The organism is Flavobacterium gelatinilyticum (genome assembly GCF_027111295.1).
Taxonomy (GTDB): Bacteria; Bacteroidota; Bacteroidia; order Flavobacteriales; family Flavobacteriaceae; genus Flavobacterium; species Flavobacterium gelatinilyticum.
The window spans coordinates 1903159-2133844 of sequence record NZ_CP114287.1; the positions used below are offsets into that span (position 1 = coordinate 1903159).

The 230686-nt window shown below is 34.2% G+C and carries 178 protein-coding genes, 3 tRNA genes and 1 pseudogene (2 of these 182 running past the window's edge); 96 read left to right on the top strand and 86 right to left on the bottom strand.

What is annotated here, in order from left to right; genetic code table 11:
- From OZP11_RS08230 to OZP11_RS08240, 3 genes are all read left to right on the top strand, one after another.
- On the top strand, positions 1–459 hold the final stretch of the coding sequence (locus OZP11_RS08230; RefSeq protein WP_281234740.1) for a hypothetical protein. Its footprint begins 771 nt before the window's first position; the window shows 459 of its 1230 coding nt (coding positions 772–1230); its start codon lies off the left edge, out of view; it ends in the stop codon at positions 457–459.
- A gap of 41 nt (positions 460–500) precedes the next feature.
- The gene (locus OZP11_RS08235) at positions 501–1511 is read left to right on the top strand and encodes a dipeptide epimerase (RefSeq protein WP_281234741.1); all 1011 of its coding nucleotides are present in this window, start codon (positions 501–503) and stop codon (positions 1509–1511) included.
- Positions 1512–1608: 97 nt separating this feature from the next.
- Positions 1609–2076, top strand: coding sequence for a DUF1456 family protein (locus OZP11_RS08240; protein WP_281234742.1), 468 nt, complete (start codon positions 1609–1611; stop codon positions 2074–2076).
- Between the two features lie 274 nt (positions 2077–2350).
- Here OZP11_RS08240 and sucC read toward each other — a convergent pair whose 3' ends face one another.
- Complete coding sequence (gene sucC, locus OZP11_RS08245) at positions 2351–3544, bottom strand: ADP-forming succinate--CoA ligase subunit beta (RefSeq protein WP_073416988.1); 1194 nt, start codon at positions 3542–3544, stop codon at positions 2351–2353.
- A gap of 415 nt (positions 3545–3959) precedes the next feature.
- On the opposite strand from sucC, the gene gltB reads away from it, so the two are divergent.
- The 18 genes from gltB (at position 3960) to abc-f (ending at position 23354) form a co-directional block, all read left to right on the top strand.
- Positions 3960–8477: a glutamate synthase large subunit gene (gene gltB, locus OZP11_RS08250; RefSeq protein WP_281234743.1), complete on the top strand. Its 4518-nt coding sequence runs from the start codon at positions 3960–3962 to the stop codon at positions 8475–8477.
- 105 nt (positions 8478–8582) lie between these two features.
- A complete protein-coding gene (locus tag OZP11_RS08255; RefSeq protein WP_281234744.1) occupies positions 8583–10037 on the top strand; it encodes a glutamate synthase subunit beta in 1455 nt (484 codons plus the stop codon).
- A gap of 355 nt (positions 10038–10392) precedes the next feature.
- A complete protein-coding gene (lysA, locus tag OZP11_RS08260; RefSeq protein WP_281234745.1) occupies positions 10393–11616 on the top strand; it encodes a diaminopimelate decarboxylase in 1224 nt (407 codons plus the stop codon).
- 343 nt (positions 11617–11959) lie between these two features.
- A complete protein-coding gene (locus OZP11_RS08265) occupies positions 11960–12664 on the top strand; it encodes a hypothetical protein (RefSeq protein ID WP_281234746.1) in 705 nt (234 codons plus the stop codon).
- A 207-nt stretch (positions 12665–12871) separates the two neighbouring features.
- On the top strand, positions 12872–13264 hold the full coding sequence (locus OZP11_RS08270; RefSeq protein WP_281234747.1) for a helix-turn-helix domain-containing protein: 393 nt from the start codon (positions 12872–12874) through the stop codon (positions 13262–13264).
- Between the two features lie 97 nt (positions 13265–13361).
- A complete protein-coding gene (locus tag OZP11_RS08275) occupies positions 13362–13814 on the top strand; it encodes a hypothetical protein (RefSeq protein ID WP_281234748.1) in 453 nt (150 codons plus the stop codon).
- 10 nt (positions 13815–13824) lie between these two features.
- Positions 13825–14238, top strand: coding sequence for a hypothetical protein (locus OZP11_RS08280; protein WP_281234749.1), 414 nt, complete (start codon positions 13825–13827; stop codon positions 14236–14238).
- Between the two features lie 94 nt (positions 14239–14332).
- On the top strand, positions 14333–14695 hold the full coding sequence (locus tag OZP11_RS08285; RefSeq protein WP_281234750.1) for a hypothetical protein: 363 nt from the start codon (positions 14333–14335) through the stop codon (positions 14693–14695).
- A gap of 238 nt (positions 14696–14933) precedes the next feature.
- Entirely contained in the window at positions 14934–16094 is a 1161-nt protein-coding gene (locus tag OZP11_RS08290; RefSeq protein WP_281234751.1) for an acetyltransferase domain-containing protein, read from the top strand.
- 64 nt (positions 16095–16158) lie between these two features.
- On the top strand, positions 16159–16647 hold the full coding sequence (locus OZP11_RS08295; RefSeq protein ID WP_281234752.1) for a hypothetical protein: 489 nt from the start codon (positions 16159–16161) through the stop codon (positions 16645–16647).
- Between the two features lie 70 nt (positions 16648–16717).
- A complete protein-coding gene (locus OZP11_RS08300) occupies positions 16718–17275 on the top strand; it encodes a hypothetical protein (RefSeq protein ID WP_281234753.1) in 558 nt (185 codons plus the stop codon).
- A 34-nt stretch (positions 17276–17309) separates the two neighbouring features.
- Complete coding sequence (locus OZP11_RS08305; protein ID WP_281234754.1) at positions 17310–17777, top strand: DinB family protein; 468 nt, start codon at positions 17310–17312, stop codon at positions 17775–17777.
- A gap of 17 nt (positions 17778–17794) precedes the next feature.
- Entirely contained in the window at positions 17795–18505 is a 711-nt protein-coding gene (locus OZP11_RS08310; RefSeq protein WP_281234755.1) for a M949_RS01915 family surface polysaccharide biosynthesis protein, read from the top strand.
- A 234-nt stretch (positions 18506–18739) separates the two neighbouring features.
- Entirely contained in the window at positions 18740–19924 is a 1185-nt protein-coding gene (locus tag OZP11_RS08315) for a hypothetical protein (protein WP_281234756.1), read from the top strand.
- Positions 19925–20099: 175 nt separating this feature from the next.
- On the top strand, positions 20100–20426 hold the full coding sequence (locus OZP11_RS08320; protein ID WP_281234757.1) for an ArsR/SmtB family transcription factor: 327 nt from the start codon (positions 20100–20102) through the stop codon (positions 20424–20426).
- Entirely contained in the window at positions 20416–20916 is a 501-nt protein-coding gene (locus tag OZP11_RS08325) for an SRPBCC family protein (RefSeq protein ID WP_281234758.1), read from the top strand. The genes OZP11_RS08320 and OZP11_RS08325 overlap by 11 nt, the downstream gene beginning before the upstream one ends.
- A 56-nt stretch (positions 20917–20972) precedes the next feature.
- Positions 20973–21476 carry an SRPBCC family protein gene (locus OZP11_RS08330; RefSeq protein WP_281234759.1) on the top strand — a complete coding sequence of 168 codons (504 nt, stop codon included), beginning with the start codon at positions 20973–20975 and terminating at the stop codon, positions 21474–21476.
- A gap of 291 nt (positions 21477–21767) precedes the next feature.
- Entirely contained in the window at positions 21768–23354 is a 1587-nt protein-coding gene (abc-f, locus tag OZP11_RS08335; RefSeq protein WP_281234760.1) for a ribosomal protection-like ABC-F family protein, read from the top strand.
- An 82-nt stretch (positions 23355–23436) separates the two neighbouring features.
- Here abc-f and OZP11_RS08340 read toward each other — a convergent pair whose 3' ends face one another.
- Both OZP11_RS08340 and OZP11_RS08345 read right to left on the bottom strand, forming a co-directional pair.
- Entirely contained in the window at positions 23437–24972 is a 1536-nt protein-coding gene (locus OZP11_RS08340; protein ID WP_281234761.1) for a YifB family Mg chelatase-like AAA ATPase, read from the bottom strand.
- Between the two features lie 79 nt (positions 24973–25051).
- On the bottom strand, positions 25052–26026 hold the full coding sequence (locus OZP11_RS08345) for a Gfo/Idh/MocA family protein (RefSeq protein WP_281234762.1): 975 nt from the start codon (positions 26024–26026) through the stop codon (positions 25052–25054).
- A 318-nt stretch (positions 26027–26344) separates the two neighbouring features.
- Here OZP11_RS08345 and OZP11_RS08350 point away from each other — a divergent pair, with 318 nt between their 5' ends.
- The gene (locus tag OZP11_RS08350) at positions 26345–27661 is read left to right on the top strand and encodes an ammonium transporter (RefSeq protein WP_281234763.1); all 1317 of its coding nucleotides are present in this window, start codon (positions 26345–26347) and stop codon (positions 27659–27661) included.
- Positions 27662–27865: 204 nt separating this feature from the next.
- Here the strand turns inward: OZP11_RS08350 and OZP11_RS08355 are convergent, their stop codons facing one another.
- From OZP11_RS08355 to OZP11_RS08365, 3 genes are all read right to left on the bottom strand, one after another.
- Positions 27866–29947, bottom strand: coding sequence for a protein-disulfide reductase DsbD family protein (locus tag OZP11_RS08355; RefSeq protein WP_281234764.1), 2082 nt, complete (start codon positions 29945–29947; stop codon positions 27866–27868).
- The gene (tilS, locus tag OZP11_RS08360) at positions 29947–31257 is read right to left on the bottom strand and encodes a tRNA lysidine(34) synthetase TilS (protein WP_281234765.1); all 1311 of its coding nucleotides are present in this window, start codon (positions 31255–31257) and stop codon (positions 29947–29949) included. The genes OZP11_RS08355 and tilS overlap by 1 nt, the downstream gene beginning before the upstream one ends.
- Positions 31258–31369: 112 nt before the next feature.
- On the bottom strand, positions 31370–32656 hold the full coding sequence (locus OZP11_RS08365) for an anthranilate synthase component I family protein (RefSeq protein WP_281234766.1): 1287 nt from the start codon (positions 32654–32656) through the stop codon (positions 31370–31372).
- A 319-nt stretch (positions 32657–32975) separates the two neighbouring features.
- Here OZP11_RS08365 and OZP11_RS08370 point away from each other — a divergent pair, with 319 nt between their 5' ends.
- The gene (locus OZP11_RS08370) at positions 32976–33350 is read left to right on the top strand and encodes a DoxX family membrane protein (RefSeq protein ID WP_281234767.1); all 375 of its coding nucleotides are present in this window, start codon (positions 32976–32978) and stop codon (positions 33348–33350) included.
- 51 nt (positions 33351–33401) lie between these two features.
- Here OZP11_RS08370 and OZP11_RS08375 read toward each other — a convergent pair whose 3' ends face one another.
- Together OZP11_RS08375 and lpdA are read right to left on the bottom strand one after the other, a co-directional pair.
- Positions 33402–33944: a lipocalin family protein gene (locus OZP11_RS08375; protein WP_281234768.1), complete on the bottom strand. Its 543-nt coding sequence runs from the start codon at positions 33942–33944 to the stop codon at positions 33402–33404.
- A gap of 157 nt (positions 33945–34101) precedes the next feature.
- Positions 34102–35505 carry a dihydrolipoyl dehydrogenase gene (gene lpdA / locus OZP11_RS08380; protein ID WP_281234769.1) on the bottom strand — a complete coding sequence of 468 codons (1404 nt, stop codon included), beginning with the start codon at positions 35503–35505 and terminating at the stop codon, positions 34102–34104.
- Positions 35506–35772: 267 nt separating this feature from the next.
- Between lpdA and OZP11_RS08385 the strand changes: the two genes are divergently transcribed.
- Complete coding sequence (locus OZP11_RS08385) at positions 35773–36204, top strand: DUF3805 domain-containing protein (protein WP_281234770.1); 432 nt, start codon at positions 35773–35775, stop codon at positions 36202–36204.
- A gap of 107 nt (positions 36205–36311) precedes the next feature.
- Positions 36312–37175 carry a hypothetical protein gene (locus tag OZP11_RS08390; protein WP_281234771.1) on the top strand — a complete coding sequence of 288 codons (864 nt, stop codon included), beginning with the start codon at positions 36312–36314 and terminating at the stop codon, positions 37173–37175.
- Between the two features lie 680 nt (positions 37176–37855).
- Here OZP11_RS08390 and OZP11_RS08395 read toward each other — a convergent pair.
- Positions 37856–38314 carry an Lrp/AsnC family transcriptional regulator gene (locus OZP11_RS08395; protein ID WP_281234772.1) on the bottom strand — a complete coding sequence of 153 codons (459 nt, stop codon included), beginning with the start codon at positions 38312–38314 and terminating at the stop codon, positions 37856–37858.
- A gap of 417 nt (positions 38315–38731) precedes the next feature.
- Here OZP11_RS08395 and OZP11_RS08400 point away from each other — a divergent pair, with 417 nt between their 5' ends.
- Positions 38732–39934 carry an aminotransferase class I/II-fold pyridoxal phosphate-dependent enzyme gene (locus OZP11_RS08400; RefSeq protein ID WP_281234773.1) on the top strand — a complete coding sequence of 401 codons (1203 nt, stop codon included), beginning with the start codon at positions 38732–38734 and terminating at the stop codon, positions 39932–39934.
- 121 nt (positions 39935–40055) lie between these two features.
- Here the strand turns inward: OZP11_RS08400 and OZP11_RS08405 are convergent, their stop codons facing one another.
- Positions 40056–41150 carry a DUF695 domain-containing protein gene (locus tag OZP11_RS08405; protein WP_281234774.1) on the bottom strand — a complete coding sequence of 365 codons (1095 nt, stop codon included), beginning with the start codon at positions 41148–41150 and terminating at the stop codon, positions 40056–40058.
- A gap of 303 nt (positions 41151–41453) precedes the next feature.
- Complete coding sequence (locus OZP11_RS08410) at positions 41454–43388, bottom strand: amino acid permease (protein ID WP_281234775.1); 1935 nt, start codon at positions 43386–43388, stop codon at positions 41454–41456.
- A gap of 409 nt (positions 43389–43797) precedes the next feature.
- On the opposite strand from OZP11_RS08410, the gene OZP11_RS08415 reads away from it, so the two are divergent.
- Together OZP11_RS08415 and OZP11_RS08420 are read left to right on the top strand one after the other, a co-directional pair.
- On the top strand, positions 43798–45957 hold the full coding sequence (locus OZP11_RS08415; RefSeq protein WP_281234776.1) for a S9 family peptidase: 2160 nt from the start codon (positions 43798–43800) through the stop codon (positions 45955–45957).
- Between the two features lie 193 nt (positions 45958–46150).
- Positions 46151–47311 (top strand): Gfo/Idh/MocA family protein, encoded by a 1161-nt coding sequence (locus tag OZP11_RS08420; RefSeq protein ID WP_281234777.1) that lies wholly within the window; start codon positions 46151–46153, stop codon positions 47309–47311.
- A 259-nt stretch (positions 47312–47570) separates the two neighbouring features.
- On the opposite strand, the gene OZP11_RS08425 is transcribed toward OZP11_RS08420, so the two are convergent.
- A complete protein-coding gene (locus OZP11_RS08425; RefSeq protein WP_281234778.1) occupies positions 47571–50477 on the bottom strand; it encodes an FAD-binding and (Fe-S)-binding domain-containing protein in 2907 nt (968 codons plus the stop codon).
- Between the two features lie 397 nt (positions 50478–50874).
- Here OZP11_RS08425 and OZP11_RS08430 point away from each other — a divergent pair, with 397 nt between their 5' ends.
- A complete protein-coding gene (locus OZP11_RS08430) occupies positions 50875–51687 on the top strand; it encodes a mechanosensitive ion channel family protein (protein ID WP_281234779.1) in 813 nt (270 codons plus the stop codon).
- Positions 51688–51998: 311 nt separating this feature from the next.
- Here OZP11_RS08430 and OZP11_RS08435 read toward each other — a convergent pair whose 3' ends face one another.
- Positions 51999–52421, bottom strand: coding sequence for a DUF6896 domain-containing protein (locus tag OZP11_RS08435; protein WP_281234780.1), 423 nt, complete (start codon positions 52419–52421; stop codon positions 51999–52001).
- A gap of 70 nt (positions 52422–52491) precedes the next feature.
- Between OZP11_RS08435 and OZP11_RS08440 the strand changes: the two genes are divergently transcribed.
- Entirely contained in the window at positions 52492–53388 is an 897-nt protein-coding gene (locus tag OZP11_RS08440) for a hypothetical protein (RefSeq protein WP_281234781.1), read from the top strand.
- A gap of 145 nt (positions 53389–53533) precedes the next feature.
- On the top strand, positions 53534–53767 hold the full coding sequence (locus tag OZP11_RS08445; protein WP_281234782.1) for a hypothetical protein: 234 nt from the start codon (positions 53534–53536) through the stop codon (positions 53765–53767).
- A 64-nt stretch (positions 53768–53831) separates the two neighbouring features.
- On the opposite strand, the gene OZP11_RS08450 is transcribed toward OZP11_RS08445, so the two are convergent.
- Genes OZP11_RS08450 through OZP11_RS08460 form a run of 3 tightly spaced genes read right to left on the bottom strand, consistent with a single transcriptional unit; the run spans position 53832 to position 56794 of the window.
- The gene (locus OZP11_RS08450; protein WP_281234783.1) at positions 53832–55250 is read right to left on the bottom strand and encodes a hypothetical protein; all 1419 of its coding nucleotides are present in this window, start codon (positions 55248–55250) and stop codon (positions 53832–53834) included.
- A gap of 30 nt (positions 55251–55280) precedes the next feature.
- Positions 55281–56237, bottom strand: coding sequence for a DUF3137 domain-containing protein (locus OZP11_RS08455; protein WP_281234784.1), 957 nt, complete (start codon positions 56235–56237; stop codon positions 55281–55283).
- A complete protein-coding gene (locus OZP11_RS08460; RefSeq protein ID WP_281234785.1) occupies positions 56237–56794 on the bottom strand; it encodes a LemA family protein in 558 nt (185 codons plus the stop codon). The genes OZP11_RS08455 and OZP11_RS08460 overlap by 1 nt, the downstream gene beginning before the upstream one ends.
- A gap of 205 nt (positions 56795–56999) precedes the next feature.
- On the opposite strand from OZP11_RS08460, the gene OZP11_RS08465 reads away from it, so the two are divergent.
- The 20 genes from OZP11_RS08465 to OZP11_RS08560 all read left to right on the top strand — a co-directional run bounded on the left by OZP11_RS08465 (position 57000) and on the right by OZP11_RS08560 (position 77243).
- Positions 57000–58205, top strand: a complete 1206-nt coding sequence (locus OZP11_RS08465) for an anhydro-N-acetylmuramic acid kinase (protein WP_281234786.1) — start codon at positions 57000–57002, stop codon at positions 58203–58205.
- A gap of 162 nt (positions 58206–58367) precedes the next feature.
- A complete protein-coding gene (locus tag OZP11_RS08470) occupies positions 58368–59939 on the top strand; it encodes a glycoside hydrolase family 10-like protein (RefSeq protein WP_281234787.1) in 1572 nt (523 codons plus the stop codon).
- Positions 59926–61467, top strand: coding sequence for an MFS transporter (locus OZP11_RS08475; RefSeq protein WP_281234788.1), 1542 nt, complete (start codon positions 59926–59928; stop codon positions 61465–61467). The genes OZP11_RS08470 and OZP11_RS08475 overlap by 14 nt, the downstream gene beginning before the upstream one ends.
- 24 nt (positions 61468–61491) lie before the next feature.
- Positions 61492–61833: a tetratricopeptide repeat protein gene (locus OZP11_RS08480; RefSeq protein ID WP_281234789.1), complete on the top strand. Its 342-nt coding sequence runs from the start codon at positions 61492–61494 to the stop codon at positions 61831–61833.
- A 37-nt stretch (positions 61834–61870) separates the two neighbouring features.
- Positions 61871–62746 carry an XAC2610-related protein gene (locus tag OZP11_RS08485; RefSeq protein ID WP_281234790.1) on the top strand — a complete coding sequence of 292 codons (876 nt, stop codon included), beginning with the start codon at positions 61871–61873 and terminating at the stop codon, positions 62744–62746.
- 20 nt (positions 62747–62766) lie between these two features.
- A complete protein-coding gene (locus OZP11_RS08490; protein WP_281234791.1) occupies positions 62767–63216 on the top strand; it encodes a GNAT family N-acetyltransferase in 450 nt (149 codons plus the stop codon).
- Positions 63217–63218: 2 nt separating this feature from the next.
- Positions 63219–64832, top strand: coding sequence for a glycoside hydrolase family 3 protein (locus OZP11_RS08495; RefSeq protein WP_281234792.1), 1614 nt, complete (start codon positions 63219–63221; stop codon positions 64830–64832).
- 125 nt (positions 64833–64957) lie between these two features.
- Positions 64958–65596: a peroxiredoxin gene (locus OZP11_RS08500; protein WP_281234793.1), complete on the top strand. Its 639-nt coding sequence runs from the start codon at positions 64958–64960 to the stop codon at positions 65594–65596.
- Positions 65597–65830: 234 nt separating this feature from the next.
- Complete coding sequence (locus OZP11_RS08505; protein WP_281234794.1) at positions 65831–66139, top strand: thioredoxin family protein; 309 nt, start codon at positions 65831–65833, stop codon at positions 66137–66139.
- A 105-nt stretch (positions 66140–66244) separates the two neighbouring features.
- On the top strand, positions 66245–66502 hold the full coding sequence (locus OZP11_RS08510) for a DUF6952 family protein (protein WP_008462029.1): 258 nt from the start codon (positions 66245–66247) through the stop codon (positions 66500–66502).
- A 349-nt stretch (positions 66503–66851) separates the two neighbouring features.
- Positions 66852–67349: a thiol peroxidase gene (tpx, locus tag OZP11_RS08515; RefSeq protein WP_281234795.1), complete on the top strand. Its 498-nt coding sequence runs from the start codon at positions 66852–66854 to the stop codon at positions 67347–67349.
- Between the two features lie 10 nt (positions 67350–67359).
- Complete coding sequence (locus OZP11_RS08520; protein ID WP_281234796.1) at positions 67360–67734, top strand: diacylglycerol kinase; 375 nt, start codon at positions 67360–67362, stop codon at positions 67732–67734.
- Between the two features lie 14 nt (positions 67735–67748).
- Complete coding sequence (locus OZP11_RS08525; protein WP_281234797.1) at positions 67749–70202, top strand: DNA translocase FtsK; 2454 nt, start codon at positions 67749–67751, stop codon at positions 70200–70202.
- Between the two features lie 53 nt (positions 70203–70255).
- Positions 70256–70903, top strand: coding sequence for an outer membrane lipoprotein periplasmic chaperone LolA1 (gene lolA1 / locus OZP11_RS08530; RefSeq protein ID WP_281235513.1), 648 nt, complete (start codon positions 70256–70258; stop codon positions 70901–70903).
- A 9-nt stretch (positions 70904–70912) separates the two neighbouring features.
- Positions 70913–72373, top strand: coding sequence for an LptF/LptG family permease (locus OZP11_RS08535; RefSeq protein ID WP_281234798.1), 1461 nt, complete (start codon positions 70913–70915; stop codon positions 72371–72373).
- A 2-nt stretch (positions 72374–72375) separates the two neighbouring features.
- Positions 72376–73506, top strand: a complete 1131-nt coding sequence (gene ribB, locus OZP11_RS08540) for a 3,4-dihydroxy-2-butanone-4-phosphate synthase (protein ID WP_281234799.1) — start codon at positions 72376–72378, stop codon at positions 73504–73506.
- Position 73507: 1 nt separating this feature from the next.
- Positions 73508–73906 carry an acyl-CoA thioesterase gene (locus OZP11_RS08545; protein ID WP_281234800.1) on the top strand — a complete coding sequence of 133 codons (399 nt, stop codon included), beginning with the start codon at positions 73508–73510 and terminating at the stop codon, positions 73904–73906.
- A gap of 150 nt (positions 73907–74056) precedes the next feature.
- A tRNA-Ser gene (locus tag OZP11_RS08550) sits at positions 74057–74141 on the top strand.
- Between the two features lie 1056 nt (positions 74142–75197).
- Positions 75198–76178, top strand: coding sequence for a helix-turn-helix domain-containing protein (locus OZP11_RS08555; protein ID WP_281234801.1), 981 nt, complete (start codon positions 75198–75200; stop codon positions 76176–76178).
- A 42-nt stretch (positions 76179–76220) separates the two neighbouring features.
- The gene (locus tag OZP11_RS08560; protein ID WP_281234802.1) at positions 76221–77243 is read left to right on the top strand and encodes a helix-turn-helix domain-containing protein; all 1023 of its coding nucleotides are present in this window, start codon (positions 76221–76223) and stop codon (positions 77241–77243) included.
- Between the two features lie 75 nt (positions 77244–77318).
- On the opposite strand, the gene OZP11_RS08565 is transcribed toward OZP11_RS08560, so the two are convergent.
- The 5 genes from OZP11_RS08565 to OZP11_RS08585 all read right to left on the bottom strand — a co-directional run bounded on the left by OZP11_RS08565 (position 77319) and on the right by OZP11_RS08585 (position 92161).
- A complete protein-coding gene (locus OZP11_RS08565; protein WP_281234803.1) occupies positions 77319–79304 on the bottom strand; it encodes an OmpA family protein in 1986 nt (661 codons plus the stop codon).
- 21 nt (positions 79305–79325) lie between these two features.
- The gene (locus tag OZP11_RS08570) at positions 79326–80240 is read right to left on the bottom strand and encodes a PorP/SprF family type IX secretion system membrane protein (protein ID WP_281234804.1); all 915 of its coding nucleotides are present in this window, start codon (positions 80238–80240) and stop codon (positions 79326–79328) included.
- A 33-nt stretch (positions 80241–80273) separates the two neighbouring features.
- A complete protein-coding gene (locus tag OZP11_RS08575; protein ID WP_281234805.1) occupies positions 80274–81581 on the bottom strand; it encodes a T9SS type B sorting domain-containing protein in 1308 nt (435 codons plus the stop codon).
- A 785-nt stretch (positions 81582–82366) separates the two neighbouring features.
- Positions 82367–90832, bottom strand: a complete 8466-nt coding sequence (locus OZP11_RS08580; protein ID WP_281234806.1) for a beta strand repeat-containing protein — start codon at positions 90830–90832, stop codon at positions 82367–82369.
- 414 nt (positions 90833–91246) lie between these two features.
- Positions 91247–92161, bottom strand: a complete 915-nt coding sequence (locus OZP11_RS08585) for a PorP/SprF family type IX secretion system membrane protein (protein WP_281234807.1) — start codon at positions 92159–92161, stop codon at positions 91247–91249.
- Between the two features lie 1278 nt (positions 92162–93439).
- Here OZP11_RS08585 and OZP11_RS08590 point away from each other — a divergent pair.
- The 3 genes from OZP11_RS08590 to OZP11_RS08600 all read left to right on the top strand — a co-directional run bounded on the left by OZP11_RS08590 (position 93440) and on the right by OZP11_RS08600 (position 96839).
- A tRNA-Ser gene (locus OZP11_RS08590) sits at positions 93440–93524 on the top strand.
- Positions 93525–93805: 281 nt separating this feature from the next.
- Entirely contained in the window at positions 93806–95116 is a 1311-nt protein-coding gene (locus tag OZP11_RS08595; protein WP_281234808.1) for a site-specific integrase, read from the top strand.
- 415 nt (positions 95117–95531) lie between these two features.
- Complete coding sequence (locus OZP11_RS08600; protein ID WP_281234809.1) at positions 95532–96839, top strand: site-specific integrase; 1308 nt, start codon at positions 95532–95534, stop codon at positions 96837–96839.
- Positions 96840–97187: 348 nt separating this feature from the next.
- Here OZP11_RS08600 and OZP11_RS08605 read toward each other — a convergent pair whose 3' ends face one another.
- From OZP11_RS08605 to OZP11_RS08705, 21 genes are all read right to left on the bottom strand, one after another.
- Positions 97188–97463, bottom strand: a complete 276-nt coding sequence (locus OZP11_RS08605) for a DNA-binding protein (RefSeq protein WP_281234810.1) — start codon at positions 97461–97463, stop codon at positions 97188–97190.
- Positions 97464–97546: 83 nt separating this feature from the next.
- Complete coding sequence (locus tag OZP11_RS08610) at positions 97547–97834, bottom strand: hypothetical protein (RefSeq protein ID WP_281234811.1); 288 nt, start codon at positions 97832–97834, stop codon at positions 97547–97549.
- Positions 97835–97856: 22 nt separating this feature from the next.
- Positions 97857–98888: a hypothetical protein gene (locus OZP11_RS08615; RefSeq protein WP_281234812.1), complete on the bottom strand. Its 1032-nt coding sequence runs from the start codon at positions 98886–98888 to the stop codon at positions 97857–97859.
- A 27-nt stretch (positions 98889–98915) separates the two neighbouring features.
- Positions 98916–99719, bottom strand: coding sequence for a hypothetical protein (locus OZP11_RS08620; RefSeq protein ID WP_281235514.1), 804 nt, complete (start codon positions 99717–99719; stop codon positions 98916–98918).
- Between the two features lie 27 nt (positions 99720–99746).
- A complete protein-coding gene (gene traN / locus OZP11_RS08625; RefSeq protein WP_281234813.1) occupies positions 99747–100577 on the bottom strand; it encodes a conjugative transposon protein TraN in 831 nt (276 codons plus the stop codon).
- Between the two features lie 17 nt (positions 100578–100594).
- Positions 100595–101881: a conjugative transposon protein TraM gene (gene traM, locus OZP11_RS08630; protein ID WP_281234814.1), complete on the bottom strand. Its 1287-nt coding sequence runs from the start codon at positions 101879–101881 to the stop codon at positions 100595–100597.
- A gap of 4 nt (positions 101882–101885) precedes the next feature.
- A complete protein-coding gene (locus OZP11_RS08635) occupies positions 101886–102125 on the bottom strand; it encodes a hypothetical protein (protein ID WP_281234815.1) in 240 nt (79 codons plus the stop codon).
- 209 nt (positions 102126–102334) lie between these two features.
- On the bottom strand, positions 102335–102958 hold the full coding sequence (gene traK / locus OZP11_RS08640) for a conjugative transposon protein TraK (RefSeq protein ID WP_281234816.1): 624 nt from the start codon (positions 102956–102958) through the stop codon (positions 102335–102337).
- 12 nt (positions 102959–102970) lie between these two features.
- Complete coding sequence (gene traJ, locus OZP11_RS08645) at positions 102971–104137, bottom strand: conjugative transposon protein TraJ (protein ID WP_432419662.1); 1167 nt, start codon at positions 104135–104137, stop codon at positions 102971–102973.
- 46 nt (positions 104138–104183) lie between these two features.
- On the bottom strand, positions 104184–104819 hold the full coding sequence (locus tag OZP11_RS08650; protein WP_281234818.1) for a TerB family tellurite resistance protein: 636 nt from the start codon (positions 104817–104819) through the stop codon (positions 104184–104186).
- A gap of 11 nt (positions 104820–104830) precedes the next feature.
- Positions 104831–105451, bottom strand: a complete 621-nt coding sequence (locus OZP11_RS08655; protein ID WP_281234819.1) for a hypothetical protein — start codon at positions 105449–105451, stop codon at positions 104831–104833.
- A 12-nt stretch (positions 105452–105463) separates the two neighbouring features.
- Entirely contained in the window at positions 105464–106153 is a 690-nt protein-coding gene (locus OZP11_RS08660; protein ID WP_281234820.1) for a conjugal transfer protein TraI, read from the bottom strand.
- A 12-nt stretch (positions 106154–106165) separates the two neighbouring features.
- Positions 106166–108634 carry a TraG family conjugative transposon ATPase gene (locus tag OZP11_RS08665; RefSeq protein WP_281234821.1) on the bottom strand — a complete coding sequence of 823 codons (2469 nt, stop codon included), beginning with the start codon at positions 108632–108634 and terminating at the stop codon, positions 106166–106168.
- The gene (locus tag OZP11_RS08670; protein ID WP_281234822.1) at positions 108615–109262 is read right to left on the bottom strand and encodes a DNA cytosine methyltransferase; all 648 of its coding nucleotides are present in this window, start codon (positions 109260–109262) and stop codon (positions 108615–108617) included. Before OZP11_RS08670 ends, OZP11_RS08665 begins: the two co-directional genes overlap by 20 nt.
- A gap of 34 nt (positions 109263–109296) precedes the next feature.
- Positions 109297–109605 (bottom strand): DUF4133 domain-containing protein, encoded by a 309-nt coding sequence (locus OZP11_RS08675; protein ID WP_281234823.1) that lies wholly within the window; start codon positions 109603–109605, stop codon positions 109297–109299.
- 11 nt (positions 109606–109616) lie between these two features.
- A complete protein-coding gene (locus OZP11_RS08680; protein WP_281234824.1) occupies positions 109617–109955 on the bottom strand; it encodes a DUF4134 domain-containing protein in 339 nt (112 codons plus the stop codon).
- 128 nt (positions 109956–110083) lie between these two features.
- Complete coding sequence (locus OZP11_RS08685; protein WP_281234825.1) at positions 110084–110581, bottom strand: hypothetical protein; 498 nt, start codon at positions 110579–110581, stop codon at positions 110084–110086.
- Positions 110582–110811: 230 nt separating this feature from the next.
- Positions 110812–111378, bottom strand: a complete 567-nt coding sequence (locus OZP11_RS08690) for a hypothetical protein (protein WP_281234826.1) — start codon at positions 111376–111378, stop codon at positions 110812–110814.
- Between the two features lie 16 nt (positions 111379–111394).
- Positions 111395–112597 carry a hypothetical protein gene (locus OZP11_RS08695; RefSeq protein WP_281234827.1) on the bottom strand — a complete coding sequence of 401 codons (1203 nt, stop codon included), beginning with the start codon at positions 112595–112597 and terminating at the stop codon, positions 111395–111397.
- A 33-nt stretch (positions 112598–112630) separates the two neighbouring features.
- Complete coding sequence (locus tag OZP11_RS08700) at positions 112631–113518, bottom strand: helix-turn-helix domain-containing protein (protein ID WP_281234828.1); 888 nt, start codon at positions 113516–113518, stop codon at positions 112631–112633.
- A gap of 293 nt (positions 113519–113811) precedes the next feature.
- Positions 113812–114501: a hypothetical protein gene (locus OZP11_RS08705; protein WP_281234829.1), complete on the bottom strand. Its 690-nt coding sequence runs from the start codon at positions 114499–114501 to the stop codon at positions 113812–113814.
- Between the two features lie 335 nt (positions 114502–114836).
- Between OZP11_RS08705 and OZP11_RS08710 the strand changes: the two genes are divergently transcribed.
- Positions 114837–116534, top strand: coding sequence for an AraC family transcriptional regulator (locus OZP11_RS08710; protein WP_281234830.1), 1698 nt, complete (start codon positions 114837–114839; stop codon positions 116532–116534).
- A gap of 69 nt (positions 116535–116603) precedes the next feature.
- Positions 116604–116780 (top strand): histone H1, encoded by a 177-nt coding sequence (locus OZP11_RS08715; protein WP_056253890.1) that lies wholly within the window; start codon positions 116604–116606, stop codon positions 116778–116780.
- A 45-nt stretch (positions 116781–116825) separates the two neighbouring features.
- On the opposite strand, the gene OZP11_RS08720 is transcribed toward OZP11_RS08715, so the two are convergent.
- Positions 116826–117209: a helix-turn-helix domain-containing protein gene (locus tag OZP11_RS08720; RefSeq protein WP_281234831.1), complete on the bottom strand. Its 384-nt coding sequence runs from the start codon at positions 117207–117209 to the stop codon at positions 116826–116828.
- Positions 117210–117702: 493 nt separating this feature from the next.
- Here OZP11_RS08720 and OZP11_RS08725 point away from each other — a divergent pair, with 493 nt between their 5' ends.
- From OZP11_RS08725 to OZP11_RS08735, 3 genes are read left to right on the top strand one after another with little or no spacing between them, the layout of a single operon-like run.
- A complete protein-coding gene (locus OZP11_RS08725) occupies positions 117703–120732 on the top strand; it encodes a SusC/RagA family TonB-linked outer membrane protein (protein WP_281234832.1) in 3030 nt (1009 codons plus the stop codon).
- 16 nt (positions 120733–120748) lie between these two features.
- The gene (locus OZP11_RS08730) at positions 120749–122140 is read left to right on the top strand and encodes a RagB/SusD family nutrient uptake outer membrane protein (RefSeq protein ID WP_281234833.1); all 1392 of its coding nucleotides are present in this window, start codon (positions 120749–120751) and stop codon (positions 122138–122140) included.
- The gene (locus OZP11_RS08735) at positions 122127–124739 is read left to right on the top strand and encodes a S9 family peptidase (protein WP_281234834.1); all 2613 of its coding nucleotides are present in this window, start codon (positions 122127–122129) and stop codon (positions 124737–124739) included. The genes OZP11_RS08730 and OZP11_RS08735 overlap by 14 nt, the downstream gene beginning before the upstream one ends.
- A gap of 71 nt (positions 124740–124810) precedes the next feature.
- Here OZP11_RS08735 and OZP11_RS08740 read toward each other — a convergent pair whose 3' ends face one another.
- The 3 genes from OZP11_RS08740 to OZP11_RS08750 form a co-directional block, all read right to left on the bottom strand.
- Positions 124811–125080, bottom strand: coding sequence for a DUF6520 family protein (locus OZP11_RS08740; RefSeq protein WP_056253877.1), 270 nt, complete (start codon positions 125078–125080; stop codon positions 124811–124813).
- Positions 125081–125143: 63 nt separating this feature from the next.
- Entirely contained in the window at positions 125144–126685 is a 1542-nt protein-coding gene (locus tag OZP11_RS08745; protein WP_281234835.1) for a MauE/DoxX family redox-associated membrane protein, read from the bottom strand.
- A gap of 217 nt (positions 126686–126902) precedes the next feature.
- Positions 126903–127184: a hypothetical protein gene (locus tag OZP11_RS08750; RefSeq protein ID WP_056253869.1), complete on the bottom strand. Its 282-nt coding sequence runs from the start codon at positions 127182–127184 to the stop codon at positions 126903–126905.
- A 269-nt stretch (positions 127185–127453) separates the two neighbouring features.
- Between OZP11_RS08750 and OZP11_RS08755 the strand changes: the two genes are divergently transcribed.
- The 9 genes from OZP11_RS08755 to OZP11_RS08795 all read left to right on the top strand — a co-directional run bounded on the left by OZP11_RS08755 (position 127454) and on the right by OZP11_RS08795 (position 140756).
- Entirely contained in the window at positions 127454–127870 is a 417-nt protein-coding gene (locus OZP11_RS08755) for a plasmid mobilization protein (RefSeq protein WP_281234836.1), read from the top strand.
- The gene (locus tag OZP11_RS08760) at positions 127855–129120 is read left to right on the top strand and encodes a relaxase/mobilization nuclease domain-containing protein (protein WP_281234837.1); all 1266 of its coding nucleotides are present in this window, start codon (positions 127855–127857) and stop codon (positions 129118–129120) included. Before OZP11_RS08755 ends, OZP11_RS08760 begins: the two co-directional genes overlap by 16 nt.
- Before the next feature lie 16 nt (positions 129121–129136).
- Positions 129137–131122: a conjugal transfer protein MobC gene (mobC, locus tag OZP11_RS08765; RefSeq protein ID WP_281234838.1), complete on the top strand. Its 1986-nt coding sequence runs from the start codon at positions 129137–129139 to the stop codon at positions 131120–131122.
- A gap of 410 nt (positions 131123–131532) precedes the next feature.
- Positions 131533–132939 carry an AAA family ATPase gene (locus OZP11_RS08770; RefSeq protein WP_281234839.1) on the top strand — a complete coding sequence of 469 codons (1407 nt, stop codon included), beginning with the start codon at positions 131533–131535 and terminating at the stop codon, positions 132937–132939.
- Positions 132932–133552 (top strand): HNH endonuclease family protein, encoded by a 621-nt coding sequence (locus OZP11_RS08775; protein ID WP_281234840.1) that lies wholly within the window; start codon positions 132932–132934, stop codon positions 133550–133552. Before OZP11_RS08770 ends, OZP11_RS08775 begins: the two co-directional genes overlap by 8 nt.
- A 693-nt stretch (positions 133553–134245) precedes the next feature.
- Positions 134246–136108, top strand: coding sequence for a hypothetical protein (locus tag OZP11_RS08780; protein ID WP_281234841.1), 1863 nt, complete (start codon positions 134246–134248; stop codon positions 136106–136108).
- A 3-nt stretch (positions 136109–136111) separates the two neighbouring features.
- A complete protein-coding gene (locus tag OZP11_RS08785) occupies positions 136112–138010 on the top strand; it encodes an SNF2-related protein (protein ID WP_281234842.1) in 1899 nt (632 codons plus the stop codon).
- Between the two features lies 1 nt (position 138011).
- Positions 138012–138941 carry a DNA adenine methylase gene (locus OZP11_RS08790; protein WP_281234843.1) on the top strand — a complete coding sequence of 310 codons (930 nt, stop codon included), beginning with the start codon at positions 138012–138014 and terminating at the stop codon, positions 138939–138941.
- Between the two features lie 99 nt (positions 138942–139040).
- Complete coding sequence (locus OZP11_RS08795; RefSeq protein WP_281234844.1) at positions 139041–140756, top strand: hypothetical protein; 1716 nt, start codon at positions 139041–139043, stop codon at positions 140754–140756.
- Between the two features lie 57 nt (positions 140757–140813).
- Here OZP11_RS08795 and OZP11_RS08800 read toward each other — a convergent pair whose 3' ends face one another.
- The 8 genes from OZP11_RS08800 to OZP11_RS08835 all read right to left on the bottom strand — a co-directional run bounded on the left by OZP11_RS08800 (position 140814) and on the right by OZP11_RS08835 (position 150865).
- Positions 140814–141674, bottom strand: coding sequence for a hypothetical protein (locus tag OZP11_RS08800; protein ID WP_281234845.1), 861 nt, complete (start codon positions 141672–141674; stop codon positions 140814–140816).
- On the bottom strand, positions 141674–143362 hold the full coding sequence (locus OZP11_RS08805; RefSeq protein WP_281234846.1) for a zinc ribbon domain-containing protein: 1689 nt from the start codon (positions 143360–143362) through the stop codon (positions 141674–141676). Before OZP11_RS08805 ends, OZP11_RS08800 begins: the two co-directional genes overlap by 1 nt.
- A 134-nt stretch (positions 143363–143496) precedes the next feature.
- A complete protein-coding gene (locus OZP11_RS08810) occupies positions 143497–144483 on the bottom strand; it encodes a hypothetical protein (RefSeq protein WP_281234847.1) in 987 nt (328 codons plus the stop codon).
- Positions 144484–144536: 53 nt separating this feature from the next.
- Positions 144537–145940: a hypothetical protein gene (locus tag OZP11_RS08815; RefSeq protein WP_281234848.1), complete on the bottom strand. Its 1404-nt coding sequence runs from the start codon at positions 145938–145940 to the stop codon at positions 144537–144539.
- 731 nt (positions 145941–146671) lie between these two features.
- Positions 146672–147349, bottom strand: coding sequence for an SLATT domain-containing protein (locus OZP11_RS08820; protein ID WP_281234849.1), 678 nt, complete (start codon positions 147347–147349; stop codon positions 146672–146674).
- Between the two features lie 768 nt (positions 147350–148117).
- Entirely contained in the window at positions 148118–148954 is an 837-nt protein-coding gene (locus OZP11_RS08825) for an HNH endonuclease (RefSeq protein ID WP_281234850.1), read from the bottom strand.
- Positions 148941–149726 carry an AAA family ATPase gene (locus OZP11_RS08830; protein WP_281234851.1) on the bottom strand — a complete coding sequence of 262 codons (786 nt, stop codon included), beginning with the start codon at positions 149724–149726 and terminating at the stop codon, positions 148941–148943. The genes OZP11_RS08825 and OZP11_RS08830 overlap by 14 nt, the downstream gene beginning before the upstream one ends.
- 26 nt (positions 149727–149752) lie before the next feature.
- Positions 149753–150865 carry an AbiJ-related protein gene (locus OZP11_RS08835; RefSeq protein WP_281234852.1) on the bottom strand — a complete coding sequence of 371 codons (1113 nt, stop codon included), beginning with the start codon at positions 150863–150865 and terminating at the stop codon, positions 149753–149755.
- 438 nt (positions 150866–151303) lie between these two features.
- Between OZP11_RS08835 and OZP11_RS08840 the strand changes: the two genes are divergently transcribed.
- Genes OZP11_RS08840 through OZP11_RS08860 form a run of 5 tightly spaced genes read left to right on the top strand, consistent with a single transcriptional unit; the run spans position 151304 to position 153811 of the window.
- Positions 151304–151690, top strand: a complete 387-nt coding sequence (locus tag OZP11_RS08840) for a single-stranded DNA-binding protein (protein ID WP_281234853.1) — start codon at positions 151304–151306, stop codon at positions 151688–151690.
- Between the two features lie 44 nt (positions 151691–151734).
- Entirely contained in the window at positions 151735–152094 is a 360-nt protein-coding gene (locus tag OZP11_RS08845; RefSeq protein ID WP_281234854.1) for a DUF7222 domain-containing protein, read from the top strand.
- A 26-nt stretch (positions 152095–152120) separates the two neighbouring features.
- Positions 152121–152528: a PcfK-like family protein gene (locus tag OZP11_RS08850; protein WP_281234855.1), complete on the top strand. Its 408-nt coding sequence runs from the start codon at positions 152121–152123 to the stop codon at positions 152526–152528.
- An 8-nt stretch (positions 152529–152536) separates the two neighbouring features.
- Positions 152537–153385, top strand: a complete 849-nt coding sequence (locus OZP11_RS08855) for a hypothetical protein (RefSeq protein WP_281234856.1) — start codon at positions 152537–152539, stop codon at positions 153383–153385.
- Between the two features lie 39 nt (positions 153386–153424).
- Positions 153425–153811: a PcfJ domain-containing protein gene (locus tag OZP11_RS08860; RefSeq protein ID WP_486320590.1), complete on the top strand. Its 387-nt coding sequence runs from the start codon at positions 153425–153427 to the stop codon at positions 153809–153811.
- Positions 153812–153913: 102 nt separating this feature from the next.
- Here the strand turns inward: OZP11_RS08860 and OZP11_RS08865 are convergent, their stop codons facing one another.
- Both OZP11_RS08865 and OZP11_RS08870 read right to left on the bottom strand, forming a co-directional pair.
- Positions 153914–155299 carry a hypothetical protein gene (locus tag OZP11_RS08865; RefSeq protein WP_281234857.1) on the bottom strand — a complete coding sequence of 462 codons (1386 nt, stop codon included), beginning with the start codon at positions 155297–155299 and terminating at the stop codon, positions 153914–153916.
- Positions 155300–155301: 2 nt separating this feature from the next.
- Positions 155302–156201, bottom strand: a complete 900-nt coding sequence (locus OZP11_RS08870) for a caspase family protein (RefSeq protein WP_281234858.1) — start codon at positions 156199–156201, stop codon at positions 155302–155304.
- A gap of 370 nt (positions 156202–156571) precedes the next feature.
- Between OZP11_RS08870 and OZP11_RS24935 the strand changes: the two are divergent.
- The 5 genes and pseudogenes from OZP11_RS24935 to OZP11_RS08890 form a co-directional block, all read left to right on the top strand.
- A pseudogene (locus OZP11_RS24935) lies at positions 156572–156751 on the top strand (hypothetical protein); the annotation flags it as partial.
- Positions 156752–157183: 432 nt separating this feature from the next.
- Positions 157184–159526, top strand: a complete 2343-nt coding sequence (locus OZP11_RS08875) for a hypothetical protein (protein WP_281234859.1) — start codon at positions 157184–157186, stop codon at positions 159524–159526.
- A 118-nt stretch (positions 159527–159644) separates the two neighbouring features.
- Complete coding sequence (locus OZP11_RS08880; protein WP_281234860.1) at positions 159645–160550, top strand: hypothetical protein; 906 nt, start codon at positions 159645–159647, stop codon at positions 160548–160550.
- A 33-nt stretch (positions 160551–160583) separates the two neighbouring features.
- Complete coding sequence (locus OZP11_RS08885) at positions 160584–160760, top strand: hypothetical protein (RefSeq protein WP_281234861.1); 177 nt, start codon at positions 160584–160586, stop codon at positions 160758–160760.
- A 227-nt stretch (positions 160761–160987) separates the two neighbouring features.
- Positions 160988–161443 (top strand): hypothetical protein, encoded by a 456-nt coding sequence (locus tag OZP11_RS08890; RefSeq protein WP_281234862.1) that lies wholly within the window; start codon positions 160988–160990, stop codon positions 161441–161443.
- Positions 161444–161500: 57 nt separating this feature from the next.
- On the opposite strand, the gene OZP11_RS08895 is transcribed toward OZP11_RS08890, so the two are convergent.
- From OZP11_RS08895 to OZP11_RS08910, 4 genes are all read right to left on the bottom strand, one after another.
- Positions 161501–161671 carry a hypothetical protein gene (locus OZP11_RS08895; RefSeq protein ID WP_281234863.1) on the bottom strand — a complete coding sequence of 57 codons (171 nt, stop codon included), beginning with the start codon at positions 161669–161671 and terminating at the stop codon, positions 161501–161503.
- An 800-nt stretch (positions 161672–162471) separates the two neighbouring features.
- Positions 162472–162705: a hypothetical protein gene (locus OZP11_RS08900; RefSeq protein WP_281234864.1), complete on the bottom strand. Its 234-nt coding sequence runs from the start codon at positions 162703–162705 to the stop codon at positions 162472–162474.
- Between the two features lie 80 nt (positions 162706–162785).
- A complete protein-coding gene (locus tag OZP11_RS08905; RefSeq protein ID WP_281234865.1) occupies positions 162786–163901 on the bottom strand; it encodes an IS3 family transposase in 1116 nt (371 codons plus the stop codon).
- Between the two features lie 18 nt (positions 163902–163919).
- Complete coding sequence (locus OZP11_RS08910; protein WP_281234866.1) at positions 163920–165032, bottom strand: IS3 family transposase; 1113 nt, start codon at positions 165030–165032, stop codon at positions 163920–163922.
- A gap of 1014 nt (positions 165033–166046) precedes the next feature.
- Between OZP11_RS08910 and OZP11_RS08915 the strand changes: the two genes are divergently transcribed.
- The 5 genes from OZP11_RS08915 to OZP11_RS08935 all read left to right on the top strand — a co-directional run bounded on the left by OZP11_RS08915 (position 166047) and on the right by OZP11_RS08935 (position 172518).
- Positions 166047–166131, top strand: a tRNA-Ser gene (locus OZP11_RS08915).
- Between the two features lie 94 nt (positions 166132–166225).
- A complete protein-coding gene (locus tag OZP11_RS08920) occupies positions 166226–167521 on the top strand; it encodes a DUF262 domain-containing protein (RefSeq protein WP_281234867.1) in 1296 nt (431 codons plus the stop codon).
- On the top strand, positions 167521–169368 hold the full coding sequence (locus tag OZP11_RS08925) for a DUF262 domain-containing protein (protein ID WP_281234868.1): 1848 nt from the start codon (positions 167521–167523) through the stop codon (positions 169366–169368). The genes OZP11_RS08920 and OZP11_RS08925 overlap by 1 nt, the downstream gene beginning before the upstream one ends.
- Positions 169369–170875: 1507 nt before the next feature.
- Positions 170876–171493: a DUF6088 family protein gene (locus OZP11_RS08930; RefSeq protein WP_281234869.1), complete on the top strand. Its 618-nt coding sequence runs from the start codon at positions 170876–170878 to the stop codon at positions 171491–171493.
- Positions 171442–172518 carry a nucleotidyl transferase AbiEii/AbiGii toxin family protein gene (locus tag OZP11_RS08935; RefSeq protein WP_281234870.1) on the top strand — a complete coding sequence of 359 codons (1077 nt, stop codon included), beginning with the start codon at positions 171442–171444 and terminating at the stop codon, positions 172516–172518. The genes OZP11_RS08930 and OZP11_RS08935 overlap by 52 nt, the downstream gene beginning before the upstream one ends.
- A 62-nt stretch (positions 172519–172580) precedes the next feature.
- Here the strand turns inward: OZP11_RS08935 and OZP11_RS08940 are convergent, their stop codons facing one another.
- From OZP11_RS08940 to OZP11_RS08985, 10 genes are all read right to left on the bottom strand, one after another.
- Entirely contained in the window at positions 172581–173348 is a 768-nt protein-coding gene (locus tag OZP11_RS08940; RefSeq protein WP_281234871.1) for a metallophosphoesterase, read from the bottom strand.
- A 78-nt stretch (positions 173349–173426) separates the two neighbouring features.
- Entirely contained in the window at positions 173427–173708 is a 282-nt protein-coding gene (locus tag OZP11_RS08945) for a helix-turn-helix domain-containing protein (protein ID WP_281234872.1), read from the bottom strand.
- Between the two features lie 42 nt (positions 173709–173750).
- Positions 173751–174167 (bottom strand): hypothetical protein, encoded by a 417-nt coding sequence (locus OZP11_RS08950; protein WP_281234873.1) that lies wholly within the window; start codon positions 174165–174167, stop codon positions 173751–173753.
- 1108 nt (positions 174168–175275) lie between these two features.
- On the bottom strand, positions 175276–177468 hold the full coding sequence (locus OZP11_RS08955) for a peptidase domain-containing ABC transporter (RefSeq protein WP_281234874.1): 2193 nt from the start codon (positions 177466–177468) through the stop codon (positions 175276–175278).
- 2 nt (positions 177469–177470) lie between these two features.
- Positions 177471–178757: a radical SAM/SPASM domain-containing protein gene (locus tag OZP11_RS08960; protein ID WP_281234875.1), complete on the bottom strand. Its 1287-nt coding sequence runs from the start codon at positions 178755–178757 to the stop codon at positions 177471–177473.
- A gap of 60 nt (positions 178758–178817) precedes the next feature.
- Positions 178818–178985 carry a hypothetical protein gene (locus tag OZP11_RS08965; protein ID WP_281234876.1) on the bottom strand — a complete coding sequence of 56 codons (168 nt, stop codon included), beginning with the start codon at positions 178983–178985 and terminating at the stop codon, positions 178818–178820.
- A gap of 72 nt (positions 178986–179057) precedes the next feature.
- A complete protein-coding gene (locus OZP11_RS08970) occupies positions 179058–179225 on the bottom strand; it encodes a hypothetical protein (RefSeq protein WP_281234877.1) in 168 nt (55 codons plus the stop codon).
- Positions 179226–179254: 29 nt separating this feature from the next.
- Complete coding sequence (locus OZP11_RS08975) at positions 179255–179422, bottom strand: hypothetical protein (protein WP_281234878.1); 168 nt, start codon at positions 179420–179422, stop codon at positions 179255–179257.
- 30 nt (positions 179423–179452) lie between these two features.
- Positions 179453–179620: a hypothetical protein gene (locus OZP11_RS08980; protein WP_281234879.1), complete on the bottom strand. Its 168-nt coding sequence runs from the start codon at positions 179618–179620 to the stop codon at positions 179453–179455.
- Between the two features lie 144 nt (positions 179621–179764).
- Positions 179765–182152: an outer membrane beta-barrel family protein gene (locus tag OZP11_RS08985; RefSeq protein WP_281234880.1), complete on the bottom strand. Its 2388-nt coding sequence runs from the start codon at positions 182150–182152 to the stop codon at positions 179765–179767.
- A gap of 277 nt (positions 182153–182429) precedes the next feature.
- Between OZP11_RS08985 and OZP11_RS08990 the strand changes: the two genes are divergently transcribed.
- The 5 genes from OZP11_RS08990 (at position 182430) to OZP11_RS09010 (ending at position 189758) form a co-directional block, all read left to right on the top strand.
- Complete coding sequence (locus OZP11_RS08990; protein ID WP_281234881.1) at positions 182430–184667, top strand: lantibiotic dehydratase family protein; 2238 nt, start codon at positions 182430–182432, stop codon at positions 184665–184667.
- Between the two features lies 1 nt (position 184668).
- Positions 184669–185535 (top strand): thiopeptide-type bacteriocin biosynthesis protein, encoded by an 867-nt coding sequence (locus OZP11_RS08995; RefSeq protein WP_281234882.1) that lies wholly within the window; start codon positions 184669–184671, stop codon positions 185533–185535.
- Positions 185525–187237, top strand: a complete 1713-nt coding sequence (locus tag OZP11_RS09000) for a helix-turn-helix domain-containing protein (RefSeq protein WP_281234883.1) — start codon at positions 185525–185527, stop codon at positions 187235–187237. Before OZP11_RS08995 ends, OZP11_RS09000 begins: the two co-directional genes overlap by 11 nt.
- A 146-nt stretch (positions 187238–187383) precedes the next feature.
- A complete protein-coding gene (locus OZP11_RS09005) occupies positions 187384–187533 on the top strand; it encodes a hypothetical protein (RefSeq protein ID WP_281234884.1) in 150 nt (49 codons plus the stop codon).
- Positions 187534–187592: 59 nt separating this feature from the next.
- Complete coding sequence (locus OZP11_RS09010) at positions 187593–189758, top strand: prolyl oligopeptidase family serine peptidase (RefSeq protein WP_281234885.1); 2166 nt, start codon at positions 187593–187595, stop codon at positions 189756–189758.
- Between the two features lie 724 nt (positions 189759–190482).
- On the opposite strand, the gene OZP11_RS09015 is transcribed toward OZP11_RS09010, so the two are convergent.
- From OZP11_RS09015 to OZP11_RS09050, 8 genes are all read right to left on the bottom strand, one after another.
- Entirely contained in the window at positions 190483–191775 is a 1293-nt protein-coding gene (locus OZP11_RS09015; protein WP_281234886.1) for an HlyD family secretion protein, read from the bottom strand.
- 3 nt (positions 191776–191778) lie between these two features.
- Complete coding sequence (locus OZP11_RS09020; RefSeq protein WP_281235516.1) at positions 191779–193971, bottom strand: peptidase domain-containing ABC transporter; 2193 nt, start codon at positions 193969–193971, stop codon at positions 191779–191781.
- 102 nt (positions 193972–194073) lie between these two features.
- Complete coding sequence (locus OZP11_RS09025) at positions 194074–195312, bottom strand: lanthionine synthetase LanC family protein (protein ID WP_281234887.1); 1239 nt, start codon at positions 195310–195312, stop codon at positions 194074–194076.
- A gap of 51 nt (positions 195313–195363) precedes the next feature.
- Positions 195364–195513: a class I lanthipeptide gene (locus tag OZP11_RS09030; RefSeq protein WP_281234888.1), complete on the bottom strand. Its 150-nt coding sequence runs from the start codon at positions 195511–195513 to the stop codon at positions 195364–195366.
- 99 nt (positions 195514–195612) lie between these two features.
- Complete coding sequence (locus OZP11_RS09035) at positions 195613–195771, bottom strand: class I lanthipeptide (RefSeq protein WP_281234889.1); 159 nt, start codon at positions 195769–195771, stop codon at positions 195613–195615.
- 64 nt (positions 195772–195835) lie between these two features.
- Entirely contained in the window at positions 195836–198016 is a 2181-nt protein-coding gene (locus OZP11_RS09040) for an erythromycin esterase family protein (protein ID WP_281234890.1), read from the bottom strand.
- Position 198017: 1 nt separating this feature from the next.
- Positions 198018–198938 (bottom strand): thiopeptide-type bacteriocin biosynthesis protein, encoded by a 921-nt coding sequence (locus OZP11_RS09045; protein WP_281234891.1) that lies wholly within the window; start codon positions 198936–198938, stop codon positions 198018–198020.
- The gene (locus tag OZP11_RS09050; protein ID WP_281234892.1) at positions 198935–201121 is read right to left on the bottom strand and encodes a lantibiotic dehydratase family protein; all 2187 of its coding nucleotides are present in this window, start codon (positions 201119–201121) and stop codon (positions 198935–198937) included. The genes OZP11_RS09045 and OZP11_RS09050 overlap by 4 nt, the downstream gene beginning before the upstream one ends.
- A gap of 426 nt (positions 201122–201547) precedes the next feature.
- On the opposite strand from OZP11_RS09050, the gene OZP11_RS09055 reads away from it, so the two are divergent.
- The 6 genes from OZP11_RS09055 to OZP11_RS09080 all read left to right on the top strand — a co-directional run bounded on the left by OZP11_RS09055 (position 201548) and on the right by OZP11_RS09080 (position 209918).
- Positions 201548–203203 carry a helix-turn-helix domain-containing protein gene (locus tag OZP11_RS09055; protein WP_281234893.1) on the top strand — a complete coding sequence of 552 codons (1656 nt, stop codon included), beginning with the start codon at positions 201548–201550 and terminating at the stop codon, positions 203201–203203.
- A gap of 119 nt (positions 203204–203322) precedes the next feature.
- Positions 203323–203484, top strand: coding sequence for a hypothetical protein (locus tag OZP11_RS09060; RefSeq protein ID WP_281234894.1), 162 nt, complete (start codon positions 203323–203325; stop codon positions 203482–203484).
- Between the two features lie 314 nt (positions 203485–203798).
- Entirely contained in the window at positions 203799–206003 is a 2205-nt protein-coding gene (locus OZP11_RS09065) for a lantibiotic dehydratase family protein (RefSeq protein WP_281234895.1), read from the top strand.
- Between the two features lie 2 nt (positions 206004–206005).
- On the top strand, positions 206006–206869 hold the full coding sequence (locus tag OZP11_RS09070; protein WP_281234896.1) for a thiopeptide-type bacteriocin biosynthesis protein: 864 nt from the start codon (positions 206006–206008) through the stop codon (positions 206867–206869).
- 340 nt (positions 206870–207209) lie between these two features.
- Positions 207210–207794, top strand: a complete 585-nt coding sequence (locus OZP11_RS09075; protein WP_281234897.1) for a hypothetical protein — start codon at positions 207210–207212, stop codon at positions 207792–207794.
- Positions 207795–207797: 3 nt separating this feature from the next.
- On the top strand, positions 207798–209918 hold the full coding sequence (locus OZP11_RS09080) for a cation:proton antiporter (protein ID WP_281234898.1): 2121 nt from the start codon (positions 207798–207800) through the stop codon (positions 209916–209918).
- Between the two features lie 60 nt (positions 209919–209978).
- Here OZP11_RS09080 and OZP11_RS09085 read toward each other — a convergent pair whose 3' ends face one another.
- The 5 genes from OZP11_RS09085 to OZP11_RS09105 all read right to left on the bottom strand — a co-directional run bounded on the left by OZP11_RS09085 (position 209979) and on the right by OZP11_RS09105 (position 225520).
- Positions 209979–211940: an OmpA family protein gene (locus OZP11_RS09085; protein ID WP_281234899.1), complete on the bottom strand. Its 1962-nt coding sequence runs from the start codon at positions 211938–211940 to the stop codon at positions 209979–209981.
- A gap of 2 nt (positions 211941–211942) precedes the next feature.
- The gene (locus OZP11_RS09090; protein WP_281234900.1) at positions 211943–212854 is read right to left on the bottom strand and encodes a PorP/SprF family type IX secretion system membrane protein; all 912 of its coding nucleotides are present in this window, start codon (positions 212852–212854) and stop codon (positions 211943–211945) included.
- Between the two features lie 61 nt (positions 212855–212915).
- The gene (locus OZP11_RS09095) at positions 212916–223157 is read right to left on the bottom strand and encodes a cadherin-like domain-containing protein (protein ID WP_281234901.1); all 10242 of its coding nucleotides are present in this window, start codon (positions 223155–223157) and stop codon (positions 212916–212918) included.
- A 434-nt stretch (positions 223158–223591) separates the two neighbouring features.
- Positions 223592–224647 (bottom strand): helix-turn-helix domain-containing protein, encoded by a 1056-nt coding sequence (locus OZP11_RS09100; protein WP_281235517.1) that lies wholly within the window; start codon positions 224645–224647, stop codon positions 223592–223594.
- A gap of 189 nt (positions 224648–224836) precedes the next feature.
- Entirely contained in the window at positions 224837–225520 is a 684-nt protein-coding gene (locus tag OZP11_RS09105) for a S24 family peptidase (RefSeq protein WP_281234902.1), read from the bottom strand.
- A gap of 313 nt (positions 225521–225833) precedes the next feature.
- Between OZP11_RS09105 and OZP11_RS09110 the strand changes: the two genes are divergently transcribed.
- Entirely contained in the window at positions 225834–226121 is a 288-nt protein-coding gene (locus OZP11_RS09110) for a hypothetical protein (RefSeq protein ID WP_281234903.1), read from the top strand.
- Between the two features lie 330 nt (positions 226122–226451).
- Complete coding sequence (locus OZP11_RS09115; RefSeq protein WP_281234904.1) at positions 226452–228794, top strand: mechanosensitive ion channel domain-containing protein; 2343 nt, start codon at positions 226452–226454, stop codon at positions 228792–228794.
- Between the two features lie 250 nt (positions 228795–229044).
- Here OZP11_RS09115 and OZP11_RS09120 read toward each other — a convergent pair whose 3' ends face one another.
- The 3 genes from OZP11_RS09120 to OZP11_RS09130 form a co-directional block, all read right to left on the bottom strand.
- Complete coding sequence (locus OZP11_RS09120; protein ID WP_281234905.1) at positions 229045–229524, bottom strand: hypothetical protein; 480 nt, start codon at positions 229522–229524, stop codon at positions 229045–229047.
- Positions 229525–229539: 15 nt separating this feature from the next.
- The gene (locus OZP11_RS09125; protein ID WP_281234906.1) at positions 229540–229719 is read right to left on the bottom strand and encodes a hypothetical protein; all 180 of its coding nucleotides are present in this window, start codon (positions 229717–229719) and stop codon (positions 229540–229542) included.
- 718 nt (positions 229720–230437) lie between these two features.
- Positions 230438–230686: the 3' portion of a hypothetical protein gene (locus tag OZP11_RS09130; protein WP_281234907.1), read on the bottom strand. 150 nt of this gene lie beyond the right edge of the window; the window shows 249 of its 399 coding nt (coding positions 151–399); its start codon lies off the right edge, out of view; its stop codon occupies positions 230438–230440.

Sequence of the window (230686 nt, forward strand, 5' to 3'; positions counted from 1 at the left end):
TTTTCATCCTCCATCCTCAAAAAAATGATTGTCAAAAATAAAAATATTCTAACTTTTGGAGCCAGCGCCGGAGCACTTCGGCAGCATTTTATAGAATATGGAGAAGGGGTAAATATCAGCAATCGCAATTTTTTGTACAGCTTTGAAGGGCAGATCGATTACAAAGTCCGATTAAGAAACAATAACCGAATCTCTTATGGCGTTAATTATAATTTTCAAAGCTCTTACAACAAGAAAAAAGATTTAAATTATATTATTTTAACCGGAGAAAGGATCAACACACACTGGCAGAAAACAATCTCGCATTTATACGAAGATTTAGAGGGATGGAGTTTTATATGCACCTACTCTACTAAACGATTCTCTTATTTTGTATATTTAAGAGAAGATTTAAATCTCGACAACGCACCTGATCTTCAAACCGGTATTGGGGTAAAAATGTCGATTAAAAAAAGTTAGTTTATGCTTTTAGTCAAAAATACAATCACACAGGCGTCCTCATGAAACTCATTTTAAGAGAATACAATCTTAAGCTAAAACATACTTTTAGAATTTCCAGAAAAACAATCGATTTTCAGCCGTCACTTATTGTCCAGTTATATGAAAACGGATTTTCAGGCTATGGCGAAGCAACTTCAAATCCGTATTACAACATTACGATCGAAATAATTCAGAATGATATTGAGAAAATCAGAGATATTATTGAACAAATTTCAAACGAAACTCCCGAAGAATTTTGGTCAAAAATAAGTCCGTTTTTAAAAGACAATCCTTTTGCATTGTGCGCACTTGACAATGCATACAACGATTTATATGCCCGCAAAAAAGGCAAAAAACTGTATGAATTATGGAATTACAACACCAGCCATAATCCGTTGACGAATTATACAATAGGAATTGACACTATCGAAAATATGGTGCTGAAAATGGAAGAACTTCCGTGGCCTATTTACAAAATCAAGCTTGGAACTCCTGATGATATTGCTATTATAAAAGAACTTAGAAAACATAGTAATGCAATTTTCAGAGTCGATGCCAATTGTGCCTGGACAGTTGAAGAAACTATAATGAACGCCAGAGAATTTAAAAACCTCAACGTCGAATTTATCGAACAGCCTTTAAAAGCAGCTGATTGGGAAGGCCAGCGAGAAGTTTATAAAAATTCTGTTCTGCCTATAATCGGCGACGAAAGCTGTATCAGCGAAGAAGATGTTGTAAAATGCCATCATTATTTTCACGGTGTAAACATTAAATTAATGAAATGCGGCGGTCTGACTCCCGGCCGAAGAATGATTGCCGAAGCAAAAAAACTCGGCTTAAAAACGATGGTAGGCTGTATGACCGAATCTTCTGTCGGTATTTCTGCAATTGCGCATTTACTTCCGGAACTGGATTATGTGGATATGGATGGCGCTTTGCTATTGGCCGAAGATATTGCAAGCGGAGTTAAAATTGTAAACGGAAAAACTTTTTATCCGGACAGAAACGGAAACGGTGTTATTTTATTCTGATATTTACTTTGAAAATAGTGTACCTTTGCAAAATAGAATAAGGAGTTGGAACCCGAAGGCTGAAAGCCGAACCGACGAAGTAAACAAAACATAAAAAATGACAAATAACGATATATTAAAAAAACTTCGCGTGGCATTAATGCTCCGTGACGACCAAATAGTCGAAATTTTAGAATTAGTAGATTTTAGAATTTCAAAATCAGAACTGAGCGCTTTTTTCAGAGCCGAAGATCATCCTAATTATGTACAATGCGGTGATCAGGTTTTAAGAAATTTTCTAAACGGATTGGTGATTCATTTAAGAGGAACCAAAGAAAATCCGAAAAACCCAAATGAGGTTTTAGCAAAACATAAAGCTGAAATTCCGAAAAAAGAAACTTCTAAAGAAAGAACTGAATTTAAAGCCGTACCTAAAGATTCTGAAAAGTACAGAGGCGACCAAAGCCCATCAAAATCAGGTTCATCAGCCGGAAAACCTAAAAAGAAAGCATTCCCAAAAGGAAATGGAAAACCATCTGTTGTAGAAAAAGTGGTTTTCAAAAACGGCAATAAGAAAAAATCTTAACTGGGCGGTTTACCCGCAAAGTTTTTTTTGCCACGAATTCACGAATTTTTATTTTTAAAAAATTGAAAATAATTCGTGAATTCGTGGCTATATTTTTTACACAGAATTTATTGTAGAGACGCACTGTTGTGCGCCTTACGTACCGTAACCACATCGCTAAACTTTGCGTAGACGCACTGCAGTGGGTCTCTACAATATACATTATTGGCTATAAAAACAAAAAACCATTCCTTTCGGAATGGTTTTTTCTATATAAATTGATTTCTTATTTTAATTAAGAAAGAGCAGCTTTAACTTGGTCAGCAGCTTCCTGGAATTGAACTGCAGATAAGATAGGCATACCAGAGTTGTCAATTAATTCTTTTGCAATTTCAGCATTTGTTCCTTGCAGACGAACGATAATTGGCACTTTAATAGCGTCTCCCATGTTTTTGTAAGCATCAACAACACCCTGAGCAACACGGTCACAACGAACGATTCCTCCAAAGATGTTAATTAAGATAGCTTTTACGTTTGGATCTTTTAAGATAATTCTAAAAGCTGTTTCAACACGCTTAGCATCAGCAGTTCCTCCTACGTCAAGGAAGTTAGCAGGCTCAAAACCAGCATATTTAATTAAATCCATAGTTGCCATTGCAAGACCTGCTCCGTTTACCATACATCCTACAGTACCATCAAGGTCAACATAGTTAAGACCAACTTCTTTAGCTTCAACTTCGATTGGATTCTCCTCACGGATATCTCTCATTTCAGCATATTTTGGTTGTCTGTATAAAGCGTTATCGTCGATATTTACTTTAGCATCTACAGCTAAGATTTTGTTATCAGAAGTTTTTAATACAGGGTTGATTTCAAACATAGAAGCATCAGAACCAATGTAAGCATTGTAAAGTGCATCGATGAATTTCACCATTTCTTTGAAAGCATTTCCGGAAAGTCCTAAGTTAAAAGCAATTCTTCTAGCCTGGAAACCTTGTAATCCTACAGAAGGATCAATTTCTTCAGTAAAAATTAAGTGCGGCGTGTGCTCAGCAACTTCTTCGATATCCATTCCACCTTCAGTAGAATACATAATCATGTTGCGTCCTGTACCTCTATTCAATAAAACAGAAACATAAAATTCAGAAGTTTCGCTTTCACCAGGATAGTAAACATCTTCAGCAACTAATACTTTGTTAACTTTTTTACCTTCAGCAGGAGTCTGAGGTGTAATTAACTGCATTCCGATGATTTGTTCTGCTAACTCTTCAACTTGTTGTAAGTTTTTTGCCAGCTTAACTCCACCACCTTTTCCACGACCACCTGCGTGAATTTGTGCTTTAATTACATGCCATCCTGTTCCGGTTTCGGCAGTTAATTGTTTTGCAGCGGCCACAGCTTCAACTGCATTATTAGCCACGATTCCGCGTTGTACGCGTACTCCGTAACTCGCTAAAATTTCTTTTCCTTGATATTCGTGTATGTTCATAATATAGAATTTGTCTGGTTCTGAATTTATTTCAGAATAAAAGTGCGACAAAAGTAGCAAAATTCAACTTAAAAGTAAAATCTTTTTTAATTTAATAATATATAAGGAGGGTGTTCGAAGACTATTTAAAGACAACGCAAAAAAAACATTAAACAATTGTATCGAAAATGTTAACACAAAATCCCTAAAACGTTTGATATTTAACAAAAACTTCACTGATACCAATACCTGCGAGACGATTTTTCCTAATATATTTTAGGAGGATTTGTATTTTTAGCAATTCGCAGCGGTTTATATGACAATATTATTAATTAAGAACCCTTTTTCTAATATTACAACAAAAATGAAAGCAAAAGCATAATTTCAATACATTATGTTTAACGAAATCTTTATTTTTGTAGAAAAAATATCAAGAATGAGAGTTAAAGAACAAGGGCTTTATCTGCCTGAATTTGAACACGACAATTGTGGTGCAGGATTTATTTGTAATTTGAATGGTATTAAGTCAAATGATATTATTCACAAAGCATTAGACATCTTAATTAAATTGGAACATCGTGGTGCCGTAAGTTCTGATGGAAGAACTGGTGACGGAGCCGGAATTTTATTCGACATTCCTCATGATTTTTTTAAGAAAGTTTGCGACTTTGAAATCCCTGAAGCGCGTGAGTATGCAGTAGGAATGGTTTTTTTACCAAAAAGCAAAAACCAGGTTTCTTTTTGTATTAATGCATTTGAAGCAACTATTAAAGATCAAAACTTAAAGATCTTAGGTTGGAGAGATGTGCCGGTTGAAGTTGAGAATCTGGGAGAGATAGCCGCAGAAAAAGAACCAACAGTTAAACAAGTTTTCGTTTCGAAAAACGGTCAGGATTTAACTGAAAATGAATTTAATGCAAAACTTTTTGCAGCTAGAAAAATTGCAGAACATGCCGTAAGAGGATCTAAAACTTCTGAAAGCCATATGTTTTATTTTACTAGTTTATCGACAACTACTATAATATATAAAGGTCTATTGATGCCGGAAGACATCAGCCGTTATTATGTTGATTTGAAAGATCCGGACCTGGTAACTCGTCTAGCACTTGTACACCAGCGTTTCTCTACCAATACATTCCCTTCCTGGGACTTAGCTCAGCCATTTAGATACATGTGTCATAATGGTGAGATTAACACACTTCGTGGAAACGTAAGCCGTATGCGTGCTCGTGAAGAGCTTATGCAGAGCAAAGTTTTTGGCGATGATATCAAAAAATTATTCCCAATTATCTTAGAAGGAAAATCAGATTCTGCTTCTATGGATATGGTGGTTGAACTTTTATTAATGACAGGCCGTTCTCTTCCAGAGGCAATGATGATGGTGGTTCCTGAAGCTTGGGAAAAACACCAAACAATGTCTCCGGAAAAAAGAGCATTCTATGAATACAATGCTTGTATCATGGAGCCTTGGGATGGTCCTGCTTCTATTCCGTTTACAGATGGTAACGTAATTGGTGCTTTACTTGATAGAAATGGTTTACGTCCTTCTCGTTATACTTTAACGCATAGCGGATTCGTAATTATGTCATCCGAAATTGGTGTATTAGATATCGATCCTGAAGATGTTATTCAACACGGTCGTTTAGAGCCAGGAAAAATGTTCCTGGTTGATATGAACGAAGGCCGTATCATCGAAGATGAGGAAGTTAAGAAAGCGATAGTTACAAAACGTCCGTACCAGCAATGGGTTGACGAAAACTTATTGCCGCTTGCAAAAGTTCCTTACACAAACAACCCTACTCCTGTTGAAAAATTAGATTTCTTAACAAGACAGCGTTTGTTTGGTTACACAATTGAAGATTTAAAAACAATCATCAACCCGATGGGAAGCGACGGAGCTGAAGCAATCAGTTCTATGGGTAACGATACGCCTTTGGCAGTATTATCAGATCAGCCGCAATTGTTGTACAACTACTTCAAACAATTGTTTGCTCAGGTTACTAACCCGCCGTTGGATGGTATTCGTGAAGAAATTATTACCGATATCAGTTTAGCAATTGGAGGAGATTTCAATATTTTCGAAATCGAATCGAAACAATGTAAAAAATTAAAAATCCAAAATCCGGTTATTTCTAATGAGGATTTGGATAAAATCAGAAATATCGATCACGCAGATTTCAAATCAGCTACAATTTCTACTTTATATAAAATAGAAAAAGGAGTTAACGGTTTAGAGCGTGCTCTTGAAAAATGTGTTCAGGCAACTTATAAAGCAGTTGAAGAAGGATGCAATATCATTATCTTATCAGATAGAGGCGTTAGCGAAGAATTAGCTCCAATCCCAATGTTATTGGCTTGTTCTTACATCCACCACTCTTTGAACATTTTACAGGTTCGTTCTAAATTCGGAATCATTATCGAATCTGCTGAACCACGCGAACCGCATCATTTTGCTTTATTGTTCGGATATGGTGCAAGTGCGATCAATCCTTACATGGTAAACGAAATCATTCACGATCAGGTCGAAAAAGGTTTCATTACAAAAGTAAAAGCAGATTACGCTGTTGTAAACTACAACAAAGCAATCGCAAAAGGGATCGTAAAAATCATGAACAAAATTGGTATCTCTACTTTACATTCGTACAGAGCGGCTCAAATTTTCGAGATTTTAGGATTAAACAAAACATTTACGTCTAAATATTTCCCTTACACACCTTCTAGAATCGAAGGAATTGGTTTAATGGAAGTGGAAAAAGAAGTGAAAAAACGTTTCCAAAAAGCTTTCCCAAATTCAAAAATTGCAAACTTGCTTTCTCTTGAAATTGGAGGTATTTACAGATGGAGACGTGGTGGTGAAAAACACATGTTTAACCCAACTACGATTTCTAAATTACAGCAGGCAGTTCGTTTAAACAGCCCGGAAAGCTATAAAGAATATGCTAATGCTGTAAACGAGCAAAGCTCAAACTTAATGACTATTAGAGGTTTATTTGAATTCAACAATTTAGATCCTATTTCTATTGATGAAGTAGAGCCTTGGACAGAAATCGTTAAGAAATTCAAAACTGGAGCAATGTCTTACGGATCTATCTCTAGAGAAGCGCATGAGAACTTAGCGATTGCAATGAACAGAATTGGCGGAAAAAGTAACTCTGGAGAAGGTGGAGAAGATCCAAAACGTTTCCAGAAAGAAATTAACGGAGATTCCAGAAACTCTGCAATCAAACAAGTTGCTTCAGGACGTTTTGGTGTTTCGATCAACTATTTGACAAACGCTAAAGAAATCCAAATCAAAATGGCTCAGGGAGCAAAACCTGGAGAAGGCGGGCAGTTACCTGGAGAAAAAGTAGTGCCTTGGATTGCTGAAACCAGAAACTCTACTCCTTATGTAGGTTTGATTTCGCCTCCGCCTCACCACGATATCTACTCTATTGAGGATTTATCTCAGTTGATTTATGATTTGAAAAATGCAAACCGTGAAGCTCGTATCAACGTAAAACTAGTTTCTGAAGTTGGTGTTGGAACAATTGCTGCCGGTGTTGCAAAAGCAAAAGCTGACGTGATCTTGATCTCTGGTTATGATGGAGGAACAGGTGCTGCACCATTAACTTCATTACAACACACAGGTATTCCATGGGAACTTGGTTTAGCTGAAGCACAACAAACACTTATCTTGAATGACTTAAGAAGCCGTGTAGTTTTAGAATGTGACGGACAGTTGAAAACAGGACGTGATGTGGCTATCGCCGCTTTATTAGGTGCTGAAGAATTCGGATTTGCTACTGCTCCGCTTGTAGCTTCTGGATGCATCATGATGAGAGCTTGTCACTTAAATACTTGTCCGGTTGGTATTGCAACTCAGGATCCAGAATTGAGAAAAAATTTCAAAGGAACTCCAGAGCACGTAATCAACTTCATGTATTTTATTGCTGAAGAGTTAAGAGAAATCATGGCTCAGTTAGGTTTCAGAACTTTAAAAGAAATGGTAGGTCAGTCTCAAAAATTAAACGTAGACAAAGCTATCAAACATTATAAAGCTAATGGTTTAGACTTATCGACTATTCTATACAAACCGGAAAAAGCGAAAACGGTTCCAAATCATAATACAACAACTCAAGATCACGCTCTTGAAAATGTATTGGATTTCGACATCATCAAAGAAGCTATTCCATCTATTTATAGAAAAGAGAAAACGAGAGTTACTTTCAAAATCAAAAATACAGACCGTTCTGTAGGTGCGATTTTGAGTAACGAAATCTCAAAAATTTATGGCGCACAAGGATTACCTGCTGACACTATTTTAGTTGATTTTGAAGGTTCTGCCGGACAAAGTTTTGGTGCATTTGCAACAAACGGATTGTCATTTAAAATTCACGGAAACTGTAATGATTACTTAGGAAAAGGTCTTTCTGGAGGAAAACTAATTGTAAAAGTACCTCCTACTGCGACTTTTAAACCTGAAGACAACATCATTATCGGGAACGTTGCCCTTTACGGAGCTATTACCGGAGAGGCTTATATTAATGGTATCGCAGGAGAGCGTTTCTGTGTGAGAAACTCTGGAGCAACAGCAGTTGTAGAAGGAATTGGAGATCACGGATGCGAGTACATGACAGGTGGTACAGTTGTAGTTTTAGGAAAAACTGGAAGAAACTTCGCTGCCGGTATGAGCGGTGGTGTAGCTTACATTTACGATCCGAAAAAGAAATTCGATTCGACAGTTTGTAACATGGAAATGGTTGCATTCGATCCGTTGGAAGAAGAGGACGTTACTAAACTAAGAAAACTGATCAAAAACCATTCATTGTACACAAGCAGTCCATTAGCTAAGAGAATTTTAGCAGACTGGGAAAATGAACAACAGCACTTCGTAAAAGTAATGCCGACTGATTACAAAAAAGCATTAAAACGAATTGCAGAAGAAAAACAAATAGAAGAATTAATAGCTAATTAAAAAAGGTTCTGAGGTGCTAAGGTTCAAAGGTACTAAGGTTTGAGTTTCAACTCACTTCTTACATCTTTCCTCTCACATCTCACAACTAAATCTAATTAAAATGTCATGGGTAAAATAGGCGGATTTAAAGAATATAATAGAGCCGACGAAAGTAATTTAGCAGTTGCAGAACGTGTTTCAAACTACAACGAATTTACTATTCCGGTACCAAAAGATAAATTAAAAGAACAAGGATCAAGATGTATGGACTGTGGTATTCCTTTTTGCCACAGCGGATGTCCGTTAGGAAATTTAATTCCTGACTTCAACGACATGGTACATCAGGAAGAATGGCAGAGTGCATTAGAAATTTTGCAATCTACTAACAACTTCCCAGAATTTACAGGTCGTTTATGTCCTGCTCCATGTGAGAAATCATGTGTATTAGGAATCATCAAAGATCCAGTTTCTATCGAAAACATCGAGAAAAGCATCGTAGAAAGAGGTTTTGCTGAAGGATGGATTAAACCACAAGCGCCAAAAACTAGAACAGGAAAAACTGTAGCTGTAATTGGTTCAGGTCCTGCTGGTCTTGCTGCTGCTCAACAATTAAACAGAGCTGGTCACACGGTTACTGTTTTTGAAAGAGACAACGCAATTGGAGGTTTATTACGTTACGGAATTCCAAATTTCAAATTAGAAAAAGGAATTATCGACCGTCGTGTAGCGATTCTTGAAGCAGAAGGAATCACTTTCAAAACAAATGTAAATGTTGGTGTAAACTTCAGCGTTGAAGAATTAAACCAATTCGATTCTATCGTTTTATGCGGAGGAGCAACTGAAAGAAGAAGCTTGCCAACTAAAGGAATCGAAAGCAAAGGCGTTGTTCAAGCAATGGATTTCTTGACTCAACAAACTAAAGTTTTATACGGAGAATCTATTCCAGACCAAGTTAAAGCAACTGGTAAAGATGTAATCGTTATTGGTGGTGGAGATACAGGTTCTGACTGTATTGGAACTTCTAACAGACACGGAGCTAAATCGGTAACTAACTTTGAGATTTTACCAAAACCTCCAGTTGGAAGAAGCGAAACAACTCCTTGGCCTTTCTGGCCATTACAGTTAAAAACATCTTCTTCTCACGAAGAAGGTTGTGACAGAAACTGGTTAATCAATACTAAAGAATTCATCTCTAACGAAAAAGGGGAATTAACAGGATTGAAAACGGTTGAAGTACAATGGAAAATGACTCCGGGACAAAGACCAGAACTAATCGAAAAAGAAGGTTCTGAAAAAATCTGGCCTTGCGACTTAGCATTATTAGCTCTTGGATTTACAGGTCCGGAGAAAACATTAAGCGAGCAATTAGGCATCGAAACTGATATGAGAAGCAACTATAAAGCGCACAACTATCAGACAAACGTTCCTCACATTTTCACTGCCGGTGATATGAGAAGAGGACAATCATTAATTGTATGGGCTATTTCAGAAGGTCGCGAAGCAGCAAGAGAAGTAGATTTATTCCTAATGGGATCTACCAACTTGCCTACTAAAGGAAAAGGAGATCTTCCTAGCCTATAAGAACTATAAAAAACACAACACATACTATTCGACAAACCCTTGAATTTGCATTCAGGGGTTTTGTTTTTTATGTTTACCACAACCCGAGCGTAGCGAACAGGCGAAGCAATTGCGCAAATTTTTACTAATTTTATTTTTCAGTAGCATTCATAATTAGTGCAATTCGTGAAATTCGTGGCGAAAAAAACTTTGTACCTTTGAGCCTCTGCCCCTTTGTACCTAATAATAGTTATAAAACTCCAAAAACAACAACTTTTTGTTTAAAATAAAACAATTTGTTATAATTTGTTATTTTTCTGTATTTTATTTGTTGATACACAAAAGAGTAATAACTTTGCTTAAAATAATTTTAAAAATGCAAGCAAAAGATTTACTGCAGTTAGCAGACCAATTTGGAAGTCCATTGTATGTTTACGATGCTGAAAAAATCCAATCTCAGTACAACAGATTAACTAAAGCTTTCTCTAAGGTAGAAAACTTAAGAGTTAATTACGCCATGAAGGCATTGTCAAACGTTGCGATTCTACAGTTATTAAAGAACATGGGGTCTGGCTTAGATACTGTATCAATTCAGGAAGTTCAGTTAGGACTTCACGCTGGCTATGAACCCGAAAGAATTTTCTTTACACCAAACGGAGTTTCTCTTGAAGAAATCGAAGAAGTTGCCGCAATGGGTGTACAAATCAATATCGACAATTTATCAATTCTGGAGCAATTCGGAACAAAACATCCTCATATTCCAGTATGTATTCGTATCAATCCGCACGTAATGGCGGGTGGAAATGCAAATATTTCTGTTGGACATATCGATAGTAAATTCGGAATCTCTGTTCACCAAATTCCGCATATCTTACGAATTGTAGAGAACACAAAAATGAGCATTGTGGGTATTCACATGCACACAGGGTCTGATATTTTAGATATCGAAGTATTCTTGTATGCTGCTGAAATCCTTTTTGATACAGCGAAACACTTTAAAGATTTACAATTCTTAGATTTCGGAAGCGGATTCAAAGTGCCTTACAAAAAAGACGATATCGAAACAGACATCGAAGAATTAGGTAAAAAATTATCTAAAAGATTCAACGCTTTCTGTTCAGAATACGGAAGAGATTTAACATTGATTTTCGAACCAGGAAAATTCCTGGTGAGCGAAGCAGGTCATTTCTTAGTAAAAGTAAACGTAGTAAAACAAACAACATCTACAGTATTTGCTGGAGTTGATAGTGGTTTCAACCACTTAATTCGTCCAATGTTATACGGATCTTCACACCACATTGAAAATATCTCAAACCCAAAAGGAAAAGAGCGTTTTTACTCTGTTGTAGGATACATTTGCGAAACAGATACTTTTGCAAACAACCGCAGAATTCAGGAAATTACCGAAGGTGACATTTTAGCTTTCAAAAATGCCGGAGCATACTGTTTCTCAATGTCTTCGAACTACAACTCAAGATACAAACCAGCCGAAGTTCTTTGGATGAACGGACAAGGAATCTTGATACGTCAAGCCGAAACATTCGAAGATTTACTTAAAAATCAAATTCCGTTGCCAGAAGAAATTGCTGCAACAGTTTAAAAATAAAAAAAAAGAGAATATCTACGAAGTCCCGTTTCTTAGTTGAGGCGGGATTTTTTTATTGTAGATTTCTGATTTTAGATTTTAGATTGTTTACTACGCTTTACCAGGCCGAGCGATCACAAAACTTCGGGAGAAGCCCACAAAAAGTAACCACAAAGTTTGTCATTTCGACGTAAGGAGAAATCTCAGCGAGTAGTTCCTCAACGAGAATCCAATCTTTGTAGAGTTTCTTACAAACCTTTCTCCTTCTTAGAAATGATACGTTTTTATATTATTACTTAACTATGAAGAATAAAAAAAACTATTTTTATCCTTCATAGTTATCTAACTTTAACCATATATGATTAAAAATTTAAAAAACTTTCGTAAAGACCTCTATTTGCTATTTTCTATAAGTATAAGTATTATTATATTTATGGAATCTTACTTAATTGATATTCCAGAAATAATCAATGGAGGTTACGTTATAGGTCTGATAATTTTAAAAATATGTTACTCTATAATGGCATCTATTATTTTTTACTTTTTCGCAGTTCATTTAAAAGAGAATAAAAAAAGAAGTCATATTTCACCTCTATTAATCTCTCATTTAGAAAAACTTAAATCATTAAAGGAGGTATGGCTTTCTGAATTATACTTCATCGCATCTGTATCAAATAGAGAACAAATTAACTGGCCTAGTGAAACCGGAATAATTAAAGATTATTATCCATCAATTTCAGAAATTGAACTTTTAGCAAAATGTACTCCTTTAAATAGTACTAGAGCCAATGAAAAAAACTGGATCGAACGCACAAATAGACTTAAAAATGAAATCCAACCAATATGTGAAGAAATTCTCAAACTTGATAGTAATTTGAAAGCAAATGAAATATTATTAATCGGTCAATTAAAAGTATGTGATTTATTTTCTAAAATTTCTCTGCACAAATTAAATTTAGATTCGGGAACTATTATAGCGAATGATAATCTTCTTTTTATTGAACCTGAAATACAAAACTTTCTAAATTTATTCGAAAAAATCGAGAAAGAATTAACAGCTTAAAATTATAAATATAATTCATTGCTTGCAAGAGCGATACCCGATAGCACAGATTCGTAATCCACGCTATCAATTCTAAGAAAGTTAAGCTTCGTACTTATTTACATAAGAAAAAACGTATTTTTGTTTTATTCAAAATAGTAACTTACTAAAAACCCATGTTTTTCACCAACCTCTATTTTTTCAGAAAAAAATAAATACCTTTGAAATATGAGCACAACAACAAAACCAAGACATATCGGTAGAAATATCAGCCGAATTAGAGAACTTAAAGGTATGAAGCAGGATGCATTGGCGTATGAAATTGGCTTAAGCCAACAGACTATTTCCAGCATTGAAGGAAGCGAAACTGTTGATAAAGAAAAACTTGAAAAAATTGCACAAGTACTTGGAGTAACTGTAGAAGCGATTGAAAATTTTTCAGAGGAAAATATTTTTAATTATTTTAATACATTTCATGAAAGTCATGGGAACTTCTTTGGAGGAAATAATAATTCTTGCACTTTCAACCCACTTGATAAAGTTGTTGAACTTTACGAACGTTTGGTTCAGGCTGAAAAAGACAAAAATGAATATTTAGAGAAATTATTAAACGGAAAATAATTTCCTCAATAATAAAATTCTGCAAAAGCACAAATATCTTATGATTTTGTGCTTTTTTTGTAAAACCAAATCTAATATGTAATAATTCCCAAAACAAATGAAATTTACAATTACCCTATCAACTCTGCTCCTACTATTTACAACCAATTTGTTCAGTCAAACCATTGCTGATTTAAAACTAAAGCCAAAAGAAATCCCTAAAGGCGGTTATATGGTAAGCGACGGTAATGTTTGTATTACGCCTCAAGCCTGCACTTTTTATAATGATATCGAAACCTACAGTAATATTGTGGGAACGGTAAAAAGTAAAGCCATTCAGAGTTTTAAAAGTAAAGCAGACCGCGGCTCTATTATGTATTTTGAATTTGATCATGTTTTTAAAGGCGACCGCTTCCTTCAGGGATTACTTTGGGGAAAAGAAGGCCAGCCAACAGATGAACATCCGGAAGAATATATTGCAAAAGGAAGATTCCTGGTTATTTGGAGTCTGCATGCAGACAGTCCTCTAAAAGAAAAATCTGAAACTAAAGTCGAAGCAATTTTACAATAAAGAATTAAACATGAAAAAACACAAATTCTCTAAAATTGTTCTTTTATTTTTTACCCTGCTCTTGTTGACAAACTGCGAAAAAACAGCAGATTGTATTCTTGGAAGAAGCCCAAATCTAATTGCCAAAGAATTAAGAAATGGTGCTGTGTCTACAGATTATAATGAGAATATCGCTTTTGAAATAAAAAATGAAAACGTCAGCAATTATATGATCTCCTCGCTTTCAATCGATGGACTTCCTAAGGGTATAAATTACGGCGTTATCGATAATAGAATAATAAACTTAAAAGGAGTTCCTGTTGCTTCGGGCACCTACGAATTTAAGGTTACAATAACAGTCGAGCCAATTGATTATGATGAGGAAATAGGTGATAATTTATGTGGAGACACCACAACCCGATCATACAAAATAAAAATAAACTAAAAACCAATGCTCTGCAAAGTCTTCCCGGCGCTGCAGAGCATTCAACTTTTAATGGTATATTCGTTATTAAAAACTCCATCTTAAATAGTACAAAATGAAACCTCAAATACGCTTCCTGTTCTATTCAATTCTTTTCTTTTTATATCTCACTTCAACACATTTTTTACTTTCGCTGGGCGAAATCTTAAAAACAGATCCTTACATAACTCTGGGCTGTGGTTTTGGGGTTCTAAATCTTATTTACGCCTTTTTAGGTTTAAAATGGAAGCCTCTTTTAAATATAATCTTTTCAGCCGGAATTGCTGCTTTAGCCCTGTTTCTGGCTTTACAATTTACAAATCTGCATTTATTTATAGATTATGATCCGTATCAGGTTAAAACTGCCATTTTTGCTAATGCGGTTTTCTCGATTATTTTCTGGGAAATTGTGTATCAGGTAAAAATTAGAAAGCAATAATATCAATTACCTTCAGTTTTAGCTAAAGGTTAAAAAATTAGTCCGGAATGGGCTTTAGCCAAATCAATAAATTTTGGCTAAAGCCTTTTTCTTTTTTACTTCATGCTGACCTCCAGTTAAAGCTTGAGACAATTCATTTTGACTTTATAGAATTTTAAAATCTCAAATATGAAAATTGATTACAAATACTTACAAAATAATTCATTAGTTTTACTCTAAGCATTTAAGAATCAAAACCATGAAACGACAACCATCCATCGACATAGTCCGGGGCATCGTAATGATTATTATGGCATTGGATCATGTTCGGGATTTGATGCATGTCGATTCTATCACTCAAAGTCCAACCGATTTAACAACTACTGCTCCTTTGTTGTTTTTTACGCGCTGGATTACACATTTATGTGCGCCTATTTTTGTTTTTCTGGCCGGAACTTCGGTATATCTTTCACTGCAAAGCAAGAATAATGTATCCGAAAAAAGATCGCATTTAATAAAAAGAGGTCTGTTTCTAATCGTGCTCGAATTTACAATTATCAATTTGGGGCTCTTTTTTGATATTGGTTTTCACACCCTTTTATTTGAGGTCATAGCCGCAATAGGTTTCGGGTTTGTTGTTTTGGGATTACTTCTTAACATACGTTCTCAAACTCTTGGAATTATCGGCTTGGTAATCATCTTCTGCCACAATCTTTTACCTCTCATTCCTTTTGCCGAAAATTCGGTTTTAAAAGTGATTTTATCGCCATTTTTTAGTCCGGCAGCAATTCCGTTTTCCGGAAGAGTATTTGTAATGGGATATCCGCCAATTCCGTGGCTTGGCATCATGCTTACCGGTTTTGCCGCGGGAAGGTTCTTTGAATTCGATTCAGAAAAAAGAAAAAGAATATTTATCAAAATGGGGCTAAGTTCCTTAGTTCTTTTTGTCATCATCCGATTTATTAATATTTACGGTGATCCTGCTTTGTGGACTTCGCAGAAAGATTCGGTTTTTACATTTTTATCATTTATAAATGTTACCAAATATCCGCCTTCGCTCCTCTTTTGTCTCGTAACTTTAGGAATAATGTTTTTACTGCTTTCCATTGCAGAACAATTCCAAAGCCAAATCAAAAAAGTAACTTTAGTTTACGGCAGAGTTCCTTTGTTTTATTTCGTTGTACACTTTTATGTCATTCATATTTTAACACTTATTCTGCTTTTTGCACAAGGTTTCAGCTGGTCACAATTCGAATTTGCATCTGGAACTTTTGGAAGACCAAAAGGCTTAGAAAGCGGCCTGCCTCTTTGGTCAATTTATTTAATATGGATTTTTGTTGTGGCTTTACTTTACAAACCTTCGGCATGGTTTGGAAAATATAAAGCCCAAAAACAGCATTGGTGGCTGCGATACATTTAATTTACAAAAAAGACAATTAATAAAATATACTGTTACATTAATAATCCCCAAAAATATTTAAAAAATGACCTCCACAGAAGCCCCAATGAATGATGCAGAAGTTAAAATCGTAAAACATAAAAATATCAAATCAGTACTTTTTTTGTTTGGGTTTGCTGCTATTACCTCCTTTTTACTATGGCTTTCAATTACTGATGAATTCTCGCTGTTCCTTATTGTATTTACAATCGCTTTTGTAATTATTACCATAGCACTTTTTATAGATGTGGTCACAAAATTCAACATAGCACAAAAAGATATTCAGCAGCAGATTAAAGTGATTGATCAATTTACAGTAATCAAAAAACACCAAAGTAAAAACAGCGGCAACAGTTACTCCTATTATATTGATTTTAATTCGGAAGATATTAAAAGTTATGAGATCAAAAAAAAAGCCTTTGATGCTATAAATACCCACGATACAGTCGAAATCGAATATACCAAATATGCTTTCTGGATACTTAAAATCGAACATAATGGCATTAATATCGAAAATAAGTTCACAAATCAATAAATTGATGTGATTTGGTAAGTAATTATCTATATTTACGTTCTTAAAATTTTTATCAGCCAAAATCATTATTATGAAAACTAAAATTCTACTTGCGTTATCTGTAATTGCTATTTCGTGTAAAAAAGAAACAAAAACAGAAATCGAAACTTTGCAGGTCACAACAAAAGATACTGTTAAGGTTTCAGTAAAAGAAGAACCAAAAACCCAGGAAACAGATACTATTACCATTTCAACAAAACACAAAACCAACAAAATTTTATGTGATCTTGACGGAGATCAGTTAGACGAAACTGTAGAAATTGCAAGAAGCACAAAAAACCAGAAAAGCGGTTTAAAAATTACATACGGAAACGGAAAAAGAACTGATTATCTCGGTTTTGGAAATGATATCCTGCAGCAGGGATTTGATGAAATTGACTGGGCAGGCATTTTTGAAAAAGCACCAAAAAACGAAATTTACTTTAATAATGTAAACGAAGACGGCGAAATTATTGGTGAAGAAGATATAAAAGAAGAAGACAAAATAAAACTTCCAAATGATGGAATCTTTATTCACGCCGAAGAAAGCTGCGGGGGCGGTATTATTTACCTGAAAGACGGAAAATACAACTGGATTCAGCAGGAATAAAATTGAAATAATGAACTTCTAAATTATTCTGAATATGAAAAGTACAGTAGAAATTGCAAGTCGTTTTAGAGAAATTATCCTTAACGGAACCTGGGTCGCCAACACCAATTACAAACTCCAGCTCGAAAATCTGGATTGGAAAACGGCCGTTACTCCTATTCAAAACTTAAACACAATTGCAGTTCTCGCGCAGCATATTCATTATTACATTAACGGACTTAATCTGGTTTTTAAAGGCGGTCCGCTTGATATAAAAGACAAATTCAGTTTCGACTTCCTTCCTATTCAATCCCAGGATGAATGGGAAAATTTCCTGACTAAATTCTGGAATGATTCTGAAGAATTTGCTTCACTCATTGAACAAATGCCCGATGAAAAACTAAATGAATCTTTCGTTGACGAAAAATACGGTACTTACAGAAGAAATATCGACTGTATGATCGAACACAGTTATTATCATTTAGGACAAATTGTGCTGCTTAAAAAATTACTTTCCCATTAAATTTATATACGCCTTTCATGAAAAAAATTTCAATACTATTATTGGTTATTACTCTTTTTGCAAGCTGTAAAGACGACAAAAAAGAAGAAATAAAAACCACTGCCCAAACCGAACAAACTTCAAATGATGAACCATTTGTTTTAAAGGTTGAAAAAATCGATTCGACACAATTTCCTAAATCTATAAAATACGAAGGTTTTGTAAAAAATGCCCTTAAGTGGAAAGACAAAGCCGGTGATCATATTGTAATTATTACTGAAACGGGTTATCATATTAACAAGAAATTCGCTCATGAGTCTGATGGTTCAGATGCTGAATTGTTTGCTTATCACTACATTATTTCCGGAAATGAAGCAAAACAAAGCTGGAAGGTTTACGATTATGTTTCGGACTGTCCGGTAGATATTATTGCTTCGTTTGTTAAAAACACCCTTCAGGTCACTGATAATAACAACAACGGAATCGCCGAAATCTGGCTGATGTACAAAACCGCCTGTCATGGCGATGTGAGCCCATCTGAGATGAAAATTATTATGTACGAAGGGAGCACCAAATATGCTATGCGCGGGGAAAATAAGGTCGCTGTGGGGATTGGCGATAATGGCACAGAACAATACATAGGCGGTGAATTTAAGTTTGATGAAAACTTTAAAAAAGGACCAAAAGTATTTAAAGAGTTTGCCCAAAAATTATGGGATGATAATGTAATTGAAAAATGGGAAGATTAAAAGATTTTCTTCTCTAGTCTGTTTTTCATTTCTTATAAAAAACAAACTTCTAATCCAGCCCCGATAGAGCCGGTATCCTTTTGTGGTCCCAATATCGGGGACCATAAAAGATAAAGGCAAAAGCGGGACTAAAGGTGTTTTGAAAACGTCTCGCCTGCTGCATAATAATTTTAAAAAAGGCATAGTTGTTGAAAGTTAAAAAGGATATATTTACACCTTCAAAAAGTGACTACTATGCAAAAAACTACTTTACTATTTTCTATACTTTTTTTGGTCCTTTCGTCATGCGGCGTAAAGACCACACAGTCACTTTTAAATGATGGTGATTACGACGGTGCTATTAACCGCGCGGTCGAAGCTTTGCGAACAAAAAAAGATTCTAAAGGAAAACAAGATTATGTATATCTGCTTGAAGAAGCATTTGCAAAAGCAAAGGACAGGGATTTACGCAGTCTTGAACTGATGATTAAAGAAGCCAATCCGGCTAATGCTGAACGTGTTTATAATACGTATTTACAACTGAATAACCGTCAGGAAAAAATTAGTCCTTTACTGCCTCTGCCTTTATTAAAACTGGGAAAAAATGCCTCGTTTCCGTTTGATAATTATTCGGACAGAATTGTGAGCAGTAAAATAGCACTTACCAAATATTTATATGAGAATGCTTCTGCCTTAATGAAATCAAAAAACAAAATGGATTTCAGAAAAGCCTATGATGATTTTGCTTATTTGGCAAGTCTTAGTCCGAATTATAAAAACACCCAAAAACTGATGGATGAAGCACAGTTTAAAGGAACTGACTTTGTTGATGTATACGCCAAAAACGAAACCGAAACGGTGATTCCTAAAGTTTTGCAGGACGATTTACTGGACTTTAAAACCTACGGATTAGATGATAAATGGACCGTATATCATAACGTAAAACAAAAAAATGTTTCCTACGATTACAGCCTGATTATCAGTTTCAGACAAATTCTGATTTCGCCTGAGCAGATAAAGGAGAAAGAATTTATAAAAGAAAAACAGGTGAAAGACGGTGTAAAAACACTTCTTGACAGTCGCGGAAGACCTGTAAAAGACAGTCTGGGTAAAGAAATTAAGGTTGATAATTATAAATTGCTTCGCGCTAATGTATACGAATACAGACAGTTTAAATCATGTCAGGTAACGGCTAAAGTAGATTATGTAGATTTGAAAACGAATCAGTTAGTGCAGACTTTCCCGGTTAGCAGCGAGTTTGTTTTTGAGAATATTTATTCGACTTACAAAGGAAACAGAGGTGCCTGCGATGATAATTATCTGGGGTATTTTGACAAACGTGCCGTTCCTTTCCCGAACAATGAACAAATGGTTTTTGATACGGGAGAAGATTTAAAAGCGAAGCTGAAAGATATTATTGTCCGAAATAAATTCAGATAAAACACAAACAATCAAACACTTAAAAACATAATTTAATATTTGAAAGACGCATTCAAAAAATGCGTCTTTTTTTATTTATTTAACTCACTATCAAAAAAATATAGAATTATTTATTGCGCAACCAAAAAGTTGCGTATATTTGCAACTGATTAGTTGCTTATTATTTTTACTTAAAATGAAACGAGATATTTTTCAGGCCATTGCCGATCCGACCCGAAGAGCCATTCTGGTATTGGTTTCTTCAACTGCATTGACACCAAATGCTATTGCAGAAGAATTTGACACCACCAGACAGGCGGTTTCTAAACACATCAAAATATTAAATGAATGTGATTTACTGGAAGAAAAAAAAGTGGGCAGAGAAATTTATTATCAGCTAAAAATCGATAAAATGAAAGAAATAGATCACTGGCTCGAACAATTTAAGAAAATATGGGAAAGCCGATTTAGTCAATTAGATAAAGTATTATTGAATTTAAAATCTAAAGAAAATGAAATCTAATCTATTAATGAATTTTTCCATAGATAAGGAAAATAAAACCGTGAATGTAAAACGCGAATTTAACGCCTCATTGTCGAATGTCTGGTCTGCCTGGACCGAAGCCGAAATTCTGGATCTGTGGTGGGCGCCGGCTCCTATGAAATCCAAAACCAAAAGTATGGAATTTAAAGAAGGAGGCAGAAGATTATACGCCATGATTGCTCCTGACGGTGTTGAGCGTTGGAGTACTTTTGATTATTCTTCGATTTCTCCTAAAACAAATTTCAAATACGCTGCTACTTTTTGTGATGCCGATGGAAATCCAAATTCTGAATTTGGAAGTTCTTACTGGGACATTTCTTTCTCTGAGCAGGGAGACTCAACTTTTGTCGACATCGTTATTAGAAGAGACAGTCTGGAAGAATTGGAAAAGATCGTCGAAATGGGTTTCAAACAAGGATTTACCGCTGCTATGGAAAGTTTGGATAAAATTTTTGAAACAAGAAAGTAAAACACACGTTATTAAACAATTAAAAAAAATATTAACGACTAAAAAATCTAAAGAAAATGAAATCAAATTTGTTAATGAATTTTACTGTAGACAAAGAAAATAATACTGTAAATGTAAAACGTGAATTCAGCGCGCCATTATCGAACGTTTGGTCTGCATGGACAGAAACTGAAATTCTCGACCAATGGTGGGCGCCGGCTCCGTGGAAATCAAGAACTAAAAGCATGGAATTTAAAGAGGGCGGCAGAAGACTTTATGCTATGGTTGGACCAGAAGGCGAAGAACACTGGGCACTTGCCGATTATACTTCGATAAGTCCGAAAACAAATTTTAAATGGCTCGATGCTTTCTGCGACAGCGAAGGAAATTTAAACGAGGATTTTCCTCGTTCTGACTGGGATGTAACTTTTTCAGAAAAAGACAATTCTACTTTTGTTGATGTAATCATCAAACATGAAAAACTTTCTGATCTCGAAATGATTATCGAAATGGGCTTTAAAGAAGGCTTTACAATCGCAATGGAAGGTCTGGATGAGATTTTTGCCGGGAATACAAAATAATTATTTGATAACATAAAAAGGTCCGGGTAAAAAAAGCAAGCTGTAATTAAATTTGCATTTACGTTTAATAATCACTTTTATTGATCATTAAAACGAATGTTTTTTGCCCTGACCTTTTTATTTTTTACTTCACTTATCTGCATTCGTAAAATCGTAAAAAAATAATTTTATATCTTTGCATCATTAAACAAACCACACAATCTCTATGTGAATAAAAATTTCTTTCGGACAATTTTAAGGTAAGCCAAAAAATCGGCTTGCATATTTGTTTATTACTTTAAGAAAGAAATTATGGTTATTTTACAGAATATCTCATACGCGCATGCGAACAAAGAAGTTTTGTTTGACGCAGTCACTTTTACAGTTAACAATCACGAAAAAACTGCTTTAATTGGCAATAACGGAGTTGGAAAATCAACTTTATTAAAAATTATTGCCGGAGAATTGCAACCAGCAGAAGGTGTAATTAAGGCAAATTCCGTTCCTTATTGTGTACCTCAAATCATTGGACAGTTTAATCATCTCACTATTGCTGAGGCTTTACAGGTTGAGGATAAACTGAATGCTTTTCGCCAAATTCTAAACGGAAATGTATCCGAAGAATACCTTAATACGCTAAACGACGACTGGACGATCGAAGATCGCTGCAACGAAGCTTTACACTACTGGCAGCTCAATGATTTAAAACTGGATCAAAAACTGGAAACACTTAGCGGCGGACAAAAAACAAAAGTTTTTCTGGCAGGAATTTCTATTCACCAGCCCGAATTGGTTTTATTAGACGAACCAAGTAATCACTTAGATACTGCCGGCCGAAAATTGTTATATGATTTTATTAAAAGCACAACAGCAGCTTTAATTATAGTGAGTCATGACCGAAAATTACTGAATTTATTAAACTCCGTTTTAGAACTTACAAAACACGGAATCAGTGTTTACGGCGGCAATTACGATTTTTATGCAGAGCAGAAACAAATCGAAAACAATGCTTTGAGTCAGGATATTCAGAACAAAGAAAAAGCACTTCGGAAAGCGAAAGAAAAAGAACGCGAAACCCTGGAACGCCAAAACAAACTGGATTCCCGCGGTGAGAAAAAACAAAAGAAAGCAGGAGTTTCCCGCATCATGATGAATACGCTGCGAAATAATGCAGAAAACAGCACCGCCAAAGTAAAAGGTGTTCATGCTGAAAAAATTGGCGGCATTTCAAAGGACCTGCAAGATTTACGTTCGGCATTACCAGAGATTGATAAAATGAAATTTGGTTTTGAAAAAACTAATTTACATAAGGGCAAAATTCTTTTTACAGCGAAAGGTATTAATCATTCGTTTGAAGATAAATTAATATGGAAAGAACCTCTTAATCTTCAAATTACAAGCGGTCAAAGAATTGCCATAAAAGGCTTAAACGGCTCTGGAAAAACAACTTTAATCAAAATGATCACTGGAGAAATTGAACCTAAAATAGGAACAATTTCTAAAGCAGAAGCTAAAATAATTTATATCGATCAGGATTATTCTTTAATCGAAAATCAGTTAACCGTCTATGATCAGGTTCAGAAATTTAATGATTCGGGTTTAGAGGAGCATACCATAAAGATGAAACTGAATAAGTTTTTGTTCTCTCAAAATGATTGGGATAAACCGTGTATTGCTTTAAGCGGAGGCGAAAAAATGCGTTTATTACTTTGCTGTTTAACGATTAATACAAAAGCGCCGGATATCATTATTTTGGATGAACCAACGAACAATCTTGATATTCAGAATATCGAAATCCTGACAGCTGCAATCAATGAATATCAGGGAACTTTGATTGTAGTTTCGCATGATGATTTGTTTCTGGAAGAAATAGGAATCGAAGAATTTATACAGATTTAGTTTCAGGTTTCAAGTTTTAGGTTTCACGTTAATTAAGCATAGAGCTAAACAAGTTTTAAACGTGAAACCTGAAACTAAAACATTACCCCAGCCATCCTTCTCTATCCAAACTTCTATATTGAATAGCCTCAGAAATATGATACGAAACTATATTTTCAGAATGATCTAAATCGGCAATCGTGCGTGCTACTTTCAGGATTCTGTCATAAGCTCTTGCCGAAAGATTCAAACGTTCCATCGCATTTTTCAGAAGTTCTTTCGATTGTTCATCCAAAGCACAAAATTCACGAATCAACTTACTGCTCATTTGTGCATTGTAATGTATGTTTTCAATTTCCCCAAAACGCTTGGTCTGAATCTCTCTTGCTGCCGTGACACGTTTACGGATTTCTACACTGCTTTCCGCTTTTCGGTCATCTGCCAGTTTTTCGAAGGGAACAGGCGTTACTTCAATATGAATATCGATTCGGTCTAAAAGCGGACCGGAAATTTTGCTCATATAACGCTGCATTTCATGCGGCGAAGAAGTATTAGGCATACTCGGATCGTTGAAAAACCCGCTTGGACTTGGGTTCATACTTGCCACCAGCATAAATGACGAAGGATATGTAACCGTAAATTTAGCACGCGAAATAGTTACTTCCCGATCTTCTAACGGCTGACGCATTACTTCGAGAACATCTCTTTTAAATTCCGGCAGTTCATCCAAAAATAAAACACCATTGTGTGCCATCGAAATTTCTCCCGGCTGCGGATAACTTCCTCCGCCTACAAGTGCCACATTCGAAATAGTATGATGCGGACTCCTAAACGGACGCTGGTTCATCAGCCCGACTTCTTTCAATTTTCCCGCAACGCTATGAATTTTAGTTGTTTCCAAAGCTTCACGTAAAGTCATCGGAGGCAAAATACTCGGAACACGTTTGGCCAGCATGGTTTTTCCTGCTCCGGGCGGACCAATTAAAATAATATTATGTCCCCCGGCGGCAGCGATTTCCATACAGCGTTTAATGCTTTCCTGTCCGCGGACATCTGAAAAATCATGTTCTGGAAAATCAAGTGTTTTGTAAAATTCGGCTCGTGTATCGATCGCCGTTGGCTGTAAGGTGCCTTTCCCTTTAAAGAAATCAATTATTTCCTGAAGGTTCGAAACACCGTAAACATCCAGTCCGGCAACTATTGCAGCTTCTTTTACATTTTGAATTGGCAGAAAAAATCCTTTATAGCCTTCTTCCTTAGCCTTTATAGCAATAGGCAGCGCTCCGCGAATGGGTTGTAAACTTCCATCAAGCGAAAGTTCACCCATAATAATATATTGTTCGATTTCAGGAGCTTTTATCTGGTCAGAACCAACCAAAATACCCATTGCAAGAGGTAAATCATAAGCTGAACCTTCTTTTCTGAGGTCGGCAGGCGCCATATTGATCGTTATTTTTTTACCTGGAAAACTGAGTCCGTTATTCTTTAAAGCGGCAGCGATTCTAAAACTGCTTTCTTTTATGGCATTATCCGGAAGTCCAACTAAATGATATCCAATCCCTTTATCCATGTGCACTTCGATTGTAATGGTTGTTGCTTCCACTCCAAAAACAGCACTTCCGTAAACTTTTACTAACATAATATTCCTTTCATTAATTGTTTTTAAAACTAATGAAAAAATATTTAAATGTAAATATTTTACTACTTTTTGTAAAGTTTTAAAATTTCAGTCCAATCTGAGTTTTAATTTCTTCAACTATTCTGCTCAAATCCAAACAATTCTGGTGCGACCAAAGTCTGCTCTCAATTTCATTATTCAAAATACATTTATGACATTCGATAATTTCATGAGAATACCCTTTTCCTAAAGCTGGTAAACTGAAAGCAGCTTCTTTTTCTTCATTTTTAAATAACGAGTAACCATCTGCTGCATACCAGGGTGCATTTAATTCTATTCTTCCTTCTGTTCCTCCAATAGTTGCTTTCATATCAGATTCTGAAACAATAGAAGCATGCAAAACTGCCTGAGCAGATTCGTATTGCAATATCATAGAGGTCTGCAAATCAATATCATTTTTATGTTTAATAGCTTTTGCAGCAATTTCTTTTGGATATCCCAATAGTAAATAAGACAGAAATAAAGGATAAACACCAATATCAAATAAAGCCCCTCCTCCTAATTCTTTATCGAAAAGACGTTTGTTTTCGGTTTCACTTCCGTGAAAGGCAAAATCAGCTTTAATATAATTTACATTTCCAATTGCGCCATGATTTACTTTTTGTAAAATATCCTGAACAGATGGAATAAAACGTGTCCAGAATGCCTCCATAAAAAAGATATTGTGTTTTTTAGAAGCTTCAATTATACGAACTGCATCTTTATACGATAACGACATTGGTTTTTCGCATAAAACATGTTTTCCGTTTTCTAGTGCCTTTATAGATAATTCGGCATGTGAATTATGTGGTGTGGCAATGTACACTATATCAATTTCCGGGTCCTTAAAAAGTAAATCGTAAGAATCATAGGCTTTTACAGCTTTGATTTTTTCTGCAAACTCATTAGCCTTATAAAGATCTCTCGAAGCTGCAGCTGTTAATTCTGCATCTTCTATCAATAATAAATCTGCTGCAAATTGGTGTGCAATATTTCCCAGACCTATAATTCCCCATTTAACTTTATGATTTTTCATTCTTAAATTTTAATTACAAAAATTGTTAAAAAGATCAAATATACTTCATCATAAGCAACAATTAAATCTTTTTATGAACTAAACAGCAGTTTTTAACTCAAAAAAGACTGCTAAAAATTCCGGAAAACTATCCTTTTTTGAAAATTACTGAAATAAAATGCTGCCAAAATGTAAATTTTAAGTTTGTTTTAAGAAACACATTTAAATTTAAAGGGGTTAAATTCTAAATTTTAACAAAAATTAAACATACACCCCTATTTTTTTAGGGGGTATTAAATCATTTTATACTTTTATCAAAAATTTTAAAACTAAATAACTATGCGAAAAATTATTTTAACTGTGATTCTTATCACAATTTTAGTCCTAACCTTTATATCCAATTTTATCATTGCTGATAATCCAATTCCGGCAGAAGCTGTAAAGTTTGACACAGGAGATACGGCCTGGATGATCGTTGCCACTGCATTTGTATTGTTAATGACACCAGGTTTAGGATTTTTTTACGGAGGTATGGTAGGAAAGAAAAACGTAATTAGTACTATGCTTCAGAGTTTTATGGCAATGGTAATTGTTACTATTCTATGGACTGTAGTTGCTTTTGGACTGGCTTTTGGACCAACTATTGGAGGAATTATTGGAAATCCGTCTTATAATTTATTCTTTGAAGGAGTTGGAACCAATACAGCATGGAGCCTTGCACCAACAATTCCGTTTATTTTATTCGCATTGTTTCAGGCAAAATTCGCCATCATTACGCCTGCATTAATTACAGGTGCTTTTGCAGAACGTGTACGTTTCTGGGCATATTTGTTATTCATGGTTTTATTTATATTATTGATATATACTCCTCTTGCTCATATGACATGGCATCCTGACGGGGTTTTCTTTAAAATGGGGGTTCTTGACTTTGCCGGAGGAACTGTAGTTCACATGAGTGCAGGATGGGCTGCATTAGCAGGAGCAATCTTTTTAGGAAAAAGAAAAGTTCAAAAAGTAAATCCGGCAAGAATTACGTATGTATTACTTGGAACAGGTTTACTTTGGTTTGGATGGTTTGGTTTCAACGCCGGTTCTGCTTTAGGAGCAAACGGACTTGCTGCTCAGGCTTTAGGAACAACTACTGTTGCTGCTGCCGCTGCTGCAATGGCCTGGGTTTTCCTTGATAAAATTTTAGGTCACAAATTATCTGCTCTTGGTGCTTGTATTGGCGCAGTTGTAGGTCTTGTAGCTATTACACCTGCTGCTGGTTTCGTAAGCATTTCTCACGCCATCTTTATTGGTTTATTCTCTGCAATTGTGAGTAACCTTGTAGTGAGTAAATTTCCTAAAGGAAAAATCGACGATGCTCTTGATGTATTTGCGTGCCACGGTGTAGGTGGAATGGTAGGTATGCTTTTAACAGGTGTTTTTGCATCAAAAGCAATCAATCCTGCTGTTGGAGATAATCAAGGTTTAATTTTTGGAACTCCCACTTTGTTCATCAACCAGTTAACTGCTTTGGTAATTGTTTCAATCTTCGCTTTTGTGGCTTCTTATGTATTGTTTTTCATTGTAAACAAAATTACACCGCTAAGAGTTTCTGAAGAGAAAGAAGAACTAGGTTTAGATATTTCTCAGCACGGAGAATTTTTATAAGATATTAATTTTCACTTTTCGTTACTTGATAATAAAAAAAGCACTCTAATTAATTTTAGAGTGCTTTTTGTTTGAATTAACTTCAACCTTTTATATTGTAGATTTAAGATTGCAGATTTTAGAATTTCAATTAGACTTTGATTCTTTCTTTCATCTCCAATCTATTCCTATTATCTTTCATCTTGCTTCTTTATTCTTTACAACTTATTTAAAATTGCCAATTCCTTCTTTCAGCCAATGTAAATATTCATCTGCGCTTACGTAACTTATGGTTGGTTTAGAAGTGTTCATGTTTTTACCTTCTAAATCTGTAATTACATATAAAGGCTGCGTATTTGTTTTATATTTTGAGATCATAAAATCGGTCCATTTATCTCCAACAGTAATGATTTTATCTCCTGCTTCGGTTACAAATTGTTCTTCTTTTGGCAGTTCACGTTTGTCGTCAACATAAAGCGAAATCAAAACCACATCGTTTTTTAAGATGGGAAGAATCGCTGGTTCAGACCATACATTATTTTCCATTTTTCTGCAATTCACACAAGCATATCCTGTAAAATCGAGCATGATTGGTTTGTTGATTTGTTTTGCATATGCTAAACCATCTTCGTAATCGTGAAAAACCATAATACCGTGCGGTCCTAATTCTGCTCCTTCCGGAAGGCCTTTTCCAGCTTCTGTCGAAACAGCTCCATGTCCTGATCCTCCCACTCCAAACGGACTTTCGCTATATTGCGGCGGCGGCGGGAATGCACTGATTAATTTTAAAGGTGCTCCCCAAAGTCCAGGAATTAAATACATGGTAAATACGAAAGTCAGCAATCCTAAGTACAATCTTCCAACCGAAATATGATGCGTTGGACTGTCGTGAGGTAATGTAATTTTTCCGAATAAATATAAGGTCAAGGCTCCAAAAATTGCAATCCAGATAGCGATGAAAACTTCTCTTTCTAAGAAATGCAATTGCAGCACCAAGTCGGCGTTTGATAAGAATTTGAATGCCAAAGCCAATTCTAAAAATCCTAAAACAACTTTTACCGTGTTTAACCAGCCTCCTGATTTTGGCAGTGAATTTAACCAGCCCGGGAACATCGCAAATAACATAAACGGAAGTGCCAATGCAGATGAAAATCCTAACATTCCCACAACAGGAGCGATTCCGCCGTTTGAAGCTGCTTCGACCAACAAAGTTCCAACAATTGGCCCTGTACAAGAGAATGACACAATTGCCAAAGCCAAAGCCATAAACAATATACCAATTATACCGCCTCTGTCTGCCTGCTGATCTGCTTTGTTTGCCCATGAATTTGGCAGCATGATTTCGAAAGCACCCAAAAATGAAGTAGCAAAAATGATCAAAATCACAAAGAAAATCAGGTTAAACCAAACATCTGTTGACAATGCATTTAAGGCATCTGCACCAAATATTTTAGTAACAATAAGACCTAAAATTACATAGATAGCAATAATCGAAAGTCCGTAAATAATTGCATTTCTAATTCCTTTTGCACGGCTTTTACTTTGCTTCGTAAAGAAACTTACCGTCATTGGGATCATTGGAAATACGCAAGGTGTTAATAATGCTGCAAATCCTGATAAGAAGGCAATAAAAAAGATTGACCATAAGCTTCTTGCCGGAGCCGGTGCCGGAATTTCTTCCTTAGCCGTATCAACAGTTTTTTCAGCTTTTGGCTGTTCTGCTTCTTCTTTTTTAATTGTATCTACAGCTATTCCGGTTACTTTTGTTTCATCAGCTTTAGCCTCTGTTACAACCGGAACTTCATCTATTTTAAAAGTCGAAGGTACAGTAATCGAGAATTTCTTGCTCGAATTGATACATACTTCTTTACAAACCTGAAAATCAAAATCTACATCAACCGTTTTCACGTTTGGGTTAATGATTTTTATTTCCTGTTCGATATGCGCTTTTCCTTCAAAAAAGGTTTCATCTACTCCAAAAACATCATTAAAAGCTGTTCTTGTTTTTCCTTCTTTGGCTTTTCCTATTAATTCGTAATTGCCTTTTTGATTTTTAAAAGTAATTTCCAGAGCCAAAGGACCGCCGTCAGGAGTAAACTGAGAGTACATATGCCAGTCTTTCTCGATTGTTCCATCAAAAATTAAGACTGCATTATTTCCTTTTTTCTCGATTTTAGAAGTCCATTTTACAGGTTCAAGCATTTGTGCATTAGCATTTAACGCAAAAAAGAAAAACAGTAAAAAGGCTGCTATTGTATTCCAGACACTCCTTGAAGTTATCGTTTGAAGGTTTTGATTAAGATTCATTATTGCAATTCTATTTTAAGTATTTTATTTGTGGTATTTTCTATTTTAAAGCGTTCGTCCTGCCTGATCCCAACAACCCAGACTATTTGATTATCCGACCATAAAATCCATATTTTCTCTTTTTCGATCAGGGATAATTTTTCGTCTTTAAAAAGTTTGCTGACTTTTTTAGACTTACCTTCCATTCCAAAAGGCTGAAAAACATCACCTTCTTTCCATTTACGCAATACAAGTGGAAAGTGGATTTTTTCGGCGTCGACAAATATAGTCCTATTTGATCCGAATGTTGTGTGACCTACGTTACAAAGTGTCATTTTTAAGGGAAAATTAACTTCTGAATCCGTTTCATTTATTTCGAATTCTTCGTTTTCCAACAATCCTGAAAAAGGACTTAAAATCAGCGTTTCCCGGTTTTTTAATAACCTGAATTCTTCTGCAAAAACTTGCTTTCCGGATTGTCCTTCGACTAAATCGTAAACATCATTCCATGCCGAAAATCCAAATTCATTCAGCCATTGGTACAAATAGGATTTATAATTCGGTAGCTTTTTAAGCTGATTCAAATCAAAATGAATATCATCGCCGGCTTCTTTTGCTACACGCTGATATACCATAATAGAGGCATCTTCGACCATTTCCTGAGATTCCTGCAAAAACGATTGTGTTTTTTGAAAAGCATCCAGAAAGTTTGGATTGATTTCTTTTAAAACAGGAACTAAATTGTGGCGGATTTTATTCCGAAGGTATTTATTTGATGCATTACTGCTGTCTTCCCGCCATTCTATGTTGTTTTCATGAGCATAATTCAGAATTTCTTCTCTTGAAAAAGAAAGTAACGGTCGAATGATTTTATCATTCTGCTCCGGAATTCCTGTCAAACCTTCTAATCCGGTTCCTCGGGTCAGATTGATAATAAAAGTTTCCAGATTATCATCGGCATGATGCGCAGTTAAGATATAATCGAAATTTTCTTCTTCTAAAAGTTCATAAAACCAGCTGTATCTTAATTCTCTTGCTGCAACCTGAGTCGAAAGTTTATAGTCTTTTGCAAAAGCCTCGGTATCAAACTGGGTTGTAAAAATGGGAATATTATTTTGTTCACAGAATTTCTGGATAAATTCCTCATCACCGAAACTTTCTAATCCGCGAAGCTGAAAATTACAGTGCAGAACCGCAATTTCATAGCCCAATTTTTTAAACAAATGCAATAAAACCATACTGTCTAATCCACCGCTGACTGCCAGAAAAAGCTTTTTTTCTGCCAAAGAAGGAAATCGGGAAATGATATGATTTTTGAATTTTGAAAACATTTTATAAATGTAAAAAATTAAACTCTATCTATTTTTAAATGAAATGTTAAGCACGATTTTATTTTTCCTGGCACAGATTAAACGATTAAATCCTTTTATCTACTGCTAATTATTACTCTAAAACCTGATGCATTGCTTTGGCTTTCAGCAGGCATTCTTCATATTCTTTTTCAGGAACTGACAGCGATGTTATGGCACTTCCTACGGAAAATGATACATACTGTTTTTCCTGATTATATAAAATACTTCTGATGACAACATTAAAATCAAAATCGCCCTGGGGAGTAAAATAGCCAACGGCACCGCTGTATAATCCGCGTTTGGTTTCTTCCAGATTTTCAATAATTTTCATAACCGAAATTTTTGGTGCTCCGGTCATACTTCCCATTGGAAAGGTGGTTTTTAAAACATCAACAGCTGAATATTGCGGGTCTAATTTTGATACAACCGTCGAAATCATTTGATGTACCTGCAAAAATGAATAAATACCGCAGAGCTCTTTAACCTCAACCGAACCTTTTTGCGCTGTATGAGAAAGATCGTTTCTAACTAAATCGGTTATCATGATATTTTCGGCACGTTCTTTTTCATCAGAAGACAAAACAGCTTTTGATTTTTCATCTTCAACCGGATCCGAAAATCTTTTTGATGTTCCTTTAATTGGCTGTGAAATAATCGTTTCTCCTACTTTCTTTACATAACGTTCCGGAGATGCCGAAAGCAGAAAATGTTTGTAATTCTTGAAGAAAACCGAAAAAGGAGCCTGTGATATTTCGTTCAGTTTCCTGAATTTTTCAAGCGGGTTTATAACAGCTTTTTCAGCATAAAATTCCATGCAGAAATTAGCTTCGTACATATCGCCAATATGAATATGATGAAGCATTTGGTTTACTTTTTCTACATATAAATCTTTTGAAATACGCGGCTTGATTTCGATTTTATCTAATAAAACAAAAGCTTCTGAATGGCTTTGGATAATTTCAGCAAAATCATCTTCAAGTTCATCATCACAAAAAAGAAGATATTGTATTTCCAGTTCGTTTCCTTTAAGCAGAAATATTTTTTTTGGCTGAAAGAAGAATAAATCCGGAAATTCTAATCCGTCAAAATTATTGGATTTTAAAGCTTCGATATCATTTTTTAAATCATACGATAAATAACCAAAAAGCCAGTCTTTAGTGGTTTGCTGGTATTGTTTTAAATCATCGAATGCATTATGGAAATCAGTCTTAATGGATGTAAAAGCATCAACTGCCAGGATGCAGTCAAAACTCGAATATTCTTCGGGATAGCCGTTGCCTTCCAGAAAAACAACCTCTCGAAACTGCTGCGACCACGTTAAAAGCTGCTGCTTAAAATCAGAAGGATTTGAAATATGTTTATGAATAGAAACTCTCAAAAATGATATTTTTTTTAAACTTCAAAATTACAATAAAAAAATGCTTGCTGTTAGAAAGAAGAAAAATTATCAGGGTCGCTCTCAGCTATTCAAACTAAAAAATATTTATTAAAACTGTTAAAATTCAACAATATCATAAAATAAAAATCACTATATTTGATATAGCATTTAAACTAATCTCAAAATAAAATATTATTGATTATTAAATTCTCAATTTAATGATTTTTAAACTCCATTTTCATTTGAATTGAGGAATATAGATTTTGCATTTTCAGCACGTTAATTATATCATTTTAACCTATTCAAATTCTTAAGTATTATGAAAATTGCTACTATTATTGTCCGTGTTTTGATTGGTCTTTTATTGCTCTTTGCTTCCATTTCGTTTTTCTTTAAACTGGCACCGGAACCGGAAACTACAGGAAATTTCAAGGCCTTCAATATGGGTTTGGTTGCTTCGACTTATTTACTGCCGCTGGCAAAAACGGTTGAATTACTTTGTGGTCTTTCATTTGTAACAGGTCGTTTTGTTACATTGGCAAACATTTTAATTTTACCCATTACAATCAACATTTTATTTATCAATTACTTTTTAGCTCCGGAGGGACTGCCAATTGCCGGACTGTTATTTCTTGGTAATTTATTTTTGATTTACAGGTATTGGGATAATTACAAAACTGTTTTCACTCCTTGATTTATTTCAAAATGTAAAATACAAAACCCGACACTTAGTGCCGGGTTTCTTTTAATTTGTTTTATCATGTTTCACCCAGATTAAATCGGTTACTTTATAACCTATATCCTGAGCTTTGATAAGAAATTCTGCTTTTACACTTTCCGGAATTGTTTTTTCTCTCGAAAGTATCCACATGTACTTTAAACTTTCGCCTGCTACAAGAGCATATTTATACTCTGTATCTACAGCAATAACATTATATCCTGAATAAAAAGGACCAAAAAATGAGACCTTAAGCATACCAATGTTGTCTTTTTTGACAAATCTGGCTTTCCCGATGCTTTGTTCCCACTTGTCTTTTTTGACATCATAGCCCTTATTATCGACTTTTATCGTGCCGTTATCATTTAAAGAATATTCGGCCGTAACATTATTTAAATCTCTTTCCCATTTGTAATCTAATCTGGCAATTTCGTACCATTTACCCAAATATTTTGCTTTGTCAAAATTAGTTACTGCTTTTGCTTTATCAGGAATTCCTCCTCCGCACGAAGTCAGTGCGATTCCTATTCCCGCTCCAATCAAAACTGGAACTATATATTTACTTTTCATGATGCTATTCTTTTAATTATCATAAAGATAGCATCTGAAATACCTATCTAATTTACAAAATTATTTTTGATTATTACATTATATAAATCTAAAAATCATGGATATAAAAAAACCGTCAGATAAATTCTGACGGTTTTACAATATTCTTGTACGTAAATTATACGTGTAAAGCTCTATTTTCTGTAGCTGCCAATGCTGCTTCTTTTACTGCTTCGGCAAAAGTTGGGTGCGCGTGGCTCATTCTAGAAATATCTTCGGCAGAAGCTTTGAATTCCATTGCAGTAACCGCTTCAGCAATTAAATCTGCTGTACGCGCTCCAATCATGTGAACTCCTAAAACTTCGTCTGTTTTTTCATCAGCAAGGATTTTAACGAATCCGTCTAAGTCAGCACTTGCTCTTGCACGTCCTAATGCTTTGAACGGGAAACTTCCTGATTTGTATTTCACTCCTGCAGCTTTCAACTGCTCTTCAGTTTGTCCAACTGCAGCAACTTCCGGCCAAGTATACACTACACCAGGAATTAAGTTATAATCGATATGAGGTTTTTGACCAGCTAAGATTTCAGCAACCATTACTCCTTCTTCTTCCGCTTTGTGTGCTAACATTGCGCCACGAACAACGTCACCAATTGCGTAAATATTTGGAACACTTGTTTGTAAATGATCGTTTACTTCTACTTGTCCTCTGTCTGAAATTTTAACTCCGGCTTTGTCAGCGTTTAATCCGTCTGTGTAAGGACGACGGCCAACAGAAACTAATGAGTAATCTCCTTCAAGAGTGATAGTTTCTCCTTTTGCGTTTTCAGCCTGAACAGTAACTGCATCACCGTTTCTTTCAACTGATTTTACTTTGTGAGAAACGTAGAATTTCATTCCTTGTTTTTTCAACACTTTAGTTAATTCTTTAGAAAGCGCTCCGTCCATTCCTGGAATGATTCTGTCCATGAATTCTACAACAGAAACCTGAGCTCCTAAACGAAGGTAAACTTGTCCAAGCTCGATTCCGATAACTCCTCCACCAATAATAACTAAGTGTTTTGGAACTTCTTTTAAAGCCAATGCTTCAGTAGAAGTGATGATTCTTTCTTTATCAATTTTGATAAATGGTAAAGAAGATGGCTTTGATCCTGTAGCAATTACAGTATATTTTGCTTCGATAGTTTCAGATGTTCCGTCTGCTTTTGCAACAGCAATGTGAGTTGCATCTACAAAAGAACCTAAACCATTGAAAACTGTGATTTTATTTTTATCCATTAAGTAGTTGATTCCACCTACGGTTTGATCTACAACGGCTTGTTTACGCGCGATCATTTTCTCTAAATTCACTTTTACATCCCCAGAAACTTCGATTCCATGATCTGCAAAATGAGCAATTTCTGAATAGTGGTGAGAAGATGATAATAATGCTTTTGAAGGAATACAACCTACGTTAAGGCAAGTTCCTCCTAATGAATTATATTTTTCTACAATAGCAGTTTTGAAACCTAATTGTGCGCAACGAATTGCTGATACATATCCGCCAGGACCTGAACCTATAATGACTACGTCAAATGAACTCATAGTTTATCTATTTTATTTTAAGCGTCACAAATTTAAGGAATAAAGTTTTGTTTAAAGTTTAAATTTCAATGTTTTTTGTGTGAAATTTTGGGTGCTGTTTATGCCAAAAAGGTTCACAAAGAATTACGCAAATCACCAATGGTATAGGTACACAAAAAATTATTTTCATTCTTGCAGAAAATTTTATCTTTAACAAAAAAAAGCGGTTATAAACAAGTTTAATAACAATCAATGAAATACTCCTGTTTTTTAATATTAATAATCTTTATGAGCTGTATTTCACAATCTAAAAGTCAAAAATTTACATCAGAATTTGATTATTCTATAATTTTGCCTGAAAATTGGACAGAATATGAAGATGAAGAGAATGTTGATGCCTTTTTTGACACTACAAAATGGACTGGAAATTTTAGAATATCAGTTGTTAAAATAAATAAAAAAGTAGATCGTAAATTTATCGAAGATGATTTTCAAAGCCATGATTATGCTAAAAAAATCTCGACTAAAAATGGTCTAGAAGGATTTAAATATTCCGAAAACTCAAGAGGTGGTAAAATATATTACTGGCATTTATTTAAAAACGCAAAAGTATATATTTGCTCATTTTTAATTAATCCTGAAAATAATGCAACGATTAATGAAATTGAAATTGAAAAAGTTGGTAAAATAATAAACTCTATAAAAACAGATTTGGAATGATTTGACAAATCCAAAAAAATAGGAATTATTAGTCTCAAACTCACTATAACGTCAGAACATTTACTATACTTATATATTAAAAGCAAAAAAAAATAAATAGAGCCAAAATGACTAAACAAATCTTAATAACGTTATTCATAATTACTTTTAATTTTTCATATTCTCAAAAGTTATTAGTCTCTTGGAGCCAACAAAATATTGAAAATTATACCAGAGAAATGTATGATGAAGTACAAAAACTTACATCAGCCGAACTTTTAGCTAAAAACTTGGATGATAAAAGTTGGAGTGCAGTTTTTTTGACTTTAAATGCTTCACTAAATAATTATGTAAAAGATAAAGATTATTTAAAATCTTTGGCCAATCAGTTAACGAACAAAACCGAAACAAAACTTGAAGGTACAAGCCGTTTAATTATTTGGGATAGAATCATAAGTAAAGATATAGTTTTTGAAGGTAAAGGGCTAGTTATGGATAACGATTTATTCACTGTTTCGGGAAGAGCCAATCAAATTCTGCAAAGTTTAACGAAAAAGAATTTTGGATATGTAACTGTAAATTCAACTGAAAAAGAACTAAAAAATCTTAAAAAAAATTGGTTAAACTATTTATCAAATAAGAATGTTGAAGAATTCAAACCTTTAGAATATAAAAATTCTAAAATTCCAGAAATTAGTAGTTTAAATGCAGTTAATGCTCTAATAATATCATTACAAGCTAATCCTGCAAAGGAAGCAATAACTAAAAAGTGCCTAAAAAATGTTTACAAATTAGATGAAATGCCAAAGGAAAAAGGCTCTTCTGCAAGTCATTGCAATCCTGACACTTATACATACACATATTTAGCAATGTTGTTCGGTGACGAAAAAACAGATGAATCTAAAAATGGTAGCTGGTGGTCGAATTTTTGGAATGAAAATCACAAAAAATTAGTTTGGAATTCAGAAAAAGGGATATATCAAATTAAATAATAATAGCTAGTATCAACAACTACAACAGATTTACTCAATTGCTTCAATGAAAAGCTATTTTTATATTTATAATAATTTGCTTTACCTGTTTTCAATAGCATTCAAGTGGCAAACCTAAATTAATTTTAAGCCTACTATAACATAAATTTTTCAATAATATAAATTCAGGCATAATGTTTAAGTCAAATTTTGTCACATTCACCACCATAATTTTACTTCTTTCCTGTTCTAAAAAAACGGAAACAGAATCCAATTATAATTCAATTGAAAAAGCCATAATTGTAAACAGTGTTAGAGAGGAATATGATTTCATTAAAAAACAATGTTCTGATTGTACGTTTAATTCTCAAAGTTTAATTTTTAAGAATGGGAAAAAGTATGATAAAATACAATATATCAAATCAAATGGCGAAAAAATCAGCTACTACTTTGATATTAGCAGTTTTTATGAAAAAAAATAAAACTGTTTACAAAAGAAGTTTTTTGGTGAACCAGAAATATTGAATAGAATTCATTTAATAAATATTTCAGATAAGACATTCACAATTGAATATATATTTAATGATTCCAGAAATAGAAAACAGCAAAAGTATTTACGCTAAACGTTACTAAAATTGATACAGGCAATTGATTTAATGGAAAATTACTGTGCATCTTTACAGAAAAACCTTTGAACCTCCTTAAAAAGAAATCACCGTAGAATTCTTCACTTCACTAATCATAAACATACTTTGAGTACTTCCGATATGCTGTAAAGAAGTAAGTTTGGTAACCAAAAATTCGCGATATGCTTCCATGTCTTTTATCAAAACTTTTAGAATATAATCGTAATCACCGCTTACATGGTGGCATTCTAAAACTTCGTTTAGTTTGATGACTTCATTTTCGAATTTGGTAAGAAACTCTTTGGTATGCTGAATAAGTTTTATATGACAAAAGACCACAAATCCTTTTTCTATCTTGGATTTATCAACCAAAGCTGCATAGTTTTTTATAATACCTTCCCGCTCCAGTTTTTTGATTCGTTCGTAAACTGCTGTCACAGATAAATTGAGTTTTAAAGACAATTCTTTATTGGTCTTTTTACTGTCAGTTTGAAGCAAAACAAGAAGTTTTTTATCTATTGCGTCAAGAATCATTTTAGTTGATGGTTTGTGGTTGATCGTTGATGGTTTTATTAAAACGAAAGAAAATCTATTTAAGTATGGTTTCTCAAACAAATTTAGATTAAAAATCACTCAAAAATACTATTTATAGTTTTAAAATCTATAAATACAACATATAATTGACATTTTTTCTAATTAAACTTTTCTTTGACAAGGATTTCTTTTGAAAACGAGTGTCCTAGTCCTGATAGAAGTGGAAATCCTTTTGTGCCGGTCCAGATAGCTATCGGGAGGCACAAAAGATTGAAACGGATAGCAGGATAGCAGGACACAAGCGATAGCGACTGACGAAGTAAATCGCTTCTAATAATTTTGTTTCAGGTTTAAAGTTTAAGGCTGTTGGAACTTGAAACCTGAAACTTGAAACAAAACAAACAAAAAACTAACTATATGAAAGACTTTAAACCAGCAGATAAAATTCAGGATTTGCAGTATTTTGGGGAATTTGGCGGCGTGAATCCATCTATTTCTGATTCTTCGACTTATACTTTTTTGTCGGCAAAAACCATGTTCGATACTTTTGAGGGGAATATGGAAGGCTGTTATTTGTATTCGCGCCACTCTTCGCCAAGTAATTTGTATCTGGACCAAGCTTTGGCGGCAATGGAAGGAACAGAAACGGCTAACGTTTCGGCTTCGGGAATGGGCGCTATTACGCCTACTCTATTGCAGTTGTGCGGTGCGGGAGATCATATTGTTTCAAGCCGAACGATTTATGGCGGTACTTATGCTTTTCTAAAAAATTTTACACCTCGTTTTGGTATTGAAACCACTTTTGTAGACATCACTAAACTGGACGTTGTGGAGGCCTCGATTACTTCTAAAACCAAAGTTTTGTACTGCGAAACGGTAAGTAATCCATTATTGGAAGTAGCTGATATTCGTGGTTTGGCAGCGATTGCTAAAAAACACAATTTGAAACTGGTTGTTGACAATACGTTTTCACCTCTATCGGTTTCTCCTGCAAAACTGGGTGCTGATATTGTAATTCATAGTTTGACAAAATACATCAACGGAAGCAGTGATACAGTGGGCGGTGTGACTTGTGCTTCGAAAGAATTTATTAATTCACTAAAAAATGTCAATACAGGAGCCAGCATGCTTTTAGGCCCAACAATGGACAGCCTGCGTTCTGCCAGTGTGATGAAAAATTTGAGAACGCTTCACATCCGAATTAAACAACACAGCCACAATGCGCATTATCTGGCTGATCAATTTGAAAAAGACGGTTTAAAAACGGTTTATCCGGGATTAAAAAGTCACCTGAGTCATGAATTGTATAAAACGATGATTAATCCTGAATATGGTTTTGGCGGCATGCTGACCATTGATGTTGGTTCTCTGACAAAAGCCAATGAATTAATGGAGTTAATGCAGGATCGAAATCTGGGCTATCTGGCTGTAAGTTTAGGGTTTTACAAAACGCTGTTTAGTGCGCCTGGAACGTCGACTTCGAGTGAAATTCCGCTGGAAGAACAAAAAGAAATGGGATTAACAGATGGTTTGATTCGCTTTTCAATTGGTTTGGATAATGATATTCAGCGAACTTATGAAATGATGAGGGCTTGTATGGCGGAGATCGGGGTTTTGTAGTTTTGCCATGAAGGCGCAAAGGCGCTAAGTTTTGTTTCACGCAGATTTTGCAGATAAAGCAGATTTAATTTTTAATTTTTAATTTTTAATTAAATCTAAAATCTGCGTGAAATAAAATCATTTATCTTGGTTCGTAAGCTCTAAACGTTCTCCAATATTTATCTTTATAAATTTCGAAGCTTATATCTAAAGTACCACTGTATTTTTTAATTAATTGATCTGCTGCTTTTGCAGGTTTTCTAAAGTCTTTACAGGTAAAAAAGATTTCTCTTCTATTTGTTGATGTTTCTCTTCCGATGTTCAAATAACCATCAATATCTTTGAGATTTGGCACTACCTCATCTTCAATTTCATTCAATAATTGATATGTTTCTTTATCCGGCATTCCGTTATTATTACTTCCATCAAATGGGATAGTAATAATAAATACCCACGGATGCGATGCTTTTTTATCCCATCGTAAAATATCACTATTTATGATTGCAATAATAAGTCCGCCGTCTTTTGTAGTTCCCTCAAAACTCGAATAATTGTCATTTTCGGTATTATGTCGGGTTCCTTCGTATTTTTCAACAAATTCTTTCTCTCTCCAAATTAAATAATCTTTTAATTTTTCGATTGGAATTAATTCTTCTGAAACAAAATCCGGTCCAACGACTTTCATGTTATCAATCAGGGTAACGGAATGCAGTTCGCCTAAATAATTATCTAAGAAAATATAAACGCCATTGGCCAGAATTGATTTTTTTTCTTCCGTAAAATCATCATAAACAATGGTTAAGTCTATTTCATCCGGATATTCTTCATGAATATTTGGATAAAATTTCAAATTATCTTTATTAAATTTAAATCCTTCGTAATCAACACCAATATTCTGAATATCTGACGATGGTTTTAAGGCTGTAATTTTCCAGCCTTCCATTTGAGGTGCTGCATTTACGAGTTCTTCTATAGCATAAATATTTCGAATTGCTCCGTCGGGCGTTAAAATTAATTCAACTGTATTGTCATCAAACATTCCGGTAACGAAATAAATACCGTCGTGAATTTCGTTCAGTTTTGGTGCCAGTTTATCAAAAAAACCATGATGTATATTTTGTCTGCTTTTAACGATTGTAAAAAACTCTTTTTCGTGTTTTAAAAACCAATTCCAGAAATCATTGTTTGATTGTATTGACGCCTCTTTTCTGCCCAATATTTTATCAAGAAAACCCATGTATTACTTATTAAATTTAAAAATTTACTGAAAACAAACTTAAGGAAAAGTACTTTTAAAACTTAAGAATATTTGTATAAAAACTTAAACATTTTAAAACTCTCTCAGAGCGAATAAGTTAGGTTTTTCGAAAAATATTTAACGCAGATTTAAAAGATTAGAACAGATTAATTAGATTTTCAATTATAAGCTATTATCTGCCTAAATCATTTTAAAGCTTCGTGAAAACCTAATTTCTATCCATAAAAAAAGCCGTTCTGAGAATCTTCTCAAAACGGCTTTCGTTTAGCTTATAACTTTAATTTATATCTTCTCTACAAAGTTCAGTTTACTGTTTTTTCGGCTGTAGCCAAAATAAATCAACAATCCGATTATTAACCAAATGGTAAAGTAAATCCAGTTCCAAACACTTAACTCGGCCATCATGTACAAACAGCAGATTAATCCTAAAAGCGGGATCAACGAAAGGTTTTTTCTGAAAGCCCAAACGGTTAATCCAATCAAAACAAACAAGAAGATCCACATTGGAATTTTGTGTTTAAATAAATGAAAACCTGTTTCGTATTTTAATGAATCGCTGATTGGCAGCCCTTTTACAACTTCGGCATATTTTACCTCATCATCCTGATACTGGCTTAATAAATGTTCTAAATCTGAAGTTTCAGAGGTTTTATTATCAGTATCTATGCTTTTCAAATAACTGAAAACTTTTTCAGAATCTTCTTTATCCAAAGAAGTTACGATTGAGGTTGCATCAAAAGTTTGTGCATCGTTATTAATAAATGCCATTGTTGCTTTATTGTTGAAAGCAAAAGCATAATACAATCCGGCGATAAGTAAAACGGGTAAAATATATTTTGAATTGATATAAGGCGTTTTGAATTTTCCTCTTGGAATTTCGGGTTTGTTTTGTAAAACTAAAACTCCTGCACAAACCAATACAAAGGCAAATAAGGTCCCGATACTGCATAAATCAGTAACCATGGTTAAGTTTAAGAACAATGCCGGAACAGCTACTACAAATCCTGTTACAATGGTGGCGAAAGATGGTGTTTTGAATTTTGGGTGAACGGTTGAAAATTTCTTCGGAAGAAGTCCATCACGGCTCATACTCATCCAAATACGAGGCTGTCCCATCTGGAAAACCAAAAGAACGCTTGCCATTGCCACAACGGCACTGACAGCAATAATTCCAGACATCCATTTTAAGTCTAATTTTTCGAATACAAACGCAAGAGGATCTCCAACATTTAACTCGTAATATTTTACCATTCCCGTCAAAACCAAGGCTATGGCAATGTATAAAAGTGTACAAATGATAATGGCCCACATCATTCCGCGTGGTAAATCGCGCTGCGGATTTTTACATTCTTCTGCCGTTGTCGAAATCGCATCAAAACCAATATAAGCAAAGAAAACTGCCGATACTCCTTTTAGAACACCGCTCACTCCATTTGGTGCAAACGGATCCCAGTTTGTGGTATCTACATAAAATATCCCGACAGCAATTACCAAAAGAACTACACAAAGTTTAACGACCACCATTAAGTTACTGGCATTACGGGATTCTTTCATTCCTCTGTAAACCAAAGCGGTAATCAGGATAATAATGAATAAAGCAGGTAAATCAGTCACAAAATGAAATGATCCTATAGTTGGCGATGTCATCCAGGCTGTGTGTGCATCTTGTAAAGCGGTACTTAAATTTTCGAATGATTTTCCACCTCTCATTAAGGCTTCGGCATCGTTGAAGCCGTTTGAAGCGGTTAAATAGTCCATCTGAATCCACTGGGGCAGGTGGATACCGCCGCTTTTGAGAAGTCCGGTAAAATAATCACTCCACGATATGGCGACCGTTATGTTTCCAACGGCATACTCCATGATTAAAGCCCATCCGATAATCCAGGCGATAATTTCTCCAAAAGCTACATACGAATATGTGTAGGCACTTCCTGAAACGGGAACCATCGAAGCAAATTCGGCGTAAGCAAAGGCAGCAAAACTACAGGCAAGAGCTGTAAAAAGGAATAAAAATATTACGGCAGGTCCTCCGTCTGCGCTCGCTTTTCCAATAGTACTAAAAATTCCCGCACCAACAATCGCAGCAATTCCAAAAGCAGTTAAATCTTTGGTTGTAAGGTGTTTTCCTAACGCCTCATGCCCATCTGCCTCGTTCTTTGCAACCTGTTTCAGAATATCCTGCACTGTTTTTTTTCGGAATAAACTTGAAAATGCCATATATGTTTTGCTATTATAAATTGATTTAATTCAGTCCTTCTTGTTTTATTTTGCAAATAATGCAAAAAATATCCTGATTTCAAATATATAAAACGATTTTGTTTTTCTGGTGTTTTTTTTCGCCGCGAATTACACTAATTTCTCACATTTTCTTTTTTGGCACTGATAACTCTAATCATTACAGTTTTTTTACTTCACACAGATTAAAAAAGATTTAGGCAGATAATGCAGAATTTTGGTTGCTGCAAGAAGATCTACATATCTTTAAAATAAATCTGCTTAAATCTGCGTGAAACCAAAACAGACATGCTAAATCTGCATGAAACAAAAACCTTTTTAATACTGTTATTAATTACTAGATTTACTTTTCTAAAATAACTGCAATCACTAATTCAAAACCAAGATCAAAATGAGGAAATTTTTTCTATTCTTATTATTTATCTCTTTCAGCATTTTTGCGCAAGAAAACGTTGATATTGACCATTTAAACTGGCTCCCCGACTCGCATTCCTTTTGGGTAAACAGTCAGAATAACATTGAGGTATATGATGTTGACAACCTCAGCAAAAAAAAGATAATCCTGACAGATGATCAATTAAAAAAATCGGGCTTTACAGGTGAAATCGAAAAATTGGTCTGGAATAACAACAAAACAAAAGTATTGATATATACCAATTCGAAAAAAGTATGGAGAGCAAATACAAAAGGAGATTATTGGTTTTTTGATTTAGTTACCGGTAAAGGAAGACAATTGGGTAAAAGTCTGGAAAAATCTTCATTGATGTTTGCCAAATTTTCAAGCGATAATGAAAATGCAGCTTACGTTTCGCAGCACAATATTTATCTTGAAAATCTGAATTCGGGAAAGATTACGCCTTTAACAACAGACGGAACAGACAAAATCATTAACGGAACCTTTGACTGGGTTTATGAAGAAGAACTTGCCGCCCGCGATGGTTTCAGATGGAGTCCTGACGGAAAAAGTATTTCATTCTGGCGGGTAGATGCCACAAAAACAAAATTTCATTTAATGATCAATAATACCGATGCGTTGTATCCGTTTACTGTTCCGGTAGAATATCCTAAAGCAGGCGAAAAACCTTCGTCGGTAAAAATTGGTGTAATTGATATCTCATCTTTACAGACTAATTGGCTGCAAATTCCGGGAGAACCTGATAATAATTATTTAGTCCGAATGGAATGGACAAACAATCAGAACATGATGGTTGTTCAGTTAAACCGAAACCAAAATCAGGCTTCTATCTATAATTGTAATGCAAAATCCGGACAGGCGGATTTAATCTATCAGGAAAAATCAGAATCATGGATTGATGTATTTGATATTTCTGCAGGAGAGTACGATGTTTTTCCATGTCAATTTGTAGATAACGGTAAAGCTTTTTTATGGAGTTCAGATGCTGATGGATGGATGCATATTTACAAAATAAGCAGTGACGGAAAATCAAAAGAATTAATTACAACAGAAAACTTTGACGCTTATTATAAAGCTTACAATAAGGAAACAAAATCGATCTATTTTATTGCAAGTCCAACAGATGCCACACAGCGTTATTTGTATGAAACCAATTTAAATACTAAGAAAACAAAGCGTGTTACTTCTAAAGAATTTGAGGGCACAAACGAATACAGATTTTCTACAGATGCAAAATATGCCAAGCATACCAACTCAAATATCAATCGAAATTATAACACTCGTCTGGTTGCTTTATCGAACCATAAAAAAATACTGCCTACTGAAGCAGATAATTTTACAGCACCAAACCGCAATTATTCTTTAGAAAAATTTAAAGTAAAAACAGGAGACGGAATAGATATTGACGGAATTATGGCTAAACCTCTAAATTTTGATCCGGCCAAAAAATATCCTGTCTTTTTTTATGTTTATGGCGAGCCAATGGCCTCTGTAGCAAATGATGAACCTTATTTTAATTATTTTATTGCTGCTTTAATCCCGGAAGGATATATTGGAATTGCAATGGATAACAGAGGAACTCCTGTAATGAAAGGTACAAAATGGAGAAAATCGATTTATAAAAACATCGGAATTATCAATACCCACGATCAGGCTATGGCAGCGAAGGAGGTTTTGAAGTGGAATTTTATTGACACAGACCGAGTGGCTGTTCATGGATGGAGTGGCGGCGGTGCCGTGACTTTAAATTTAATGTTTCAGTTTCCTGAGATTTACAAAACCGGAATTGCTATTGCGGCTGTTGCAGACCAGCATTTTTACGATAACATTTACACAGAAAGATACATGGGATTACCAAATGAAAATGAAGCCGCTTACATTCAAGCTTCGCCGGTAACTCATGCTAAAAAACTCAAAGGAAATTTATTATACATTCACGGAACGGGCGATGATAATGTACATTATAAAAATGCCGAAGTTTTAATTAATGAATTAGTTAAGTATGATAAAATGTTTGATCTGATGATTTACCCAAATCGTTCTCATAACATTTCTGAAGGAGAAGGAACAGACAAACATCTGGCTGATACTTTCCTAAGATACATCAGAAAGAATTCTCCTCCCGGAGCTAAATAATTTTATAGATTCCAAAAAAAATCCAAACTCAGTCTTATTATTTTTTTGAAATAGTAAGACTGTTTTTTTTTAGAATCCTTCTTTTGTGGAGCGGGAAACAAAATCTTTACGGTTAAATCACAATCACAAAATGTAACATTTCTCAAAATGAGTTTACTAATACAAGTAGTATTTAATTTTAAAGAATCATTTTATGGAAAAAATCACAAGACGTTCTTTTGTAAATAAATTTGGGATTGGTGTTGGCGCTTCGGTTGTCATGACCACGCTTCCTTCTTTTTTAACCGAAACAGAAATGGTTCGAAAACCCTATACAGGAAAAAAATTAAATATCGCCCTCTGCGGTTTAGGAAATTACGCTTCATTGCTTGCCGAAGGTCTTCAGGTATCTGAATATTGCCAGCTTGCCGGAATCGTCACTGGAACGCCTGCTAAAGCCGAGAAATGGAAAAAGAAATACAATATTCCCGAAAAGAATATTTACAACTACGAAAACTTCGATTCGATTGCAAAAAACAAAGATATTGACATGGTTTATGTGGTAACGCCTAACGCACTTCACAAAGAGTTTACTGTTCGTGCTGCAAAGGCAGGAAAACACGTTATTGTCGAAAAACCAATGGCGATTACTGTTGAAGACTGCGAAGAAATGATAAAAGTCTGCAATGATAATAACGTACAACTGGCAATGGGCTATCGCCTGCATTACGAACCGAATCATCTGGAAGTAAAACGACTGGGACAGGAAAAAGTTCTCGGACAGGTTCGTTATATCGAAACCGGCCTTGGTTACAGCACTTACGATATTCGTGATACTAATAAACCTGTAGATTTAAACGCCCGAAACGAATGGAGACTTACTAAAAAATGGGCCGGCGGCGGTGCTTTGATTAATTTAGGGGTTTATTGTATTCAGATTTCCCGCTATGTCTTGGGTGAAGAACCAATTGCCGTTACGGCTCAATTTGGAACCATAAACAACAAAAATAGATTTGCTCAGGTTGAAGAAAATATCACCTGGCAAATGGAATTTCCAAGCGGTGCTGTTGCGAATTGCAGCAGTTCGTATGGTTTTGGGATCGATAGATTTCATGCTGCCGCAGATGAAGGTTTCTTCGAAATGAGTCCTGCTGTGAGTTACGGTCCTTTTGTAGGTAAAAGATCGGATGGAAAACCATTTAATTTTCCGGTAATAAATCAACAACAAACTCAAATGGATGAGATTTGTAAAGTGATTTTAGCAGACAAAAAACTCCCAAATCATATTACAGGCGAAGAAGGAATTAAAGATGTCAGAATCATCAATGCTATTTATAAAGCTGCCGAAACAGGAAAAAAAGTTAGTTTGAAATAGTTCTTTGCCACTAATTGCACTAATTTTCTCGAATTTTCTTTTTCACGCAGATTTAGCAGATAATATGGATTTTGATTGCTATCAAAAGATTTATAGGCAGATTTTTTAAAAATTGAATCTGTAAAATCTGCTCAAATCAGCAAAATCTGCGTGAAATAAAAAATAATCTGCATTATCTGCTAAATCTGCGAGAGACAAAAAATCTTTGTGAACATTGCGTAATTCTTTGCTCCCGATAGCTATCGGGATTGCGGTTAAATTACTTTAAACAGCTACGCAGAATACTAACCGGATGCTGTGCTTCACGACTCGTTCCATCATAAATTTGATGGCGGCAGCTTGTTCCTGCAGCAGCGATTTTTACGCTTTCAGCAGTAGCACGCACTTTTGGAAATAAAGTGTCCTCGCCCATTTGCATACTCACTTGGTAATGTTCTTTTTCATAACCAAAAGAACCTGCCATGCCGCAACAGCCTGAATTGTAAATCGTAACCGTATTATTTTTAGGAAGATTCAGCATAGCGAAAGTTGCTTCAACAGAACTCAACGATTTTTGGTGGCAATGTCCGTGAATTTTAATTTCTTTGGTTTCTTCTGAAAAAGAATCAGCTGTGATTTTTCCGTCTATGATTTCCTTTTTGAAGAATTCTTCAATTGTAAAAGCATTTCTGGATAGTTTTTCAGCAGCTTCTTTATCATCGGCTAAACGAAGATATTCATCTCTAAAAGTCAAAATCGCCGAAGGTTCAATTCCGATTAAAGGCGCATTTCCTAAAACCAAATCTTTAAACACATTTACATTATGATTGGCGATTTTTTTGGCTTCTTCTAGAAATCCTTTTGAAAGATAGGTTCGTCCGCTTTCTTCATGATCAATAACCAAAACCTGATACCCTAATTTCGTCAATAATTCGAAAGCATCGATTCCGATATTGACATCATAATAATTCGTGAATTCGTCTACAAACAAATACAATCTTCCGTTTGGAAAATCAGTCGTTATAGGTTTATTATTCGCATACCATTTTCTAAACGTCTTTTTCGCCAATAACGGAACTTGTCTTTCCGCAGCAATTCCCATAGTTTTTTTCACCAAAGACTGATTCGAAATAAAATTCGTAATCGTTGGGAATTTGCTTCCCATTTTATTCAATTTCGCGTTGTTGGCAAAAATCTTATTTCGGGTTGTAAATCCGTTTGCTTTTTGATATTGGTATAAAAACTCCGCTTTTAAAGTCGCTACGTCTACATTACTCGGACATTCGCTTGCGCAGGCTTTACAGCTTACGCACAACTCAAAAACTTCGTATAATTCTTTTTGGTCGAATTTATTTTCTTTTTCAGAATATGTTAAATATTCTCGCAACGCATTCGCTCTTGCACGCGTCGTTTCTTTTTCATTTCTAGTCGCACGATAACTCGGACACATCGCTCCTCCGCCAGACGGCAATTTTCTACAATCTCCAGAACCGTTGCATTTTTCTGCAGCACGTAAAATCCCTAAACTGTCTGAGAAATCCTGAAAAGTTTTAATATCCGGTTCTACCCTTCCCGAAACTACACGATGATTTTCATCCATTTTCAAGGCGTTTACAATCTTCCCGATATTCAAAACTGAATTCGGATCGAATGCCAATTTGATTCTTTTCAGCAATTCGTAATTTTTGTCGCCAATCATAAACGGAATAAATTCTCCGCGTACAATTCCGTCTCCGTGTTCACCGCTTAGCGAACCTCTATATTTTTTCACCAAATGCGCTACTTCTGTCGCAATGGTTCTGAATAATTTTAAATCAGATGTTTTTTTCAAATTCAAAACCGGACGAAGGTGCAATTCTCCCGCGCCGGCATGCGCGTAATAAATCGCTTCCTGTCCGTAACGTAACATCATTGCCGAAAATTCTGCAATATAATTTGGTAAATCACTCAATTCAACCGCTGTATCTTCAATAGAATCGGCTGCTTTATCGTCGCCTACAATACTTCCTAAAAGTCCAAGACCAGCTTTTCTCAGTTCGTTGGCTTTGTCAATATCGTTTCCGTAAATTTTTACTCGGGCATAACCAAAATTATTTTTTTCTAAATCAGCAATCAAAGCGTCGGCTTGTCTTTCGGCATCTTCTAAAGTATGCGAAGCCACTTCGAACAACATAATCGCTTTTGGTTCTCCAACCAAAAAGAAACGGTTTTTAATGTGTTCGCGATTCGTTTTCGTACAATCCAAAATCGTGTCGTCGATCATTTCGCAAGTGTACAAATGATGTTTCATTGCCACCACAACCGATTCTAAAGATTCCTGAATCGTATGATAATGTCCGACAACCATAATGCTGTGAGGCGGAGGTAAATCGTCAACTTTCAGCGTCACTTCGGTTGTAAAAGCCAAAGTTCCTTCGCTTCCGCAAAGCAGTTTTCCAAGATTTATAGTTGGTTCATTTCCGCCAAATAATTCTGATTTCAGCAGAATATCAACCGCATAACCTGTATTTCTTCTGTGAATTTCTGGTTTCGGAAACTCTTTTACAATTTCTTCCTGAGCTTCTTTTATCGAAAGCTCGTCGTAAATCGTTTTGTATATTTTATTTTCTAAAGAATCGCCTTTTGTTTTTTCTATAAATTCAGCCGAAGTCAGGTCTTTAAAAACCACCTCAGAACCGTCGCTCAAAAGTGCTTTTACGGCAGCAATTTTATCACGCGTAACACCGTATCGAATCGAAGTTGTTCCCGAAGAGTTATTTCCTACCATGCCGCCAATCATGGCACGGTTTGATGTTGATGTAATTGGAGCGAAAAATACGCCGTGAGGTTTTAAAAATAAATTAAGCTCATCGCGAATTACGCCTGGCTGAACCGTTACGGTTTTCTTTTCGGCATTGTATGAAATGATTTTTGTAAAATGCTTCGACACATCAATCACCAATCCGTCTCCTACCGCTTGTCCTGCCAGCGAAGTTCCTGCAGTTCTTGGCGTAATCGACAGCTTATGTTCTGCCGCAAACTTAATTAGTTTGGCAATATCTTCAGTCGTTTTAGGAATTGCCACCGCATTGGGCTTAATTCGGTACACCGAAGCATCTGTAGAATAAAGCGTTTTATGAAGCTCATCGAATAAAAGTGTGCCTTCGAGACTAGCGGCTAATTGCTCTAAATGAGATTGGGTCAACATGTAAATGTGCTTTTTATAAAAATATTTCCTGAAAAAACTCAGACCACAAAGATAAAAATATCACAGGGCAAAATGATTCTATTTTGGGAATTTATCTAACAACTCCACCATATTTTATAAAATTCTGAGAGAATCCTGTAAAGCATAAAACTTATTAAAAAGTAATTTTAAGGTTTTGCCAAGTTAGGTGATATTTTCAAACACATAGAAACATAGATTTATCTCTTTAAATTCTGAGAATAGTTGAAAAAATCTAGATTTTAACACATAGTACTTTACGTTCAGCTATGTGAATTTAAGTAAATGAAATGCCTTTAAACGCAAACAAATGCTATGTTTCTATGTGTTAGAAAACTTTACACAACGAGTTATAATTTTATTTTACGCCTTAATTATTATGGAAAATTTCTTTCAGGACGTCATCAACCATCTCGAAGGTTACTACAATAGCATAGTCGATCTTACGCCTAAATTTATTCTGGCTGTTTTGGTAGTTCTCGTTTCATGGTTTATCGCAAGCCGTATTGGTATTTTTGCCGGAAACCGACTCAAAGCCAGAATGCACGATCGTCTTCTGGCAACTTTTATTGCCCGTTTAATTAAATCCGTTTTGATTATTATCGGAATCTTGTTTATGTTCCGAATTATTGGTCTCGAAGGCGTTGCGCAAAGTATGTTGGCGGGTGCGGGAATCTCGGCTTTTGTAATTGGTTTTGCGCTTAAAGATATTGGCGAAAATTTTCTTGCCGGAATTCTGCTGGCTTTTAAAAGACCGTTTTCTATTGGAGATATTATCGAAAGTAACGGCGTAAAAGGCGAAGTCATTAACCTCAACCTTCGCGATACCGAAGTAAAAAGCGACTCTAAAATCATTTATATTCCCAACGCGCTTCTTATAAAAAACACGCTTATCAATTACAACAGCGAAGGTTTTCTGCTCCAGACTTTCACCGTAGGCCTTGAATATGGTTCTGATTATACCCGTGCTATCGAACTCGTAAAAGAAATTCTTGGAAACAGCGAAGAGGTAACCGAAAAAGACCACGGAAATGCCGCCGTAATTACCGATGTTATTGCCGGAGGAATTATTCAGCTTAATATCCGGTATTGGGTTAAAACGGCATCAACAACCGAAAATTCAGAATGCCGTTCTAAAATTATCGCTGCTGTTTTGAAGAAGTTGAAAGAAAATGAATTTGTACTTAAATAAAGGATCTGAGGTACTGAGATGCTAAGGTTCTGAGGTTTTATTTCAGGAGCTATTTCCAGCTGTCCGCTATATCTTTTGTGGTTTCGTTAAAGAAACGAGACCACAAAAGGATGCCGCTTCCATCTGGGCTAGGGCACTTGGTTTCATAAGAACATTATGAAACCTAAAATTCCCACAACGAATCTCCTCAATCTTGTCATTTCGAGGAACGAGAAATCTCACGCGGGATTACGCAAGAGAATGACTAATCTTTGTAGAATTTCTAGTGTGATTTCTCGTACCTCGAAATGACAAAAAAACTAAATTACTTTTCAAGCAAAAAACGATTCCTGAACAACTCTATAACATTTAAAAACGCAGCCAAAAGGAGTTCCTTCAATTATCTCCCATTCTAAAACGCCTTTATTTATAAGCTGAAACAATTCATATTCAATGTAATCAGCACTATAATTTAACTTTTGATATTCGGGATGCGTTCTAATAAACTCAGAAAACTTCCATTGTGAAAACTTAATCACATTTACTGAAATATCGTATTCATAAATAACATCATCTTTTTTAGCAGTGCAGCCACTTCCGTGAAAATGATATTCAATTCCGTCAATTGAGCCAATTCTTTCAAAAAAAGTAATTGAAAATGAACATGGGTTTATGTCTTTCTGGTACTTATCTTTTAATAAAGCTTCGAAGCTTCTGATAAATGTAATGTAGTCGGTTAAGATTTTTTCGATCATAATTAAGAACAAATATCCAAAACTTTTTATATTTAGCCTGAGATTCTTTTAAAACAATTCCAAAAACACAATGGCAACAGACGGCGTAAAAATAATCGACGGCGATTTGGCTCGAGACACTTACGAATCAATAATGGACTTATATGACAGCGACGCAACTATAGAAACCATTAAAAACGAAATTCCTTTTATCATAGAAAATTACGGCGACGAAACCGATTTTTATCACGAAATATTTGTAACTTCTTATGCACTTGCTTTTTGGGAAATTGGTGAATTAACCGAAGAAATTCTCGAAGAAGTAAAACGTGTAATAGAACTAAAAGTTGGAGTAAAAATCTGGACTGAGGAATGCGATTCCAATGAAGGTAAAAAAAGACAAAAAGAGCTTGATAAACTTTTAAAGAAAATAAGTCAGCCAAATCTGAAAGTAAGAAAAAGAAAAAAATACAGAATTATTAAAAATCTATATTTTCAGCCAAATGATTTACTAACTTTCCAACTTTCAGACAATCATTATTATGCGGTAATTTGCGCAAAAGTTACGCAACAAAGAGGTCAATGTACATACGATTTGGCTACTACCACATATAAAGGCAAAAATAAACCAACTGTTGAAGATTTAAAATCTTGTTTCATTTCTGGCAGAAAAATTCCTTCAACTTATGATTGGAAAACCATTTTAGAGCAACAACCGAATGTAGATGAAATTTGGGAATATGCTAATCAAGATAATTTCTTATTTGGACTTTCCTATCGTTTGGTAACACATAGAGATATTATTTCTTTCAAGGATAAATTCGAAGTTATTGGCAAGCTCAAAATTAAAGAAAGTTTCAAAAAAGATGGAAGCTATGGTTATGAATCGTCTTTTGACAGATTTGAAAGTATATTTTCTGATCTTGATAATCATATGAAAGTATTTCGCGAAGAAAAATATCCTGTAACTTTACTTTGCGATTTTTGAAAACATATTATTTTTCTTACTTTATTTTTTTACTATATTTGCCGTTCTTAAACTACGACATTAAGATCATATAAACTTTACCGCTACTGAACAAAGATGATTTTATATTTCCTTTCAGTACTGGTTATTAAAAAAATGTCAGGTTATGAGTAACAGCACTCTTTCAAAAGAAACCCAAATCAGGCTGATCAATTTTTTCAACGACAGAATTGATCCGCAAGAAATGGCAAAAACACTAAGACAGGTAAATTTTGCACTTGCATTAGGAATTATGAGCGAACACGAAACGCTTCAAAACGAAATTACCAAACTAAGAGAAAGCTTTTACTGGCTTAACGAATTGGCAGAAACTTTAAATCCTTATTTGGAAGTGGAGTAAAAGTTTAAAAAGAAAAACCTCGATTTTTTAAGTCGAGGTTTTTTTATCTTTTCAATTTATCAAATCATTTTTTATTAATACTCTTTCCATCTGTATCAAATAACACACAAGGATATTGTATTCCTGTATATTCCCCAAATTCCGAATAGCTATGATAAAGTACTTTTTGTCCTGACATTATATACAACAAAACAGTATCATCTGGCAATAAAAACCAGATCGAATTTTCATTTTTAGATTCATCAGTTAATTCAAAGAAAATTGCTTTTTCTATAAAGCCCTGACTAAACCTATAGTTACAGCCACAATTATTTCTTTCCGCTGTTTTTACCGCTTTATTAACATCAAAAGTCGAGTTGATACCATGTTCTTTCTCCCATTCTAAGCTTTTAATATAATCATCTTGCTTTTTCCATTGCATGGGGTTTTTATTCACGCCATCAATATTATAAGCATTAATGCCGCTATTGTTGAAATAATAAATATCAAGAATTGTTGTTGGATTTGAGCTTAAATAATCTTTAATAAATTTTACAGACTGAACTCTTTTTACAATTTCTTTATAATCTGATTTTATAGAGTCTCTAGAATAAATAGATTTGCCTGTTTTTGAAGCCAGAAAATTAAGATACACATTAGGAAACATTTCTTTACTTTTTAATCTTATTTTAAATGTTTTTGGCTCATTCCATATATATCTTCCTCTCCCATACATTTCTTCGAAAGATAAAACTTCAAAATCTGTTTTTAATTCATTAATTTCTGTCAAATAATTATATGCAGACAATTTATAAAGCTCCTGCATATTATTATCAATTATTTTATTAACCAAATATCGCAACAACTCCGTCCCTTCAAGTGGCGCTTTAGTTTTTGATTTGATTTTAAATATTTTATCAATTTCTTTATCAATCTCAAAATTATAGTTTAAGCTACCTGAAACATCTTGATAAGGCATAATAAAACCCCAAACCGCTTTTCTTGATCTAAAAGTTCTCATCAATATATCGTCTTTAAAAACTTCAATCAAAAATTGTGCTCTATAAGAATTATGCATTGTGTAACAGCATCCGTTAGCTAAATAAGATTTCAATAAAGAACTATATAGACTCAAATCTTTTAAGAGTTTATAAGCGTATTCCATTTGTTGTGAATTCCAAGTAATTTTATTTTCGTTTTTATACAAACTCAATAATTCATCAGGACTATTCTTTATGTAATCAATATCTATTTTAAATTTTTGCAATAGTTGAGTACTATCATCAGATTTCTTCAATTCTGATAACAACTTTGAAATAGATTTTTGCGATTTTATTTCCTTCTTCTCCGTTTTATACACTTTCTCCGTTTCATAATCATCGAACTGATTTACATAAGTAATCCTTGATATAACAATTTTATCTGCTAAATCTTGCGATTTTACTTTTGAGAAAGCGAAGAATAATAGAAGAGTAAGTACCCTCTGCATTATAAAATGAAACATATCTTAAAGATTAGAAAACTTGCAACTTCCTTACTCCTTCCCCCAAATCCTAGTATTCAAATCCAGTTCATGAACAATATCATGCATGAATTTCACAATCGAAAGATCATCGGTAAGTAAATCTGGAGCTAAAAGCGAAGAATGAATTGGCGGTTCAAAATAATTGTTAGACAACGGAAAAGCGATATACATTTTAGAATGTATAAACGAGATCGAAATCGTTTCGTCGGATTTGCTGTTTAAATCCATAATTCTTTCCATCATAGCCGGCGTTAAAATATATCGTGCCTCAATTTGATTTTTAGAATAGGTTACAAACTTATTGTCAAAGTCAGTGTTTTCAAGCTGTACGATTTCGGTATTTCCAAAACTGAAAACATTTTTAGAAAACCACGCTCCAAGACTAGCACCAAAACTTTTTGGGCGCACAACAGTCGAAACATTGAAATTTTTATTGAAATCGGCTACGAAAATAATTCCTTTAAAAATGGTATGCCAAGTTGTTTTCGTTCCGTTTTTGTCACGAGTTTCCGTTTTATATTCGGCATGGACTTCGGCAAACCAAAAAGAAGTTTTATCGGCTGTACCAGTTATTAAATCTTGTGTTTTATAACGATCCGGTTCGGTTGTAAAAAGCTCAGAACTTACAAACTCATATTCAGGAAGTCCGCTTAAAGGCGTAATCGCCAGCGTTTCGTTAATGTCTTTTAACGCCGCTCCAACCACATTGATTTTATAGGCTGATTTGTATTTTTTGGCATCATCATATATTCGAAAATACATGACAACAGCAATAATTACTGGAACTAAACAACCAATAATTCCCAATGGAACAAATTGAATGAAAAATCCAACAGCTAAAATCAACACCGCAAGTCCAATTAAAATATAACAGGTTTGATACGTTTCGGCTATTTTTTTTCGGTCAACTTCTAAGGCATTCAGTATTTCCTGCAGATTGGCTTTCGAATTTATCTCTGAATCCATTAATTATTGAATAGTTCTTTTGCACTAATATTTTTACGTTCTTCTTCTGGAGTTACCAGCACCTCAATTTTAGTGTAGCCCAGCATTCCGGCAAACATATTTCCAGGAAACATCATAATTGCATTATTGTAATCCGTTACAACTGCATTATATGTTCTTCTTGCAGCAGCAATTTGTTCTTCACTTTCTGTCCAAGTAGTCTGTAAGTTTAAGAAATTGGTATTGGCTTTTAGATCAGGATAATTTTCAACTGTTACCATCAAACCTTTTACGGCAGAACTCAATTCAGTATCTAAACTTGCTTTTTCTTCGTCGCTTAAATTTCCTGAAGTTGCTTTGGCACGAAGTTCAACGATTTTAGTTAAAGTACTTTGTTCGTAATTTGTGGATTGTTTTACAACTTCAACAAGATTCGGAATCAAATCGAAACGTTTTTTCAGCATCACATCAATCGCAGAGAAAGCATTGGTAACCTGATTTCTTTTTCCGATAAGTGAATTGTAGATTACGATTCCGATAATAAAAAGGAAAACAAAAAGTCCTATAATAACAAACATGATTTTATTTTTTTGAATTGGTTATGAGCAAATATATAGAAAAGGCAGTAAGTTTGGATTTTAATTTTTAAGATTTATATCACAAATTTTTATTTACTTAAATGATGACCAAAAATAAAAATTTTCTAAAATCTATAACTTTGTACCCTAAATAATCCCATTTTAGCGTTATCAATAAACCGACTTCTAAAAATCCTCATTTTAAATGAATAAAAACATATCCAAACTCTACAATATAGCGCAGAAAGAAACTCGAAAAATATTGGGTTTAATGTCTGGAACTTCACTAGACGGACTTGATATTGCTTTATGCGATGTTTCTGGTTCTGGTGAAAATACAGATGTAAAAATCCTGGAGTTTGAAACGATTTCTTATTCTGAAGAAATTAAAAACGAAATCAGAAAAGTATTTGCTCAGAGAACAATCGATTTTCAGCATTTGGCTTTATTAAATGAGTGGATTGGAATATTGCACAGCGGTATGATTAACGATTGTTTAAAAAAATGGAATATTTCGTCAAGCGAAGTAGATTTGATTGCTTCGCACGGGCAAACGGTTTTGCATGCTCCGAAGTTTTTGCATCAGCAGGAAAAATTTCCAAACGCGACTTTACAAATTGGCGACGGCGATCATATTGCGGTAAAAACAGGAATCATCACTCTTTCGGATTTCAGACAAAAACACGTTGCAGCGGGCGGTGAAGGCGCTCCATTAGCAGTTTACGGCGATTATTTATTATTTGGAAAAAAAGGCGAAAACAGAATCATGCTCAACATGGGCGGAATAGGGAATTACACTTATCTCCCAGCCTCTCTAAACGCCGAGGAAGTTTTTGTAACCGATACCGGAACGGCAAATACGTTAATCGACATTTATACAAAACATTATTTCCCTGAAAAAAGTTACGATAAAGATGCTGAAATTGCCAAAAGCGGAACTGTAAATCAGGAACTTTTAGCCGAACTTAAAAAAGATAGCTTCTTCCAAAAAAGCTTTCCAAAATCGATTGGTCAGGAGCTGTTTAATTTCGATTTTGTGCAGTCGGCTTTGGTAAAATTAGGTTTAGAAAATATTTCGGCATCAGATTTGCTTGCGGCTTTAACGCGTCTGAGTGCCGAAACGATTGCAGAAGCAATTTATTTCACCATAAAAAATACTAAAACTCCTGCAGAAGATTTTCATATTTATATGTCTGGAGGCGGAACAAATAATCCGTTATTGGTAAAATGGTTAAAGGAATTACTTCCGTGTCAGTTTCATACCAGTGAAGATCTGGGTATTTTAAGCGATGCCAAAGAAGCCGTTTTATTTGCGCTTTTGGCAAACGAAACAGTGGCGGGCGGCAATTATAATTTCGGAAACAGTAAAATTCCATCTGTAACAATGGGTAAAATTTCGTTTCCAGATTAATAAAAACAGCCACGACTCGGCCGAAGAGACAAACGAAGTAATTCACGAATTCATTTTTGTTCAAAATATTAAAAAAATAATTCGTGAATTCGTGACGGAAAAAAGACAATTATAATTCAGTTAAAAAAACTATTTTTGATTCCTGTTAAAAAAACATTGAAAATGCATAAAAATCAGCACGTACTATACTCCATCATACTTTTATTTTTCTTTGGATTACAATCTTATTCACAGGAAAAAATAATGCATCCTAAAAACGAATTTAGAGGTGTGTGGATTGCTACAGTGGTTAATATCGACTGGCCAAAAACGGCAGGAGACAACGTAGAAAAAGAAAGAGCTGATTATTTAGAGATTTTAAACACCTATCAAAAACTGAACTACAATGCTGTGATTGTTCAGATTAGAAGTGTTGGCGATGCATTTTATCCGTCAGAACTTGCGCCGTGGTCCCGATTTTTAACCGGTAAAGAAGGTCAGGCTCCAAATCCGTATTATGATACTCTGGAATGGATGATCGAAGAAGCACACAACAGAGGTTTTGAGTTTCACGCCTGGCTGAATCCATACCGCGCGACTTTTGATTTAAACAAAAATCTTTTAAGTCCAAATCACGATTTATTCAAACATCCGGAATGGATGATCGAATATGGCGGTAAATATTATTACGATCCTGCCCTGCCGGAAGTTCAGACACATTTAACAAAAGTAATCAAAGAAGTCGTTGATAAATACGATATCGATGCCATTCATTTTGATGATTATTTTTACCCGTACGCCGTTCCCGGAAAAGTTTTTAACGATACAGCTTCATACAAAAAATACGGTTCAGGTTTAAGCCTTGCCGACTGGCGCCGTGCCAACGTGAGCAATTTTGTACACACGATTTCGACAACTATAAAGGCAAGCAAACCATGGGTTCAGTTTGGAATTAGTCCGTTTGGGGTTTGGCGAAATAAATCGATGGACCCAAGAGGTTCAGAAACACAGTCTACTTCAAATTACGACGATTTGTATGCAGATCCTGTTTTATGGATGGATCAAAAATGGATCGATTATATTATGCCCCAATTATATTGGAGTATGAATAATCCAAGAGCTTCTTATTCTAAACTGGTAAAATGGTGGGCCGAAAACTCCAATAATACAGCCGTTTATATTGGTCATGCTTCGTATAAAATTCGAGGTGACGGCGATAAAAGCTGGAATTATATAAATGAAATCCCAACACAGATTAATTTTGCCAGAAGCTTCAAGAATGTTTCCGGAAGTGCGTATTTCAGCGCTAAATGGTTCATGGGCAAAAACTTTGATATTGTGCGACTTTTAGAGGAAAACCAATATAAATATCCGGCACTCCCAAATGCGGTTCCCAATTTAAAACGTATTATAATTGATAATCCCATTTTTACTGAATTTACAAAAGACAGTTTAAAATATTCTTTTAAGATCAAGAGTCCGCTTAATACAAAAGTGCGTTATATTGTACTTTACGGCGGCGAACACATCTCAAAAGTAAATACAAATGATGCCGAAAAAATTATAGCCAAGATACGAGCAGTTGAAAAAGACGGTGTGATTTCATTTACAATTCCGGTTGAAAAAATCAGTCAGTATAAAGCTTGCGCTGTAACATTTATTGATTATTTTGCGAACGAAAGTTCACCCGCTTTTGCCGATATAAAAAAGAGTTTTAAAATCTATTCACCTGCTCAGCCAAATGAAAACAGATAATACCAAACCGTGGTTTTGGATTCCGCTTCTCAACTTTGCTTCGGGATTACCGTATGCCGTAATTATCTCGGTTTCAGTATTAATGTACAAAAACCTCGGAATAACCAATGAAGACATTGGACTCTATACCAGTTTATTATATCTGCCTTGGGTTATTAAACCACTTTGGAGTCCGTTTATCGAACTTACGGGAACCAAAAGAAAATGGTTCTTATCGATGCAATTACTAATTTCAATTGCATTTTTACTCGTAGGATTTACCATTCCTGCGAATGGTTTTTTCATGATGACTCTGGCTATATTCTGGGTTGCCGCTTTTGCTTCGGCTTCAAATGATATTGCGAGTGACGGTTTTTATTTATTGGTTTTACCAAAAGAGCAGCAGTCGTTTTTCCTCGGAATCAGAAGTACTTTTTACAGATTATCAATGCTGGCCGGAAACGGATTAATTGTTCTTTTTGCCGGTTATTTGGAACATAAATATGGCGACAATACAAAAGCATGGTCATACACGATGATTTGTGTTGGTTTATTAATGACTTTTATTACGGTTTATAATTTTATTTTTACGCCCAAAAACGAAATAAATCCTGTTGAAAATAAAGAACATCACCATCAAAGTTTCGGAACTATTTTCATCAGCTTTTTTAAGAAAAAACAAATTGCTGTTATTTTAATTTTTATCCTTGTTTTCAGATTAGGAGAATCGCAGTTATTAAAAATGCTGACTCCATTCTTAATTGACCCTATCAAATATGAGTTAGTAGAGACAAGTTCAGATTTAAATGAAAATAAAGCTTTAGAAATATTTAATACAAAGGTAAAAGCAGGCATAAAACCTGAACAATCAGAATTACAGCTCTTATATTCAAAATTACCTGTTGTGGTTGAAAACAGAAATGGTAAAAAAGCCGTAGCAGAAATTCAGCCTAAAAAAAATGAAGAATATAAAAAAGTAAACGAAGCAAGAATTCGTTTTATTGATGAATTGATTTCAAAAAAAGGAAATCAAAAAACAGTTCAGGTAGGCGGTATGGGGCTCGACACTGAAGATGTTGGTTTAATATACGGTACTTTCGGTTTAATTGCTTTAACTATTGGCGGGATTTTAGGCGGTATTGCAATCTCTAAACAAGGACTCACGAAATGGATGTTCCCAATGTTTCTGGCTATGCATCTTCCAATTCTAGGATTTATTTTATTGGCTTTCTTTCATCCTTCATCAATTTATTACATTTATGCCGTTGTAATTTTAGAACAATTTGGTTACGGTTTTGGCTTTACGGGCTTTATGATGTATTTAATTCATGTTGCAGAAGGAGAATCAAAAACAGCGCATTATGCACTGGCAACCGGATTTATGGCATTAGGAATGATGCTTCCGGGAATGCTAAGCGGTTTTATACAAAAATATTTAGGCTATCAAAACTTTTTTATCTGGGTTTTAATTGCCACAATTCCAGGTCTTATTTTATCACGTTTTTTAATTTTCCCAAAAGATTTTGGGAAGAAATCTGAAGAAGTTTAACCCCAAATCAAACTCTTACAATTTATGGAAATTAATGAAAATTTGCAGAACGAACGCAACTTAAAAGGAGCCGAATTCGAAAAAACCGGAGATCTTGAAAAAGCAATTGAGCTCTATGAAGAAAATGTATCAGAAGGTTTTAAAGGAAATCATCCTTACGACCGACTGGCTACTATTTACAAAAATCAAAACGATCTCGAAAATGAAATCCGCGTTCTTGAAAAAGCCATTGTAGTTTACGAAGAAATCACTGTAGAAGATCGTCTGGAAGGTCTGCCAAAACTTTTCCGTTTCAAAAACCGATTAGAAAAAGCAATCGAAACTAAAAAACAGCAGGCTAAACAAAAGAAAGCAAAGTTGAAATAAAAATACTTTTATCAATTTCTAATTTGTCTGTAACCGCATGACATTAAAACTGAAGCTCGTATCAATATCGGCACTTTTAGTGCTGTTGTTTTCATGCGGAAAATCAAATGAAAAGAAAAAAGATATTCTAGTTCAAAAAGACTCTATTCCGAAAACTTTTGTCGAAACAGAAAAAGAACGTCTGAAAAGAGAGAAAAAAATTAAAGAAGAATTAAGAATTGACAGTTTAGCATTTGAAAAAGTTTTAGCTGATGCTCTGAAAATTGCGGATCAAAACGATAAAAATAAATTTCAAAAAACATACAAAACATCATCTGACATTGAAGTAAAATTAAATCTGGATTATCATTTCACGAAAGATTTTCCGCATTTAATCATTCACAGATATGGAGAAAACGATGTTCATATCGATATTTATTCAAAAGCCAATAGTAAATTTGAAAAGATGCTCTCTTACAAAATATGGAGTCTGACTTATCAAAATGATACAATTCAGGATATTAACGGAGACGGATTAAAAGATTTTGTTGTAAACTGGTATGGTAATAATGGCTGCTGTCTGAAAGCATTTAGCGATGTTTACCTTCTTAAAAAAGGTGAAAAAACATTTTCAAAAGAATTTGAGTTTATCAACCCAACGTTTTCATCCCGCGAAAAAGTAATACGAGGAATTACATATGGTCATGCCGGATATACAGGGATGTATAAATACAAATGGAATGGTGAGGCGGTTGATACTTTAGAATATATCAATTACGAAATGGACAAAGAAGAGAAAAAAACAGGAAAAATAATTATTTCTAAATACGGAGCCTACAACAAAAATAAAAAGGAAATCAAAGTAGATTCAATACCGGATGAATATAAAAATATCGAAGGTTTTGATTGGTTTACAGGAAAAGGTTTTGAATAAAAAAATTATAAAACACCAACATGATTACTTTAAAACGAACCAATTCAGACGATGCCGATTTCATAAAACTGGTTGCTTTATTAGATCAGGATTTAGCAATTAGAGACGGTGAAGATCATGCATTTTATAATCAGTTTAATAAAACCGATAAAATAAAACATACCATCGTGTATTACGAAAATAATATTCCGGTTGGATGCGGCGCTTTTCGTGAAAAAGAACCCGGAACAACCGAAATTAAACGTATGTACGTGCATCCGGATCATCGCAAAAAAGGCATTGCATCGGCCGTTTTAAAAGAACTCGAAATCTGGGCAAAAGAAGCGGGTTATACGTATACGATTCTTGAAACCGGAAAAAATCAGCCGGAAGCCATCAATTTATACCAAAAATTAAATTATACCATAATACCTAATTATCCGCCTTACGAGGAAATGGATAATAGTGTCTGCATGAAAAAGACTTTATAATAATGAAAATGACAGCCGAAGCATTACGACATAGAATAGGACAATTTTTCTTTCCTGCCGTTTTTATCAACGATACCGAAGAAAATATCCAGGAAACAGAACGCCTTATTAAAGAATACAATATTGGCGGACTAACCTTTTTTCATAGTCGGGCAAGTGCTGCAACCAATTACGAAAGCAAGAAAAAAGTTGTTTTTAATGATGACAGTTACGAAAAAATCAAAGCACTGATTGTTCGTTATCAAAAAGCCGCTTCTACGCCGCTTTTAATCAGCATTGATGCCGAATGGGGGCTGGCAATGCGTATCGAAAAAACACCGCAATATCCGTATGCTATTACGCTTGGTGCTTTACCTTCAGCTAAAGCTGATTTGGTTTATGAAGTTGGAAAACAAATTGGTCTAGATTTAAAAGCAGCCGGAATTCATTATAATTTATCGCCTCTGGCAGACATTAACAACAACCCGGATAATCCTGTTATTGGGTATCGCTCTTTTGGTGAAAACAAAGAAAAAGTAGCCCAGTTTGCCGTTGAATATTTAAAAGGAATGTCAGAAGTTGGGATTTTAGGCTGTCTGAAACACTTTCCCGGACACGGAAATACTAATGTTGATTCGCATTTAGGATTACCTGTTTTAAAAGAAACTCCTGAAGAATTATTAGAAAACGAATTATATCCATTCATTAAAGGGATTGAAAATAATGTCGATTCGATTATGATTGGGCATTTGGCTGTTCCGAGTTTAAATGACGGGAAAGATACATCGGCCACTTTATCAAAAGCTGTTATTCAGGATCTTTTGCGTGACAAATTAGGTTATGATGGTTTAGTAATTTCTGATGCTCTTAATATGCACAGTGTTTCTAAATTATATGAAACCAAAGGACAATTGGAATGGGAAGCTTTCAATGCAGGAAACGATATATTGTGTTTCGCCGAGAATGTTCCGGAAGGAATTGAAGCTATCTTTAAAAATGCTTCACCGGACCGTATTTTTGAAAGTTATGAAAGAATCAGGAAAGCCAAAGAAAAGGCAGGATTATTTTCGGATGAAAACTTTGCTTCGGGTGAATTGAACTTTAAAAAAACATCTCAATTAAATCTTGAAATTGCCCAAAATGCGATTACCGAAATCATCGATAACGGAATTTTAGATTTAGTTTTTGAAGCTCAAAAAAACAACAAATTAGCAAAACTGAGTTTATACAAAAATACAGAAAACACCTTCTTTAAAACTTTAAATTCAAAATTACATTCGCCGGAATTTGCTTTTGAAAGTTTAGAATCCTCGAATATTTCTTCACTTAAAAATGAATTGGAGAACTTCGAAACCATAATTATTTCATTATTTGTTCCAAAAGCAAAACCATTGAATAATTTCGAAGTCGATAATGAAATCTTCGAATTACTTTCAGGTTTATTGCAGACTAAAAAATGTATTGTTTACGTTTTCGGAAATCCATACGTTTTACCGCTTATCCCGAATCTAAAAAAAGCTGCGGGATTAATTCAGGGATATCAGGATTTTGAAGAATTTCAAAAAACAGCAGGAATTCAATTTTTAGAGAAAAATTCTTTCAATGGCAATTTACCCGTAAATATTGAAATTCAATGATTTATAATCAAAAATAATCAAATCTTATTAAATTATAAGTTTTTATAATCACATCTTATTGTATCAATATCTACTTCTACCCTACTTTTGCATCAGAAATAAATTTTTAACGTAAAACGAATATTATGTCTTTAGTAGGAAAAAAATTCCCAAGTATTGCAGTAGATGCTATCTCAGAAATGGGTGACAACTTAAAAATCAACATTTTTGAAGAAGCAGTAAACAACAATAAAAAAGTACTTTTATTTTGGTACCCAAAAGATTTTACTTTTGTATGTCCAACAGAATTACACGCCTTTCAAGCTGCATTACCAGAATTCGAAAAAAGAAATACTATCGTAATTGGTGCTTCTTGCGATACTAACGAAGTTCACTTTGCCTGGTTGAATACTCCAAAAAACAATGGTGGTATCGAAGGTGTTACTTATCCAATCTTAGCAGATACAAACCGTAACTTAGCTAACATTTTAGGTATTCTTGATATCGAATCTACAAGCTACAGCGAAGATACAGATTCAGTTATCATTGAAGGTTCAAACGTAACTTACAGAGCTACTTACCTAATTGATGAAACTGGAAAAATTTTCCACGAAAGTGTTAACGATATGCCATTAGGACGTAACGTAAGCGAATATTTAAGAATGGTTGATGCTTACACTCACATCCAGACTAAAGGTGAAGTTTGTCCTGCAAACTGGGAAGCTGGTAAAGAAGCTATGACTGCTGACAGAAACAGTACTGCTGAATACTTAAGCGCAAACTAATTTTTTATAAAGGTACAAAGGTTCAGAGGTACAAAGTGGTAAAGGCTTTCTTTGCTACGTATAAACAAAGTCCTAAACTTTGCCCCTGAACTTTTGTTACTTTAAAATTTCTTTCTAATTAAACAAAGGTCAAAATGCAAAACAACCTGGTTTTGCAAAATACATATATATAAAGTTTCCAAAAACTTTGTCCCCTTGAACCTTTGCAACTTTAAACCTTAAAAAAATAAACAAATGTTAATCGACTTAAACGAAGATACGTTAGCAGATTTAGTTGCTAAAAACGAAAAAGTAGTAGTACAATATTCAGCTTCATGGTGTGGAAACTGCCGTATTATGAAACCAAAATTCAAAAAATTAGCATCAGAAAATGAAGCTCTTACTTTTGTTTTGGTTGATGCTGAAAATTCTCCGGAATCAAGAAAATTAGCTAATGTAAGCAATCTGCCTACTTTTGCTACTTTCGTAAACGGACAATTGGTTGGCGAAACGCAGACTAACAAACAAGAAGTTCTAATCGACTTAGTAAACGCAATTGCTTAATTAGATCGTTAGACTGGCTTAGATTTTTAGACTTCTTAGATGTTGTCTAAAGTTTAATCAAGTCTAAGAAGTCTAAGAATGTCTAAAAATCTAAGAAATCTAAACATGAAATTACCAGTAATTAAGCATTTAACACAATTCATCGAAGAAAACGATCAGGATTACATCATCGAAACGATCGAAGTTCTTGAAGCCATGACCGAAATTCCTTCTCTTAAAGATGAAGAATTAGACGTAATTGGCGAATTGATCTCAAATATGTACGGTGCTCTTGAAGTACAAAAATTGGTAGCTCAGGGTACCGATAAAAAAGAAGCTTTAAATACGTTCATGAAACGTGTTTTAGGTTCAATCGACAAATAATCGGCTCTTTTTCAAAAGAAAAAACAAAAAAACATGATGCAGAAAGCGTTTCTTATTTTTAGGGACGCTTTTTTTAGTTGGTCAGTTTTTAGTCTTCAACTGCAGTTTTCCTCACAATCTTGTCATACTGAGTAAGGAAGAATCACACTAAAAACTCTACAATAAAGAGAACAATATTATCTCAAAATTAAAGTTATCACTAGAAATAATTTGCTGAAACAAATCACAAATTCGTGAATTCGAGGCTGTCAAAAAGGAGTCCTTAATCTCTCCTTAAACCCATAACAAATACTTTTAGATTCAAATATTAATCCTTACTTTTGAGCCTCATTAACTTTAAACAAAAATCATGGCATCTATCACATTAGGAGGAAATCCTGTTCATACATCAGGCGAATTGCCGGCAGTTGGATCACAATTAGCTGACTTCAAACTAGTACAAAACGATTTATCTGTTGCTTCATTAAGCACTTTCGCTGGCAAAAAGTTAGTTTTAAACATCTTCCCAAGTGTTGATACAGGAACTTGCGCAACATCTGTTAGAACTTTCAATGCAAGTGCAAGCGGATTAGAAAATACAACTGTTTTATGTATTTCCAGAGATTTACCTTTTGCCCAAAAACGTTTTTGCGGTGCTGAAGGTTTAGAAAATGTAGTAAACTTATCTGATTTTCAGGATGGTGCTTTTGGAAAAGCAAACGGTTTAGAAATCGTTGACGGACCATTGGCTGGTTTACATTCAAGAGCAATCATTGTTGTTGATGCTGATGGAAAAATCGTTCACACAGAACAAGTTGCCGAAATTGCAAACGAACCAAATTACGAAGCAGCTTTAGCAGCACTTTAATATCCTTTAAATGGAGTTTCAAAAAGACAATACTTTTGTTACAGGCCGTTTAAAAAGTGTAACCTACGCTTTTAAAGGAGCCCTAAAATTAATTAAAACAGAACACAGTGTAATGGTGCAATTCTCTTTAGGGATTGTAATGACTGTTGCCGGGTTCTATTTTCATATTTCACAAACCGAATGGCTGTGCCAGACATTGGCCATTGGTTTGGTTTTAAGCATTGAAGGATTAAATACGGCAGTTGAAAAAATTGCCGATTTTATCCATCCGGATTACAGCAGACGAATCGGATTTATTAAAGATATTGCTGCAGGAGCGGTATTTTTTGCCGCAATGACAGCAATTGCAATAGGTCTAATTATTTATATTCCAAAATTTATATAGGCAGGAACGCAAGAATGGCAAAAAGTAAAAAAGAAACTGTAGACAAAAAAACCGAATCAAAAGCAGCAGGAATAAAATCCTGGAAAATGAGCAAACAGCAAAAATTTGTTCTGGGATGCCTTTTGATACTCTTTTCTATTGCACTATTAGTTGCATTTATTTCTTTTTATGTGAACGGGCAATGGCAGACAGATCAAAGTGCTGTGAGCCAGCTTGGAGATCGTGAAGAAGTAGTACAAAACTGGCTCGGAAAATTCGGGGCTTATCTGGCCGATTTAATTGTTTACAGAGGTTTTGGGATCGCTTCTTTTATTTTCGTCCGTTTATTTTTCCTTACCGGATTATTTCTGGCATTGGAACTTACAACCCAAAAACTAAAAAACACCTGGTTTTGGGATATTTTCGCCATTATAGTAGTATCTGTTCTGTTTGGTTTTTTCGCAACCTCTGCTCCCGAATTAGGAGGAACTATTGGTTACGAACTAAACTATTTCCTTCAGGATTATATTGGTAAAACCGGAACATTGCTAACTCTCCTTTTCGGTTTAATTGTTTATTTAATTTTCAAAATAAATGTATCTCCGGAAAAAATCCAGTCCTATTTTGATTCTACTAAAAAAGAATTCAAATCGGAATTAAATTCAATTAAACCTGTACAGCAGCAACAGTCGTCAGAACCTGAAAGCGCTTATAATTTAGAAGAATTTGCCATCGAAGAAGATCCCGAATTAGATAATATTCATCTTAAAACAGAAGATACACAATTCGAAATCAACAAAGAGGCTTTAAAACCAACTATTTCACATTCTTCCGAAATTGAACTAAACCCGATCTTAAAACCTATTGTTCCGCCGTCTAAGCAGATTACCGCAACTCCGGACGAAGCATTTGTAATCGAAAGAGCCGAGGAAGAAGACATTATCGAAGAAAACCTGGCCTCACGCCTTGTTGCTGATTTTGGCTTATTTGACCCAACTTTGGATTTATCAAATTATAAATTCCCAACCATTGATTTATTAAAAGAATATTCAACTGGCGGCATTACCATTAATCAGGAAGAATTAGAAGAAAATAAAAATAAAATTGTAGATACACTTCGTAACTACAAAATTGAAATTGCACAGATTAAAGCAACCGTTGGACCATCGGTAACTTTATACGAAATTGTTCCGGAAGCAGGAATCCGTATTTCTAAAATTAAAAGTTTAGAAGATGATATCGCTTTATCATTATCTGCTCTGGGAATTCGTATTATAGCTCCAATTCCGGGTAAGGGAACAATTGGTATTGAGGTTCCTAACAAGAACCCTACTATGGTTTCTATGAAAAGTGTTATTGGAGCTGCAAAGTTCCAGGAAGCCGAAATGGAACTGCCAATCGCTTTAGGAAAAACAATTTCAAATGAAACTTTTGTAGTCGATTTAGCCAAAATGCCTCACTTACTAATGGCAGGTGCTACAGGACAGGGAAAATCGGTTGGATTAAATGCGGTTTTGACTTCTCTTTTATACAAAAAACATCCTGCCGAAGTAAAATTTGTACTGGTTGACCCGAAAAAAGTGGAGCTTACGCTTTTTAATAAAATTGAAAGACATTATTTAGCCAAGCTTCCTGATACAGAAGATGCCATTATTACCGATAATGCAAAAGTAGTAAACACTTTAAATTCACTTTGTACCGAAATGGACAACCGTTATTCTTTATTAAAAGATGCTATGGTTCGTAACATTAAGGAATACAACGAAAAATTTAAATCAAGAAAATTAAACCCAGAAGCGGGCCACCGATTTTTACCTTACATTGTTCTGGTTGTCGATGAGTTTGCCGATTTAATTATGACTGCCGGAAAAGAAGTCGAAATCCCGATTGCACGTCTGGCTCAATTAGCCCGTGCTATTGGTATTCACTTGATTATTGCAACACAAAGACCTTCTGTAAACGTTATTACCGGTCTAATTAAAGCAAACTTCCCTGCCAGAATTGCATTTAGAGTAACTTCAAAAATTGACTCCAGAACCATTTTGGACACACAAGGAGCCGATCAGTTGATTGGACGAGGGGATTTACTTTATACAAACGGAAATGACGTAGTTCGTGTACAATGTGCCTTTATAGACACTCCTGAGGTAGAAAAAATTACCGATTTTATTGGCGGGCAAAAGGCTTATGCAACCGCTTATTTGCTTCCTGAGTTCGTTGGAGAAGAAACTGGCATCAATCTTGATGTGGATATTTCTGAAAGAGATGCCTTATTTAGAGAAGCTGCCGAGATTATTGTTAACGCACAGCAAGGTTCTGCTTCACTACTGCAAAGAAAATTAAAATTAGGATACAACAGGGCCGGTCGTCTGATCGATCAGCTGGAAGCAGCCGGAATTGTTGGACCATTCGAAGGCAGTAAAGCCAGAAGCGTGAACATTTTAGACTTAAGTGCTCTTGATCAATTTTTTAATAATGAACAAAATTAAACCCCATCATGAGAACAAACATTCAGGAAATCGCAAACAATTCTATCTCTAACATGACTAAAAAGTGTTTTCAAATGGCTGTTTTATTTCTTTTGAGCTTCACTTCTATTCAGGCTCAGGATAAAAAAGCTAAAGATTTATTGAACGAAGTAACTACAAAAATAAAAAGCTACGATAATATTGTTATCGATTTTAAATATTCTTTAAATAATGCTAAAGAGAATATCAATCAGGACAGCAAAGGAAATGTAACAATGAAAGGAAATCAATATGTATTGAATTTTATGGGTGTTACAAAAATTTTTGACGGTCAAAAAACCTATACAATCGTTCCGGAGGATGAAGAAGTTACTATTTCTAAAGTAAATGAGAAAGACGATAATGCTATTACGCCTTCGAAAATGCTTACTTTCTTTAATTCGGGATATAAATACAATATGGATATCGTTCAAAATGTAAAAGGAAGAAAAATCCAATACATCAAGTTAGCACCAACAAGTGCAAAAGATCAACGAAAAGAAATTTTGTTAGGTATTGACGTTCAGACAAAACACATTTACAATTTGATTGAAACAGGAAAAAACGGAACAAAAACAACTTTAACCGTTAATTCTTTTAAAACCAATCAGCCATTATCAAAAAATCAATTTACCTTTGTAGCGGCCAAATATCCAAAATACTACATCAATAAATTAGATTAATCAGGAAGATTGAAAATTCTAGACAAATACTTATTAAAGACATTTCTATTTACATTTACTACGGTATTTGTAATCCTTTTTTTCATATTCATACTACAAACAGTATGGCTATTCATATCAGAACTGGCAGGTAAAGATCTCGACTTAATACTAGTCTTGAAATTCCTGCTGTTCTCTATGCCTCGTATTATTCCTCTGGTTTTACCGCTTTCGGTTCTGCTTGCTTCTATCATGACTTTTGGAAATTTAGCCGAAAATTATGAGTTTGCTGCAATGAAATCTTCGGGAATCTCCCTTCAGAGAGCCATGCGGATTTTAATCATTTTTATATGCGTTTTGAGTTTTGTGGCATTTTGGTTTGCCAACAGCGTTATTCCTTATGCTGAGTTTAAATTTATAAACTTTAGAAAAAACATTGCTCAGGCCAAACCTGCTATGGCAATTGCAGAAGGACAATTTAACGATGTTGGAACTTACAATATTAAAGTCAACAAAAAATCAGGTGAAAACGGAAATATCCTAACCGGAGTTACGATTCATGAGAAAGCAAATAACGTTGGTGAAAACAAAACGGTTATTAAAGCCAAAAATGGAGAATTAATCAGTAATGAAAAATCAAGTATTTTAAAACTGGTTCTAAATGACGGTTTTTACTATCAGGATATGACGCCTAAAAAATACGAAGACCGTGCAAAAATGCCTTTTGTAAAAGCGGCTTTCAAAAAACATATTATCAATATTGATTTATCAGACCTGAATAAAGTTGACGACAGCAAAGAAAGTATTGCAGGAACCAATGCCATGCTGAATGTAAATGAATTACGCTACACTTTAGACTCTTTAAACAAAAACCTCAATAACGAAATTATTTCTTTTTCAGAAAATATAAATCAGCGTGTTGGGATTAGAAAAGTGACTATTCCGTTAAACATTGATAAAACTAAAAAGAAAAAAACGCTGCCGGACAATCTTTTATCTTTGTACAACAACAAAGAAAAATCAGATATTCTAAAAATGGCTAACAGCAACGTGGCCAGTAACATCTACTCTATCGAATCGACTCAAAAAGATTTAAAAGACAAACAGCGTGATATCAACAAACACTTAACAGCTCTTTACGAAAAGTTTGTTATCGCTTTTGCCTGTTTTTTAATGTTCTTTATTGGTGCCCCTCTGGGAGCAATTATTAGAAAAGGAGGACTTGGTTTACCAATTGTTTTTGCGGTTTTAATTTTTATTACCTTCCATTTCATCAATACTTTTGGAAAAAGAGTATCTCAGGAAGGCGGTATGACTCCATTTATAGGATCATGGATGTCGTCGTTTATATTGTCACCATTAGCGGTATTATTAACGTATCGTGCCACTAACGATAACGGCTTAATTAATTTTGATGCGATAACTACTCCAATATCACAATTCATTCAAAAAATTTCTGAGCGGTTCTTACCGGCTCAAAACAAACAATAATTATGTCAACAAAAATTCAACTAAATACCATTGAGGAAGCTATAGAAGATATTCGTCAGGGTAAAGTTATCATTGTAGTCGATGATGAAGACCGTGAGAATGAAGGTGATTTTTTGGCAGCAGCCGAAAAAGTAACTCCGGAAATGATCAACTTCATGGCTACCCACGGACGTGGATTAATCTGCACCCCTCTTACCGAAAGCCGATGCAAGGAACTTGACCTGCGCGCTATGGTAACCAATAATACTGATCATATGGAAACTGCTTTTACAGTTTCTGTTGATCTAAAAGGAAACGGAGTAACAACCGGTATTTCTGCAGCAGACAGGTCCAAAACAGTTGAATCATTAGTTGATCCAAATACAAAACCACAAGATTTGGCACGTCCGGGTCATATTTTTCCTTTGATTGCAAAACAGGGAGGTGTTTTAAGAAGAACCGGACATACAGAAGCTGCTATTGATTTTGCAAGATTAGCCGGATTTAAACCAGCTGGTGTAATCTGCGAGATTCTAAATGAAGACGGAACGATGTCTCGTTTACCGGAGCTTATTAAAGTCGCTCAAAAATTCAATTTGAAATTAGTTTCTATTGAAGATTTGGTTGCTTACAGAATGCAGCACGACAGCTTAATCGTTAAAAAAGAAGATTTTGATATTGAAACCCGTTTTGGAACTTTCAGATTAAGAGCTTACGAGCAGACTACCAACAAACAAATACATATTGCGTTAACTAAAGGCACGTGGAATCTTGGCGAACCTATCTTAACGAGAATCCACTCTTCTCAGGTTAATAACGATCTATTAGGCACATTAACCAATAATGCAGAACAACAATTGGATGATATGTTTAAAGTAATTAATGAGAATGGAAAAGGTGCTGTTATTTTCATTAACCAGGATATGACGGCAGTTAATCTTTTAAACCGAATTTTTGAGCTTAAAACGCTTCAATCGCAGGGAACTCTGAAAGCCCCAAAAGTAATTATTGACAGCAAAGATTACGGAATTGGTGCTCAGATTCTTCACGATATTGATATTTCTAAGATCAGACTGGTTTCTAACACAGAACAGACAAAACGTGTGGGAATGATTGGTTATGGTCTTGAAATTACAGAATACGTTAATTATTAATATGGGAACAGTAGAAGAAAGAATTCAAAAATCAGAAACTCGTATTTTTAAAGCCGTTTTTCCAAGCACAACAAATCATTACGATACCTTATTTGGGGGAACAGCCCTTCATTTAATGGATGAAGTTGCTTTTATCTGCGCTACCCGATTCAGTCGTAAAAAGGTTGTAACGATTTCTACAGGTCAAATTGATTTTAAAAAAGCAATTCCGGCCGGAACTTTAATCGAATTAGTAGCAAAAGTAGACAGCGTTGGACGAACCAGCTGTAAAATTCACGTTGATATTTTTATGGAACAAATGTATTCTGAACTTCGTGAAACGGTTGTATCAGGAACTTTTTCGTTTGTTGCTGTCGACGAAAGTAAGAAACCAACGCCAATTTTGGACGATTTAGATTAATCTTTAAAAAAAAAACTCATTTTCGGGAATATAGATAATTAATTACCTGTAATTATTTTCAAAAAGTTCAAAAATACTACCAAAAAATTTTCGCAATCAAAAAAACATCCTATCTTTGCACCCGCAATGAGAAAATGATTGCGTTATACTGGAGGAATGGCAGAGCGGTCGAATGCGGCAGTCTTGAAAACTGTTGACTGTAACAGGTCCGGGGGTTCGAATCCCTCTTCCTCCGCCGAGAGCTAAAAAGAGACTTTTAAAAAAGTTTGCCAAAAGGCTAAAATTCACGAGAAACCCTGAAAATCGGACGATTTTCAGGGTTTTTTCTTTTGTATGCATTCAAGTATCTTCAAAAGTTTAATAGTGCAATCAGAGAACTACCACTATTTGCGGTTTCTCTTTTATCCAAATAAAAACTAATAGTGATCATTTTTCAATTTCTGCCGCACCAACTTTATAGGTTTTAAAGTATTGCAAAAATGCATCTTTATCGTGTCTGTAATTCTATAATAATGCAGTCGCTTTTACAATTAAAGAAAGAAGGAATTTTATTACCAGCCAGCACTGAAATCTGGTTTCAAATTATAATATGCAACCAAGTTTTATAAGATGGGAAATTTTACGATTAGAGCATCAACATAACGTTTTTCTGATTCTCAAATACAGTCTTTTTCAAGTTTACAACTCTACATTAGCAAGTACAAAAGCTAATTACAAATCACTTCCCGCCCTGCTGTCATCGCGTTAAAACAAAACTCGAAATATCATATCCCGCTTCAAATGAAATTTTTAAATCTTTAGAAAAACACTAAATAGAGTTTATCTTAAAAATGTGAGTTTCCCTAAATAACAACATACGCCAGACCTATATAAATAGCAGAGATTGCTTAAGTTTTAATTAGAAAATAACCTAAAAATGAGTATTTTCTCCTCATTCGATCACAAATTACCTAGTCGATTTAATACAAAAAGCGATGTTCAGTTTTTAACAAACTGATTTATAATGCTATATTTTTAAAGGCATGTTATTTGCCTGCAGAAGACAAAATAGTATTAAAATAAATCAAATTATTAAAAACATGTCTTTATAAATAATTGCATTATTTCAGTGTCTCAAGCATTCTTTAGTGCAGCAGAAAAAGTAACTGCTTTTTACATCCTACCAATATTCCTAGCAGTCATAAGCAAACAAAACAACTTACATAATTCTTAAAACCAAACACTTACAAACACAAAAAGCCAAAAAGTTTAGTTAAAATAACGTAACTTTAGGAGTAAAATCCACATTTCTATGAAAATAATTGAACACTATTATGGTCCGGATCTGACTTGGATCGAGCATTATACCAAACAGATTGGGGGAAAAATTGATGGAAATTTTATTACTCTGCCAGAAGATTCACAATCCGGTATCAGGTACTTTTTAGATTGCGGTGATGGTATATTAGCTTATTATATAAATGTTGAATATCATCGAAATTATCAGCTCATACAAAAAAATTTAAACCAGGATTTTGTAGGGTTTTATTATAATCTTACAGAAGGAAATGCAACGGTAAGTACTGAAAATTTCATGTACAATGTTGGACGATGGCAATATAACTTAGCTGTTATAGACGGCTCCCTAGAATCAAAATACAATGTTGTAAAAGGAAGCAAAACTTTTGCCCTTTGCATTTTTATCAAAAAAAGTATGATAAAAGCTTATGCAAAGAAGAACAATATTATTATTCAAAACATTGACACTCTTGTCGATTCTAAAGAAAACACAATTGTACGCTTTGACCGAATGAGCAGTGAAAGTTATCATTTACTAAATGATTTAAGAAAACTGGAGGTGGGCGGACCAATTTTCGATTTAAACTTGCGAGGGACCGTTCATTTGTTAATTTCAAATTACCTTAAAAAAATCGCAGCACGCAGACTTATTGTCCATACAGTAAATGAGTCTGATCTGGCCAATATTATTCAAATTCAGATGTATTTGGTTGATCATTTAGAAGATCATTTTCCAAGTATTACCTCAATGGCCAAAATGGTCAATATGTCTGAGTCAAAATTTAAAACGTTATTTAAAAAAATAACAGGCGATACAGCAAATGCCTTCTTTATGGACAACAAACTCTTGCTTGCAAAAGAACTGCTTTCAAAAAAACAATTATCGATATCCCAGGTTTCAGATCAGCTTAATTTTACCAACAATTCTTATTTCGCATCAAAATTTAAAAAACAGTTTGGCATTTCGCCAAAATTATATATCAAACAGCTATAATTATAAACAAAGTAAATTTTTATCCATTTAATGCCATATAAAATGAAAAACATTACTCATTATTACAGCTTAACACCAGAATGGCAGCAACAGATTGCTGATCAATTAAATATAAAAGTAAAAGACAACAAATTACTTGTTTTTCCAAAACCATTTGGCCGTGGTTTTTCATATTTTACACAAGTTACCTCCGGAATATCTGTAGTACTCTTAGATTTTACCCCAACAGTTCCAATAAAAATAACCCGGCTCAAATCTGAAAGTCCGATTTATATTTTTCATTTTGAGTTAAGCGAACATACAAACCTTATAAAAATCAATAACAAAGATTATGATATAGGGCCTTATCAAAAACTGGATTTAGCCATTATCGACAATGAATTACAAAGTTCTTTCAAATTAAAGGTAAACCGCAGGGCCATAGCCATCAGGATCTTAGTAAACAAGTCTATGTTAAACGATTTTACATCAAAATTTTCAGAAAAAAAAGATATTATTCCCTATAAGGAATCCGGTGCGGAGGTATTTTACCACTATGGAAATATAGACAGCAACAGTACGGTTCTGGTTCAGTCCTTAAAGAACAAAAAAATTGACGATCTTTCATTTGATTCTATGCTGAAAGGTATTTCCTTAAAGCTGCTGGGGAATTTTTTAAATAAATTTTATCAAACCAAAAGCCCTAATGAAGGTATTACAAAAGTTGAAAACGAAGCTATAACCAAAACCAGGGATTATCTTTTAAATAATTTATACGGGCCATTCCCATCGGTTACATTTTTAGCTGCAATGGCAGGAATGTCTGAATCGAAATATAAGCTTTTGTTTAAAAAATGTTTCAAAGATTCTCCAAATAGTTTTTTTATAACCGAAAAAATGAAACTTGCGCAATTACTTTTACAGAGTGGCAATTACCATACTTTAACCGAAGTGATTTATGAATTAAATTATACTAAACTCAGCTACTTTTCATCAAAGTATCAGGAAATATGCAAAGCAAAACCTACAGCGCATTTTGTAAAAAATCATACTCAGAGAACTACTCAAACTCATATTGATCAATAATAAACGGTCACAAAAAAAAATGCAACAAAAAAAAGGGTATTCGACTGAATACCCTTTTTCTTTACCAAAAATTAATTATTTACCAACTACATTGATTATAAATTCTGAACGTCTATTTTCCTGATGTTCTGCTTCAGAGCATTTCACCCCGTTAGCGCATCTGTTTAGTAACTGTGTTTCACCATATCCGTGTCCTTGCACCCTGCTTGCATCAATGCCATGCGCTATAATATAGTCTACAGTTGCTTTAGCTCTGTTTTCAGAAAGTTTCATATTAAAATCATCACGTCCTCTGCTATCTGTATGTGAGTTTACAGTTAAAGTTAAACTTGGTCTAGCCTTTAACACTTCTACCACTTTATCCAGCTCTATCATTGAAGTTTTTCTAATATTATAACCTCCGTAATCGAAGAAAATAGGGCTTAACTTCAATACACGGGTTAAATCGTCTCCTGGTTCAAGTGTAACTGTTTTATCACCCACCTGCACTTCCATTTCATTTGTAAAATTAAAAGAATACTCTCTCTTCTCTAATGGTTTAAGCTGTGGCACCTCTTGTGATTTTTCTACTATACTTGGTTTTTTGTATAGAATTTTATACAACTTGTAAGGCTCTAAATCAGCAGTATAGTACCCTTCTTTATCACTTTTAACCGTTTTAATCAAAGTATTATCAGTATCGTAAATTTCTACACTAACATCTTCAATTGGAGGTCCCGAAGTGTATTTTAAAGTTCCGTATACAATTGGCTGAATATTAATATCAAAAACAACTTTTCGGTTTTCTGTAAAACTATAGATATCGTCGTTCCCCGCGCGATTAGACGAAAAATACCCTTTTTTGGTTTCATCATTTATTATGTAAGCAAAATCGTCTGCACTACTGTTTACTTCATCTCCCATATTTACAACGTGGTAAATTCCGTCAGTATCTTTTATTGCCGCAAACACATCTAAACCTCCTAGCCCCGGATGGCCATCTGATGAAAAATACAGAATCCCTTTATCATCAACAAAAGGATAAGTTTCTCTTCCTAATGTATTGATCTCGTCTCCCAGTTTTTTTACATCATTTCCTACGAATCCCCCTTTTTTAAGGGATGCAACATAAATATCTGAATTTCCAAAATTATTGTTTCGGTCTGAAACAAAATACAGCTCTGACTCATCAGCGCTTAATGCCGGATGTGCAGATGAGAATCCGTCACTATTGATAGGATAACCTAAAGGCCTGATATTTTTCCATTCTCCTTTTACGTTATCTGCAACGTAAATCTTCAAATAAGTAGTCCCTTTTTTATCTGCTGCCAGCTTTCCGTCAACATAATTATTTCGGGTAAAGTACATGGTTTTACCATCTTTGGTAATCGCCGGCGTACTTTGATGGTATCTTGTATTTATATCTCCTTTTAACAGGACCGGATTTTGCAATCCTCCGTCTACAGTAACATCAGCAGAATATAGTTTTAAAAATGATTTTTCATTCCAGCTGTGCTTACTTTTAAAAATAGAACTTGTATCTTTTCCCGAAGCATAGATTACCATATCTTTACCATTAAAAGCCGTTCCAAAATCAGACTCAGGACTATTAATGTCTACCGGTTTAAAATCATAACGATTGGATTGTTTTGCAATATCTGCCGCCAGCTTAGTTTTTCCCCAATTCTCGCTTATGTCTTTTTTATTTGTTCTGGCAAAATATTCTTTCATAACAGCCTGTGCCTCGTCATGTTTATCTATACTGCTCAAAGCCTGTGCATATCTAAAATAGTTTTCTAAACTTAAACCATTTTTAGTAGACATGATTTTAGCATAACATTTTATTGCTTCATCGTATCGCCCATTAAAGTAATAACAATCACCTAATTTGGCATAAATATCTCCGGCATTGTTTCCTTTTTCTAATTGCTGTTCATATAGCTTTATAGCTTCTATAAAAGCAAATTTGTCGTAGGCCTGATTTGCTTTATCGAGTTTTTTGTTCTGGGCATTTACACCCGTAATGCTAAATATACATACTATTAAGAGTAAAAAAGCCTTATTTATATTTTTTAAATTCATTGTACTTTGTATTAACAATTATTAGAAAAACCTAGGTGTAACTAAACGTGATTTTGATTTGTTAACCAATTCGAATCGTAAGAAAAACTCATGAGAACCTGAATTATATGCTCTTAAGCCAGACACATCATGATCGTATCCATAACCAAGCTGGATTCCGTCAGTGATTTGAAAACCTGCAAGGGCACTTGCACTTGCTCCCCAGCGGTAAGCTGCACCCAGAGTAAATTTGTCATTGATTAAAAAATTACCTGAAACGTCTACTGCTAGAGGTGCGCCCTGTACTGCTTTTACCAAAAAGGCTGGTTTAAACTTTAAATAAGGGTTAAGATCGAACACATAACCTCCCAACAGATAAAAATGTGTTTGCGTTGAATACGTTGTATTTTTTACTTCTTTGTAATATTCTGTTTTTAATAATTTTGGTGCAGATACCCCTAAATACCAGTTATGAGAATGAACATAAAAACCAACCCCTACATTTGGCGAGAACTGCGTTACGACACCACTCATCAAAGGATCATCCATATCTCTTCTGGTTAATTTGTCGTTGTCTACCGTAAAATTGTCAAACCCGCCGCTTACACCAAACGAATATTTAACATCTGTGCTTCCTAAGATCGTGTATGACAGATTAAGTGTTGCTCCGGTATTTTTTGTTGGACCAATTTGATCGTTTGCAATATTTAAACCAATACCAAACCTTTCTCCTATAGGGCTGTGAGCCGAAAAGTTCATTGTTTTGGGTGCTCCTTCAAGACCAACCCATTGTGTTCTATACAATCCTAATACACTCAATACTTCTCGTGATCCCGTATAACCAGGGTTAAAGGACATTGTATTGTACATGTATTGGGAGTACTGTGATTCTTGCTGCGCTGAGGCGCTGAAGACCCCGGCAAACAATATTAGTATTATGTGGTATATATTTTTCATTATTCACTAAATTTTAATTTTCCTTTTTTGGAATTATTGATTGTTGATATATAAGTATCCTGATTTTTCTTTTGATTTTTTACCGTCTGAATATTTCAGGATATAGAAGTAAGTTCCTGTTGGCAGCTTCTCTCCTCTGTTTACCGTTGCACGGCCATCAGAATATCCTTCAAACATTCTGTCGTTTTCATTATAACCGTTAGCTTCATATACTTTTACCCCCCATCTGTTATAGATTTCAACAGTATTATTCGGGTATTTATTAATTCCTTCAATCAAGAATTTATCGTTTTTACCGTCGCCATTAGGAGATACTGCATTGTACACTACCAGATCATCTATTTCAGCCTCTTCGTCTTTAACCAGTGCGATGGTAAACAAACCATATCCTCCAACCTGGGCGGTAATTATTTTAGAGTAGGCTTCGCCTCCTCCTGTTTCTCCAAGCTGTCCTTTTTCATTAACCCATTCATTAGCGACATCGTCCCAGCGTACGATAGCCACTTTTACGCCTTTGGTTTCTGTAAAAAATTGTGAAGGTGTAGTATCGCTGTCAAGAGTAAGACTTAAAACAATTTTTTCTGCCCCCTTATCTTGTTTTACCTCCCAGTATTCCGCGTTATTAATTTCCAGGATTGTTTTTTTATCTCTAGATTCATGGCTATGAAGCTCTGCTGAATTTTTAAGGAAATATTGTGTTGTATAAATATTATTATCTGAAGTTGCAGCATGAATTGACGGTCTGTAGAATGTCCCTGAACCTACTGGGAATTTGAATTCTTTTTTTCCTGTTTTCTGAACTTTTCCGTCAACAAAAGATTGGTCTCCTGTTTTATCATGTATTGCATTGTCTTTAAAAATTACCAAGGCACCCGGTAATTCCACACCATCAACAATACCTTTTGTAAATTCAGCTTTATTATTAACTGAGATTTCTGTTCCTAAATAAAAAGGGGTAATATCAGATGTGTTGTTAAATTCCAGATTCTGAAAATCAGATCGTTTTTTACCTTCTATATATTGATCTGCTTTACCTATAAAAAATGTTTTACCGGCAGCACTTTCTGTAAAATCTACAGTACCATCGTTGTTCCAGTTTTTAAAGATATAAACCTGACCATCATTGGTAAATGTTGCTGAATCCTGATTTTTATAATCTTCATGAACAGACAAAATAGTACCGTCTTTTACTGTAACGTTTCCTTTATTAGAAAACTGGGCATTCCCCTGCTGAGAAGCTAAAAGTCCCGCAAGAAGACAAAAACCACAAACCGATCCACTTTTAAAAAAACCTTCTGTTTTTTTTTGTTTATTCACTTTATGTAAAGTATTATTTTTCATCTCGATATAATTTTTTTGGTATAAATCACATTGTTATTTTATGATGTAAAATTACTTCGCGCCCAAAACCCAAATAACCTGTCAAAGTCATTTGAATATTAGAATAGGATTAATTAACAGCTGCCCTGTTTACACTATGTAATTGATTTTAAATACTTTAAAAACTAAACAGCTTTTAAATTAATTTTACGCTGCAAAATTCTTCCATAAGCAAATCTTAAATAGCCTATAGAAGTTTTTAGAATTACAGATTAAGACAGATTAATTGTGGGAATGTGAGATGTGAGATGTGGGAATGTGAGATATAGGAATGTGAGATGTGGGATGTAAGAAAACAGATGCGGCAGTATACCTATTGATCGTATCGATAACAGCATAAAAAAATGAGGAAGTGTGAACTTCCTCATTTAGAAAACAATTACCAAAAAGATTATTTTACTCCCCTAGAAGTAATGAAAAATAATTATACAAATATCTTTAGTCTTTAAACCTATAATTACCCTAATACGATTAATAAATATAATATTAAGGTATAAGCTTGTATTTTTTTGTCATCTAAATAAAAATATCAAGTATTGGGAATTGAGTACAAAAATTAATAATCTAAAATCTGACACTCAATACTAAAACTCTTTAATACTTAAATAAAAAACATCAAGACAAACCGCTCTGGTTCATCTTGATGTTATAAATAGACAGTAAATACCAATACATCTACTCTTATAATTTTGAAGACTGCACACCTTGTATCAGGTGTGCAGTTTTCTTCAAAAACACTTTAAAAATTATTTCATATAATCGATAGTAACACTATCTTCTGCCATAAATGTATATGAACCATTGTTTTCCGGGTGATAGGTCGCTGTAGTGCCACTTATAGTAAGTGCATTATTTTTAATTCTAACACCGTTTATATACAACTTCACTTTAGATATAGAAGATGGTGTACCCGTTAATGTAAAATCAATCTGATCTTTCGTTGCTAAAAACTCATCTACTACTTGCTGTTGAGCTGAAATCGCACTAAGATCAATCTGGTTAGATACAGATTTCTCATCTTTGTAAGTCAATTTCTTAGTTGCAGCATCAAATGTTAAACTAGTTAATGTTTCATCGTTTTTAACGATGTTCTTAATTATCTCCTTAACCTCTGTATTGTTTACAATATCTGAGAAGTTGCTTGTAACATCTCCGACAACATTGATCGTAACTGCAGCACCTTTCTCGTTTGTATACGTGTAAGTACCGTTATTGTTATTACTTAATGTAGTAACTGTTTCGTTCAGCTTAACAAGATCGTTGATGTCTATAACCTGAGTATCGCCGCTTGCATCTGTATACGTAAACTGATTGTTTATCACATCGTAGCTTACGTTTCCTTCCGTATTGTTTACAATGTTCTCGATAATTTCAGTAACCGCAGGATTATTTGCAATTTGTGAGAAGTTGTTTGTAACATCTCCGACAACATTGATCGTAACTGCAGCACCTTTCTCGTTTGTATACGTGTAAGTACCGTTATTGTTATTACTTAATGTAGTAACTGTTTCGTTCAGCTTAACAAGATCGTTGATGTCTATAACCTGAGTATCGCCGCTTGCATCTGTATACGTAAACTGATTGTTTATCACATCGTAGCTTACGTTTCCTTCCGTATTGTTTACAATGTTCTCGATAATTTCAGTAACCGCAGGATTATTTGCAATTTGTGAGAAGTTGTTTGTAACATCTCCGACAACATTGATCGTAACTGCAGCACCTTTCTCGTTTGTATACGTGTAAGTACCGTTATTGTTATTACTTAATGTAGTAACTGTTTCGTTCAGCTTAACAAGATCGTTGATGTCTATAACCTGAGTATCGCCGCTTGCATCTGTATACGTAAACTGATTGTTTATCACATCGTAGCTTACGTTTCCTTCCGTATTGTTTACAATGTTCTCGATAATTTCAGTAACCGCAGGATTATTTGCAATTTGTGAGAAGTTGTTTGTAACATCTCCGACAACATTGATCGTAACTGCAGCACCTTTCTCGTTTGTATACGTGTAAGTACCGTTATTGTTATTACTTAATGTAGTAACTGTTTCGTTCAGCTTAACAAGATCGTTGATGTCTATAACCTGAGTATCGCCGCTTGCATCTGTATACGTAAACTGATTGTTTATCACATCGTAGCTTACGTTTCCTTCCGTATTGTTTACAATGTTCTCGATAATCTCAGTAACCGCAGGATTATTTGCAATTTGTGAGAAGTTGTTTGTAACATCTCCTACAACATCAATCGTAACTGCAGCACCTTTCTCGTTTGTATACGTGTAAGTACCGTTATTGTTATTACTTAATGTAGTAACTGTTTCGTTCAGCTTAACAAGATCGTTGATGTCTATAACCTGAGTATCGCCGCTTGCATCTGTATACGTAAACTGATTGTTTATCACATCGTAGCTTACGTTTCCTTCCGTATTGTTTACAATGTTCTCGATAATCTCAGTAACCGCAGGATTATTTGCAATTTGTGAGAAGTTGTTTGTAACATCTCCTACAACATCAATCGTAACTGCAGCACCTTTCTCGTTTGTATACGTGTAAGTACCGTTATTGTTATTACTTAATGTAGTAACTGTTTCGTTCAGCTTAACAAGATCGTTGATGTCTATAACCTGAGTATCGCCGCTTGCATCTGTATACGTAAACTGATTGTTTATCACATCGTAGCTTACGTTTCCTTCCGTATTGTTTACAATGTTCTCGATAATCTCAGTAACCGCAGGATTATTTGCAATTTGTGAGAAGTTGTTTGTAACATCTCCTACAACATCAATCGTAACTGCAGCACCTTTCTCGTTTGTATACGTGTAAGTACCGTTATTGTTATTACTTAATGTAGTAACTGTTTCGCTTAATTTAACAAGATCTGAAATATTGATCACCTGAGTATCTCCGTTTGCATCTATATAGGTAAACTGGTTCGTTGCACCATCATAGCTTACGTTTCCTTCCGTATTGTTTACGATGTTCTCGATAATTTCTGTAACCGCTGGGTTGTTCACAATCTCCGAGAAGTTGTTTGTAACATCCCCTACAACATCAATCGTAACTGCAGTACCTTTCTCGTTCGTATACGTGTAAGAACCGTCATTGTTATTACTTAATGTAGTAACTGTTTCGCTTAATTTAACAAGATCTGAAATATTGATCACCTGAGTATCTCCGTTTGCATCTATATAGGTAAACTGGTTCGTTGCACCATCATAGCTTACGTTTCCTTCCGTATTGTTTACAATGTTCTCGATAATCTCAGTAACCGCTGGGTTGTTCACAATCTCCGAGAAGTTGTTTGTAACATCCCCTACAACATCAATCGTAACTGCAGTACCTTTCTCGTTCGTATACGTGTAAGAACCGTCATTGTTATTACTTAAGGTAGTAACTGTTTCGCTTAATTTAACAAGATCTGAAATATTGATCACCTGAGTATCTCCGTTTGCATCTATATAGGTAAACTGGTTCGTTGCACCATCATAGCTTACGTTTCCTTCCGTATTGTTTACGATGTTCTCGATAATTTCTGTAACCGCTGGGTTGTTCACAATCTCCGAGAAGTTGTTTGTAACATCCCCTACAACATCAATCGTAACTGCAGTACCTTTCTCGTTCGTATACGTGTAAGAACCGTCATTGTTATTACTTAATGTAGTAACTGTTTCGTTCAGCTTAACAAGATCTGAAATATTGATCACCTGAGTATCTCCGTTTGCATCTATATAGGTAAACTGGTTCGTTGCACCATCATAGCTTACGTTTCCTTCCGTATTGTTTACGATGTTCTCGATAATTTCTGTAACCGCTGGGTTGTTCACAATCTCCGAGAAGTTGTTTGTAACATCCCCTACAACATCAATCGTAACTGCAGTACCTTTCTCGTTCGTATACGTGTAAGAACCGTCATTGTTATTACTTAAGGTAGTAACTGTTTCGCTTAATTTAACAAGATCTGAAATATTGATCACCTGAGTATCTCCGTTTGCATCTATATAGGTAAACTGGTTCGTTGCACCATCATAGCTTACGTTTCCTTCCGTATTGTTTACAATGTTCTCGATAATCTCAGTAACCGCTGGGTTGTTCACAATCTCCGAGAAGTTGTTTGTAACATCCCCTACAACATCAATCGTAACTGCAGTACCTTTCTCGTTCGTATACGTGTAAGAACCGTCATTGTTATTACTTAAGGTAGTAACTGTTTCGCTTAATTTAACAAGATCTGAAATATTGATCACCTGAGTATCTCCGTTTGCATCTATATAGGTAAACTGGTTCGTTGCACCATCATAGCTTACGTTTCCTTCCGTATTGTTTACGATGTTCTCGATAATTTCTGTAACCGCTGGGTTGTTCACAATCTCTGAGAAGTTGTTGGTAACATCCCCTACAACATCAATCGTAACTGCAGTACCTTTCTCGTTCGTATACGTGTAAGAACCGTCATTGTTATTACTTAAGGTAGTAACTGTTTCGCTTAATTTAACAAGATCTGAAATATTGATCACCTGAGTATCTCCGTTTGCATCTATATAGGTAAACTGGTTCGTTGCACCATCATAGCTTACGTTTCCTTCCGTATTGTTTACGATGTTCTCGATAATTTCTGTAACCGCTGGGTTGTTCACAATCTCCGAGAAGTTGTTTGTAACATCCCCTACAACATCAATCGTAACTGCAGTACCTTTCTCGTTCGTATACGTGTAAGAACCGTCATTGTTATTACTTAATGTAGTAACTGTTTCGTTCAGCTTAACAAGATCTGAAATATTGATCACCTGAGTATCTCCGTTTGCATCTATATAGGTAAACTGGTTCGTTGCACCATCATAGCTTACGTTTCCTTCCGTATTGTTTACGATGTTCTCGATAATTTCTGTAACCGCTGGGTTGTTCACAATCTCCGAGAAGTTGTTTGTAACATCCCCTACAACATCAATCGTAACTGCAGTACCTTTCTCGTTCGTATACGTGTAAGAACCGTCATTGTTATTACTTAATGTAGTAACTGTTTCGCTTAATTTAACAAGATCTGAAATATTGATCACCTGAGTATCTCCGTTTGCATCTATATAGGTAAACTGGTTCGTTGCACCATCATAGCTTACGTTTCCTTCCGTATTGTTTACAATGTTCTCGATAATCTCAGTAACCGCTGGGTTGTTCACAATCTCCGAGAAGTTGTTGGTAACATCCCCTACAACATCAATCGTAACTGCAGTACCTTTCTCGTTCGTATACGTGTAAGAACCGTCATTGTTATTACTTAAGGTAGTAACTGTTTCGCTTAATTTAACAAGATCTGAAATATTGATCACCTGAGTATCTCCGTTTGCATCTATATAGGTAAACTGGTTCGTTGCACCATCATAGCTTACGTTTCCTTCCGTATTGTTTACGATGTTCTCGATAATTTCTGTAACCGCTGGGTTGTTCACAATCTCCGAGAAGTTGTTTGTAACATCCCCTACAACATCAATCGTAACTGCAGTACCTTTCTCGTTCGTATACGTGTAAGAACCGTCATTGTTATTACTTAAGGTAGTAACTGTTTCGCTTAATTTAACAAGATCTGAAATATTGATCACCTGAGTATCTCCGTTTGCATCTATATAGGTAAACTGGTTCGTTGCACCATCATAGCTTACGTTTCCTTCCGTATTGTTTACAATGTTCTCGATAATCTCAGTAACCGCTGGGTTGTTCACAATCTCCGAGAAGTTGTTGGTAACATCCCCTACAACATCAATCGTAACTGCAGTACCTTTCTCGTTCGTATACGTGTAAGAACCGTTTGTGTTTTTAGTGATTGTAGTAACTGTTTCGTTCAGCTTAATAAGATCGTTGATGTTTATAACCTGAGTATCTCCGTTTGCATCTATATAGGTAAACTCCTTGGTTGTTCCATCGTAGCTTACATTTCCTTCCGTATTGTTTACGATGTTCTCAATTATCTCCTTAACCTCAGTATTGTTTGCAATTTGTGAGAAGTTGTTTGTAACATCCCCTACAACATCAATTATAACCTCGGTTCCTTTCTCGTTCGTATACGTGTAAGAACCGTTTGTGTTTTTAGTGATTGTAGTAACTGTTTCGTTCAGCTTAATAAGATCGTTGATGTTTATAACCTGAGTATCTCCGTTTGCATCTATATAGGTAAACTCCTTGGTTGTTCCATCGTAGCTTACATTTCCTTCCGTATTGTTTACGATGTTCTCAATTATCTCCTTAACCTCAGTATTGTTTGCAATTTGTGAGAAGTTGTTTGTAACATCCCCTACAACATCAATTATAACCTCGGTTCCTTTCTCGTTTTTATACGTGTAAGAACCGTTTGTGTTTTTAGTGATTGTAGTAACTGTTTCGTTCAGCTTAATAAGATCGTTGATGTTTATAACCTGAGTATCTCCGTTTGCATCTATATAGGTAAACTCCTTGGTTGTTCCATCGTAGCTTACATTTCCTTCTGTATTGTTTACAATGTTCTCAATTATCTCCTTAACCTCAGTATTGTTTGCAATTTGTGAGAAGTTGTTTGTAACATCCCCTACAACATCAATTATAACCTCGGTTCCTTTCTCGTTTTTATACGTGTAAGAACCGTTTGTGTTTTTAGTGATTGTAGTAACTGTTTCGTTCAGCTTAATAAGATCGTTGATGTTTATAACCTGAGTATCTCCGTTTGCATCTATATAGGTAAACTCCTTGGTTGTTCCATCGTAGCTTACATTTCCTTCTGTATTGTTTACAATGTTCTCAATTATCTCCTTAACCTCAGTATTGTTTGCAATTTGTGAGAAGTTGTTTGTAACATCCCCTACAACATCAATTATAACCTCGGTTCCTTTCTCGTTTTTATACGTGTAAGAACCGTTTGTGTTTTTAGTGATTGTAGTAACTGTTTCGTTCAGCTTAATAAGATCGTTGATGTTTATAACCTGAGTATCTCCGTTTGCATCTATATAGGTAAACTCCTTGGTTGTTCCATCGTAGCTTACATTTCCTTCTGTATTGTTTACAATGTTCTCAATTATCTCCTTAACCTCAGTATTGTTTGCAATTTGTGAGAAGTTGTTTGTAACATCCCCTACAACATCAATTATAACCTCGGTTCCTTTCTCGTTTTTATACGTGTAAGAACCGTTTGTGTTTTTAGTGATTGTAGTAACTGTTTCGTTCAGCTTAATAAGATCGTTGATGTTTATAACCTGAGTATCTCCGTTTGCATCTATATAGGTAAACTCCTTGGTTGTTCCATCGTAGCTTACATTTCCTTCTGTATTGTTTACAATGTTCTCAATTATCTCCTTAACCTCAGTATTGTTTGCAATTTGTGAGAAGTTGTTTGTAACATCCCCTACAACATCAATTATAACCTCGGTTCCTTTCTCGTTTTTATACGTGTAAGAACCGTTTGTGTTTTTAGTGATTGTAGTAACTGTTTCGTTCAGCTTAATAAGATCGTTGATGTTTATAACCTGAGTATCTCCGTTTGCATCTATATAGGTAAACTCCTTGGTTGTTCCATCGTAGCTTACATTTCCTTCTGTATTGTTTACAATGTTCTCAATTATCTCCTTAACCTCAGTATTGTTTGCAATTTGTGAGAAGTTGTTTGTAACATCCCCTACAACATCAATTATAACCTCGGTTCCTTTCTCGTTTTTATACGTGTAAGAACCGTTTGTGTTTTTAGTGATTGTAGTAACTGTTTCGTTCAGCTTAATAAGATCGTTGATGTTTATAACCTGAGTATCTCCGTTTGCATCTATATAGGTAAACTCCTTGGTTGTTCCATCGTAGCTTACATTTCCTTCTGTATTGTTTACAATGTTCTCAATTATCTCCTTAACCTCAGTATTGTTTGCAATTTGTGAGAAGTTGTTTGTAACATCCCCTACAACATCAATTATAACCTCGGTTCCTTTCTCGTTTTTATACGTGTAAGAACCGTTTGTGTTTTTAGTGATTGTAGTAACTGTTTCGTTCAGCTTAATAAGATCGTTGATGTTTATAACCTGAGTATCTCCGTTTGCATCTATATAGGTAAACTCCTTGGTTGTTCCATCGTAGCTTACATTTCCTTCTGTATTGTTTACAATGTTCTCAATTATCTCCTTAACCTCAGTATTGTTTGCAATTTGTGAGAAGTTGTTTGTAACATCCCCTACAACATCAATTATAACCTCGGTTCCTTTCTCGTTTTTATACGTGTAAGAACCGTTTGTGTTTTTAGTGATTGTAGTAACTGTTTCGTTCAGCTTAATAAGATCGTTGATGTTTATAACCTGAGTATCTCCGTTTGCATCTATATAGGTAAACTCCTTGGTTGTTCCATCGTAGCTTACATTTCCTTCCGTATTGTTTACGATGTTCTCAATTATCTCCTTAACCTCAGTATTGTTTGCAATTTGTGAGAAGTTGTTTGTAACATCCCCTACAACATCAATTATAACCTCGGTTCCTTTCTCGTTTTTATACGTGTAAGAACCGTTTGTGTTTTTAGTAATTGTAGTAACTGTTTCGTTCAGCTTAATAAGATCGTTGATGTTTATAACCTTAGTATCCCCGTTTGCATCTATATAGGTAAACTCTTTGGTTGTTCCATCGTAGCTTACGTTTCCTTCCGTATTGTTTACAATGTTCTCAATTATCTCCTTAACCTCAGTATTGTTTACAATCTCTGAGAAGTTCTTTGTAACATCCCCTACAACATCAATTATAACCTCGGTTCCTTTCTCGTTTTTATACGTGTAAGAACCGTTTGTGTTTTTAGTAATTGTAGTAACTGTTTCCTTTATAAGATCCGTAATATTAATTACCTCTTTAATACCTGAATCATTAATATAGAAAAACTCTTTCGTAGTTGGATTATAAATAACTGTTCCAGTTCCTGAACCAGCTTCACTAGAAACAGCTAATCTGTTCCATCTGTTATCATACCAATAGTAGTAACCTGGTTTAATATCAGCTATAAGCTCAGTATTAAAAACCATTAAACTGTTTTCATAACCACTGCTGCCATTAACAACCGTAGTTTTATCTGTTGAACTTTTCAACTTTACTCTCGGAATTAAAATACCTTTATCCTCAGCAAAAACTTCTAATTGCGAAGATGCATTTGGATCCACCTTTCCTACCCCAACCTGCGAGTAGGCAGAATAAGCACCTAAAACAAAAAATAAAGGAAGTAATCTATTCTTCATGATATTTATTATTAATTATTTAGTTATTTCTAAGAATAAATAAATTTCGTTTCAACAAAATTGAACTATACATTTCCAACTGATTATCAATGCATTAAAGGTTCTTTTTCGAACAACTTAATTATCCTTAACTTCACGATGCAAAGTTCCCCCTGTTATCCTCTTTTTTTTACCCTCAAAAGTTTTTAAACTAATAATTTAAGATATACTTTACAAAAGTGGTTTTTAATAAAGCACTACAAACAAGTGTTTTACGTAAAATCTTACAAATAATATACTATCACGTTTTAATTACACTGCAAATCACATTTATTGTCTCACTGAAAACCTTTTAAACACCAAATTTCAGCAGACCATAATTTAAGTAACGATCTAAAATTTCGTTCCTATTTTTACACTTCATTAGTATACTATTTAAAAAAATCTTGGCGATACCAGTCGATATTTTGTCATTGCAAACAAATCGAACCGAAGAAAAATTTCATGAGATCCCGGGTTGTAGTTTCCTATGCCACTGGTATCATAATCGTATGCATACCCTATATAAAGTCCCGGACTAACCTGAAAGCCTGCCATACCGCTTACAGAGGCATCCCACCTATAAGCAGCACCCAGTGTAAGCTTGTCCATAAATAAAAAATTTGCCGATACATCGACAGCAATAGGCGCGCCGCTTACCGCTTTTATTAATGCTGCAGGTTTAAATTTTGTGTTACCGCTAAGATCTATAACATAACCGCCAATGGCATAAAAGTGCATGTTTTGCGAAACCACAGACATTTTTACATCATCATAAAACTTTGTTTCAAGAATCAGCGGGGCCGAGAGTCCAAAATACCACTTCGGGCTGTGCAGATAAACTCCAGCCCCTAAATTAGGAGAGGTTTTGTTTAGTATGCCGCTCAAATATGGGTCGTCAGGATCATAAACATTTAATTTACTATAATCGACTTTGGTAAAATCCAGAGAACCGGAGATTCCCAGAGAAAGAAAAAGTTCTGCAGCTAATTGGATGGGATACGAATAACTAACGGTTACTATAGATTCTGAAGCCGGTCCTATTTGATCATTAATAAAGGAAAGACCTAATCCCTGGCCATTTTGTGTAATTGGCGCCTCTACAGCAAAATTTGCGGTACTGGGCGCTCCATCCATCCCAACCCATTGCGCGCGATACAGACCAAATACACTTGGCAGTCCGCGTGTACCGGTATAAGCAGGGTTAACAGTCATGGTGTTATACATATATTGTGTGTACTGTGATTGCTGCTGGCCAAAACAGGGAAAAACAAATGCCGACACAATACTTAAGAGTAGAATTTTTTTCATACGTACTTAATTATTAACTAAACAAAAACTACATAGCATACATCAATTAATAATTTTCGCCTTTACGAAAAGACGCAAAAACTATTTGTCAATTCAGGTACTTTTTTCAGGCTGCTGTTTATTTAAGCAGCAACAAAAAACAAAGTGAAAATTTTAACACCTTTAAAAATGCGATTGACAGCCTCTCTTTGACAAATGCTAAGGCAAAATTTTAAGTACATTTCACCTGTTTTAGCATTGCAGCAGATTTTGCAGAGTAGTTTGAACAAACTGTCAGAAATAACCCTAAGGTTCAGGCTCAAAAAGCAAAGATCAGACTTATAGGATTATATTGCCATTCCTTTCTTTTTTCAGGTTTCTAATCAATTTTTATTTTCTTGATCTAACTTGTGAATTTATTGTTCCAGACCATTTAATCTTCTATAACCGGAGCTGCATCATCACGCCCTAGATTAGCAGTTTAGCAGTACCGAAAATAAAGTATGTCCTGGGAATAGCTCCTTTTGGCGCTTTTACATTACATGTGTCCAGCTCATCTTATAAAGGAGCTTCTGGTTCTTTAATAGTTAATGATATACGATTTGATTCATAATTGGATGTTGCAGAATTGCTCTTTAGCTGCTTCGTTTTCTTTTTTACAAGCTGTAAAAAATTAAGACTTAAAAAAGTTTTTTTATAGGTGTATCAATTAAAAGCTAATTTATAACATTCTAAAAATCAATGCCATAAAAACACAAAAACTATGTTTCATCTTATAATATGAAACCATTTTACAAGCAGACTGCCTCACAGCATATTATTATATATTACTTTTACTATAATGAAAAATACCAGAGAAATCTTTGTTATGATTACCAAAAAACAGCAGGATCCTGCAAAATATGAATAGAAAAAACATTACTACAGTACACTGCCCACTACGATTTCTTATCAAAAACTTTTAAAAACGAAACCGGAAGACCGCCATTACTGCAAAACACAAAATAAAAATAAAATTCTTACAATAAACTAAAAAACATCTTAAAACTGAAAATCTGACAACGGGAGATCTTACACACAAATAACTCATTACCAAAAAGATACATTATTTCTATCTCTAGTTCTGTTTAGTATTACTAAAATCAAAGATCTTTTTTACTCAGAAAGTCAAGTATTGGGCTTTAAAATACCTATTAGACATATTGTTGTTTTTCTTTATAAATAACCTCAAAAAATTTTTCACAATCAAAAAAACATTCTATATTTGCACCCGCAATCAGACGATGAAAGCAATATACTGGAGAAATGGCAGAGCGGTCGAATGCGGCAGTCTTGAAAACTGTTGACTGTAACAGGTCCGGGGGTTCGAATCCCTCTTTCTCCGCTGAGAGCTTAAAAATAGACTTTTCAAAGTCTGCAAAAAAGGCCAAAATTCACGGAAAACCCTGCAAATCAAGTGATTTGCAGGGTTTCTTCTTTTATACCGCTTTTCAATATTTTCAAAAACAAACAAAATCTTCGTGGCGCATTCGTGGCACAGGCTAAGATTTCAAAAGTGTGCCACAAAATTTCATCTTAAGTCCCGATATCAAAGGGGTTAAGCACGTTTACATCTTGTTTAAATAAGGTTATAATTCTACATTTACTAATCTAATAAGTTGAATTATGCTAGAGAACAGCTTTGGGCTAATTTTCTTTTTGAAAGTACCCCGCCATGCAAGTAACATTAGAACCGTTTATTTTAGGATTACCGTAGACGGTATCCCAAAAGAAGCATCTACCAGACGCCAATGGGACATTGAGCGCTGGAACAAAAGAACAGAGAGAGCAATAGGCACAAAAGAAGATGCAAAATCCCTCAATTTTTTCTTGGACTCGCTTACCACGAAAATCCATGACATCAAAACAGAGATCCTCTACAGCGGAAAACCAATAACCTCTCAGAAAATAATGGACCATGTCATGGGAAGAAATTCTCCAAGAGCAAAAGTTCTTGAGGAATTCCAGAAACATAATGATGAATTGGAGGCGCTAGTTGGCAATGGCTATACAGGCGCAACCCTGGAGAGGTTTAACATAACCAAAAATCATGTGTCCACATTCATAAAATTCAAGTATAATGCTGATGATTTTGAATTTGCCGACTTAGATCTTGAATTCGTAAAAGATTTTGAGTTTTACCTGCGGTCGGTCCGCAAGTGCAGCAACAACACAAGCCTAAAATACATTGCTAACTTCAAAAAAATTGTCATACGGGCTATTGATAAGGAAATCATTGAAAAGGATCCTTTTAAGAGCTTTAAAGGTAAAAAAACGAAAATTGTAAAAAAACCTATCTCTGCAAAAGAATTAGCAGAATTGGAAGCACATCAGTTCACAATTGAAAGACTCAATGTAGTACGTGATATCTTTGTATTCCAATGCTACACGGGACTTGCATACATTGATGCCTACCAGCTCACAAGTGCTGATATAAAAGACGGAGTAGATGGAAAACCGTGGATTATCTCTGAAAGACAGAAAACAAACTCCACAGCAAAAATTCCACTCCTTCCCCACGCTGTCAAAATTCTTGAAAAATATAAAAATCATCCTCTCTGTATTAAACGAGGCACTCTACTGCCAGTTTATTCTAATCAGAAAATGAATGGCTACCTTAAAGAAATTGCTGTATTATGCGGATTTCCATTCTCACTTAACACCCATATGGCACGCCGCACATTTGGAAGCACGGTAACATTAAACAATAATGTCCCTATTAACGTAGTAAAAGAACTGTTGGGACACTCATCTGTAAAGCAGACAGAAGCTTATGCCATAACAGAACAAGCAACTATAGGAAGAGAAATGTCTCTACTAAATCAAAAACTCAATCCGCAGACAACTCAGATTTCTACAGAGGATTTAACCACGCTTGAAAAACTTGAAAAAGAAATTCAATTAATTAAAAATAAATATAAAAATGCATCACTTTAGCATTAAAACGAGACCTAAACAATATATCAATTTGTAAGAATTATCAATTTTAAAATTATCCATATTTCAGCATCTTTAACATGTCAAAAAGATACCTCACGGGTTCGAGTCCTGCTCTCCCCACAAAAAGGGTAAAAGAAGCCGAAACGAAAGTTTTTCAATCTTTTCAAAAACCCTCAAAAAACGTGGTAAAGCCTGCAAATCGTAAGATTCGCAGGCTTTTTTCATTTATGCTGCTTTTCAAATTTTTTAAAACCTAACAAAATCTCTGTGGCAAAATCGTGGCAAAAAATCCACGATGAAAATTTTGCCACAGAAATTGGAAAAATCCCTGATAAACAAAGGGGTTAAGGAGGTTAACGACTTGTTTTTTTGACGCTATAATTCTACATTTATTAATCTAAAAGACTGAATTATGTTAGAGAACAGTTTTGGGATGGCATTTTTTTTAAAAACCGCCCACAAAGGAAGTAAAATTAGAGCAGTTCACTTAAGAGTGACTGTAGACGGAATCAGCAAAGAAACATCAACTAAGCGAAAATGGCACATCTCTAGATGGGACCAAAAGAATGAACGTGCAGTCGGCGGTAAAGAAGATGCAAAATCCTTAAATTTCTTTCTGGATTCATTGACTTTTAAAGTCCATGAAATTAAAACAGAAATTATGTACAGCGGTAAACCACTAACTGTTGAAAAAATTATGGATCATTTATTGGGAAGAATAGCACCAAGAGTTAAAGTCCTTGAAGAATTTCAAAAGCACAATGACGAGATGAAAGCTCTACTTGGAAAAGGATACGCAAGAGGCACTCTTCAACGATTTACAATCACAAAAAATCATTTAACAGCATTTATTAGATTTAAGCTAAATAAAGATGATATCGAATTTGCAGATTTATCTCTTGAGTTTGTAAAAGACTTTGAATTTTACCTCAGAACAGTCCGCGACTGCAGCAACAACACTACGCTTAAGTATATTGCAAATTTTAAAAAGATTGTAATACGTGCAATTGATAAAGAAATTATCAATAAAGACCCTTTTAAAAACTTTAAGGGTCGAAAAACAAGAATAGTAAAGAAACCGCTTACCACGCAGGAATTGTACGAACTAGAAAGACATTATTTTACAACTGACAGGCTCAATGTAGTCAGGGACGTATTTGTATTCCAATGCTATACTGGACTGGCTTACATAGATGCCTACCAATTAAAGAAAACTGATATCAAAAAAGGAATCGATGGAAACCTCTGGATTATGTCTGAAAGACAGAAAACTAATTCTACGACCAATGTTCCGCTGCTCCCTCAGGCGCTAAAAATCATTGAGAAATATAAAGATCATAAACTATGCATTCAACGAGGAACGGTGCTTCCAGTTTCATCCAACCAGAAGATGAATGAATACCTTAAAGAGATTGCAATTCTTTGCGGATTTCCATTTACATTAAATACACACATAGCACGCCGTACTTTTGGAAGCACTGTAACATTAAATAATAATGTCCCTATAAATGTAGTAAAAGAACTGCTTGGGCACTCCTCAGTGAAGCAGACCGAAGCATACGCCATAACTGAACAGGCAACAATCGGCCGTGAAATGTCAATTCTAAATAAAAAACTCAATAAAACTGAGCCTAAAATGTCTAAGCCGGACTTGGCAGTTCTCAGTAGACTGGAAAAAGAAATCCAGGCAATCAAGAAAAAATACAACATCACTTCTTGATAAATATTTTTATGACATATTCAAACTTAAAAGAGGCTATCTCAAATATTTTGAGATAGCCTCTTTTTACATAGTTTTACTTCGCTCTTATAGCCAGGATGATACGAAGGGGTATACTTAACGTATCCTAGATCCTGAAGTTGTTTAAAATACTTATGATAAGTTGGCAGAGTGTTCACATGGGATAACTCCATAATTTTACTGCGACTTACTTTTATCCTCCTCCTCTGCCCCTGCCTGTATCCTAACCCTAGTATAGCTGTCAAAATTGACAGGTGCCAAACATTTAGTTTGGGATCATTAGCGTACATACACAAAAAACTCATTATATGGCTTTCTTTAAATTTATTAATCTTTGTCATCGCTAAAGAGTTTTTGAATATCTTCCCTGTTATAATAATAAGATCCAAGCACCTTTTTAAAACGTACTTTTTGCGAGGTTCTAAGATTCTGCACCGAGCCTGCAGAAATATCAAGCAGCCTACGAACAGCTTTACTTTTCAGCCACTCAGATTCCCGCTCAATATTTTTTGGCTGAAATGCTTCTGCAACAGCAGTACGCACTGTATCGGCCATGATAAGCCCAAACTGTCTTAAATCATCTTTCGTTATAAATTCTTCCATAAAATTCTGGTTTTACTCATTATAATATTTGATCATCTACTTTAAAACAAAACTCTGTCTACTTTCAATTTTTACAGTACAACTTATTCCAAGTGAAAATAAATACTGCTCCTTCTGTTCTTATTCTTTGTAGGCACATAAATCAAATAACCGTACTCATCCAATTCACGCATACATTTTTGATAGGTTTTGTGAGACATGATCTTAGTAAGACTCTGGATTTCTATGCTGTAAGCCTGAATAGGATTTACAAAATCTTTGCTTGCGCGAAATTGAAGCAGGGCGGCAAAAATAGCAATGTGAGTTGTGCTGATTCTGAAGTCATTTTCAATTGCCTGAAAAAATCCCGATAAAAGATTAAGATTTTCCATAACTGTATAAGATAAATAAACATCACATATGATGAGATTTTTTTGCGGTCTGCGACTCAATATTTTGCTGAGGCTTTAGCAGCGGACTAATTTTACAGCCGTTTTTAATTTCCGCCAGACTAAGTTTCTGCATCCTGTCGTTATAAAAATTCAAGGTTTTAAAGCGTGGATTTGCTTCCAAAAAAACCTTCATTTCTCTCCCTTGTATCATAAGTAGAACTTCTTCCCTCCTCCCCTTTTTCAAAGAATCGACCAGGGATTCGAATGTCTCATAGTCATCATTTTTAAGAGGAACAGTCCTTAAAGCATCGCTTACATTGTATCCATACGATTCTGGAAATTCATGCATCCGATAATTGTCATTAAGATCCCTGTCGTTGAAGTTAAACTGTTTCCAGGTTCCGCTTTTTAGAACTGCTCTTCCCGCAAGCATTTCGTATGATTCACCTGCACTAAAGTCCTCAGATTTTTCATTCTTAAAGTAGTGAACGCTGCGACTGGATGGCGATGAATCTGTATGAAGAATTGATCTGAATCCATCAAATTGGTAAGCTCCCTGTGCATCTTTTACAAATTGCAGGGAATGTTCAAGTCTTTCATTCTCTGAGATGTGATAAGAAACAGGAACAGTAAAATTTAACTGCTGCTCCTGCATATGCTCCAATACTTTGCCATAAGCCACATGAAAACCGCTTTTTATAAGCTGTTCCTCTAAAGTTTTCTTGTTTAATTCCAGATCTTTAAGATAATTCTGTTTATCTATCCTTTCAAAAACAACAGAACTAAGCACTTCATTTAAAAGCCGGACGATGATATTAGGATAGACTTGATGCTTCAATTTATTAAATTCATGCTTAAGAAACCTTAGAGTTATTTTTTCATCTACAGCTTTCGTCTTTTCATATTTAAAAAGCAGCATCTTAAAAAATTTCAGTTTCTCTATGCCAAAAGAGCGTTCTATTTGCGGGCTGTTCTGAAATAAAAATTTTAATTTTTCTTCCTTGGACTGCCAGACTTTTATCTCATTTTCTACTCGATTGTTTTCAGAAGACATAACTCAGTTTTAATTTATTTAAGCACCTTAAACCGATCTGCCCGCTTTTTTTGAACGGGAATTACTTTTTTTTTCTTTCTGAGAGGTCTCATCGGAATTGTCAGTCAGGTCTGCGCTCTTTCCTTTGGACTGCGACTGCTTCTCGTTCTTGCTTTCACGGTCATTTATTCTCTGCAGAGAAGAATCATAAACCTTAATAGTCTTAAACTGGGGATTAGCTTCCACAAACTGTTTTCTCTCCTCTCCTCCCACCACAAAAGTTACGGACTGCAGATTGCCTTTTTTCAGAGAGTTCATCAGATCTTCCTTGTACTGAGGTGTCAGAAGTTCTTTTATTGAATGCTTTTCCAGCGAAGCTTCCAGATCATATCCATAGTTCTGATGATAATGCTGAAGTTTGAAATTTCCACGGTCGTCACTTTCTTTGAAGTCCATACGAATCCAGCAATTATAGGCTTCACCGTCCTTATTCTTTAAATCCTTATTGACCGATCTGCCCTCCATCAAATTATACGCCTCTTTGAGAGTGATGCTGGTATTATCATTATTAATATAAAAAGTCTGTTCCAATCCCGGCTTATTATGCTCTTTCTGGAGATTAACCTGATAGCTATTGAAAAAATACATATCGCTCTGGTCGGACTTTTTAAAATTCAGTTCAACGGTTACTGTATCTTTGTTAGGGACACCATTGTTCATAATACCGGTATGCATCAATTTAAAGTCCTTATCCCCTTTCTGGATATTCTCTCTTAATTCAGCATCAAAAGTTTCTCCGAATCCAGTATATTTTAACTGGTCTTTCAGATACTGTACATTTTTCTCGTTCATGATATTCACATTTAAAATTAGTACTGATTATAAGTTACCCAGTATTTCAAGATTTACCAGGTGCCTGTTTTTTATATTAAGTTCAAGATTCCTGCCTCCATTTTTCTCAAAGACCTGCATTGTGAATTTCTTCTTTTCCGGTATCGTAAATTTAGATATCGCAAATACTACTGTAGTTTCTGATTTGTCGGAAATCCTGCTAAATTCTCCGGTGCATAAAAGCGGTGTCATTTCTATTTCCTGAGCTGCAGTTCTTTTGGATTTTTTCTGGTCTCGGATAAAAAAACGAAGCTGGTCCACATCGTAATTAATTCTGGAATCATTCCCTAAAACCAATCTGAAATACATCACGTCCTGATGAATAAAAATGCCGTCAACCTTAAACTCAATTTCTGCTTTTTTTGAAACCAGTCCGCTTACCTTATTTTTCTTGAATAGAGCAAGCAGGGCATATTCTTTTATTTCTTTCTGGTTTTCGTTCTCAAGGGAAAACAGCAGCGATTTATCCTCGCCAATTCGTAACCGTGCATCCACATTTAATGTAGGACACAGATCATCAAAATTTAAAATGAAACTGTAAAGATTACCGTCGGAAGTTACAACAGTCAGGTTAGTCTGTGGAAAATTCTGTTTACCGGCTTTAAGAAGCAGGATATTTTCCACTCCCTTTGCTTTCTGCACCAAAACATCACGGCTTCCGATATCAAGGCTTTTTACTGCATACGGAAATAAAATACTGGTGGTTTTTGTATAGCTAAGCTGTATATTATTAAATTCGGCTTTAGCATCATACTGTGCAGAAACTGAAAGACCAGCCAGAAAAATAAATGTGATAATTAGTGTCTTTAAATTTTTCATTTCCTTTTAGTTTAAAGTTATTGTTCATTATTTTCTTTTTCATCGTAGAGAAGCACTTTGTAACCTGCCTTGACTCCTACTTTTATCAGCTTAACTTTCCTGCTTAAAAGTGATTTGGCCGCCTCCACTCCCATTCCTGCTGCTTGGGCTCCCCAAGAATCACTGACTCCTGCCAGTCCAATATTCTGCATGGACCTATCAGCGGATGCTTTTGCTACATCCCTGTTTATGGCTCCAGGAATGTAAATCCCTTTAATGCCATCTATATCAAAAACAGATAGTTCAACCGGGAAAAGGGAATTCTGGTATTTTATGGTATTGATCTTTATTTCAAGCCTTTCTCCCTTAAGTGAGGCTGTCCCAAAAACGAAACTGTTTTTTGGAATTAGTACACCGTTGATAAAAACGTCACTTGCAAGTCTGATTTTTACAATAGAACCGTTGACAATCGTCTGCGTTTCATGAACCGCTGCCTCAACTGCGTTCTGATTTTGTTCATCTTTGATTTCACCATCAAGCGAATAAAATGAATTTGCTGACTGCTCATAATTTACTTTGTTGGTCTGAAGAGAGCTCAGGTTTAGCTCTTCAGCTTTTCTGTTCACTGAAAAAACTTTTCCTTTTTGAAGCTTTGAGTTCTGACGCAGTTTTTCCTGTACACGTTCTGGGTGCTGGATATCCAGAATATTTTCCAGCATGCCGCCAAGCTGGACAAGTTCAGGATCAGGCTCAGAAGGCGCACTCATGGCTGCCATGAGCTGTTCAAGATTTTTCAACTCGGCTGATTCACCATGAGGCATTTTCTGGTACTGAAATTCCCTCATATCCTGACCGCTCTGATATTCTTTTGGAGGCTCCGCAATAGCTTTCTGGAGCGCTTCAAGTTTCTGGTACATCTTCTTTTCATTCTCTGGTTTTAGATAGTCTGTTTTCAGTCCGTTTTGTTTATCATTCCATGCAACCTCATCCGTATCAAAAAAACGTTTTGATTCAAGATTATCATTATCTTCCGCACCAACCGAATAATTAGGATCTTTCTTTTTTTGTTCCTGCAGTTTTATCGAATCAATTGATGCCTGGTCATAATAGCTCATTTTATCCAAACTGGAATCTTCCTTTAGTTTTGGATTTGGAAGCAGCATATTAAATCCTTTTTTTTCAGTTCCTGAAATTAGATTTTCTGTTCCTTTGCCTCCTCCAAGCACCCAGAACAGCATGGTTATAAATGGAAGAACAAGCAGTGGAAGAACCAGCATCATACTGCGATTCTTTTTCTCTCTGGCTGAAAGTGTTTTATGTTCCATAATCTTATTTTTTATAGTTAGATGAATTAGTTTCGTTGAGCTTCGGACTGCTGGTAAAATCGTCAACGTTAGAATTTTGATTTTTAGACAAATCGATTAAGTCTGCTGCATTTATTACACTGTCGATATATCTGCTGAGATTGGATCTCTCAGCATATTTGTTAAATGGCAGATCCAGAGAATGCATATGGCCTACCTCATCATTATAAGCAGGCTTCACTACTTTTACTGCATCAATATTCATTGATTTTTGACTTTCTGACAGAAAACCGCTCAATGCGTTATAAACACATAAAATCGTTCCAAGGGCGGCAAAAATGATTAGTGAAAACTTAAGCTGTGAATTTGAAAGGTCTCTAGTCAGCCTATTCATTTCTGTTACCCACCAGAATCTGATCAGCATATATGACCTTGAAGACTTTACATTCTGTCTTTGTTTTCGCATCAGACTTCTCATGGCTTTCGGTTTACTGTTCCAAGATCTTTGTTCTCAAGAGTATTGAAGCGTTCAATCAAAAACCCATGCGGATTGTTATCGCTCCTTGAAACATTTCGCAGCGTTCCTTCTGTAATCAGATTTCTGTTCAATATGCTTGTTGTCCTTATAATGTTCTGCCGGGCATAGCATTTAAAGCGGTAGGGATATTCATTAATATCAATTCGGACGCTGTCTACAATAACAGTCTGGCTTATATTTCCTGATATAATTCCCGAATAATATCCGTTTTCTTTTAAATCATCATATATGCGTTTAACAGAATTATCAGCCAGATACAAGGCCTTGGTTACATTGGCTTTAATTACCTTATCATCTGGGTCAAGGCTGAAGAAAAACTGATGGAATGTCCTGACATGATCCCTTGCTTCAACAGGTACATTATCCTTACGATCTGATGCGTATGCCTCAAGAGCTTTTCCATTTGCGAGGATATAAACCTTGTCCTGCATCAAAGCGACGGAACTGAAACTTTTATAAAGAGCATAACAGGTTATGGCAGCGCAGCAAAGAATAACCAGCATGGTAAATCCTCTTATATGACGAAAAGCAGTATCTATATTTTTCATTTTACTAAACATAATCGAGTGCTTTTAATTTTTAGAGTTTCCCTTGAGCTTCTCGCTCATGTAATTTCCTTTTTCCTCAAAATAAGGCGACGCAGCTGCTGAAGATGACATGCTCTGGCTCATTCTGCCTGCTGCATTTCCCATTGAATCCATAACCATTCCTGCTCCAGTGGCAGCACCACCAATCACAGTAGAAGTTGATCCGCCAAACAAGCTTGTCACTTTCTGTCCCAATGCGCTTCCTCCTGATGCATGCACGATATAATTGGCCACGGAAGGCACAGTAAAGTACCCTACAATTCCTATAATCATGAAAATTAAGTATCCGATATCGGTCCTGCTGAAAAAAGTATCTCCCGAAGTATTAATCTGTGAGATATCCAGCCTCAGCATCTGTTCCTGAATCTTCCCGATAATGCTGCCGAAAATGTTGGCAACGGGAAGCCAGAGATAAATGTTTATATACCTGGCGAGCCAGACTGTCAGGGTATGCTGGAATCCGTCAAAGACTGCGATACCAAATACCAAAGGCCCTAAGATGGACAGCACCACAAGCTGGAATGTTCTGAGAGTATCAATACACAATGAAGAAGCTTCGAAGAGAATTCTCAAAATTTCGCTGACCCATTCCTTTACAGAATTCCTAAAACTATATGACGCTTTCTCCATTGCAAATTTTACATCATTCCCGATTCCTTCCATAAGTCCTTCATCTGAAGGATCTGCACCGTCATGGGTGTATTTATACCATCTGTCGCGGTCGCCTGTGCCCAGCACTCCGACATACATTTTCCAGGGTGCGCTTTCTTTGACTGCTTTTTCTTTTTCTTTCAGCAGCACTTCGATTCCTTTGTTTGACCCCTCAACCATAGAAGCTGTGGCAGTAACTGTTGGTTTCATGACCCCGTTTATGAGCGCCAGAACAGAAGGAAAAATCATAATACAGAAACCGATCACAAAGGGCCTGAAGAGCGGATAAAAATCAATCGGTTCTGCGTTGGCAATATGACGCCAGACTCTTGAAGCGATATAGAAAATTGCAGCAAATCCCGCCAGCCCCTGCCCGACTCCAATCAGATTGCTGCAAAGCGGCATCATCTCATCGTAAAGCTGTTCCAGAACTGCATGAAGACTGACGATATTATCTCCGAGTCCCTGTGCAGAAACTGTTTCAGGGAACATAAAGAGCATTAATACTAATACAGCTGATTTGAAAATATTTATCATAAGGCCAGAGTTAATTTTTAAATTGATAAACGTTCCGCACCGCAGTCACATCATTAGCTTCCTTAGAACGCTGCAGTGCAAGCACTGATATTGATCCATTGAAATCATTTAGAAAGAGCACCTTCTGCTGCATATCTTCATATATCTTGTCAATAGCTGCAAGCCTTTCGTCATCGCTCATTCGGAGTTTATCAGCTGTTACGATGGAAGTCAGTTCGTCTAAATTTCTGAGGCTTTCCCTGCTTAAATTAGAATACACTTTTTCAAAATACTGGATTTCCTGCGGCCTGAAACTTTGATTTTTAATGATACGGTCTATCCCTTTTCTGCTTCCCCTCATAAGCATAAACTGATAATAAATAATATCCCCGACTCTTTTGTAATTCTTAACAACGGGACTTACCTGCATCAGGGCATCCAGGAAAGTCTTATGAAGTGAAAAATTTCCTTCCGACATATCTTTGACAGCCTTATACCCTCCGCTGAGAATATCATATCCTTTCTTCATGTCGCTTAATATCTTTTTAAACTGCGACAGCTTTTCAATATTTAAAATAAGCTGCTGGATTTCGGCTGACTGCGCCTTTACCGAAAAAGGCATACACATCAGAAAAAGCATTCCAAAATATATAAGTAACTTTTTCATGTTATTAGTGTTTATAAGCCAAGCAGAACTTCGGCTTGTTTTACATCATTTTTTTCTCTTGCTTTTGATAATCCCAGAAGTTTAATCTCACCGCTGAATTTTTTACAGAAAGCATAATCATCCCGCGCAGCTTCATAAAGCTTATCAATACGTTTAATACGTTCATCATCTTTCATTTCAAGCGATGTACTGGTTGTGATTAGAACCAGTATATCAAGATTGTCATCACAGCTGTCCAGCAGGCGCCTGAAAGTCCTTTCAATGTATTCAAGTTCATTTCCGAGAAATAGATCATCCTGTGCGAGACTTGCTAAAGTATTTTTATATGTCTTAAAAATTTCAATGTGAAGAGTGATTATTTCAGCCACCCTGCCGTAGTTTTTTACTGTAGGATTAATCGATAACAATGATGTGAAATAATCGTTGTGCAGGTTTACTTCTCCTTTCTTTGCATCTGATATAAAGTTAAGTCCGCTTTTAACTGCCTTATAGCCTTTTGCAGCATAATCCACATAAGTTCGCAAAGCTGCTATCTGAAGCAGCAGCATTCTTTTCTGTTTTGCCTGCTGAGCCTGAAGCTGGTATGCAGATAAACAAACAATCGCAAGAAGCATTATTATCTTTTTCATCATTTTTAATGTTGATTACGGAATTCCGTAAAATTGTTTCACTTTAGCTGCATCAGCATCTGTTTTTGCTCTCTGGAGGCTTAGCAGTACATTCTGCTGGTTAAAAAGTCTCAGATCATTGTAATTTGAATCTATCTGATCCGCTGCTGTATTTATAATTTCGAGTCTTTTCAGATCGCTCATCTGCGTGGTGAAAGATTCTATCATTAAAAATATCTGGTCGATATTTTTCATGCTTTCTCCAAGAATTCCGTCATACACTTTTTCCATGTATTCAAGTTCAGAGATCTTGAAATGGTCATCTCTTTTAAAAAGATTCCAGGCCTTTTCATATTCCTCAATCAAACGGGTCTGTTTTTCTGAAATTTCTTTAATTCTCTGATAGTAGGTTATAATAGATTTTACTTTCTGCAGTTCGTCGTAATAATCTTTATAGAGATTACGCTGTTTTTTTGTCCAGTCCGAAATCTCATCGAGTTTCAGTTTTGAAAGCGTGTTTTCAATCTGCTTCTGTGCATTCTGAAGCCAGATGGTCTTATTCTGCATTCTCTGGATCCCCAGATCAATTGCCTTTATTACTTTCTTGGTAACTGCTTTTACAATCTCCAGTATCGGCAGGGCTGCTGACTTTTCTGCTGGTCTTGCAGGCATGCTTACTAAAAAGAAACACATTAAAAATGTGACAGCTTTAATTTTCGTTTTCATTTTTACACTAATTTAAGTTCCGCTTCTTAATTCCTGAGCCATAGCGGCAATTCCTTTTTTTATGTCTCCTCCAAATTTCTGGGCGTAGGCATTCATTTTTACTTTCTCGCTTTCCTCTGTAGTGTAGGCAAGATATTCCTCCAGAGACACCTCTGTCCTGTAAACCTTGGACAGCATTCCTCCAAGAGATATAAAAACTTCCTTGTATTTCTTGGAAGGATCATTTGCTTTGTTCACCGAAAGCACCAAAGCTTTTTCCTTGTCAGTCAGCCCAAGCAGTTCCTGAATCTGGTCAAACTTATTTTGATATTTGCTCTGGTCCAGCAGAATTTTGCAGTCGCTGTTGTTGATGATTGCCTGCTTCACTACAGGCGATGAAATGATATCCTCCACTTCTTGAGTTACGACAATTGCCTCCCCGAAGAACTTACGCACAGTTTTAAAAAGATACTTGATATATTCTGACATTCCTTCCTTCGCAATGGCTTTCCATGCTTCTTCAATTAGAATCATTTTTCGTATGCCTTTCAGTTTTCTCATCTTGCTGATGAATACCTCCATGATGATGATGGTCACTACTGGAAAAAGAATCGGATGGTCTTTGATGTTGTCCAGTTCAAATACAATAAAGCGCTCTTTTAGCAGATCCAGATTTTCAGCAGCATTGAGCAGATAGTCAAACTCTCCTCCGCTGTAATAAGGACGAAGCACATAAAGGAAATTATTCACATCAAAATCCTTATCTTTTACATTATCACCCTGAAGAACTGTTACAAACTCCTGTTTTAAAAACTCATAAAAAGTATTGAAACAAGGAAAAATCGATTCATCCTTATCCAGTTTTTCGAAATACAGCTGCAACGCATTTGAAAGCGCCACATATTCGCTTCTATTAAAGGTTTCATCATCTTTCTTCCATAAAGCCAGCAAAAGTGTTTTGATGCTTTCCTTTTTCTCGGTATCAAGACTGTCTCCTTCCCCGATATAGAATGGATTAAAACGGATAGGGTTCTTTTCGTCGTAGGTAAAATAATAGCCGTTTACCATATCACATAAGCCTTTATAGCTGTGCCCAACGTCCACCAGAACAATATGAGTCCCCTGTTCGTAATAGCTTCTGACCATATGATTGGTAAAGAAGGATTTTCCGCTTCCAGAAGGCCCCAACACAAACTTGTTTCGGTTAGTACAGATTCCCATTTTCACTGGCTCATCACTGATATCCACATGAACAGGTTTTCCGGTCAGGCGATCTCCCAAGCGAATGCCGCAAGGGCTTAGAGAGGATCGATAACCCGTCTCCATATTCAGAAAACAGACTGCCTGCTCGGTAAAAGTGTCAAAAGCATCGTTCATTGGAAAATCTGCTGCGTTTCCGGGAATCCCCGACCAGTAAATCTGCGGAGCTCCAACAGTTTCCTGTTTGGCGGCCGCGTCCATCTGCGCCAGCGCAGATGACACTTTGTTTTTTATGTCTTTCAGCTCTTCCTTTTCAGATGTCCAAGCAAGAACATTAAAATGCGCTTTCACAGGCAGGCGCTGCTGCGCGATAGCTTCGTTCAAAAAATCGTTGGTTGCGTCCCTTGCAATCATATTTTCTCTGCTGTAAGCAGACAATGACTGAAGTCTTAATCTTTTGCTCTCCAGTTTCTGGATTGTTTTCTGCGAATCTTCAATGAAAATATACTGGTTGTATATGTGATTGCAGGACAGCAGCTGGCCCAGTGTTGAGGCAAATCCAATGCTAAACTTTGTCTTATCAGTTGAGTAACGGTCAAAATTGATTCTTGAACCGCAGAGCGCCGGCAGATCAGCGGCATCCCCAAGAGTAAAAAGCTGGCTGTGCTTATCCCCTATCTGCATCCCGTCTGAAAACTTGAGATCATTATAGATATACAAATTTTCATTTTCAGAAAGAAAACAATACTTTTCAATAAGCCCTGTGTTTCTGCTCTGGCTTTTCAGTTCATCATTTTGAAGTCTTGTCAGCCGTATAAACCCGCTGTCTTCCATGATCCTTTTAAACTGGCCGGTGCTGTCAATGAAATCTTGGAGAAACTGCAAATTGAGAGTTTCGTCAGGCACAAGATTATTCCTTATAAGATTAGAAAATAACGAACTGGAATTTTTTCTTCCTGCTGGTTTCTTGGTAATCATTATATAACATGAATGATCCAGAAATGGCCTTTCATTAAAAAATCTCTCACTGCTTCTGGTTAAAAAACTGCTGTCTTCATTATCAAAGTCCGCTTTATAGCTGCTTTGTAAAAACCAGTCCTGTTTATGAAAAACTGTGAACTTCGGCAGAATTTTTATCGCCTTTATCCATGACTGGTGAAACGCCTCGTACTCCTGGTCAGACATTGTGAAAATTTCCGGCAGATCCGCCTTAAAAACCACTGTTATATCACCCTGTTTTGATAAAATGCAGTCATGCTGCACGTCCATTATCGGTAAAACATCACCTAACTCCTTTTCCATTTTTCCTAGTTTTACTCTTCACATTTTTCATATAGAGACTTCTGGCGGTATTCAAAATATGGAGCCCAAGATTTGGGTCCACACAGTTGCGAAGCACCTGTCTTTTGTTTGAAATATTAGATCCCTTTAAGCAGAAACCTAAAGCCTCTTCAAGTTCAGGAATCTGTGCATGACGTATTTTAATCACTGTCTTTATTTCCAATTCTGGAATCTGAAAATTGGACCAGAAAAGATGACGCTGAAGGGCTGCATCAGGTTCGATAAGCGCAGTGTAATAAGGTTTGACATTTTCAACGGCCCATAAACACTCGGCATTATGCTGCAGAAATAAAATTTCCTGATACAGCCTCATATCGGGAAATACAGCAGGAGTGCCTCGGAATCTCACGCAGATATTCTGCCGGAAAGAGGAATGTGACTGGCACGGCGGTGATGACCAGATAAAATCAAACTCTTTGTAATGATCCAAAAGATACTGGTGTGCATCCCCTACAATCACTTTATCTTCTGGAAAGTTCTGCGAGTAAAATGCTGCCAGTGCAGGATCCAGCTCAACTGCAGTAACCGATATCTCATCCCAGTTTTTTCTGTTTCCGCCAATTCCGGCATATAAGTTTAAGACCTTCATAATCCATCCTCATCTATTTAACGTTCTTCAACTATCACTTAATAAAAACTGCCCTGCTGCGCACCTTAATACATTTAGGAATCTGCCTCGCAGCTAAAGCTTTCATCATGCCGAATTCACCATACTGCCTGCTCATTTTATAGATCTTAATCACCATCACAGTTCCTGCCGTACCAATTAAAGCCACACAGACAAGAGAGGGAATGCCGACTATGAAAAGCACCGCAAAAACAATCATAAGTCCCACGACACCTCCGCCCAGATACCATACGTACTGGGCTTTCAGGCCTTTAAATTCAATTGACTGATTGATCCCTTTGTTAATCTGATAAACACTGCTCATTTTAAAGCCGATTAAACACCAAAGAAAGATTTGATCACAGTGGCAACCACTACCAGAAAGACGCAGCTGCCAAACCATGCTGCTGCCACTTTACCTGTGTCGGGATCGCCTGCATTCCACTTCTGATATACTTTCACCGCTCCTATGAGTCCCAGTATTGCTCCAACTGCATACATAAGTTCTGTGCCGGCATCAAAATAGCTTCTCACCTTTTGGTTGGCCTCATTGATTCCGGCAACACCATCTTGGGCATATCCATTCCCACTAATTATCATAACCAAAAGAATAGTGGCTATGAATACCTTGTTTGTTTTAAAAAAACGCTTTAACTTTATTCCATCACTCAACATCGTACATCATTTTAAAGATTAATACTATTTCAAAAAGCAGAGGAACAGCGCCGTCGCATCATCTATTCTCCTTGTCACATTTTACCATACCGCACTAGAGCGGACGGGGAAAGTTCCTCTGCTGTCATTTAATTATTTTCTTCCCATAGTTCGTCTGCCTCAGTAGAAGTGAGAAGCAGTTCAGGGTGCTTTTTGGTTTCGTAAGCAAGCAGATTATTTACATTGCTGCGTAAAGAAGAGATCTTCACATAAGGATATTCAGAGAGTATTAATCTGATGTAATTATTGAATTCCTGCTTTGCACGGCCCAGTTCGGCGCTTTCTGAAACTGCTCCAGTCAATCGTTCTGACAGTTCTTTAACCTCATCAAGGGTAGCAAAAGATTCTTGAAATGCTTCATTGAGATTTGCAGGATTACCATCTTCCTGGTCAGAAGAAGGCAAGAAATCATTTTTTGTTTTTTTTCCTAATGACGGAAAACCAATTTTCTTTCTGCCTGAGAGAATCTGCTTTATTTCAGAAGAATAATAGCGTAACCCTGTATACAGATACCAGAGAACTAATAGAGTAATAACAGCCACTAGGTAACTGTTCCAAGAAATAGAATTTAACATAGCATTTTTCATTTATCATTCAACATCATCTCATACTATGAATAAACCAGAAAGAACAATTATGGTTTATTTTACATTCCAAAGTAACTGTGGAAATAAAACTTCTACAAGTACAACTTTTTCTGTACCCCAGCTGTACCCCTGTACCTCTCAATGATATTACGGGCTTAGCAAAGGGCAGTAATTTAAGTCCATAAAAAAACCTCCTTATTAGGAGGCTGATTTTTGCTTTTTTTAGATATTTATTTTTCCATAATTTTCTTAAGCATCATAAGTTCGGCATCTTTCTTCTCAATAATCTGCCAGCCATTATCTGAGAATATGAAATATGCTTTTTCTTTTTTTTCGGCAGGAAGGCCTGGCCATAGTACTCCAAATGCATTCATATCATATTTTACATTGTACTCGGCTACCGCTATTCTGTTGTCACTAGTTTCTGCAGTTATCAAAATGATTTTATCAAACTTTCTAGTTCCAATCTTAACCTTCTGAATTTTAGATTCTCTTTCCTCTAAAGTTGTTTCAAGCAAGAAGTATTTTGACATGGCTGTAAATTCGATCAAAGGCTTATCGCGATCCTTAAATTCTCTTGTTTCCATAATCTTCACAAGGCCTTTCTCCTCCAGACCAAAGTCCAGCATTCTTCTTGCATGAATAGGATCGCTGCAAAAAACTTCAAAATCTATAACAGTTGGATATTTGTATTTTGTAATAATCAAGTTTTCCGCAGTTTTAAAATCCAATTCTTTATTCTGGCAGGAGATAAAAAGAAACAAAAGCAATGGTATTATTTTTAATAATGTTTTCATAATCTCAATAATTAAATTAATATTCTTTTATATGCTTAATAATTTTCTCTAATGTTTTAATAACAAATTCTTTATCCTTTTCCTCAGGATTGTAGGACTTGCTTCTTACCGACTGATACGATAGATTCCGTTTAAATGGTGTTGACAGATAAGGAACAATCGTTTTAAAAATCAGGCTCATTGACTTGGCCTTTAATATCCTTGTTTCATCGGTTGCTCTTAAAATCAGACCCATTTGATCAGAAGAAAGGGTGCATTGGATTTTATTTTGGTCAGCAAGATGTGAGGGATTGCTATTTTTTTTAGAAGATGAGATATCTTGAGCTTCAATTTTATCTCGGTTTTGAAGGAAACTAATTTCTGATACAAACCAATTCTCCAAAACATCCTTAATGTTCTGATGGCTTGCATCGAACGTTATTTTCACATTTGAGTGAAGCTGTTTAAAATCCTTGAAAAATAGCAGAAGCAGGTTTAATTTGGCAGATTGTTTCTCGGTTTTGTAAATCTGTTCGGTCATTCTTTCTGTTAGAATTGAAATATATTGCACCGAATTAAAATTATGGTCGATTAGAAGTTCATCAAGAGGACTGAAAATGGAAAGATTTTCCATCTCATCATTATGTTCATCTAACAGCTTTAAAAGCTCCCGGAAATAAAGGATCCGGCGATAAGTTAGTTTCTTTCCGTTTTCTGCTTCAATTGCATTCTGTACTATTTTTACAACTCGCTTGATTGTTACTTTGTCAGACTCACAACTTAAATTCCTTTTACTGATTCTTTGCAGTTTTAATGCTAGTTCCTTTCTGCAAACCATAAGATAGGTAATTGGAACTCTTTCATCTAGGCTCAAATAATAAGAGAATCTATCCTCGATGAAAGAAATCAGATAATCCAGGTTTGAAATGAGAAGATCAGCAAGCTTCCGTATTTTGTCAGATTGAATGACCTTTTCCGTTCGATTTTCCATAATACTGTCCAGCAGAAAAATTAGTGTTGAATGATATTGCCTGACTGTGACGCGTATATGTCGTTTCTTCTTTAATGAAAAAACTTCATTTTTTATATGCACCTGTATTTTTATAGATTCCTTGGAAATATTCTCAGAAATAACTGCTATATCATTATCAGTCAAACTGTCAATATTCATGCTTAATGGATCAAAAGTCTGCAGTATCAAAGAATCAAACCATTCTAATGGATATATATTATTCATCATAGCATAGTTTTTTTTCGATAATTACATCAACCACTAGCTGCCTTTGAATTTTTCAAAAGAATTAGATCGATAATCAGAAAGCGATAAAGAAGTGTACTTTTTAAAAAATATCCTAAAAATTGACAGACTTTCGAATCCCAGTTCTTCTGATATTTCTAACAAACTAAGCTGACCATCTTCCAGAAGAATCTTAGCCTCGCTTATAAGTGCCTCTATAATTAATATTTTGACGCTTTTGCCGGTAATTTCTTTTACCACTCTGTTTAAATAAATTGGAGTGATAAAAAGAGCTCCTGCATAAAATTGAACGTGATGCTGTTTTTTATAGTGAATTGACAATATTGTCAAAAACTCCATAACAATATTTTCCTTTCGAGTGAACTTAGGCATCGAATTCCCAACATACTTCGTATAAATAACTTTAAGTTCATAAAGGAATAAATTTAAACTTATGCGGTGTAGCTCACTTTCATATCCCTCTCTTTGTGCATTCACATTTACATAATATACAAGCCTATAAATAAGAGACAAAACTGAATATTCGTTTTCATTCAGTGATGCTTTCATTGTTTCTTTCCTTATAAAAAAGTAAAACGAGTCGATTAGCTCTTTTTTGAGACAGTTTTTAACCGTAAACTCTGAAGAGAATGTAACTAGATAAATCTGCAGTTTATCGTGAATTTCAAGAATATTACAATCTGAGTCTTTAGGAATTATAATTAAATCGCGTGCCGACAAATCTTGAATAACGTCTTCAAGTTTTAATTTAAATCCTCCTGATCTTATTAGCAAAAAGGCTAAATTTTCAGACTTAAATTCATCTACACTATTAGTGACTTTTTCATACTTTTTAATAAGGTGAATATCGAATCCGTCAATAGGAAGGTTTTGCAGTTTCGTGTTGATTAAATTCTTTAACATTATCCTAATTTTATCATTTTTAAGATGTATCCAAGTATTTAATCTTTAAATTTCCTTCTAATTATGAGAAAAAAAAAGAAATAAAGATTGGAAAGAGTAATTACATATAGAACATATGCAGAAATTCTAAGGTTGTTACATAAACTTAATACATTATGATTTTCGGCTTCCATCTCATCATAGGTAAAAAGACCTATGATGAAAAAGAGACCTATAAGATTTACTAAAATCAAGAGTGGAAATAAAATGCTTCGCAGTTTCATTCTAATAGGATTTTAATAATCTATTCAATTTTATTTGATTGCGTTTAAAAGAACCGCCAGATTAATATATGTCATTTGGTTCTCTTTCAGGAAGGGAACTGAAGGCCTGTTTGTCACTGATGTCTTCCAATCAGGATCACGTTGTCTAGCCTCGGCATATAGGGAGTATCTCGAAATTGATGAAACTTTTAAAATTGTATCTTTTTCATCTTCTTCCAAAATTGAATCAACCACAACAGCTGCCTCATATGATACGATGTGTTCATATACCTCATCATAATCGTCCTGCGCTCTACTAATTAAATCCGCAACAAATTCATTTAAATTTGTTTTTACAGCTATACTCAAATCGGCTTCATTAATAATTTCTACAAGTTTTCCTTCAGGATCTGATAAAATCAATGATATCAATTCTGGTGTTATAGTAATGACGCTTTTACCTGTCATTTTACTATCTCCGCGTTTAGCCAGTAAAAAGAATACTTGATCAATTAAGTGCTCATTAGAGCTAGGATATCCATATTTAGAAACATAGAAGTCAAGGTCATTGTAAAAATTAATACCTGTCTGTTCAAAAGGATTAAACTTATTAAAAGCATTTATTCCTTTTTCATTTGCATTTGGAACCACAGTGTTCACAATTTCAGAATTATAATCTTGGTCAGCTGAACATGAAAGTACCAAAAAAGCGGTCATGCTCATTAATAAAAAACTTTTCATTTCTCAATAGTTTGACGGTGAGCGGGAATTACCCCAGTCCATTTCATCCGGATTGGCAGAACTTTAATTCAGCACCTTGCTGAACATTTTGCCTTTGAATTCGGAGCAAATCTATTTCGTAAAAAAGCCTTGCGCAAGCCATTGTGTATGGATTTCCATGAAATTACACTATGGATTTCATGGAAATCCATACCTCATTTTAACATAACAATTCCTTAACATTCAACTATTTAACCTATTTTTACAAATGGCTTTAGAAAGATAATCCTGCAGTGGCAAATTTTCTTCAGGATTCATTAAATCACAATGAAATATCTCTAAAAAATATCGCCCGTATGAGACAAAATTTAATATTTGTAATGCTGTTTTGTGTTTTTTATTCTGAATTCGGTTTTGCACAGAAAAGAGAATTAAAATCAACTGATTCATTAAAATATAAAACTTATACTTACCTAGACGATCAATTGTATAAGTATCGAGAAGACAGTTCGAAAGCGTCTGTATATCTCTTCAGTTATCTACATAAAGCTAAAAGAGAAAAAAACTGGAAACAGATAATTTATGCATACCAAAATATTCTTCATCATTCTCCTGAAAAATTACGCCTAATTTACGCAGATAGCATGATTTACAGTGCTAAAAGATCAGCTGACAATACTATGCTTGGCTCATCATATCTCTCAAAAGGAATAGTGTATTATGGTCGTAAAGATTATGAGAATGCTTTCCAGTATTACATTAAGGCAAATATCTATATTTCTGTTTCAGATGATAAATATCTTATCAATAAGGTAAAATATCATATGGCTCAAATCAAATACTATCTTGGGTTTTATGACGAAGCCATTTCATTATTTAATGATTGCTTAGTCTATTTCAAAATTGAAAATACCACAGCTTATCTCAACACACTTCATTCAATTGGAGTGTGCTACAACAGAATTGGAAATTACGGACTGTGTTCTGATATTAATAGAAAGGGGATTAGTGAAGGCAAATCTATGGGAATTCCTGACATGGAGATCTATTTTATTCATTCGGATGGAATTAATGAATATTTCAAAAAGAATTATCATCTAGCAGTGTCAAAAATAGAATCAGTTATTGGAAAAGTAAAAGACAATAGAGATTTTGCTAATGAAACAGTAGGATACTTTTATATCGGTAAGAGTTTTTGGGCAGTAAAAAATAAAGAGAGAGCCCTTCCCTATTTAGTAAAAGTTGATTCTGTTTTTCAAGACAAAAACTATATAAGACCTGATCTTCGTGAGGCATACGAGCTTTTAATTAGTTATTACAAAAATAAAAAAGATCTCAATAAGCAATTGTACTACATCGACCAGCTACTCCGCGCAGATACAATATTAAATAATACGTACAAATATCTTGTGACTAAAATACATAAGAGCTATGATACCAAAGAACTAATAATTGAGAAAGAAAAAATTCTAACTGAAAATACGCAGATTCATAAAGAACTTGCAAAGGAAAAGCATTATGACTTAATTTTTGCGGGGGTTATATTGGTACTTTTTACCGTATCTTTTTATCTTAACTACAGGCATCAAAAGAATAAAAAGTTTTATAAAAAGAAATTTGATGAACTTATACTTGAATTAAACACCAAACCTCAAGATACAAAAGAATCGACAAAAGAGAAAGGAGTAATACTTGATATACCCTTCGAGACAATTACTTCTATTTTAAATGCATTACAGAATTTTGAAGATTCTAAAAAGTTTCTAGGAAAAGATCTTCGCCTCAATGTGGTCGCTTCAATGCTACATACCAACTCAAAATATCTCTACAAAGTAATTTCACATTACAAAGGAAAACGTTTCGTAGAATATATTAATGACCTAAAAATAGATTATATAATAGAATTACTAAAGAATGATAGAATGGCAAGAAAATATACTAATTCAGCTTTAGCGGAAATGGCTGGTTTCAGCAGTACGCAGCAATTTGCTCTTGCGTTCAGGCAAAAGACCCAAATGCCAGTTAATTTTTTTATCGAGCAAATAAGCAAATAATTCATTTTTTTGAACTCGTTTTAATCTGTAACTTTTACATTTGCTGCCGTAATTAAAAAAAAAGACAATATGAAAGATCTAATCGCAAAGATTAATGCAGAGATTGAAACATTCAAAACTGAATCTGATTCTCTATCGGAAAAAGGAGTTAAAGCTGCTGGAGCTCGAGCTCGTAAATCTTCTTTGGAAATTGAAAAACTTTTAAAAGAGTTTAGAAAAGTTTCTATTGAGGAATCTAAAAAATAATCGCTACATGCTCAATTAAAAAGCCTTTCAGAAATGAAGGCTTTTTTATTTATTGGTCTGACGTTCCTTTTCAAGCAAATCAAATTGAATTCTTAAAGTCTTTTTTAGAATATTATAGTAATCAATTTTTTCCTGTGTTAATTTAGCCTCTAAGTTAAACGATTCTTCAACAATCACTATTAGCGATTCCAAACTTTTTAAGACAAATAAAGATTTAAAGTCTATTTTTAAGTAACGACTTATCGTATAAATCTTATCCCATCCACTAATACTTTCAGCACGCTCAACTCTTCCGATCATCGTTGAACTGTAGTCTATTTTGAGTCCAAGTGTATGTTGAGATAAATTTTGTTTTAATCTACCCAATCGAAGCATACATCCAATCTGCAGATTAATTAAATTTAACTCTATTTCACTTGTTGTTTCCATTTAGTAAAAATTGAGAAAAAAGATTAATTTATTCGATACAAATTTGTATCGAATAGAATATTTTGTTATATTTGTCACAAATAATACATTCAAAAATGTAATTTTGCGACTCTTCAATTAAAATATTTGAAGCATTCGCTTTGAATCTCGTTTCAGAAAACTGGTAATTTTTAACGCACGAGATGATAAGTAAGATGCTCACGTCATAGGCGTGGGCTCACTTATTCGTGCGTAAGGTATACCAGTACCTCTGAATCGTTTAAGCTGAGTTCTACGCCTTTTTTACTTTAACTCCTCTTTCCTATTCATCGCAAATCCTTCATTATTTTTCTATCGCATTAGTAACTGTATACTAACCAAAAAAAAATGCCTGTGAATTAAAATCAAATTTGCTTAAAAATTAAGCATAAAATTGGCCCTCAACGGCAGCGACCAAACTAGCGAAGAGGACCTTAGCTAATCAAAATCAATTTAACTAACCAAAACCAATATTATGAATTATTTTTCATTCTTCAAGGATGGAAAGGGATTTTATTGCCTAATATTTATAGGCTTTCTTTTTTCTTTTTCATCATCATTTGGCCGTAATATAGATCGGTATAATACATTTTTTCAGGAAAATCAGGTACACGGAACTGTAACTGATGGCTCAAATCCTCTGCCTGGCGTAACAATTTCGATAAAGGGTAAAACTAATAATTCATCCATTAGCGACTTTAATGGACAGTACACAATAAATGCCTTAGCTAAGGATACACTGATTGTCTCATTTATAGGATTCAAAACTAAATTTATTGCAGTAAACAACAGCACTAAAATTGACATTAAGCTGGAATATGATACAACTACGCTACAGGAGGTCCGGGTAAATGCTGGTTATTATTCCGTAAAGGAACGCGACCGTACGGGGAGTATTGCCCGGATTACCTCCAAAGATATTGAAACACAGCCTGTCACTACTGTTGTGGCAACCATGCAGGGAAGAATGGCGGGTGTGAATGTAATTCAGAATACCGGGATGCCTGGAGGTGGTTTTACCATAGAGGTTCGCGGACAAAACAGTCTTAGGGCAGAGGGAAATGACCCTTTGTATATTATTGACGGAGTTCCTTATTCTTCACAGACCATCGGAAGCAGGTATACATCAGGAAACATGCCTATACAAAATAGCCCATTAAACAGCATAAATCCCTCTGACATTGCTAATATCGAAGTATTAAAAGATGCTGATGCAACCGCCATTTATGGCTCACGCGGTGCAAATGGTGTAGTCTTGATTACCACTAAAAAAGGCAAAATAGGTAAAACCCGCTTTACAACTACCTACGCAGGAGGTATTGGTCATGCCACCCGTTTTCTAGATGTTATGGAAACTCCTACCTATCTTAACATGCGTCGTGAAGCTTTCGCGAACGATGGTATAGTCAATTACCCTTCATCGGCATATGATGTCAACGGAACATGGGACCAAAACCGTAACACCAACTGGCAAAAAGAACTTATAGGAGGTGCCGCTTCGTATACCAATATTCAATGCGCACTAACTGGCGGTTCAGAGCAGACGCAATTTTTGCTGAGTGGGAATTACAGCAAAGAAACTACCGTGTTCCCAGGGAATTTTGATTACATCAAAGGTGGTGGACATTTAAATGTCAGCCATGAATCAGCAAATAAAAAGTTCCGTATCAACATCTCCGCATCATACACTTTGCAATCCAGTAGCCTGCCTTCGGTTGACATTACCAGAAACGCCTTAACCATGGCTCCCAATGCGCCATCATTATACGATGAAAACGGAAATTTAAACTGGGAGAACAATACTTTTGAGAATCCTTTAGCCAGACTAGAGGGGAAAATTCAAGGGAACACAAATGACCTGCTTGCCAATGCACTACTTTCGTATGATTTGGGCACAGGCTTTACCATTAAAAGCAGCTTTGGGTATACAAACCTGAACCAGAAACAGCTGACACTTTCTCCATCCACTATTTACAATCCTTCCTATGGCGCTGGAAGCGAATACTCAAGTGTTTACTCCAATGATCTTGTGCGCAGTTCTTGGATCGTTGAACCTCAGTTAGTATGGAACAAAAACATCGGAAAAGTAAAATTAGAAGCATTCGCAGGAACTACTTTTCAACAGCAAAAAGGAAATCAGTTTAATAGCTATGCAGGAGGGTTTGCCAGTAACAGCTTGATGGAAAATCCTGCCTCAGCATCAACCTATCTTGTTTTAAAATCTGATGAAAATCTATATCGATACAATGCCTTTTTTGCCCGCGTTAATTTCAATGTTCTTGGTAAATATCTCTTTAATTTCACTGGTAGACGCGATGGTTCAAGCCGTTTTGGCTCCGACAAACGATTTGCCAACTTTGGGGCAATTGGAGCTGCATGGGTTTTTAGCGATGAAAGTCTCATCAAACGAAATCTACCTTTTTTAAGCTATGGAAAGCTGCGTACCAGTTACGGAACCAGCGGAAACGATCAAATTGGCGATTATCAGTATCTAGATACTTACAGTACTTCAAGTCAAAACTACGCGGGAATCTCGGGTATGGAACCAACCAGGCTTTACAATGCTGATTTTGGCTGGGAAACTAATCGAAAATTAGAAGTGGCACTAGAAACCGGATTTCTAAACGATTGCATTTTCACCACTTTGGCTTGGTATCGTAATCGATCATCCAATCAGCTTGTTGGGGTTCCATTAGCAGGAACGACTGGGTTTAGCAACCTCCAAGCGAATCTAGATGCAGAAGTACAGAATAGCGGTTTGGAATTTACAATTCGAGCCTTGAACATAAAACAAAACGATTTTACATGGAGTACCAGCTTTAATATAAGCATTGCAAAAAATAAACTGCTGTCTTTTCCCGGACTAGAGGCCTCAACTTATAAAAACCAATATGTCATCGGTGAACCAACCAATATAATTAAAGTATATCGTTATAAGGGACTTGACCAAGTTTCAGGAGCCTACACGTTTGAAGACGTGAACGGCGATGGGATATTGTCACCAGCGGATGATAAAACAACCACTAAAAACCTGAACCCAAAATACTATGGCGGGCTTCAAAACCAATTTAAATACAAAAATGTTACATTGGATTTCTTATTTCAGTTTGTAAAAAAAGAAAATTTCAATGAAAATTTTGGAGCATCAATGCCAGGTACCATGTTCAATCAGGCAAGTGCCGTAACCAATCACTGGCAACAATCAGGTGATATGGGACCATATCAATATTACAGCACAAATAGTCCGGTTCTTAGGTCTTCCAATGCACGACTTTCCCAGAGTGATGCTGCTATTAGTGATGCTTCCTTTATTCGATTGAAAAACATTTCCCTCTCCTATGATCTACCGCTAAACTGGACAAAAAAATTTAATTGTAAACTCAGTTTGCAGGGTCAGAATGTGTTAATCTTCACCAAATATAAGGGAGTTGATCCAGAACTTATTACGCCAGGCTATTTGCCACCGCTGCGAATTTACAGTACTAGCATACAGTTTACTTTCTAATCTTAATCCTTTTATCATGAAAATACCTCAATATAAAATAAACATATTTCTACTGTTCGTTATTTTTTTGGAACTGGTATATGCCTGTGACAATTTTACTGAAGTAGAACTGCCGTCTTCACAGCTTACCGCCAGAGCTGTATTTGAAACTAAAGAGACCGCCAATGCAGCCATGATCGATATTTATTCCAAAATCAGGGAAAACGGTCTTCTTACAGGCAAAAGCACTGGCACTGGAAGCCAATTTGGTTTGTATACTGATGAGCTAACCTATTATGGTCAATCAGGAACCGGACAGGCAAATTTTTACAATAATTCAATTCTGGCGTCAGATTCGGAAATTTCGGAGTGGTGGAACAGCAGCTATAGTCAGATTTATGCCGCAAACGCTGTTTTGGAAGGTGTCGCTTTATCCAAAACTCTAGAGGCAATTGATAAACAGCAGCTTATTGGTGAAGCGCTTTTTGTACGTGCCCTGATACATTTTTATCTGGTCAATACTTTTGGTCCAATTCCATATATCAGTACAACTGACTACAGGGCTAACGGTTCTGTGAAAAGAATGCCAGAAACGCAGGTTTATGAAAATCTTAAAAATGATTTACAAAAAGCGATTGATTTTTTGCCGCCAGCCTATAACGGAAGTAACAGGATAAGACCAAACAAAGGAGCAGCACAAGCTCTTCTAGCAAGAGTTTACTTATATCTCAGACAGTGGCAAGAGGCTTCCAACGCCGCTTCTGCTGTATTGAACCAGACCGATCTGTACGTATGGCCATCTTCGATCGATTCTTTATTTGTAAAAGAAAGTCTCTCCACCATTTGGCAATTAATGCCTGCTACCGATGGAACTAATACCTACGAGGGGAATGTTTTCAATTTTTCACAAGTTCCTCCCCCAGTAATGGCGATCAGCACTACATTATACAGCAATTTTAGCAGTAATGATCTGCGTAAAACACATTGGATTAAGAGTATAACTGATGGAACAAACATTTGGTATCATGCCTACAAATACAAGCTTGCCACCAATACCAGCACTTCAATGGAATACTCCATAGTATTGCGAATGGCTGAACAATATCTTATTAGGGCTGAGGCGCGTGCACAGGCCGGAGACCTTATCGGCGCTAAGGAAGACCTAAACAAAACACGTAATTTGGCAGGACTTCAAAATACGACCGCCATTAGTGCACCTCAGATTATTGATGCAGTGCTAAAAGAGAGACAACTTGAATTTTTTACAGAATTCGGCCATCGATTTTTCGATCTTAAAAGAGCAGGATTACTGGATAAAACCTTAACTCCGCAGAAACTGCAATGGAAAAGCAGTAATCAATTCCTGCCATTACCCGAATCAGAGCTACTATTAAACCCAAATCTCTCTCCGCAAAATGAAGGATATTAGATTGTCAAATAAAAGTCTTTTTATCAGGTTTACCTGTTTCATGTTTTGGTTAGTAACCTGTCCTTCTTCATTGGGACAGGCTAACCAAAAGCGACTGTTAACTCCTGAAGATTATAAGTTGTGGAGTAACCTGATACCTCGAAACTTGTCAGAGTATGGCAATTGGAGTGAATATCTATTGCAATATCCTTCTAGGAAAGACACGTTGTTTGTACAGCACAATACTACAGGCAAAAGGTATGCTTTTCCGCTGGGAAGGGATGGTCGATTCAATGCCGAGCTTGAATTTGGCTGTATTACCGGTGATACATTAATACTGCAAAACCTGCGCTCAGGCTTGCTGAGAAAAATTCCTCATGGTCAAGCATTGGGATTTTCAGCTGACCACCGATTCACAGTGCTTATTTTAAAGCGTTCCGATGGCAAATACAATCTTGAAATTATTGATGATTCTGGCAACTTAAAGGATAGTATAATGGAAGTAACAAACTGGCATTTTGATCCTGCCGGAAACGGTATTTTATACAGTACTAAATCCGCAGATAACTGTAGCATTGGGGTATTTCAATTAAAAGGAAAAATTGTAAAAAAAACAATCTTACAGGCAAGTAAATCGCCTTTTATAAGTCTGGCATGGAAAGAAAATCATGTGGCTTTCATTAAAAATGAGGCTGAACACATGCTACTTTATACTTACGACATAAAACTAAAAAAACTTTACGCTTTAGATCCTACGACCGCTAAAGGCTTTCCGTCGGATATGACTATTTCTGATAATCAGGCAAGCAGTCTGATACTTTCCAAAGATGGTACGCGCCTGATTTTTTGGCTAAAAAACAAAGGCGGTGATAAAACCCAGATTGATCCCAATGCCGTTCAAATTTGGAATGCAAATGACAGGGTTTTATTTGATTACAAGAAATCTTATGGAGACATCCGATATTATGATAAAATGGCAAGCTGGTCGGTGGAACAAAACGTAGTTCTGCCCATTCAGGACAAAGAACTGACACAAGGTTTTTTAAGTTCCGATTACCGCCATGCCTTTATTTATGATCGAACAGCTTATGAGCCCCAAAATAATCTTTTTGGTCCTTATGATTTATACATACTTGATCTTGAATCTGGGGTGAAAAAATGTATTGTAAAACAATATACCTCCGAAAAGAAGCCCGCAGGATCGCCCGATGGGAAATACTTGTGTTACGTGAAGGATGGTCACTGGTGGGTATACGATATTCAGAAAGAATCTCATACTAATCTTACGCATCAGATTTCCGAATCTTTTTTTAGGGAAGACAATAATATACCTGACGAAAAGCAGCCCTACGGCATTGGCGGCTGGACTAAAAATGGAAGCGTTATTCTCTACGACAGATTTGATTTGTGGCTGATGCCGTTGGACGGGCAGACTGCAAAAAGACTCACAAAGGAAAGAGAGACGAACATAACATTCAGGTTAAGGGAATTCAGTTCCGATCCAATGTACGGCAGTGACACAGAGTCGAAAAAATGTTTCCTAGATTTGGAAAAAGGTTTTATAATAGAAGCAGTAAATAAGGACACCGGGAATTCAGGACTATTCAGATGGAATGCTAAAACAGGACTGTCGCAGATTGTCTGGAAAAACAAAAAAATAAATCAACTTATTAAAGCGCAAAACAAAGATATTTACCTTTATTTAGAGCAGAACTTTGAGTCGCCACCACGCCTAATGCTGTTTGACGGAAAAGAAAAGGAAATTCTACAAAGTAATGTCCAGCAGAAGCATTTTTATTGGAGTAAAAACCAGCCCATCGAATATGACGTGAATGGAGTTAAAACAAAAGGAATTTTATTTTATCCTGCCGATTACAAGGCAGGGATGAAGTATCCTTTGCTAGTGCACATTTACGAGCGACAGTTTGCCTATTTGAATGATTATGAAAACCCTTCCGAATTCTCCCCTGATGGTTTTAACATTAATCATATCGCAGCGAAAGGCTATTTTATACTGTATCCAGATATTCAGTATAAATTTGGAAATTTAGCTCAATCCGTTACGCAAAGTGTGCTTTCTGCTGTTGATAAAGTAGTGACGATGGGCATGGTTGATCCCGCCAAGGTTGGGCTTATGGGACATTCGTTCGGAGGCTATGAAACCGATCTCATTATCACCCAGACAGATCGCTTTGCGGCCGCAGTTTCTGGTGCTGCCTGGACTGATCTAGTTAGCTGTTATTTGTATGTGAGTGGGACTTCTAAAAGACCCGATTTCTACCGCGCTGAGAAAGACCAGCTTCGGATTGGAAAATCACTGTACGAAGATACTGAAAGTTACTTGAAAAACTCACCTGTTTTATTGGCACAAAATGTAAAAACACCTTTACTGGGTTGGACAGGGGAAAACGACAGACACATTCATTCTTTTCAAAGTATGGAATTTTATTTGGCTCTGCGAAGGTTAAATAAAGAACATACCTTACTGGTGTATCCCGGCGAAGGTCATCAGTTAGATCAAAAGCAGAATCGGAAAGATCTGACCAACCGGATTTTGGAATGGTTCGACTATTATTTGAAAAATGGAGACCGTAAGGATTGGATGAATGCAAATCGATAAGAATTTCCTTCACTGTAAATAAAATGCCGCCACGTAAAATCTAGGTGGCGGCATCAGTTAAAATAATTTACTTAAGGAGTGTTTCTCTTAAGCGGCACATCACAATTATTACCTATTTTTTCAAATAATTGGGTAGAATTATCACTCGCCAGACAATCGTAATTTCCGTTATTAGAACACTGCTGATCAATAGCGCATTTATCTGGTGTCGCGACTTGTCTGTAGCCTTGAACGGCAAAAGCCGCTTTATTTTTTGCCATCATATTTGTGCTGGCAGCACCAGCCAATCCCAGTGCAACCACTGCCATTGGCAAAACGATTTTAAAAACATTTGTTTTCATAATAATAGTAATTAATAGGGTTAATGATCTACTCTTTTTTACAGGTTTTCGATCAATTTCCTGCTATTTGGCCAATAGATTGTTTGTAACTGAATTATTATAGTTGGAAGTGATTTGAGAGTCCAAATGATACTGGATAATATAATCACCCAGCAGTACATACAATTTGTCATTTTGTACCGCAAAACTTTTCATTTTTTTTCCATTGATATTATAAACATAAAAGCTTAAAACATAACTTCTTTTTTCAAGATCATAAATATCAATTATGCTGGCCGATTTCCACACCCGATCATCTTCATATTTTCCTGGGATAGCTGAATTTACAAACAGCAGATTATTATAAACCGCACTACTTTTATTGACATACAATGGAGGTGCTGCAAAAGTTCTCTGATGGCGTTTTTTATCCTTTGCAATTTGCAATTGTGCCTTTGAAATAGTATCAAGCGTATTTCCTCTGTAGTTGATTTTTAATTCAGTATTCGCCAGCGTAAACTCATTACGATAAGTATACAGATAAATGATATTTTTCATATGGGAACTGTATGCCAGCTGGCCGTCAGTATCAAAGACTCCGTCCACCTGTTTTTGCAGTATGTCAGGATTTAAAATGGTTTTGTTCGTTTCCCCCATTTCTATAAGTCCCAAGACTGTATCACCGTTTAATTTACTAGTGGTACTAACAGCTATTTTACTAGAATCAATTGCTAGGGCATTTCCAAAATATTCTCCTCCTTGATGAATCATCCTGGCTTTCCAATCGTACACCTGGCCTCTGAAAATACATGGTACTGTTCCATCCACTACAAAAAAGTATGGAGTCTGCACCAAAATTTTCACACCTCTGAAAGGAATGTCTTTTCGATCTATATCTATCATCTTTTCCTTGGTCTGTACCAGCTTGGAATCCAAAACCATCATTGATAGTTGAGCTGAATAATTTCCTAAGTAAATATGAGAATTGTCTAGTCCGGCAATGTAATACGAATTCATTTTAAGATCCAGATCAATTGTCTTTAGTATCGGATGCTGGGGAAACCGTCTGATAAGTCTATTATGATAATGTACAATATTTTCAGAAAGCATAAACAATGTCGATACTATCCCAAGACCACCAATTGTTACGGTAGATAAAATGACTACCAAGCTTTTATTTTTCATTAAAGAACTGTTCATTTTAATACTTCGATTGTAAAGCAGAATTCCTAAAAAACCTAGAAAAACAAATACCAGATTAAAAATCATGTGTGATTTCCAGTCTAGTTTTTCCAAAACTCCTCCGCAGGAACAGGGAACAAACGATGTATAATTTAAAATAATAAAAATATAAGCCGTAAACATTACCATTAATCCATAAGCAGAAATCAGCCCAATAATCCTAAACTTTGGTATAATTAACAACGTACATATAATAAATTCAACTGTGGGAACAAGAACAGCAAACCATTCTGCAAACGCACTCAAAAGGGGAGATTGACCCAACTCAATTTTGAACTTTTGAAAATCCATTAGTTTACTTGTTGCTGCATAAACGAATAACAGTACAAATAGAAGACAGATGATTTCAATAATAAGATTTCTTATATGAGGACGAATGTTCATAATATTGAATATTAATTATTTTATAAGCTAAAAAAACATTCTTAAAAAGCATACACAAAATTAAAACCGTAAATTGAAAGAAAAAACATCAAAAACAAACCAAAAAGTATCAAAACCATACCAATTTACTTTCGGATAGAATGCAATAAAAAATGCTTTACAGATTAAAAATTCGTAAAGCATTTTCAATTTTAAAGCTTCTCTTTACTTAAGAATTTCAATCTCCTATAAAAGTCAAAAGCTTTTGATTGAGTTCCACAAGTCCAGCCTTCTGAAGACATTCTTGTGAAACATTTTTCAGTTCGAGTAGTTCCTCCTCTGCTATGCTACCCATAAGACTTCCTTCATCTTTTTCAAGCAACACTCCCCTGTCGATAAAGTGGCATAACAGCAGTACATTTTTGCGTGAAATTTTTAGATCAATCTTCACTGGCTCACTCATGCCAGGGATGCTCAATACAGTATCGAACACCTTGGCTGCATAATTCTTTGTACTCATAATTTCAGCTTTTTTAAATTAATAAATCAAAGTCTAAAGTTAGCAATGACTAACTAAAGCATCATAAGCAAAATTTACCTATGATAGGATGCATTCGATTTTCCTGCATAAATTCGTCTGAATATTTGAAGGAAGTCTGAGTTTTTACATAGACTCAGTAAGATTGCCACGCCTTGCTGCAATCTGCAAGATGTCCGGTTGTATCACAACCGATATCTTGCTGCCTCTCTGCTCGGAACTCGCTGGCAGTGAAAACTGGAAGATTTGTAATGTCGAATGAAAAGGAAAAAATGATGAAAGACGAGAAAAAAAACAGAAACAGATGGCTTCATCTAAGGCTGAATGAGCATGAATATAAGATCCTTCAGAAATATTTTGCAGACTCTCTCTGCCCAAAACTGAGTGATTTTGCCCGAAAAAATCTGCTGCGTAAACCTGTTGTTTTAAAATACAGAAACCAATCTCTTGATGAGCTGATATCTGAATTAACAAAGCTCAGAACAGAACTGAATCCCATTGGAAACAACTTTAATCAGGCAGTGAAAAAACTGCACTCGCTTTCGCAGATTTCTGATTTCAAAATGTGGATTCTGGGTTTTGAAACAGATAAAAAAATGCTGTTTAATTCTATTGAAGACATTAGAATGACTATTCGAAATCTTTCTGAAAAATGGTTGCAGTCATAAACACGGGATCATCAGTCAGAAGCATTTTCAATTATAATGAAAATAAAATCGAAGCAGGAAAAGCGGAACTTATAGGAGAAGGAAATTATCCTGCAGTAGCCTCTGAACTTCACAAAGATTCAAGGCTGAAACTTCTTTTAAAACAGCTCGAATTAAATGCAAATGTACAGCGCGGAAGCGTCCACATATCGCTCAATTTTGATTCCTCAGAAAATAATCTGTCAGAACAAAAACTTATGGAAATTGCACATTCCTATATGGCTAAAATTGGGTTCGGATCGCAGCCATATCTGGTCTATCAGCATTATGATGCAGGACATCCGCACATACATATAGTATCTGTAAAAGTGAAGTCAGACGGAAAGAGAATTGACATGCAGAACATAGGCAGGAACCAATCTGAAACAGCCCGTAAGGAAATTGAAAAGGCATTCAACCTGGTTCCTGCACAGGGCAGACAAAAGGAAAAAATACTAAATATAAAACCTGCAAAAAGCAATGTTATAAAGTATGGAACAGTTGAAACTAAAAAAGCAATTGCAGCTGTATTAAACGCAGTAATTCCTAATTATAAATTTACAACCCTAGGAGAATTAAATGCAGTCCTGAATCTCTATAATGTTACCGCCGTGCAGGGAAATAAAGATTCAAGAATGTTTTTCCATAAAGGTCTCGCTTACCAGATCCTAAACGACAAAAAACAGCCTGCAGGCGTTCCCTTAAAAGCCAGCAGCTTTTACATTAAACCCACCCTTAAAAATCTCGAAATAAAATTTGCATCAAACAAGGGAGGACGGAATCCCCATCTAAAGAGAGTAAAAAATGCGGTTGATCTCGCCTTTCTACAGAATAGTATAAAGTCAATTTCAGACCTTGACAGAATTCTGATAAAAGATGGAATCAAGACTGCTGAACGAAGAAATGAACAGGAGATTCTTTACGGTCTGACCTACATAGACCATAAAACAAAGTGTGTTTTTAACGGAAGCTCTTTAGGAAAGTCTTACTCATCTTCCGGCATTGAAGAACGCTGTGGTCTTAAAAGCTTCAGCACTGGAACTGCCGCCGGTAAAATACTAGATCACGATGAATTAAAAAATAAACAGCAACATTCCGCTTTTATTTCTGCTGCCGAGCTGCATAAGATAATTGATTCGGTGCTCCAGCCCGAGTTTTCAACTGATTTTGTTCCCCCTCAGCTGAAAAGAAAAAAGAAACGAAAAAAAGGAAAAGGACATTCAGATTACTAACTAAAAAACTAAGACTATGCAGACAGGTGAAAATGAACAGGCGCTTAGAAAAATTTTAGATATGACAAGGCTTATCAGCATAATATTGTTAGGTCTTCATTTCTATTATTATGGATATAATGTATTTAAAATATGGGGACTTGGAGGCAGTTTTGGGGATAAACTGCTGGGAAATATTTTTCGCACCGGGCTTTTTGATTATTTCCATTTATCCAAGCTGTTTTCTTTGGGATTTTTATGCATTTCCCTGCTTGGTGCAAAGGGCAGAAAAAACGAAAAACTGGACTTCAAAACTGCCTTCTATTATATTCCTTTAGGACTCCTGGCTTATTTTTTGAGTTATTTTTTTCTAATCATCCCTGCTCCTCCTGAAAAAAAAATAGCACTTTATATATTCTGTACTGTCTTGGGATATTTGCTACTGCTTACTGGCGGAACACTCTTGTCGAGAATCATAAGAAGAAATCTCAGCAACAAGGACATTTTCAACATTGAAAATGAAACATTCCCGCAGGAAGAAAGGCTCCTTGAAAATGAATATTCCATTAACCTTCCGGCACTATATAGATTAAAAAACAAAGTCCGAAAAAGCTGGATCAATATCATAAACCCTTTTCGAGGCATCTTGGTTTCAGGAACCCCGGGCTCAGGAAAATCCTATTTCGTGATCCGTCATATCATAACCCAGCACATACGCAAAGGTTTCTCAATGTTTGTATATGATTTTAAGTTTGATGACCTCAGCATAATAGCATATAACACCTGGCTTGAGAACAGGCATTTATATAAGGTTGAACCGAAATTCTATGTAATTAACTTTGATGACCTGAGCCGTACGCACAGATGCAATCCCCTTGACCCAAAATCAATGGACGACATTACAGATGCGGCTGAATCAGCACGCACTATTCTTCTGGGATTAAACCGTGAATGGATAAAAAAGCAGGGAGACTTTTTCGTTGAATCTCCTATCAATTTTCTTACTGCTGTAATATGGTATCTGCGTAAATACAATAACGGCGAATTCTGCACCCTGCCTCATGTAATTGAACTCATGCAGGTTGAATATAACAGCCTTTTTACGCTGCTGAGAACTGAAAAAGAAATAGAGATTCTAATAGATCCATTTGTCAGTGCCTACCTTCAGAATGTCATGGAGCAGCTGGAGGGCCAGATAGCCTCAGCTAAGATATCAATGGCAAGGCTTTCCAGTGCACAGCTTTATTATGTGCTCTCTGGAAATGACTTCACACTTGACATTAATAATCCTGAAGATCCTAAGATCGTATGCATGGGAAACAACCCGCTTAAAATCCAGACCTATGGTGCAGTACTTTCGCTTTATGTCAGCAGGCTCATCAAGCAGGTAAACCAGAAAGACAGGATTAAAAGCAGTCTCATATTTGATGAATTCCCAACTATCTATCTCAATAATATGGACAGTCTTATAGCTACAGCCCGAAGCAATAAAGTAAGCACCTGTTTGGGGATTCAGGACTTCAGCCAGCTGCGCAAAGATTACGGCCGCGAACAGGCGGATGTAATTGTTAACATAGTTGGAAATATTGTCTCAGGACAGGTCAGCGGAGATACGGCTAAACAGCTCTCCGAACGATTTGGAAAAATAATGCAGGACCGCGAGAGTATTTCCATAAACAGCTCGGACACCTCAATCAGCAAATCAAAACAGTTGGAAGCTGCCATGCCTGCTTCTAAAATTTCCTGTTTGAGTTCTGGTGAATTTGTAGGCATAACTGCCGATAATCCCGACTGTAAAATAGAACTCAAAACATTCCATTCGGAAATAATCAATGATCACGAGAAGCTTAAAAAAGAAGAAGACACATATCAGGGAATCAGCACGGTGCGTATTATAAACAACACAATGATTGAACGCAATTTTCTTCAGATAAAAGAAGATATATCCGAAATTGTAAATTCAGAAATGGAGCGTCTTTTGCATGATCCTGCACTATCTCATTTAGTTATTTTAAAAAAATAATAATATTTTTACACTTGCATTGTTTGATTGACCTTCAGCGAGTTTTTAAATTAGTTAATGTATTATAAAGATTTTAAACATTCTTTTGAAATCAATCAGGAAGCTAAAGAAGTAGACTTGTAATGAGCAAACATCACAGATTAGATACGCTTAGAATTTGGAAATAATCTAAAAAATGCATTAAATTCTTATGTTACAAAATTTTAGTTTATCATTTACTACCTTTTTGTTAAAACAAATTCTGAACAGGTTTAAAAATCTCCAAGCCTCAACTATTTTTTTGATTGAATGTTATATTAATTTGTAGTAAAATTATTTATATATTAGCAAATATTAAAACTACAATGAACTTTTATAGAGTTATAAAAAAGGTTTTACCAGGCGAATAAATTTGCCATAAATGCATAAAAATGACTCATTTTAGACTATATAGTGCGCGTTTTGAGGAAAAAGATTTTACAACTAATGAAATACGTTTTGTTAATACTGAGCATAAAGGTGATGCTAATTATATTTCACTGATTGTGGGAAATAATGGTACGGGAAAAAGCCGGGTTCTTAGCAAAATAGCACGTTTTTTTCTTGAGAAAAGCAAAACATCAAATTCAAAATCTTCACTTGATTTAGTTTTCGAATACAACAGAATTCCTCAAAAAATAATTGCTTTAACCAATAGCGGTTCAGATAAATTTCCTATCGACGAAAGTTTTAGACCGTCAAAATATTCTTTAGGCACTACATATTTTAAGGATTTCAAATATAATTATTTAGGAACAAGAAGCAAGGCCAACAGTTTTTCCAACAAATCTTTAATGAACAGAGCATTAGACATTCTTTTTGAAAGCTATTCTGAACTAGATGTTTCAAGAAACTACAGGCACATTTTTGACTATCTAGACTATGAACCAGTCATAAAACTTGATTATAAAGTTACATCAAGAATCTTTAATACAGCGTATGCTGAAATTACACCAGACTATCTTTTTACATATGTTAATGAGTTAAATGATAATTTTAGATTCCGCACCTATGGTCCTGGTAGAACTATGGAAATAATTGGTGATAAAATGGAGGAAATATGCGATTTCTTAAATTCTTATCGCAAAGGTAAAGGAGAACTGGTAATCAATTTTTCAGCAAAAAATATAAACCGAATTTTAATTGATAACTCAAAGTATATAGATAATGTCCAGTCTTATAAACTCATTACTATATTAAAACAACTTGATATAATTAGAAATATTCAGATTAAAGTATACAAAAAAGGAGGTTCGGAATTTAACTTTAACGATGCAAGCTCGGGAGAAGCCAATATACTTTCAACTCTAATTGCTCTAATTCCTGTTGTACAGGATAATAGTCTTGTACTCATAGATGAGCCTGAAATAAGTCTACATCCTCTATGGCAATCCCAATATATTGATTTAATAAACAAAATATTCTCTAACTTTAAAGGTTGCCATATTATTATAGCATCACATTCCCATTTTCTTGTCACCGATTTGCCACCTCAGCAATCGTCAGTAATTATGTTAAGAAATAAAAAAGGACTAATAAAATCAGAAAGAATAGAAGAACCAACTTATGGGTGGTCAGCCGAAGAAATATTATATACTGTCTTTAATGTAAAAACAGTTCGAAACCATTTTATAGAATCTGATCTAATAGATCTATTAGGACTGATTTCTGATAAGTCAGACGATTTAGATAAAATCAAAAAACTACTCAAATCGATTAAATCTTTAAGCATAAGTGAAAATGACCCATTACATGCAGTCATCGAAGAAGCAACAGCCTATATAAACGAAAATGATTAAACAATTAACATCAACATATATGTTAACTGCCGGTGATCAAGCTGTGATTGATGGTTTAATTCCATTTCCTGCTGGAATATGGAATGATGGAAGAGTTTCAGCTATAAAACAGGAAATACACAGACAGTTATTGATTATTCAGAACAACAACTGCTGTTACTGTGGGTTAAAGGTAAATGAAGCTGGTAGAGCCGAAGTCGAGCACATTGCAAATAAGGGAGGATTAAAAAGGCCTGCTTACGTTGAATTTGTTTTCACAAAAGAGAATCTTGCAATAGCTTGCCAATTTTGCAACAGCTCATCCAAAAAAGGGCAAGAAGACATTATGCTTAATGTTGATTTAGCCAATTACAGTAAATGCACATTTAAAATAGTACATCCTTACTTTGACGATCCCGGATTGCATTATAAATGGTCAAATGGAAAATTTAAAATTTTAATATCTTCCAGTTCTCCGGAAGGAATTAAATCAATACGCTTATTTGGTTTAGATTCAGAAGCTCATACACTCGCACGTGCTAAACAAGTAATGTTTGAAAAAAAACTCGAACGATACACGAAAAGAATACAAATCCAAAATAGAATAGCCGACATCTTTAAATTTAGAAAATAAATTTACAATGAATAACTTGATTGATATGTAAAAAATTAGTATAATTAGTAATTCAAAGTTTAAGCTATATTAGCTTTCAAGTATTATTAAAAACTGTAAAAAATGGAGGATATATGCAAAAATGTAAATTGGATTTTTTGGATTTATTCTAAAAGAAGTAAAGAACATAAATATTACAAAAGTTGCAGAATTCATCTTACGTATAAATATAACGTAAGAAAATTTGTAGCAGAAGCAAAAACATGCTAGATCAAAGTGGTATAAAATCATCGTATTATGGCAAATGTCCAAATCATTAATATTTATAGAATAATGTTCCATTTAGGTCAAATATAAAGATACAAATTGTTTGAACAGAGAATCATATTATTCCTTTATTTAAGGAGGTAAAAGAGATAATGTTAATATAGAAACAATTTAACTCTTTGCTATCAATACAATTCTAGAAAAATGTAATTATTATTTCTTTATTTATACCATTTTTTTGAAGTTATTTTGTTTTATATACTCTTTCGATAAACGTATTAAAATTCGGAATACAATAATAATAATTGCCATAATAAGCCCTTTTTAGACAAAGGTTAATTGATGTAATCTAAAAAACAATTGAACAAACTAGATAAGTAAACAATATATCAGAATCCATTTTCTAGTGAAGTAAAGTTTAAATGTGTTAAATTAAACAATAGTACTATGTCACGATTACCGCTAAAACCAACAGTTATAAAAAGACTATTTGCAGTCTCTAAAAATGAATGTGCATATCCTAGCTGTAAAAATGTTATTGTAGATAAATTTGGAACTGTTATAGGCGAAATTTGTCATATTGAAGCTGCAGAAGTGGGAGGAGAAAGATATAACCATGATTCAAATGATGAATACAGAAGAAGCTTTGACAATTTAATTTTATTGTGCAGTAATCATCATAAAAAAACTAATAATGTTCATGAATATCCTACTGAAAAATTAAAAAAATTTAAATTCGAACATGAAAGAGGTGATTATTCAATATCTGATAATATTGTAAAACAAGCAATTGATAAATATATGGAGCAAATTAACACAAATGGTTCTGGTAGTCAATTTAATAATCAAGCTGGAACGCAAAATATTGGAACACAAATAGGTTCACAAATTATTCATAATTATTCATCCCTAAACGACAAACCATTTATAGATGGAGCCCGAAAGGTTAATAATACTTTGAAAACGTTAATTTCTAATAACAAAAAAACCGGAAGTCAACCTGAAAAAACTGTTATCGATTTCAAAAATGAACTACAAGATAAAACAGTACGGGATATTGTAACTATTGATGTAAAATTTCTAAAATTTAGAAAAGAGAATGGAAGAATTAAAGCTGATGTAGAAAGTTATGAAAAAACAAATGACATAATTCTAGAAGAAGCTGATGATTCAACTCAATCTTTACTTAAAAATTTTCTAATAAAGAATGACCCTGAAAAGAATGATGAATTAAAAAGATCTTTAATTCAAAAAGGACAAAGAGAACCTGCTATTATTACTTGTGATGGATTTCTAATAAATGGAAACAGACGAAAAATGGCTTTGGAGGAACTTTTCATAGAAAGAAATCAAGATCCAAGATTTCAAATGATGAGAGTTGTTATTTTAGATGATGGATCTACAGAATTAGATATTCAGAAGCTAGAAAACAGATTACAATTACAAAGTGAAGGCAAATCAGAATACCAAGGTTTAAATAGGGCTTTAACAATTCGCGCAAATGAAAAAAAAGGATTTACATTGGAAGCTCAATTAAAAGATGATCCGAATTATCATGATATGGGGCCTAGAGAATTTAATAAAGTCGTTGCTGATTTTAAAAAAAAATATTTGCTCCCATTAGAGTGTGCCGATAGATATCTTGCTACTTTTGATCGAATCGGGATGTATAACACAATTTCTGAAGGCGCAAATGATAAAGAAGGGAGATGGCAAGCGTTTATTGATTATAGCGGTTTTGTTTCAGGAACGCTTCAAAACAAGTCAAAAATGAATGATTTAAAAATTAAGGAAAATGAGGTTGGAAATATTGAGAATGCGGTTTTTAAAATAATACGTAAAAGGAGTTTAAGTGTTAAAGGCACTGACATTGGAAAAGTTCACGACTTTGTAAGGAAACTGCCTAAATATCTAGGAAATGAAGAGGCAAAAAAACTTATCTTAGATATAAAAAATGTACCTGAAGATATTCCAGAAGAGTTGAAGAATGATAAAGATGGTATTAAATTATCCGATAGGGATATTGACGAAAAATGGGGCGCTGACAATCGAGAACAAATATTAGGCAATTTAATACAAGCTTATCGTCATATACATAATCAAGAAGAAAGAGATAAGCCTTTAGAGTTATTAGAAGACGCTTTAAAAAAACTACAGCATGATAATCTAAAAATTGATAATATGGGCACAACTTATTACGAAAAAGCACTTGAGCTCATAAAAAAAATAGTTGAAAAAGCAGACGATATCTACAAGGAAGTTGATCATGCAAGATATAAGTATAAGAGTCTGGGAAAAACAAAAAAATAAAAATTGAAGATAGATTTAGATATTAATAAAATAATACTGATAGACAATACTGAAGATTTAAAAAAATACCAAATCTCTCAGTTAAATTATTATGGATATTTACAATCTCAAAATATTTGGAATAAGGAATCGAATAGTACTGAAGCTGACATATTGAAAATCATAGAATATTTTGACCAAGAAAATATTTTATATGATCTTTCAGAAAATGTTAATTATATAGTAAGTAAAAATATTGAAGAAAAACGTGAATTAGATACCGTAATTTTACTAGCAAAAAAAATAAAAGAGGAAGCTGTCTTGGATAATTCTTTTGATGAGTTCAAAGCATTTTCAGAAACTTTACCACGAAAACTAAAACCTCATCAATTAAAGTCCGCTTTTCATTTTTATACGTTAAAAAATGGAGCTAATTTTTCAGTCCCTGGCAGTGGTAAAACCTCAACAATTTTGTCTGTATATGAAAAACTGAGATTAGAAGGTAAATGTAATCTTTTATTTATAGTTGGCCCCCCTTCATGTTTTCAGCCGTGGCAACATGAATTTAATGAAACACTTGGCAGAAAACCTTCTTTTACTATTTTATCAGGAGGAAATCAATCTTTTAGAAAAAGTGAATACTATAGATCACAAGAAAATGCTCATGAATTATACCTGAGCACTTTTCATACTGCTCTAAATGATTCTAAAGATATAATTACTTTTTTTTCTCAGATTAATTTAAAAGCATTTCTAATAATCGATGAGGCACATTACATTAAGCAACTTGGAGGTTCATGGGCAAATTCACTGTTAGAAATTGGCAAGAAAGCTGCTTACAAAGGAATTTTGACTGGTACACCTATTCCCAAAAGTTATAAAGACATCTTTAACTTATTTGACTTTTTGTGGCAGGAAAACTCACCACTCTCACAAGATGATAAGATACAAATCGGAACTTGGGAAAAAAATAAAAAAAATGAAAATATAAAAAACTTGTTAGAAAATAATATTGGGCCTCTTTTCTATAGAGTAAGAAAAAAAGATTTAGGTCTTATTCCTGCAATTTTTCATGAGCCAATTATTGTTCCCATGAAGAGGGTAGAGAAAAAAATATACGAATCAATAAAGGCTAAAATATTTGAGTTAGATAGATCAGACTACTTTCGAAACGAAGATATTTTAAACAAACTTTGGAAAGGGCGTATGATGCGTTTAAGACAAGCTGTCTCTTACCCAAAATTACTTCTCTCTGCAGTTGATAATTATACAGAAAAATTTATTGAAAACTCTGATTTAAAATTAGAAATTAAAAATTATGACGACTATGAAATTTCTGGAAAATTAGAAGCTTTAGAAAAATTAGTAATGACAATTAGAAATAAAGGGGAGAAAGTTCTAATTTGGTCGAATTTTATAGGAACATTAAATTTAATTAAATCCCATTTCAACTCTATTGGGCAAAGAGCTGAACTAATTTATGGAAAAACGCCAGTGCGAAAAGATGATATCATATTGGTTAATGAGGAAAAAACTCGCGAAGATATAAGGGATGAGTTTTTAGATATGGAAAGCGGATTAAATATTTTAATAGCAAATCCCGCTGCCTGTGCTGAATCAATTTCTTTACATAAATCATGCTTTCATGCTGTTTATTACGATCTATCCTATAATGGAGCTCAATATCTTCAATCTTTAGATCGTATTCATCGAGTGGGAGGTTCTGAAATTAACGAAGCTAACTATTATTTTTTACAATATGAAAATTCAATAGATCAAGACATAAAAAAAAATCTAGAAGCAAAAGCTGAAAAAATGTATGATATTATCGAACAAGATTATAACATTTATGATCTAGATATCTATCAAGATAATGATGAAGATGATATAGAAGCTTATAAAAGACTTTTAGGCAAAAAATAATATGGAGAAAGAAATAAAAATAAAAAAAGTGAAGTCGGTACATAAAATAAATGCGCCGTTTGGATACTTTGGTTCAAAAAATAGAATAGCATTACAATTATGTTCTGACCTACCTCCCCATAATTGCTGGGTAGAGGCTTTCTGCGGATCAGCGGCACTAACATTAAAAAAAGAGCCCGCACCGATAGAAATAATTAATGATATTGACAATGAAATCGTCAATTTTTTCGAACAGTTACGAAATAATCACAGTGATTTGTGCAACGCAATTGAATTAACACCTTACGCCGAAAGTGAACTTAATAATGCTAGAATTCCTGTCGATGGTTTATCAAATATTGAAAGAGCCAGACGCTTTTTAGTTCAATCAATGATGGCTATTAATGGTTTATTTGGCGAAGCAAAAGGAGGTTTCTCTTATTCGGATTCATATGCACGAAATGGACACGATGCTAGGGTCAATAGGTGGAATAACTTACCTGAACGACTTAAATTAGTTGTTACTAGATTGAAAAAAGTTCGAATAGAAAATAAAGATGCTATAAAACTTTTGAAAAGATACGTTAATAGACCTGCAACACTAGTTTATTTAGATCCTCCTTATTTAGGCAATAGAACAAATGGATACAATAAAGACGCAAATGATGAAAATTTTCATGAGGAATTATTACAACTTTCCAATAGCGCAAAATGTATGATTTTTATTAGCGGCTACGAAAATGATTTATATGAAAGTATTTTATCTGAAAAAAATGGATGGAGTAAAAAAACTATTGAAACCAATACAAAAAACTCTAAAGGCCACTCACACAACAGAACTGAAGTGGTTTGGATGAATAAGTATTACAAACACGCATTAGAAACAAGGAAAATGCCAATCGAACTAACAAAAAAAGAAAAAGAACAAGGTAAAGTAAATCCTGAAAGATAGATAACTAAAAGCCAAAACAGGAAAACCTGAAGTAACATAAATATTTATACTTATAGTTCAAATTTAGGGAATCTTAAAATATTATTTTTGAAATATTAAATGAAAAATCAGATTATAGAAAAGTTAGTTGTTGACTTTCTAGATATTCAAATTGAGGGAGAATACATTACGGTTGCCGAACTAAAAACAATTGAAAAGAATGGTCTAAAAGAAACAATTGATGTTAATACTTCTATAATTTCAAATAGCTTGGTTAATAAAATAAGATCATCACACTTAAATCCCTACATTAATCGTTCAAGTGTGAATTATGAAAAAGGTTATGATTATAAACCTTCTTTTTGGCTATATCTGTCTAAATCTTCTGGACTAAACAAAGCTGAACCACTAGTTGTATCTTGGTGTTCCGGAAATCATACCACCTTTTGTATTGACCAAGGATTTTTAGGTACCTATTATCTAACGCCAAGACTTTTGGATAAAGAAATTATGTGGGATGATCTGAAAAAACCAAATTATGACGTAGTAATAAACAAATTAGTATCTCATTATGATTTTAAGCATTCCGAAGCATTTGTAAAAATAAAAGTAGATTACTTAAAAGACTATCTCTCGCTTAGAAAGAAAACAGCATTACAAGTTTTCACCTTAAAGAGAGAAATCTTTATCACAAATGAAATCAGCTTATTACTAAGAAACGAAGATTATTACGTAGAAGAATTTAAACAATTTGAAATTAGAATACAACGATTTCAACATAAAGAAAATTATGCTCACTTAGAAATTAATGGTTATCGTGCATTATTCAATGAGAATCCTCGAAATTTTGATGATAATAAAAGTATTGCAGGGCATTACTGGGAAGGAATTGAGGGATTGGTAACACAAAGACGAGCTAGATTTGAGATGCCATATCAGTATATATATGTGTTGGATGAAATATTAGCGAAATATGAAACAGATGATGATTACGAAATTAACTTCAAATCAGGAACTGTAACTTATGCTAATCAGTGGGCTGTTAATTGTTCCGAAAGAATAGGAAAAAATGCAATTAAAATAGAATTAAAAAAGCTTTATGAAGGAACAAGTTTTGAGATTATAGATTTCTGGAATAAATATTCAATTGATAAATCTAAAATAATTGAGGGTGAAAATATAACTTTAAAAGCAGAAAGACTAATTCAACAATACTTCATCTTTGGAAACAATTTTAGTGATTTATTCAATAATTTACTCGGAATGGATTTAACCGCCTCAGATATAGTCACAATTGATGAAAATTACATTAATGATATGGGATATCTTATTTTTTCCGACTATAAACCTATTGCTCATCACATTAATTTTACACGATTTTCAAAAGAACAGTTCATTTCACGCTGCAAAAAATTATATATTATTTTAGGTGAAAACCTTAAAGAAAAAACTTTACGAAAGATAATTGACAGCTTAGATTTCCCTGTTTCAATAACTAAATCACATAGAAGTCTTAAATTACTAGAATTAGCTTTTGCATACTTGAAAACTGTAAATGAAAGCGGTCTAAATCCTATAGAGGACAAAGCTATTATTGTCGAACGAGTTTTAGAAATTGAAAAATTTGATACTCTAACAAAGTTATTTGCTTTGAACGATATTAGACAAATAGATTCTCACAAGACAAGTGACTCCAAATCAAAGTTAAATACTGCATTGATGGGATTAGGTATAAAGGTAAATTCCATTACCAATAATTATGCCCAGGCATGTGAACAGACATACGATAATCTAGGAGAAATGTTTAACAATGTAAACATACTCCTTACTAAATGATTACCTAATTATTTAAAAGTAAGAACATCTATTAGAGTTCGCAATTGTTAAAAGCTCTCATAATGAATGATGAAAATTCTTAAGTTCAGAATATGCATTATTAAGAGAGGTTGTGGCATGTGGCTTTTTAGTAGAACAAAATAAATTGTAGTACATTAAAAACTTCGATTTATCCTTTCTTAGATCCCACTCCCAAATATTATCATTTTTAGTCGCAGTTCTTTCTAAGATTTTATTAAATAAATACTTATTGACAACTAAAACAGTATTAGTGCAAATTATTGATAAATCAAAAACCATATCAATGTTAAATTTTAAAGGTTTTTCAATCAGTGAAGAATGATTATCTAAACCAAATTTAATTGCATTTTGACTTCCGAGCTTTCCAAACCTATGGACAATGCAATGTCTTAAATGGCAAATTTTTTCGAACTCTTCTAAAGTTTTAAGTAATTCATCCGGTTGATGACCTTCCAAACCTAAGAATTTTTTAAACGAATCTATTATATTTTTCTTACTTGCAAAAGATGCTTTTTCCAATATAACCTCCGGTAATAAATCTTTTGGATAATTAATCGCTGCTCCATAATTGATTTCCTCAAGCTCACATGAAATCCTTGAGGTTTTATCAATAACAATAATCTTTCTTACTACTTCTCTTATGTAGCTTTCAATTGCAGATATATATCCTAATAATATCAGATTATAAATCGTTGGAATGTTATCTGCCGTTGTTGGAATTGCAGAATATTGCGTATGAATCAAATTTAACTGCTCAATTTTAACTAAACAGTTGTCAATTGGAGAATTATTGTTTTCAATGTAAGTTTGATCAAAACAATTATTTGTAATGAAGCTAGTAACTGTCGTAGCGTCAGCATTAATCTTGAACTTAAATTCTGTATTTTTTTTTGCCATTATGCTAAAAATTCTTCTAACAGTTCTTTTACAATATTATCAATATTTGTTGTTCTAACCTTACCTATACCCTTTGCATTTTTTAAATCTTTAGCCAGATTTTGCGAGGAATAGAGATCTTCTAAGTTTTTCAAATTTGTATCCCTTAAAATTCGATCAATTTGCCATTGAGGTAGAGGCAAATCCTTTATTTTTATCTTAAGAGTTGTTTCAAATGTTGATTGACCAACCAAAGGGCTTCCACAATTATGACAAAATCTCTGTTCATCTGACATACGTGCTACTCCACAATTGCTACACGAAGGCAAATCTAATTTTAAACTGTCTATTTGACTTTTATCTAATATTGTACTTATTTTTTTCCTAATTGGTCTTTTCTCTGTTTTCTTATTTATTGATTCAACCATGGACTTAGGATTAAATCCCTGAGTATGAGTAAAAACTTTAGCATTAATAAGAAATAAATAATGTGGTATGTACCTGTTGTAACTTTCTTCTTGTCCAGAACTCACTGATTGAAGTTCATACAATAATCCTGCTTCTATTAAGAATTTAATCATTCTTGAAGACTTTTGAAGCAATTCATCTTGCAATATTCCAATATGTGTTTTCTTCTCCAACGGGTTAGTCTTATTTGAGTCCAAAACTATATTAACAATATTAGTAAAGAATTCAGAACCAATTTTAATTATTGACTTGTATTGCGGAATTTTTAACGACAACGACAAATATTCTTTTTCTAACAAAGTTTTTTGATTTTCAATTACTTTATTAAATCTCTGCTGATTAGTCTTACTTGTAGTTTGCCCGTAATCTCTTAAAAGTGTTATAAATGCTCGAGGAATTCCAAAAGATGCAAATTTAAAGATTTCAATAATTTCAGGATTAATATCTGTAATATTAAGACGTTTATTTAATATTTCAGACATAAACGAACTGTAATTTTCATCTTCGACATTAAGCCATGCTGTCACTTCTTCAGCATCTTGACCGATATGAAATCTTGGGCCGTATTGTGTTGTTCCTGGATACACGCTCGCTTTTGGAGAAATATTTTGTGTTTTTAGACTTCTTAAAACATCAAAAAATTCCACCATATAATCAGGTGTTAACGTTAATGCTGCGTCGTCCAAAAGTAATATACATCTTTTCCTCTTTGAATGTTTCAACAATTCGTCAATAATAGAAATTACACGCTGAATACTTAACTTAGAAATTAGCTCGTCATTTTTGCTGTCAATTAAGTTTCTTTCAGCATTCTGTATAAAATCAGAAATATCGTCTATTTCAATATCTAGCTCGACAAAATAAGGAGTCAAATCAATGTTTAATTTTAACGAAGTCTCAAAAATTTCAACTGCAATTTTTGCTATTATCCACGTATGAAATACGTTTAAAGCATTTGCAGATTTAAAAAGCAGTGGTTCAAGATGATAATATTTACCAAAAGATACATATAAAGGAAGGGGTTTTGAACCGTCATTTATGCAAGTATAGTATGCATGTCTAAACTGATGTGTTTTCCCAGTTCCTCTAGGTCCAACAATTAATTTTGCTCCTCTTTCTATTATTTTTCTTTGAATCTTAGCAAAAAAACTTGTTTCAACTGTCCAATTAATCAAATCGTTAAAATCAATAAAATCTGCACGTTCTTCAAATTCTCTATTATCTAAATCTAAATTATCCATATTTTTCTGTAAAAAATCAAATTTAACAAATTTTGCTACTATTGAAATACCATAATAATATTAAATACATTTTTTTTATATAAAATCGTAATTAAAATAAATCCACAAACTGAAAATATAAATCAATATAAAACTTAAATTTCATGAGGTTTCAAGCCTATTGAAAAACCTAGAGGATAAATTATATCGCCCCATCTAAATTTAGAAAACATATCATTTCCATTGTGTTGATCAAATTTTACTACGATAATTTCAATATTCTTTTGTGATAACTTTTCTAACTCGTCTTCATATATTCTGTCGTTAGCAACTAGAACTATATTGTCATTATTTATTAATCGATCCAACTGTTCTAATATCTCAAAACCAATTATTTCATCTGTCCTGTTTATAAAAATTTTAGCTTCATTTCCATTTTTTGTAGTAAAGTTTGAAGAAACTAAACCACAATCAATTCTGTGGTCAAGATTAAAAGACTCGCTTAAAAAGACATAGCAATTAACCACTTTTTTTTCAGAGGTGTGTCTGTCATAACTATTTAGAATATTTTTCAAAACAGTTATGAGATCTGGTTTGATAAACTCTTTTTGTGGCCAAATCTCTGAATAAATTTCTAAGGTTTTCTCCATTGCCTTTTCTAAAAAAATACCATCAATTAATACGGATGTATACTTTTTCGTTTCAACTTTATTTAATAAACCTCTTAAGCTTTCTGCTGTTTTTTGATTAAACAATTTACTTATAAAATAATCTGTGGAAATTTTTTTTTGATTTAAAGCTAATATATATTCATGCTTTGAGTTTATTTTCCATTCTTTAAAATCCTCTGGAAAAAATAAGTAGAGATTATCGACTTTATACTTATCAGTTATGTACAAAAATACTACAAAATTTTCTTTAACGTAAAACTTCGGTATTTTTACAAAAGAATTTCCATTTATTAGATTTCGTCCCTTACATTGAACCTTAAGAAATTTGGTACTTTTTAATCCAATACTTTGGACAATAATTAAGTCTGTCCCTTCTTCATCGAAAAATGGTTCAGCTACTTTAAATTTATACTTCAATAATTCTGAGAAAATGTAATATTCTGCTTGCTTTTGGAAGGGTTTTGTATCCATATTTCTTTTACAAAATAAATAAGTAGCTGTTTTTCAAAAAACATAACCTCAATTTACTTCCAGATCGTATTAGATATTTCTAATAGATTATCCATTTTTAAAAACTCAGTCGAAACTTCAAGGTTCGGATTTTTCTTTGTTCTTATCTGAATTAAACTTTTCAAAGCTTTGTATAAAGATTTGCCGTGAGAAAAACGGAATTTATTGGTTAAATATAGATCATCTATTGCTTCCTTTAAATGTGATGATTTATTCTTGTATTTTTCACCAAATTCCTTTTTCTTAAATAAATCAATAGATTTTTCTTTTACTAAATCAAAAGATTGTTCTATCAATTGATCAGCTTCTTCTATTTCTATTTCAGGATAACATTTATTAACATGAAAACTGTTTACATAATGACTTTCAATATCCGTACCTTTTGTAATAAATAAATAAACACCGATGTCACTAAATTGTACTTGCAATTTCTCAATTTCTTCATTTGTTAAATAGTCTCTGTCTCGGTGAACAATTATTGTGATATGAGGAAATTTTTGTTTTATAAAGGTAGAGAATAAGTTTACTGAACCAATTTGACTACAGCTTTCATAAGATAATATTGTTGTCTCTGAAAATTTAAATCCATTGGACTCAAATATAACTTTAGTTAAGTTGTTTGACTTGCTATCTTCCGTAAGAATAAAGCATTTTTCATTACCCTTTATCTCCTTTAATTGTTTTTCTAATTCTAATTTCGCCAATAATTTTTCTATGTCCGGATATAACAAATTGAATATATCTTTAATATTTTTTTTAGTTATTAGTAAATTGTCTAATACATCTTTTTTAACATCAATAATTTGCAACAATTCATAACGCTTAATTGATATTAAATGTTCATTAAATTCCGTTACATCTCCACCATGTTTTTTTAAAGCCGAAATACAAGCCAAAAATTGAAAGAGCATTAAGGGCATCATACTTATCGATTGATAATATTTTGCTAACTCAGTTACATCTTCTTTACTTAAATATTTCTTCTGCAAAAGAAAATCAGCTTCAAACATGTAATGCAAACTATTTCTTGAGTAGCACAAAACTTCTTCAGCTATTTGCTTTGATTTTTCATCATTTAAATGAAATTCATTTTGTATTTCTGGTCCAATTACATCAAAAGGTGAAGTATCGTCTTTGTACCAAATATTTTCAATTCGCTTAATACTTGCAAATGCAGAAATAACCATTAATCTCTCAAGTGGTGTACCTTCCAATCTTTTGTAAACTGTAATATTCCAAAGCCCCGTATCATTTTGTTTTTCAAATAAAATGTCCCCACCCAAATAGACTTCGTAAGAAAAACGGCCTATAGGCAAATTCTCACTCTTTACAATATTCTTAAACTCTTCACGGATTTCAAGTTCAGAAAGGTCCATTAAGCTTGGTTGTATTTTTTGTATTACTTCAGATTTTCTCATTTTTTCTTAACAATATCTATCAACATTTTTTTAAAACTATGATAATAATTTGCTCGACAAATTAATAATAAAATTCAGCCTTCCTTGCACAAACCTATTAAGCGACACTAGCCAATTCTATTAATTCGTCATTATTCTTTAATTCAATATAATAAATTACCCATTCCGTGAACATTTTTCATTCTCAAACTTCCCAAACCATTTAGTATTTGATCAAGCATTTTTAATATTTTGTTGCTAAATACTTCTTTTAATAGTAGAAACGCAACAGTATAAACACCTATTTTTAGTCTTTTCAAAGAATAAAAAACAACGAAGTATTTTTAAATTTATATCTCTATAAACTAATTATTTACTTTTTTTAGTTTATATCTAAATAATATAATAAAGCTAGATAGAAATCAATATTAGCTTGAAGTCTTACCCCTTCATCCGTAACAAACTTACCACAAATGATCTAAAATCTATTTGAAAATAGACGTTTTAAGTTTTGTGGCAAAATCGTGGCACATCGGTATTTTAAAAATTACAAAACAGCAGAATCAACGCCTTACGGCTTTAGGTTCGAAACTGTATACTTTTTTTATTTTTCAGTTGTTATTAAGATTTTGATACTTGCTGAAACTCGAAAATAATTGCGCTATTTTTTGAGTAAACACAAATTCTCCAAATGTAAAAACCAACCTTTCTTTAAACTAAAAGCCAGTTTTGCAAAATTTTGTTAGTACACATTAGTTTATGGAATTAGCTAGTAATATAATTCCTAAAATCAATATTGGTGGTAAAACAATCATAATTGAATACCAGCCATAAATCTCCCATAAGTATCTCTGTTTTACTTTTTTTATATTTTTTGGCGTTACTTTTTCTGGTGCAACCTTTTCAAAATAATTTATATTACTAATTTGAAACATATCATAATCGATAGGTGAATGATTTTGATAATTCCTCAATACTGTCTGATATTTTTCAGATAAATTTTTAGCGAAAGTATACATTTCATATTCAGAAGGACTATGCTTTAGGGTTTTAAACATTCTTAAATCGTTATATAACGTAGATAATTCAAGTCCACAATCGTGAAATATTCGAGCGTTCAACGTATATTCCTGTGCATTTTCAAACTGACTTACCACCAATAATAAAATCGATAATGCAGTTATTATATAGTTTATGATATTTTCATTATTCCCAGTATTAATATTGTAGACAGAAATTAAACTTGCAATAATTAAATACGCCGATAGAAAAGCTAAGCTTATATTTGAAATTTTTGCTTTCGTTTTTAAACGTTTATCAGCGTTAAATCTGGATGCTTTTGTAGACCAAATTTTATAATTCAGTTCCTCTAGAAAGCTTTTTTCTAAATATTGTTTTGGTCCCGTGAATTGATTTGCTTTTTCCGTCATTCCAATGTTTTATTATAATGTGTATGTCAATACAAAAGGCAATTTAAACTTGAGTCAATATGTATGGTAAATGTCATCATATTTATTTTCAAATATATAGTTTTTTAACCACAGATTATAAAATGGCTATTAACTTTGATTGTCTCTTTGGGAAATATTAATAGCTATGCATAAAAATCAAAAAAAAGACCTACATACTAAACATTAAATCAATCTGCCACGCCACCGGATGAAATTTTAATCCCTTCTATTTGAAAATCAATTATAATGGATTCATTTCAATAGAAAAGCAGAAATAAAGCCAGAAAAAAAAGAAGCCCGTAAAGCAGCCTATTGCTCCTTTTATCACGGAGCTCTTCTTTTCGCTGATGGTTTTCTTGAACCAACCTTTCTATCCGTTTAAGGTTGATGCGCTTTGTTTCCAATGCAGTAAGTTTTAAGCAAACTTAACCCAGTGACAGAAAAAGATGAATCCCTATAGGTTTTGATTCTATCAGAATAAGACCGTATTACATATAGTTTTAAAGCTAGCGCTTAAGATTTTGCTGCAGAATGCCTCATTAGAGCAGTTTAAAAGATGCTTTAACCCAGAACTGGAAAGGTGGAAACCTATCTACAATCCGATTTTTCCAATGCTTTTCGCATTCCAAAATTTCGATAATTCATGGTACTTCTCCAAATCTGGCCATAACAGAATCTAATGATTACTGAAGCTTTATAAAGTTTATAAGGTTACAGACAGTACGGCCGAATTGCAGCATTTCATCGCTAAACCTCCAGCCTTTCCAGAAAAAGAGGGCTCTGAACCAATGCGATTTCGGCTATCGACCTCCAGTAATTAGTCCCGTATGAGGCAAAATTACGCTGAGCTGATGCCAGCACTTCAGCTGTACTTTCAGCAGTGCTTAAGGTGGAGACCAGAAGGGAATTTTCCAGTTCGGAAATAATGCCCACTGCCTTCATTCTCATGCGCTCTTCAAGCCTGAGCCTTGTAAAATGCGATTGTATTAGATTGAAAGTACTCAAAGGTATACCCGAAGGATTGGCAAGATAATATCTAAAATCAATATCCCCCTGCCCGTCATCGATGACATCGGCAAATAAAAAGCGTTCAGCCGGCAGTATGTCTCTGTAGAAATTCAGAAAAAGCCGCTCACCGGCATTATTGCGCCATACATAAGATTTATAGCCGTTACAGGTCTTGCAGCAGGGAACAAGATTATTGGTATGAACCGAATATTCGGGAAATTCCTCCTTGGGAAGGTAATGGTCAAAGGACTCCACCGGCGTAACAGTGCAGTACTGGCAGGTATAGCGCACCGATGCAGGAATATTTCTCTGGATTCTGTTTCTTAACTCCCTCAAAACAAGCGTATCATATCCGTAAAGGCTCCTGATATCCGGTCCGTGATGAACGAATAGAGGATTGCCATGAAGCATTGAGAGGCTGCCCCTGTTAAAATTATAGTCATATACATCATACTGGCCTCCTAGCGTTGCGGCAATGCCTGTAAGCCGTGCTCGAAGCAGCGCATCTTCTTTTCTTTCAACGGCATTCCTGTAGACTTCCTTAGAATCCCCATCAAACTCTCTAAAATTTTTCATTGCGGTCTGCTAATAATGATTTAATAAATAATCTCGCACTCAGGCTTAAAGGAACATCATCATGTTCTATCAAAGATACTATCTGCTCAAAGGAATGCCCCGCAGTAACTAAACTGCGAAGCAGCTTTAAATAATGCCGCGGCACTTCTCTATTGCCAAAAATCTCATCTGTTATCACTGTCAGATTCTCACCAAAAGGCTCTTTTTCCAGCCGTCTGGTGCCTGCATAACTCCCATCCCTTTCAATGACATAAATGTTCCTTGACTGGAGTTCCTGAATAATAATCGGCGAATGCGTGGCAAGGATGCAGAAGGAATCATACCTCTGGACAAGTTCAAATATCATATTCATCAGCTCGCTGATAGCATTGGGATGCAGATGCGTTTCTGGCTCGTCATATAGGATCAGCGAATTATAGCGTATCTGCGCAATTATTTCAGTGACAATAAACAGCAGTATATTCTGCCCAGAACTTACTCTGGAATAAACTTGCGGAAACTGCTCAGGCAAAAATTCATGTCCCATGAATCCTCTGCTAAACATGACTGAAACCGTTTCTTTTGGAATGAAGGTCTCCAGTAATATCTTCCAGTTCTCTATTTCCTTCTTAATGGTTATCTTTTCAGTGGAAGTATAAAAACGGTCAACCAGCTCTTCCTCTGAAAGCCACCCACCACCTGCCTTTTTGAGCCCGCAGTACACATAATTGAACGAGGCATTTGAGGGAGGCCCGCTGAATTTATCAAAAAAACTGTACGATATGGTAAACACTTTTCCATAAATAGGCTTTCTGGGCGTTATCTCTGGGGTGAATCCGAGGAAAGGCTTCTCACAATCGCATTGAGAATCTGCGTTTTTCCTGTTCCGTTTTTTCCAATGAGTCCAAAGACCCTATGCTGCAGGATACCTTCTGACTGAAAATCAAAATTAAGGCGCAAATCATTGCCGGCATAAGGCGGACGGTAGTTGAAATTAAACTTAAAGGCTTGCGAATAATCGATATCATTAAGCTGGAATCGGATGGTCCGCAGCATCTTTTCATTGGAATTGTCGCGAGTTAGTGAAGTCCTGAATATATAATCATTCTCAAACTGTTCGGCTATCCTAGGAAAAAGCCCAACATCCCTTATGGCTAAAAGCACGCTCTGATAGGAGCTTGGGAATAATTCCTTTAAATCAAGATAATACTCCTCGCTGGTGCCGCAGGAGCAGAATTCATCTCCCAGCGATACAAATTTATCTTCCAGCTCATCCCAGGTTTTCTCACAATCGCGCTTCATGATCTTAATAGAAAGGTCCTGGCTTCTGGCATTAGACGCAGGCAGGTACCGCAGCCCCATAAGGGTGCGTATGCTGTAGTCATTCCAATTATCATAATACAGGACAAAACACGGATACTCATCTATCTTGTCCGGTCCTTTAAAAAAAGGAATGCTGTTTTTCGCTATCTGAAGCGGCAGATCCCCTGCGCTCATCAGCGGCCTTAGCTTATAGAGCGGCATTTCTTCAAAATAGTCCACTATTGCCATTCGGCTCCCTGATTTTTCCACATGCTTATTAATCAGATGCGCGTAAAGTTGAATCCCCTCTTTGGACGGCCTCACATCAGGGCTTACAACAGTTTCCAGAAATTTATTGTAGTAGCTGTTATCCCCATCCACCAGCCCGAACCGATTGAGGAATGTGTATTCCAGACTCCAATCCTCATTGTTGATCAGATGCTGTTTGGCATCCTCCATTGCGTTGATATACCTTTCATCCTGCGAAGGCATTTCCTGCAGTGGCCAGATTTTATTCAGAAAGGTTATAATACCGTCAAAATCAGTATATACCCCCATAAAATCTTCCCTTGATGAGAGGGTTTCAAAAATATCATGCTTTACTTTCCTGCTCAAAACAATTTCATCCACTCTGATTGTTTTTTATAGATTAATATTCTGCTTTTGCTTCTGTGATAATTTTCAATTCCCTGCAAAGGCGGCAACTAAAACGCCACCTGGCAGAAATGTCCAAAATAGTGATTTTTCCTTACAAAATAACCTCTAACTAAAAACTTTCCCCTGTAGGCTTCCAATAGAATACTTCCTTCTATTCCCAACGAAGATTATAAAGGTCTCTAGACTGGCTTTTCCATTCAAAACGGGTTAAAAGGGCAGCCAAAGTAGTATCCGCCCTCACCTGCATGCGCATAACAGCTGCGCTGCCCTTCGGGACTTATAGCACTCCGGCTCCTAAACCGGATACTCATTTTTTGCTTTCTTTTTTCCCGTTTTTTCTTTTGAAAAATTTCATTTGGGGACTATGGGAAAAGAAGACTTCAAACAAGTATTCACTAAAAATTTTATGTCATGGAAATCACAGGACGAATTGTAAAAGATGCCTCAGTTTTTAAAGTAAAGGAAAACCGTGAGGTGGTAAACTTCTCCATAGCAGTCAACGACAGCTATAAACCCAAAGGAAGTACCGAAACCAAAAAGATTGTAACCTATATCGACTGTTCCTACTGGCTCAGCGCAGGACTGGCGCAGTGGCTCCGTAAAGGAACGCTCGTGCAGCTCTTTGGGCGCATCGGACTGAATGTCTATATCGGAAATGATGCGCAGGCACACGGGGCATTGACCTTTCACACTTCCGATATTAAGATACTGGTATTTGCACGGGCGGATAATACAAAAGCTGTTGCTGCAGATAAACAGGAAAACGTAGCGGATGATCCCGACGACCTGCCTTTCTAAACCTTTCAAACCTATAATTTTTATACACGCCTAAATACAATATTATGAAAGCCTTACAAAAATCCAATTATAACGAGTTCCGTGTCAGTGATGTCTTTAATCAGATTATCCTGCGCAGCATCACTTCTTACGACGGTAAACGCAGTGCGCAGCTGAAATCTTTCTTCCTTGACCTGCAGCAGGGTGGCTGCGTCAGCGGTATGATTTCAGAATTTATCTACAATGCCGACTGCTGCGATTTCTACGTCGAGCATATTGATGACCTCGAAAATATCAGAACCGAATTGGAAGAAGCTATCGGCGAACCGATTGAGAACCGTTTTAAAGTCCCCCACTACACGTTTGTATGCTGGCTCTGCTTTGAGGAATACTGTTATGACCTCTATTCAAGACTCTTTGAGTAAAAATTTTCAACCTTAAATATTTTCTTATGAAAGCTTCTGAAAATTTTAAAAACGCCATAGAGAACTATCTGAGCACTTTGGCGCAGGGCGATGCCGCCTTTGCGCCAAACTATGCCAAAGCATCCAAGAACCTCGAAAGCTGTTTGGATTACATAGGCGGTGAGGTCAAAAAAACGGGCTTGTGTGCCTTTGACAATCAGGAAATCTTTGACATGGCTGTAAAATACTACACCGATAATTCCATCGGCACGCCTGCCCCTATGCCCTATAAAGCCGTAGTACAGGAACCTGCCCCTGCCGACCTTTTCTCGCAGCCTGAAATCCCCGCTGTGCCTATCAGGACAGAACCTGTTCTCCCTGTAAAGAAAGATGTAAAACCTGCGGCACAGACAGCCCTGACACTCTTTGGCCTACGATACCCAAAACCCGCATAGAAAAGCAATTGATTGCGCTCAGCGCTTCCCTTCCTCCGATAAAACCCGAAGTCTCCACTTGGGCGGAGAAAAATATCTTCCTGAAATGGGGCGTGCTCTCACGCTCCAAATTCTACTGCTTGCAGTGCACCCACGTGTGGAAAACCTCCTGTCCAAGCACCTGCGCAAAGTATACCGCCTGTCCTGCCTGCGGGGGCAGGCTGAAGATGATGCCCTATAATCAGGTGCATTTCAAGGAAACCGAATACTTTGCCGTGGTTCAGAACTGCGCAGGGTTTCAGGTGGTGCGCATGTTCATAGCCTACAAGCACATGAAAAAGAATTTCGCCCCGACCTATTTTCATCATGAGGTCATGCAGCATTGGATTGCCACCAATGGCGAAGTGCGCACGCTCTCGCGCAGCAACAATGTGTTTTCATCTGCCCCTGATGCCTGGAAATTCTATTTCCCGCTTGAAATCAAACCCAAGGATTTCAGCCGCAATGCCAAGTTCTTTATCAATCCCTACAAAGTCTATCCGCAGATGAAAGTACTGCCTATTTTAAGACGCAACGGCTTTAAGGCTTCTGTATATGATATAACGCCCCACCTGCTGTTTTCATCGCTTTTATCCGACCCCATTACCGAAACCCTTTTAAAAGCGCGTCAGCTCAGCCTCTTGCAGTATTATCTCCGCGTTTCAGGTCAGGATATCCGCCGAAACTGGCAGACGGTCAAAACGGTCATCAGACATAAGTATAAGATTTCCGATGTTTCCATTTGGGAGGATTATCTGCAGCTCTTGCGGTATTTCAAAAAAGATCCCGCAATTCCGCTTTGCGCCTGTCCTGAAAACCTGCACGATTCTCACGACTGATTGGTGCGCAAAAAAAGGGAACTGCTCAGAAAGAAAAAATTGCAGGACCTGCGCCTTGAAATCGAAAAGGCTCAGAAAAAGTATGCAAACGATAAAAGGTGCTTTTTCGGACTGTCTTTCCAAAAAGGAGAACTGAGCATTTCAGTTATTGAAGAAGTAAAGGATTTTATGCGAGAGGGCGACGACTTGGTGCATTGCGCATTTACCAACGAGTATTATGAAAGAAAGGATTCGCTGATACTCTCGGCAAAGGTCGAGGACAAATCCGTCGAAACCATCGAAATCTCACTCTCTAGAATGAAAATCCTGCAATGCAGGGGAATGAAAAACAAACTCTCCGAGCACCATAAACAGATACTGCAGCTCCTTTCAGAGAACCTTTATCAAATTAGGGAGCGCATGAAAAAAAGAAAAGACAAAAAATAATGCCGATGACTGCATCGGCTTTTTTATGGTGCTAACTTATGTCTCGGAAGCCCGCCAGCCTGACGGCCGCCGGGCTCGAGGTTATAACGGACTTTGCCAATTTTATTGTACTTCAAGCTCTTTAATCAAATCTCTTTTCTTCTTCATATTTTCCAGCTCTTTAACTTCATTCTCCAATTTTGTTGCAGCACTATCGCCTTTTGCTAATTTCACTGCATCAACAGCGACTGGAGCAATGGAACCGACCTGATCAGCACTCACTGCCTTGCCTTCAATTGTTAATCTTTTAAGTTCGCCTGTAAGCGGGTCAAGCTGAAATGATAGCTTTTTATTTTTTGCCTTAGAATATCCCACTGCTCCATACTGTGGAATTTTAACTTGCTCATAATAAAGAACAGCTGTTTTTTCTTTAGCTTCCGTCTTTTCTTTATCTACTATTTTTTTGTTTTCTTCTGTCTTTTTATTTTCTTTTGACGCTTTCTTTTCCTCTATTTTCACTAACTTGAGTTGGACATTTAATGGTATGTTATAAGCGAATCCCAATTCATCCTCTCCTCTCTCTGTAAAATAATTTAATTGCTGCTCTCGGTTTCTTTCAAAAACTAGGAAGTAGCCAAACTGTCCCATATCGCCAAACTGTCCATCTTTTGCAAGAATTTCATTTTTTAATTCTTTATTTAAGGTTATTTTTCCCTTATCAAAAGCAAAAAGGGCAGTCCTAAGAGAATCTTTTATAGTTTCAGGTTTTACACTTGATGGAACATACAAAAATTTCATTATTTTCACTTCCTTCTTTTCTTTATAAAAATACCTGGCAAAAACTTCATCATAGGCCTTTTGATATCTGTTTTTCAAATCTTTATAAATCTCATAATTGCTCTGAGTGCCTAATAAATCAAACTTTGCCAAGGCCTCCTCTAGAGCGGGGATTTTATAGACTACAGGATCTGATTTAGACAAAATGCTTTTCCCCATAAAAAAACTCCCGGCAATTGATGCAACGCCGGAAAGCCCTTTAACCACCAGATCAAAAGACTTATTCTCTGCGCTGGATTCTCCTTCTGACAAAATACCGTCAGTGCTATAGGTAAAAGAGACCCTTTGATCTTTATACCACCTTTTATTAGGATTCACATAAAATATTTTAGAATAATCAGGCACACTTTTCATGCTTATTTTTATGGAATCATCAATTATTTTATAAGAAGTGCTGTCTCCTTTTTTAATACCTTTATATATTATCTTGTCAACTCCATATCTTATAGCATATTGCGCAATTTCCAAATCTGTATAGTTTTGGTCGTCAAAAAGAGTGCCTTTAGAAAAAGTTGTGGCTATGCACTGCACTTCCACCACAAGTGCGACCTTGGGCAGAATATAAGCCTGTTCCCCATTAATCTTGCTTGTATCTTTAACTTTCATATATTCTTGAGCATTTATTTCGCAAAAAAATAAACAGGAAATTAGTAAGGGTAAAGGTAGTTTCATATCTAAAGAGTTTTAAATGGTATAGTATTAGCATATTTATTTACTGATTTTCCAATTTCATGATACTGGACATTCTGCATTAGCGAAATTCGCGTGCGAAGCTCACATGCCAGCCTTGGATACGTATAACTGTTCCAATTTCCCACCGCCATGGCATTTATAATAATGCTCTCAAGATTGATTGTCAGCAGACCGCCATTGCTTCCCCCGCTTGCCTCAGCCGAATCCTCCGCCGCGCCAATATAGATTAAATTAAAGTCTTCATTAATATCCTCAATATTACCAAAATCACATATTAAGCTATTTTGCTTCTCTAGCTGCCTGTCAGCTATAATTTCATTTTGGAATCTAAGCCGCTTATTTTTATCAATCTTAAAATCAAGAAAAGATTTATTGATCTTATAGGAACTTGAAGAATGGCATGCGTCAACAATCATTATGTTTTTTGTCTTTTGGAAATACCTGTTAAGAAGCTTATAAACTTCGTCATCCACTAAATAATCATCATAAGCAGCAAGCACTTGATCAAATTTTGACTCTTCATCCCCATTCTGGTCTGGAAGCTCAGCGCCATGCCCTGAGAAATAAAAGACAAAAGTATCTCCTTCCTTTATGATGCCACCTATTTCTGAAATCTTCTTTTTAATATTTTCAACCGTGGCATCTTCATTGGTAATCTTTTCAAAAATGTGGCCGTTTCGCAGTGCAATCCTTTTCATTCTTTCCAAATCTTTTGCCACACCACTTGTGGCATAATCACTAAAACTGACATTGTATTTTGCTTGATAGGCCATCGTATTTAAATACTCAAGTCCGACAGCAAGATGGTACGTGGCAGCAGACCACAAATGCGAAAAATTTAAAAAAATCAAAACAAGGGAGAAATGTATATTTTTTTTCATCGGGACTTAAGTTAGCAGTAATTAATAGTCTTTTGTTGTGGAAAAGCTCTGTAAATGTATCAAACAAAAAAGCATCGACAACAAGTATAACTACCTGATTTTTAAATATAAAACTTTAATTTTATATGATAAATAGTTTTTCCATTTGTTCTCTACCCCTAAGTTTATGGGTGCAGAATCGGTGCATGTAGAATTAAAAAAGATAAAAAACAGAAAAAGAACAAGTTAAAAGTTTAAGTTCGAAACATTACTACATCAAAATGTCATAAAAATCATTAATCTGAGTTTTGTGGCAGAATCGTGGCACTTTATATTTTTGTAAACTAAAAACCCAGCAAAATCAAGGCCTACCGGCTTTAGATTCGAAACTTTTTTACTTCTTGGAACTGTGGAAGTGGATTATCATTTTCCAACCATTACCCTTATTAAGATGGCTAAGACGCCGTTTATCGCAGATCCGAGATATTCCAGTGATTCCGAAAGGCAGTTCAGAGTCCACCAGCAGCTGCGCGAAGATGTAAGCATGACACACCGTGCCCCTTATCCCTAGGAACATGAAATTAATCTGCCCCGGCAGAAAATGCAATAGATGTGCAGCTAAATTTTACAATAGTATCTAATTTTTAATACAGCTCTCATCCTTTACTAAAAAATTAGGTAAAGCCTGCTTTTTAATTATAAAAATAATCCTATATTCGCTGAAAATGCTGTAAAAATCAGGTTAAATTATACATTCCTGGGATGCTGAACCAAATAGAGACCCTCAATATGCCATTAAAAGAAACTGTAAAACCAACATTAAGTCTCCGGTCCAATTCCCTTAGATGCCTCCGTCTCAGTATTGACACCAATAATTTCCAATTTTACTTCCGCAGCGAATGCAGGAAAAGGATGTAAGATCTTCCTTTGCGTTCAATATCGGGATAAGATCATCTTTGATACTGATGAATAAATTTCATTTATAAATACAACTAAAAAAAATATGCAAGGATTCCGCCTTCTGGCTCTTCGTCCCTTAAAAGGAACCTCTAGAAAATTTAGAAAAAACCTCAAAAATCAGGTAATCTATAAGTTTTACCAGAATTATCAATTTGTCGACCAGAATGGCGATGAAATATTAGAAGGCAACGAAAATCTCCAGACAGATCTCATCAATGTACTCCCTCCGCAGAACAATGCGGGGGACATCTATTCCACGAAAGGTCTCAGCATAAACATAAGTGCCGTAGTGGGACAGAATGGCAGCGGTAAAAGCAGCCTCATCGACTTTTACAATCTTATACTGTATTATCTGGCATGCAATCAATTCGAGACAATGAAACCGACAAGCGTACAGTTGATAGATCAGCTGCGTTTTTTATTTCATTTTGTAAAAGAATACTATTCGAAAATTAAAGAATTTCAGATTATCGATACCGAACCGGCCGTTGATATGACAGATACCGCTTCCTTAAATGATCTGCAGCTGTTAGCGGCAGCAGAAAAATTAATTATGAATCTAGAATTTAGGTACAACTGGATTTTTTTGGAAACTGCCGATCTGGGCAAAAAGCTTGACTTCCTCACTGCTTTACAATGGTATTCGGTAGAAGGTGCCAAAAATTATGGAATCAGACAGCAGAAAAATTCAAGCAAGGCTTCTATTTTCTATAAGGAACTTACGAGATCTTTTGCGGTTAAACTCAAAAAAATAATAGCCGATTATAGTAATGAAAAAAAGTTTGATAAAAAACTGGAAAAAAAATTACGTTTTCAATTAATCTACCAGATTGACGGGGAAACACATGAAATTAAAAAAGATAAAAATGGTCTTCAATTCGATGATCAGACCTTTTTCTATACCATACTTCTCAATTATTCACTCCACTCGATGAATTCAAAAAATTTGGGAGCATGGATATTCAAATTATTTCACAAAAATGACGGCTATCAGACTCCAAATGTAATCAATCCATACAGGGAAGAAGGGATTATAAACGTAAACTCGGAATTGGCACTATCCACAGACCGACTGGTATACAACATCATAGACCAGTATCGCAGAGGCTCTAAGGCTGTTATACTCAATAAATATGGGTTCAAGAGATTTATTTTACGGCTAAAAGATAAACGCACTTACAACCTAAAGGAGCTGAATGTTACTTATTCTGACAAGGAAAAATTTCTGGAATTCCTATCCAGACTGCCTGAAAGCATGGACTTTAATATCGGGCATAACGGCATAGGCGATCTGTGCATCGTATATCTGATTAAAAAATTCCAAAAAATAGCTTCAATCTATATTGATCATTTTTATGAACCTCAAAATTTAGAGCAGACGCCCTTTTCTGAACAGATTGAGAAGAATCGAGAATGGAAGCTTGCAAAAACCAAAGAATTTCTTCTATCATCCGACTCACATGTTGCCAGAAAGTTTAACCAGACTTATAATTTTCTGGTAAGCATCGAACAGCTTGGCTCAGAATTGGAATTTATTAACAGCTGGAATCTCTTTGACGATATAAGAATAAATGAAGAAGAGCTCACCAGATGGATCGAATTTTCTGTAAATAAATTTGCGCTTGAAGCCAAAGGGACTCATGAACTTATAAACCACCTATTCCCAGCTATTTTTGATATTGATATTGAGTTCGAAAAAAAAGACGGCTCTCGAATCAAGCTCTCCGATTTAAGCTCGGGTGAACAGCAGTATATCTTTAATATCAACACTGTAACCTATCATATCAACAACTTAAAAACTATAAAACCCATTGAGGGGACTAAAATTAGAAATTACAATTATATCAATATAGTACTGGACGAAATAGAACTCTATTATCATCCGGAATATCAGAAAAATTTAATTAAAGATCTTCGCAGGGAAATCAAAAAAATTGATTCCTTGGGAGATTTAAAAAGTTTCAATATTATGTTCCTTACTCATTCCCCTTTTATCTTATCGGACATACCTAATGAAAATATTCTGCGGCTTGAAGATGGTTTTCCCTCTCTGAGGAATTTCGACCCGACATTTGGAGCAAACATACATGACCTGTTGGCGAACGATTTTTTCCTCAAGGGCTTCATGGGAGAATTTGCAAAAAGCTATATTACCAAACTGATCAGAAAAATTGAAAAGACCCAGACTGCGCAGCTGAGCAAAAAAAAATACAACGCGTATCTTGATAAAATAAATTTAATTGGAGAGGCGGTTATTAGGAATTCACTAAAATCCCTCCTGGATAAAAAATTCAAAGATTATATAGATTGGGAGAGAAGATTGGAAGAAGTTGACAAAGAAAGAGAATTCATCAATAAAAATTTAAAAAACAATGGGACCACTTGATTTTTCGAAGTTTAAGACCGTAAAATACAAATACATCAGTTTTTTTAAAATTCAAAAGATAGTTAAAAAAATACAGGCACTTGAAAAGTTAAATCCAAAGTTTCAAAATTTCACAGATTTGATAAACACCGAAAAAAAACTCAAAAAAATCATTGGTGCCGATAACGTTAAACTCAAGGAATTCAAGCAAAAATTTGATTCCTGCGGCATCAGTTTTGACTTTGAGGACTGCACTGCTGGCAATGGCTGCGGCAACTGCATACCATGCCGGAATAATGCAGAAAAAATAAGCTTCCGTGAAAAGATTTTGAAAGCCCTTGATTATGAAAACAATGGAAAAGCATCGCTGCGAAAAGTGTATTCCAGACTTGGTTTAAAGACATGTTATGTATGCAATGCCCAGTATGCGCTAAACGCAGTTCCTGAAAACAGACCGGCAAAAGGAACTGTTGCGGTTCAGGATAGATACAAGGCAAAATTTCAGTTTGACCACTATCTTCCTAAAGCTAAATATCCTGCCCTCAGCATCTCGCTTTTTAATCTTTTCCCAATCTGCTCTCCCTGCAATTCCATAAAAGGGGAACGTGATCTGGGAATCGATTTTTTATCATCAGACCCAAATGACTGGGATGATAAGTTTACCTTTAAAATCTTGGAAAAATCACTTACAGCCTTCCTTTTAAATCAAAAAGCAATGAAAATAGATTTCATTGATAAAACCACCTATATCGGTATGGAAAGTTTGGCAAAGAGGTTTGATATCAAAGGCATATACAACAATCAGATTGACCTGATTGAAGAGCTCATAATCCGTAAACTGAAATATTCTGATACCTATAAAGGTAAATTAACGCAATCCTTTCCAAATCTATTTCATAAAACCTCAATAGATGAACGTATAGAATTGGGAACCTACAGCCAGAATGAAGGCATTCATAAACGTCCGATGAGCAAATTTATCCATGATATCGACCAGCAGCTTACAGATCACTTTCAAAAGGAACTTTTAAAAATTGGGAATTGATTTTCACTGCTTGGTGTGATAAAACAATAGCAAATGGCAAAAAATGAAACCTTTTATACCAGTTATGCCGATTTGATCTCAGGAGATAAATTATTTCTGAAAAGGGCAAGGACGGCACTTCCTTATTTAGTAAGACAGGAGAGAGCAGGAAAACCTATATATTATTCTGATCTCGCCAGTGAAATTGGATTCCAAATCCTAGAAATTTGAACTATCCCCTGGGAGCAATTGGAAATGCTTTAATCTCCCTTGGAAAAAAATCGAACTTGACATACCTCCTATCCAATGTCTGGTCATTAATAAAGCAACCGGCCTGCCCGGGAAGGTATAGAATGGTTTATGGATCAGAAGGAATTTAAAAAATTAAGCAGAACAAAGAAAACAGAAGTTCTCGATATCCAGCTTAGAAAAATTTATAATTTCCCGATTGGAATAAGGTGCTTGCAGCATTTGAACTCGACGAAGTAAATAGTGTCCTGCAGCAGCTCATGGAGAAAGCCAGAAGCGCTGGCTTTGGCGGCGGGGAAAGTGAACACCACAAAAATTTCAAGAACGCTGTAGCCCAAAATCCAAATCTTCTTGGATTGGATGTCCCTCCGGGCCGGACTGAATACAGGCTCCTTTCAGCAGACTGCATAGACGTTGTTTTTATAAACAAAACAGAGCTTATTGCCGTTGAAGTCAAATCATCAATATCAGCTGATATAGATATTTTAAGAGGACTCTTCCAATGCGTAAAATATAAATATCTGATACAGGCAGAACAAATCGTCGAAAATATGGAACCAAACACCATGGTAATTCTCGCACTGCAGGGCACATTTCCAGCAAAACTTCTCAGTGTTAAAAACTGCCTCGGCATTGAGGTAATAGATCAGATTAAGTCGCTGTAGACTTGTCGGATAAACGGCCTCACCACAATTATCTGCTTATGCTCCGTGGGTCTTTTTCTAAACTGCACGGATGTAGCCTTCAACATAGACATTTCCAAAGGCTGTTATTCTCTTCACTTCTCCTTTCTGCACAAATTCATCTCTCGATAAGCTGTATATGGTAAATCCGTAATTTAAGATTGCATCTTCCAGTTCATCGACATTTAGAACAATATCGGTATCACACACAGCCTGATCATCATTTATCGTTTTAATGACATCCTTATATATGCCGATTGCTCCCGGCTATAAGCAGTATAACACATACAAAAATCAATGGGAATATTATGATAATAGAACTCAATCTCAGGGTTATCAAATACAACCTGCACAGTCAAGTGTCAATTTAGATTTAGTTCAAAAAACACTTAGTTATAAGCAATCTAAGTATGATGTTAACTTGAAAAGAATCTAAAATGAGATACAAGAAGCTACAACTTATATTTATGCTTGTTCTAAGAGTAAAGGCTTTACTCATGAAGAAGCTAAAAGATCAGTTACTGAATTTGATGTTTATTATGTGAATAAAATTAGATATGGTACATATGATTTATCTTATGACTCAGTTACTGATGACTTAATATCATTTTTGTCTAAAGGTGTTTTAAAAATAGCTTGTGACAACTTTAAAGAATGCAATTAACTATCTTTATTACAATAAAAATAATCTAATTTTCTTACTATGGTAAATTACAAATTGATAAATGATTATATAAAAAAGTTTGAAGATCTTTTTCCTGCAATAATTGAGGAGATAGAGAATAAGAAAAATTTACACTATAATGAGCTTATGTACCTTTGCAATGAACATAAAGATAGTCTTATAGTCCAAAGAGGGGGATTACTTTTCCAACTCCTTGAAGAACATGGTATAGATATTAATAATGTTAAAGAATCGGAATATGCGAAAAGTTCTATAATACTGCACTTATACACAATAAAAACCGATTCTATAATACAGGAGAATTTTCAAAATAAAATCAAGCCTATCATTTTTCCGCCTTTGGACTCAAATATTTTGTAAACTCATCATTTTCAATAATTTTGTAAGGTATAGGAGTGTCATAAATAACATTGTTTTGTGCATTACGTGCTTTTGCTATTACAGCCACTAAAAAAGAGCTGAGAACTAAATTATGTGCTCTTGTTTTTTGTAATATACTTTCCTGAATGTTGTATCTTACAATCAACTCATTTTTACTTAGCATTTTTAAATTTTCCATAATATTAAGAATTAAAAAGCCACTTCTTAATTGAAGTGGCTTTATTGTTAAAAATTATTTTTAGTCAGGTAATAATATTCTTAAGTTGCTCTATTAAATTCTTCGATTGTTTTATAACCTAAATGTGCATGTCTTCTCTTTTTATTGTACCAATTTTCGATGTATTCGTGAACTTCTATTCTCATCTGTTCCTTTGTGAGCAGTTTGCTGCCGTGGATTATTTCTCTTTTAAAATTACTAAAGAAGCTTTCTGAAACAGCATTATCATTATGGTTTTGTTTACGGCTCATACTGCGTCTGATAAATTTATATGAATCTAGAGTCTTTGTGAAAATCTTATTCGCATATTGAACACCTCTATCGGAATGAAAAATTAAATCACCAGTGATATTTCTATTCTTAACTGCCATTTCCCAAGCAGGCAGGGTAGTATGTTTTGTACTCATGCTTTCTGCTAAACTCCACCCAACGATTTTCCTGTCAAATAAATCCAAAATAATAGTAAGGTATAGAAAGCCTTTCATCGTTGCAATGAATGTAATATCTGAAACCCAAGCTTTAGCAGGCTCACTAACTGTAAATTGTCTATTTAAAACATTTGGTGAAATATAATGATTGTGAATTGAATCAGTTGTTACTCTAAATCTTGTTTTAGCTTTTTTGCGCAAACCTAAAGCCCTCATATAAACTTTTATTTGCCCTTCTCCAACTTTAAATCCTCGCCTACGAAGTTCCTTTGTAATTTTGCTGTATCCATATACTTTTTTAAATTCATAATATACAGACAAAACTTCATCTTTAAGCAAAGTTATTCGAGCTTGCTTATCTGAGATTTCCTGCCTTCTTCTTTTATAATATGCAGTTTTAGACATTTGTAAAACTCTACACATCCTTACTAAAGAATATTTTGATAAATTGTTTTCAATGAATCTTTTGGTCATTATTCTTCCTTGTGCTACATATTCGCTTCCATTCTTTAGAATTTCCAGTGTAAGTTGAGAATCTTTAATTTTTTTGTTGAGTTCACCAATTGCAGCATACTTTGAGGAAAAATTTAGGTATTCGAATTTTTTTCGCCACTTGTGTATACAACCTCGCCCTATTCCAAACTCCTTTTCAACACTTCTAATTTCCGCACGTTCATAACTTAATCTAACTGCTTCCTCTTTAAAACTAAGCTCGTATTTTCTAATCATATCTTTAAGTTTGATATTTTATAAAGCAATAACTTTTGAATTTAGATTTTCAATATATTCCGATACTTTTTCTTCTGTATCTTTTTTTGTAAAAAGCATATTTAAATCGACTAATTCAGATTTAAGGGAAGCAAAAAAGCTTCTAACCACTGCATTGTCTAAATGATTCCCTGGTCGGCTCATACTTCTTTTAATATGCTTATAAGAGCTCAATTTACAGGTGAATACTTTATTAGCGTATTGGAATGATCTATTAGAATGAAAAATAAGACCCGTCTTTATTTTGCGATTTCGAACAGCCATTTCCCAAGCGGGTAAAGAAGTTGCCTTTATTGTCAGCAATTCACTCAAATTCCATCCAATAATTTTTCTATCGAATAAGTCCATTATAATTGTTAGAAATAGCAGCTCCTCAGATGTTTCTAAACTTGTTATACCAGACACCCATACCTGAGAGGGTTCACTTACTGTAAACTGTCTGTTTAAAATGTTAGGAAAAATGCAAGGATTATTAGGTATGAATCTCGAACTAGATTTGATACTGTGTCTGCTGCTGAGTTTACTAAAAATACCTAGTTTTCTCATATACGAACCAACTGTTGCTGTGCTTAATATAATACCTTTGCTCCACAATTCAGCTGCAATTTTAGAAGCCCCATATCTTTCTTTGTATTCATAAAAAATGGACAAAATTTCATTTTCAATAAAATTTCTATGACGTTGTCTAGGGGTAAGAATTTTGTTTTTCCAATTAAGATATGTACTAGGTATGATGCCTAAAACTTCACACATTCTCCAAAGTGAATACTTATCTAAATTGTTTTCAATAAAATAAAAGATCATTGGTTTACCCTTAGAAATATATTCACTTGCCCTCTTGAAAATTTCAACATGAAGTTCAGTCTTTTTTAGCTTTCTTTTCAGTGCGATTTTAAGTTCTGCAAGTCTTTGTTGTTCAGGAGTCCTGCCACAAAAACTTTTTGATTCGTCTCTCTGAAGTTCATCTCGCCATCTATATATGGTTGTAGTTGCTATGTCAAGCTCTTTAGAAACTTTAAAAAAATTTGTTTCATGTCCTAGTTTGACCGCGTTAACTCTAAAATCACGATCATAAATTTTATACTTTCCCATCTTATTAAAATTAAGATTTTCTATTTAAATCAATTTAAGAAATATAATTGTATATCAAGTCAGGATACATGTTTATTTTTCTGTAACATAATGATGTTAAGGTTTTTAGATGTTCAGGCTTATAAAATCAGGTATTTGTACTTAGTTATTGTTTAGGTGTGTTTTAATAAATTTGGCTATGATATTATAATCTACTGCATATGATTGAAAACCTTATTAATAAAATAGAAAAAGGAACAGTTAGGTATCTTTTATACACTTGTCTTATTTCTTGTTTCTGGGCAGTTTGTTTCTACCTTTTTACTCCTTGTATTTTTATAGAGCCCTATCACATTCAATTTTTTATCATATTTGCACCTTCGTTTCTATCTGTAGTCCTTTATTTTCCAATATTCCTTTATACAGAAGCTTTTTTACAACCTTTAGTGCGTGAATTTTCAAAAGATATTACGAGATTTAGACTTGAGTTTTATCTTTCTGCTTTGGTTGTTCTTAAAAGTATTTACATATTAGTAGGAGTATATTATGATATGGATATTACAGAATACCTAAAATTATATTTTAGAGTTACTGGGATATGGATTCTTGTTTTAGTTTGTTATCGCATCTACTATGCGAGAAAGAAGTACACCCGTAGCAACAATTAAAAAACATACAAAGCAAAAAATAATAAAACCTTTTGCAAATTCACCGTCTCTTTTATTCATGATTCCTATAAATTAAAAATCCGCCTAATTAAAGCGGATCAAGGTTAATAATTGTTATTTTTAAAATTCTAGTGTAAAATGGGTATACTTACCTAATAAAAATATAATTCCAACACTAAATTATTGTATTCTCTGCACGACCATTTATAAAATTATAAAATACTACTTAAGAACAACTTAATACGTTAAATTAAAATTATAGACTGAGATAAAAATTATTTCACCTATAAAACTATCAAAAAAATTTCTCCAATCGAAAAAACATTTTATCTTTGCACCCGCAATGAGAAAATAATTGCATCTTACTGGAGGAATGGCAGAGCGGTCGAATGCGGCAGTCTTGAAAACTGTTGACTGTAACAGGTCCGGGGGTTCGAATCCCTCTTCCTCCGCTGAAAGACTTAAAAACCCTGTAAATCAAACGACTTACAGGGTTTTTCTTTTATTTTTAATAGCAGATCAATAAAACAATTGATAACCTAAAAAATGAGCAATAAGAATGAAGACTCTGTTGTTTTAACTGATTTTTTATCAAAATTTCAGCTAAAAATATCGGATTACCAACGACCTTACATTTGGAATTTCACACAGTTTTTAAAGCTATATAAAGATCTTATTGATTATAAGACTAACCAAGAAGATTCAACCCCGCTATACTATTTAGGAAACATTATTCTGGTTAAAAATAATAACGGAGAATATGATATAATCGATGGGCAACAACGAATAACAAGTTTGTTAATGCTAGCGAATCTTTTGGACCAAAAGGAGGTATTCGGCTGTAATAAGGACCTTGAGATCACTTCAACAATTTCTAAGGATAACATTAAAGTAAATGCGTCATATTTCAGGCATTACATAACAGGAAATCTAGAGAAAATAAAGTTTGAAAACATCAATATTACCTACATTATTGCTGAAAATCAAGATCAGGCTTTCAAATTTTATACAACTCTTAATACTTCTGGGAAAAGGCTAAATGGATTAGATATTGTCAAACCTTTTCATCTACAAGCTGTAGATAAAGAAAAACAAGAAGAAAAGGCTAGACTATTTGAAGAGTATCAATTCTCAAATAGCCTCTTGGATAACATAATAAAAATAAGTTTAAGGATTCGATATTGGGTGGGTTTTCCTTTTCGTGATTTTCCAAGAAATCATGTAGACAGTTGGAAAGAAATTCTTCCTGAAGAATTTGCCAACATTGAAATGCAATCCGGACATGATTATAAATATGCAACAGTAGTAGAAGAAAAAGGCATTTCCATAACACCAGATTTTACATATCAAATAAATCAACCTTTATATAAAGGAGAGAATGCCATCCATTATCTTATCTATTGGGGACAATTGTGGATGAAGATTGAAAAGAAATTGAAATCTGAAATATTTGATAAACTGGATAAACTTAAAGGAGTTGAGTTTCACAAGGAATATTATGAAATGGCTTTGCTATGCTATGCAAGTAAGTATGGCGAAAAAGCTATTGAAGACGAGTGCTTTACGGAGATCGCCAAAGTACTTTTTAAAGTGTGTTTTTATACGAGACTAACAAAACCTTGTTCAAAAATTTCAATCCAGAAAAAAGAAGAGGAAAACCAATTATTGAAACGAATACTATATGCTTTTGACAGAAATGAAATTATAAATTATTGTAGTGATTTTTTTGACGAATCAACTCTTAAGGATTCTGAAAAGATTACAACGGGAAGAATTCAAGCGTTTAAAGACAGCTTTGGGTACAAAAATAAGAATTATAAACAACCCTTTTTTAATCAGTAATGAGCTCCAAATTATTTACAATAAATAGAAAGACCCTTAGTGATTTTAATAATGAGTTATTTGTTATACCAGCATATCAAAGACCTTACAGCTGGGGATATAATGAAATCACGAAGCTCTTGAGTGACCTGAAAGAAAATCAGCACGACAAAATATACTTCATCGGAAATGTAATAGCTCTTTCTAATAATGGAAAATTCGATTTGGTAGATGGGCAACAGCGTTTTACGACTTTATGGATGCTAGCACTTTATCTAAGTAAAAGTTTTACAGACACTGATATTATTAATTTTTGTTGTCTGAATAGAAAGTCACGTTTAATTTTTGCCATACGCGATAAAACAAACGAATATTTGCAACAATTATTGATTGCTCAAAAGCAAGACAACAAAAGTTTTTGGGAACTCCAGAATTTATTACCTGTGGTAGGTGTGCAAGACGCTTCTTTAGCACAAAATCAAATTATCGCAAACAATTTTAGGATTATTGATCAATGGATTGATGAGAATAATATAGAAAAAAGTTTCTTAGAGTTTATAAAAACAAAACTAACATTTGAATTCTTAATTGCTCCACAAGGAACGGACGAAAACAAACTGTTTATCCAGATAAATACAAATGGAGCGCAGTTGCAGCATTATGACATTTTGAAATCGGAGTTAATAAATGCGATTGAAGAAGAAGAAAGACATGGATATTCTATTAAGTGGGACAATTGTTCGGGAATGTTTGATCGCAAAGGTAATTATGAGCAAAAAGTATCCCTCTCCATTTCGGAGAAATTAGTAGATATTTTAGATTCCGATGAAGAAAAATTATTTTATAAGGAGCAAAATAATAATGCAAATAAAAAACCTACAGATACATATCAGCAGATAATTAGTTTCAGTACGCTATTAATTCATACTCTTTTTATATACATTAAAAATGAAAATGATAATTTAAAATTAAGTCTTCCTAAATTTTTCAATACGGATAAACTTTTAGAAGTCTTTAATGAATTTAGGTACAAAGTGATCAATGCTAATACGGAGCCAAGAAACAAATACGCAAAAGATTTTATTGATTGCTTAGTGAAGATAAAAGAACAGCTTATTAATTCTATTATTTTTTCAGATTTACAGGACAATGACTTTGCGTTACTCAGTAGTCTTCAAAATAAGCAAGAAGAGAAAGAGGAAAACGATAAAAATATTGAACAGCTCCAAAGGATGTTATATCATAGTAATAATGATACAATACATTATTGGTTGGGCATCTATCTGGATCAACTATTAAGTTCACAGGTGACTAATTCAATAAAGATATTAGAAAAAATTGACAACATTATTTCCATCAAAGGAAATACACAAGCAACATATCAAAGTTATTTTAAAAATCCAGAAGACTTTCTTAATCAATCACTTAAACCTGTTTTATTTGATCAACCTTTCATATTTAAAGGGTTTAACAGGTATTGGTTTTACAAGTTAGAATATCTTTTATGGAAAAAAGACAATAATAATTCGTCAAAAATTATATCCAGAACATCGGTAGAACATGTTTTACCACAAAGTCAAAAAACACTTTATGAAGAAAAAGAAATTGATATTGATAAATTAGGTAATCTAATTTTAATAACGGTTTCTGAAAATTCCGGTTTTTCTGATAAAAATGTAATGGAAAAAAATGAGTACAGAAAAAAACTGTCAAACCCTCCATTAAAGATGACAAAGCTATTCGACGATCTGGAAAAAAATAATCTGATTAAAGAATCACATGATGACAATGACTACATTAAATTGATAGAAGTTTTAAAAAATCATGAGGATGAAATGCTAAAATTGTTGATTGATCATTATATTTAACGTTATCATGAAAAACTCATGACAACATTAATCATTTACATCAGAGTCAGCAAAGAAGAATACTCTCAGTGTAGCCAAGAAGAAAAATCAAATAAATACCCAATAAATGCATGCTTACAATTTCATTGAAATAATAAAACAGATATAAAATACAGCAATAAAAGCTTTGGGTTACTCTTTGAGTAGCATGTTTTTACCTAGAATAATTTTTGAAGTCTTATAAAATTAAATATTAAAAATCGGTATCTTTTCTCAACCTTAACCTCTTCTCCTATATCTTTACTATCTAAACATATTAGCTTAAGCTTGTAATTAAAATTACAATATTTTTTAAGCTATTAAATAACTCAGTTTTATAGCTTCAATACTGTCAAAATTGGGATTACGTGTTTGATTGCAAACCCTGAAAGCCCGCTGAAAGGCCCTAAATAAAGGATAACAAATTTTATTTAAAGCCAAATAAAAAAGTAAACGCTGCAATTTTTTTTGATTTGCAGAGTTTTTCATTATCCTAACCTTTATTTATTATGGATAAAAAGTTTGTGGCAGAATCGTGGCACAGTTGAAAATCCCTTATTGAAAGTAATTAAAGCCAACGATACTAAACCGTGGTTCGAATCGGATTGAGACAGATATGTTTGCTGATTTGGGGGCAGCAGATTCGTATCTTGTGATTTGTTCACTTTTTTTTAATAGTTCAAGTTTCGTGAACAATACGAAAAAATGAACATGATTTAACTTCATATAAGTTAGCTAAAAATAAATATACTTTCCAGTTTTGATATTCTTAAATTAAGACGCTCTAAATTTGAAAGGTGGGTAGATAAGGTAGGTAGATAACATAATTAACGACTATATCATAATTAAAGAAAATTTAAAGCCCGTCTTACTAACTGGTAAGAAATTTACAATTATATGGGTAGAAAACATGGGTAGAAAAACAAAATTTCGATGCCATTTAGTTAATCACTTCTAGCACTCTGAATTATTTAATTTAAATTCACATAGTAAAAGAATCTTAAAATTAAGAAAATGCAGAAGCACCAAATTTATGATCTCGATTTTAAAGTAAATACTATTTCCCTTTATAATATTCAAAGGTTTATTAAAAAAAAACAAAACACTAACAATCAACTATTTAATCCAAACAAAACATCTCCAAACTCTTGACTTTCTCAAAAAAAAAGACTAACTTTGCTTCAATGGGTACATAAGACGCTTATTGCTTAAACAATAAGGCTTTTTCCAAAAATTAAGTAAGCAATAAGCGTCTTATGTACCCATTGAGAGACTGATAGTTCTTCATCACAAAGACTTCGTCTTTGTGATGAAGAACTATCGTAAATTTTACCATCCAGCTTAAAAATCCAATACATTTATTACTTTCCACCTTAACGTAAATTACAGGGTACATTCTACAAAAAAAATCACTCCATTCATAAGAATACAAAATCAATATAATTGTCGCAAATATTTACTATATTTGCGACAAAATAGCACTTAAAAAATGACAGAAAGCACTGAAAATAAAGTAATTGAACGCATAAAAAAAGCCAAGAGGGGGTCTGTGTTTTTTACTGACGATTTTCTTCGTTTCGGAAGTGCAAAAACAATCAGTAAATCCTTAGAACGACTCACTGAAAAAAAAGAAATCATGAGAGTTTCTAGAGGTATTTATACAAGGCCCGAAATAAACAAAACCCTTGGAATCACAATAACTCCTTCAATTGAGAATATCGCAAAGGCAATAGCGCGTCGAGATCGGGCACGTATTATTCCTACTGGTGCATATTCTCTAAACATTCTTGGACTTTCTACACAGATACCAATGAATGCTATATATCTTACAGATGGTGTTGCCAGAAAAATAGCAATAGGAAAAAGATCGCTACATTTTAAAAAAACAGCAACAAAAAATCTGGCCTCAATTGGAGAAATAAGCGGACTGGTAATTCAAGGCCTTAAGGCATTGGGAAAAGACCAGCTTAATGAGGACGAGATATTAAAAGTAATTGAAATATTAAAAAAAGAAAAGACAGAACGCCTGCGTCATGATATTAAATTAGCTCCTGAATGGATCCGAACAATAATGAAAGAGGCATTACCAGAAAACCAGCAGTTATGATAAAAAATTGGATTTCATTATCAGATGAAGAAAAAGCAGGTTTATTTACAGAAGCAGCAGCACAAAAAGGACTTCCTGCTTATGCTGTTGAAAAAGACTGGTGGGTCACTGTGACACTGCTGGCAATTTTTACCTCCCAATATTCAGATCACCTCATATTCAAAGGAGGAACTTCATTAAGTAAAGCTTACAATTTAATTGAACGCTTCTCTGAGGATATAGATCTTGCTATAGATAGAAGTTTCCTTAAATTCCCAGGAGAACTTTCTAAAACTGCGATCAAAAAACTTCGCAAAGCTTCTGGGCAATTCATCATTGCTGACTTCAAAAATGAACTTGAAGCGCAACTTTTAAAAATTGGAATACCAAGTACTCTCTTCAGCCTCAAAACTGATGAAAATATCGATGACACAAGCGACCCGCACTCAATTGAACTAATATATAAGCCTGTAATTAATCATGGATCAGGTTACTTACCTCAAAGAGTTCTGATCGAAATCGGAGCCAGATCACTAAGAGAGCCCTCTGAAATGCGTCCTATTTCATCCATACTTGATGAAACATTCCCTGAACAATCTTTTAATATCCCTGCTTTTAATGCAAATGTAGTATTACCATCCAGAACTTTTCTTGAGAAAGTTTTTCTGCTTCATGAAGAATTTAGTAAGCCAGTTGATAAAATAAGATTTAGTAGGCTGACCAGACATTTATATGATCTAGAAAAAGTCATGGATAATGAATACGGAATTTCTGCAGTCAAGGATAAAAATCTATTTTTTACCATTGTAGAATTTAGGCAAAAATACACCACAGTGAGAGGTATATCTTATGAAAGACACACCCATTCTACTTTATCATTCCTTCCACCTCCAGAAGTGGATGAAGCATGGAGACAGGACTATACAGAAATGAGAGAAAATATGTTTTATGGCGCAACACTTAGCTATGATATGCTAAAAGAAAGATTAAATGTTCTTAATGATCGCTTTAAAGAGAACGGCCTTAACTCACAGAACGACAACTAAAAGAAAAACATCAAATCTAAATTCGAAATCATTAGTAAAAAATAAATTTCCTATCTTAAATTTTAAACAATAAAAACCTTATCAGCGGCAAATCTTTCATTTTCACCTCTCTGAATATATCCCAGCTGGTTTGTTACCATATTTGTATTTCCAATTTTAAAGTCCTTAGTATTATAATGGCTGTGTCCATATATCCAGCACATTGGCTGGAACCGCTCAATAAGCTCTGAAAGTTCAACAGCAAAAGCTTCATTCAACAGGCTCTTTTTATACATTTTCGGATATTTTTTAAAAGTTGGAACATGATGAGTTGCAACGACAACTTTTTTAGAATCTATTATTTCCAAGGCATTACTAATAAAATCTACATTCTCAAAATACAGCTTATTGTAATTATCTGCTGAAAACCTGTCTCCATCGTATTTAACAACATGAAAATCACTAAGTCCTCTTTCAATGTTCAATCGGGAAACCTCACTAATGTGGGTCCATAGAGTCGAGAAGACCAGTGTTAAATTATCATATTCTACAACATAATTATTTAGAAGGATTACATTATTTCTAATCTTCTCATAAAAAGTTCCTGATTTAAGAACAGCATCAAAATGATAATACTCATGATTTCCAGGAATCCAATACGTCATTTGGAAATTATCGGATAAAAAATCAAAAAAATCCTGATGTTTATCCATGAGCGAAAAAGGTACAATATCCCCAGCCAGAATTAAGATATCTCCGTTTGGAATTAATGGATTATCTCTCATGAATTCTTTATTTTTAATAAACTCCAGATGCAGATCTGAAGCATATTGAATTCTGTTTATCTCCATATTATTATTTTTTAAAGAACCAAGACTCCCAAAAAGAAAGAAAGTTGCTCTTTATATTGTTATAAAAAAAAGATTTATTTAGATACTATTTTTACGAAGTGTTTCCTCAATCTTCACACTATCGTATAGAAATATATCTCCTAGTTTAGTATATGGAAGAATCCCAGTCTGTCTGTATTTTATAATAGTATTATTAGATAGACCAAATATCTTTTTTAAATCTTCATTTCTGTAATAGGCAGGTCTCAAGGTTTTTCCTTTACTGATTTTTGAATCGATCATTTCCAGTTTTACCATTAAAGGATCTATAATATTTTTAATCTCCATTATAAAGGCCTGTCTCTTTTCTTTCTTTGTCATATTGAATTGTTAGTTAATGTTATATTTTTTTTCATCCCGAGCTTACCAGTTCTCAAGTTTTCTTTTTCGCTCCATCAATATCCCAATCAAATCATCTAAAAATTTAATCTGTTTCTCTTTATAAGTATAACCTTTACACTCAGAAAATTGTCTGCTTATTCTAGTTATTTTTTTCTGAACTCCTTCATTATTTTTATATGTAAAATTTTTACTTAGAAATTCCTGAATACTGATTCGATTTTTTTTCACATCAGATGGATCAAAAAATAAAAGACCTTCATCCATTAGGATATAAAAAAGAATTGCAAGCTCACTTTTACTATAAGAGCTTTTGCATCTTTCAGACAATGATTGATTACTCTGAAAATCATTTAAGAGCAATAAGTTTTCAATCTTTTTTACTCTCTTATCGAGCTTAAAGAAATTATCTAAAATTTCAGAGGTCTTGGCTTTTGTCATTTAAAGAAATTATTATTTCTGATTTTTCCCCAACAGAAGTTTCTGTCGAACAATTAGTCATATGCTTTTGGGCTATTAAGCTGTAAAACAAATCTGACTACAAACAATGCTAAAGTAATTGTCGAAAATGGAATTATCTGTATCATTTGTCACACTCGACCTTTTTATTTATTTATTTAACTTTTAAGTTTTTACATTAAATTTAAAGCATATAAGCTCCAGCAGAAAAGAAGTATTGGAATACAATTATGTAATTCAAGAAAATTATGACACGGGTAAAAATCTCCAAATTTTGAAGTATTAATAATTTTACTGCTTTAGCAGTAAAAAATGTATTTTGAAAATTCAGAGGATTCAAAATGAATATAAAAAAGGCCCTTTTACTGCTTTAGCAGTAAAAGGGCCTTTTTTATATATGACTTTAAGAAAAGTGTGCCTCTTTATATGCAAAAGCATATATTCTTAAAAGTATACACTTTTTTATATTAAAAAGCATATAATTTGCTATACAATAAAAAAATCGGAAGCAGCATTAAATTATGCATTCAAATTAATCACAAATATAAATAACTACATCAGAAATTGATTATGTTATAAAAAAATGTATTTTTGTCATATTAAAAAAACAGAATTATAACCTGTTAAAAAACAAGGTTTTACATACAAAATCAGCACGTTTTAAAGTTTGTGGCAGAATCGTGGCACAGAGATTAAAAAAATTAGAAATGCAGTATAAGAGCGGGATGCGGAGCTTAGGTTCGAATCCCTCTTTCTCCGCAGAGAGCTTAAAACTAGACTTTTCAAAGTTTACAAAAAAGGCTAAAATTCACGGAAAACCCTGCAAATCCTGAGATTTGCAGGGTTTTGTCTTTTACTGCATTTTTCAATATTTTCAAAACCGCACAAAAGTTTCGTTGCAGAATCATGGCACACCAGTATTTGAACTTGATATTATTTCTGCCACAAATAGTTAAGACGAATATTTAAGGCTCATTTACTACGATAAAAATGATATTTCTATAAAACAAATAAGGGTACAAATTGCACCCTTATTATATCTCCAATAATTTAACTAAAGCATTTTTAACATTTAATCCTTTTTGATGATTTAATTCCCTAATTCTAATTGATTCCGCACTAAATTAAAGTAATCTGCTTTATTATACACTAATTCTGAATGATTTCCCTGTTCTACAATTTCACCGTTTTTTAATACAATAATATTATCAGCGTTTTTTACAGTACTTAAACGATGTGCAATAATAACAACTGTTTTTCCTTTAAAAAACCCCTGTAAATTGTCATGTATAATTTTTTCATTTTCTGCATCTAGTGCAGATGTTGCTTCATCAAAGAAAATATATTGAGGATTTTTATAAACTGCGCGGGCAATTAAAATACGTTGTTTCTGTCCGCCTGAAATTCCATTTCCGGAAGCCCCTATTTTCGTATTATACCCCAGTGGCAATCCTTCAATAAAATTTTCAATATTGGCAATTTTAACTGCCATTTTCATTTTTTCTTTATCAATATTCTCTTCACCCATAGCAATATTTCTTTCAATAGTATCCGAAAAAACAAATCCCTCCTGCATAACCACACCACAATTTTTACGCAGGCTATTGTTAGAAATATCATTTATGTTTGCTGAATTAACAGACAATCTTCCTTTTGTTGGTTCATAAAATTTTAACAGCAATTTTAGCAAAGTAGTTTTTCCGCTTCCGCTTGCACCAACAATAGCTGTAATTTTTCCTTCAGGAATGAAAAAATTAATATCTTTTAAAACGAAGGGTGATTGAGGTCCTTCATATTGAAAACTTAAATTATTTCCCCTTATTCCTAAAGGAAATTGAGTCTTAATATTATTTATTTTTAAAAGATTATCATCGCTATCTTCGGTCGGGTGGTTCTGTACCTCATTCAACCTTTCTAAGCTAAGCTTTGCATCCTGTAAAGACCTAAAAAAACCAACAAGCTGATTTATTGGACTATTCATTTGCCCAACAATGTACGATACACTTAAAAGCTGCCCCAAAGTCATTTGTCCTTTAATAACAAAACTTGCAGCCAAAAAAGTAACCAAAATGTTTTTAAATTGATTCAAAAACTCGAAACCTGACAACTGAAATTGGTTTAGTTTTAAAATTCTGATATTTATTTTAAACAATTTCTCTTGAATCCCTTCCCATTCTTTTCGTTTGAAATCCTCAAACTGGTTTAATTTTATCTCAGTTACACCACCAATAATTTCTAAAATTGATTCTTGATTTTGGCTTCGCTGCTGAAAAAGAAAATAATCCAGAATTTTTCGCTTTTTGAGCCAATAGAATGACCAGCTGATAGAGACTATAGTAAGAAAAAGATAAACAATAAGAATCTTTACATCATAAAACCAAAGTACTCCAAAGAAAACAGAAAATGTGATCATCGAAAAAAAAGTAATTAGACTTTGAGAAGTTAAAAAATTCTCAATACGTTCATTATCTTGTATACGCTGATTAAAGTCTCCAGTCATTTTAGTGTCAAAAAACTTTATTGGCAATTGCAATAATTTCTTTAAAAAATCAGATATAATGTTAATACTGATTTTTGTTCCTATATAAAGCATTAACCAGTTACGAATTATTTCGATCGTTATCGATCCAAAAAACAAACTTAGCTGCGCTAACAGAATAAGACTTATTAAATTTAAGTTTTTCTTGTTTACACCATTATCAATTAGACTTTGAGTTAAAAAAGGAAAAACCAAAGTAACAGCACTTCCTAATAAAAGCATTGTAAAAAGCCCGATTAACTGATTTTTATGAGGTTTTAAATAATTAAAAAGATATCTGATATTTAGTCTTTTTTCTTTAGGCGGGATTAATTTATAAAACTCTTCGGCCGGCTCAAGAAATAAAGCTACCCCGCTATCATCATCAGACAGCCATGACTTAGTAAACTTTTCTTCATTTATTGTAATAAAACCATAACCCGGATCGGCAATTTTATATTTTTTTTTCCCGGTCAGCCTATTTTTCTTTACTTTTTCAAGAACAACAAAATGATTTTGATTCCAATGAAGAATGCAAGGCAAAGGCATTTCATTAAGCTTTTCATTTGTTAATTTCCCAGATAGAACTTCAAATCCTATTTTGGTTGCTGCTTCTACAATACCTAACAAGGAAACTCCTTCCCGAGTTATAAATGAATTATCCCTCAAGTATTGCAAAGAATATTTTTTACCATAAAAATCAGCCATCATACACAGACAAGCCGGCCCGCAATCCATTTGGTCTTTTTGAGGGGTGAAAATCATAATTAACTAATGGCTACTAAAAATTTATTTTTTACAATTTCTAACTTCTTGCTCTCATCAAAATCATTTACACAATACTCTTTTCCCATATTATCCAGCGCATTTTGAGAACATCCACCATTACAAATTGGCAGTATTTTACATTCTAAACAAGGTGGATTTTTAAATTTTGCATTCATTCTTAAGTCAAACTTCTCATTCCATTCAATCATTCCTTCATCAAGCAAGATTCCTTCTTTGTTTTCAGATTTAAAATCTCTCGCAGTGCATTTAAAAACATCTCCATTGTAATTAATGGTAGCTTGATGTCTTTTGTCTGCATAACAAGACTCTCTTACTGAATCTATGTCTTTATTATAACTTACATAAAAATTACTTTGCTTAAAATAACTCATTGTTTCAAGCATTGCTTCATGGAGGTCTTCTTTTTCCTGCCAGACTTGGTTAAATGAGAAATTTAAATAATTACGCTCTTCGGTATCAAGGTCAGCAAAATCATCAACGATTTTATCAATATCCTCCAAAGTTTCTTTTGATATATTTAAGCGGCAAGTTATACTCATTTTATTTTTGAGGCACAACTTAATATTTTTTATGATTTCATCATAAGATCCTTTTTCTTTCGAAATATACCTCACCTTATTATGACGTTCTCTATGCCCGTCTAATGTAATCTGCATGTGGCCTACATTGAATTTTAAACATTTATCTAATAAATCCTGATTAATGAGTAATCCATTAGTAGTAAAATCAGAATGCAGCTTTATATTTTTTTCTTTACAGACATTACTAACTTTTTCTAAAATCGGTAAAACGGTCTTATTGAAATATAATAACGGTTCACCTCCAAACCAGGAAAGCGAAAAATGCTCAAGATCATTTTGATTTAAAACACGAAATATGAAATTTAAAACTTTTTCAATTTCTTTTTCTCCCATTTTCGAATCCTTGATATGGGTTTCATAACAGTACCAGCATTTGAAATTACAGTTCATCGTAGGATTAATAATAACATGGAAAACATTATTATTTTTTTGATCAATTTCATAAACTAATGTTTTTACCTTTTCAATTTCATTAGTATCTGCTGGAATTACAAATCCTTTTTCTGTTAAATGTGCATAAAAATCAGGATGAACTTCCTGCAATTCATCGATATCCTCTCTTGCTGCTGCCTGATACAAATCATATAATTCAGGATCAAGTATGGTGAAATCATTTTTATAGGCGTTGTATCCTATAATTTTATCTTCGTGTGGAAAAAAAGAATTAAACTGGCTTGTTTTCATGGTAATTGAGAGTTTTTAATTTAAAAAAAACGAGGGCAAAATGCCCTCGCATTCCGTTTATTATACGTTACAGTGCGGCCCGTTTGTACAATTACAATTGTTAACAGCGGGTACATCTTTTCCTCCTTTAATTTTACTTAACTGACTTGCGTCTAAAGAAGTAAATCCACCTGAAAATTTACCTTCGCTCAAAACTAATTTTTGAGGATTATTTTTTGAATTTTTCATAATAATTGATTTAAATGTTAAAACTTAATTTTCAGCCTGTTTAGTTGCATAAGTGATAGAAAGAAGGCTCACCTATTCGCTGCAGTATGTGTTTTTTTTACAATCACAATTGTTAACTCCAGGTGCGTCTTTTCCTCCTTTGATATTATTTAATTTACTTACATCTAAAGAAGAAAAGCCACCTGAAAACCTGCCGTTTTTTAAAACTAATTTTTGAAGGCTGTTTTTTGTTTTTTTCATAATAATCTGATTTTAAGGCAGAATATTAATTATGCATTACAATGCGCATCATTTTTACAATCGCAATTGTTAACTGCTGGTGCATCTTTTCCTCCTTTGATTTTATTTAATTGACTTGCATCTAAAGAAGAAAAACCACCTGAAAATTTACCATCTTTTAAAACTAATTTCTGAAGACTGATTTTTGATTTTTTCATAATAATTTGATTTAAAAAAAGATAAATTAATTACACATTACAATGTGCTCCGTTTTTACAATCACAATTGTTGACTGCTGGTACATCTTTCCCTCCTTTGATTTTATTTAATTGACTTGCATCTAAAGAAGAAAAACCGCCTGAGAATCTGCCTTCTTTTAAAACTAACTTTTGAAGGCTTATTTTTGAATTTTTCATAATTATTTTTTTTATGATTAAAAATTATTTAATTCATCTTTTAAAGTCTTATGAATTCTACATGGACTTTCCTTGCAAGGGTATTTATAAAACCGTTCTTTTGTCGTGCACTACAAATTACTTAGTCCTGATAAATTCAATAAATTAGTTTGCTCTATTACTTTCTTCTGTATTTCCTCCTTGTCTCTTACTAACGTTTATAGATTTATTTCCGAAAGTATAATTAATAGAAAATCGAACTGATTGGGAATCATTATAAATATTGAAAGTATATAATGTTGTCTGAGTGTTTCTCGTGCCAACTGTTTTATAGGAACGGAATAGGTCTCTAAATAAAAGATTCATCTGAAGTTTTTTATTCAGCATACCGTATTTAAATCCAAGATTTAAATACGAACGCCCTTCTCTTGTATCATAAGCATATTTATTAGGGAAATCGTAGAAATAGGTTAGTTCTGCATTGAAGGTTTTTTCTTTATTTAAACTAAATGTACTAATTGAATTTATATCTCCTCCCCATCCTGAATAATACGATTTTAGGTAAATACTTGTACTGCTATTCTCTGCATAAAATACATTTAAACTATTAGTAAGTGACCACCAGGGGAAAACATTAAAGGAAAAATACTCTGTCCAGCCCGCTGATAATGTATTTGCAAAATTTTCGCGAATACTTAATATCGTATTTTCATCCTGATTAATGGTCAATTGACCCGATTCTGCTTTTGTTATAGAGAACCAGAGCCCTGAATTTAGTTTATTTTTATAACTATGATTTAGTTCTATATTATGACTAAATGAGGGTTGTAAAAAAGGATTTCCATAATTAATAAAATTCAGATTTGTGTACCATCTTGCAGGGTTTAATTCCCAATATGCAGGTCTTTGAATTCGTCTGGAATAATTGATGTTGAAATTATTGCTGCTATTTAGATTATACGAGATGAATGCGGATGGAAAAAATTTTATGTAATTATTTGTGTTAACTAAATTTTCGGGTTCAGAAGTTCCTTTTGTATAAGTCGCCTCTGCACGCAATCCCAATTTAATGTCCCATTTTTTTTGAAATTTATGCTGAGCAGAAATGTAAAAAGCCTGATTGTTCTCGACATATTCAAAATCATTTATCTGATTTAAATAAAGCTGGTTTTCTCCTGATATTATTTCATAGAAATCTCCCAAAGCGTCATTTTTTGTTTTTGTGAAGCTGATTTTAGCTCCGTAATTTAAATTTGCCCATGAATAAGGCGCATCAAAATCTGCTTTAAATGAGAAATTATCTATAATTTGATTTCCAGAATTGTATGTGTAGTAATTAGTAACTTCTGAATTTTTATAATCTTCATTGATTGTATAAAATGGGTTGTCTTTATTTTGATTTCTTTTGAAATAATCAATATCCACAGAAATCTGCTTACCCAGAGTATCAAGTTTATGAGTTAAATTTAAATTAGCTGTATTGTTGTAACTTTTTATGTTTGAATCTCCCGTTGAATGATAGTATTTAGTCAAGTCATCTGAAGTCGAATACATTAAGTTTTTATTTCGCTGATAATCATCGCCGCTAAAATTGAATCCATTATAGAATGCCCCAATTTTTGTTTTTGGAGTTAACTGATAATTAATTTGAAAATTACCTGATATGTTTTTTGAACTGGATCTTGTGTATACTTCCTGATTCCAGGTTTCCTCAGTAAAATAAGCATTTGGACTATTCGTATTAACGTTTTTTCTAATTGTTCCGGAAATACTTGTTGAAATATCTAATTTATCTTTTTGATATAAAAAATCACCTCCTGTTGTTCCTGAAAAATTAGATGCCAGAACAGACGCATTTCTAAAGGTTCCCAACCAACTGTTCTTCTTGGCTTTTTTTAATAGTATATTCACAATTCCACTATTTCCTTCCGCATCGTATTTTGCCGGTGGAGTTGTAATAACCTCAATGCTTTTAATATTATCCGACTGAATTGTTTTTAAAAAAGTTATTAAATCTTCCCCTGAAAGTTGTATCAATCTATCATCAACCATTACAGACATTGTCTTTTTCCCAATCATAGCTATTTGATCTTCCTGAACCTTAATACTTGGTGTAATGCGCAAGGCATCAATTGCATCACCTCCTGCTGCAGAAACAGAGTTCTCAACGCTAAAAATTAATCTGTCGACTTTCCTTTCTAAGATTTTCTTTTTAGTCTTAATTACTACTTCAGATAATTTTTCTTTTGTTTCAAATACTTCGATATTTCCAAGGTCAATATCATGTATTATGTTCATCTTTTGTGCCCATAATATATTTCCTGCTTGTTTTACTTGCAAAAGATAGCTTCCTGCTTCTGCATATAGTGTAAAGTCTCCATTACTGCTGCTTATTTCACTCTTTATTGCAACTGAATCTTTATCTAATATCAAAACCTCTGCAAGTTCAATTGGTCTATTTTTAGCATCTATCAATTTACCTTTAACTTTCACCTGCGCAAACAAAAGTGAATTGAAAAACAGTAAATAAGCAATTACGATTATTCTTATCATTCCAAATTATAAATTAAAGACTCCTTTTGTGAGTAATTTTCTGAATCCAAAACTAAATAAACAAGAGCGATCAGTACAAATGATGTAAGTCTGCATTTATAAATATCGTGAGTTGTTTTATAAAATTCAGATCACAAAGAACATAAATAGCTGTTTTATAGATAATTACAAAAACGATTTTATTTATTAATTTCAATCATATTTTCACACAAAATGATTGAAAAATGTATAATTTTGGCCACTTTTTTAATTCTTCTATACCTATTTAATAACCAATATGTCGAAACCAGAAATTAATTTCACCTTTTTTTCGTCTGTTATAATTCGTACTCCTGCATATCCAATTGATTTTTACAAAAATCTTACAAACGATCTTTCAACAGAACCTGATAAATTGAAAGAATTACTAAAAAATCCACAACTAAATGAAGCACTATATTTAGCATCATCTGAGTTATTTTCTGAAATTCAGAAATGGCAGACTGAAAAAAACTTCTCGATTGATAAAAGCGAAAAAATCAGTTTTGCGGTCTTAAAATACCTAATCAGAATGTCGACCAGATGCACTCCATTTGGTCTTTTTGCCTCATGTGGTTATGGCAGATTATCAAATCATACCAAAATAAATATTGAGGATTACACTGCTAATTTATCTGATAAAAAATATCCCTTTTATAGAAAAACACGTTTAGACATGCAATTAATCTGTAATGTATTAAGTGAATTAGGTCAAAATACATCGCTGCAGGAAGATTTGCTTTTTTATCCAAATACCACACTTTATCAATTGGGTGATTTTTACAGATATATAGAATATACTCTCGAAAAAAATAAACGTAAATATTCTCTTGAAGCATTAAAAAAAAGTGATTATTTAGACCTAATTATACAAGCCGCATCTATTGGTAAAAAGAAAAAAGATCTGGCAGGTTATTTAGTTAATGATGAAATCAATATAAACGAAGCTCTGGAATTTGTTGAAGAGTTAATTTCTAATCAGATACTAGTTTCAGAATTAGAACCAAAACTTACCGGAAGTTCTTTTTTAAATGATTTAAAAAATAAAACAGATACTAAAATTGAAATCATCAGTAAGGAAGTGGAAAATATGCTTCTTAAAATTGATTCAAATTTCACTAATGATATATCATTATATGAAGAAATGTCAGAAGTACTTACAAAATCCAAATTTTCGTTCGATAAAAAGTACCTTTTCCAAACCGATTTATTTCTAAATTCTAATGACTTTCAGCTGGATAAAAAGTATACAGCGGCGTTATCCAAAACAATAGATCTTCTGGATAGTATTTCAGAAAAACCTAAACAAACATCTTTAGAGAAGTTTAAAAAAGCTTTTATTGAAAGATATGAAAACGAAGCTGTTTCGTTAGTTAAGGCACTTGATGTTGAAACAGGCCTTGGCTATCTGCAAGATAGTGCTTTTGATTCTACTCCCCTATTAGATACTATCGAAATAAAACCAAAAAATAATACCGAATATCAAATAAATTTAAACAGAACAGAAAAAATCATTTATGATAAATTGCAAAATGCACTGCAGAATAATAAAACGAACATTCAGCTAAGTTATAATGATTTTAAAAATGAAAAAAAATCAACTCAAAAAATGCCGATTACTTTTTCGTGTGTTTTTGAAATAATTGAAGAGAATGAAAAAGAATGGATCGTAATTCAAAGCATTGGAGGCTCCAGCGCTGCAAATTTATTAGCCAGATTTTGTTATGGCAATTCTGAAATAAATAGCTTTGTAAATGAAATTACCCAATTTGAATGTGATAGTAATAACGATAAAATTATCGCTGAAATAATTCATTTACCAGAGTCAAGAACAGGAAATGTATTAAGAAGACCAAGCTTTAGAACTTATGAAATTCCGTATTTAGGACAGTCAAATCTTGAAATTTCAAATCAAATACATATTGAAGATTTATTGTTATTTGTAAAAAACAATCGATTAGTTTTATGGAGCAAAAAATATGATAAAGAAGTAGTTCCAAGGCTTACTAATGCTCACAATTATTCTTATAATGCTTTACCTGTTTATCATTTTTTATGTGATATGCAATTTGAAAATTGTAAATCTGCAATAGGAATAAGTGAGAAATTTGAAAAACTGTTTGATTATATACCAAGAATTACAATAGGCAATTGCATTATTTCTAAAGCAAAATGGCTTTTTAGCAAAAACAAACACACTGATTTTTTCAACATATTGACTTCTAAAAATAAATTCAATCCTGAAATAGTTCGCTCTGCTCTTATTTCTATGAATATAAAAAAAGAAATTCAGTATGTTTCCTTAATCGATGGCGACAATACATTAGTAATTAATCTCGCAAATGATACTTGTTTAAAAATGCTAGTTAACGCAATTAAAAACAGAACACAATTTATTCTGGAAGAATTTTTATTTCCGTCAAATAAAGCAGTTAAAGGAGAAAAGGGTGTTTATTCAAACCAATTTATCGCAGGTCTAAAAAATAATCAATTTTAAGATGAGTCAAAAAGTAAAAAGAACTTTTATTTTGGGAGAAAATTGGCTTTACTACAAAATTTATTGTGGAAATTATTCTGCAGACAAAATTCTAAAAGAAAGTATTTTACCAATCGCAAAAAAACTTCGCAAAAAAAAACTTATTAAGCAATGGTTTTTTATACGTTATAATGATCCTAAAAATCATTTAAGAATTCGCTTTCAAATAAATGAAAATAAAATTCAGAAAATACTATTTTTAGTTCATGAAAATTTTAGAGATTTGATAGAAAAAGATCTGGCAGATGATATAGTAACTGCAACTTACAAAAGAGAAATTGAACGATATGGAGAAACAACAATTGAACTAGTCGAAAAGTTATTTTATTATCAAAGTAAAAAAACTGTAAAACTTATTTCTAACACCACAAAAGAAAATGATGAAATAGCCAGGATATTTGCTTCTCTATTAATGATTGATGACTTATTAGAGCATTTTCAAATTTCATTTGAGGATCGAATTAATTTTGTAAAATCTATGGAAGAGAATTACAAAACTGAACATTACATTAACAAAAAAAATAACCAAAATTTAAATCAGCTATATCGAACATACCGAAAAGAAATCGAGTTATATCTACAAGAAAAAAAAGAACCTTTTTATCTGGAAGGAATAATAAAAATGTTTAAAATAACCCAAAAAGAAATTTTAGTAATAAATGAAATCATAAATAAAAAACCATCTCTGGTTTTAGAAAACCTTATTTCCTCCATTATCCATATGAACGTTAATCGAATATTCAGATCAAAACAAAGACAATATGAGATGCTTTGTTATGATTTTATGACTAGATATTACAAAAGTATTGCTGCTAAAAATGAAAAATAACTTCCTGCTTGTTTTACTGCTTTGCACAACAGTTTTATTTTCTCAAAGAAAAGAAACTTTCATTATCCCTGATTCATTAAAGAATACATCTTTCATAGAATTGGAAAAACGTTTTGAAAATTCTTTTTCGAATAATAAAACAAAAAAACTGTACGCGAAAACTTATTACAAAAAATCGATACTTCAAAATGATAAAATCATTCGCGCCAACGGATTATATTTATATGCGATATCTTGCGCCGATGATAAAACTGCATTAAAGTGTTCTGACTCTATTATAGCGCTCACTAAAAACAGCAGCGATTTTTATTATCCTGCAAAAGGCTATATTTTAAAGAGTAGTTTTTTAATGAAAAATATGGATTTAAAATCCTCTCTTACCAATATACTTGAAGCAGAAAAATATTCTTTGAAGAAAGACAATATCGAACAAAATTTGATTGTTAATCAACAAATAGCCTTGATTAAAATTGAACTCGGAAGACCCGGGGAAGCTTTGTCTTTAATTAAAAAAAATTACGATTATTTTAAATCTAAAAACACTAATTCAATAGATTATCTATATACTACCTGGATTTTATCTGATATATATATTCGTCTAAAAGAAATTGACACTGCTTTATATTATATTAAAATACTGCAAAAACAAATTAAGCCGGATAATCGGTTTTATCAATATTCTATTATGTATGAGGGCGTATGCTGTCATTTTAAAAAACAATATACTAAAAGCAGCATTCTTTTGGATAAAGCAATTAAAATGTTAACATCGGGCAGTGATAAACTGAATTTAGCAATTAGTTATTATTACAGAGGAGAAAATATTTTACAACATGAAAAAAATATAATTGAAGCTCAAAATTACTTTGAAAAAGCAGATTCTATATTAGTCAAAAGTGGTTCAAATACAGCCGATTTACATAATAATTGTGTTCGTTTAATTGAAATTAGTAAAAAACTAAAACAAAATGACAAACAATTGTATTACTTAAACAGATTAATTGAAATAGATTCCTATTTAAATCAAAACGGAATTATTTTAGAAGATCATATCAATAAAAATTATGAACGGCCACATTTATTATCAGAGAAAGAAAAAATAATTTCAAAAATAAACAGAGAAAAACAAATTTATATTGGTATTGTTTTTTTCTTCTTTATAGGATTAGGTCTTTCTCTTTTTTATTTATCGAAAACAAAACGAGAAAAAATCGTTTACGAGAACAGAGTTAAAGAATTAGTTAAAACCTATCAGGAGCAAAATAAAAATGCTGTAATAACGGAATCAATTGTTAAAAGTGAATCAGTTATCGAATTAAAAGAAAATACAACTAAAACAGTAGATCTTCCAAAAGAAAAAGCAATTGAAATATTAAAAAAACTGGAAGAATTTGAAAAAAATAAAGGCTATCTCGAACCAAATATAAATCAAATTGATTTTGCAAGAAAACTCGAAACCAATAGTACTTACTTGTCCAAAACCATAAATCAATATAAGAATAAAAATTTCAGCAAATATATTAATGATCTAAGAATAGAACATACTATTACAAGATTAAGTGTGGATAAAAAATTTAGAAATTATTCTATAAAAGCAATTTCAGAAGAAGTTGGATTTAGTAACTCTGAATCTTTTTCAAAAGCTTTCTTGAAAAAAACAGGATACCAGCCTTCTTATTTCATAAAAAACAGTGAAAAATAGTTCTAAAAAAACATCTTCTAACATCATAGCAATTAATTTGTTACAAATACCCCGGGTCTATATTTATAAATATCGATAATAACAATTTTCAACTGTAAACAGCAGGCAGTACATTCGCTGAAAATCAATTATAATATTTAAAAATTATGAAAAAGAAAGAAGCAAAAGCTGTCAAAAAATTATCATTAGACAAATTTAAAGTAGCTGAATTTAAAAACATGCAGACAATAATTGGCGGCGATGTTAACGATGGTAATACTGGAACAATTACCCCTCCAACAAATTCCGGACAGTAAACTATTAAAATTCTTTGAAAGTAAAGTTTGTTGAAGTTAAATATTTAAAAACATTTATAATGAAATTATTCTTTTTAATCTGTGCTTTTGTTTTCACAAATATTTCAGCTGCCCAAGAAATTACTTTGACCGAAAAACCATTTACTGACAATTATTATAACAAAGTAATTAATGATCCGTATCGATATATGGAAAATCCAAATGATATGCTGGTACAAAAATGGTTCAAACAAAATAGTATAGAAAGCAGGAAACTATTAGATAATATTTCAGGTAGAAAAGAAATACTTGAAAAATTACTTGAATTAGAAAAAAGAAATTTATTTGATATAACTTTACTTAATATTTCAACCAACAATTACTCTTTCTATTTAAAGAAATTTAATACTGATAAAACAGGAAAACTTTATTATAAAAATGGGGAAAAAGCAAAAGAAATTTTGCTTTTTGACCCTGCAGATTATAAAAAAGAATCAGGCAGTAATTACTCAATAACTTACTTAAAACCTTCACGTAATAACAATATAGTAGCAATAGGTTTGTCTAAAAATGGAGAAGAAATTGGAGATATAGCCTTTCTTGATGTAACTAAAAAAACTTTACTTCCTGAAATAATAACACAATGCTGGCCATCTGCATTAGCGGGTGTAAAGTGGCTTTTAGATGATTCCGGAATCGTTTACATTCACATACCTGTAATTGATACAAAAGACAAAAACTATATATTAAATACAGAATCAGTTATCTATAAACTAGGTGATAATCCGAAAAAGCATACAATAATATTTTCAAAAAGTAATAATCCTGAAATTAAAATCACGGATGCCGATTTTCCTGTAGTATACGATTTTGACTCTAACGATAAGTATATAACAGGCAGTTTAAGCGGTGCCACAACCTATGAAGACTATTATTATGCCAATATTGAAGAATTAAACAATCCAAAAATAAACTGGAAACCATTATATAAAAAAGAAGACGGACTCTTAAATCCAAAAATAATCAACGATGATTTATACTGTGTTTCATCAAAATACACACCCAATTTTAAGATTATTAAAACTACTATAAACAATCCTGATTTTGAAAATCCAGAAGTTGTTGCAGCAGAAAATCAAATAGAATCTATTGAAGATTATATTATTAATAAAGAAGGACTATTTTACTCTACAACTAAAAATGGAGTTGAAGCCAGACTTTATCAGAAAAAAGATAATGTAATAAAACAAATACAATTACCAATAAAAGCCGGAGCTATCTCTATACAAAACAAAAACAGCTCTGATTCCGGCTTATGGGTAAGCATTAGCGGATGGCTAAATTCTAAGTCCAGATACAGCTACGATGCTGTAAAGGGCAGTTTTACCGAAGCAAATGTTACAGCACCAATCCTTTATCCGGAGTTTAAAGATTTCGTTGTAGAAGAAATAGAAATTCCATCACATGATGGTGCTATGGTTCCGGTATCATTAATTTACAAAAAAGGCCTTAAAAAAGATCAAATGAACAATATTCTAATTGATGGATACGGTTCATTCGGGATTTCAATGAAACCAAGATTCAGAACTATTTATTTAACCTGGGTTTTAAACGGCGGTGTCTTTGTAGAATCTCATGTAAGAGGCGGCAGTGAAAAAGGAGATAATTGGTATAAGAACGGATATAAATCAACAAAACCAAATACCTGGAAAGATTTGATCTCCACGGCTGAATATCTGATAAAGGAAAAAATTACATCAAAAGAAAGAATTGCCATAACCAGTGGCAGCGCCGGAGGTATTTTAGTAGGCAGAGCAATTACTGAAAGACCTGATTTATTTAAAGTAATGATCTGCAAAAATGGAGAATTAAACACAGAGAGACTTAAAGAAACTCCAAATGGACCAAATTGTATGAAAGAATTTGGTAATCCAGAAATAAAAGAAGAGCATGAAGCGCTTATTGAAATGGATTCTTACCTACATATTAAAAATGGAGTAAAATACCCTGCTTGTTTAATAACTACCGGTATGAACGATGCCCGTGTAGCTCCATGGATTTCAGGTAAGTTCGTGGCAAGATTAAAAGTTTCAACAGCATCAAAAAATCCTGTTATTTTTGCAGTTGACTACAATGCTGGCCACGGATTAGACAACTCCAATCTGCAATTATATAGTGATTTTGCTGATCAATATGCATTTGCGCTATGGCAAATGGGCAGTCCTGGATTTAAATTAATAAAATAATATAAAAATCACATACTCTAGTAGCAGAACAAAAAATTAAATATCATTATGGACTTGATACCTTTTCTTCCACTAAAAGCTAAAGCAAATTTTATAAATATCTCATCTAAATAATCCTGGTGGTAGAATCGTAGCTAGAGGATTAAAAAATAGAAAATCCAATAAAACCTACTATTTGATTCGAAATACAAAGTGATTATTGCGCAGACGATGCTTCATCAGTATTTCGAATAAAACTTAAGTCAAGCTTTGTTTTTGATCTGCAGTTTCAAACAAGTACAATAACAAAAATATCAACTTTAGGCACATCAAATCCCTGAAATTTCGTACTTTTGCCATTAACTATTGAGAGCACAAATTTGTACTGTACCTATAGGTGTACCTGTTCTGAAAAATGATGAATAATGCCCATATTTAGCGGGATTGCGATAAAGACTGCGGAGCCTCTTCCTCCGCTGAGAGCTTAAAGTGAGACTTTTCAAAGTTTAAAAAAAGGCTTAAATTCACAGAAAACACTACAGATCAGAAAGTTTACAGAGTTTTGTCTTTTAATGCTGTTTTCAATATTTTCAAAACCGTACAAAAGTCTAGTGGCAAAATCTTGACTAATTGCTGTTTTATTTGGTTGCGAAGTACTGTCAATGTTGCAATTGAGTAGTGCTATTGGGTATTATGAACGAATATAATGTCGTATTTCATATAAGTTGTATGCACACTTATTATTTTAGACTTGCTGAAAAACACTTTTAAACTGATACAAAATTCTTTCTATCAATCTCAAATCTTCGGTCACAATTTCAGCACTGCCTTTCATTTCCTGTTGAAAATGAATTTGTTTTTTATAAGAAGTCTGTAATCCGTTTGGAAGTGCAATATCCAATAAAAGATTTCCATCTTTATCCGGAACAAGGGATATGTTTTTTATTCTGCCTTTTAATACGCCAAATTCTCTATCAGGATAATTTGCTAATCTGATATTTACAATTTGTCCTACCTTTATTTTTCCTGAATTTAAAGCTGGGGCTTTTACTTTTCCGATCAAACCATTTTTTGTATTTGGAATTATAGAAAAGACATTATCTCCAACAGTTATGGTCTGATTTTCTATCCAAACCTGCAGAAAAGTAACCACACCACTTACAGATGACTTTAAAGCATAGGTCAATTCCCAGTCTTTTATTACTTTTTTTAGCTGATAGAAAGATTGTGCCATGTTTCTTCCTAAAGTAACTTCTTCTTTAGTACCGCTTATTTGTGTATTCTGACTTAATTTCGAGTTATCAATCAAAGAAGACTTTAACTGAGAAATAGAAGATAAAAGGCCTCTATAACTTTTTTGAGCCTGAAGATAGGTCAGCTTCTTCACTTCCATTTCCTGAGCCGAAATAATTCCTTTATTGAATAACGTCTCAAAACGTACAATCTCATTCTTTTGGAGCTGTAATTCGCTTTCATTAATTACTTTTTGCTGCTGAAGAATATCCAGTCTTTCTTTGATTTGAACTTTTTCAGAAATCTGAGCCCGATTTTCTACTTCAAAAGGCTGCAGTTTTTCGTTTAACTGCTCTGCTTGGTAATCTTTTTTAAAAACAGCAAAGGCACTTTCTATTTCACCTAATTGCGTACCTTTTAGCAAAGCAAAAGGGAACTCTTTTTTAGGATCATTGATATTATATTGATCCACAATACTTTTCAACAAATAAACATCTTTATAACTGGCAGTGTTTTCAATAATAGCCAGCGTACTGTTTTTTGACACAATCGATTTGTCTTTAACTAAAATCACTTCAATTCTACCCGAGGTCTTTGAAACTATTTTTTCGGGTGGAATATTAGTTGTAATTATAATTTCGGTCGTTACAACATCTGGATATTTGATAAACCAGGATACAAAAAACAGCATAAAAATAATGACAAATATCAAAACGGTGCCCCACCTTATCATCCAATGTGGTACTTTGGTTAGAATGTCTTGAACTTCCTCACTTCTTAATTCAAATGTAATATCTTCAGCCATGATTTAATTTCCTAATTGTAATTGATTACGAACGAGCTCAAAATAATTTCCTTTTTGTTCCACCAATGCAGCATGATTTCCTATTTCGATAATTTTTCCTTTGTCTAGAACTACAATTTGGTCTGCATTCATTACGGTACTTAATCGATGTGCAATCACAACAACGGTTTTGTCTTTAAAGAAAACATCTAATTTTTGCATAATTTCTTTTTCATTATTAGCATCTAAAGCAGATGTAGCTTCATCAAAGAATAATATTTCAGGATTTTTATAAACTGCTCTTGCAATTAATAATCTTTGTTTCTGCCCGGTGCTCATTCCTAATCCTTCAGTACCAATTTTTGTATTATATCCCAGAGGGAGTTCACTAATATACTCTTTTATATTAGCTACATCTGCGGCATAAACCAAACGTTCTTTATCTACTTTATCAACACCAACAGCTATATTATTAGCAATGGTATCGCTAAAAATAAATCCTTCCTGCATAACCGCTCCAATATTAGATCTCCAGGCTTTTTGCGAAATGTTTTTTAATTCTGCATTGCCAATAGTAACTTCTCCTTTTTCAGGTACATAAAATTTGAGTAGTAATTTCATTAAAGTAGTTTTTCCGCTTCCGCTGACACCTACGATTGCGGTTACTTTATTAGCCGGAATCTTCAAAGTCAAATTATCTAAAACAGGACGATCTGCTCCCAGATAGCGATACGAAAGATTCCTGATATTAATATCTGAATCATACGGAACTTCACTGGTTTGATGTTCTTCTGCTTGTGTTTCATCTTCTTTTTCATGAATCTCTGATAATCTTGCCAATGAAATTTTAGCATCTTGAAACTCACGAACAAACTGAATGAGTTGTGCTATGGGGCCGTTTAAACTTCCAACAATCGAATTGATCGCCAACATCATTCCGAGTGTAATTGAACCATCTATGACCAATTTGGCTGATAGAAATGTTATAAAAATATTCTTTAATTCGTTGATTACTGAAGATCCCGTAGACTGAGCCTGCTCTAAAATTAATCCTTTGATAGAAACCCTAAACAATCTTGCCTGAACGTATTCCCAACTCCAACGTTTTTGTTTTTCAGCATTATGGAGCTTGATTTCCTGCATTCCGTTAATAAGATCCATTACTTTGCTCTGTTCTTTAGAAACCTCAGCAAAACGCTTATAATCAATAGCTTCTCGTCGTTTCAAAAATAAAGTAATCCATCCAAAATAAAGTATACTCCCCGCAAAAAACACAAAAAAGATCTGCAGGTTAAAATACGCCAAGACTCCACCTAAAACGACCATGTTTAATACAGAAAATAAAACATTTAATGATGATGTGGTCAGTATTTTCTCTATTCTGTGATGATCATTAATACGCTGCATAATATCTCCGGTCATTCTAACATCAAAAAACGAAATAGGGAGATTCATTAATTTTATAAAGAAATCTGAAATTAGCGAAATACTTATTCGTGTTGAAAGATGCAGCAATATCCAGCTTCTTATAAGCTCTATACCTGTTTTTCCTGCAAAAAGAAATAATTGTGCGAAAAGAATTAAATAGATAAAGCTGATGTTTTGATTTTGTATTCCAACATCTACAATACTTTGTGTTAAAAACGGAAAAATAAGCTGTAATAAACTCCCCGAAAACAAGCCTATACTAAGTTGTATCAAAAATGATTTATACCTTAATACATATTGAGACAGCAATGCGAAACCTAATCCTTTGTTTTCTTCTTTATCAAAATTTGATTGAAAAAATTGTGGTGTGACCTCCAGCAATAATGCAATTCCTTCCTGAGTCGATTCATCTGCATTATTTCCGATCCAGAATTTAATAAAATCTTCTTTATTATATTCTATCAAACCAAAAGCAGGATCTGAAATATAATAGATCTCTTTTTTGATTTTATACAATACCACATAATGGTCTTTATTCCAATGCAGAATGGACGGTAATTGAATCTCACTTAATGTATCTGCATCTGTTTTAATACCCAATGTCCTAAAACCAATCTTTTCAGCAGCATCACTTAAAAAAAGCAAATTACTTCCTTCACGAGTCGTTTCGCTGTAGTTTCTTAAATCCTGAATATGAATAGTTTTGCCATAATGTTTTGCAATTATTTTTATGCAAGTTGGCCCACAATCTTTAGCATCGGCTTGTATTAAAAATGGGAATCCATTCATCTTATTCATTATTTTTCAAAGGCTTATAACCTTCTTTAACTAAAATTAATTTAAAAACACTCTTTGTTTACCTACAGAATTTGTCACATATAAATAAGCAATTTATTCATTAAGACATAGAAATCTGCTCCAATCCGTTTCATTATACTCTATGGCTAATAAAGCTAAAGCAGCACCAGATAACCCATTTAAAAAGGAATTTTTATTAACCGGAACTTTATATCTTACTTCATTATAAGGATGAGAATAATAAATGGTCCCTTTTATTTTTATAATTTTAGAAATGTTCTTAATTAATTCTTTCTTCCAATACTCTATTTTAAAATCTATAAAATCATTTTCATGATATCTGTTTATTTTATGAAATAGAAATAAAAAACTACTTATTCCATGACAAAATCCAATATCAAAAAAATCATGCTCTTCAAAATAGTATAATGAAGAAGTTGACACTGTAGCATGAGCATTTACTTTTATTATTTTTTTAGAATATTGAATCAAATCCTCATTGTTTAAAACTCTGCCGGCATAACAAAATGCATAAGAAATTGGCAAGTCCCCAACACAATAGGCAGGTCTGCTATTAATTAAATTAAGGTGTTTGTTTTTTATACTATAGACATCTGGAAAGAAAGAAGTTCCTTTAACTGCATTTTCTGCATTTTTAAAAGTTTTTATAAGTCCTGAAATTAAATTATCTAAATAGGGATTGCTAAACTGAAGTTCTTTTAGCTTTACAAAAAAAATCAAAACAGAACAGATACCATGTGCCATACCAAGATCTATGACTTCTAATTTTTCATCATATTTCACTTTATCAATCCAATAAATCTGGCCTTCAATTTCTTTTCTGCTTTCCCATAAAGAATTCACAAATAGATTAATGAGATTAGAAATTTTATCTTCCTTAATTTTATCTTCATCCAGAAAATATTGTATTTTACCTATACTTCCGTAAAAAACTTCAAACATATTCTCTTCTATATCATTCATTATAGATTGATATAAATTATCTTCCAGTTCTTCCAGAAAAGAGCTCGCATCATCAATAATTTCGCATTTCTTTAGATATTCGATAGTTAGAAAAACACTTTCAAATCCATCAAATGATCCTCTTGAAAATTCATGATCATTAAAAATAGCTACAAATTTATTTAATAAATAAATACATCTTTTTTTATATAACTGCTCCTTATTTATTTTGTATCTCGCAGCAAAATAAATCAAAACTCCCAAGTCATGATTAATTACAGGATTCGACATTTTTTTTGCAGAAGCAAATAAAATTTTATCAATTTTCTTAAATAAACTATCCATTTCTTCAACTAAAGCTTGATTCATTTTGTACATTAAAAAACAGGTGCTTGTTTACAAGCACCTGCTAAAAACTATTTAGTAATTTTGCTCTTCATGACGGCAGCAACCTCTGTCTCCATTAGAAGCACTACAGCTGAAAATTGATAAGAATCCACCGTTTACTGTTTTCATTTCTTTTTTGTCTAATACTGAAACTGTTTTTTTGTTTAATTGTAATTTTTTCATGGTAAATAAAATTATATTTATTGCTTACTCTGTTATATAGGATTTTCAGCTGCTTCCTAAAACCTGCGCAGATTTATTCTTTATTAAAATTTAATTATGTCAATGATCCAACTCTTCTGCGGCCGCACGACGACAACAAGCGCGATCATTATCTGAGGCAATGCAACTATAAATTGATGTAAATCCACCATTTACAGTTTTCATTTCTTTCATATCTAATACTGAAATTGTTTTTTTGTTTAATTGCAATTTTTTCATTTTGAAATAATGTTATGTTTAGCCTACTCTGTTTTAAGGATTTTCAGCTTGCTCCTAAAGTATTCTATAACTTATTGAGAAGATTATAATTATCCCAAAATGCTTTGCTGTATTGCGCTTTCTCAAATAAAGTCTGCTCTTGATGGTAGGTGAATTTTTCAGGATTGCGAATATTAAAATCATTCCAAAATGAATTGACTACAATTTGAAATGGGTGAATGCCATTATCCTTGTCTACTATGTTACCATAAATATTATTTTTCATTTCACTAACATAATAAAGTCCCTCAATTTTTTTAAAATCAGTCTCAATAATCTCTAATGTAGATTCTTTTTGAATATATTTTTTTTGCCAGCCTTGCAATTCTATCATTTTATCAAAACTGCTGTCGTATTTTTTAATTTCCCATTTCTCAATTATTTTTACAATTGCATAATCATCCTTATTTATGTACAATGTTCCTGAAAAATCACACAAAAAATTCCTCTGAGTATAACTATATTGATCCCGAAGTGTAGAAAAATGTATTACATAAACTTCCTTGTTATTATAAATTATGTCATCATCTTCTGTAAAAACAAATTTTTTAAATTTTTTCTCATCCAGATACTTGCCAAAAATTATAGGGTTACTGCGATAGACATAAAAAAAATCAGAATTCAAACTTTTCGGACTATATCCATTTTTTATATTCCAGCGTATCTCTTTTAACTGATGGTAACTTCGATTTATCTTGTCATAACCAAATTCATATTGCTTTGCAATAAAATCAAGGTCCAGCATAGTAGTGTCCCGAACTTTAACATTAATATTTGAAAGCAATTCTGAATTAAAATCTTTTAATGGGTAATTATTTTTTTTATTTATAATTGCTTTTTTTACAATACTGTAAGGATATTTTCTTCCTCGAATAATAACTTCGTTTAAGGCAATGCTTTTTTCCTTACTTTGTTTTTGATTACCTATGATCTGTATGCTATTATCACTCTTTTCAATACTGTTTTCAGCTTTATACAATTCATATTCAACACTTTCGACCAAAGTAGATTGATTTACTTTATTAAAATAAAAATAACCGTCATGAATTGAATTTAATCCTGCATAAACAAAAACCTCAGGAGAAAATAACCTGTTTAACTGTGGTTTTTCCATTCCCTCTTGTTTTGATGAAACAAACATATGAGGAATGTTTTTGCCTCTTAAATAATATTCAAAAGACTTATTATCTATTAAAGTGTTATTCCATTTTCCTCCTAAAAAAATCGAGTCGTATGCAGTCACGGCTGCTAAACTATACACCCTTTCCTTTAACGCTTTTTTTATATAAGTCCCCATAGGAACAAAATCTTTGAGAACAGGATTTGTTACAGAAGACATATTATTGACAAAATGTTGATTTGCCCCCCAGCAAATTATCTTTTCATCCTTATGATTTTTAATATACTCCAATAGATTATCCGCCATCTGTTTATCTCTTACATTGTCATCAGATGTTGTATTATAGGGACTTAAAATTTGTGTTTTTTTTGAATATGAATTTTCTCCCAATACCAGCAAACTCTTTATTATTTGCGCCCAATAAAAATTTGTTTCGGTTTTGGGCTTTTTGGCAATTGCTTTTAGTAAATTTTCAAGAGATGATTTATACTGGCTGTACGTGATATCATTTTCATCAAAAACAAAAGAGTAATTAATTGATTCAATCAGTAATTCTAAATCTCCCCTATCTAATTTAAGCTCTAATTGATTTTTGTTGCAATATTCAAACAAATCAATAAATAAGTTTTCATCTCCATATTTTCCTGTAATTTGATTATCAAAGCCAAACAATTTTATATTTAATTTGTTTGTATCATAAAATTGAACAAAACTTTGAAACTCTTTCCTATTGGACCAGACGGGAAATAATGAATTTTTAAAAGCCAATAACGTGTTGGTTCCTTTCTTAATTTCATTCTGAGCTTTCCAAACATCATAAACTCCAGATTCAAATGCGATGGTACTAAAACCGAGTTCCTGGTGCAAATATTGAATGATCTTAGTTTTCATCTCAAAAACATTTCCATCATAATGTGTTTTCTCTCCCAACATTAGCACCTGTACACCTTTTAATTCTTCCTTTAAAAAAGAAAAATCGTCATTTGAAGGATTTTCAGGTAAATTCAAAATTTTCGGATTGAAATTTTGCGTATTACCAACAAAATAAAAAATATTAAAAATTATTATTAAAAATATATTTCTCATTTTAGTTTCGTATTGCATTTTTCTGCTCTTCTCTTATTGAAGAATATTTGAATCTTGCTATTTGACTATAATAATATTCATATAATAAATCATATAAAACCCATTCATTCTTACGCTGTTTGGATTTAAAAAGCCTGTTGCAATGCATATGTATGTAACTAGCAAGAAAATTTTCTATAACTATAGATTTATCCAAAATATCAACTTTCATTTTTTTGAGTATTATAGCAAAATACACCTTACTTTCTTCTACGAATACTTTAATTAAAGCGTCTAGTTCTGGGTTTTCATCATTAAAAACAGCTTCAATTTTATATTTATTATCCCTGTATTTTTTACTTAATTGCTTTCTGATTTCTTTATCGATCCCAAATTCATTCCCAAAATTTATTTTTAACGATTCCAGTAAGTCTTTTTTTTGCCCCAAACTATAACCGCAGTTTTCTAAAAAAGCATCTATTGCTTTCATACCGTAAAGCCACCTGTTTTCCTGACTATCTTCTGCCAGAATTATTAATTTTAATATGAGCTGACTGTTGATAAAAAATAATGATTCAAATTCTTCAATAGTACTAAATCCATATCTTTCTAATTCTCTTTTATAGGTGTTAATAGTAATGTCAGATATCAACCTTTCATTTAAATAAGGCGCAACCAGGTCATAAAACTTTAAAATAATTTTGCTGCAGTTTTTTGTGTCACACAAATGAAATCGTACTCTTAAGTGAAAGCCATTTTCATCACTATATCGTATGTAAAACCATTTATCTATAATACCTTCCTCAATCAGGTTTTGTGTTAGTGGTAAAAGTTTAAAAATCAAAAACTTATCAGATGTCTCAGGTCCTAAATACAGGTTGTAATACAACCATTCACTTCCAACTATAAACGATCGTGTTGGCACATCTACACTATTTTTCATAACATTTCTTTATAGAATGAAAGGATAAATTCATTTTCTACAGCTTTTTCATTCTTTTTTATAAGCGCCTTATTTTCATTAAATAAATACTCTTTAATAATCAAAGATTCTTTGTTTTTAATTACAGACAAGAACATTTTACAACTTAATTCATTTTTAAAATCAACAAATAAATTATTGTCAAAATCAATTATCTGAACTCTGTCTGGAATACATTTAATTTTTCTGCATTTGTTCAGTTGTTCAATTGTTTTTAACTCCAAAAGTTCTTCTTTTTTAAATTTCCATGTTGCTAATGAAAAAATGATATTCTTATACATTACCCTCGGTAAATAAGGCTGATTTATTAAGATATCTCCCCAGTCAAATCCAAAATAAGATCTGGAATTTTGAGCTTGTATTTCAGTTAAAAAGCTATATATAGGCAATGGGTCTGCATTAAAATTATGGGCATTTGACAAAACTGGAATGACTTCTATGTTTTTCGTCTTCGACCTTAGTACAATATGTCCATTTCTTAAAGAAACCATAAGATCTGATATCGGTAATTGTCTTTCTCTTGGCAGCGCACTTTTAGCCAGATAAGGAATTTCATAATTCCTTAAATTAGATCTGGATAACACATTTCCAACTCTCGCTTGAGGCAGGTGCACTATTTCAGCAAAAATTGCATTATCAGAATTTTCTTTAACTAATATTTCTTCAATAAAACTGTATATATCTGCATCAACATGGCTAAACCTGCTTAATAAATTGGTTGCTGTTGTGCCTCCAAAATTTGATAAATAGATAAGTGGTTTGTTTTTATCCGTTTCAAAAATTTTAATAACAGACGAAAAAGTATTCGGAACTTCATCCCAACTTTCTTTAAAACCAACAAAATCTTCTTCTTTTAATTCGATTGATTTTTCTTTACTATCAAAACCTGCTACTATTTTATTCAATAAAAGTTTGCTTAATTTTGTACTAGAAACCTTTTTTACAGTGTTCGCTTTTTTTCTCGCCTCCGGAATTTTTATTGATATGTCATCTACCAGTTCTGAAATACTAAAGGCATCCGAATTTTCATGCTCTTCTCCAAATCCAATTCCTGTTTCAACATCTAATGCCAATGCTAAAGGAACCTCTTCATCTTCAAATCTTTTATGAAAGTTCTTTTTAAAATGGTTCAATTTCTTATTTTCTAAATTGGAAGATATTTTGTTTAATATCTTCAATCCTTCTTTAACATCTTCAATTATATTACAATCAAGACTGTTTTCTCTAAAAGTCACATTAAGATCTGTTTGAAAAAGATATTTTTTATTTACTTCAATATCTAAGGAAGAACCTATTGCTTCTATCTCACTATACAACAATAAGTTATCGCCTTTTTTATTAGTATCTAATACTTCCAGTTTGTCCTTAATTTGATTGAATTTACTTATAATTGTTTTTGATTTCACTTCTTTTCTCAATACTTCAAAATAATCTCTGCCGGTAACTGTGGGAGAAATCGAACTAATTAATATCTGACTATCAATTAATTCATGTACAAAGTCTATTGCAGCATCTAATGAAATTTCTGGTTCGATTATAAAAGAAACTAACTCATTAATTGTTATACCATTTTCTGATTTTTTAAGTATTTCATCAATAAAATCACTAGCATCAATAGACATTAAAAAATGTTTTCTATTGGTATCTACATATTGATATTCAACATATCTCATTTCATTTCCTATAGTATACAAACTAGTATTTGGAAAATATAAAAGCTCATTTCTGATTTCTTTATCTGATTCTAATTTTTGAGAAAGAGCACATAAATAATTCATATCTAAACGTGTAACTCTTTTATAGTCTACAGAATTATTTAAAACAATATTTGTTTCATTTTCAATTTTACCAACTGAACAGCCGCTAAATAATCCAAAAGGAGTACAGCGTGTACCCATTCTTAGCAAATATTTTAACAAAGAAAACACTAACTTTTCATCCACGTCCTGATGATCTCTTTGCAAATATTTGAGCATTTCCTGATGTAATTCTGGTGATGCTAAATAAATTGCCTCCGAGACTGATGGATTCATACATAATTCTCTTACCTTATTTACATTTAAATCGTTTACTTCATTAAAAGTTAGATAGGGAGTTCTCAATATGTATTTATCGAATGGTATGTAATTGATTTCTTTATTCACTTTTAACTTGAAATATTCTATTTTAATTAGTGATTGTTAGATCTGAATTTTGTTTTTTCTTTACGAATATGATTCTGAAAAGATATTATTTGAAAATCCGTATTAATGAAAATTTCCTATTATCAAAAAGTTTCATTTTCCTGAAGTCAAAACTATATATTGATGCAATGTTGTACAAACTATGTACTTCGGAATTCAGGAATTTCGATAGGGAATTCGGGAATTTCGTATCACAAAAAAAATAAAATACTAATAATCAAAATTTTACAAACAAATAAAAATACATATTTTAACAGCATAAATTCGTACATATCTCCCTATTTTTGTATTAAACCTATAGTTATGACTTTGTTAAAATTCATTAAAATCTCCCCACTATTACTATTTCCTATCTTTTTATCGGCTCAAGAATCAAAACAAGAACTTATGAAATTATCTTTTGATGAATTACATAAACTTTATTTTGATAATGAGAATAATATCAAAAAACAGATTTTATATAGGGATGTCTACATGGCGAAAGCTTACAAAGAAAATAATAAGATTAGAAAAGCTCGTGGTAATTATCTAACTGCCCTACTGTATTATAACTCTGACACCAATAAAGCAATTCAATATCTTGATAGCGTTATAAAATATTCCACAGGTACAAATGACAGATCTTTTCCTGTCGCTGCATACTGTGAAAAAGCTGACTTCCTTAAAATACAGTTTAAGTTTGAAGAAGCTATGCTCAATTATAAGCTAGCTGAAAAAATAGCACTTCAAACAAACCTAAATTATTATTATGTAGTAAGAGGTTACATTGCAGTCACTAAATCTGAAGATCTTGGAGATCATAAAGAAGCTCTGGATATATATAAAGAATGTTTTCGTTTTTACAGATCAAAAAATTACAGATCAAAAAAATATGCAAACAACTTTCAATATATCATTTTTGGAATGGCTAACTCTTATAGATCATTAAAAAATATTGATTCGACAACCTATTATAATAAATTAGGATTACGGGAAACAAAACTTACTAACAATATGGCTTTACATTATTCATTTGTTTTAAATGAAGGAGCAAATCAAGTTTTAAAAAAAAATTATAACGCAGCTCTTGATAGTATTTATAAAGCTTTGCCTAAAATGAAAGAGTACAAATATATGGGAGGAAATACTCTGGCTTGTTATTTTTATTTAGGAAAAGCTTACGATGGATTAGGACAAAAAGAAAATGCTGTAAAAAATTACCTGAAAGTTGATTCTACCTATTCTAAAACAAAGGAAATAACGACAGAATTTATGGATGCTTATCCTTATTTGATTCGTTATTATAAAAATATAGGAGACAAAGAAAATCAGCTTAAATATATTTCAAAAAATATGGCTATTGATAGTGTCCTGCAAAAGAAGTATAGAAATCTAAATACTTTTTTAAGAAATGAATACGATATTCCGCATTTAATATCAGAAAAAGAAAACATTATTAAATCTTTAAAAGAAGATAAAGTGAAATCGTTTTGGGGAAATGGCATACTAATTTTAGGGATAATTACAGTATCGACGTTTGGGTTTTATCAATTTCGACATAAAAAAAAATATCGTTCCCGATTTGAAAAAATAATGAAGGAAACTGCAGACAAAGATTTTCAGGAAAAAGAAAATGAAAGTACAAATAATAACAAAACTGCCATTTCTAAATCCAGTGATATTGGAATTAGCGAAGAATTGATCGAACAAATTTTAAAGAAATTAAATTCTTTTGAGAAAGAAAATGGCTTTTTGAAACCTAATATTACCGTACAATCGCTATCGAATGTTTTTGAAACCAATACTAAATATTTATCTAAAATAGTAAACAGTTACAGAAATAAATTTTTTATACAATACATAAATGACTTACGAATAGATTATGCGCTGGAAAATTTAAAAAAGGATTCTAAATTGCGAAAATATACAATTCAGGCACTTGCTGTAGAGTTTGGATTTAATAGTGCTGAGTCTTTTTCTTCTGCTTTTTATAAAAAATCAGGCATAAAACCTGCTTATTTCATCAAACAACTTGAAGATTCAATTAAAAATAAACAACTTTAAAACAAACATATACAATATTTTTTGTATCGAAATTCCTGAATTTCGACAAATTGAAATTATAATTATAATGTTTTTTAAAACCAACATTTATATTTGTCTAAATCCTTAAAATTAAAAACATGAAATTATTTAAATCTAAGAAAGAAATAAAAAAATTTGATCTGGAAAAAATGGAAGTCGCCAAATTTAAATCCCTGCATTTAATTAAAGGAGGAAGCGATCCAATTGACCCTAAGCATAAATCAACTGGAAATTGTGACAATCAATTAGAAAACTACTAATCTTACTTACTGTTCTTATTGCCGAATTTTAAGGCAATAAGAACAAATCAGCTATTTTAAGAATCACAACGCTTTTACATCATGATAATGAATCCTTTTTTATTCCTTAAGTTATTTCCAAAATAGTAATAAAATTATTTTTAGCATATTCTCCTTCTATTTTTTACAGCCTGCAAATAGTATTGAAGTTATACTATCGGCTACAAACAATAAGAAAGTTCCTCTTTTTCTGTATTATCAAAATCCGATAAGGTTTTAAACATTTTTCAATGTAATGAAGCTTGCTGAAAAAGAATAAGTAAAAACAAGAAATAATGTCAGATTATAAAATCAAATATTTTTCTGAATACGTCCTCAGAACCCCCATATTTCCATTATCTACTTATTTTAAGATAATTGAAAATTATTCTCCTGATAAGTCCGCAGCATTTTTTAAAAATCCTGTAGTAAAAGAAGCTATTACTCTTGCTTCGCCAGATTTAAAAAAACAATTGGATAAATGGCTCTTAGATGATTCTTCTTTATCTAACAAAAAAAAAGAAGCTCTGGAACTTACTTCTTTAAAATATATAGCAAGAATGTCTTCTCGATGTACACCATTTGGTTTATTTGCGGGATGCTCTGTAGGAAAACTGAATTCTGAAACTAATATTACGATAGCATCTCTTGATAAACATAAGCGATTTACACAATTTGATATGCAATATTGGGTTGCAATGCTCCAGGATATTGCAAAAAGTGACAAAGCCAGGTTTCATTTAAAATTTTTTCCTAACTCTTCAATTTATGAAATCGGTGATTTTTATCGATTTATTGAATACAAATATGTCAACACAAAACGTGAACATCAAATTTCTGCATTACGCAAATCTTATTTATTAGAAGAAATACTAAATCAGGCAAAATCAGGAATTACCATAAGTGAAATGATTTCTTTTTTAGCAGATAATGATTCTGAAAAAGAACAAGCAAAAGCCTATGTTTTTAAACTAATTGATTTTCAGTTTTTAATTAGTGAATTAGATGCTGTAGTAAGCGGAAATGATGAATGGAAAAGGATTATTGATACCTTTACTTCTATTCCTTTTTTTAATAAAGAAACAGAATTATTTAAAAATCTAAATATTAAACTTTCTAATTTAGATCTTACATTATCTCCTGCCGAAGAAAGCTACACAGAAATTAAGCAGGCAATAGAAGAAATTGGAACTGCTTATGATGAAAAGCATCTTTTCCAAACTGACCTAAGCATCACAACTTTAAAAAATAACTTAAATAAAAAGATTCCTCAAAAAGTGTTGAGGGCAATTCAATTTTTAAATGGTTATCAGAGAAATAAAAAAAATAAAAATCAGGAGAATTTTAAAAAAGCTTTCATTCAAAGATATGAATCTAAAGAACTGCCTTTAAGCATTGTATTGGATACTGAAACAGGAATTGGTTATTTGCAAAATCATGAGATGAATGACACTAACGAAATACTTGAAAATTTTTCTTTTAAGCCCAAACAAGTAAAAGAAAAAATTCAAACCTGGACTTCTGTCGATTTTATTTTGCAAAAAAAACTGCAGCATTGTATTCTTAAACAAGAAAAAAATATCGTATTATCTGAAAAAGATTTCCCTGATTTTGATTCTAACATTAAGAATGCTCCCGTAACTTTCTCTGCAACTATCGAACTTTTTAATGAAGATCAAATTGCCTTGACAGCAACTGGAAATGTAAGTGCGGCAAAATTATTAGGCCGTTTTTGCAATGGTAATAGGGAAATATATAATATCACAAAAGAAATTATTCAAAAAGAAGATGAATATCATCATGATAAAATCTTAGCTGAAATTGTACACATTCCGGAGGCACGAACTGGAAATATATTAAAAAGACCTGTTCTTCGAAAACATGAAATTAGCTATTTATGCAAACACGGTGTTGTTCAGGAAGATAATTTAGATTTAGGAGATTTATACCTATCTGTTAAATCAAATAGAATTATTTTGCGATCCAAAAAATACAATAAAGAAATAATTCCTTGTTTATCAAACGCACATAATTTTTCTTCAGTGAGTTCTCTTCCTATTTATCATTTTTTATGTGATCTTTGCTCACAGGATACCAAGCCCATTCATTCTTTTTATTGGGGCGTTTTGGAGTTACAATATGATTTTTTCCCGAGAGTTCTGTATAATGACGTTATACTTTCAAAAGCAAAATGGAAAATTAAGAATAGCGAAATAAGATCTTTTTACACTATGAATCAAAATCATAAAACAGAAGAATTTTTAAAATGGAGATTAGAAAGAAATATTCCACGATTTGCAAATTGGATTGATTCTGACAATACTTTATTATTTGATTTTGAATCGTCAATTTGTATCGAATTATTCCTAAAATCGCTTAAACAAGAAGAAGAATTTTTTCTTGAAGAATTTTTATTTACAGAAAAATCAGTTGTAGAAAACAGTTCTGGAGATCATTTTTCGAACCAGATTATATTATCCTATTACAAAGAAAAAATATAAAAATGCAAAGAGATTTTTGTTTGGGCAGCGAATGGCTGTATTATAAAATTTATACAGGTGTAAAAACAGCTGATTATATTTTACTAGAAAAATTACAGCCCATTATTTCAAATCTTGAAAGTAAAAAAATCATTCAAAAATGGTTTTTCATTCGATATAAAGATCCAGAAGAACATATTCGTATTCGGTTTTTAGTAAAAAACCAAAAAAAACTGTCCTCAGTTATTCAAGCTTTCTATCCAATTTTTGAAGAACTTTTAGAGCAAAATTTAGTTTGGAATATACAAACCGACACGTATAAAAGAGAAATAGAACGATATGGCAAAACTACGATGATTGATTCTGAATTCTTTTTTTGGAAAGACAGTAAAATGGCTTTGCAATATATTAAAGCTATACCAAGTTTTAAGACAAAAGAGACACCATTATTATTTAGTTTTTATGCTATTGATTCCTTTTTAAATTCGTTTCAACTATCGATTCAAGAAAAATTATCTTTGATGGATGATTTGCAAAATTCTTTTAAAATAGAATTTGAAACCGACAAGCAACAAAAAAAGGAAATGTCTAAAAGTTATGCTTCATTATATCCGCAAATGAATACTCTTTTGACTGCAGCTTCAAAAAACAATTTTACAGAAATAACGAAGATTGTAAATCAAAAATCAAGACAAACAGCAAAAAAAGCTTTAGAAATTAAAATTAAAAACGAAATTCCTTTAAAATCTCTTTTAGCTAGTCACATACATATGATGACTAACAGGCAGTATACTTCTAAACAAAGAATGTATGAGTTAATCATTTATGATTATTTATTTAAATATTATAAAGCAAAAAGTTTTAGTACTTCTTCTGTTTTACTATAGTCTAAGGAAATTTTCAAATGGCTTGGCATAGATTTACTTGTTTTATAGTTCAAAGCCGAATTACTTCTTTTTTTATTATACCAAATTTAGATGTTTATTGAAATTTCAAGTTCCATCTATTCTCTAGAAATCCCTTTCATAACATAATTAGACAGCTTTCTCTTTAAAATTAAGATTTAGTTCTTAACTAGAAATCCATCCTGAGCTAGCAAATTCAGTTTTTGTTTTTATTGAGTTTTAACAGGTAAAAACGCAAAAACATGTTAAATGAAGCGATTAAGTCTCGCACCCTTTTTTAGTATCAGGATAATTTAATAACTTGAAGGTTAAATCTCTTATTATGAAAATATCAGAAACGGCATTTGCAATTATCATACTAATTTTTGTTTCCTGCACCGGCGGAAAAGAAAGTCAACTGGAAGTCAGAGAAAAAAAGCTTATGCTCAAGGAAAAAGAGTTTTCAGCAAAAGAAGAAGATTACAAGAATCTGCTGAAACTTCGCGACAGTCTGCAGCAGGCTGTTTTAATGAAAGAGAAAAAAAAGGATTCTATTGTGAGATTCTGGCCTGACAGCCTCGTCGGAAGCTGGAATAGCAGGCTGGTGTGCCGTGAATCTGCATGCGGCACTTACGTTATAGGTGACCAAAGGACTGAAAAATGGATTTTTTTCAATGACAGCATCGGCCCTATAATTAAAGTTATGGATAATAATAAACTCAAACGCACCTTTAGAGCTGAATACCAAGATGGGCAGGCCCGACTAAATATATATCTGCCGGACAGCACTGTTGCGGGGAATAATAAGACCACTGCCCTATTAGATAATTTCGGCAGAAAAGTGATTAAAGGCGTGCAGTCGCTCTCCGGAGAGGACGGGTGTCTTGTAAAATTCTCAGTTGAGCTTTCCCCTTCCCAAAAAAAATAATTTATGTTATTAAGTATACATCATATCACCTTTCCTATTGAAGATCCTCTATTGAAATTTCTTTTAGAGCTGATCATTATTCTATGCATCCCGCTTCTGCTCAACAAGATCAAAGTACCGCATCTTTTAGGGCTTTTAATTGCAGGGGCTGTAGTAGGGCCTAATGGCTTCCATATTCTCTCCAGAGACAGCAGTGTGGTGGTTACCGGCACAACAGGACTTTTATATATCATGTTCCTTGCAGGACTGGAGATTAACATGGGAGATTTTAAAAAGAATAAATGGAAAAGTATCACTTTTTCCATCTATACTTTTGCCGTGCCGTTTCTACTGGGGCTGGTTGGAGGCTATTACATACTGGGTTTTAATATCCTTACCTGCGTTCTTTTTGCCAGCCTGTTCTCCTCCCATACGCTGATTGTGTATCCGATGGTCAGCTCACTTGGTATTACCCGAAATCTGGCTGTAAATATCACCGTTGGAGGAACAATGATAACCGATGTTCTTTCTTTAGTAGTTCTGGCTGTGGTAGTCGGCATGTCACAAGGAGAAGTGGGATCATCTTTTTGGATCAAACTCTCTATATCGATGGTGCTTTTTGGTGTTATTGTATTAATGCTGTTTCCAATTATAGGCCGCTGGTTTTTTAAGAATGTTCAGGATAAAATATCACAATATATCTTTGTTCTCGTTATGATCTATATGGCCGCGCTTCTGGCTGAATTGGCGGGTATTGAAGCCATTATCGGCGCCTTTTTTGCGGGATTGGCACTCAACAGACTTATACCCCACACCTCTTCTTTGATGAACCGGGTGGAATTTGTCGGCAATGCTATATTTATTCCGTTCTTTCTTATCAGCGTGGGAATGCTTATTGACTTTAATGCCTTCTTCAAAAGCTGGGAAACGCTAGGCGTGGCCGTAATAATGCTTATAGCCTCAATTGGCGGGAAATACCTTGCCGCCGTTGCAACGCAGAAAACTTTTCGTTTTACAGATGATGAAGGAAAATTGATATTTGGACTGAGCGCCGCATCTGCAGCCGCTACATTGGCCTCCGTAATGGTTGGTTATAACATTATACTCTCCGAAAATGAAGCAGGAGAACCTATAAGATTATTAAATGAACATGTGTTGAACGGAAGCATACTTCTTATCCTTATCTCCTGCACCATATCTTCTTTTGTTTCAATGGCATCCGCCCAGCGAATAGCCGAAAAAGAAAAAGAAAGTACCGTGTCAGGCGAAAGCGAAGAAAAAGATAAAATCCTGCTAGCTCTTAACCATGAAAGCACCGTTGAGAAAATGGTAAATCTTGGACTGCTGATAAAGACCAAGTCCCATCATATCAACATATATGCCCTGAACGTCATCAGTGAAAGTAAAAATGAATCATCAGCCAAAAATGCTGAAATCCTTTTAGATAAAACTGTAAAAATGGGTGCGGCATCCGATACAAATATCATTCCCATAACAAGACATGATCACGATGTGGTCTCGGGAATCAATAATGTGATTAAGGAACAGCAGATTTCCGATCTGGTAGTGGGTCTTGAAAACGACAAGGGATTTTCTGCATCTTTTATCTACAATTTATACAAAGGCTATCTTCAGAATAAACAGAGCAATGTTTTGATTTACCACGCAGCGCAGCCTATCGCAACAGTCAAAAGCTATACGGTGCTCATACCTGCAAATGCAGAAAAGGAACCCGGATTTTTTCATTCCCTGCTAAGGGTCTGGAACATCAGTAAAAATTCGGGTGCTCAAATGCTATTTTATTCCAATGATAATACAGCCAAAATTCTAAAAAGAATCTGCGACAAAGACAATATTGAAGCCAAATTCAATCTAATTACTTCATGGCAGCAGGCCCAGACTGCTGCTGAAGACATAAATGAAAATGAAGGTCTGATTATCCTGATGGCTGACAAAGGCATGAAATCCTACTTTGAGCAGATGAGAGAAGTTCCTGAATTCCTGAACAGAAATATGAGAAATAATAATTACATCTTAATTTATCCTTACAGAACATTAAATGAAACAGCACTAGAGAAACGCTCTGTGACTAATCATGATGACTTTACTGAAATTGGGAAAATGATTTCTAAAGTTTTCAAATAACTGTTATCCTATAAAAAAAGACCCGTAGAAATGTTTCTGCAGGTCTTTTTTCTTAGTTAATTACATCGATGAAATCAGGAATTCGCTTCTTCGGTTTTTTAAATGCTCTTCTTCAGAACATTTTACCCCGTCTTTGCATCTGTTAAGGAGTTTGCTTTCGCCGTATCCTTTTCCTTTTAGACGGTCGGCTGTGATTCCTTTTTCTACGAGCCAGGCTGCGATTGATTTTGCTCTTTTATCGGATAAAACCAGATTCGATTTTGCCGAAGATCGGCTGTCAGTGTGAGAGCGGATATCTAATTTCATTTTTGGATATTCCTGCATTACGGCCAGAATCTTTTCCAACTCGGCCGCAGCGGCATCCGTTATGGCCCATTTTCCTAAATCAAAATAAATCATAGAAATGTTCAGCGTTTTTGCTAAATCAGTTCCTACTTTGATCGTTTTTATTTGAGGAATTTCTACTACAGGGATTTTTTCTCTTTCTAATGTAAAATCTAATTTGCTATCCAGTCCTGTTGAAATTGCAATGGCACTTTCTTTTGCAGGATACATTTTTCTTTCGACTTTAACTGTATATTTTTTGCTGCAGTTTACTTTAAAATTATAAACTCCGTCTGCTCCGGTTGTTACTTCTTCCAACAATTGATTATTTTCATCAAACAGGGTAATTTTGGCTCCTTCGATAACTTCGTTTGCTTTACTGTCGAAAATAGTTCCGGTTAAGGTTCTTTCGCAAACCAGCTTCTTTGTTTCGGTAAATTTATAAATATCATCATTCCCTACTCCGCCTTTTTTATTTGAAGAAAAATACCCTTTTCTGGTATTACTGTCGATAATATAAGCGAAATCATCAAATTTAGTATTGATGGGTTCTCCGATATTCTGAACCTGATCGAATGTTCCGTTTTCAAGAATTTTGGAAACAAAAATATCTAGTCCTCCAAGTCCCGGGCGTCCATCGGTGGCAAAATACAATTCGTTATCTCCTGAAATAAACGGGAAAGTTTCTCTTCCTTCGGTGTTAATTGCAGCTCCCAGGTTTTCAGGTTTTCCAAATGTTTCGTCTGCATTTATGGTTACAGAATACAAATCAGACTGCCCTTTGGTTCCGGGCATATCTGAAGCAAAATACAACTTTTTTTCGTCTAAACTTAAGGCCGGATGAGCTGTACTGTATTTATCACTGTTAAATGGCAATTCGGTAATATTAGTCCATTTTCCGTCAACCAGACTGGCTTTGTACAATTTTAATAAGGTGATGTTTTTATCGTCTTTACCGCGTTTTCCATCCAGAAAATTATTACGGGTAAAATACATCGTTTTACCATCTTTTGTAAATACAGGAGTCGATTCATTGAATTTAGAATTGATCTCTTTATTCAGCAAAGAAGGATTGTATGCGTTTCCATCTGGTTTAATAGCTGCTATGTACAAGTTTGTAAACGATTTATTGGTCCATTTAAATGTTTTTCCTTCTTTCTTTCCAATTTTTCGGGCTGAACTAAAAACTAAATTGTTATTTAAAAATGTACTTCCAAAATCAGATTGTTCTGAATTAACATTCGCAATAGAAACTTCATATCTGCCTGAATTCAATTTGATTTGTTCAAGGTAATTTTTATTGTTCTCGAACAAAATTCCTCTGCTGTCAGTATTTGTTTTTTTATTGAATTCATCCAGCATTTTATCTGCTTTAGCATAATCTCCAATCGATTTAAGGGATTGTGAATAACGATAGCAATATTCCGGGTCCTGCTTTGCATTGAGTGCAAAAAGTTTATCGTACCAGCCGGCAGCTTTTGGCAGATCGGCGTTGAAATAGTAAGCGTTTCCTAATCTCTGAAACATTTTTTCATCTTCGTATCCTTTCGCTGCAAGCTTTTCGTATATCGTTATAGCATCTGCGTAAGCATAATTATTATATTCTTTTTCTGCCTGAAGCAAAAGTGCTTTTTGTGCCGATGCGCTAAAAAAGAGCAGTGACAAAAAAAGGGTAAATAGTATTTTCTTAAATTTCATAATTAGAAAAATCTTGGTGATGTAATGCGGCTGTAACCTTTCATAAATTCATAACGCAGGAAGATTTCATGCGATCCTGAATTGTAGTTGTTCAGCTTTGTTGTTTCGCGGTCGTATGCGTAACCTATGTACATGCTTTTGTTAATCTGAAATCCGGCCATTGCACTCAAAGCGGCACTCCATCTATAAGATACTCCGGCTGTAAATTTGTCGTTGAACATAAAGTTTGCCGAAACGTCAAGCTGAAGCGGTGATCCTTCGACCATTTTTGCCAAAGCAGCGGGTTTGAATCTGATCATTTCGTAACGATCTAAATTGAAGACATAACCGGCAATTAAATAGTAGTTGATTTTTTCTTTGAAAATTGCCGTATCATTATCGTCATAACGGCTGGTTTCGATAAAATTAGGAACTGATAAACCCAGATATCCTTTGTCTGAATGCCAGTAAACCCCTGCTCCTACATTTGGTGAAAACTTATTTTTAAAATCTGAAAACTGGGGATCGCCCTGATGTTCGAATGTAAGTTTATTTGGATCCAGATTAAAAATATTGGCAGATCCTTTTATACCAAAGGAAAGTTTTGCTGTCGCAGATGTCTGAATGGAATATGATAGGTCTACTGAAAAATTATTCTCTGTCGTAGGTCCGATTTTGTCATTTACCAGCGAAAAACCCAATCCTAAATTACTGTTATTAATAGGTGTGTTTACTGATAATGTACTCGTTTCGGGCGCACCATCAAGCCCAACCCATTGTGTACGATACAATCCGAAAATACTCATCACTCCTCTGGAACCGGCATAAGCAGGATTTATATTTATGGTATTGTGCATATATTGTGTAAACTGTGCATCCTGCTGCGCGAATCCCGCTGCAGAACAAAACAATAAAACTAAAGCTAATTTTTTCATTTATTTATTTTTAAAATAATGGCCCAACCTGTTGTCAGGCCATTTTATTAATACGGAAATATTATTTTGTCAGATATAGGTATCCTGCTTCCTGTTTAGGCTTTGAGGCATTATCTTTATATCTCACGATGTAATAATAGGTTCCTTCCGGTAATCCGTTTGATTCTTTTACTGTTGTTCTTCCTTCTGAGTAGCCTTTAAATACAACATCATTGTTGTTGTAATGGTCTCTTTCGAATACTAAAACTCCCCAGCGGTTAAAAATCTGAACGGTGTTGTCAGGATAACATTCGATTCCTCTAATGTAAAATCTCTCGTTTTTATCGTCTCCGTTTAAAGAAACTGCGTTGTAGATTTTTAAGTTACATCCGTTTAATTCTATTACTGTCGGATTATTTCCTCCTTCGTTTTTAGAATCTGATTTATCCAGTACGATTATACCGCTTTGTGTAATTCCTGAAACTGTTCCCTGATTACTTACTGATCCTGAATTAATATCTGTTTGTGTTAATGTGTAAGTTCCTGTAAATGTTGTGCTGTCGCTTTGTCCAACAGCTAAAGTTATAGGTCCTCCGTTCATAACAACTCCCGGAATAAGATCAGAAATTAAGATATTCTCTAAAGGAACATTCCCTGTATTTTTAATTATGAAAGTGTAGGTTAAGGTTTCTCCTGCTTCAACATTTCCGTTTCCGTTTTCGTCATTCAGTTTCACATCCATAATTAATGTGATTGCCGGTACTTCAACAAAAATCTGAACTGTTGCTGTGCTACAATTGTTTCCGTTTGCTTTTTCACAAATCTGGTACGTTAGTGTATGATTTCCTGGTGCTGTTCCAGGTGCTACATCAATCGTTCCGTCTTCGTTTAGTGTAATTCCGTCAGGGAAATTTACTCCTGTTAAAACTACATCGGCAGGATTTACGGGAACTCCGTTTAATTTGTCGTTATCTAAAACGTTGATCACTTCTAATGAACCGTTTAGTCCATCGGCAAGAGCTATATCATCGTCATTTCCAGCTTCGATTCCAAACTGAGGTCTTGCGCTGCAGCCAGAAGAAGCATCAGGATAATTTACAGTTACCGATTGTGTCGGGTTTATTGTAAATTCCATTGTAACGGCAGGTCTTGTCAATTCAAATCCGTCATTTCCTTCTGTCCATTGTCCGTTTGATAAAACCCATCCCGGCCAGTCCGTTGGTTTATTATCTGTACCTAAAACTGTACCCGGCCATAATACATCTCCTGATAAAGGCATGTTGTTTTGAGTTGCTACAGTACGTCCTGAGCTGTCAATCCAATTAATGGTTAATAAACCTGTTGGTGTAAAGTTATCTGCGGTAACATTGTATGCAACATAAGCAGCGTTGTCTAAACAATAACTGCCTGCTGTAATAGTCATCGCAGGTGCTGTAACTGTAACCGAAACTGTTGCAGAAGTACAATTACCTGAATTCGCTTTTTCGCAGATTTCATATGTTAATGTGTAAGTTCCTGCAGGTGCATTTGGAGCGAGCTCCAGCATTCCGTCCGGTCTTAACGTCAAAATATTATCAGGATCCGGAGTTGTAACATTCAAATTGATATCTGAAAGCTGTAACGGATCGTTGTCTAAAGTATCGTTGTCCAAAACATTCACAACCTCAACTACTTTATTAATTCCTACAACTGAACCAATTTCGTCTTTAACAGCAATTAATAGTGCTTTTTCAACCGGAATTGTTATTACGGCAGGCGTTGCGTCAACAGCTCCATTGTTATCTGTTGCTGTAAAAGTAAATGAATCATTTCCTGAGAATGCGCCGCTTGGATCATACGTAAGCATTGCAGCCTGTGCAGGTGTCAATACCTGATTTACCGTAATAGGTGTGCCTGATAGGGCTAAAACTCCATTTGACGGCAATGTTAAGATGATGTAATTCACAATTGTTCCATCAGAATCTGCTGCAGTTAAAGCATTGATTGCTGTTGCACCAGCTCTTGATTTAATGTTCGAATTAGTATCATCAATTGCTACAGGAGCGTTATTTCCAACTGGAATTGTAACAACTGCAGTATTTGAAACGGCTCCAAGATTATCTTCTGCACTAAAAGTGAATGTGTCTAAACCTGTAAATGTTCCGCTTGGCGCATATGTAAGCATCGCAGCCTGTGCAGGTGTCACTACCTGATTTACTGTGATTGGCGTACCTGATAAAGCTAAAACTCCATTTGCAGGTAAAGTAAGAACGGTATAACCAGTAATTGTTCCGTCGACATCTGTTGCAGAAAGTGCATTGATTACCGTTGCTCCCGCGGTTGATGGGATATTTGCATTTGTATCACTGTTTGCAACCGGTGCATCGTTTACAGGAGTTACGGTGATGGTAACAGTTACTGTGTTTCCGTCAATTGTGCCGTCGTTTACTTTGTAAGTAAAACTGTCTGATGTTGTTTCGCTTCCGTCATGTGTGTAATCAAATGATCCGTCTGCGTTTAGGGTTAACGATCCGTGTGATGGATTAGCAACTAAAACAGCTGTAATTGCATCGCCTTCGGCATCACTGTCGTTTGATAAAACTCCGTCTGCTGTATTCACGTTTATGGTTCCGCCTTCGGCAACGGTATAATTGTCTGCCAAAGCAACCGGAGCATCGTTTACAGGAGTTACGGTGATGGTAACGGCTACTGTGTTTCCGTCAATTGTGCCGTCGTTTACTTTGTAAGTGAAACTGTCGGTTGTGGTTTCGCTTCCGTCATGTGTGTAATCAAATGATCCGTCTGCGTTTAAAGTTAACGTTCCATGTGATGGATTGGCAACTAAAATGGCTGTAATTGCATCGCCTTCGGCATCACTGTCGTTTGATAAAACTCCGTCTGCTGTATTCACGTTTATCGTTCCGCCTTCGGCAACGGTATAATTGTCTGCCAAAGCAACCGGAGCATCATTTACAGGAGTTACAGTGATGGTAACAGCTACTGTATTTCCATCAACTGTGCCGTCGTTTACTTTATAGGTAAAACTGTCGGTTGTGGTTTCACTTCCGTCGTGTGTGTAATCAAATGATCCGTCTGCGTTTAAAGTTAACGTTCCATGTGATGGATTGGCAACTAAAATGGCTGTAATTGCATCGCCTTCGGCATCACTGTCGTTTGATAAAACTCCGTCTGCTGTATTCACGTTTATCGTTCCGCCTTCAGCAACGGTATAATTGTCTGCCAAAGCAACCGGAGCATCATTTACAGGAGTTACAGTGATGGTAACAGCTACTGTATTTCCGTCAATTGTGCCGTCGTTTACTTTATAGGTAAAACTGTCGGTTGTGGTTTCACTTCCGTCGTGTGTGTAATCAAATGATCCGTCTGCGTTTAAAGTTAACGTTCCATGTGATGGATTGGCAACTAAAATGGCTGTAATTGCATCGCCTTCGGCATCACTGTCGTTTGATAAAACTCCGTCTGCTGTATTCACGTTTATCGTTCCGCCTTCGGCAACGGTATAATTGTCTGCCAAAGCAACCGGAGCATCATTTACAGGAGTTACAGTGATGGTAACAGCTACTGTATTTCCATCAATTGTGCCGTCGTTTACTTTATAGGTAAAACTGTCGGTTGTGGTTTCACTTCCGTCGTGTGTGTAATCAAATGATCCGTCTGCGTTTAAAGTTAACGTTCCATGTGATGGATTGGCAACTAAAATGGCTGTAATTGCATCGCCTTCGGCATCACTGTCGTTTGATAAAACTCCGTCTGCTGTATTCACGTTTATCGTTCCGCCTTCGGCAACGGTATAATTGTCTGCCAAAGCAACCGGAGCATCATTTACAGGAGTAACGGTGATGGTAACAGCTATTGTATTTCCGTCAACTGTGCCGTCGTTTACTTTATAGGTAAAACTGTCTGATGTGGTCTCACTTCCGTCGTGTGTGTAATCAAATGATCCGTCTGCGTTTAAAGTTAACGATCCGTGTGATGGATTGGCAACTAAAACAGCAGTTATAGCATCGCCTTCAGCATCACTGTCATTTGATAAAACTCCGTCTGCTGTATTCACGTTTATCGTTCCGCCTTCGGCAACGGTATAATTGTCTGCCAAGGCAATCGGTGCATCGTTTACAGGAGTTACGGTGATGGTAACGGCTACTGTGTTTCCGTCAATTGTGCCGTCGTTTACTTTATAGGTAAAACTGTCCGTTGTGGTTTCGCTTCCATCGTGTGTGTAATCAAATGATCCGTCTGCGTTTAAAGTTAACGATCCGTGTGATGGATTGGTAACTAAAATGGCTGTAATTGCATCGCCTTCAGCATCACTGTCGTTTGATAAAACACCGTCGGCTGTGTTCACGTTTATGGTTCCGCCTTCGGCAACTGTGTAATTGTCTGCCAAGGCAATCGGAGCATCGTTTACAGGAGTTACGGTGATGGTAACAGCTACTGTGTTTCCGTCAATTGTGCCGTCGTTTACTTTATAGGTAAAACTGTCGGTTGTGGTTTCGCTTCCGTCGTGTGTGTAATCAAATGATCCGTCTGCGTTTAAAGTTAACGATCCGTGTGATGGATTGGTAACTAAAATGGCTGTAATTGCATCGCCTTCAGCATCACTGTCGTTTGATAAAACTCCGTCTGCTGTATTCACGTTTATGGTTCCGCCTTCGGCAACGGTATAATTGTCTGCCAAAGCAACCGGAGCATCGTTTACAGGAGTTACGGTGATGGTAACGGCTACTGTGTTTCCGTCAATTGTGCCGTCGTTTACTTTGTAAGTGAAACTGTCGGTTGTGGTTTCGCTTCCGTCATGTGTGTAATCAAATGATCCGTCTGCGTTTAAAGTTAACGTTCCATGTGATGGATTGGCAACTAAAATGGCTGTAATTGCATCGCCTTCGGCATCACTGTCGTTTGATAAAACTCCGTCTGCTGTATTCACGTTTATCGTTCCGCCTTCGGCAACGGTATAATTGTCTGCCAAAGCAACCGGAGCATCATTTACAGGAGTTACAGTGATGGTAACAGCTACTGTATTTCCATCAACTGTGCCGTCGTTTACTTTATAGGTAAAACTGTCGGTTGTGGTTTCACTTCCGTCGTGTGTGTAATCAAATGATCCGTCTGCGTTTAAAGTTAACGTTCCATGTGATGGATTGGCAACTAAAATGGCTGTAATTGCATCGCCTTCGGCATCACTGTCGTTTGATAAAACTCCGTCTGCTGTATTCACGTTTATCGTTCCGCCTTCAGCAACGGTATAATTGTCTGCCAAAGCAACCGGAGCATCATTTACAGGAGTTACAGTGATGGTAACAGCTACTGTATTTCCGTCAATTGTGCCGTCGTTTACTTTATAGGTAAAACTGTCGGTTGTGGTTTCACTTCCGTCGTGTGTGTAATCAAATGATCCGTCTGCGTTTAAAGTTAACGTTCCATGTGATGGATTGGCAACTAAAATGGCTGTAATTGCATCGCCTTCGGCATCACTGTCGTTTGATAAAACTCCGTCTGCTGTATTCACGTTTATCGTTCCGCCTTCGGCAACGGTATAATTGTCTGCCAAAGCAACCGGAGCATCATTTACAGGAGTTACAGTGATGGTAACAGCTACTGTATTTCCATCAATTGTGCCGTCGTTTACTTTATAGGTAAAACTGTCGGTTGTGGTTTCACTTCCGTCGTGTGTGTAATCAAATGATCCGTCTGCGTTTAAAGTTAACGTTCCATGTGATGGATTGGCAACTAAAATGGCTGTAATTGCATCGCCTTCGGCATCACTGTCGTTTGATAAAACTCCGTCTGCTGTATTCACGTTTATCGTTCCGCCTTCGGCAACGGTATAATTGTCTGCCAAAGCAACCGGAGCATCATTTACAGGAGTAACGGTGATGGTAACAGCTATTGTATTTCCGTCAACTGTGCCGTCGTTTACTTTATAGGTAAAACTGTCTGATGTGGTCTCACTTCCGTCGTGTGTGTAATCAAATGATCCGTCTGCGTTTAAAGTTAACGATCCGTGTGATGGATTGGCAACTAAAACAGCAGTTATAGCATCGCCTTCAGCATCACTGTCATTTGATAAAACTCCGTCTGCTGTATTCACGTTTATCGTTCCGCCTTCGGCAACGGTATAATTGTCTGCCAAGGCAATCGGTGCATCGTTTACAGGAGTTACGGTGATGGTAACGGCTACTGTGTTTCCGTCAATTGTGCCGTCGTTTACTTTATAGGTAAAACTGTCCGTTGTGGTTTCGCTTCCATCGTGTGTGTAATCAAATGATCCGTCTGCGTTTAAAGTTAACGATCCGTGTGATGGATTGGTAACTAAAATGGCTGTAATTGCATCGCCTTCAGCATCACTGTCGTTTGATAAAACACCGTCGGCTGTGTTCACGTTTATGGTTCCGCCTTCGGCAACTGTGTAATTGTCTGCCAAGGCAATCGGAGCATCGTTTACAGGAGTTACGGTGATGGTAACAGCTACTGTGTTTCCGTCAATTGTGCCGTCGTTTACTTTATAGGTAAAACTGTCGGTTGTGGTTTCGCTTCCGTCGTGTGTGTAATCAAATGATCCGTCTGCGTTTAAAGTTAACGATCCGTGTGATGGATTGGTAACTAAAATGGCTGTAATTGCATCGCCTTCAGCATCACTGTCGTTTGATAAAACACCGTCGGCTGTGTTCACGTTTATGGTTCCGCCTTCGGCGACAGTGTAATTGTCTGCCAAGGCAACCGGGGCATCGTTTACAGCTGTAACTGTTATTAATAAATCAGCGGTTGCTGTTAAATGACCATCACTAATAACGTATGGAATGGTGATTGGTGTCGTTGAATTAAAATCAGCATCAGGAATAAAAGTAATTATTCCAGACGTGATATCTATCTTTCCATGAGAAACTGTAATTGTCTGATCTGAACCTGTCAATAATGTTCCATTAATTGATACCAGACTTAGAGTATCTCCCTCCGGATCACTGTCTCCACTTAATGGATTTACTGTAATTGAGTTATCTTCTGCAACTGTATACGTATTATTTACAGCTATTGGTGCATCGTTTACAGGAGTTACGGTGATGGTAACAGTTACTGTATTTCCGTTTACTGTACCGTCGTTTGCGTGATAAGTAAAACTGTCGGTTGTGGTTTCACTTCCGTCATGTGTGTAATCAAATGAGCCGTCCGCGTTTAAAGTTAACGATCCGTGTGAGGGATTAGCAACTAAAACAGCAGTTATAGCATCGCCTTCGGCATCACTGTCGTTTGATAAAACTCCGTCGGCTGTATTCACGTTTATGGTTCCGCCTTCGGCAACGGTGTAATTGTCGGCTAATGCAACCGGGGCATCGTTTACAGGAGTTACGGTGATGGTAACGGCTACTGTGTTTCCGTCAATTGTGCCGTCGTTTACTTTATAGGTAAAACTGTCTGATGTGGTTTCGCTTCCGTCATGTGTGTAATCAAATGATCCGTCTGCGTTTAAAGTTAACGATCCGTGTGATGGATTGGTAACTAAAACAGCAGTTATAGCATCGCCTTCGGCATCACTGTCGTTTGATAAAACTCCGTCGGCTGTGTTCACGTTTATGGTTCCGCCTTCGGCGACAGTGTAATTGTCTGCCAAGGCAACCGGGGCATCGTTTACAGGAGTTACGGTGATGGTAACGGCTACTGTGTTTCCGTCAATTGTCCCGTCGTTTACTTTGTAAGTGAAACTATCTGATGTGGTTTCGCTTCCGTCATGTGTGTAATCAAATGATCCGTCTGCGTTTAAGGTTAACGATCCATGTGATGGATTGGCAACTAAAATGGCTGTAATTGCATCGCCTTCAGCATCACTGTCGTTTGATAAAACACCGTCGGCTGTGTTCACGTTTATTGTGCCTCCTTCGGCAACTGTGTAATTATCGGCCAAAGCAACAGGAGCATCGTTTACAGCTGTAACAGTAATACGTTGTTCTGCATTGGCAGTTCCTCCAAATCCGTCTTCAATTGAATATGGAATAACAACTGCTGTCGCAGAATTAAAGTCTGCATCCGGAATAAAAGTAATTACTCCCAAAGCTGTAATATCTACTGTACCATTATCAACCGTAATTGTCTGAGCGAAACCTGTTAAGGCAGTTCCGTTAATTGACGTTATTGTTAAAGTATCTCCATCAGCATCAGTATCTCCGTTTAACGGATTTAATGTTAACGTGTTATCTTCCTGAACTGTGTAGATATCATTTACAGCAACCGGATTTCTGTTCACTACTCTCAAACGTGCGGCTGCAGAATTTGGCTGCGCACAGGCATTTGAAGTACTGGTTACATCCAGTCTATATTGATAATTGTTAAATGAGCGAGGAATATTTGTTAGTGTCAGCGAATTGGTATCGGCATTTGAAAACGTCGGGTTTGTACCTCCGTCAGTAACCGTAGTCCAGTTTGCTCCGCCATCTATACTTTGTTTCCAGACATATACTAAATGTGTTCCTGTAACCACACCGCTAAAAGTGGCATTACCGCCTAAATTAGTATCGGCATTAACCGGGCTGGTCGTAATTTGAACTATGTTTGAAACTAAATAATTAGGTTTAGAAGTTCCGTTTGTATTCACCGGTGCTGTGTATGAAGCGGCAACTACAGTACCATTTGGATGTGTAGGAGGAGGATTTCCTGTACCGTAAAATCCATTGTTATCCGGATCTGCATTTGTAGTTCCATAAGCTTCAATCGCATCAGGACAGCCGTCATTATCTGAATCCAGATCAAACTGGTTGATGATTCCGTCTAAATCCTCGTCATATCGGTCATCGATACCATCTTTATTATTATCAACAAAACCAGGTGCATCTTTATCGATAAAATTGAATTTTTTATCATTATCATGATCTCCAAAAGGATCCGGTAATCCGGCTGGAATTTCTACTGAATCTAAAATTCCATCGTTATCATCATCTAAATCACATTCGATATCCAGTCCGTCTTCATCGTCAATTCCCATATAGTTTGGATTTTCTACCGGGATATACAATGAAACACTTCCACCGATTAATCCGTCTTCTGATCCGTTACGTTCTCCGTTTAAATGTACTCCTCCAACACCTCCGTTGGCATTTAAAGTAACATTAGGAGGTAATGCGGCAAGCGAGTAAAGCAAAGCACCGCCTCCGCCCCCTCCTCCGGGACCGTGAATTGTATTGGTATTTAAATCTTGTCCGTCTCCTCCTTTTGCAGAAACAGCAAGATTACCTGTAAAAAGAGGTGTTTTAAGTACAACCGTACCTCCTGCTCCTCCTCCACCTCCTCCATCAGGGTCTCCCGACGGATTAACAGCTAATGGCGCAAAACCATCTGCTATAATAGAATGTCCGTTTCCAACTATTTCATCTGCAAAAATAATTACGATACCTCCACCATCAGCGGCAGATGACGGGTTATTGGTTGTTACATAACCAGATCCTCCTGCACCGCCCAGAAAAACTTTGTCCTGTGCAAAGAAAGAGGCTAAAGAAACACCCCCAAGACCTCCGGCGTTCGTTCCGTTGACATTACACCAGCGTTTTCCTCCTTCACCTCCGGCACCATAATTAGATCCTCCGCCTCCGCCTGAATCTCCCGCAACTCCGGATCCACCTCCATTTGCTCTCGGCGCACGGCCTCTGTTGTAGTTTATATTATCAATAACAATTCCGTCACCCTTTGTAAATGAAGCTGTAGCAGTATTAGAAAGCACATACAAATTATTTGGGTCCGGGTCGCAGTCGTTATTAGGACCGTTTATCGTCATCTGAATTCCTTCATACCCTTTTCCGGCCACATTAATATCGGCATTAAATACTACTCTGCCTGCCTGTATAGCCAGAACACCCCCGTTTTTATCATTTGTGTTCCAGTCTTTTGCTGTAAGCTCAGCTGTAATATTTACTTGTCCCGTATATTTAGGAACTCTTACAACCTGCACCATATCTGCCAGAGTATAGTTTTTTAGCAGCGGGTACATTGGCGTAAGTACGTTTCCTGTAATACTTTTGATTTCAAAAAATTCATAATTTCCAGTATTATGAATTCTATTGATCTTACCTCCTTCAATGGTATTGGTCAAATCAATTTCAGCTCCTTTCATCTGGATAATCAGAGCTTTGTCTCCCGGAACAAGACCCGCAGCGTTTGTAACTGTAATGGTATTAATACAGCTTAAATCGCAGGGATCGCAGTTGGGCTGATTAATTCCAACAACAGAAAAGTAACTGTTTACTATTCCTGAAATGTTTGTTTGTGAATACCCGCTGAGGCTGCACAAAAACAAAAAACCGACCAAAAACTGTTTCAGGGTCCGTTCTTTATTTAACATTAAAATTTTTAGATAAGTAAAGTTCACCATATAATAAATAAATTAAAATTCACGAATAAGCATAACAAGTCCTGTACGCTCAGATTTCTATTTTTAAACCTGGCGTAAATTTGTTGTAAATAAATTTTTATAAAAGCTGAAAACCAGCAGAGACAAAGGATTAACGATCAGATTTGCTGATCCCGAAAAATGTTAATCACTTCTTTCGCGGCCAAATGTAATTGAAAAATAAAGGGATGAATAGTCAATTCGGACATATTTTAACGGTTATAAAAAAGCCCGTTTCCTGAAAGATTTTTTTTATATCCAAAAAAACAAAAGTGTAATTAACACACTATTTTTTAATAAGTTACCAATTAAACTTCAAAACAAAACTGAAGCCATAAAAAAGAACTAATTGTTATATTTTATGAAAAAACAGTTTTTTTTGATGTCTAAAAACGAACTTCTGAAGGCAGTTTCCCGAATCGTTTTTTAAAACTTGAAGCAAACCTTCCGGCCGAATCATGCCCTGTAATTACGGCAATTTCCTGAATATTGAAATCTGATTTTAAAATGAGCTGCATAGCGAGAACCAGATTTTTTTCTTTGTGATACTGAAGCATCGAAAAACCATAAACAGCTTTAAAATTTGATTTTAATTTGGTTGCAGATGTATTGACTTCTTTGGCTATAAATTCGATGCCCAGAAATGGAAGATGAAGATTTTGCAGTACGATTTTTTCTGCCCTTGAAACATTGAGATAATCCTGATTACTCAACGAAATATTATCTGCTATACGGCTGTCTTCAAAAGCATTATCAAAAAACTCTGTGATGAGTTTCATCGTTTTTTTTCTAATTCCTGCATTATCGGCTTCGGAATGATTTTCTTTTTCCAGAAGATCTGATAAATCATTCCCGACTTTATGGGCTTTTTCAGAAATATCGAGCCAGGTGTATGATCCTCTTTCTCCATTTAGAAACTTTAGGATCGTTTTTCGTTCTTTGAATTTTTTAGATGAAAAGTTCTTTTTTACCCAGTCTTTTGTCATGGCAATACTGAAAAATTTTCCATCAGCTTCTTTATAAAAATAACTGGAAATCTCTGTGTAAGGTTTGCTGATTGTCCAGCAGGTGCTTAAAAGCGGTAACGAACTGCCGTCTTTTAGAGGGAACTGATATTCAAAAACCGAAAAGGTCAACAAATAATACTCACTGCTTTTATCCATATCGTAACCGGATAAAGCCATGATATTTTCTTTCATCTTTAAATAAAAAGTCAAAAGCCAGAAACCTTCTTCGATTTCTTTGTAATACATTTTGGCTTTTGCCAGCGGGGTATTAAAGGTAATGAGATTTTTTAAAGGAAAATGTTTACTGATAGGCAGTTTTAACATGCTTTCGAGCATGATCTGAGGGGAATTAAACAGATACGGAAATTGAAAAAAATCATCTTTCAGTAAAAAAAGATATTTCTGAATATGTTTGGGCCAGTTATCTAAAGTCATCAAAAATCTAAAGCAGTTTGGGGCGTATACTTTTTATTTTCCCTTTTATTATCAAGGAAATCAAGGCTGCAAAAATAAACATAACCCTGCGAAACCACAATATCCATAATAAGATTTTACAGGATCTTAATATGGATATTCTAATTACACTCTTGCAGTTTTCGCTGAAACGAAAATTTCTGCTAAAATTTACATCATCGTATTAATACGAATACTGGCTTTGATAAGTGCCAGAGCAGATATTTTTGAGATGTGGATATCTTTTGGCTGATGATGTGAATTCTGGCTTACCAGTTTTACAAATTCCGGACCTTGTTCTGATTTCTGAACATATTTCACAGTAATATACTCTTCCCAGTCATTGAGTTTTACACTTAAAAGATACATTTCGCCAAAAAAGATATTTTCAAATTCGGTTTCCTTATATAAGATAATGTCTCCCGATTTTAAAAGCGGATACATACTGTCTCCTGTAACCGAAATAGCTCCATCGCATTTTGGCAGGTTCGGAATTTTTATGGTATCAAGAATTCGCTGTGGTTTCCCGCTGCTGAATAATTCTCTTAATCCTGCTACTGCTTCAAGATCGTATAAAGGTATTTCCTGGCTTACATGCAATGAATCCATTGTTTTTCTGTCGTTGTTTATTAATACTATATCGGTACCGGTTTCTTTGAGCATAGGTCCGTTTCCGGTTAAAAGCCACTCCGAATTTATATCGGGATAGTAGTGTAATATTTTACACGCTTTATCTGTTCCCATATTACTGCTGTTATCTAAAAACTTATTAGAAAAGCCCAGATCATTACAGAACTTATATTTAGTTATCCCTTTCGCATCAAGGTATTCACGCATTCTTTCAGTTGAACCCATAGGAAATGTATTTTTTTTACGTTAAAATTTTGTTTTGATGTAATATTTTACGCTATATTTGCAAAGGAAAGAAAAATAAAAAACAAAAACAAGCGATAGAACCATAAAATAAAGCACATTTCCTAATATTATTTCCAGAAAAAAAAAAAAAAAAAAAATACAAAAACTTGATTACAAAGTATTTAAAAATGAAAAACAATCTTAAAACCAGAAATACTACGCTAAAAAGAAAATATAACAGAAAATACTACGATTTTAAAGGTCCACACCTAAAGAGTTTTAATCCTATGCCCAAATTTTTAACAACATTTTTATGGAACAATTTCTCTATCCTTCGCTGACGGCTTTTTTTGCCTCATTTATTACCTGGTTATTCTCTAAGAGAAAATCATTGGCCGAAGATCGTGCCGCCGAACTTGACAACGCCGTAAGTGCGGTAAAATACTACCGCGACCTGCTTGACGACATTACAACGCGCCTCACAGCCGCTACCGAAATCATTAAAAAGACAGAAATACAGAACAAGGAATTAACCCTTATGAATGAAAAGCTGACAAACGAATTGCTAAAATCACAACAGCAAAATGCAAAAACTTCATAATCATATTTCGAACATTCTGATAATCATATCTGTCAGGATAAGATTAGAGACAAAATTCAGTCTTACAAAATAAACATGACCTGCATGCTTTTTGTTTACAGCTTATAGTGAAATAACCCTTTTAAAGAAAACAAGTGAAATCAAAAGAGCATAAAAAATCTTCAAAAAGATTTGTCCAGATCTTTTTGAAGATTTTATTATTACAAATAAATACAGCTTGAACTATTGTAAGTTTTTTATTCTGTTTACAAATCAAAAAATCACATCTTCAAAAACCAATCCTATCCAAAAAACAATTACATTTGGCGACCATAAATCCCCAAATTAATTATGAATTCAAAAAGAAATTCGTTCTATTTACCCGCCTTTATAATGATGCTTTTTTTTGCATCGATTTCGTATTCGCAGACTGCTTCTAAAACCGAAAACCGTTCTAAACTGTTTGAAGAAACCATAACAGATAGTGATTATTTAATTGCTATCGAAAAAGCCGGTGAAGTACTGGAATCAGCTGGACATGATATTGATTTTGAAGGAAGTGCTTTTCATCTTTTTGGAGAAATTGAAAGAACCGAAAGCAAACTTAATTTGATTTTAGAAAGCTTAAAAGGTGCAAATCCAAATGTGCGTAACCAGCAGATGTACCGTGTTGTACTTAAAGAAATCGAACAAGAACTAAACGAGCAGAATACGGCTATTAATGACCACAATCAAAATCTTGAAAAGATTAAAAACAGAATCATCGATCTGCGTAAAGACACTACTCTTTTTACACTTTTAAAAGATACAATACGTAAAAAACAATTCAAAACCGAATTAACGAATCTCAAAAAAACATACCTAAAAACGGATAGTCTCATGACCAAAAATCAGGAGATTTTAAACGATAAAAAAAGACTGACGGTCGAACACAAAATTGCGGTTTCGAACGCTCTTACAACTGTAGAAACCAAACTGGAAAAATCCGGAATCAGTATTCTTAACAAAGAATATCCATCTTTATGGAGCACCGATTCTACTGCTAAAAAAGTAGTGGCACAAACCATCAAATCAAAAATTATAATTGAAGAAAATGTTGCTGCTTATTATTTAAGCTATAAAGCGGGCGGATTGATTACATTGTGCTTCTTCATGGGGCTTTTGGCCTGGTATATTTCGCGTAATTTAAAATATCTAAGAACCAATGGCTATGCCGAAAACCTTTCTCTTTTTAACTTTAAATACTTAAACCGAGGCGTAATTTTGCCCATTGCAGCCATTGCTCTTAATATTGCTGTGGTAACCAACTTGTACGCGCCTGCCCTTGTTTTAGAACTATTGCAGCTTCTGCTGCTAGCAGTGCTGACAGTCTTGTTCAAAAAAGACTGGTCAGGAGTTTCCATGCGAAACTGGCTCATGCTTTCTGGACTATTTTTAGCACTTTGTTTCCTCGATTTGTTTATTGGCGTTGGGCTTATTCAGCGTTGTTCATTTATTATTATCAACATTCTGGGTATACGATATGGTCTTGTTCAGATTAAAAGCCTCAAAGATCAATTGTATATCAAAGCTTTTTTTAAATGGGCTAATATTATATTTATCGGACTAAATGCTTTATCGATTTTATATAACCTTTTCGGAAGGGTTTCGCTTTCAAACATGCTGACTTTAACCGCGTTTATTTCGCTTACGCAGATTGTGGCCTTAAGTGTTCTTTTGAAAATAATCCTGGAAATAATCCTTTTACAGATTTATACAACCCGAGTAAAACGAGGAATCGAAAAAATATTCGACCACGAAAATTTATCCGGTACGCTAAAAAAACCTTTTATTATCGTAATCAGTTATATGTGGCTGGTGGTTATTGCCTCTAACTTAAATATCTGGGAATCATTACGAGATTCTTTTGCCGGTTTGCTAAGCCGACCTAATACAATTGGAAGCATTACTTTTACTTTAGGAAATATTGTTTTGTTCTTTATAATTGTCTGGATCGCACATTTACTTCAAAAATATGTAGCGTACTTTTTTGGGGAAATCGAAGACGAAAACGAAGAAAACATCAACAAAAGACAGCATTCTAAATTATTAATTACAAGACTTGTCGTTTTAATTGCAGGATATCTTTTAGCTGTTGCGGCATCAGGAATGCCATTGGATAAACTAAGTATTCTTTTAGGAGCTTTAGGTGTCGGTGTCGGACTCGGACTTCAGAATATCGTCAGCAATTTCGTTTCAGGTATTATTTTGATATTCGACAAACCTATCCAGATTGGAGACGTTGTTAATATAAGTTCAGAATCCGGACGTGTAAAATCGATGGGATTAAGAACTACGAAAATCAATGCCCCAAATGGTGCCGAAATCATTATCCCAAATGGTAATTTATTATCTCAGAATATCACTAACTGGACGTATACTGACAATTTTAAACTAGTGGATATTTTAATAGAAATAAACGGCGATGCTACACCGGACGATATTAATGCAATTGTTTTAAGCGCGCTCGAAAGTCTGCCTCTTGCAAATAACACGAGAACACCACAGATTTACTACAATTCAATTTCGGATGGTAAATTCAAATTACAGATTAAATTTTGGTGCAGTATTTACAAAACCGAAGAAACAATCAGTACCGCGAAACAAGTTCTATTTAGCAATTTTAAAGCTAAAGGACTGACTTTTTCGACTTAGTATTTTAAGAAAACACAAAATGGTTTGAATCAATTATAAGATAGATTCAAACCATTTTTATATTCGAAATTTTCCTTAAAACAATGTAATATGGAGGGAAATCAGTTAAGCTATTAAATTTTAAAAATACCTAATCTGAAACACTACCATCAAAAGCTACTCCATAATGAAGTGCCTTTTGATTTTGGACTGATAATATGCGAATTATACATTCAATAATTAACCACTAACCAATCTCAAACACTACCAATTATTTGCAAGTATATTTTTTCTCTTTAATTATTTTATATTTTTTTCCTTCTTTTTTTTGAATAACCCAAAATGAATAATCTATAGTAGAAAAATTTCCTTTACCTATAAAAGCGGCCAGATCAACAGAATATCCAGATTTAGTAAAGACTCCATTAACATTTTCTTTATTGTAAAGAAATAAAAACTTATCATCTATTACAGTTGTATAAATGTTTATAATTCCTTTTGAAGCTATAAAATTTTCAAGACTATATTTAGTGATTAATATCATATTATTTTTCATAATCTCAATACTCCACTGGACACTATTTGTTTGGCAAACCCTGTCTTTTTCCATAATTTCTTTTATCGCTGTTTTCAAATGCGAGTCATTTAAAAAGATAATTTCAGATGTATGATTTTTTTCCGGCACTACTACTTGTGCATTACAAAAACTGTTAAATGCTATAAACAGACATAATATATTTAATAACTTCATGATGTTTTCATTAAATTACTTTTTAGATTTTCTTCTAGGAATCAGTACTTCTTTAAGCTCCACATTTGGTGAATTTGAATTATAATCTTTATATTGTTTAAGAAGAGGAGCATAAACCCTCAAAATAGCACTTGGACTAAACTTTCCTGCTGTTTGAATTTCAGCTGGAGAAGGATAAATTCCTTCAAAATCCATTGGATGACAATGGTCATAGCCTTTTATTGCACTATTATTCCTTGATGCACTAATATTTAAACTAAGTTCTTAACTCTCTTTAAAACTTGTGCCAATAATATTTACTTCATTTTCAAATTTAGTCAATGAAAATTCATTAATGGAGTTATTTGATACAAATTCAAATAATTCATTATAATTCACCATATTACTGTAAATCAACTAATTGAACACATATTTTATCTCCCCTTTACTGAATTAGTAAACTGCGTATTTTCAATAGTATTTAAGAATACTTTTCTCAATAGTAATTGATTCGGCATTTTCATCTTTTTAAGATTACCATTACTATCTCTTGATGCAAAGTAAAGAGTGTATTCGTTTTTATCATCAGTTTCTTTTAATAACTCTATTTTACCTGATTCGTCTAATCCATAATCATTGTCTGGTGATCATTACATTCCATCGGGTTACTATGCTTGTTTTGAGGTCTACGTTAAGGTATGGGGGATTTGAGGACGATAGGTTTTCTTTTAAATATCTACTAAAAAAAGACCGTGTGGTTATATCTTTTACTCATAATTAAAATTTCACATTATTATTCAGTTAGTTACATTGCTATTTGGGAAAATACCTAATTTGAACACTACATACTTAAATGTGCTATAAAAGCAAAAGCCACTCCTTTATGGAATGGCTTAAATGTAAAAGTTCTTTCACTACTTAACTTTATCTTTTTCTATAAATCTTTAATTTCTTTCAGAAAATCTGGAGTTGAAGTAGGATATTTAGGAAATGAGTCAACCATAAATATAACCGATTTTACTGTATTAGTTTTTTGATAAGTGAGTTCATAACGAAATGAACTTATTTTATCAATAGAAAGAATATTTTCGAATAATACCTTTTCGTTCTTAATTTCAAGATATTTATCGCCCAGATAAACTTCTTCTAATTTTCTAAAATTAAATACCCATGCAAATAAAAA

Coding starts and splice junctions, on each gene's coding strand:
- OZP11_RS09075 (WP_281234897.1), top strand. CDS start 207,210: ATGAAAATATCAGAAACGGCATTTGCAATTATCATACTAATTTTTGTT.
- OZP11_RS08650 (WP_281234818.1), bottom strand. CDS start 104,819: ATGAAAAAGTTACTTATATATTTTGGAATGCTTTTTCTGATGTGTATG.
- OZP11_RS09100 (WP_281235517.1), bottom strand. CDS start 224,647: ATGACTTTAGATAACTGGCCCAAACATATTCAGAAATATCTTTTTTTA.
- OZP11_RS08445 (WP_281234782.1), top strand. CDS start 53,534: ATGAGTAACAGCACTCTTTCAAAAGAAACCCAAATCAGGCTGATCAAT.
- OZP11_RS08690 (WP_281234826.1), bottom strand. CDS start 111,378: ATGAAAACATTATTAAAAATAATACCATTGCTTTTGTTTCTTTTTATC.
- OZP11_RS09005 (WP_281234884.1), top strand. CDS start 187,384: ATGAAAAAGAAAGAAGCAAAAGCTGTCAAAAAATTATCATTAGACAAA.
- OZP11_RS08840 (WP_281234853.1), top strand. CDS start 151,304: ATGGAAATCACAGGACGAATTGTAAAAGATGCCTCAGTTTTTAAAGTA.
- OZP11_RS09110 (WP_281234903.1), top strand. CDS start 225,834: ATGGAACAATTTCTCTATCCTTCGCTGACGGCTTTTTTTGCCTCATTT.
- tilS (WP_281234765.1), bottom strand. CDS start 31,257: ATGTTTTCAAAATTCAAAAATCATATCATTTCCCGATTTCCTTCTTTG.
- OZP11_RS08600 (WP_281234809.1), top strand. CDS start 95,532: ATGTTAGAGAACAGTTTTGGGATGGCATTTTTTTTAAAAACCGCCCAC.
- OZP11_RS08845 (WP_281234854.1), top strand. CDS start 151,735: ATGAAAGCCTTACAAAAATCCAATTATAACGAGTTCCGTGTCAGTGAT.
- OZP11_RS08415 (WP_281234776.1), top strand. CDS start 43,798: ATGAGGAAATTTTTTCTATTCTTATTATTTATCTCTTTCAGCATTTTT.
- OZP11_RS08345 (WP_281234762.1), bottom strand. CDS start 26,026: ATGAAAAATCATAAAGTTAAATGGGGAATTATAGGTCTGGGAAATATT.
- OZP11_RS08520 (WP_281234796.1), top strand. CDS start 67,360: ATGGAGTTTCAAAAAGACAATACTTTTGTTACAGGCCGTTTAAAAAGT.
- OZP11_RS08440 (WP_281234781.1), top strand. CDS start 52,492: ATGGCAACAGACGGCGTAAAAATAATCGACGGCGATTTGGCTCGAGAC.
- OZP11_RS09085 (WP_281234899.1), bottom strand. CDS start 211,940: ATGAAATTTAAGAAAATACTATTTACCCTTTTTTTGTCACTGCTCTTT.
- OZP11_RS08425 (WP_281234778.1), bottom strand. CDS start 50,477: ATGTTGACCCAATCTCATTTAGAGCAATTAGCCGCTAGTCTCGAAGGC.
- OZP11_RS08485 (WP_281234790.1), top strand. CDS start 61,871: ATGACATTAAAACTGAAGCTCGTATCAATATCGGCACTTTTAGTGCTG.
- OZP11_RS08960 (WP_281234875.1), bottom strand. CDS start 178,757: ATGAAAACAAGCCAGTTTAATTCTTTTTTTCCACACGAAGATAAAATT.
- OZP11_RS08755 (WP_281234836.1), top strand. CDS start 127,454: ATGTCGAATGAAAAGGAAAAAATGATGAAAGACGAGAAAAAAAACAGA.
- tpx (WP_281234795.1), top strand. CDS start 66,852: ATGGCATCTATCACATTAGGAGGAAATCCTGTTCATACATCAGGCGAA.
- traM (WP_281234814.1), bottom strand. CDS start 101,881: ATGGAACATAAAACACTTTCAGCCAGAGAGAAAAAGAATCGCAGTATG.
- OZP11_RS08620 (WP_281235514.1), bottom strand. CDS start 99,719: ATGAACGAGAAAAATGTACAGTATCTGAAAGACCAGTTAAAATATACT.
- OZP11_RS09095 (WP_281234901.1), bottom strand. CDS start 223,157: ATGTTAAATAAAGAACGGACCCTGAAACAGTTTTTGGTCGGTTTTTTG.
- OZP11_RS08665 (WP_281234821.1), bottom strand. CDS start 108,634: ATGGAAAAGGAGTTAGGTGATGTTTTACCGATAATGGACGTGCAGCAT.
- OZP11_RS08420 (WP_281234777.1), top strand. CDS start 46,151: ATGGAAAAAATCACAAGACGTTCTTTTGTAAATAAATTTGGGATTGGT.
- OZP11_RS08610 (WP_281234811.1), bottom strand. CDS start 97,834: ATGGAAAATCTTAATCTTTTATCGGGATTTTTTCAGGCAATTGAAAAT.
- OZP11_RS08930 (WP_281234869.1), top strand. CDS start 170,876: ATGACAGAAAGCACTGAAAATAAAGTAATTGAACGCATAAAAAAAGCC.
- OZP11_RS09070 (WP_281234896.1), top strand. CDS start 206,006: ATGCAAAGAGATTTTTGTTTGGGCAGCGAATGGCTGTATTATAAAATT.
- OZP11_RS08465 (WP_281234786.1), top strand. CDS start 57,000: ATGAATAAAAACATATCCAAACTCTACAATATAGCGCAGAAAGAAACT.
- OZP11_RS08700 (WP_281234828.1), bottom strand. CDS start 113,518: ATGTTAAAGAATTTAATCAACACGAAACTGCAAAACCTTCCTATTGAC.
- OZP11_RS08885 (WP_281234861.1), top strand. CDS start 160,584: ATGGCAAAAAATGAAACCTTTTATACCAGTTATGCCGATTTGATCTCA.
- OZP11_RS08475 (WP_281234788.1), top strand. CDS start 59,926: ATGAAAACAGATAATACCAAACCGTGGTTTTGGATTCCGCTTCTCAAC.
- OZP11_RS08720 (WP_281234831.1), bottom strand. CDS start 117,209: ATGGAAACAACAAGTGAAATAGAGTTAAATTTAATTAATCTGCAGATT.
- OZP11_RS08950 (WP_281234873.1), bottom strand. CDS start 174,167: ATGACAAAAGCCAAGACCTCTGAAATTTTAGATAATTTCTTTAAGCTC.
- OZP11_RS08450 (WP_281234783.1), bottom strand. CDS start 55,250: ATGTTTCATTTTATAATGCAGAGGGTACTTACTCTTCTATTATTCTTC.
- OZP11_RS08710 (WP_281234830.1), top strand. CDS start 114,837: ATGAGACAAAATTTAATATTTGTAATGCTGTTTTGTGTTTTTTATTCT.
- OZP11_RS08740 (WP_056253877.1), bottom strand. CDS start 125,080: ATGAAAACAAATGTTTTTAAAATCGTTTTGCCAATGGCAGTGGTTGCA.
- mobC (WP_281234838.1), top strand. CDS start 129,137: ATGCAGACAGGTGAAAATGAACAGGCGCTTAGAAAAATTTTAGATATG.
- OZP11_RS08730 (WP_281234833.1), top strand. CDS start 120,749: ATGAAAATACCTCAATATAAAATAAACATATTTCTACTGTTCGTTATT.
- OZP11_RS08635 (WP_281234815.1), bottom strand. CDS start 102,125: ATGAATATTGATGCAGTAAAAGTAGTGAAGCCTGCTTATAATGATGAG.
- OZP11_RS08455 (WP_281234784.1), bottom strand. CDS start 56,237: ATGGATTCAGAGATAAATTCGAAAGCCAATCTGCAGGAAATACTGAAT.
- OZP11_RS08575 (WP_281234805.1), bottom strand. CDS start 81,581: ATGAAAAATAATACTTTACATAAAGTGAATAAACAAAAAAAAACAGAA.
- OZP11_RS08770 (WP_281234839.1), top strand. CDS start 131,533: ATGACTCATTTTAGACTATATAGTGCGCGTTTTGAGGAAAAAGATTTT.
- abc-f (WP_281234760.1), top strand. CDS start 21,768: ATGGTTATTTTACAGAATATCTCATACGCGCATGCGAACAAAGAAGTT.
- traJ (WP_432419662.1), bottom strand. CDS start 104,137: ATGCTCTTTATGTTCCCTGAAACAGTTTCTGCACAGGGACTCGGAGAT.
- OZP11_RS08725 (WP_281234832.1), top strand. CDS start 117,703: ATGAATTATTTTTCATTCTTCAAGGATGGAAAGGGATTTTATTGCCTA.
- OZP11_RS08795 (WP_281234844.1), top strand. CDS start 139,041: ATGAAAAATCAGATTATAGAAAAGTTAGTTGTTGACTTTCTAGATATT.
- OZP11_RS08300 (WP_281234753.1), top strand. CDS start 16,718: ATGAAAACTAAAATTCTACTTGCGTTATCTGTAATTGCTATTTCGTGT.
- OZP11_RS08820 (WP_281234849.1), bottom strand. CDS start 147,349: ATGACGGAAAAAGCAAATCAATTCACGGGACCAAAACAATATTTAGAA.
- OZP11_RS08850 (WP_281234855.1), top strand. CDS start 152,121: ATGAAAGCTTCTGAAAATTTTAAAAACGCCATAGAGAACTATCTGAGC.
- OZP11_RS09115 (WP_281234904.1), top strand. CDS start 226,452: ATGAATTCAAAAAGAAATTCGTTCTATTTACCCGCCTTTATAATGATG.
- OZP11_RS08235 (WP_281234741.1), top strand. CDS start 501: ATGAAACTCATTTTAAGAGAATACAATCTTAAGCTAAAACATACTTTT.
- OZP11_RS08500 (WP_281234793.1), top strand. CDS start 64,958: ATGTCTTTAGTAGGAAAAAAATTCCCAAGTATTGCAGTAGATGCTATC.
- OZP11_RS08555 (WP_281234801.1), top strand. CDS start 75,198: ATGAAAATAATTGAACACTATTATGGTCCGGATCTGACTTGGATCGAG.
- OZP11_RS08435 (WP_281234780.1), bottom strand. CDS start 52,421: ATGATCGAAAAAATCTTAACCGACTACATTACATTTATCAGAAGCTTC.
- OZP11_RS08975 (WP_281234878.1), bottom strand. CDS start 179,422: ATGAAAAAATCAAAAATCAGTCTTCAGAAATTAGTTTTAAAAGATGGT.
- OZP11_RS08715 (WP_056253890.1), top strand. CDS start 116,604: ATGAAAGATCTAATCGCAAAGATTAATGCAGAGATTGAAACATTCAAA.
- OZP11_RS08325 (WP_281234758.1), top strand. CDS start 20,416: ATGAAATCTAATCTATTAATGAATTTTTCCATAGATAAGGAAAATAAA.
- OZP11_RS09105 (WP_281234902.1), bottom strand. CDS start 225,520: ATGGGTTCAACTGAAAGAATGCGTGAATACCTTGATGCGAAAGGGATA.
- OZP11_RS08685 (WP_281234825.1), bottom strand. CDS start 110,581: ATGAAAAATGCTATGTTAAATTCTATTTCTTGGAACAGTTACCTAGTG.
- OZP11_RS08305 (WP_281234754.1), top strand. CDS start 17,310: ATGAAAAGTACAGTAGAAATTGCAAGTCGTTTTAGAGAAATTATCCTT.
- ribB (WP_281234799.1), top strand. CDS start 72,376: ATGTCAACAAAAATTCAACTAAATACCATTGAGGAAGCTATAGAAGAT.
- OZP11_RS08865 (WP_281234857.1), bottom strand. CDS start 155,299: ATGAAACTACCTTTACCCTTACTAATTTCCTGTTTATTTTTTTGCGAA.
- traK (WP_281234816.1), bottom strand. CDS start 102,958: ATGTTTAGTAAAATGAAAAATATAGATACTGCTTTTCGTCATATAAGA.
- OZP11_RS08790 (WP_281234843.1), top strand. CDS start 138,012: ATGGAGAAAGAAATAAAAATAAAAAAAGTGAAGTCGGTACATAAAATA.
- OZP11_RS08375 (WP_281234768.1), bottom strand. CDS start 33,944: ATGAAAAGTAAATATATAGTTCCAGTTTTGATTGGAGCGGGAATAGGA.
- OZP11_RS08775 (WP_281234840.1), top strand. CDS start 132,932: ATGATTAAACAATTAACATCAACATATATGTTAACTGCCGGTGATCAA.
- OZP11_RS08255 (WP_281234744.1), top strand. CDS start 8,583: ATGGGTAAAATAGGCGGATTTAAAGAATATAATAGAGCCGACGAAAGT.
- OZP11_RS08285 (WP_281234750.1), top strand. CDS start 14,333: ATGAAACCTCAAATACGCTTCCTGTTCTATTCAATTCTTTTCTTTTTA.
- OZP11_RS08605 (WP_281234810.1), bottom strand. CDS start 97,463: ATGGAAGAATTTATAACGAAAGATGATTTAAGACAGTTTGGGCTTATC.
- OZP11_RS08320 (WP_281234757.1), top strand. CDS start 20,100: ATGAAACGAGATATTTTTCAGGCCATTGCCGATCCGACCCGAAGAGCC.
- OZP11_RS08905 (WP_281234865.1), bottom strand. CDS start 163,901: ATGATTAGAAAATACGAGCTTAGTTTTAAAGAGGAAGCAGTTAGATTA.
- OZP11_RS08810 (WP_281234847.1), bottom strand. CDS start 144,483: ATGGATACAAAACCCTTCCAAAAGCAAGCAGAATATTACATTTTCTCA.
- OZP11_RS09000 (WP_281234883.1), top strand. CDS start 185,525: ATGAAAAATAACTTCCTGCTTGTTTTACTGCTTTGCACAACAGTTTTA.
- traN (WP_281234813.1), bottom strand. CDS start 100,577: ATGAAAAATTTAAAGACACTAATTATCACATTTATTTTTCTGGCTGGT.
- OZP11_RS08480 (WP_281234789.1), top strand. CDS start 61,492: ATGGAAATTAATGAAAATTTGCAGAACGAACGCAACTTAAAAGGAGCC.
- OZP11_RS08695 (WP_281234827.1), bottom strand. CDS start 112,597: ATGATGAATAATATATATCCATTAGAATGGTTTGATTCTTTGATACTG.
- OZP11_RS08340 (WP_281234761.1), bottom strand. CDS start 24,972: ATGTTAGTAAAAGTTTACGGAAGTGCTGTTTTTGGAGTGGAAGCAACA.
- OZP11_RS08315 (WP_281234756.1), top strand. CDS start 18,740: ATGCAAAAAACTACTTTACTATTTTCTATACTTTTTTTGGTCCTTTCG.
- OZP11_RS09080 (WP_281234898.1), top strand. CDS start 207,798: ATGTTATTAAGTATACATCATATCACCTTTCCTATTGAAGATCCTCTA.
- OZP11_RS08680 (WP_281234824.1), bottom strand. CDS start 109,955: ATGTTGAGTGATGGAATAAAGTTAAAGCGTTTTTTTAAAACAAACAAG.
- OZP11_RS08295 (WP_281234752.1), top strand. CDS start 16,159: ATGACCTCCACAGAAGCCCCAATGAATGATGCAGAAGTTAAAATCGTA.
- OZP11_RS09040 (WP_281234890.1), bottom strand. CDS start 198,016: ATGAGAAATATATTTTTAATAATAATTTTTAATATTTTTTATTTTGTT.
- OZP11_RS08290 (WP_281234751.1), top strand. CDS start 14,934: ATGAAACGACAACCATCCATCGACATAGTCCGGGGCATCGTAATGATT.
- OZP11_RS08995 (WP_281234882.1), top strand. CDS start 184,669: ATGAGTCAAAAAGTAAAAAGAACTTTTATTTTGGGAGAAAATTGGCTT.
- OZP11_RS08660 (WP_281234820.1), bottom strand. CDS start 106,153: ATGAAAACGAAAATTAAAGCTGTCACATTTTTAATGTGTTTCTTTTTA.
- OZP11_RS08510 (WP_008462029.1), top strand. CDS start 66,245: ATGAAATTACCAGTAATTAAGCATTTAACACAATTCATCGAAGAAAAC.
- OZP11_RS08875 (WP_281234859.1), top strand. CDS start 157,184: ATGCAAGGATTCCGCCTTCTGGCTCTTCGTCCCTTAAAAGGAACCTCT.
- OZP11_RS08805 (WP_281234846.1), bottom strand. CDS start 143,362: ATGGATAATTTAGATTTAGATAATAGAGAATTTGAAGAACGTGCAGAT.
- OZP11_RS08310 (WP_281234755.1), top strand. CDS start 17,795: ATGAAAAAAATTTCAATACTATTATTGGTTATTACTCTTTTTGCAAGC.
- OZP11_RS08800 (WP_281234845.1), bottom strand. CDS start 141,674: ATGGCAAAAAAAAATACAGAATTTAAGTTCAAGATTAATGCTGACGCT.
- OZP11_RS08815 (WP_281234848.1), bottom strand. CDS start 145,940: ATGAGAAAATCTGAAGTAATACAAAAAATACAACCAAGCTTAATGGAC.
- OZP11_RS08505 (WP_281234794.1), top strand. CDS start 65,831: ATGTTAATCGACTTAAACGAAGATACGTTAGCAGATTTAGTTGCTAAA.
- OZP11_RS08570 (WP_281234804.1), bottom strand. CDS start 80,240: ATGAAAAATATATACCACATAATACTAATATTGTTTGCCGGGGTCTTC.
- OZP11_RS08945 (WP_281234872.1), bottom strand. CDS start 173,708: ATGACAAAGAAAGAAAAGAGACAGGCCTTTATAATGGAGATTAAAAAT.
- OZP11_RS08370 (WP_281234767.1), top strand. CDS start 32,976: ATGAAAATTGCTACTATTATTGTCCGTGTTTTGATTGGTCTTTTATTG.
- OZP11_RS09010 (WP_281234885.1), top strand. CDS start 187,593: ATGAAATTATTCTTTTTAATCTGTGCTTTTGTTTTCACAAATATTTCA.
- OZP11_RS08490 (WP_281234791.1), top strand. CDS start 62,767: ATGATTACTTTAAAACGAACCAATTCAGACGATGCCGATTTCATAAAA.
- lpdA (WP_281234769.1), bottom strand. CDS start 35,505: ATGAGTTCATTTGACGTAGTCATTATAGGTTCAGGTCCTGGCGGATAT.
- OZP11_RS08390 (WP_281234771.1), top strand. CDS start 36,312: ATGACTAAACAAATCTTAATAACGTTATTCATAATTACTTTTAATTTT.
- OZP11_RS09090 (WP_281234900.1), bottom strand. CDS start 212,854: ATGAAAAAATTAGCTTTAGTTTTATTGTTTTGTTCTGCAGCGGGATTC.
- OZP11_RS08910 (WP_281234866.1), bottom strand. CDS start 165,032: ATGGGAAAGTATAAAATTTATGATCGTGATTTTAGAGTTAACGCGGTC.
- OZP11_RS08525 (WP_281234797.1), top strand. CDS start 67,749: ATGGCAAAAAGTAAAAAAGAAACTGTAGACAAAAAAACCGAATCAAAA.
- OZP11_RS09060 (WP_281234894.1), top strand. CDS start 203,323: ATGAAATTATTTAAATCTAAGAAAGAAATAAAAAAATTTGATCTGGAA.
- OZP11_RS09065 (WP_281234895.1), top strand. CDS start 203,799: ATGTCAGATTATAAAATCAAATATTTTTCTGAATACGTCCTCAGAACC.
- OZP11_RS08385 (WP_281234770.1), top strand. CDS start 35,773: ATGAGCTGTATTTCACAATCTAAAAGTCAAAAATTTACATCAGAATTT.
- OZP11_RS08495 (WP_281234792.1), top strand. CDS start 63,219: ATGAAAATGACAGCCGAAGCATTACGACATAGAATAGGACAATTTTTC.
- OZP11_RS08925 (WP_281234868.1), top strand. CDS start 167,521: ATGAGCTCCAAATTATTTACAATAAATAGAAAGACCCTTAGTGATTTT.
- lysA (WP_281234745.1), top strand. CDS start 10,393: ATGCAAGCAAAAGATTTACTGCAGTTAGCAGACCAATTTGGAAGTCCA.
- OZP11_RS08330 (WP_281234759.1), top strand. CDS start 20,973: ATGAAATCAAATTTGTTAATGAATTTTACTGTAGACAAAGAAAATAAT.
- OZP11_RS08350 (WP_281234763.1), top strand. CDS start 26,345: ATGCGAAAAATTATTTTAACTGTGATTCTTATCACAATTTTAGTCCTA.
- OZP11_RS09015 (WP_281234886.1), bottom strand. CDS start 191,775: ATGGCTGAAGATATTACATTTGAATTAAGAAGTGAGGAAGTTCAAGAC.
- OZP11_RS08615 (WP_281234812.1), bottom strand. CDS start 98,888: ATGTCTTCTGAAAACAATCGAGTAGAAAATGAGATAAAAGTCTGGCAG.
- OZP11_RS08940 (WP_281234871.1), bottom strand. CDS start 173,348: ATGGAGATAAACAGAATTCAATATGCTTCAGATCTGCATCTGGAGTTT.
- OZP11_RS08430 (WP_281234779.1), top strand. CDS start 50,875: ATGGAAAATTTCTTTCAGGACGTCATCAACCATCTCGAAGGTTACTAC.
- OZP11_RS08265 (WP_281234746.1), top strand. CDS start 11,960: ATGATTAAAAATTTAAAAAACTTTCGTAAAGACCTCTATTTGCTATTT.
- OZP11_RS08400 (WP_281234773.1), top strand. CDS start 38,732: ATGAAAGACTTTAAACCAGCAGATAAAATTCAGGATTTGCAGTATTTT.
- OZP11_RS08560 (WP_281234802.1), top strand. CDS start 76,221: ATGAAAAACATTACTCATTATTACAGCTTAACACCAGAATGGCAGCAA.
- OZP11_RS08780 (WP_281234841.1), top strand. CDS start 134,246: ATGTCACGATTACCGCTAAAACCAACAGTTATAAAAAGACTATTTGCA.
- sucC (WP_073416988.1), bottom strand. CDS start 3,544: ATGAACATACACGAATATCAAGGAAAAGAAATTTTAGCGAGTTACGGA.
- lolA1 (WP_281235513.1), top strand. CDS start 70,256: ATGACTAAAAAGTGTTTTCAAATGGCTGTTTTATTTCTTTTGAGCTTC.
- OZP11_RS08965 (WP_281234876.1), bottom strand. CDS start 178,985: ATGAAAAATTCAAAAAATAATCCTCAAAAATTAGTTTTGAGCGAAGGT.
- OZP11_RS08240 (WP_281234742.1), top strand. CDS start 1,609: ATGACAAATAACGATATATTAAAAAAACTTCGCGTGGCATTAATGCTC.
- OZP11_RS08280 (WP_281234749.1), top strand. CDS start 13,825: ATGAAAAAACACAAATTCTCTAAAATTGTTCTTTTATTTTTTACCCTG.
- OZP11_RS08670 (WP_281234822.1), bottom strand. CDS start 109,262: ATGAAGGTCTTAAACTTATATGCCGGAATTGGCGGAAACAGAAAAAAC.
- OZP11_RS08470 (WP_281234787.1), top strand. CDS start 58,368: ATGCATAAAAATCAGCACGTACTATACTCCATCATACTTTTATTTTTC.
- OZP11_RS08595 (WP_281234808.1), top strand. CDS start 93,806: ATGCTAGAGAACAGCTTTGGGCTAATTTTCTTTTTGAAAGTACCCCGC.
- OZP11_RS09125 (WP_281234906.1), bottom strand. CDS start 229,719: ATGGATTTTGAAGGAATTTATCCTTCTCCAGCTGAAATTCAAACAGCA.
- OZP11_RS09030 (WP_281234888.1), bottom strand. CDS start 195,513: ATGAAAAAATTACAATTAAACAAAAAAACAGTTTCAGTATTAGACAAA.
- OZP11_RS08955 (WP_281234874.1), bottom strand. CDS start 177,468: ATGATTTTCACCCCTCAAAAAGACCAAATGGATTGCGGGCCGGCTTGT.
- OZP11_RS08410 (WP_281234775.1), bottom strand. CDS start 43,388: ATGGCATTTTCAAGTTTATTCCGAAAAAAAACAGTGCAGGATATTCTG.
- OZP11_RS08580 (WP_281234806.1), bottom strand. CDS start 90,832: ATGAAGAATAGATTACTTCCTTTATTTTTTGTTTTAGGTGCTTATTCT.
- OZP11_RS09055 (WP_281234893.1), top strand. CDS start 201,548: ATGAAATTATCTTTTGATGAATTACATAAACTTTATTTTGATAATGAG.
- OZP11_RS08750 (WP_056253869.1), bottom strand. CDS start 127,184: ATGAGTACAAAGAATTATGCAGCCAAGGTGTTCGATACTGTATTGAGC.
- OZP11_RS08735 (WP_281234834.1), top strand. CDS start 122,127: ATGAAGGATATTAGATTGTCAAATAAAAGTCTTTTTATCAGGTTTACC.
- OZP11_RS08585 (WP_281234807.1), bottom strand. CDS start 92,161: ATGAAAAAAATTCTACTCTTAAGTATTGTGTCGGCATTTGTTTTTCCC.
- OZP11_RS08545 (WP_281234800.1), top strand. CDS start 73,508: ATGGGAACAGTAGAAGAAAGAATTCAAAAATCAGAAACTCGTATTTTT.
- OZP11_RS08825 (WP_281234850.1), bottom strand. CDS start 148,954: ATGAAAAATTTTAGAGAGTTTGATGGGGATTCTAAGGAAGTCTACAGG.
- OZP11_RS08565 (WP_281234803.1), bottom strand. CDS start 79,304: ATGAATTTAAAAAATATAAATAAGGCTTTTTTACTCTTAATAGTATGT.
- OZP11_RS09020 (WP_281235516.1), bottom strand. CDS start 193,971: ATGAATGGATTCCCATTTTTAATACAAGCCGATGCTAAAGATTGTGGG.
- OZP11_RS08920 (WP_281234867.1), top strand. CDS start 166,226: ATGAGCAATAAGAATGAAGACTCTGTTGTTTTAACTGATTTTTTATCA.
- OZP11_RS08460 (WP_281234785.1), bottom strand. CDS start 56,794: ATGTTTGTTATTATAGGACTTTTTGTTTTCCTTTTTATTATCGGAATC.
- OZP11_RS08655 (WP_281234819.1), bottom strand. CDS start 105,451: ATGATGAAAAAGATAATAATGCTTCTTGCGATTGTTTGTTTATCTGCA.
- OZP11_RS08405 (WP_281234774.1), bottom strand. CDS start 41,150: ATGGGTTTTCTTGATAAAATATTGGGCAGAAAAGAGGCGTCAATACAA.
- OZP11_RS08970 (WP_281234877.1), bottom strand. CDS start 179,225: ATGAAAAAAACAAAAAACAGCCTTCAAAAATTAGTTTTAAAAAACGGC.
- OZP11_RS08270 (WP_281234747.1), top strand. CDS start 12,872: ATGAGCACAACAACAAAACCAAGACATATCGGTAGAAATATCAGCCGA.
- OZP11_RS08985 (WP_281234880.1), bottom strand. CDS start 182,152: ATGATAAGAATAATCGTAATTGCTTATTTACTGTTTTTCAATTCACTT.
- OZP11_RS08275 (WP_281234748.1), top strand. CDS start 13,362: ATGAAATTTACAATTACCCTATCAACTCTGCTCCTACTATTTACAACC.
- OZP11_RS08675 (WP_281234823.1), bottom strand. CDS start 109,605: ATGAGCAGTGTTTATCAGATTAACAAAGGGATCAATCAGTCAATTGAA.
- OZP11_RS08980 (WP_281234879.1), bottom strand. CDS start 179,620: ATGAAAAATTCAAAAATAAGCCTTCAAAAGTTAGTTTTAAAAGAAGGC.
- OZP11_RS08760 (WP_281234837.1), top strand. CDS start 127,855: ATGGTTGCAGTCATAAACACGGGATCATCAGTCAGAAGCATTTTCAAT.
- OZP11_RS08870 (WP_281234858.1), bottom strand. CDS start 156,201: ATGAAAAAAAATATACATTTCTCCCTTGTTTTGATTTTTTTAAATTTT.
- gltB (WP_281234743.1), top strand. CDS start 3,960: ATGAGAGTTAAAGAACAAGGGCTTTATCTGCCTGAATTTGAACACGAC.
- OZP11_RS09025 (WP_281234887.1), bottom strand. CDS start 195,312: ATGAATCAAGCTTTAGTTGAAGAAATGGATAGTTTATTTAAGAAAATT.
- OZP11_RS08935 (WP_281234870.1), top strand. CDS start 171,442: ATGGATCCGAACAATAATGAAAGAGGCATTACCAGAAAACCAGCAGTT.
- OZP11_RS08900 (WP_281234864.1), bottom strand. CDS start 162,705: ATGGAAAATTTAAAAATGCTAAGTAAAAATGAGTTGATTGTAAGATAC.
- OZP11_RS08990 (WP_281234881.1), top strand. CDS start 182,430: ATGTCGAAACCAGAAATTAATTTCACCTTTTTTTCGTCTGTTATAATT.
- OZP11_RS09120 (WP_281234905.1), bottom strand. CDS start 229,524: ATGAAGTTATTAAATATATTATGTCTGTTTATAGCATTTAACAGTTTT.
- OZP11_RS08355 (WP_281234764.1), bottom strand. CDS start 29,947: ATGAATCTTAATCAAAACCTTCAAACGATAACTTCAAGGAGTGTCTGG.
- OZP11_RS08395 (WP_281234772.1), bottom strand. CDS start 38,314: ATGATTCTTGACGCAATAGATAAAAAACTTCTTGTTTTGCTTCAAACT.
- OZP11_RS08745 (WP_281234835.1), bottom strand. CDS start 126,685: ATGAACATTCGTCCTCATATAAGAAATCTTATTATTGAAATCATCTGT.
- OZP11_RS08705 (WP_281234829.1), bottom strand. CDS start 114,501: ATGAAAAGTTTTTTATTAATGAGCATGACCGCTTTTTTGGTACTTTCA.
- OZP11_RS09035 (WP_281234889.1), bottom strand. CDS start 195,771: ATGAAAAAATTGCAATTAAACAAAAAAACAATTTCAGTATTAGATATG.
- OZP11_RS09045 (WP_281234891.1), bottom strand. CDS start 198,938: ATGAAAAATAGTGTAGATGTGCCAACACGATCGTTTATAGTTGGAAGT.